The 230686-nt window shown below is 65.6% G+C and carries 186 protein-coding genes, 3 other RNA genes and 12 pseudogenes (2 of these 201 cut by a window edge); 73 read left to right on the top strand and 128 right to left on the bottom strand.

Going from position 1 to position 230686, the window contains the following annotated elements:
• Positions 1–746, bottom strand: partial view of a LysR family transcriptional regulator gene (locus ACD584_RS01970; protein ID WP_016944922.1) — the 5' portion only. The gene continues 148 nt to the left of window position 1, outside the view; 746 of the gene's 894 nt are visible here — the first part of the coding sequence; its start codon is at positions 744–746; its stop codon lies off the left edge, out of view.
• Between the two features lie 317 nt (positions 747–1063).
• Between ACD584_RS01970 and ACD584_RS01965 the strand changes: the two genes are divergently transcribed.
• The 8 genes from ACD584_RS01965 (at position 1064) to ACD584_RS01930 (ending at position 7685) form a co-directional block, all read left to right on the top strand.
• Complete coding sequence (locus ACD584_RS01965; RefSeq protein ID WP_076037437.1) at positions 1064–2335, top strand: allantoate amidohydrolase; 1272 nt, start codon at positions 1064–1066, stop codon at positions 2333–2335.
• On the top strand, positions 2325–3581 hold the full coding sequence (locus ACD584_RS01960) for an alanine--glyoxylate aminotransferase family protein (protein ID WP_076037438.1): 1257 nt from the start codon (positions 2325–2327) through the stop codon (positions 3579–3581). The genes ACD584_RS01965 and ACD584_RS01960 overlap by 11 nt, the downstream gene beginning before the upstream one ends.
• Entirely contained in the window at positions 3578–4468 is an 891-nt protein-coding gene (puuE, locus tag ACD584_RS01955) for an allantoinase PuuE (RefSeq protein WP_076037439.1), read from the top strand. Before ACD584_RS01960 ends, puuE begins: the two co-directional genes overlap by 4 nt.
• The gene (gene hpxZ, locus ACD584_RS01950; protein WP_076037440.1) at positions 4465–4860 is read left to right on the top strand and encodes an oxalurate catabolism protein HpxZ; all 396 of its coding nucleotides are present in this window, start codon (positions 4465–4467) and stop codon (positions 4858–4860) included. Before puuE ends, hpxZ begins: the two co-directional genes overlap by 4 nt.
• Positions 4857–5348: a 2-oxo-4-hydroxy-4-carboxy-5-ureidoimidazoline decarboxylase gene (gene uraD / locus ACD584_RS01945; protein WP_070689418.1), complete on the top strand. Its 492-nt coding sequence runs from the start codon at positions 4857–4859 to the stop codon at positions 5346–5348. The genes hpxZ and uraD overlap by 4 nt, the downstream gene beginning before the upstream one ends.
• Complete coding sequence (hpyO, locus tag ACD584_RS01940) at positions 5345–6766, top strand: FAD-dependent urate hydroxylase HpyO (RefSeq protein ID WP_076037441.1); 1422 nt, start codon at positions 5345–5347, stop codon at positions 6764–6766. Before uraD ends, hpyO begins: the two co-directional genes overlap by 4 nt.
• Positions 6736–7095, top strand: coding sequence for a hydroxyisourate hydrolase (gene uraH, locus ACD584_RS01935; RefSeq protein ID WP_076037442.1), 360 nt, complete (start codon positions 6736–6738; stop codon positions 7093–7095). The genes hpyO and uraH overlap by 31 nt, the downstream gene beginning before the upstream one ends.
• A gap of 116 nt (positions 7096–7211) precedes the next feature.
• Positions 7212–7685 (top strand): DUF1456 family protein, encoded by a 474-nt coding sequence (locus ACD584_RS01930; protein WP_014509376.1) that lies wholly within the window; start codon positions 7212–7214, stop codon positions 7683–7685.
• A 306-nt stretch (positions 7686–7991) separates the two neighbouring features.
• On the opposite strand, the gene ACD584_RS01925 is transcribed toward ACD584_RS01930, so the two are convergent.
• Entirely contained in the window at positions 7992–10109 is a 2118-nt protein-coding gene (locus tag ACD584_RS01925; protein WP_175611731.1) for a methyl-accepting chemotaxis protein, read from the bottom strand.
• A gap of 162 nt (positions 10110–10271) precedes the next feature.
• Between ACD584_RS01925 and hrpB the strand changes: the two genes are divergently transcribed.
• Positions 10272–12773, top strand: coding sequence for an ATP-dependent helicase HrpB (hrpB, locus tag ACD584_RS01920; protein ID WP_175611732.1), 2502 nt, complete (start codon positions 10272–10274; stop codon positions 12771–12773).
• A 393-nt stretch (positions 12774–13166) separates the two neighbouring features.
• Entirely contained in the window at positions 13167–13598 is a 432-nt protein-coding gene (locus ACD584_RS01915; RefSeq protein ID WP_011035529.1) for a hypothetical protein, read from the top strand.
• Between the two features lie 340 nt (positions 13599–13938).
• On the opposite strand, the gene ACD584_RS01910 is transcribed toward ACD584_RS01915, so the two are convergent.
• On the bottom strand, positions 13939–14502 hold the full coding sequence (locus tag ACD584_RS01910; RefSeq protein ID WP_050911967.1) for a pseudouridine synthase: 564 nt from the start codon (positions 14500–14502) through the stop codon (positions 13939–13941).
• 588 nt (positions 14503–15090) lie between these two features.
• On the bottom strand, positions 15091–15945 hold the full coding sequence (locus ACD584_RS01905) for a class I SAM-dependent methyltransferase (RefSeq protein WP_042597825.1): 855 nt from the start codon (positions 15943–15945) through the stop codon (positions 15091–15093).
• 195 nt (positions 15946–16140) lie between these two features.
• On the opposite strand from ACD584_RS01905, the gene ACD584_RS01900 reads away from it, so the two are divergent.
• From ACD584_RS01900 to ACD584_RS01885, 4 genes are all read left to right on the top strand, one after another.
• Positions 16141–17109: an aldo/keto reductase gene (locus ACD584_RS01900; protein WP_076037444.1), complete on the top strand. Its 969-nt coding sequence runs from the start codon at positions 16141–16143 to the stop codon at positions 17107–17109.
• A 112-nt stretch (positions 17110–17221) separates the two neighbouring features.
• Positions 17222–18250 (top strand): NADP-dependent oxidoreductase, encoded by a 1029-nt coding sequence (locus ACD584_RS01895; protein ID WP_076037445.1) that lies wholly within the window; start codon positions 17222–17224, stop codon positions 18248–18250.
• Positions 18251–18316: 66 nt separating this feature from the next.
• Positions 18317–19120 carry a 2,5-didehydrogluconate reductase DkgB gene (dkgB, locus tag ACD584_RS01890; protein WP_076037446.1) on the top strand — a complete coding sequence of 268 codons (804 nt, stop codon included), beginning with the start codon at positions 18317–18319 and terminating at the stop codon, positions 19118–19120.
• Positions 19121–19282: 162 nt separating this feature from the next.
• Positions 19283–19585, top strand: coding sequence for a hypothetical protein (locus ACD584_RS01885; protein ID WP_011035523.1), 303 nt, complete (start codon positions 19283–19285; stop codon positions 19583–19585).
• Between the two features lie 184 nt (positions 19586–19769).
• Here ACD584_RS01885 and ACD584_RS01880 read toward each other — a convergent pair whose 3' ends face one another.
• Complete coding sequence (locus tag ACD584_RS01880; RefSeq protein ID WP_042597834.1) at positions 19770–20186, bottom strand: hypothetical protein; 417 nt, start codon at positions 20184–20186, stop codon at positions 19770–19772.
• Positions 20187–20693: 507 nt separating this feature from the next.
• Here ACD584_RS01880 and ACD584_RS01875 point away from each other — a divergent pair.
• Positions 20694–20768, top strand: a non-coding RNA gene (locus ACD584_RS01875) — sX9 sRNA.
• A 4-nt stretch (positions 20769–20772) separates the two neighbouring features.
• On the opposite strand, the gene ACD584_RS01870 is transcribed toward ACD584_RS01875, so the two are convergent.
• From ACD584_RS01870 to ACD584_RS01840, 7 genes are all read right to left on the bottom strand, one after another.
• On the bottom strand, positions 20773–21483 hold the full coding sequence (locus tag ACD584_RS01870; RefSeq protein WP_076037448.1) for an alpha/beta hydrolase: 711 nt from the start codon (positions 21481–21483) through the stop codon (positions 20773–20775).
• A 9-nt stretch (positions 21484–21492) separates the two neighbouring features.
• Positions 21493–21786: a lipase gene (locus ACD584_RS01865; protein WP_228438004.1), complete on the bottom strand. Its 294-nt coding sequence runs from the start codon at positions 21784–21786 to the stop codon at positions 21493–21495.
• A 38-nt stretch (positions 21787–21824) separates the two neighbouring features.
• The gene (locus tag ACD584_RS01860) at positions 21825–22253 is read right to left on the bottom strand and encodes an organic hydroperoxide resistance protein (RefSeq protein ID WP_011035519.1); all 429 of its coding nucleotides are present in this window, start codon (positions 22251–22253) and stop codon (positions 21825–21827) included.
• A 96-nt stretch (positions 22254–22349) separates the two neighbouring features.
• Positions 22350–22811 (bottom strand): MarR family winged helix-turn-helix transcriptional regulator, encoded by a 462-nt coding sequence (locus tag ACD584_RS01855; RefSeq protein WP_076037449.1) that lies wholly within the window; start codon positions 22809–22811, stop codon positions 22350–22352.
• A 284-nt stretch (positions 22812–23095) separates the two neighbouring features.
• Positions 23096–23683 (bottom strand): hypothetical protein, encoded by a 588-nt coding sequence (locus ACD584_RS01850; RefSeq protein WP_228438005.1) that lies wholly within the window; start codon positions 23681–23683, stop codon positions 23096–23098.
• Positions 23684–23772: 89 nt separating this feature from the next.
• Entirely contained in the window at positions 23773–24867 is a 1095-nt protein-coding gene (gene zapE / locus ACD584_RS01845; RefSeq protein WP_014509389.1) for a cell division protein ZapE, read from the bottom strand.
• A 79-nt stretch (positions 24868–24946) separates the two neighbouring features.
• Positions 24947–25609: an alpha/beta hydrolase gene (locus ACD584_RS01840; protein ID WP_076037950.1), complete on the bottom strand. Its 663-nt coding sequence runs from the start codon at positions 25607–25609 to the stop codon at positions 24947–24949.
• Positions 25610–25675: 66 nt separating this feature from the next.
• On the opposite strand from ACD584_RS01840, the gene ACD584_RS01835 reads away from it, so the two are divergent.
• Together ACD584_RS01835 and xopR are read left to right on the top strand one after the other, a co-directional pair.
• Complete coding sequence (locus ACD584_RS01835) at positions 25676–26563, top strand: hypothetical protein (RefSeq protein ID WP_076037451.1); 888 nt, start codon at positions 25676–25678, stop codon at positions 26561–26563.
• Between the two features lie 96 nt (positions 26564–26659).
• Entirely contained in the window at positions 26660–27862 is a 1203-nt protein-coding gene (gene xopR, locus ACD584_RS01830) for a type III secretion system effector protein XopR (protein WP_076037452.1), read from the top strand.
• A gap of 176 nt (positions 27863–28038) precedes the next feature.
• On the opposite strand, the gene ACD584_RS01825 is transcribed toward xopR, so the two are convergent.
• Positions 28039–29364: a GTP-binding protein gene (locus ACD584_RS01825; RefSeq protein WP_076037453.1), complete on the bottom strand. Its 1326-nt coding sequence runs from the start codon at positions 29362–29364 to the stop codon at positions 28039–28041.
• A 61-nt stretch (positions 29365–29425) separates the two neighbouring features.
• Here ACD584_RS01825 and ACD584_RS01820 point away from each other — a divergent pair, with 61 nt between their 5' ends.
• Positions 29426–29809 carry a MerC domain-containing protein gene (locus tag ACD584_RS01820; protein WP_050911963.1) on the top strand — a complete coding sequence of 128 codons (384 nt, stop codon included), beginning with the start codon at positions 29426–29428 and terminating at the stop codon, positions 29807–29809.
• Positions 29810–30018: 209 nt separating this feature from the next.
• Here the strand turns inward: ACD584_RS01820 and ACD584_RS01815 are convergent, their stop codons facing one another.
• Together ACD584_RS01815 and ACD584_RS01810 are read right to left on the bottom strand one after the other, a co-directional pair.
• Complete coding sequence (locus ACD584_RS01815) at positions 30019–31737, bottom strand: ExeM/NucH family extracellular endonuclease (protein ID WP_076037454.1); 1719 nt, start codon at positions 31735–31737, stop codon at positions 30019–30021.
• Positions 31738–31941: 204 nt separating this feature from the next.
• Positions 31942–32460 (bottom strand): cytochrome c5 family protein, encoded by a 519-nt coding sequence (locus tag ACD584_RS01810; RefSeq protein ID WP_011035509.1) that lies wholly within the window; start codon positions 32458–32460, stop codon positions 31942–31944.
• A gap of 273 nt (positions 32461–32733) precedes the next feature.
• Between ACD584_RS01810 and ACD584_RS01805 the strand changes: the two genes are divergently transcribed.
• From ACD584_RS01805 to ACD584_RS01790, 4 genes are read left to right on the top strand one after another with little or no spacing between them, the layout of a single operon-like run.
• Complete coding sequence (locus ACD584_RS01805; RefSeq protein WP_076037455.1) at positions 32734–33381, top strand: DUF4198 domain-containing protein; 648 nt, start codon at positions 32734–32736, stop codon at positions 33379–33381.
• Positions 33382–33400: 19 nt separating this feature from the next.
• Entirely contained in the window at positions 33401–33712 is a 312-nt protein-coding gene (locus ACD584_RS01800; protein WP_076037456.1) for a DUF3649 domain-containing protein, read from the top strand.
• Complete coding sequence (locus ACD584_RS01795) at positions 33709–35325, top strand: PepSY domain-containing protein (protein WP_076037457.1); 1617 nt, start codon at positions 33709–33711, stop codon at positions 35323–35325. The genes ACD584_RS01800 and ACD584_RS01795 overlap by 4 nt, the downstream gene beginning before the upstream one ends.
• On the top strand, positions 35322–35657 hold the full coding sequence (locus tag ACD584_RS01790; RefSeq protein WP_070689399.1) for a DUF3325 domain-containing protein: 336 nt from the start codon (positions 35322–35324) through the stop codon (positions 35655–35657). The genes ACD584_RS01795 and ACD584_RS01790 overlap by 4 nt, the downstream gene beginning before the upstream one ends.
• A gap of 297 nt (positions 35658–35954) precedes the next feature.
• Here ACD584_RS01790 and ACD584_RS01785 read toward each other — a convergent pair whose 3' ends face one another.
• The 3 genes from ACD584_RS01785 to ACD584_RS01775 form a co-directional block, all read right to left on the bottom strand.
• Complete coding sequence (locus ACD584_RS01785; protein ID WP_011035504.1) at positions 35955–36491, bottom strand: RES family NAD+ phosphorylase; 537 nt, start codon at positions 36489–36491, stop codon at positions 35955–35957.
• Entirely contained in the window at positions 36488–36862 is a 375-nt protein-coding gene (locus ACD584_RS01780) for a hypothetical protein (RefSeq protein ID WP_014509401.1), read from the bottom strand. The genes ACD584_RS01785 and ACD584_RS01780 overlap by 4 nt, the downstream gene beginning before the upstream one ends.
• 85 nt (positions 36863–36947) lie before the next feature.
• Positions 36948–37565, bottom strand: a complete 618-nt coding sequence (locus tag ACD584_RS01775) for a TetR/AcrR family transcriptional regulator (RefSeq protein WP_012437051.1) — start codon at positions 37563–37565, stop codon at positions 36948–36950.
• A gap of 128 nt (positions 37566–37693) precedes the next feature.
• On the opposite strand from ACD584_RS01775, the gene ACD584_RS01770 reads away from it, so the two are divergent.
• From ACD584_RS01770 to ACD584_RS01755, 4 genes and pseudogenes are all read left to right on the top strand, one after another.
• Positions 37694–38857: an isovaleryl-CoA dehydrogenase gene (locus ACD584_RS01770; RefSeq protein WP_011035501.1), complete on the top strand. Its 1164-nt coding sequence runs from the start codon at positions 37694–37696 to the stop codon at positions 38855–38857.
• Between the two features lie 10 nt (positions 38858–38867).
• Entirely contained in the window at positions 38868–40478 is a 1611-nt protein-coding gene (locus tag ACD584_RS01765; RefSeq protein WP_076037458.1) for a carboxyl transferase domain-containing protein, read from the top strand.
• Positions 40479–40726: 248 nt separating this feature from the next.
• On the top strand, positions 40727–42769 hold the full coding sequence (locus ACD584_RS01760; RefSeq protein WP_076037459.1) for an acetyl/propionyl/methylcrotonyl-CoA carboxylase subunit alpha: 2043 nt from the start codon (positions 40727–40729) through the stop codon (positions 42767–42769).
• A gap of 102 nt (positions 42770–42871) precedes the next feature.
• A pseudogene (locus ACD584_RS01755) lies at positions 42872–44964 on the top strand (alpha/beta fold hydrolase).
• 204 nt (positions 44965–45168) lie between these two features.
• On the opposite strand, the gene ACD584_RS01750 reads toward ACD584_RS01755, so the two are convergent.
• The gene (locus ACD584_RS01750) at positions 45169–46365 is read right to left on the bottom strand and encodes a putative peptide maturation dehydrogenase (protein WP_076037460.1); all 1197 of its coding nucleotides are present in this window, start codon (positions 46363–46365) and stop codon (positions 45169–45171) included.
• Between the two features lie 86 nt (positions 46366–46451).
• On the opposite strand from ACD584_RS01750, the gene ACD584_RS01745 reads away from it, so the two are divergent.
• The gene (locus ACD584_RS01745) at positions 46452–46790 is read left to right on the top strand and encodes an NHLP-related RiPP peptide (RefSeq protein WP_016944685.1); all 339 of its coding nucleotides are present in this window, start codon (positions 46452–46454) and stop codon (positions 46788–46790) included.
• On the opposite strand, the gene ACD584_RS01740 is transcribed toward ACD584_RS01745, so the two are convergent.
• From ACD584_RS01740 to aceB, 4 genes are all read right to left on the bottom strand, one after another.
• Positions 46730–49390, bottom strand: a complete 2661-nt coding sequence (locus ACD584_RS01740) for a putative peptide modification system cyclase (protein ID WP_070689391.1) — start codon at positions 49388–49390, stop codon at positions 46730–46732. The genes ACD584_RS01745 and ACD584_RS01740 overlap by 61 nt on opposite strands.
• A gap of 3 nt (positions 49391–49393) precedes the next feature.
• On the bottom strand, positions 49394–50437 hold the full coding sequence (locus ACD584_RS01735; protein WP_011035494.1) for a GGDEF domain-containing protein: 1044 nt from the start codon (positions 50435–50437) through the stop codon (positions 49394–49396).
• A gap of 190 nt (positions 50438–50627) precedes the next feature.
• Positions 50628–51923, bottom strand: coding sequence for an isocitrate lyase (gene aceA, locus ACD584_RS01730; RefSeq protein ID WP_012437043.1), 1296 nt, complete (start codon positions 51921–51923; stop codon positions 50628–50630).
• 185 nt (positions 51924–52108) lie between these two features.
• On the bottom strand, positions 52109–53731 hold the full coding sequence (gene aceB / locus ACD584_RS01725; protein ID WP_076037461.1) for a malate synthase A: 1623 nt from the start codon (positions 53729–53731) through the stop codon (positions 52109–52111).
• 121 nt (positions 53732–53852) lie between these two features.
• On the opposite strand from aceB, the gene ACD584_RS01720 reads away from it, so the two are divergent.
• Entirely contained in the window at positions 53853–54809 is a 957-nt protein-coding gene (locus ACD584_RS01720) for a LysR family transcriptional regulator (RefSeq protein ID WP_076037462.1), read from the top strand.
• A 255-nt stretch (positions 54810–55064) separates the two neighbouring features.
• Here ACD584_RS01720 and ACD584_RS01715 read toward each other — a convergent pair whose 3' ends face one another.
• Positions 55065–55697, bottom strand: coding sequence for a TetR/AcrR family transcriptional regulator (locus tag ACD584_RS01715; protein WP_054088354.1), 633 nt, complete (start codon positions 55695–55697; stop codon positions 55065–55067).
• A 230-nt stretch (positions 55698–55927) separates the two neighbouring features.
• On the opposite strand from ACD584_RS01715, the gene ACD584_RS01710 reads away from it, so the two are divergent.
• Both ACD584_RS01710 and xopN read left to right on the top strand, forming a co-directional pair.
• Positions 55928–56983, top strand: coding sequence for an MBL fold metallo-hydrolase (locus tag ACD584_RS01710; RefSeq protein ID WP_076037463.1), 1056 nt, complete (start codon positions 55928–55930; stop codon positions 56981–56983).
• 411 nt (positions 56984–57394) lie between these two features.
• Positions 57395–59554: a type III secretion system effector XopN gene (gene xopN / locus ACD584_RS01705; RefSeq protein WP_076037464.1), complete on the top strand. Its 2160-nt coding sequence runs from the start codon at positions 57395–57397 to the stop codon at positions 59552–59554.
• 111 nt (positions 59555–59665) lie between these two features.
• Here xopN and dcp read toward each other — a convergent pair whose 3' ends face one another.
• The 4 genes from dcp to arfB all read right to left on the bottom strand — a co-directional run bounded on the left by dcp (position 59666) and on the right by arfB (position 64191).
• Positions 59666–61834, bottom strand: coding sequence for a peptidyl-dipeptidase Dcp (dcp, locus tag ACD584_RS01700; RefSeq protein WP_175611733.1), 2169 nt, complete (start codon positions 61832–61834; stop codon positions 59666–59668).
• A 226-nt stretch (positions 61835–62060) separates the two neighbouring features.
• The gene (locus ACD584_RS01695) at positions 62061–63068 is read right to left on the bottom strand and encodes an isoaspartyl peptidase/L-asparaginase family protein (RefSeq protein WP_175611734.1); all 1008 of its coding nucleotides are present in this window, start codon (positions 63066–63068) and stop codon (positions 62061–62063) included.
• A 59-nt stretch (positions 63069–63127) separates the two neighbouring features.
• A complete protein-coding gene (locus ACD584_RS01690; protein WP_011035483.1) occupies positions 63128–63757 on the bottom strand; it encodes a lysophosphatidylcholine acyltransferase in 630 nt (209 codons plus the stop codon).
• A 2-nt stretch (positions 63758–63759) separates the two neighbouring features.
• Entirely contained in the window at positions 63760–64191 is a 432-nt protein-coding gene (arfB, locus tag ACD584_RS01685) for an alternative ribosome rescue aminoacyl-tRNA hydrolase ArfB (protein ID WP_011035482.1), read from the bottom strand.
• A 58-nt stretch (positions 64192–64249) separates the two neighbouring features.
• On the opposite strand from arfB, the gene ACD584_RS01680 reads away from it, so the two are divergent.
• Positions 64250–64825: a DUF2059 domain-containing protein gene (locus ACD584_RS01680; protein ID WP_172666286.1), complete on the top strand. Its 576-nt coding sequence runs from the start codon at positions 64250–64252 to the stop codon at positions 64823–64825.
• 1023 nt (positions 64826–65848) lie between these two features.
• Here the strand turns inward: ACD584_RS01680 and ACD584_RS01675 are convergent.
• The 3 genes from ACD584_RS01675 to ACD584_RS01665 are packed head-to-tail and all read right to left on the bottom strand — an operon-like array spanning position 65849 to position 69033.
• Positions 65849–66670: a pseudouridine synthase gene (locus ACD584_RS01675; protein WP_228438006.1), complete on the bottom strand. Its 822-nt coding sequence runs from the start codon at positions 66668–66670 to the stop codon at positions 65849–65851.
• A 48-nt stretch (positions 66671–66718) separates the two neighbouring features.
• On the bottom strand, positions 66719–68392 hold the full coding sequence (ubiB, locus tag ACD584_RS01670; RefSeq protein WP_076037465.1) for a ubiquinone biosynthesis regulatory protein kinase UbiB: 1674 nt from the start codon (positions 68390–68392) through the stop codon (positions 66719–66721).
• Positions 68389–69033, bottom strand: a complete 645-nt coding sequence (locus ACD584_RS01665; protein ID WP_076037466.1) for an SCP2 domain-containing protein — start codon at positions 69031–69033, stop codon at positions 68389–68391. Before ACD584_RS01665 ends, ubiB begins: the two co-directional genes overlap by 4 nt.
• A gap of 173 nt (positions 69034–69206) precedes the next feature.
• On the opposite strand from ACD584_RS01665, the gene ddlA reads away from it, so the two are divergent.
• Together ddlA and ACD584_RS01655 are read left to right on the top strand one after the other, a co-directional pair.
• Positions 69207–70313 (top strand): D-alanine--D-alanine ligase, encoded by a 1107-nt coding sequence (ddlA, locus tag ACD584_RS01660; protein WP_076037467.1) that lies wholly within the window; start codon positions 69207–69209, stop codon positions 70311–70313.
• Positions 70310–70792, top strand: coding sequence for a GNAT family N-acetyltransferase (locus tag ACD584_RS01655; protein ID WP_076037468.1), 483 nt, complete (start codon positions 70310–70312; stop codon positions 70790–70792). Before ddlA ends, ACD584_RS01655 begins: the two co-directional genes overlap by 4 nt.
• Positions 70793–70894: 102 nt before the next feature.
• Here the strand turns inward: ACD584_RS01655 and ACD584_RS01650 are convergent, their stop codons facing one another.
• The 3 genes from ACD584_RS01650 to oleC form a co-directional block, all read right to left on the bottom strand.
• On the bottom strand, positions 70895–71053 hold the full coding sequence (locus ACD584_RS01650) for a DUF1328 domain-containing protein (protein ID WP_003468167.1): 159 nt from the start codon (positions 71051–71053) through the stop codon (positions 70895–70897).
• 64 nt (positions 71054–71117) lie between these two features.
• A complete protein-coding gene (gene oleD / locus ACD584_RS01645) occupies positions 71118–72128 on the bottom strand; it encodes a 2-alkyl-3-oxoalkanoate reductase (protein WP_175611736.1) in 1011 nt (336 codons plus the stop codon).
• 96 nt (positions 72129–72224) lie between these two features.
• Positions 72225–73877 carry an olefin beta-lactone synthetase gene (gene oleC, locus ACD584_RS01640; protein WP_076037470.1) on the bottom strand — a complete coding sequence of 551 codons (1653 nt, stop codon included), beginning with the start codon at positions 73875–73877 and terminating at the stop codon, positions 72225–72227.
• Between the two features lie 360 nt (positions 73878–74237).
• On the opposite strand from oleC, the gene ACD584_RS01635 reads away from it, so the two are divergent.
• Positions 74238–74621, top strand: coding sequence for a YkgJ family cysteine cluster protein (locus ACD584_RS01635; protein ID WP_011035473.1), 384 nt, complete (start codon positions 74238–74240; stop codon positions 74619–74621).
• Positions 74622–74747: 126 nt separating this feature from the next.
• Here the strand turns inward: ACD584_RS01635 and ACD584_RS01630 are convergent, their stop codons facing one another.
• From ACD584_RS01630 to ACD584_RS01615, 4 genes are all read right to left on the bottom strand, one after another.
• Complete coding sequence (locus ACD584_RS01630; RefSeq protein WP_070689354.1) at positions 74748–75650, bottom strand: alpha/beta fold hydrolase; 903 nt, start codon at positions 75648–75650, stop codon at positions 74748–74750.
• Positions 75651–75782: 132 nt separating this feature from the next.
• Positions 75783–76901 (bottom strand): protein adenylyltransferase Fic, encoded by a 1119-nt coding sequence (gene fic, locus ACD584_RS01625; protein WP_076037471.1) that lies wholly within the window; start codon positions 76899–76901, stop codon positions 75783–75785.
• A gap of 166 nt (positions 76902–77067) precedes the next feature.
• Entirely contained in the window at positions 77068–78084 is a 1017-nt protein-coding gene (locus ACD584_RS01620) for a 3-oxoacyl-ACP synthase III (RefSeq protein ID WP_040940356.1), read from the bottom strand.
• 101 nt (positions 78085–78185) lie between these two features.
• Complete coding sequence (locus ACD584_RS01615) at positions 78186–78506, bottom strand: DUF4156 domain-containing protein (RefSeq protein WP_014509441.1); 321 nt, start codon at positions 78504–78506, stop codon at positions 78186–78188.
• Between the two features lie 387 nt (positions 78507–78893).
• Here ACD584_RS01615 and ACD584_RS01610 point away from each other — a divergent pair, with 387 nt between their 5' ends.
• A complete protein-coding gene (locus ACD584_RS01610; protein ID WP_070689347.1) occupies positions 78894–79352 on the top strand; it encodes a hypothetical protein in 459 nt (152 codons plus the stop codon).
• Positions 79353–79406: 54 nt separating this feature from the next.
• Positions 79407–79883 carry a tRNA (cytidine(34)-2'-O)-methyltransferase gene (locus ACD584_RS01605; protein ID WP_011035465.1) on the top strand — a complete coding sequence of 159 codons (477 nt, stop codon included), beginning with the start codon at positions 79407–79409 and terminating at the stop codon, positions 79881–79883.
• A 9-nt stretch (positions 79884–79892) separates the two neighbouring features.
• On the opposite strand, the pseudogene ACD584_RS01600 reads toward ACD584_RS01605, so the two are convergent.
• The 3 genes and pseudogenes from ACD584_RS01600 to poxB all read right to left on the bottom strand — a co-directional run.
• Positions 79893–80228 (bottom strand): annotated as a pseudogene (locus ACD584_RS01600) (MFS transporter); the annotation flags it as partial.
• Positions 80225–80461 (bottom strand): annotated as a pseudogene (locus ACD584_RS01595) (two-component sensor histidine kinase); the annotation flags it as partial. The pseudogenes ACD584_RS01595 and ACD584_RS01600, both read right to left, overlap by 4 nt.
• A 40-nt stretch (positions 80462–80501) precedes the next feature.
• Positions 80502–82211, bottom strand: coding sequence for a ubiquinone-dependent pyruvate dehydrogenase (poxB, locus tag ACD584_RS01590; RefSeq protein ID WP_175611886.1), 1710 nt, complete (start codon positions 82209–82211; stop codon positions 80502–80504).
• Positions 82212–82577: 366 nt separating this feature from the next.
• Here poxB and ACD584_RS01585 point away from each other — a divergent pair, with 366 nt between their 5' ends.
• Positions 82578–83174, top strand: a complete 597-nt coding sequence (locus tag ACD584_RS01585; RefSeq protein WP_012437016.1) for an Ax21 family protein — start codon at positions 82578–82580, stop codon at positions 83172–83174.
• A 481-nt stretch (positions 83175–83655) separates the two neighbouring features.
• Here ACD584_RS01585 and ACD584_RS01580 read toward each other — a convergent pair whose 3' ends face one another.
• From ACD584_RS01580 to ACD584_RS01555, 6 genes are all read right to left on the bottom strand, one after another.
• The gene (locus tag ACD584_RS01580; RefSeq protein WP_011035460.1) at positions 83656–84681 is read right to left on the bottom strand and encodes an NAD(P)H-dependent glycerol-3-phosphate dehydrogenase; all 1026 of its coding nucleotides are present in this window, start codon (positions 84679–84681) and stop codon (positions 83656–83658) included.
• Positions 84682–84698: 17 nt separating this feature from the next.
• Positions 84699–85211: a protein-export chaperone SecB gene (secB, locus tag ACD584_RS01575; RefSeq protein WP_011035459.1), complete on the bottom strand. Its 513-nt coding sequence runs from the start codon at positions 85209–85211 to the stop codon at positions 84699–84701.
• A gap of 109 nt (positions 85212–85320) precedes the next feature.
• Complete coding sequence (locus ACD584_RS01570) at positions 85321–85758, bottom strand: rhodanese-like domain-containing protein (protein WP_012437015.1); 438 nt, start codon at positions 85756–85758, stop codon at positions 85321–85323.
• An 88-nt stretch (positions 85759–85846) separates the two neighbouring features.
• On the bottom strand, positions 85847–86269 hold the full coding sequence (locus ACD584_RS01565) for a hypothetical protein (RefSeq protein WP_012437014.1): 423 nt from the start codon (positions 86267–86269) through the stop codon (positions 85847–85849).
• A 30-nt stretch (positions 86270–86299) separates the two neighbouring features.
• Positions 86300–86770: a YiiD C-terminal domain-containing protein gene (locus ACD584_RS01560; protein WP_012437013.1), complete on the bottom strand. Its 471-nt coding sequence runs from the start codon at positions 86768–86770 to the stop codon at positions 86300–86302.
• A gap of 119 nt (positions 86771–86889) precedes the next feature.
• On the bottom strand, positions 86890–87699 hold the full coding sequence (locus ACD584_RS01555; RefSeq protein ID WP_076037474.1) for a glycosyltransferase family 25 protein: 810 nt from the start codon (positions 87697–87699) through the stop codon (positions 86890–86892).
• A 184-nt stretch (positions 87700–87883) separates the two neighbouring features.
• Between ACD584_RS01555 and ACD584_RS01550 the strand changes: the two genes are divergently transcribed.
• The 3 genes from ACD584_RS01550 (at position 87884) to ACD584_RS01540 (ending at position 91027) form a co-directional block, all read left to right on the top strand.
• Complete coding sequence (locus ACD584_RS01550) at positions 87884–88684, top strand: uroporphyrinogen-III synthase (RefSeq protein WP_076037475.1); 801 nt, start codon at positions 87884–87886, stop codon at positions 88682–88684.
• Positions 88685–88787: 103 nt separating this feature from the next.
• A complete protein-coding gene (locus ACD584_RS01545; protein ID WP_076037476.1) occupies positions 88788–89765 on the top strand; it encodes a uroporphyrinogen-III C-methyltransferase in 978 nt (325 codons plus the stop codon).
• The gene (locus ACD584_RS01540; RefSeq protein ID WP_076037477.1) at positions 89762–91027 is read left to right on the top strand and encodes a heme biosynthesis protein HemY; all 1266 of its coding nucleotides are present in this window, start codon (positions 89762–89764) and stop codon (positions 91025–91027) included. The genes ACD584_RS01545 and ACD584_RS01540 overlap by 4 nt, the downstream gene beginning before the upstream one ends.
• Positions 91028–91082: 55 nt before the next feature.
• Here ACD584_RS01540 and ACD584_RS01535 read toward each other — a convergent pair whose 3' ends face one another.
• The gene (locus tag ACD584_RS01535; RefSeq protein ID WP_175611737.1) at positions 91083–91625 is read right to left on the bottom strand and encodes a hypothetical protein; all 543 of its coding nucleotides are present in this window, start codon (positions 91623–91625) and stop codon (positions 91083–91085) included.
• Between the two features lie 122 nt (positions 91626–91747).
• Complete coding sequence (locus ACD584_RS01530; protein ID WP_012437008.1) at positions 91748–93043, bottom strand: acetyl-CoA C-acetyltransferase; 1296 nt, start codon at positions 93041–93043, stop codon at positions 91748–91750.
• A gap of 88 nt (positions 93044–93131) precedes the next feature.
• Here ACD584_RS01530 and ACD584_RS01525 point away from each other — a divergent pair, with 88 nt between their 5' ends.
• Together ACD584_RS01525 and ACD584_RS01520 are read left to right on the top strand one after the other, a co-directional pair.
• The gene (locus tag ACD584_RS01525; RefSeq protein ID WP_175611738.1) at positions 93132–94016 is read left to right on the top strand and encodes a hypothetical protein; all 885 of its coding nucleotides are present in this window, start codon (positions 93132–93134) and stop codon (positions 94014–94016) included.
• Positions 94013–94450, top strand: a complete 438-nt coding sequence (locus ACD584_RS01520) for a VOC family protein (RefSeq protein WP_016944701.1) — start codon at positions 94013–94015, stop codon at positions 94448–94450. Before ACD584_RS01525 ends, ACD584_RS01520 begins: the two co-directional genes overlap by 4 nt.
• Positions 94451–95635: 1185 nt before the next feature.
• Here ACD584_RS01520 and ACD584_RS01515 read toward each other — a convergent pair.
• The 3 genes and pseudogenes from ACD584_RS01515 to ACD584_RS01505 form a co-directional block, all read right to left on the bottom strand.
• Entirely contained in the window at positions 95636–96283 is a 648-nt protein-coding gene (locus tag ACD584_RS01515) for a superoxide dismutase family protein (RefSeq protein ID WP_116923809.1), read from the bottom strand.
• 48 nt (positions 96284–96331) lie between these two features.
• Entirely contained in the window at positions 96332–96934 is a 603-nt protein-coding gene (locus ACD584_RS01510) for a superoxide dismutase family protein (RefSeq protein ID WP_070689325.1), read from the bottom strand.
• 201 nt (positions 96935–97135) lie between these two features.
• Positions 97136–97315: pseudogene (locus ACD584_RS01505) on the bottom strand (hypothetical protein); the annotation flags it as partial.
• Here ACD584_RS01505 and ACD584_RS01500 point away from each other — a divergent pair.
• Entirely contained in the window at positions 97235–97597 is a 363-nt protein-coding gene (locus ACD584_RS01500; RefSeq protein ID WP_175611739.1) for a hypothetical protein, read from the top strand. The pseudogene ACD584_RS01505 and the gene ACD584_RS01500 overlap by 81 nt on opposite strands.
• 492 nt (positions 97598–98089) lie before the next feature.
• On the opposite strand, the gene ntrC is transcribed toward ACD584_RS01500, so the two are convergent.
• The 5 genes from ntrC to glnA form a co-directional block, all read right to left on the bottom strand.
• A complete protein-coding gene (gene ntrC / locus ACD584_RS01495; RefSeq protein ID WP_076037480.1) occupies positions 98090–99520 on the bottom strand; it encodes a nitrogen regulation protein NR(I) in 1431 nt (476 codons plus the stop codon).
• Positions 99513–100568 (bottom strand): nitrogen regulation protein NR(II), encoded by a 1056-nt coding sequence (locus ACD584_RS01490; RefSeq protein WP_175611740.1) that lies wholly within the window; start codon positions 100566–100568, stop codon positions 99513–99515. The genes ntrC and ACD584_RS01490 overlap by 8 nt, the downstream gene beginning before the upstream one ends.
• Before the next feature lie 265 nt (positions 100569–100833).
• Complete coding sequence (locus ACD584_RS01485; protein ID WP_040940348.1) at positions 100834–102276, bottom strand: ammonium transporter; 1443 nt, start codon at positions 102274–102276, stop codon at positions 100834–100836.
• Positions 102277–102298: 22 nt separating this feature from the next.
• Positions 102299–102637: a P-II family nitrogen regulator gene (locus ACD584_RS01480; RefSeq protein ID WP_002808480.1), complete on the bottom strand. Its 339-nt coding sequence runs from the start codon at positions 102635–102637 to the stop codon at positions 102299–102301.
• Positions 102638–102924: 287 nt separating this feature from the next.
• A complete protein-coding gene (glnA, locus tag ACD584_RS01475; protein WP_011035442.1) occupies positions 102925–104334 on the bottom strand; it encodes a type I glutamate--ammonia ligase in 1410 nt (469 codons plus the stop codon).
• 222 nt (positions 104335–104556) lie between these two features.
• On the opposite strand from glnA, the gene ACD584_RS01470 reads away from it, so the two are divergent.
• Together ACD584_RS01470 and ACD584_RS01465 are read left to right on the top strand one after the other, a co-directional pair.
• On the top strand, positions 104557–105348 hold the full coding sequence (locus ACD584_RS01470) for an undecaprenyl-diphosphate phosphatase (protein ID WP_076037482.1): 792 nt from the start codon (positions 104557–104559) through the stop codon (positions 105346–105348).
• A gap of 90 nt (positions 105349–105438) precedes the next feature.
• Positions 105439–106262, top strand: a pseudogene (locus ACD584_RS01465) (META domain-containing protein).
• A 459-nt stretch (positions 106263–106721) separates the two neighbouring features.
• On the opposite strand, the gene ACD584_RS01460 reads toward ACD584_RS01465, so the two are convergent.
• From ACD584_RS01460 to ACD584_RS01405, 12 genes and pseudogenes are all read right to left on the bottom strand, one after another.
• On the bottom strand, positions 106722–107333 hold the full coding sequence (locus ACD584_RS01460; RefSeq protein WP_076037484.1) for a YbhB/YbcL family Raf kinase inhibitor-like protein: 612 nt from the start codon (positions 107331–107333) through the stop codon (positions 106722–106724).
• A 1285-nt stretch (positions 107334–108618) separates the two neighbouring features.
• A complete protein-coding gene (locus ACD584_RS01455) occupies positions 108619–110691 on the bottom strand; it encodes a tetratricopeptide repeat protein (RefSeq protein WP_076037485.1) in 2073 nt (690 codons plus the stop codon).
• A gap of 57 nt (positions 110692–110748) precedes the next feature.
• Positions 110749–111735 (bottom strand): YheT family hydrolase, encoded by a 987-nt coding sequence (locus ACD584_RS01450; protein WP_014509471.1) that lies wholly within the window; start codon positions 111733–111735, stop codon positions 110749–110751.
• A gap of 54 nt (positions 111736–111789) precedes the next feature.
• Positions 111790–112593: a 1-acyl-sn-glycerol-3-phosphate acyltransferase gene (locus ACD584_RS01445; protein ID WP_019237116.1), complete on the bottom strand. Its 804-nt coding sequence runs from the start codon at positions 112591–112593 to the stop codon at positions 111790–111792.
• A gap of 116 nt (positions 112594–112709) precedes the next feature.
• Positions 112710–113137: pseudogene (locus ACD584_RS01440) on the bottom strand (hotdog fold thioesterase).
• 273 nt (positions 113138–113410) lie between these two features.
• A complete protein-coding gene (locus tag ACD584_RS01435; protein ID WP_076037486.1) occupies positions 113411–115390 on the bottom strand; it encodes a phospholipase D family protein in 1980 nt (659 codons plus the stop codon).
• On the bottom strand, positions 115387–115959 hold the full coding sequence (locus ACD584_RS01430; RefSeq protein WP_070689312.1) for a YceI family protein: 573 nt from the start codon (positions 115957–115959) through the stop codon (positions 115387–115389). Before ACD584_RS01430 ends, ACD584_RS01435 begins: the two co-directional genes overlap by 4 nt.
• 3 nt (positions 115960–115962) lie before the next feature.
• Positions 115963–116439: a histidine phosphatase family protein gene (locus tag ACD584_RS01425; RefSeq protein WP_011035432.1), complete on the bottom strand. Its 477-nt coding sequence runs from the start codon at positions 116437–116439 to the stop codon at positions 115963–115965.
• A 15-nt stretch (positions 116440–116454) separates the two neighbouring features.
• Positions 116455–117087, bottom strand: coding sequence for a ParA family protein (locus ACD584_RS01420; RefSeq protein WP_076037487.1), 633 nt, complete (start codon positions 117085–117087; stop codon positions 116455–116457).
• 381 nt (positions 117088–117468) lie between these two features.
• Complete coding sequence (locus ACD584_RS01415; RefSeq protein WP_228437944.1) at positions 117469–118533, bottom strand: hypothetical protein; 1065 nt, start codon at positions 118531–118533, stop codon at positions 117469–117471.
• Positions 118534–118600: 67 nt separating this feature from the next.
• Positions 118601–119518, bottom strand: a complete 918-nt coding sequence (locus tag ACD584_RS01410) for an AEC family transporter (protein ID WP_042596677.1) — start codon at positions 119516–119518, stop codon at positions 118601–118603.
• A gap of 319 nt (positions 119519–119837) precedes the next feature.
• Entirely contained in the window at positions 119838–120476 is a 639-nt protein-coding gene (locus tag ACD584_RS01405; RefSeq protein ID WP_076037489.1) for a hypothetical protein, read from the bottom strand.
• A 161-nt stretch (positions 120477–120637) separates the two neighbouring features.
• On the opposite strand from ACD584_RS01405, the gene ACD584_RS01400 reads away from it, so the two are divergent.
• Positions 120638–124366, top strand: coding sequence for an indolepyruvate ferredoxin oxidoreductase family protein (locus tag ACD584_RS01400; RefSeq protein ID WP_076037490.1), 3729 nt, complete (start codon positions 120638–120640; stop codon positions 124364–124366).
• Between the two features lie 186 nt (positions 124367–124552).
• Here the strand turns inward: ACD584_RS01400 and ACD584_RS01395 are convergent, their stop codons facing one another.
• From ACD584_RS01395 to egtB, 3 genes are read right to left on the bottom strand one after another with little or no spacing between them, the layout of a single operon-like run.
• A complete protein-coding gene (locus ACD584_RS01395) occupies positions 124553–124825 on the bottom strand; it encodes a DUF3253 domain-containing protein (protein WP_076037491.1) in 273 nt (90 codons plus the stop codon).
• A gap of 15 nt (positions 124826–124840) precedes the next feature.
• Positions 124841–125827, bottom strand: a complete 987-nt coding sequence (egtD, locus tag ACD584_RS01390; RefSeq protein WP_014509477.1) for an L-histidine N(alpha)-methyltransferase — start codon at positions 125825–125827, stop codon at positions 124841–124843.
• A complete protein-coding gene (gene egtB, locus ACD584_RS01385) occupies positions 125824–127113 on the bottom strand; it encodes an ergothioneine biosynthesis protein EgtB (RefSeq protein ID WP_175611741.1) in 1290 nt (429 codons plus the stop codon). The genes egtD and egtB overlap by 4 nt, the downstream gene beginning before the upstream one ends.
• A gap of 65 nt (positions 127114–127178) precedes the next feature.
• Between egtB and ACD584_RS01380 the strand changes: the two genes are divergently transcribed.
• Positions 127179–128360: an aminotransferase class V-fold PLP-dependent enzyme gene (locus ACD584_RS01380; RefSeq protein WP_175611742.1), complete on the top strand. Its 1182-nt coding sequence runs from the start codon at positions 127179–127181 to the stop codon at positions 128358–128360.
• Positions 128361–128479: 119 nt separating this feature from the next.
• On the opposite strand, the gene ACD584_RS01375 is transcribed toward ACD584_RS01380, so the two are convergent.
• Genes ACD584_RS01375 through ACD584_RS01360 form a run of 4 tightly spaced genes read right to left on the bottom strand, consistent with a single transcriptional unit; the run spans position 128480 to position 132334 of the window.
• A complete protein-coding gene (locus ACD584_RS01375; protein WP_116923840.1) occupies positions 128480–129952 on the bottom strand; it encodes a glycine betaine ABC transporter substrate-binding protein in 1473 nt (490 codons plus the stop codon).
• The gene (locus tag ACD584_RS01370; protein ID WP_011035421.1) at positions 129949–130686 is read right to left on the bottom strand and encodes an ATP-binding cassette domain-containing protein; all 738 of its coding nucleotides are present in this window, start codon (positions 130684–130686) and stop codon (positions 129949–129951) included. Before ACD584_RS01370 ends, ACD584_RS01375 begins: the two co-directional genes overlap by 4 nt.
• Positions 130687–130746: 60 nt before the next feature.
• Positions 130747–131088, bottom strand: a complete 342-nt coding sequence (locus ACD584_RS01365; protein WP_175611743.1) for an EF-hand domain-containing protein — start codon at positions 131086–131088, stop codon at positions 130747–130749.
• 40 nt (positions 131089–131128) lie between these two features.
• On the bottom strand, positions 131129–132334 hold the full coding sequence (locus ACD584_RS01360) for an acyl-CoA desaturase (RefSeq protein WP_011035419.1): 1206 nt from the start codon (positions 132332–132334) through the stop codon (positions 131129–131131).
• A 154-nt stretch (positions 132335–132488) separates the two neighbouring features.
• Here ACD584_RS01360 and ACD584_RS01355 point away from each other — a divergent pair, with 154 nt between their 5' ends.
• The 3 genes from ACD584_RS01355 (at position 132489) to ACD584_RS01345 (ending at position 136001) form a co-directional block, all read left to right on the top strand.
• Positions 132489–133325, top strand: coding sequence for an ABC transporter ATP-binding protein (locus ACD584_RS01355; protein ID WP_076037494.1), 837 nt, complete (start codon positions 132489–132491; stop codon positions 133323–133325).
• A gap of 270 nt (positions 133326–133595) precedes the next feature.
• Positions 133596–134612, top strand: coding sequence for a TIGR00266 family protein (locus ACD584_RS01350; protein ID WP_076037495.1), 1017 nt, complete (start codon positions 133596–133598; stop codon positions 134610–134612).
• Positions 134613–134963: 351 nt separating this feature from the next.
• Positions 134964–136001 carry a patatin-like phospholipase family protein gene (locus ACD584_RS01345; protein ID WP_011035416.1) on the top strand — a complete coding sequence of 346 codons (1038 nt, stop codon included), beginning with the start codon at positions 134964–134966 and terminating at the stop codon, positions 135999–136001.
• A 451-nt stretch (positions 136002–136452) separates the two neighbouring features.
• Here the strand turns inward: ACD584_RS01345 and ACD584_RS01340 are convergent.
• The 3 genes from ACD584_RS01340 to ACD584_RS01330 form a co-directional block, all read right to left on the bottom strand.
• Positions 136453–136527: non-coding RNA, sX9 sRNA (locus ACD584_RS01340), on the bottom strand.
• Positions 136528–136700: 173 nt separating this feature from the next.
• Positions 136701–138923, bottom strand: a complete 2223-nt coding sequence (locus tag ACD584_RS01335) for a TonB-dependent siderophore receptor (protein WP_076037496.1) — start codon at positions 138921–138923, stop codon at positions 136701–136703.
• Positions 138924–139185: 262 nt separating this feature from the next.
• Positions 139186–139668: an Lrp/AsnC family transcriptional regulator gene (locus tag ACD584_RS01330; RefSeq protein WP_011035414.1), complete on the bottom strand. Its 483-nt coding sequence runs from the start codon at positions 139666–139668 to the stop codon at positions 139186–139188.
• 127 nt (positions 139669–139795) lie between these two features.
• Between ACD584_RS01330 and phhA the strand changes: the two genes are divergently transcribed.
• On the top strand, positions 139796–140686 hold the full coding sequence (gene phhA, locus ACD584_RS01325; protein WP_076037497.1) for a phenylalanine 4-monooxygenase: 891 nt from the start codon (positions 139796–139798) through the stop codon (positions 140684–140686).
• 438 nt (positions 140687–141124) lie between these two features.
• Positions 141125–141769: a DUF4375 domain-containing protein gene (locus ACD584_RS01320; protein WP_019237100.1), complete on the top strand. Its 645-nt coding sequence runs from the start codon at positions 141125–141127 to the stop codon at positions 141767–141769.
• A gap of 300 nt (positions 141770–142069) precedes the next feature.
• Here the strand turns inward: ACD584_RS01320 and ACD584_RS01315 are convergent, their stop codons facing one another.
• The 4 genes from ACD584_RS01315 to kduI all read right to left on the bottom strand — a co-directional run bounded on the left by ACD584_RS01315 (position 142070) and on the right by kduI (position 145908).
• On the bottom strand, positions 142070–143188 hold the full coding sequence (locus tag ACD584_RS01315) for a GDSL-type esterase/lipase family protein (protein ID WP_175611744.1): 1119 nt from the start codon (positions 143186–143188) through the stop codon (positions 142070–142072).
• A gap of 213 nt (positions 143189–143401) precedes the next feature.
• On the bottom strand, positions 143402–144064 hold the full coding sequence (locus ACD584_RS01310; RefSeq protein ID WP_076037498.1) for an RpiB/LacA/LacB family sugar-phosphate isomerase: 663 nt from the start codon (positions 144062–144064) through the stop codon (positions 143402–143404).
• Positions 144065–144222: 158 nt separating this feature from the next.
• On the bottom strand, positions 144223–144978 hold the full coding sequence (kduD, locus tag ACD584_RS01305) for a 2-dehydro-3-deoxy-D-gluconate 5-dehydrogenase KduD (RefSeq protein ID WP_011035409.1): 756 nt from the start codon (positions 144976–144978) through the stop codon (positions 144223–144225).
• Between the two features lie 75 nt (positions 144979–145053).
• Positions 145054–145908 (bottom strand): 5-dehydro-4-deoxy-D-glucuronate isomerase, encoded by an 855-nt coding sequence (gene kduI, locus ACD584_RS01300; protein WP_076037959.1) that lies wholly within the window; start codon positions 145906–145908, stop codon positions 145054–145056.
• Between the two features lie 532 nt (positions 145909–146440).
• On the opposite strand from kduI, the gene ACD584_RS01295 reads away from it, so the two are divergent.
• A complete protein-coding gene (locus ACD584_RS01295) occupies positions 146441–147049 on the top strand; it encodes a hypothetical protein (protein ID WP_076037499.1) in 609 nt (202 codons plus the stop codon).
• 136 nt (positions 147050–147185) lie between these two features.
• Here ACD584_RS01295 and ACD584_RS01290 read toward each other — a convergent pair whose 3' ends face one another.
• From ACD584_RS01290 to ACD584_RS01265, 6 genes are all read right to left on the bottom strand, one after another.
• On the bottom strand, positions 147186–148244 hold the full coding sequence (locus ACD584_RS01290; protein WP_175611745.1) for a LacI family DNA-binding transcriptional regulator: 1059 nt from the start codon (positions 148242–148244) through the stop codon (positions 147186–147188).
• Positions 148245–148384: 140 nt separating this feature from the next.
• Complete coding sequence (locus ACD584_RS01285) at positions 148385–149965, bottom strand: family 43 glycosylhydrolase (protein ID WP_019237104.1); 1581 nt, start codon at positions 149963–149965, stop codon at positions 148385–148387.
• Between the two features lie 98 nt (positions 149966–150063).
• Complete coding sequence (locus tag ACD584_RS01280) at positions 150064–151347, bottom strand: TRAP transporter large permease (RefSeq protein WP_005989684.1); 1284 nt, start codon at positions 151345–151347, stop codon at positions 150064–150066.
• Entirely contained in the window at positions 151347–151868 is a 522-nt protein-coding gene (locus ACD584_RS01275) for a TRAP transporter small permease (RefSeq protein ID WP_161960236.1), read from the bottom strand. The genes ACD584_RS01280 and ACD584_RS01275 overlap by 1 nt, the downstream gene beginning before the upstream one ends.
• A gap of 10 nt (positions 151869–151878) precedes the next feature.
• On the bottom strand, positions 151879–152877 hold the full coding sequence (locus ACD584_RS01270) for a TRAP transporter substrate-binding protein (protein WP_011035404.1): 999 nt from the start codon (positions 152875–152877) through the stop codon (positions 151879–151881).
• A 36-nt stretch (positions 152878–152913) separates the two neighbouring features.
• Positions 152914–153735: a 2-keto-4-pentenoate hydratase gene (locus ACD584_RS01265; RefSeq protein WP_011035403.1), complete on the bottom strand. Its 822-nt coding sequence runs from the start codon at positions 153733–153735 to the stop codon at positions 152914–152916.
• A gap of 206 nt (positions 153736–153941) precedes the next feature.
• Here ACD584_RS01265 and ACD584_RS01260 point away from each other — a divergent pair, with 206 nt between their 5' ends.
• Genes ACD584_RS01260 through ACD584_RS01250 form a run of 3 tightly spaced genes read left to right on the top strand, consistent with a single transcriptional unit; the run spans position 153942 to position 157550 of the window.
• Positions 153942–154949 (top strand): alpha/beta hydrolase, encoded by a 1008-nt coding sequence (locus ACD584_RS01260; protein ID WP_076037501.1) that lies wholly within the window; start codon positions 153942–153944, stop codon positions 154947–154949.
• Complete coding sequence (locus tag ACD584_RS01255) at positions 154946–156568, top strand: carboxylesterase/lipase family protein (RefSeq protein WP_175611747.1); 1623 nt, start codon at positions 154946–154948, stop codon at positions 156566–156568. Before ACD584_RS01260 ends, ACD584_RS01255 begins: the two co-directional genes overlap by 4 nt.
• 22 nt (positions 156569–156590) lie before the next feature.
• The gene (locus ACD584_RS01250) at positions 156591–157550 is read left to right on the top strand and encodes a rhamnogalacturonan acetylesterase (RefSeq protein ID WP_228437945.1); all 960 of its coding nucleotides are present in this window, start codon (positions 156591–156593) and stop codon (positions 157548–157550) included.
• Positions 157551–157754: 204 nt separating this feature from the next.
• On the opposite strand, the gene ACD584_RS01245 is transcribed toward ACD584_RS01250, so the two are convergent.
• The 9 genes and pseudogenes from ACD584_RS01245 to ACD584_RS01205 all read right to left on the bottom strand — a co-directional run bounded on the left by ACD584_RS01245 (position 157755) and on the right by ACD584_RS01205 (position 170988).
• Entirely contained in the window at positions 157755–158903 is a 1149-nt protein-coding gene (locus tag ACD584_RS01245) for an aldo/keto reductase (RefSeq protein ID WP_116923838.1), read from the bottom strand.
• Positions 158904–159032: 129 nt separating this feature from the next.
• Positions 159033–159497, bottom strand: coding sequence for a metallophosphoesterase (locus ACD584_RS01240; protein ID WP_175611748.1), 465 nt, complete (start codon positions 159495–159497; stop codon positions 159033–159035).
• Positions 159498–159669: 172 nt separating this feature from the next.
• Positions 159670–161204, bottom strand: a pseudogene (locus ACD584_RS01235) (PepSY-associated TM helix domain-containing protein).
• Positions 161201–161473 (bottom strand): hypothetical protein, encoded by a 273-nt coding sequence (locus ACD584_RS01230; RefSeq protein ID WP_011035396.1) that lies wholly within the window; start codon positions 161471–161473, stop codon positions 161201–161203. The pseudogene ACD584_RS01235 and the gene ACD584_RS01230 overlap by 4 nt, the downstream one beginning before the upstream one ends.
• On the bottom strand, positions 161463–161762 hold the full coding sequence (locus ACD584_RS01225) for a hypothetical protein (RefSeq protein ID WP_175611887.1): 300 nt from the start codon (positions 161760–161762) through the stop codon (positions 161463–161465). Before ACD584_RS01225 ends, ACD584_RS01230 begins: the two co-directional genes overlap by 11 nt.
• Positions 161763–162129: 367 nt before the next feature.
• Positions 162130–162204: non-coding RNA, sX9 sRNA (locus ACD584_RS01220), on the bottom strand.
• A 125-nt stretch (positions 162205–162329) separates the two neighbouring features.
• Positions 162330–164528 (bottom strand): 1,4-alpha-glucan branching protein GlgB, encoded by a 2199-nt coding sequence (gene glgB, locus ACD584_RS01215; protein ID WP_175611749.1) that lies wholly within the window; start codon positions 164526–164528, stop codon positions 162330–162332.
• The gene (gene treS, locus ACD584_RS01210; protein WP_076037505.1) at positions 164525–167875 is read right to left on the bottom strand and encodes a maltose alpha-D-glucosyltransferase; all 3351 of its coding nucleotides are present in this window, start codon (positions 167873–167875) and stop codon (positions 164525–164527) included. The genes glgB and treS overlap by 4 nt, the downstream gene beginning before the upstream one ends.
• Complete coding sequence (locus tag ACD584_RS01205) at positions 167872–170988, bottom strand: maltotransferase domain-containing protein (RefSeq protein ID WP_076037506.1); 3117 nt, start codon at positions 170986–170988, stop codon at positions 167872–167874. The genes treS and ACD584_RS01205 overlap by 4 nt, the downstream gene beginning before the upstream one ends.
• Before the next feature lie 228 nt (positions 170989–171216).
• On the opposite strand from ACD584_RS01205, the pseudogene ACD584_RS01200 reads away from it, so the two are divergent.
• Together ACD584_RS01200 and ACD584_RS01195 are read left to right on the top strand one after the other, a co-directional pair.
• Positions 171217–171581 (top strand): annotated as a pseudogene (locus ACD584_RS01200) (hypothetical protein); the annotation flags it as partial.
• A 170-nt stretch (positions 171582–171751) separates the two neighbouring features.
• Positions 171752–172423 (top strand): hypothetical protein, encoded by a 672-nt coding sequence (locus ACD584_RS01195; protein WP_076037963.1) that lies wholly within the window; start codon positions 171752–171754, stop codon positions 172421–172423.
• A gap of 93 nt (positions 172424–172516) precedes the next feature.
• On the opposite strand, the pseudogene ACD584_RS01190 reads toward ACD584_RS01195, so the two are convergent.
• The 5 genes and pseudogenes from ACD584_RS01190 to ACD584_RS01170 all read right to left on the bottom strand — a co-directional run.
• A pseudogene (locus ACD584_RS01190) lies at positions 172517–172764 on the bottom strand (type IV secretion protein Rhs); the annotation flags it as partial.
• A 40-nt stretch (positions 172765–172804) separates the two neighbouring features.
• Positions 172805–173167, bottom strand: a complete 363-nt coding sequence (locus ACD584_RS01185) for a hypothetical protein (protein ID WP_139328405.1) — start codon at positions 173165–173167, stop codon at positions 172805–172807.
• Positions 173164–177765, bottom strand: a complete 4602-nt coding sequence (locus tag ACD584_RS01180) for an RHS repeat-associated core domain-containing protein (RefSeq protein ID WP_228437946.1) — start codon at positions 177763–177765, stop codon at positions 173164–173166. Before ACD584_RS01180 ends, ACD584_RS01185 begins: the two co-directional genes overlap by 4 nt.
• A 161-nt stretch (positions 177766–177926) precedes the next feature.
• The gene (locus ACD584_RS01175; RefSeq protein ID WP_254843729.1) at positions 177927–178391 is read right to left on the bottom strand and encodes an RNA polymerase sigma factor; all 465 of its coding nucleotides are present in this window, start codon (positions 178389–178391) and stop codon (positions 177927–177929) included.
• Between the two features lie 316 nt (positions 178392–178707).
• Complete coding sequence (locus ACD584_RS01170) at positions 178708–179061, bottom strand: SymE family type I addiction module toxin (protein WP_076037507.1); 354 nt, start codon at positions 179059–179061, stop codon at positions 178708–178710.
• 516 nt (positions 179062–179577) lie between these two features.
• Between ACD584_RS01170 and ACD584_RS01165 the strand changes: the two genes are divergently transcribed.
• Genes ACD584_RS01165 through ACD584_RS01155 form a run of 3 tightly spaced genes read left to right on the top strand, consistent with a single transcriptional unit; the run spans position 179578 to position 182398 of the window.
• Positions 179578–180243, top strand: a complete 666-nt coding sequence (locus ACD584_RS01165) for a hypothetical protein (protein ID WP_076037508.1) — start codon at positions 179578–179580, stop codon at positions 180241–180243.
• Between the two features lie 26 nt (positions 180244–180269).
• On the top strand, positions 180270–180953 hold the full coding sequence (locus ACD584_RS01160; RefSeq protein ID WP_228437947.1) for a hypothetical protein: 684 nt from the start codon (positions 180270–180272) through the stop codon (positions 180951–180953).
• Positions 180950–182398, top strand: coding sequence for an XVIPCD domain-containing protein (locus ACD584_RS01155; protein ID WP_076037510.1), 1449 nt, complete (start codon positions 180950–180952; stop codon positions 182396–182398). Before ACD584_RS01160 ends, ACD584_RS01155 begins: the two co-directional genes overlap by 4 nt.
• Positions 182399–182505: 107 nt before the next feature.
• Here ACD584_RS01155 and ACD584_RS01150 read toward each other — a convergent pair.
• From ACD584_RS01150 to ACD584_RS01095, 12 genes and pseudogenes are all read right to left on the bottom strand, one after another.
• A pseudogene (locus ACD584_RS01150) lies at positions 182506–183018 on the bottom strand (imm11 family protein); the annotation flags it as partial.
• 183 nt (positions 183019–183201) lie between these two features.
• A complete protein-coding gene (locus tag ACD584_RS01145) occupies positions 183202–183429 on the bottom strand; it encodes a hypothetical protein (protein WP_076037512.1) in 228 nt (75 codons plus the stop codon).
• A 111-nt stretch (positions 183430–183540) separates the two neighbouring features.
• Positions 183541–183891 (bottom strand): SymE family type I addiction module toxin, encoded by a 351-nt coding sequence (locus ACD584_RS01140; protein WP_076037513.1) that lies wholly within the window; start codon positions 183889–183891, stop codon positions 183541–183543.
• 421 nt (positions 183892–184312) lie between these two features.
• Positions 184313–185203, bottom strand: coding sequence for a hypothetical protein (locus tag ACD584_RS01135; RefSeq protein ID WP_076037514.1), 891 nt, complete (start codon positions 185201–185203; stop codon positions 184313–184315).
• Between the two features lie 85 nt (positions 185204–185288).
• Complete coding sequence (locus ACD584_RS01130) at positions 185289–185825, bottom strand: hypothetical protein (protein WP_081391605.1); 537 nt, start codon at positions 185823–185825, stop codon at positions 185289–185291.
• A 259-nt stretch (positions 185826–186084) separates the two neighbouring features.
• Positions 186085–186672: a hypothetical protein gene (locus ACD584_RS01125; RefSeq protein ID WP_139328406.1), complete on the bottom strand. Its 588-nt coding sequence runs from the start codon at positions 186670–186672 to the stop codon at positions 186085–186087.
• Between the two features lie 402 nt (positions 186673–187074).
• Positions 187075–188763: a DUF262 domain-containing protein gene (locus ACD584_RS01120; protein WP_217694200.1), complete on the bottom strand. Its 1689-nt coding sequence runs from the start codon at positions 188761–188763 to the stop codon at positions 187075–187077.
• A gap of 339 nt (positions 188764–189102) precedes the next feature.
• Complete coding sequence (locus ACD584_RS01115) at positions 189103–192963, bottom strand: LamG-like jellyroll fold domain-containing protein (RefSeq protein ID WP_175611888.1); 3861 nt, start codon at positions 192961–192963, stop codon at positions 189103–189105.
• A 113-nt stretch (positions 192964–193076) separates the two neighbouring features.
• Positions 193077–194120 carry a pectate lyase gene (gene pelA, locus ACD584_RS01110; protein WP_076037519.1) on the bottom strand — a complete coding sequence of 348 codons (1044 nt, stop codon included), beginning with the start codon at positions 194118–194120 and terminating at the stop codon, positions 193077–193079.
• Entirely contained in the window at positions 194120–195097 is a 978-nt protein-coding gene (locus ACD584_RS01105) for a pectinesterase family protein (RefSeq protein WP_076037520.1), read from the bottom strand. Before ACD584_RS01105 ends, pelA begins: the two co-directional genes overlap by 1 nt.
• A 12-nt stretch (positions 195098–195109) precedes the next feature.
• Positions 195110–198310 (bottom strand): TonB-dependent receptor, encoded by a 3201-nt coding sequence (locus tag ACD584_RS01100; protein WP_116923866.1) that lies wholly within the window; start codon positions 198308–198310, stop codon positions 195110–195112.
• 178 nt (positions 198311–198488) lie between these two features.
• The gene (locus tag ACD584_RS01095; protein WP_019237087.1) at positions 198489–201257 is read right to left on the bottom strand and encodes a TonB-dependent receptor; all 2769 of its coding nucleotides are present in this window, start codon (positions 201255–201257) and stop codon (positions 198489–198491) included.
• Between the two features lie 286 nt (positions 201258–201543).
• Here ACD584_RS01095 and ACD584_RS01090 point away from each other — a divergent pair, with 286 nt between their 5' ends.
• Positions 201544–202566: a sugar kinase gene (locus ACD584_RS01090; protein WP_076037522.1), complete on the top strand. Its 1023-nt coding sequence runs from the start codon at positions 201544–201546 to the stop codon at positions 202564–202566.
• A 154-nt stretch (positions 202567–202720) separates the two neighbouring features.
• Positions 202721–203974: an SGNH/GDSL hydrolase family protein gene (locus tag ACD584_RS01085; protein WP_076037523.1), complete on the top strand. Its 1254-nt coding sequence runs from the start codon at positions 202721–202723 to the stop codon at positions 203972–203974.
• A gap of 36 nt (positions 203975–204010) precedes the next feature.
• On the opposite strand, the gene ACD584_RS01080 is transcribed toward ACD584_RS01085, so the two are convergent.
• Together ACD584_RS01080 and fabV are read right to left on the bottom strand one after the other, a co-directional pair.
• Positions 204011–204298 (bottom strand): hypothetical protein, encoded by a 288-nt coding sequence (locus tag ACD584_RS01080; protein WP_175611889.1) that lies wholly within the window; start codon positions 204296–204298, stop codon positions 204011–204013.
• Between the two features lie 196 nt (positions 204299–204494).
• Positions 204495–205703, bottom strand: a complete 1209-nt coding sequence (fabV, locus tag ACD584_RS01075; RefSeq protein ID WP_076037965.1) for an enoyl-ACP reductase FabV — start codon at positions 205701–205703, stop codon at positions 204495–204497.
• A 546-nt stretch (positions 205704–206249) separates the two neighbouring features.
• Between fabV and ACD584_RS01070 the strand changes: the two are divergent.
• Together ACD584_RS01070 and ACD584_RS01065 are read left to right on the top strand one after the other, a co-directional pair.
• Positions 206250–209592 (top strand): annotated as a pseudogene (locus tag ACD584_RS01070) (winged helix-turn-helix domain-containing protein).
• A complete protein-coding gene (locus tag ACD584_RS01065; protein ID WP_042595542.1) occupies positions 209589–209999 on the top strand; it encodes a hypothetical protein in 411 nt (136 codons plus the stop codon). The pseudogene ACD584_RS01070 and the gene ACD584_RS01065 overlap by 4 nt, the downstream one beginning before the upstream one ends.
• A 209-nt stretch (positions 210000–210208) precedes the next feature.
• Here ACD584_RS01065 and ACD584_RS01060 read toward each other — a convergent pair whose 3' ends face one another.
• From ACD584_RS01060 to ACD584_RS01050, 3 genes and pseudogenes are all read right to left on the bottom strand, one after another.
• A complete protein-coding gene (locus ACD584_RS01060; protein WP_076037525.1) occupies positions 210209–210592 on the bottom strand; it encodes a hypothetical protein in 384 nt (127 codons plus the stop codon).
• 392 nt (positions 210593–210984) lie between these two features.
• Complete coding sequence (locus ACD584_RS01055; protein WP_042595540.1) at positions 210985–211617, bottom strand: response regulator transcription factor; 633 nt, start codon at positions 211615–211617, stop codon at positions 210985–210987.
• Positions 211614–212643: pseudogene (locus tag ACD584_RS01050) on the bottom strand (sensor histidine kinase). The gene ACD584_RS01055 and the pseudogene ACD584_RS01050 overlap by 4 nt, the downstream one beginning before the upstream one ends.
• Between ACD584_RS01050 and ACD584_RS01045 the strand changes: the two are divergent.
• The 3 genes from ACD584_RS01045 to lldD all read left to right on the top strand — a co-directional run bounded on the left by ACD584_RS01045 (position 212527) and on the right by lldD (position 215012).
• Positions 212527–212868 carry a hypothetical protein gene (locus ACD584_RS01045; RefSeq protein WP_228437963.1) on the top strand — a complete coding sequence of 114 codons (342 nt, stop codon included), beginning with the start codon at positions 212527–212529 and terminating at the stop codon, positions 212866–212868. The pseudogene ACD584_RS01050 and the gene ACD584_RS01045 overlap by 117 nt on opposite strands.
• Positions 212869–212997: 129 nt before the next feature.
• Positions 212998–213564 carry an isoprenylcysteine carboxylmethyltransferase family protein gene (locus tag ACD584_RS01040; RefSeq protein WP_161960230.1) on the top strand — a complete coding sequence of 189 codons (567 nt, stop codon included), beginning with the start codon at positions 212998–213000 and terminating at the stop codon, positions 213562–213564.
• Positions 213565–213851: 287 nt separating this feature from the next.
• Entirely contained in the window at positions 213852–215012 is a 1161-nt protein-coding gene (gene lldD / locus ACD584_RS01035; protein ID WP_076037528.1) for an FMN-dependent L-lactate dehydrogenase LldD, read from the top strand.
• A gap of 775 nt (positions 215013–215787) precedes the next feature.
• Here lldD and ligD read toward each other — a convergent pair.
• Genes ligD through ACD584_RS01020 form a run of 3 tightly spaced genes read right to left on the bottom strand, consistent with a single transcriptional unit; the run spans position 215788 to position 220136 of the window.
• Complete coding sequence (gene ligD, locus ACD584_RS01030; RefSeq protein ID WP_076037530.1) at positions 215788–218793, bottom strand: non-homologous end-joining DNA ligase; 3006 nt, start codon at positions 218791–218793, stop codon at positions 215788–215790.
• Between the two features lie 6 nt (positions 218794–218799).
• Positions 218800–219741, bottom strand: a complete 942-nt coding sequence (locus ACD584_RS01025; protein ID WP_076037531.1) for a Ku protein — start codon at positions 219739–219741, stop codon at positions 218800–218802.
• Entirely contained in the window at positions 219741–220136 is a 396-nt protein-coding gene (locus ACD584_RS01020) for a hypothetical protein (protein WP_267130759.1), read from the bottom strand. The genes ACD584_RS01025 and ACD584_RS01020 overlap by 1 nt, the downstream gene beginning before the upstream one ends.
• A 151-nt stretch (positions 220137–220287) precedes the next feature.
• Between ACD584_RS01020 and ACD584_RS01015 the strand changes: the two genes are divergently transcribed.
• Complete coding sequence (locus ACD584_RS01015; protein WP_014506038.1) at positions 220288–220449, top strand: hypothetical protein; 162 nt, start codon at positions 220288–220290, stop codon at positions 220447–220449.
• A 289-nt stretch (positions 220450–220738) separates the two neighbouring features.
• Here ACD584_RS01015 and ACD584_RS01010 read toward each other — a convergent pair whose 3' ends face one another.
• From ACD584_RS01010 to ACD584_RS00990, 5 genes are all read right to left on the bottom strand, one after another.
• Entirely contained in the window at positions 220739–221092 is a 354-nt protein-coding gene (locus ACD584_RS01010; RefSeq protein WP_175611891.1) for a DUF779 domain-containing protein, read from the bottom strand.
• A gap of 203 nt (positions 221093–221295) precedes the next feature.
• Positions 221296–222825 carry an aldehyde dehydrogenase gene (gene adh, locus ACD584_RS01005; protein WP_076037533.1) on the bottom strand — a complete coding sequence of 510 codons (1530 nt, stop codon included), beginning with the start codon at positions 222823–222825 and terminating at the stop codon, positions 221296–221298.
• Positions 222826–223051: 226 nt separating this feature from the next.
• Positions 223052–223525 (bottom strand): hypothetical protein, encoded by a 474-nt coding sequence (locus ACD584_RS01000; protein ID WP_175611751.1) that lies wholly within the window; start codon positions 223523–223525, stop codon positions 223052–223054.
• Between the two features lie 369 nt (positions 223526–223894).
• A complete protein-coding gene (locus tag ACD584_RS00995; protein WP_076037968.1) occupies positions 223895–224185 on the bottom strand; it encodes a hypothetical protein in 291 nt (96 codons plus the stop codon).
• Between the two features lie 272 nt (positions 224186–224457).
• The gene (locus ACD584_RS00990; RefSeq protein WP_175611753.1) at positions 224458–226584 is read right to left on the bottom strand and encodes a TonB-dependent receptor; all 2127 of its coding nucleotides are present in this window, start codon (positions 226582–226584) and stop codon (positions 224458–224460) included.
• Between the two features lie 157 nt (positions 226585–226741).
• On the opposite strand from ACD584_RS00990, the gene ACD584_RS00985 reads away from it, so the two are divergent.
• The 4 genes from ACD584_RS00985 to ACD584_RS00970 form a co-directional block, all read left to right on the top strand.
• Positions 226742–227944, top strand: a complete 1203-nt coding sequence (locus tag ACD584_RS00985; RefSeq protein WP_070689201.1) for an amino acid aminotransferase — start codon at positions 226742–226744, stop codon at positions 227942–227944.
• A 176-nt stretch (positions 227945–228120) separates the two neighbouring features.
• A complete protein-coding gene (locus ACD584_RS00980; protein WP_076037535.1) occupies positions 228121–229137 on the top strand; it encodes a class 1 fructose-bisphosphatase in 1017 nt (338 codons plus the stop codon).
• Positions 229138–229401: 264 nt separating this feature from the next.
• Positions 229402–229938 (top strand): hypothetical protein, encoded by a 537-nt coding sequence (locus ACD584_RS00975; protein WP_014506030.1) that lies wholly within the window; start codon positions 229402–229404, stop codon positions 229936–229938.
• Between the two features lie 160 nt (positions 229939–230098).
• Positions 230099–230686: the 5' portion of a TldD/PmbA family protein gene (locus ACD584_RS00970; protein ID WP_175611754.1), read on the top strand. Its footprint extends 1041 nt past the window's final position; 588 of the gene's 1629 nt are visible here — the first part of the coding sequence; its start codon is at positions 230099–230101; the stop codon falls past the right edge of the window.

The raw sequence follows: 230686 nt of genomic DNA, 5'->3' as shown, positions 1-230686 counted from the left end.
GCCAGGTCTTCCTGCACGAAGGCAATGCCGAATCCCTGCAGCGCCGCATCCAATGCTTCATAGATGCTGTTGAAGGTGAGCTGGCCCTCCACCCGCACTGCGATCTCGCGGCCGTCCTTTTCCAGTTCCCAGGCGTAGATGCCGCCAGCGCTGGTCATGCGCAGGTTGATGCACAGGTGCGCAGTGAGATCCTGCGGGGTCCTGGGCAGCGGCCGGCGTTCCAGATAGGCGGGCGAGGCGATCAATGCCATGCGCATGTCCGGGGCGATGCGCGCGGCGATCATGTCTTTTTCCACCTGGTCGCCCAGGCGCACGCCGAGATCGTAACGGTCGGCCACGATGTCGGTCAGGCCGTTGTCCACCACCAGTTCCACCTTGATGTCCGGGTACTGGCGCAGCAGCACCGCCAGCTTGGGCCACAGGATTTCGCGCGCGGCATAGTCGGTGGCGGTGATGCGCACGCTGCCAGCCGGGGTGTCGCGCATCTCGCTCAGCGCCGACAGCGCCTCTTCGATCTCGGCAAAGCGCGGCGCCACCGTCTGGATCAGGCGCTCGCCGGCCTCGGTCGGCGCCACGCTGCGGGTGGTGCGGGTGAGCAGGCGCAGGCCGAGCGTCGCTTCCAGCCCGCGGATGGTGTGGCTGAGCGCCGACTGCGACACCCCCAGCTTTGCCGCAGCCCGGGTGAAGCTGCCTTCCCGCACGATGGCGATCAGCGCCAGCAGGTCCTTGAAATTATCGCGCGCCATTGGTGAATCCGATTCATGCCCCGCCCCGACTGTAACAGTCCGGCAATGGGCCTGGCACGCCCGGTCGGCGATGCCCGCAGCACGGAATTCGGCCGCTGCGTGTGTCCGCGCTCCTCTGTGCGGGTGCTCGCTCCAGGCCCGTCGCATTTTTTGCAACGCCAACCTCGAAAAAAACCGCTTTGGGGCGACACGACCACGTTCGTATAGTCGAGACGCCCCCCCTCCCGCCCCCGCAACACGGGCCACGACATCGAGCACGCAGACATGCCCCAGCCCACCGCTGCGTTCGCCCTGTCCCACCACTGCAGGATCACCGCATGCTGAGTGCGGTAGCCAGCAGCGCCCCGGTTGCCTCCGGCGCACGGGCCGTGGCGCGCTGTGATGCGCTGGGCGTGGCGCCTTTCAGCGACACCTCCACCGGTCTGTTCCGCAGCTGGCTCAGCCCGGCGCATCGCGCCACCACCGAGCAGGTGGGTACGTGGATGCGCCAGGCCGGCATGCAGGTGCGCCTGGATGCGGCCGCCAATCTGGTCGGGCGCTACGAAGGCGCGCATGCGCACGCTCCGACGCTGTTGATCGGCAGCCACCTGGACAGCGTGCGCGCGGCCGGGCGCTATGACGGCCCGCTGGGCGTGCTGCTCGGCATCGAATGCGTGGCCGCGCTGCACGCGCAAGGGCGCCGGCTGCCGTTTGCGATAGAAGTCATTGGGTTCGGCGATGAAGAAGGCTCGCGCTTTCCGGCATCGATGTTCTGTAGCCGCGCGGTGGCCGGCACGCTGGATGCGGCCGCCCTGGCCGTGCGCGATCCAGACGGCGTCGACGTGGCCACCGCGCTGGCTGCGTGGGGCCTGGACGCTGCACGCCTACACGAGGCCGCGCGCGCGCCGGGCAGCGTGCTGGCGTATCTGGAAACGCATATCGAACAAGGCCCGGTGCTGGAAGCCGCGCAGCTGCCGGTTGGCATCGTCACCGGCATCGCCGCGCAACGGCGCTTTCGGCTGCGCTTCGACGGCTGCGCCGGTCACGCCGGCACCACCACCATGACGCTGCGCCGCGACGCCTTGAGCGCGGCGGCCGAAGCGCTGCTGATGATCGAGCAGATTGCGCGCAGTGGCGGCGACGATCTGGTTGCCACCGTTGGCAAGCTGGAGGTCGCCCCCGGCGCCATCAACGTCGTGCCCGGCCGCGTGGACTGCACGCTGGACGTGCGCGCCGGCGATGACCACCGCCGCGACGCTGCAGTGGCGCAGATCGAACGCGCCCTGGAGCAGGTGGCTGCCGCGCGCGGCGTTGCCATCGCCGTCGAGCCGCTGCAAGCACTGGCGGCCAGCCCCTGCGCGCCGGCATTGATCGCTCGTCTGACGCAGGCGGTCGCCGCGCAGGGCATCACACCACGGCCGCTGGTCTCCGGCGCCGGGCACGACGCCATGGTGATGGCGGCGCTCTGCCCCACCGCGATGCTGTTCGTGCGCTGCGCCGGCGGCATCAGCCATCATCCGGACGAACACGTCGACCCGGCCGATGCCGAGGTCGCCCTGGTGGTGATGCGCCATTTCATCGACCACTTCGGAGCTCCCATTGGCACCTGACCTGCGCCACCTGCACACCTTCGGCGAACTGGATCCGCCGCAACGCCTGTTGATGGGCCCCGGCCCGGTCAATGCGCATCCACGCGTGCTGCGTGCGATGGCGGCCGACCTGCTTGGCCAGTTCGACCCGGAAATGACCACCTACATGAACGAGGTGATGGCGCTGTACCGCCCCTTGTTCGGCACCCAGAACCGCTGGACCTTTCTGGTCGATGGCACGGCGCGCGCCGGCATCGAAGCCGCGCTGGTGTCGCTGGTGCAGCCGGGCGACCGCGTGCTGGTGATCAACTTCGGCCGCTTCGGTTTGTTGCTGACCGAAATCCTTGGCCGGCTCGGCGCCGAGGTCCACACCGTGGATGCGCCGTGGGGCGAGGTGGTGCCGCTGGCGGCGATTGCCGAGGCGATCGCACGCGTGGCACCCAAGCTGGTGGCCACCGTGCACGGCGACACCTCCACCACCATGGCGCAGCCGCTCGATGGCCTGGGCGCGCTGTGCCGGGCGGCCGGCGCGCTGTCTTACGTGGACGCCACCGCCACCATCGGCGGCATGGATATCGCCAGCGACCGCTGGGAGGTGGACGTGGTCACCGCCGGCTTGCAGAAATGCCTGGGCGGGCCGTCCGGCTCGGCGCCGATCACCGTCTCTGCCGCGGCAGCGGAGGCGATCTTTGCGCGGCGGCATGTCGAACGCGGCATCGTGCGCGAGGACATCGCCAACGGCAGCGGCCCACGCATCGCTTCCAATTATTTCGACCTGGCGATGATCATGGATTACTGGTCCGACAAGCGCCTCAACCACCACACCGAAGCCACCACCATGCTGTACGGCGCACGCGAATGCGCACGCGTGGCCTTGCAGGAAGGCCTGGAGGCGCGCTACGCGCGGCATGCGGCTGCCGGCCGCGCGGTTAGTGCCGGCGTGCGCGCACTGGGGCTGGAGGTGTTCGGCGACGATGCGCACCGCATGAGCAATGTCACCGGCGTGGTGATCCCGCACGGCGTCGACAGCGAAGCGGTGCGTCGGCGCATGCGCGAGGATTTTGAAATCGAGATCGGCACCGCGTTCGGACCGCTGCAAGGCAGGATTTGGCGCATCGGTGCGATGGGCTACAACGCGATGAAGCACAAGGTACTGCTCACCCTGGCCGCACTGGAAGCGGTGCTGCGCGCCGAGGGCTACGCCTGCACCCAAGGCCTGGCGGTCGAAGCCGCACGCGCCGCCTGGCATGCGGAGCCGGCTGCATGAGTGCGGCGCGCGACCTGGTCGGTTATGGCGCCACGCCGCCACCGGCGCAATGGCCAGGTGGCGCGCGCATCGCCGTGCAGTTCGTCATCAACCATGAAGAAGGCGCGGAAAACTGCGTGCTCAACGGCGATGCCGGTTCGGAGGCGTTCCTGTCGGAAATGGTCGGCGCACCCTCGCATCCGGGCGCACGCGCCATGGCGATGGAAAGCCTGTACGAATACGGCAGCCGCGCCGGGTTCTGGCGGCTGCATCGGCTGTTCAGCGCGCGCGGCGTGCCGGTCACCGTGTTCGGTGTTGCCACCGCGCTTGCTTCCAATCCCGAGGCGGTGGCCGCGATGCAATCGGCCGACTGGGAAATCGCCAGCCACGGGTTGCGCTGGATCGACTACCAGCACGTGGATGCAGCCACCGAACGCGCGCATCTGGCCGAGGCCATCGCCCTGCATACGCAAGTCACCGGCAGCCGCCCGCTTGGCTGGTATCAAGGCCGCACCAGCCCCAACACCGCGCGTCTGGTGGCCGAGGAAGGCGGCTTTGTCTACGACGCCGACAGCTATGCCGACGACGTGCCGTACTACGACCGGCGCCACGGCCGCGCGCAGCTGATCGTGCCGTACACGCTCGATGTCAACGACATGAAATTCGTCGCCTACAATGGTTTTGCCGATGGCGAGCCGTTCTTCCGCTATCTGCACGACAGCTTCGAACAGCTGCGCAGCGAAGGCGGGCGCATGCTCTCCATCGGCCTGCACGGGCGCATCGTCGGCAAGCCGGCGCGTGCTGCAGCGCTGGCACGTTTTGTCGATCACGTGCTGGCCAGTGGCGATGCCTGGGTTGCACGCCGTATCGACATCGCGCGCCACTGGCTGCAGGTACACCCGGCATGAGCATCGACACGGCCAGCATCGATCTGCCGGAGGTGATCGCCGAGGTCACCGCGGCGTTCCACGCGTATGAGCAGGCCTTGATGCACGACGATATCGCCGCGATGGATGCGCTGTTCCATGCGGCGCCAAGCACGGTGCGTTATGGCGTGGGCGAAGTGCTGTACGGCAGCGAGGCGATCCGTGCATTTCGCATCGGTCGTGGCGGCTCGCCGCAGCGCCAGCTCGTGCACGTTGCGGTGCACGGCTTCGGCCAGGATCTTGCCACCACGCATGCGGAATTTGTCCGCGACGGCAGCACCGCGCACGGCCGCCAGAGCCAGACCTGGGTGCGCTTTGCCGACGGCTGGAAAGTGGTGGCTGCGCACGTCTCGCTGCAGGGCAGCCACGCATGAGCGTGATCGATGCCAACGCGCTGGACACTGCTGCTTTCGTGGCGCGCTACCGCGCGCTGTTCGAGCATTCGCCGTGGGTGGTCGAACGCGCTGCGCGCCGCCGCCCGTTCAACGATGTGTTTGGCGGATTGATGCAGGTGGTGTACGACGCCTCACCCGACGATCAGCTGGCGCTGATCCGCGCGCATCCAGAGCTGGCCGGCAAGGCCGCAATCGACCGCACCCTCACCGCCGCCTCCGCCGCCGAGCAGGCCTCGGCCGGCCTGGACCGGCTCGACGAAGACGAATTCCACCGCTTCCACGCACTCAACCACGCCTACCGGCAGCGCTTTGGATTCCCCTTCGTGATCTGCGTGCGCCTGCAGGACAAGGCCGGAATCCTGGCCGAACTGCAGCGCCGCCTGGACGCATCACGCAACGACGAAATCGCCACCGCCCTCGCCGAGATCGGCAAGATCGTGCACCTGCGCCTGGAGGCATTGCCATGAGCCTGGCTCAACTCGAACACGCGCTGCAACACGACCTGCAACGCCTCGCCCACGGCGGCGAACCCTGGGTGCGCCCGCGCGTGCATCCGGCCGGCCATGTGTACGACGTGGTCATCGTCGGCGCCGGGCAGAGCGGCCTGGGCGCGGCCTTCGCCCTGCAACGCGAGCGCGTGCAGAACGTGTTGGTGATCGACGAAAACCCGCCCGGGCAGGAAGGCCCCTGGGTCACCTACGCACGCATGCAGACGCTGCGCACGCCCAAGCAGATCACCTCGATCGACCTCGGCGTGCCCACGCTCACCTTCCGCGCCTGGTGGGAAGCGCAGCACGGCGCCGCCGGCTGGGACGCGCTGGACAAGATTCCGCGCGGCACCTGGATGGACTACCTGCGCTGGTACCGCGCGGCGCTGCGGCTGCCGGTGCGCAATGCCACCCAACTGGTGCGCATCGAGCCAGACGCCGCGCCCGGCATCCATCGCCTGCACCTGGCGATGGGTGCGCCGCTGATGGCGCGCAAGATCATCCTGGCCACCGGCATCCAGGGCGGCGGCCAATGGCAGGTGCCGGAGTGGATCACCCAGGCCCTGCCGGCGCAGCGCTACGCGCATACCTCCGGGCCCATCGATTACGCCGCACTGGCCGGCAAGCGCGTGGGCATCCTGGGCGGCGGCGCCTCGGCGTTCGACAACGCCTGCTTCGCGCTGGACCAGGGCGTGGCGCGTGCGGAGGTGTTCGTGCGCCGCGCCGCGCTGCCGCGGGTCAACCCGATCCGCCACATGGAACAGGCCGGCATCATTCCGCGCTTCGCCGCCCTGCCCGACGCCGACAAGTACCGCATGATGGCCAGCTTCTTCGGCCGCAACCAACCGCCCACCAACGACACCTTCCAGCGCGCCTGCGCGCATGCCGGCTTTGCGCTGCACCTGGACGCGCCATGGCTGGGCGTGGAAGAACGCAACGACGCGGTGGTGGTGCGCACCCCGCAGGGCGAGCACCGCTTCGACTTCCTGGCCATCGCCACCGGCCTGGTCACCGACCCGCGGCTGCGCCCGGAGCTGGCTGCGCTATCCGGGCGCATCGCCTGCTGGGCCGACCGCTACCAGGCCCCGCCCGGCCAGGCCAATCCGGTGCTGGACGCGCACCCCTACCTGGGCCCTGGATTCGAGCTACTGCCCCGCACGCCCGACGATGCCGCCGCGGTGCACGGGCTGTTCGCCTTCAACTATTCGGCGCTGATCAACCACGGCTTGTCTGCAGCAGCGTTGTCGGGGCTGAAAGTGGCGCTGCCGCGGCTGGCACGGGCGGTGGCCGACCAGCTGTTTCTGGACGATCGCCAGGCCATGGTCGAGGCCTACCTGGGCTACGACCAGGCCGAATTCGTCGGCCAATGGCCGCAGCCCACCCAGGCGGTGGCATGAGCACGCTCTCCACGCATGTGCTCGACACCGCCGCCGGCCGGCCGGCTGCGGGCGTCGCGCTGCGCCTGTTCGCCGGCGACACCCTGTGCCTGGAGGCGGCCACCGACGCCGATGGGCGCTGCCCGGCCCTGGCCACGCTGCACCTGGCCGGGGGCCGCCACCGGCTGGAATTCGACGTGGCCGGCTACTGGCAGGCCAGCGGCACCGCGCTGGCCGACCCGCCGTTCCTGGAGATGGTGCCGATCGTCTTCAACCTGGGCGAGCATGGCCATTACCACGTGCCGCTGCTGCTGTCGCCTTACGGCTATTCCACGTATCGCGGCAGCTGATCTGCGCCGGTGTGGGCCGCGTCACCGGCGCAAGCGGCACCGACCACACGCCCGGTTTCACCGCGCGCCCGTAGAATGGCCGCTTTCCGGCACTGCGCCGGAGCTCCGGAACCGCCATGATTCACAACGATGTACTGCGCAGCATCCGCTACATGCTCGACCTCAGCGACGACAAGGTGGTGGAGATCGCCCAGCTCGCCGACCCCGCGTTCGCGCTCGACAAGCCGCAGGTGCAGGCCTGGCTGAAGAAGGAAGACGAGCCCGGTTTCGAGCCCTGCACCGATGCGATGCTGGCGCGCTTTCTGGATGGCCTGGTGCTGCGCTTCCGCGGCCGCGACGAAAGCCAGCCGCCGCGCCCGCTGGAAACCCGCGTCGGCAACAACCTGGTGCTGAAGAAGCTGCGCGTGGCCTTCGAACTGAAGGACGTGGACATGCACTCCATTTTCGCCAACGCCGGTTTCCCGCTGTCCAAGCCGGAACTGTCGGCGCTGTTCCGCCAACCCGGCCACAAGAACTTCCGCCCCTGCGGCGACCAACTGCTACGCGCCTTCCTCAAGGGCCTCACCGCCCGCATGCGCGAAGCCGGGTAAGCCTCCGACCAGCAGACGCCTGCTCAACCGGCAGGCGGCCATGTGCGTGGAACCGGCATGGACGACGCGTACATTCCGGTCCCTTCGCAGCATTGCACCCTCTGACCGCCGCTGACGGCGTCTCGCGGCCGCCCCAACGCGACCTGCCGGGCAACGGCCGTTGCGGGTGATGAAGCTCGGCACGCCAGTGCGCCGCCCCTGCACGCATCGCAGTGTGCGAGAAGAGAGCAATGCACCCACGCTGCGACACGCATGACCTCGATGCAGCCTGATGACACGGCCACATCGCCAGGTCGATGTGCTTGCTCAGGCAGCCGCCACCAGACGCGGGCGACGTGCATCCAGGCGGAACACCGAGACCGCTTCGCTCAGTTCCACGGCCTGTTCTTCCATCGCACGTGCCGCGGCCGAGGCTTCTTCCACCAGCGCGGCGTTGCGCTGGGTGGTTTCGTCCATGTCGTTGACCGTGCGTGCCACCTGTTCGATGCCGGACGACTGCTCGCGCGACGCCGCAGAAATCTCCGCGATCAAGGTGGTGACCTGCTGCACCGACTGCACGATCTGCTGCATGGTCTGCCCGGCCTGCTCCACCCGTGCACTGCCGCGTTCGACGCTATCCACCGAGGCGTCGATCAAGTGCTTGACCTCCTTGGCGGCACCGGCCGAGCGCTGCGCCAGCGCACGCACTTCCGAGGCCACTACCGCAAATCCACGGCCCTGCTCGCCGGCGCGCGCCGCTTCTACCGCGGCGTTCAGGGCCAGGATATTGGTCTGGAACGCGATGCCGTCGATGACGCTGATGATCTCGGCGATCTTCTTTGACGACACTTCGATCTCACCCATCGTCTCCACCACGCTGCCCACCATGTCGCCGCCACGGCCGGCGATGTCGGCTGCTGCCTGCGCGCCGCGACTGGCCTGCTGCGCGGTGTCGGCGTTCTGCCGCACGGTCGAGGTGAGTTCCTCCATCGAGGCGGCAGTTTCTTCCAGGTTGGCGGCCTGTTGTTCGGTGCGTTGGGCCAGGTCGGCATTGCCGGCGGCAATTTCCGCCGAAGCAGTGCGGATGGTCTGCGCCGCCAGCGTGATGTCGCCGACGATGTCGGTGAGCCGCTGCACGGTGGCGTTGGCATCGTCACGCATGCGCGCGAATACGCCTTGCTGGTTGCCGTGCATGCGCGCGGTCAGGTCGCCGTCGGCAATGGCCTTGAGCAACTGCGACAGCTCGCCCAGGTTGTGGTCCACGTTGTGCATGAGGCCATTGAGGCCTTCCACCATGCCGCGAAATTCGAACTGATACGCCTGCGCATTGCCGCGCGTGGCGAAGTCGCCGGCTGCCGCGGCCTCGACCAGCCCGCGGATTTCGCCGTTGATGGCGGCCAGGTTGTGCTTGGTGGTGTCCATGGCTTCGGTGATGCGCGCCTTTTCGCCCGGCAAACGCGGCATGTCCACCGACATGTCGCCCACCGCGTAATGCTGCATCACCTGCAACATGTCGCCGATCAGGCCCACCTGCGCACCCACCAGGCCATTGGTGTCGCCCACCATGCGGCCGTAGGCACCCGGGAATGCGTCGGCGTCCATCCGGTAGCTCATTTCGCCGGCTTCATGCCGCTGCGCCATGTCGGCCTGCGCGCTGGAAACATCGGCGAGCGTGCTGACCACCTGGGTCATGGCCTGGCCCAGCAGGCCGATTTCATCGCGGTTGCCGATCACCGCACGTGCGGCCAGATCGCCGGCCGCCACCGAACGCGCCGCGCGCGCCACGATTTCGATCGGGCGCACGATGGAGCGGCGGATCCACCAGCCCAGCACCACCACCAGGCACAGCGCCGCGGCAATCGTCGCCACGCCGGCATACACCAGCTTCTGCTGCGCTGCCTGGGCACTGGCGAGCACCGCGGCGTCGGCCAGCGTCTTGGCGCGGGTCACCAGTGCCTCCAGGGCCTGGCTGGGCGCGCGGTCCTGCCCCTTCACCAGCGCATCGCCCACCTGGGTGTCATAGCCGGCATCGGCGAACTTGCCCAAAGCGGCTTCGTAATGCGCCTGCAGGGTCAGATGCGCCTTGGCGAATTCCTGCGCCAGCGCGTGTGCCTGCGCATCCGACAGGGTCTTGGCCAGCGCTTCGGTACCGGCCTGCACCTTGCTGCCCTGCGCGCGGAAGGCGCTCAAGTGTTTGTCCAGCTGCGCCGGGTCGCGGCCGCGGATCAACACATTCTTCCATTCCTGCACCTGCATGCGGAAATCGCGGGTGACCTCTTCGCTCGCCGATGCCTGCGCCACTTCCAGCGGCACCTTGCCGGACAGGCTCAACCACGCGGTTCCCAGGCCCCCGAGCGCGCACAGCAGGATGATCGATAGACCCAGCGCGAGCGCGCCAAGCAATTTGCTTTGCAGACTGATGAAGCGGGAGGACGGGGAGGACATACCGGAGATTCACTGGAGGATGTCTTGTTGATATCGACGCCTCTGTCTGGCACTGAAGTCTGCGGCAGGCCACGGCGGACGGGCCACGGACACCGGGTGGGTCAGTCCCGGACACGGCCGGTCATCGCCCGCGCCACCCCGCCCCCAGTATCCTTGCCGCGCATGAGTGACCCTGCCTTTCCGATTTCCCCGCTGCTGCCGCAGATCCGCGACAGCCTCGCCGCCCATCCGCGCCTGGTGCTGGAAGCGCCGCCCGGCGCCGGCAAGACCACCCAGGTGCCGTTGGCGCTGCTGGATGCCCCCTGGCTGGCGGGCCGCAGCATCGTGATGCTGGAACCGCGCCGGGTGGCCGCGCGCAGCGCCGCGCTGTTCATGGCGCGCCAGCTCGGCGAGCCGGTCGGCGAGACCGTGGGCTACCGCATCCGCTTCGAGAACAAGACCTCCGCGCGCACGCGGATCGAGGTAGTCACCGAGGGCATCCTGACCCGCATGCTGCAGGACGACCCGATGCTGGAACGCGTGGGCGCGCTGCTCTTCGACGAATTCCACGAACGGCATCTGGCCGGCGACCTGGGTCTGGCGTTGGCGCTGGATGTGCAGAGCCAGGTGCGCGAGGACCTGCGCATCGTGGCGATGTCGGCCACGCTGGATGGCGAGCGCCTGGCCAGTTTTCTCGATGCCCCGCGGCTGAGCAGTGCCGGGCGCAGCTACCCGGTGGAAGTGGCGCATTTTCCAGCGCGCCGCGACGAAGCGCTGGAGCCGCAGACCCGCCGCGCGGTGGAACATGCGCTGGCCACGCATCCTGGCGACGTGCTGGTGTTCCTGCCCGGTCAACGCGAGATCGCACGCGTGCAGGCGGCCTTGCAGGACGCGCTGGATCCAGCAATGCAACTGCTGCCGCTGCACGGCGAGCTGCCGGTGGAGGCACAAAGCCAGGTGCTGCAGCCCGACCCGCAGGGCCGGCGCCGCGTGGTGCTGGCCACCAACGTGGCAGAGTCGTCGGTGACGTTGCCGGGCGTGCGCGTGGTGATCGACAGCGGGCTGGCGCGCGAGCCGCATTACGACCCCAACAGCGGCTTTTCGCGGCTGGACGTGACCAATATCGCGCAGGCCTCGGCCGATCAACGCGCCGGCCGCGCCGGGCGCGTGTCCAGCGGCTGGGCCTACCGGCTGTGGCCGCAATCGCAGCGACTGGAGCCGCAGCGCCGCGCCGAGATCACCCAGGTGGAACTGACCGGCCTGGCGCTGGAACTGGCGGCCTGGGGCAGCGATGCGCTGCGCTTCGTCGATGCCCCGCCCAGCGGCGCACTGGCCGCCGCGCGCGAGCTGTTGCAGCGGCTGGGCGGTTTGAACGCAGGGGGCGGTATCACCGCGTTGGGACGGCGGATGCTGGCCCTGGGCACGCACCCGCGCCTGGCCGCACTGCTGGCACAGGCCGGCACATCGGCGCGGCTGGCGCTGGCCTGCGACCTGGCCGCACTGCTGGAAGCCCGCGACCCCCTCCGCCAGGGCGGCGACGGGCTGGCCGCGCGCTGGCGGGCGCTGGCTGCGTTCCGCCAGGGCCGCACTGGCGCGGACGCCAACCGCGGTGCGCTGGCCGCGATCGATGCCGCCGCCAAACAATGGCGCCGCCGCCTGCGCTGCGATGCCACCCCACCCACCAGTGTGGAAGCACATGCGCTGGGCGATCTGCTCTCGCATGCGTTTCCGGACCGCATCGCCGCACGCCACCCCACTGACCCGCTGCGCTACCTGCTGGCCAATGGCCGCAGCGCGCGCCTGTTCGACCACAGCGACCTGCGCGGCGAGCCGTGGCTGGTGGCCAGCGAATTGCGTTACGAAGCCAAGGACGCCTTGTTGCTGCGCGCCGCACCGGTGGACGAAGGCTATCTGCGCCAGAGCGTGCCCGAGCGCTTCGTGCAGCAGGACGTGGTGCAGTGGGATGCCGACAAACGCGCACTGGTTGCACGGCGGCAGTCCAGCTTCGACCGCATCGTGCTGGACAGCCGCCCGGCCGGCCGCGTCGACCCGGCCCAGGCCGCCGCCGCACTCACCGAGGCGGTCCGCCAGCTCGGGCTGGACGCCTTGCCGTGGACCGATGGGCTGCGCCAGTGGCGCGCGCGGGTGGTGTCGCTGCGCGCATGGATGCCGGAACTCGGCCTGCCGGACCTCTCCGACACCGCACTGCTGGCCTCGCTCGACCACTGGCTGCGCCCGGCGTTCGCCGGCAAGACCCGGCTGGATGCGCTGGACGAAGCCAGCCTGGGCGATGCACTCAAGGCCGCGTTGCCCTGGGAGCGCCGCCAGGCCATCGACCGCCACGCGCCCACCCGCATCAGCGTGCCCTCGGGCTTGGAGCGCGCCATCACCTACGCGCTGGATCACGACCAGCAGCCGCTGCCGCCGGTGCTGGCGGTCAAACTGCAGGAGCTGTTCGGCCTGGCCGAAACCCCGCGCGTGGCCGATGGCCGCATCCCGCTCACCCTGCACCTGCTCTCCCCGGGCGGGCGGCCGTTGCAGGTGACCCAGGACCTGAAGAGTTTCTGGGCCACCACCTACCCGGACGTCAAAAAGGAAATGAAAGGCCGCTATCCACGGCACCCCTGGCCAGACGATCCCTGGACCGCCAACGCCACGCATCGGGCCAAACCCAGGGGCACCTGAGGCGATCGTGCGGCTGCATGGGCGCAGGGATGCGTGCCGTGCGATGCGTGCGCAAACCTCGGCAAACTGTGGCCTGAGCGTCAGGCAACGCGGCGCGTATTACGAGTCCGGACTTTGCCCGTGCGCAAAAGCCTCGATTTTGTTTTGGCACGCGCCACGCGGATAGCGCCACGTACCCTTGTGCAGCTGCAGAGCGCCGCGCTTGCCACGATAAAACTGCGGTCCGCAGCGTGCTCTGCCCCACGCCAACCGCCGTCCCCGGCCAGCGCTGCCGAGCAGCCCGCCGCGCGCCAATCCTAACCGCGAGCAAAACGCGCGCGGCCGCGCTAACACTGCCTATACGCGCCAGCGCACAGACTGCGCCCCACGATACTCAGAAAGGAAACGCCCCCAATGAGCAAGCTGACAGTGATCACCGAACGCGCCCTGGAGCGTGCCCTGGAACTGGCAGGCAATGCCGGCGACCACCTGCGTCACGCGGCTTCCAATGCGGGCGACCAGGCACGTCATGCCGGCAGCAGCCTGCGCCACTTCGGACCCGGTGCCAGCGAGTGGTTGAAGACGGGCGCAGCGCTCGGTGCCGTACGCACCGGCGGCAAGGTTGCCACGCGGCTGGTCAAGCGTAATCCGGCCGTCACGGTCGCCGCAGCGGTCGCTGGCCTCGGCCTGATCGGCTATGCGGTGTATCGCAAGCGCAAGCGCGATCAGGAAGTGCTGGGCGGCAACGTGCATCGTCTGGACCGTGAGCACGCGAGCAATGCCAATGCCCGTCGCGCCGCGTACCAGCGCCGCGGTGCAGTGACACCGAGCGACGGCATCGAATAATCGGCCGCGCTGTAACACCCTTTAACGCCACGGCTGACACCGTGGCGTTTTTCGTTGTGGCACCGGATGTTTCCGGCGGTCTAGGGACGCACGTGCGTCTTCGTTCTTGCGGCTTGGTTCCGGCGTCTAGCGTCTTCAGCTCAGCGGTGAGTCGCAAGACACTGCATGCAAGCTGGCAGCCATTTGCGCGGCCAGGCGCCATCCGGTGACCGTACGGCACTGGCAACGCGGAGCAGCGTCGTGCATCGACCGCGCAATCAGCACTGTTCGCGCCTGTACGCCCGACGGCCTTCTCAGCGCAACGGTTGCACGTGACCAGGATGACGCAGGCCTCGACCGATCAACGCGCCGGCCGCACCGCACGCGCGTCGTCCACGCGCCACTGCCCGGGCTGTAGCGACGCCAGCGACCACGCACCGATAGCCACCCGCACCAGGCGCAAGGTGGGCAGGCCCACCGACGCCGTCATGCGCCGCACCTGGCGGTTGCGTCCCTCGGTGATCTGCACTTCCAGCCAGGCATCGGGCACGGTCTTGCGCACACGCACCGGCGGATCGCGCGGCCACAACGTCGGTGCGCACTCCAGCCTGCGTACGTTGGCCGGGCGCGTCGGGCCGTCGTTGAGCAGCACGCCATCGCATAGCGCCTGCAGCTGTGCCGCATCCGGGTCGCCTTCCACCTGCACCCAATACGTCTTGGGCTGCTTGTGGCGCGGGTCGGTCAGCCGATGCGCCAGCGGGCCATCGTCGGTGAGCAGCAGCAGGCCTTCGCTGTCGTGGTCCAGGCGCCCGGCCGCGTACACCTGCGGCGGCAGGCCGAACTCGGCCAGCGTGCGCTTGGGTGGCGTGGAGCGGTCGCTGAATTGCGACAGCACACCGTACGGCTTGTTCAACAGCACCAACATCGGAGCCCATCCAGGCAGATCGCGGAAGGCGACATGATCGGGCAATCGGCAGCGCGTGGGAAATCGCGGGCAGCACATGGAGCTGCGGTGCGCAACCCACATCTCAGGGAACGCGCTGACGACAGTGACGCAGCAGCTGTTCCCTTGTTCCCGAAGACACTACGCCCTCTGGGAGGTCCCTGAAGGCACAGCATGTGCGATCGCTTCAACCAAGCACTCATGCTCGCGGCTGCTGATCGGCCGTTACCCCGCATTGCCGATCCTTAGCGAAGTGTCGGTGATACAGGGTACGGCGTAGCTCAGCGGCTGTGCACGTGCAACCAATATCTACGGCTCATGCGGTTTGCGAATTGCGAATTACGACTTGCATCAGTGAGCAATTCGTCGATCTCATTGCAAGACGCCTTATAGGCGCACTGATGAGTCACAAAAGTACCCGGCAATGCGCAGCACTCACCACGCCCTGAGCCAATTCAAAGCAACAAAAATGGCGCAGACACGCACAGCGCCGCACCACTTACCAACTGCCATCAACCCAGCAGAAGCTGCGCCAGCCCATTGGCCGGCGCAGCCACCGCATCGCCGCGATCAGCGCTTGACGAACTTGAGGGTCATGCGGTCGCTCTCACCGATCGCCTTGTACTTGGCAGCGTCGGCTGCGTCGTGGCTATTGCTCGGCGGCAGGGTCCACACGCCACCCGGGTAATCCTTGGTGTCGCGCGGGTTGGCATTGAGCTCGCTCTTGCCGGCCAGGGTGAAGCCGGCCGCCTCGGCCATGGCGATCACCTGCGCCTGGCCCACGTAGCCGCTCTTGTCATCGGCCGGCACATCGGTCTTGGCACGGTGCTCGACCACCCCGAGCACGCCGCCGGGCTTGAGCACCTTGTAGAAGCTCTTGAACATCGACTCGGCCTGGCCTGCCATGCGCCAGTTGTGCACGTTGCGGAAGGTCAGCACCAGGTCTGCAGAATTGTCCGCGCCGAAGCTGGGCGCGGTCGGGTTGTACGCCACCAGGGTGGGCTTGCCGTAGATGTCCGGCTTAGCGGTGAACTTCTTTTCCAAGCCGTCGCGTGCACGCTGCGCGTAGTCGCGGCTGCGCCCTTCCGGCACCGCGGCCGGGTCGACCACCGCCCCCACGTACTTGCCCTTCTCGCGCAGGTACGGCGCCAGGATTTCCGAATACCAGCCACCACCGGGGGTGATCTCGATAACGGTCTGGGTGGGCTTGATGCCGAAGAAGGCCAGCGTCTGGCCCGGGTGGCGGTACACGTCGCGCTGCACGTACACGCGGTCGCGCCACGTGCCATCAATAGCAGCCTGCAACGCCGCGTCGGGAGCGGGAAGCGTGGCGGTGTCCGCCGGCTTCATCGCCATCACCAACGGCGCGCTCATCGCCAATGTCACACCTACCACGCATGCACAGGCCAGTTTGTTGCGGATCATCGCAGCGCCCTCCTCCGGGAAAAGTAGCGCGAGCCTAGCATGCAGGCTGCACCGCACCACGCACGCCTGGCGCGGCGTGTTCAATTTCCGTGAGCGCGGCAGCGCGGTGTGCGGAACGCTGAATCCACACCGATGTCACACGCAACAGCACCGGGCATGACTATCCTGTGGCCAGTTCGAAACAGGAGCCCTGTGATGCCCCACTCCCGTGCGCTTGGCCGCTCCGGCCTGCAAGTCCAGCCGATCGTGTTCGGTGGCAACGTGTTTGGCTGGAGCGCCGACGAGGCCACCTCGTTCGCGTTGCTCGACGCCTTCGTCGATGCCGGCTTCAACATGATCGATACTGCCGACGCGTACTCCGGTTGGGTGCCCGGCAATCGCGGTGGCGAATCGGAAACCATCATCGGCCGCTGGCTGGCCCGCAGCGGCAAACGCGACAAGGTGCTGATCGCCACCAAGGTCGCCAAGTGGAGCGAACATCCGGGCCTGTCGCCGGACAACATCGCAGCGGCGGTGGACGATTCGCTGTCGCGCCTGCAGACCGATGTGATCGATCTGTACCAGGCACACGAAGACGACCAATCGATTCCGCTGGAAGCCACGCTGGCCGCATTCGGCCGGCTGATCGAACAGGGCAAGGTGCGTGCGATCGGCGCCTCCAACTACACGGCAGCGCGCCTGCGCGATGCGCTGGATGTGTCGGCGCAATACAACCTGCCGCGCTATGAAAGCCTGCAGCCCGAATACAACCTCTACGACCGCGCCGGCTTCGAAGAGGAGTTGGAGCCGCTGGTGCAGGAACGCGGCCTGGGCGTGATCAGTTACTACTCGCTGGCCAGCGGTTTTCTCAGCGGCAAATACCGCAGCGCCGATGACGCCGGCAAGAGCAGCGCGCGTGGTGCCTCGGTGGTCAAGCAATATGTCAATCCGCGTGGCTTGCGCATCCTGCAGGCGCTGGATGATCTGGCCGCCACCCACACCGCCACGCCTGCACAGGTTGCGCTGGCGTGGTTGATTGCGCGCCCCAGTGTCACCGCGCCGATCGTCAGCGCCACCAGCGTGACCCAGTTGCAGGACGTGCTGGCGGCCGGGCAGATCACGCTCAGCGATGCGCAGATCGCGCAGCTCGACGAGGCCAGCGCAGCGGAACCGGCCGGCGCCTGATCCGCATCAGCCACTGCGCCACCGCGCTCGCCATTCACTCACCTCGCGCAGCCGCACCGCGGCTGTGCCCCCACGACCGCGCCTTGCGCGGTCCCTTCCGCGAGGAACTCGCATGACATCGCTGACCAACCGCCGCATCGTGCTGGCCTCACGCCCGCACGGCGAACCCGGCACCGACAACTTCCGCATCGAAGACGCCCCGGTGCCGCCAACCGGGCACAACCAGATCCTGGTCCGCAATCGCTTTTTGTCACTGGACCCGTACATGCGCGGTCGCATGGACGAAGGCCCCTCGTACGCCGCGCCGGTCGCCATCGATGCGGTCATGGAAGGCGGCACCGTGGGCGAGGTGCTGGAATCGAACCATCCCGATTACCACCCAGGCGAGCTGCTGGTGCTGGGCGGCGGTTGGCAGACCCACACCGTGCTGGAGCCCACCGCGCCGCTGCGCAAGCTGCCCAAGGACGATGCGCTGCCGTTGAGCACCGCGCTCGGTGTGTACGGCATGCCGGGCTTCACCGCTTACGCCGGCCTGCACGAGATCGGCAAGCCGCAAGCCGGCGAAACCCTGGTGGTGGCGGCGGCCAGCGGGCCGGTCGGTGCCACCGTGGCCCAGCTGGCGCGCCTGCAAGGGCTGCGTGTGGTAGCCATCGCCGGTGGCGAAGAAAAAGTCCGCTACCTGCGCGACACGCTGCGTGTCGACGTGGCACTGGATCACCGCGCCGAGGATTTTGCTACGCAACTACGCGCCGCCACGCCGGACGGCATCGACGTCTATTTCGAAAACGTCGGCGGCAAGGTGTTCGATGCAGTGGTGCCGCAGCTCAACGATTTCGCGCGCATCCCGGTGTGCGGCGTGGTGGCCACCTACAACAGCCGCGGCCAGGTCGCGCCCGGGCCGGATCGGCTGCCTGATTTCATCGGCCAGGTGTTGCGCAAGCGCCTGACCGTGCGCGGCTTCATCCAGCACGATTTCATCCGCCTGATGCCGGCGTTTTTACGCGAAATGGGCCAGTGGCTGCGCGAGGACAAGATCCAGTACCGCGAGCACGTGCTGCACGGCCTGGACAGCGCACCACAAGGGCTGATCAGCCTGCTGCGCGGCGAAAACTTCGGCAAGGCCGTGGTCGCACTCGACTGAGTCGCGCTCCATACCTGCATCCGTATCACTGCCTCACTTACCACCTCCCAACACGCAAGGAACCTCATGACTGTCCCCGCATTTGGCCTCGGTACGTTTCGCCTCAAGGACCAGGTTGTCATCGACTCGGTGCGCAACGCGCTGGCGCTGGGGTATAGCGCCATCGATACCGCACAGATCTACGACAACGAAGCGCAGGTTGGCCAGGCCATTGCCGATGCCGGCATCCCGCGCGAGCAGCTGTTTGTGACCACCAAGATCTGGGGGGACCGGTTCAGCCGCGACACGCTGCAGCCCAGCCTGCAGGAAAGCCTGCGCAAGCTCGGCACCGATTATGTCGACCTCACCCTGATCCACTGGCCCTCGCCCAAGGACCAGGTGCCGATGCGCGAGTATCTGGAGGCGCTGGCCGATGCCAAGGCGCAGGGGCTGACCCGCGCGATCGGCGTCTCCAACTTCACCATTGCGCTCACGCGCCAGGCAATCGAGATCCTCGGCGCCGATGCGATCGCCACCAACCAGATCGAAGTGCATCCGTACCTGCAGAACCGCACGCTGATCGCGTTCCTGCGCGAGCACGGCATCCATGTCACCTCGTACATGACCCTGGCCGTGGGCGAAGTGCTCAAGGATCCGGTGATCCAGGCGATCGCCAAGCGCCACGACGCCACGCCGGCGCAGGTCACGCTGGCCTGGGCGCTGCAGCAGGGCTATTCGGTGATTCCGTCCTCGACCAAGCGGGCGAATCTGGAAAGCAACCTCAAGGCGCAGAGCCTGCACCTGAGTGAGCAGGACATGGCCGAGATCGCCGCGCTGGACCGTGGCGAACGCCTGGCCAACCCGAAAGCGATTGCGCCCGACTGGGACTGAGCCTGACTGCGACACACGCGATGGTTTGCATCCGTACCGGCACGCCGCCGGTGCGGATGGCGCGGCACTGCTGCACCGCTCGTCGCCATGCGCTGGCTGCGCGGCCAAGCCGCTGCTAGGGTGCAAAAACAGGGGGGTAGTCTCGACCACGAAGTCCTACCCATGCACACCGCATCTGTTTCGACCCAGCGCGTCGTCAATGTCGACGCCGAGATTTCCTACTGGCGCGGCATCCACGCCGAGGGTCATCTGGGCGGTTACGACTTCGCCGATTACGCACGCGTGCTCACGCTCGGCTACGACATCTACCTGGCCTACCCGCGCGCCACCGAGGCGCAGCTGTATCGGGTCCTTCAGGACGGCTACTACCGTTATCAGCCCACGTTATCGGTGCCCTGGGATCAGGCGCGCTGGATCGTGCGGCAGGCATGGCGGCATATGGAAGACGCCGCGGTGCGTCACTAGGCGCGCATTGCGCGCTTCACTCACTTCAAGCGCGTCGCGTTTGGACGTTGCAGGGTGCGCTAGTGCGCAGGCTGCGCACTGCGTTGTGCTCTAGCGACTTGCGCGTGCGTTTGACGCGCACGAACTTGCTTAATTGCCTGGAATACAGCTGTCGGCGCAGCGCGCCGACCGTTACTGCTGCGAATCAATTCAACTGGCTGATCGCCATTGCCTGGCGATCGATGCGGTGCTTTTCGGCCAGCGCCTGCATGCCTTGCAGCGTGGAGGCGATCAGGCTGGCGTAGCGCAGCCGCCACAGGTTGGCGCGGTCAGCGTCGTCCTGGGTGCTGCCCAGGCCATCGAGCACCTGCGGCAGGCGCCGGTCGGCCAGTGCCGACGGCGCCAGGTAGGGCTTTGCGGGTGCGATCACATCCACCGGGGCGCGCCAGTCGTTGGCCACGTGCCGTGCAATGCCGGCCAGATGCGAGAGCTGGTGCATGCCGATCAGCGTCTCATGCAGCATTTCGCGGCAGGCCCATTGCCACAGCGCCACCTTCTCCGATGGGTCCTGGGCGATCTCGGTCAGTGCCAGGTCAACCTTTTCGATGCGTGAGTCGAGCATTGCGGGGCTCCGATGCTGCTGTGCAACATAATTCACACCATACGCCGTGAGAATCCAGTGATCCAGTCGTCTGCGCGATGTCATGACGCAGATGCTCGGCCCGGTTCACGCTTTGGGCAGCTGACAAACATGGCGGACGTTATCGGTGCAGGCGGCACGGAGGACGGGGATCCCATGAAGGTCCAGGCGCCGGCCGCGCCCGCCTTGCGGCTGCCCGCTCGCCTTGATCGTTGGTCTCACGCCCACCGTTGGCCGGACCTCCTGTCGGCACCCTGACTTTCTGGCCATGGCGCGGCGGCGCACACTGCCCGATGCTGCAATCCCCGACCCGGAAACGCATCCGATGCGTCCCAGCGTTTTCCTGCTCCCGCTGCTGTGGCTGGTGGCCTGCGCCGCGCAGGCAGACACGCCCACGCCGCAGCTATCGGCCCAGCAGTGCGGCATTAGAGCAGCTATCAAAACTGCTGCGCAGCCGCCAGGCGGGCGCGGCCGGTGCTCGGAATCGGCATGTACCCACGTACACTCCGGTTCCTCCGCGCCGTCCGCACCCACCTGACGACTGCTCGCTACGTTTTGTTAGCCGCTCTTAGTCGGCCAGGTGGTGCTGCAACGCGTCGCCGGCCTGACGGATCGCGGTACGGACGGCCGGCACATCGCTGAGTGCGTTGAGCAAGCCGTAGTCGTGAATCAAGCCGTTGTAGCGGGTCACGGTGACCTCCACGCCGGCCTGGTCGAGTTTGCGGCCGTAGGCTTCGCCTTCGTCGCGCAAGACATCCAGTTCGGCGGTCTGGATCAAGGTCGGCGGCAAGCCCTTGAGTTGCTCCACGCTGGCCTGCAATGGCGAGGCGTAGATCTCGCGGCGCTGCGCCGGGTCGGTGGTGTAGCTGTCCCAGAACCAGCGCATCATGTTGCGGCTGAGGAAATAACCCTGCTGAAACTGCTGGTAAGAGCCGTTATCGAACGCGGCATCGGTTACCGGCCATAGCAGCACTTCATAGCGGATGGCCGGGGTGCCCGCCGCCTTGGCCTGCAGGGCGACCGAGGCCGCCATGTTGCCGCCGACGCTGTTGCCCACCAGCGCCAACCGCGTGCCGTCCACGCCGATCTCGGCACCGTGCGCAGCCACCCATTTGGTCGCGGCATAGGCCTGGTGGATCGCCACCGGATAGCGCGCCTCCGGCGAAGGGCTGTAGTCCACATACACCGCCGCCGCACCCGAGGCCCGCGCCAGGTCGCGAATCAGCCGCTCATGGGTCGGGAAATCGCCCAGCACCCAACCGCCGCCGTGGAAAAACATGAACACCGGCTACGTCTTGCCGGCACTGCCCGGCGGCTTGACCACCACCAGCCCGAGCGGCTTGCCGTCGACGGTGATCGTCTTGCGGGTCACCTCGGCGGCCGGCAGGGTTGCGCCAGCCTGCGCGTCCACCAGCACCTTGCGGGCCTGCTGCGGGGTGAGTTGCTCCATCGGCTTGCCGCCGGCGGAGTTGAGGACGTCCAGGAAGGCCTGGACTTTCGGGGAGGCGGCCGGTGCGGCAGGACCGGTCGGCGCGGCAAGCGCGCCGCCGATTGCCGACGCCAACGTGCCCAACAGCAGCAACGATGCGTAGCGTTTCGTGGGGGATATCCGGGAAAGGATCAGGCCAGCGTCAGGGTGACGTCGATGTTGCCGCGGGTGGCATTGGAGTACGGGCACACCTGGTGGGCCTTGTCGACCAGCGCCTGCAGCTCGGCCGGCTCCATGCCCGGCACGGCGATCTTCAGTTCCACTGCGATACCGAAACCGCCCGGAATCTGGCCGATACCGACGCTGCCGTCGATGCTGATCTCGCCCGGCAACTTGAGCTTGTCCTGCGCGGCCACAGCCTTCATCGCGCCGATGAAGCAGGCCGAATAACCGGCTGCGAACAGCTGCTCCGGGTTGGTGCCATCGCCGCCGGCGCCGCCGAGCTCACGCGGGGTGGAGAGCTTGACGTCCAGGGCGCTGTCGGACGACACGGCGCGGCCTTCGCGGCCACCGGTGGCAGTGGCGTGGGCGGTGTAGAGGACTTTTTCGGGTGAGGCCATGGTGGTTCTCCTGAGTGAGCGCGGATTGCGCATTGAATAGCGAGTTATTAAATCGTGCACTACATATTTGGCAGAACAATGAATGACGTGGCTCGGTTAGGCGGCGCCCAGGCTGTTACGCAGCTTTTCCAGTTCCTGCTTGAGCTGACGCAGTTCCTCCAGCGAACAGGCCGACGCGCAGAACACCTGTTCCGGCACCGCACCCGCCTTGCTGCGCAGCGCGCGGCCGGCATCGGCAAGCCCGATGATCACCTGGCGCTCGTCGTGCGCGGCCCGGGTCCGGGTCAGCAGACCGGCGCTTTCCAGCCGCTTGAGCAGCGGGGTCAGCGTGGCCGAATCCAGATACAGCCGCTCGCCGATCTCCGAGACGCTGAGGCCATCGTTCTCCCACAACACCAGCATCACCAGGTACTGCGGATAGGTCAGGTCCAGATCCTTCAGCAGCCCGCGGTAAAGCTTGTGCATCGCCAGGTTGGCCGAATACAGCGCGAAGCAGAGCTGGTTGTCCAGCTGCAGCAGGGCGTTGGTGCGATCGGTGGTGGGCGTTGCGGTGTCCATGGGCTGCAATTTACATAGCGTGCGATTTAATTGCAAGCGATTCTTATGAATGAAGGATTGGGCTCGTGGCAGCTACCGGGGGCGTGGCTGGAAGCGAACTGGACCTGTGTCTGTGTTCGGGAAAACTCGGGGCAGTGGATCGGTACACAGCACCCACCTGCCCTCCGTTATCCAGTTGCAGTGCGTCTGCGCACCTGCGTCTTTCGCAGGATGCCGGTGCGGTTGGACGTCACCGCATTCGCCGAGCAGCGCTCGCCCGCCCGAGTGCCCGGGCTTGGCTGGGCTCAGGTGAACTGGATGAAGAAATAGCCAGCCGTATCGCCTTGGCGCAGTACCTTCGCGCGCTGTTCTGCAAACAGGTAACCCGTCCCGTCGGCGAACAGGCCATCGTAGGCGGGGTCCTGCTGACGCAGGTCCGACTCGACGAACTGGGAAAGGAAGTAATGACGCGGATGCGCATGGATGGGGTCCTGCAGCCAGCACGGGCGGCCCAGCTGCTTGCTCATGCCCGCACCGTTGTCGGCGTCTTCGGCCTCTTCCTCAGCCTCGCGTTCGTCGAAGGGCTGCAGTCCCACAAAATGCCGCGGGAGCATCACCGTGTCGCGCACCAGTTCGCGCGCGGCACGTCGGTGCAACACCACCTTGCTGTGGCCAGCGTCGATCTTTTCGAGCTCGCTCTGCTGGTGGATGGTGAACGTGCGCAGCGCTGTCCGGTTGTATGCGTTGCCTTCGCGGCCCAGTGCCGCGAAGACCGTCACAGCCATGTCGTCGGCCAACCAGACGCTAGGCAGGAACAGATCGGTCAGCATGACAATCGGCGTCATGGGCCGGCCGGTCGACGGATCGCTGGGCCACAACGCCGCATCGCTCAACCACGCACCACCGCCAAACTGGCCCAACCCGCAGTCGTCTTCGCTGACGCGGATCGTGTGGCGACCCGGCGCAGGGCGCGTCTGCGCACTCATGCGCGATGCGCGGTTGCCAGATATTCGGCGCTCTGCATTTCGATCAGGCGCGAGGCGGTGCGCTCGAATGCGCCGGCCAGGCGCTGGCCGCTGTACAACGCCGGCGGTGCGTCCTGCGCGGTGCAGACCAGATTGACGTGGCGGTCGTACAACTCGTCGATCAGGTTGACGAAGCGGCGGGCGGCGTCTTCGTTCATGCGGTCGAAATGCGGGATGCCACCCAACAGCACGGTGGTGAATTCGCGCGCGATCTCGATGTAGTCGGCCGGCCCGCGCGGGCCTTCGCACAACGCGGCAAAATCGAACCAGGCGATGCTCTTGCCACGCGCACGCACGGCGATCTTGCGCGCTTCGATCTCGATGTTGCCGCTGCGCGCCTCGGCATTGCCGCTCAGCTCCGCCCAGCGCTGCGCCAGCCAGCCATCGGCCTGTGCATCCAGCGGCGCGCGGTACACCGGCGACCGCGTCAGCGCGCGCATGCGGTAGTCCTCGGTGCCCTCGGCGTAAAGCTCCACACAGAACTTCTGCAGCAAGCCGATCGCCGGCAGAAAACTGTCGCGCTGCAAGCCGTTGGCGTACAGGTTTTCCGGTGCGGTATTGGAGGTGGTTACCAAGGTCACGCCTTCGGCGAACAGGCGCTCGAGCAGGCGCGCCAGCAGCATCGCATCGCCAATGTCGGTGACGAAGAATTCGTCCAGCACCAGCACGCGCAGGTTTTCGCGCCATTCCTGGGCAATCTTGGCCAGCGGGTCGCTCTGCCCGGCATGCTCGCGCAGGCGCTCATGCACGCCGCGCATGAAGCGATGGAAGTGGGTGCGGTACTTCTGCTTGATCGGCAGGCCGTCGTAGAACAGGTCGACCAAGAAGGTCTTGCCGCGCCCCACACCACCCCAGAAATACAGCCCGCGCACCGGCTCGGGTTTTTTCCAGAACGCCGACAGCCGATCCAGCCAGCCGTCCTGCGCGCTGTCCACCAGTGCTTCGTGGATCCGGTCCAGCTCGGCCAGGGCCGCCTGCTGCGCAGGATCGGCGCGCCAGTCGCCGCGTTGTACGCCGGCGGCGTAGCGCTGCGACGGGGTCATCTCACTCATCGTGTTTCTCCGCGGGCCGGCCGTGGCCGGCGCCGTTCAACGGCGCATCGTCTGGCAATGCGCCTGCAAGCTGTCGCACTCAGGGCGTGGCCGGTAGCCAGCGCCGCACACCGTGCTGAAGCGCACCGCGCAGGTCGATCAATTTGCGGTGGAAGAAGTGGCTGGTGTCGGGCATGCGTACCAGCGTGGGCTGCTGTTCCAGCGTCTCCAGCCAGTCATAGACCGCCTGCGGGTCGACGATCTCGTCGGCATCGCCCTGGATCACCAGCCAGTGCGCCGGCGGCTGCACGTCGCTGAAATCCCAACGCCCGGCCGGCGGCGCGATCGAAATCAGCACCTGCGGTTCGAGCGCGGCGGCTGCACGCAGCGAGACATACGCGCCGAAGCTGAAACCGGCCAGCCACAGCGTGTCGGTCGGGCGTTGTGCACGCACCCACTCGGCAACGGCGCGCAGATCGTCCTGCTCGCCATCGCCGTGATCGAAGCTGCCGGCCGAGGTGCCGACGCTGCGGAAATTGAAGCGCACCACGGTGATGCCAAGCTCGCGCAGCGCGCGCGTGGCCATGGTCACGACCTTGTTGTGCATGCTGCCGCCCTCGGTGGAGAGCGGGTGACAGACGATGGCGGTGACCGGCTGCGCGGTGACGTCCGGCTCGGCCAGGTCGACTGCCACATCGAGCGGACCGACCGGCCCGTCGAGCACCAACGTCGAGGATTCGGTGGGGAATGGGGGATTGGACATACCGTCATAATAGCCGCCCCGCCGGCCGCGTTCATCGCCCTGCCTGCACAGATCGTTGTGTTGCCCATGCATTTTTTGTTGTTTGCCGTTGTCTGCAGCGTGCTGGTGTCGGTGCTGCTGAAGCTTGCGCCACGCTACCGGATAGACGTGTTTCAGGCCATCACCTGGAACTACGCCACCGCCAGCGTGTTGGCCGTTGCCATCCTCAAACCGTCCTTTGCCAGCCTCACCGCCGCGCACACGCCGTGGCTGGCATTGCTGGGCCTGGCGGTCGCATTGCCGGGCATTTTTCTGGTGCTGGCACGCTCGGTGCGTGTGGCCGGCATCGTGCGCACTGACGTGGCGCAGCGGCTGTCGCTGCTGTTGTCGCTGGCGGCGGCGTTTACCGTGTTCGGCGAACGCGCCGGTGGCTGGAAGCTGGCCGGACTGGGCGTGGGCCTGTTGGCGATCGTCGCCATCGTGCAGCGGCCGCGGACAGGCGCTGCTGTGGTGGGCGGCAGCGTTGATGCACCCGCGGCGCGCACCTGGCCGTGGTTGCTCGGTGTCTGGGCGGGATTTGCGGTGATCGACATCCTGCTCAAATCGCTGGCACTGTCGGGCACGCCGTCGCTGACGGCATTGACGGTGTGCTTTGCGCTGGCGTTCGTGTTGCTGCTGTGCGTGCAATGCGTGCGCCTGCGCCGCGGCAATCGCCTGCAGCTGCGCAATCTCGCCGCGGGCGTACTGCTGGGCGTACTCAACTTCGGCAACATCCTGTTTTACGTGCGCGCGCACCAGACGCTGCCGCACAGCCCGGCGACCGTCTTCGCCAGCATGAATATCGGCGTGGTGGCATTGGGCGCACTGGTGGGCAAACTGACGTTTGGCGAGCGCCTCGGCCGGCGCGGGTGGATAGGCCTACTGCTGGCGGTTCCGGCTATTGCGGCGATCGCCTGGGGGATACATCTGGACTGACGAAGGCCTTCGGTCGGCGCGACTCTGGTTCGCAACTCGCCTCAAGGACAAGGCATCGCTGGTTACGATGCGTTCAAATGTCCGAGGGAGTGTGTGATGCGCCTGAGTCAGTTATTTAGTAGCCCTCGCGTCGCGCCGGAACCACACGGCGCCAACTCGACCGATACCACGCCGTCGATTGCAGACGCGTCACCGCAGCACCCGCTTTCTCAAGCCCCCAAGTCCGCAGTAGCGCAGGGCACACCGAAATCCCATCGGGGCATGCTCGCCTCAGCGCGTAAATCGCTGGCGTCGTTACACAAGCAGCTGCCTTTGATGTGCATGGGCTCCGCGACGCTTAAAGCAGTCGAGAACCCACCCCCGCGCACGCAGCAGATGCACGGGCGGCAGACCCGCGTCGACGAACGTCGGCAGCCGCCCATGCCGCATAAAACAGAGCGTGAGCGTATGCAACGACAGGAACCGCAGCAGGCGCAGCCCACGGTGCAGCTTGTGGCGATTCCGCCCAAGCCACCACGTGCGCAACAACTGCACGGGCAGCAACGTCCCCTGGATCGGAGAATGCAACCGCCTGTTCCCCAAAAAATGCGCCGTGACGAGACGCAGCTGCCGCAGTCCGGCACGCTGGCACCGGAGCTGCCGACCACGCCCAAGCTCTCGCGATCGTCAATGGCCTCTCCGCGCCCCCAGCTCAGACGCCCCGCCTCCTTGCGCAGCCTGGATCGGGAACTGGCAGGGATAACCCAGCGGTGCAGCGACATTCAGAAGCAGTTGTTTATGGAAGATCGGGAGGCAACTCCAGAGGAGCAACAATTGCTTGAGACGCGTGCGGCCCTGATCACTCAGCGCAATGAGCTCCGCGATAGTCGGCTCGATGCACTGCTGGTATCGCTTGCACCGATGGAAGACATCCGTGCACCACGCACCACGACTAGCGGCCACGCTACGGTCCAGATGGACGTCATGCAGCACAATCGACGCGAAGTACTCAAGGCTCGGCGCAAATCCTTGGACAGAAACGCCCTTGCCAAAAACTACGCGCGCGCGGAACGACACCTGGAGTCACTGAACAAGGGTGACGCCCCCGGTGACCAAATACGGCGCCTGCAACGCATGATGCAGGGTTACCGAAACATGCTCGCGTTGGAACAGATCGTCAGAAGCACCGACGACCAGCTGGAAAGGCTGGGAGCGCCACGCCTGATGGCCGGCATCCCGACCACAGCCGAGGAACGCCGACAGACGGTCGAAAAAGAAAGAGATGCCCATCAAGAGGCAATCGACAACGGCTACTACTGAACATCCGGACCAGCATTGCCTGCACATGCGCGCTGACCGGGAGCCATCTGTGAAGCACGAGACACGCCGCTACGTGGCGGCGTAACCGCACACACACAGAGGGGGGATGCAAACCCGCAGCTGCTTGCATTCAGACGATGAACGAGAGATGCCGACAGCGTGATCCACTCCCATCATCAGCGCTCCCAATGCGGGAACGGGTCGTCCAGCAACTGCCAGTGTGCCGGGCCCTGGCGCAGTTCCTGGTCGCTCAACAGGCAGGCATCGAGTGCGGCACGCGTGCGCGGGGCATCCATCTCCACACCGATGACCGCCAGTTCCTGGCGGCGATCGCCCCACAGCGGGTGCCACAGCCGCTGCATCGCAGCGTATTCGCTGGCATCGCCCACTTCGTGCAGCTGCGGCAGCGGTGCGCTCCAGCACGTGGTCTGTTGACGTTGCCAGCCGATGTCGGTGTACGGCAGCGGCGTGATCGGGATCTGCGGTGCCTCACCGATGATCTGTGCATCAACACGATGCCGCGCGGCGAACCAGAAACCCGCAGCCGTGGTCTGGGTCGCGCCGCCGACGCTGGACAATTCGCCCACCCAGTCCATGCGGCTGGCCAGCCAGAAGAAGCCCTTGCTGCGGATCACCTGCGGCAGGCCGTCCTGCACCATGCGTGCAAAGCGCTGCGGGTGGAACGGCCGGCGCGCACGATAGACGAAACTGGTGATGCCATATTCCTCGGTCTCCGGCGTGTGCTGGCCGCGCAACTCCTGCATCCAGCCCGGCGCCAGCTGCGCGCGGGTGAAGTCGAAGCGCCGGGTGTCCAGCAGCTGCCGCAGCGGCACCTCGCCATGCGCGGCATCGACGATCGCCGCATCGCGATTGAGCGCACGCAACACGGCATGCAGGCGGTGCAGACGCGGCGTGTCGATCTGGTCGCACTTGCTGATCACCAGCACGTCGGCGAACTCCACCTGGTCGCCGAGCAGTTGCACCAGCCCGCGCGTATCGTCCGGGCCGGCTTGCTGGCCGAGTTCGGACAGCGTGGCCGCAGAGCCGAAATCCTCGAGAAAACGGCTGCCGTCCACCACCGTCACCATGGTGTCGAGCCGGGCGATATCCGACAGGCTGAAACCGTCGGCATCGCGCACCGCAAAGGTGGCCGCCACCGGCATCGGCTCGGCGATGCCGGTGGATTCGATCAACAGATAGTCGTAGCGGCGCTCGCTGGCCAGGCGCTTCACTTCCTGCAGCAGGTCGTCGCGCAACGTGCAGCAGATGCAGCCATTGCTGAACTCCACCAGCGTCTCGTCGGTGCGCCGCAGCGCCGCCCCACCCTCGCGTAGCAGCTGCGCATCGATGTTGATCTCGCTCATGTCGTTGACGATCACCGCCACCCGCAGCCCCTCGCGGTTGTGCAGGATGCGGTTGAGCAAGGTGGTCTTGCCGGCGCCCAGGAAGCCGGACAACACGGTGACGGGCAGGCGCGAATCGCGGGGGGCGAGGACAGGCATGGCGAACTCTCGTGACTAGAAATGTTACTGTATAACACTTCGCCATTCCGGAGAACGATCGATGCGCGCCACTGCGTCTGCGCTGGACACCTCGGCCATTGCCCTGTCCAGCCTGTGCCTGCTGCACTGCCTGGCCCTGCCGCTGCTGGCGGCGGCGCTGCCGCTGTTGGGGCGCTGGGAGCAAGCCGAATGGGTGCATGTGGTCTTCGCCACCGCCGCGGTGCCGCTCAGTGGCTACGCGCTCTGGAGCAGCCATCGCCGCCACCGGTTGCCGGCACCGGTCTGGGGGCTGGCGGTGTTCGGACTGGCCGGGCTGGTGCTGGGCGCCAGCGGGCTATTGACCGCCGCGCTGGAAACGCCGGTCACGGTTGCCGGCAGCCTGCTGCTGGCCGGCGCCCATCTGGTCAACCTGCGCTTGCGCCGTCATGTGCATTGCGCCCGCTAAGCGCGGCACGCCCTGGGCGATCGGCTCGCCGCGGCTCGGCAAGGCCGGGCCGGCGATACCCCGTTCCCCTTTCGCACACGCAGGTCCACTGGGCAAGCCTGCACGCGTGCTGGCCGCGGCGCACCTCGGGCTGGCCTAACCCAGCCGTCGGGTGATCGGCGAGCGTTTGCGATCACCAGCGCGCGCTGCTGCCACGCGTGGAAGTGCGCTCAGAGCGCAAATCCCAAGAGCACCGGATCGTGGTCGGAGCTGCGCCACGGGCCTGGCAGGTTGCGCTTGGCATAGCCGGCATCGTCCATCGCGTCGGCGTTGATATGCCATTCCGCCGCGCCACGCAGCTGCTTGGCCATCGCCGGGCTCAGCAGAGCGTGGTCCAAGCGGCCGCTCATGCCGTCGTAGACGTAGCTGTAGGGCTGCTTCACGCCGACCACGGCAAAGGCGTCCTGCCAGCCGCTGGCGCGCAGGCTGCGCATGGGGGTTTCCATCGCATAGGCGTTGAAGTCGCCCAGCAACACGGCCAGTTTGGTCTGCGCGCCGGTGGGGTCGCTCTGCAGCCACTGGTGCAGGCGCTTGGCCGACTCGGTGCGGGTGGCATTCCAGCAGGCCTGGCCGTCGTGCTGATCGGCATCGGCGCCACTGGCGGTGCCGCAGCCCTTGGACTTGAAGTGGTTGGCTACCACCACGAAGGTCGCGCCGCGGCTGCTGCGGAACGCTTGCGCCAATGGCACGCGGCTATGGCTGTCGAACGGCCCGCCGGTCAGCGTGGCCGGTTTGCCGACCGGGGTGACCTGAGTGCTGCGGTACACGATGCCGACGCGGATCGCGTCATCGCCCGGGCCGCTGCCGCTGTCCACGAAGCGCCAATCCTTGTCCTTGCCGGCGGCGTTGAGCGCAGCCACCAGCTGCGCCACGGCGGTGTCGCCGTCGTTGCCATCGTTTTCCAGCTCCATCAGTGCGGCCACATCGGCCTGCAGCGGCACGATGGTGGCTACCAGCTTGGCCAGCTGCGCCTGGAACTGTTCGTGCGTGCGCGCCCCGCGCTTGGTCGGGAAGCCGCCGCCGCGCCCGTTGCCGTTGAAGAAGTTCTCCAGGTTGAACGAGGCGATGCGCAGATCGCCGCCCACCTGCGGTGCCACCGGCGCAGGCAGTGCGGGCAGCGTCAGCGGCGCCAGCACCTGGATGCGGTACTGGCCGTCGTAGCGCTGATCGACAATGCCATCGACCTGCCTGAGCAGGCTGCCCACACGTAAGTTCGCCTCGGCCGGCAGGTAGGACACGGCCTTCGGTGTGCGGCCGTTGCGCGCGTCGTCCAGCAACACCCGGCGGCGCGCGTTGTCGGCTTCGGTCTGCGCGAAGGCGGGCGTGCCGGCCGCGGCCACTTCGCTGGGCTGCCACAACCGGCCACCGAAGGCGGCGATCAGCTCGCCGTTGCTGGCCAGGCGGTCGCTGCCATTGAGCGTGACCGCGGCCAGGCGCACGTGTTCGCCTTCCAGTGCTTCCCAGTTGGCCGGCGGCCCGCTGAGCATGCGCACCGGCACCGGCTGGTTGCTGGCCAGCACCTCGAGCGTGGTGGCCTGCAGCGTGGTCAGGCTGGCGTCGCCGCCAGCACCGACCTCGCGCACCGTGCCCACGATCCGCACGCGGTCGCCCACCGCCACCTGCGCATCGCCGGCGCCGGTCACGAACACCCCGTGCGAGCGCCGCGGCTCGGTGCCGGGCTGTTGCACGAACAGGCCTGCCAGACCCACGCGCGTATCGGCGGTGACGATGCCTTCCACCTCGACCAGGCGGCCGTCGAACGGGCTGCGGGTGTCCTCGCCCTGCACGTCGGCAATAGTCAGGCGCTGCGGCGCGCCTTCGGCGGCGCGGCACAACACGGGCGCCAACAGGCCGATCAGGCCCAGCACGACAAACGGACAATGCAGCATCGAGACACTCCACACGTTCAAGGGAAGACAAACACAAACGCCGCCAGGACGGCGGCGCAGGCAGGACAACTGCAGTCGCAAGATGACCCAGTGGGCCAGCCATCGCGGCGTACGCATACCGCCGCAGCGAATGTTACGCACCCGCTGTCGTTAGCCCAAGCATGCTCAGCGCGATGACACGTGGCGCTTTGGCGCGGAAAGCCCCTATTTCAGGTTGGACAGCATCCAGTCCACGGTGGCGCGCACTTGTTCTTCGGTGAGCGCGGGGTTGCCGCCCTTGGCCGGCATGATGCCGCCATCCGGGCCGGTATAACCCTCGATCGCGTGCTTGTAGAGCGTGTCCTTGCCCTGCGCAATGCGCGCGTCCCAATGCGAGTGGTCCAGCGTCGGCGCCTTGCCCACGCCGGTGGTGTGGCAGGCGGTGCACAGGTTGTCGAAGATGGTCTTGCCGTCGGTGCTGCCACCGTAGGCGGATTGCGACGAGGCCTTGGCCAGTGCCGCAGCCTGGGCGGCGGCCTGCGCTGCGGCGCCGGTGGTGCCTGCATAGACCGCGCCGGCCGGCGCAATGCGTTGCTGCAGGCGCTTGGCGGCTGTGGGCGACACTTCATCGGGGACCGCACGTTGCAGATAGGCCGCCAGGGCGATCAAGCCCAGAGTGATCACTACCAGCAAGCCAATCACCATCGAGAATTTTTTCAGGAACTCGAGGTCGTAATTCCGCACGCGCTCACCCCTGGCTGTTGGTCGAAGACCTCTGCTAGCGCCGGAGTATAGAGCACAGTTTGCGCCGCTCTGCGCGCCCGGCGTCGCGCTCTGTGCAACACCCCTTGCAATGACTGGGCACGCGTTGCATCCAAGGTTGCGACACGCTCGCGGCCGCTCGAAAAATGCCGCAGCGCCGCATGTGCATTGGTCTCAGTTGCGGGAATTGCGTATCATTCCCATCCACTGATGGCGCGTTTAGCGCGCTCACTCCCGCGTTTGACGAGGTGTCCGATGAAATCCTTCCTGCTGTCCTGCCTGGCCGTGGCCAGCCTCAGCCTGTCCTCCGCACAGGCCCACGAGATCTGGATCGAGCGTGATGGCAGCGGCCCGGTCCGCATCTATTTCGGTGAGCCCGCGCAGGAAACCCTCGACCACGGCCAGGACGAAATCAAGCGCGTGGTCAAGCCGACCGTGTTCGGCGCCGCCGGCAAGGCCGGTGCCCTGCAGCGCGGCAGCGAGTACCTGACCGCGCCACTGTCCGGCGCCGGCGATGCCTGGCTGAAGGACGATGCGGTGTTCGAGCCGTGGAAGGGCGAAGGCGAGACCTTCGAGACGGTGAGCTACTACGCGCGCGCCGGCCGCAGCAGCACCAGCGCCAAGCTCGACTTCGAGCTGGTGCCCACCACCGCCAACGGCAAGACGTTCACGGTGATGTATCGCAACAAGCCGCTGCCCAAGGCCGAGGTCACCCTGATCGACCCGCAGAAGTGGCAGAAGACGCTGACCTCCGATGCACAGGGCCAGGTGACGCTGCCGACGCTGCGTGCAGGCCGCCAGATCATGGTGGTGACCAACAAGGAGCCGGTGAAGCGTGAGATCGCCGGCAAGCCGGTGTCGGTGGTGCACCACATCACCACGCTGACCTTCCTGGCCGAGTAATCCGGCCACCGTCCTGCGCATGTCCATGGCTTCGCCCCTGCCCACTCCCTGGTTCAAGCGCCCCTGGCTGGGTGTGCTTGGACGCAGCGTGGCCGCAATCGGGGGTGGCTATGCGCTGGCCAGCGCGACCAACCTGCTGCTCGCCGTGGCGTTGCCAATGCCGCGCAGCGAGGCGGTGCTGACCAGCATGCTGGTGGGCATCGTGGTGTGTGCCTGCGCGCCGCTGTGGGCGTTTGCCACTGCCACCGTGCTGCGCGCCTGGGTCGGCATCGGCGTGCCGGCCGCGGCCATGTTCGCAGCCGCTGCGTGGCTGCAACGGGGCGCGGCATGAAGCAGGGGTTTCGCCAATCGATGGCATGGCTGCACACCTGGACCGGGCTGCTGGTGGGCTGGGTGTTGCTGCTGATCTTCATGGGCGGCACCGCGAGTTATTACCGCGACGAACTCAGCCGCTGGATGCGCCCGGAACTGCCCACCACCACGGTCAGCAGCGCGGTGGCAATGCGCAGTGCCGAGCGCTATCTGCAAACGCACGCGCCCGATGCGCAAAGCTGGAACATCACGCTGCCGGATGCGCGCACGCCGGTGGTGACCATGTATTGGCAGAATCCCGCGCCGCCGCCGGGCAAGACGCTCAGCCGGCGCGAGCTGTATGGCAACGCCATCATCGACCCGGCCACCGGCAACCCGATCAGCGCGCGCGACACGCTGGGCGGGGATTTCTTCTACCGGCTGCATTTCGACCTGCATTACCTGCCGGTGGTGTGGGCGCGTTACATCGTCGGCTTCTGCGCGATGTTCATGCTGGTGGCGATCATCAGCGGCGTGATCACCCACAAAAAGATCTTCAAGGATTTCTTTACATTCCGCCCAGGCAAAGGCCTGCGTTCGTGGCTGGATTTTCATAACGTCAGCGCGGTGACCGCGTTGCCGTACCACGCGATGATCACCTACACCGGCATCGTGACCTTGATGTTCATGTACCTGCCGTGGGGCATCAAGGCGCAGTACCCCGACAACGAAATGCGGTTCTACGAAGAGTCCGCCAACCGCGTCGCAGACACGCGCACTGCGGCAGGTACGCCGGCACGCATGCGGCCGCTGGAGGAGTTCGTGGCGCGTGCGCGCAGCGAGTGGCGTGGCGGGGATGTGGGCACGGTGGCGGTATCGCTGCCCAACGATGCGCATGCGGCGGTGGGTGTAACCCAGCGGGCGGACGACCTGTCCAACGATGCGCCGTCCATCCTCTATGACGCCGTCAGCGGGCAACGCCTGCAGTACAGCGGTGCGCCCGGCGGCGCCAGCCAGACCCGCGGGGTGATGGTGGGCCTGCATATCGCTCATTTCGCCGGTGGCTGGATGCGCGCGCTGTTCTTCGGTTCCGGCCTGCTTGGCTGCCTGATGGTGGCCAGCGGCGTGGTGATGTGGGCCGTGAAAGAACGCCCCACGCATGCCAAGGCTGGACGCATCGGGTTCGGGCTGCGCCTGGTGGACGCGCTCAACATCGGCACGGTGGCCGGCCTGCCGATCGCGTTCGCCGCGTTTTTCTGGGCCAACCGGCTGGTGCCGGTGGCGCTGGAAGCGCGTGCGGCGATGGAAGCACATCTGTTCTTCGCCGCCTGGGGTGGCGCCTTGCTCGCCGCCTTCGTGTGGCCGCGGCGTGCGATGTGGAGCTGGCAGCTGTACCTGGGCGCAGGCTTGTTTGCGTTGGTACCGTTAATCAACGCGCTGACCACCGACCTGCACCTGGGCGTGACCGTGCCGGCAGGCCAATGGGCATTGGCCGGCGTGGATCTGGTGTGCCTGGGCCTGGGCGTGTGCCTGGGCATCGCGGGCTGGCGCCTGCAGCACTGGAAAGCGCCGCAATCCGCCGCGGCACGCAAGGCCCGCGCGCAAGCCGCGCCTGCGCCGCAAAACGCGCTGCCGGTGCAGGAAGGCGCATGAGCGTAGTGCTGTTGCTGGCCTTGAATTTTTCCGGCTTAGCGGCCTTGTGCCTGGCGATGGAAAAACACCAGCACGAGGTGCGTGGGCGCGCGCTGGGCATGACCCGCTCACGTCAGTTGCGCGCGCTGGGATGGCTGCTGTTGCTGCTCACTTTTGCGCTGGCGGTGTCGGCGCAAGGCTGGGGCATCGGCAGCGTGCTGTGGCTGGGCACGCTGACCGCAGGCGCGGCGGTGTTGTCGCTGTGGTTGCTGCCGTACCGGCGTGGCCTGATCTTGCCGGCGGCCATTGCTGCACCTGTTGTCGCCGGGATGGCGTTCGCGCTGCTGCACTGACGCGTGGCGCTGCTGCAGACGGCAGCGCGGCGGTTGCGAAAGCCTGAGTGACTTCGGATGGCACAGGCGTCACGGCCATGGCGATCGTGCAGGCCACACCTTGGTTGGGCAAAGGCGCGTAGTGGTTAGGGCATGGCGCATTGCATGCAGTGCCGCGTCTCAGCGAAACGTCGCCGGGCGGTACGGCAATGCCGAATTGCCGAGATGCTTGGTCGAGCCACACCATGCTCATGTCGCCGAACAATGCATGACCTGTTTCGCACACGGTGTCGATCAGCAGGTGGGCCGAGCGCCGGCTTATTCCGGGGGACGTTCCGCTGCCGGATCTGCCCAGCTGCGCCCATCACGCGGCAGCCGGCCATCGTCGAGCACGTGCAACACCTGCTCGGGCTGCAGCATGTCCAGGAACAGCGCCACGTTGACGCCGCCGGGCTGCGCCATGCTGGGAAAGATCACCCCGGGAATCGCCGCCTCGCGCAGCAGGTCGCCAAGCACCCAGCTGACCGGTTCGACCTTGTTGACCAGCGCCTTGCGCCAGTCATCGGTCCAGTCGGCCCACAGCGCATCCCAGCTCGCGTCGAGCAGCCGTACATCGGCCAGTGCCGGCAGGTCGGCGCGGTAGCTCACCAGGGTGAAGGGCGGCAGGAACGGCGCGGCCTGGGCGTACTCGGCGGCGGCGGTGTCCAGGTGCAGCGACAGATACAGCGCCGGCTGCCCAAACCGGTTGAAGCGTCCACCCGAGCGCGCCGCGCCGGCGCCGCTCAGCGGCTCGGCCGCCCAGCGTGGGGTGAACGCGCGATACAAGGTGCACTGCGCCGGGGCGCTCAGCTTCAACCAGCCGCTCCGGCGGCCACGGTGCGCAGATAGGTCAGCGCATCGTCGGTGCGGCCCTGCTTGACCACCTCCAGCAAGGTGGCGAATTCGAACGCCGGGATCGGGGTGTTTTTCAAATGAAACACCAGTTGGCGCTCATCCGGCTGGATCTGCGCCATTGCCACCAGCAGGCGCGAAAGATTGCGTAGCAAGTCCTGCACGCGCGGGCTTTCCGGGTGCACCCGCAGGCTGTTGCGGTGCACGCCAGCGAGTTCGGCCAGTTCCTGTTGGGAGAGATCCAGCAGGCCGGCCATCGCCGATGGCGAGAGGATGGTCCGGTCCGGCACGCGTAGGCGTTCGGTCAGGGCCAGGGGATTGAGGACAGCGACCATCGCGCGGCTCCGGCAAGGTGAGTGCACAGTATATGCACAGCAAACCGCACTGGTGAAGCACAGCCGCGGCACAGTCAGTGCGCTGTCAGCCCGGCCCGCGCGCTCCCACCGCCCGCAGGCAGAAACCGCAGATGGCCTCGACCAGCTGCTCGCCCTGCTGCGGGTCGTGCCGGCTGGGCGCCACCGGGCCGACCAGCGCCTCGGTGAAGGCGCCGACGATGCAGGCCGCGGCGGCGTCCAGTGATTGCTCGGGAAACTCGCCGGCCGCCACGCCTTCGGCCAGCAACTGGCGAAAGACCTCGCCAAAGAGGCGCCGACCGCGGATGCGTTCGGCATCCACCTCGCCCTCCACCGGCTCGGCGATGAAGGCATAGGCCAGCGCCGGGCCGGCCAGCGCGCGCCGCACGAAGGCGGCAATCGCCTTGCGCAGGCGCTCGGCCGCACTCACCGGCTCGGCGCTGATGGCGCGCAGGATGCCCATTTCATGCTGGACGGCGGCATTCAAAACTTCCACGAACAAGTCGGCTTTGGACGGGAAATGCCGGTAAATCTGCCCGGTGGAAACCCCGGCAGCCGCGGCCACGGCGGTGACCGGCGCATTGCGGTAACCGCCCTCGGCAATCAGGGCACGGGCCGCGTGCAGGATGCGTTCGCGGTTGCCGGCCAGGCGTTCTTCCATCAGGGCGGAGCGTCGATAAGCCATGAGATGAGTTCGGGTTCAATAGTTGAATTTTAGTTCACTTCTTCGATCAGGACCGTTACGCTGGTCACCACGCCGCGCGGCCCTGCCCGCTCCCACCGGCACGTCCCGATCCTCAGCGGAGCCGTTTCATGCATGTGCCGTCCTTGAATTTCGAGCTTGGCGAAGACATCGATCTGCTGCGCGAAAGCGTGGCCGCCTTCGCCAGCCACCATATCGCCCCACTCGCCGCGGCGGCCGATCACGACAACGTCTTCCCCGCGCAGTTGTGGCGGCTGTTCGGTGAGCAGGGCCTGCTGGGCCTGACCGTGGAAGAAGCATACGGCGGCAGCGGCATGGGCTACCTGGCGCACGTGGTGGCGATGGAAGAAATTTCGCGTGCCGGCGGTGCGATCGGGCTGTCCTACGGCGCGCACTCCAACCTGTGCCTCAACCAGTTGCGCAAGAACGCCACCCACGAACAGAAGCAGCGCTACCTGCCCAAGCTGTGCACCGGTGAGCACGTCGGCGCATTGGCGATGAGTGAGGCCGGCTCGGGCTCGGACGTGGTGTCGATGAAGCTGCGCGCCGAAGCACGCGGCGACCGCTTTGTGCTCAACGGCAGCAAGATGTGGATCACCAATGGCCCCGATGCCGATGTGTTGGTGGTGTACGCCAAGACCGACCCCAGCGCCGGGGCGCGCGGCATCACTGCCTTCATCGTCGAAAAGGGCATGCCCGGATTTTCCACCGCGCAGAAGCTCGACAAGCTCGGCATGCGCGGCTCCAACACCTGCGAGCTGGTGTTCACCGATTGCGAAGTGCCGGCCGAAAACGTGCTGGGCACGCTCAACGGCGGCGTGCGCGTGTTGATGTCCGGGCTGGATTTCGAACGCGTGGTGCTGGCGGGTGGACCACTCGGGTTGATGGCCGCGGCCATGGACGTGGTGCTGCCGTACGTGCACGAGCGCAAGCAGTTTGGCGAGCCGATCGGCACCTTCCAGCTGATGCAGGCCAAGCTGGCCGACATGTACGTGGGGCTCAACGCGTGCCGTGCGTACGTCTATGCCGTGGCACGCGCCTGCGATGCCGGCCGCACCACGCGCCAGGACGCAGCCGGCGCGATCCTGTATGCCGCCGAGAAGGCCACCTGGCTCACCGGCCAGGCGATCCAGGTGCTGGGCGGCAACGGCTACATCAACGAGTACCCCACCGGGCGGTTGTGGCGCGATGCCAAGCTGTACGAGATTGGCGCCGGCACTTCGGAAATCCGGCGCATGCTGATCGGCCGCGAGTTGTTCGAACGCACTGCCTGACGGAGCCATCATGAGCGTGATCAACAGCCAGCTGCAGGTGGGCGGCGAGAGCTTCCAGCACAACGCGGCAGCGATGCGCGCGGTGGTCGAGGACTTGCGTGCCACGCTGGCGCGCACCGCGCTGGGCGGCAGCGAGGCGGCCCGTGCCAAGCACACCGCGCGCGGCAAATTGCTGGTGCGTGCGCGCATCGATGCACTGCTGGACCCGGGCAGTGCGCTGCTGGAAATTGCGCCGCTGGCTGCGCATGGCATGTACGACGAACAGGTGCCCTGCGCCGGCGTGGTGGCCGGCATCGGCCGCGTGTCGGGAGTGGAATGCGTGATCGTGGCCAACGATGCAACCGTCAAGGGCGGCACCTATTACCCGATGACGGTGAAGAAGCATCTGCGCGCGCAAGAGATCGCGCAGCAGAACCGGCTGCCGTGCATCTATCTGGTCGACTCCGGCGGTGCGTTCCTGCCGCTGCAGGACGAGGTCTTCCCGGACCGCGAGCACTTCGGCCGCATCTTCTACAACCAGGCCAATCTATCTGCGCAAGGCATCCCGCAGATCGCCTGCGTGATGGGCTCGTGCACCGCGGGCGGCGCGTACGTGCCGGCGATGAGCGATGAAACGATGATCGTGCGCGAGCAGGGCACCATCTTCCTCGGCGGCCCGCCCCTGGTCAAAGCCGCCACCGGTGAAGAAGTCAGCGCTGAAGAATTGGGCGGTGCGGATGTGCACACGCGCATTTCCGGGGTGGCCGATCATTTCGCCGACAACGATCTGCAGGCCCTGGCGCGGGTGCGCGCGATCATTGCGCAACTCAACTGGCGCAAGCCGGCGCCCTCCATGGCGGTGCAGGCACCGCTGCCGCCGCGGCATGCCGCCGACGAGATGTATGGCGTGATTCCGGCCGATACGCGCAAGCCCTACGACGTGCGCGAAGTGATCGCGCGCATCGTCGACGACTCGCGCCTGGACGAATTCAAGCCGCGCTACGGCAGCACCCTGGTGACCGGGTTTGCGCACCTGCATGGTTACCCGGTTGGCATCATCGCCAACAACGGCATCCTGTTTTCCGAGTCTGCGCTCAAGGGTGCGCACTTCATCGAGCTGTGCACGCAGCGCGGCATTCCGCTGGTGTTCCTGCAGAACATCACCGGCTTCATGGTGGGCCGCAAATACGAGCACGGCGGCATCGCCAATGATGGCGCCAAGCTGGTGATGGCCGTGGCCTGCGCCAAGGTGCCCAAGTTCACCGTGGTGATTGGCGGCTCGTTCGGCGCCGGCAATTACGGCATGTGCGGCCGCGCGTATTCGCCCAACTTTTTATGGATGTGGCCGAATGCGCGGATCGGCGTGATGGGCGGCGAACAGGCCGCCAGCGTGTTGGCAACCGTGCGGCGCGATGGCATCGAAGCCAAGGGCGGCGCATGGTCGGGCGACGACGAAGAGGCCTTCAAGTCGCCGATCCGTGCGCAGTTCGAACAGCAAGGCCACCCGTATTACGCCAGCGCGCGCTTGTGGGACGACGGCATCATCGACCCGGCCGATACCCGTCGCGTGCTGGGCCTGGGGTTGTCGGCCGCCTTGAATGCGCCGATCGACGCCACGCGCTTCGGCGTGTTCCGGATGTGATGCAGATGCGGCGCGCCGGCCTAGCCGAAACGACACGTTGTGCGTTGACACACCCAGGTGTGTTTCGGCTGCGGGGCGACAGCGCTCCACGTGCGTGCGCACCACAGCGTCGTGCCGGCGCAGTGCAGTGCAGTGCAGTGCAACGATGCAGCTTTGGAGTGCGCCGTGATGGGCACTGACCTGCCGCAGCGGTTGTTTCTTCTTCGTCCTTCCACCCGCCACCACGGCGGCGTGCAGAGAGCTTTGCCATGACCCAGCACGACACGCCCCAGCACGCCTCCATCACTGGCACCGGCCAGCCGTATTTCGACAAAGTGCTGATCGCCAATCGCGGTGAAATCGCCTGCCGCGTCATCGCCACCTGCCGCCGGCTGGGCATCGCCACCGTGGCGGTGTATTCGGATGCCGACCGCGACGCGCGCCACGTGCGCCTGGCCGATGAAGCGATCCATATTGGCGCCTCACCGGCGCAGCAAAGCTACCTGCGCGGCGACGCCATCCTTGCCGCGGCACGCGCCAGCGGTGCGCAGGCAATCCATCCCGGCTACGGGTTTTTATCGGAGAATGCAGGTTTTGCCGACGCCTGCGCACACGCGGGGGTGGTGTTCATCGGCCCGCCCGCGCAGGCAATCCGCGCGATGGGCGACAAGAGCGCTGCCAAGGCGTTGATGCAGCGCGCCGGCGTGCCACTGACGCCGGGCTATCACGGCGACGAGCAGGCACCCGCGTTTCTGCGCGCACAGGCCGATGCGATCGGCTACCCGGTGCTGATCAAGGCCAGCGCCGGCGGCGGCGGCAAGGGCATGCGCCGGGTGGATGCCAGCGCAGCATTCGAAGACGCGTTGGCCAGCTGTCAGCGCGAAGCGCAATCGGCGTTCGGCAATGCGCATGTGCTGGTGGAAAAATACGTCGAGCGCCCGCGGCACATCGAGATCCAGGTGTTCGCCGATACGCATGGCGCGGTGGTGCATCTGTTCGAACGCGACTGCTCGGTGCAACGCCGCCATCAGAAAGTGCTGGAAGAAGCCCCCGCACCCGGCATGACCGAACAGCGCCGCGCGGCGATGGGCAAGGCGGCAGTGGATGCCGCACGTGCGGTGGGCTACGTGGGCGCCGGCACGGTGGAATTCATCGCCGGGCCGGACGGCGATTTTTATTTCATGGAAATGAACACCCGGCTGCAGGTGGAGCACCCGGTCACCGAGCTGATCACCGGCACCGATTTGGTGGACTGGCAGCTGCGCGTGGCCGCAGGCCTGCCGCTGCCCAAGCGCCAGGACGAATTGCGCATCCATGGTCATGCCCTGGAAGCGCGCCTGTACGCAGAAGATGCCGACCGCGGCTTCCTGCCTTCCACCGGCACCTTGCGGCAACTGCGCCTGCCGGCCGCGAGCGCGCATGTGCGCATCGATGCCGGTGTGGAACAGGGCGACACCATCAGCCCGTACTACGACCCGATGATCGCCAAGCTGATCGTCTGGGATCACGACCGCCCCGCCGCGCTGGCGCGCATGCGCGACGCATTGGCGCACTGCCATGCGATCGGGGTGACCACCAACAGCGCGTTCCTGGCGCGGCTGGTCAGCACGCAGGCGTTTGCGAATGCCGACCTGGACACTGCCCTGATCGAACGCGAGCAGGCGGCGCTGTTTCCCGCGCCGCAGCCGCCGCCCGTGGCATGGTGGTGCCTGGCCGCGGTGCTGGTGGCCGAAGCCGCACCGCACGCGGCCGCCGACCCGGCCGACCCGTTCTCGCCATGGCAACTCGCCGATGGCTGGCGCATCGGCGCACATGCCGCGCGTACGCTGGTGCTGGAGGCCGTAGGCGAGCGCCGCACACTGGCGGTGCGGCCCACCGCCGATGGCTGGCAGGTGGACAGTGCCGATCAAACCCACACGCTGCGCTATCACGCACACGGCGAGCACCTGCGTGTGGACATGGATGGCCGCCAATGGCGCGCGCAGATACTGCGCGATGGCACTGCCATCACCATGCTCAGTGGCGCGCAGCGTGCGCATTTCCAACATCACGATGCCCTGGTCGAAGCCGAGCAACCGGCGCAGGCCGAAGGTGGCCTCACCGCACCTATGCCAGGCCGCGTGGTCGCGCTGGTTGCGCCGCTCGGCGAGCCGGTCCGCCGTGGCCAGGCCCTGGTGGTGCTGGAAGCCATGAAGATGGAGCACACCCTGCATGCACCTGCCGACGGCACCGTGCAGGCCTATCTGGTGGCCGAAGGCGACCTGGTCGCAGACGGTGTCGCGTTAGTGGAATTCGTGTCCGCGTCTGCGTAGTTGCATCCGCCAGCGTGACCAACGGCACGTTCCCCGGGGCGGCCGCTGCCTCTAGCGTGGCTGCTTCGGCTGGATTGGCCGAGGTTCCCTCCGGAGGCTTTCATGCAACGCCTGCTTCTCGCATCCAGCCTGCTCCTGGCGCTCAGCGCCTGCAGCGACAAATCCGCGCCCGCCAACACCGCTGACGCCGCCGCCCCCGCTGCGGCACCGGCAGCGACTGCGCCGGCCACAGCGCCCGAATTGATCCCGCGCGACGCCCTGTTCGGCAATCCCGAGCGCGCCAGCGTGCGCATCAGCCCCGATGGCAAATATCTCAGCTGGGTCGCGCCACTGGATGGCGTGCTCAACGTGTGGGTGGCGCCGGTCGACGCGCCGGACAAGGCGCGCGCCATCACCAAGGACACCGCACGCGGCATCCGCAGTTATTACTGGACCTATCACAGCGACACCTTGCTCTATCTGCGCGACACCGGCGGCGATGAGGACTTCCACCTCTATGCGGTCAACCTCAGCGATGGCAGCAGCAAGGACCTCACCCCGTTCAAGAAGACCAATGCCGAGGTGTACGGCATCAGCGACCAGCATCCGGACGCGATCATGGTCGGCATGAACGATCGTGATGCCAAATGGCACGACCTGTACAAGGTCGACCTGGCCTCGGGCACACGCACCCTGGTGCAGAAGAACACCGACAGCCTGGACAGCTACCTGCTCGATGGCAATTACCAGCTGCGCTACGCCACCCGCGCCACCGATGACGCCGGCCGCGAGTTACTGGTGCCCGAGGGCAAGGGTTGGAAGAGCGTGGACCGCATCCCGTTCGAGGATGTCACCAACACCGCGCCGGCCGGCCTCACCGATGACGGCAAGACGCTTTACATGCTGGACTCGCGTAACCGCGATACCGCCGCGCTGTACGCGATCGATACCGCCAGCAATGCACGCACGCTGCTGTTCGAAGACCCGCGCGCCGATGCCGGCAGCACCTTGAGCGACCCCAAGACCGGCGTGGTGCAAGCCGTGTCCACCGACTATCTGCGCGAAGAGTGGAACACGCTGGACACCAGCATCGCCGCCGACCTGCAGAAGCTCAAATCCCTCGGCCCAGGCGATGCCGGCATTGCCGCACGCACGCTCGATGACCGCACCTGGATCGTCGCCTATTCGGCCGCCGAAACCCCGCTGACCTACTACCGCTACGACCGTGCCGATGGCGGCAAGCTCACCAAGCTGTTCTCCGCGCGCCCGGCGCTGGAGGGCAAACCGCTGGTGCCGATGTGGCCGCAGGAGATTGCCGCACGCGACGGCCTGAAACTGGTCAGCTACCTGTCGCTACCGGCCGAGGCCGACAGCAACCATGACGGCAAGGCCGATAAAGCAGTGCCGTTGGTGTTGTTCGTGCACGGCGGCCCGTGGGCGCGCGACAGTTATGGCTATGGCGCGTACGAGCAATGGCTGGCCAACCGCGGCTACGCAGTGCTGTCGGTGAATTCCGCGGCTCCACCGGCTTCGGCAAGGCGTTCACCAATGCCGGCAACGGCGAATGGGCCGGCAAGATGCACGACGACCTGCTCGACGCGGTGCAGTGGGCGGTCAAGCAGGGCGTCACCACGCCGCAGGACGTCGCCATCATGGGCGGTAGCTACGGCGGGTACGCAACGCTGGTGGGCATGACCTTCACCCCGGACGCGTTCAAGTGCGGCGTGGACATCGTCGGCCCGGCCAACCTCAACACCTTGCTCGGCACCGTGCCGCCCTATTGGGCCAGCTTTTACAAGCAACTGACCAAACGCATGGGCGACCCGGCCACCGCCGCCGGCAAGCATTGGCTCACCGAACGTTCGCCGCTCAGCCACGTCGACAAGATCAGCAAACCGCTGCTGATTGGCCAGGGCGCCAACGACCCGCGCGTCAAACAGGCCGAAAGCGACCAGATCGTCAACGCGATGAAGGCCAAGAACATCCCGGTGACCTACGTGCTGTTCCCCGATGAAGGCCACGGCTTCCAGCGCCCGGAAAACAGCAAGGCGTTCAACGCAGTGACCGAAGGGTTCCTGAGCCAATGCCTGGGCGGCCGCGCACAACCCATCGGTGCGGACTTCGAAGGCTCCAGCATCACCGTGCCCGAGGGCGCAGACCGCATCACTGGCCTGGCCGATGCATTGAAGACGCATACGCAGGCGATTCGGAAGTAGGCCTGCCGCTGCGGTTCGTCGCCAGCGGACGCTGGCGACGAACCGCTCTACGTGGTTATTTCTGCAGCGCGAAAATTCAGGCCGTATCGTTGGGGCCAGCCAGTGTTTTATCTATTCTGGAACCGATGTCTGGCGCACGCGCTGCGTGTGGCGCGCCTCGCTCTCGCCTCTCGGATCGTTGGCGCAAACAGCTTGACCTTGGCCTTACACGTGGTTACCAGCCTGCGCTGGATTACCTGCTTGCGACCAGATCGCACCGCCAGGGTCCAGTTCCGTGTTGCGCATCTGCTCGGCACGCCAGCCAAATCCGCAGATGGCCAATGGCCCGTCCTGCAGCCCGTCGAGCCCGAGCACTTGTTCGATGTCGACCTCATTGATGGCAGAGGTGACAAACGCGCCCAAACCCAGATCGGTCGCACTGAGATAGACGGTCTGTGCGATATGCCCCACGTCCAGGATCATCGCGCGATAGGCCTTGGCGTGATTGCGATACTTCCAGAAGCTACGCAAGAAGCGTGGCACCAGGATCATCAGCACCGGTGCATCGGCAAACCAGTGCTGCCCGGACAGGGCATTGCGCGCAACAGCAGCAAGCGGCTGCGCAGGCGATGGCAACCGTTGAAGCGCGTGCTCCAGCGGGCGATAGTGGTACAGCCCACTGTCCACTCCCTGCACACGCTGCACCAGCAGATAGGTTTCCGTGGGATGCAGACTCCCCCCGGAGGGAACCGGCTTCTTTAGAAACGCCGTGTCATGCCCCACCTCCACGCGCGCACGCGCCATGACGCTGCGCTCCAACATCTGCCCCAACAATTTGGCAGAGAGCAAACGTTGCGGGTCGAAATTGCGGCAGGTCACGCGGCGGGCCAACAGCGCATCAAAAGGCCCTGGCGTGGCACGCGGCAACGGGATTCGCTGGCCAGCGTCGCCACGGTCCACCACCTCTGGCGGAGGTGCGCCGAGACGCTCCACCATGCCTTCGGCCGTTGTCATGCCCTGTGCTTCCATCGTTGCCACGCTGTCTTCGCCTCGCCAGCGTGCAAAGCGATGCCACAGCGCGGCCAGAGGCCACCAGCGCTGCTGCTGGACCTGTTCGTCGTTGCTGCGGTGCTGTGCGTGCTCTGGCTGATCACTGATCACCAGGCCTTGCTTGATCAACTGATCAAGCGACTCGGGCAAGGATGGCAGCTGATCCACAGCGCACCAGCGCACGCTGCTCAATGTACTCAGCCACTCGCGATCGGCTGCGGCGATTTCGACCTCTGCATCCAGATGCGGCGCCAACGCAAAGCAACGGATGCGCCGACGCAGACCATCGCCTCCTGCGAGCAGCTGCGAGAGATCAAACACCGCAGCGTCGCGAAGTTCAAAAAATAGCGTGGCACAGCGACGTAGTTGCATGGGGATCTCTCAAGGACGCATGAGCACGGTCGATATTGTGTCAGCTCACTGGCGTTGCACCCACCCTCACCCTTCAGAACAGACCGATGACCGACCCAGCCAACAACGTCCATGCCCCGTTAGACGCAACCACCGCTGACAAGCTGCTTGAACTGCTTTCCAGTGACGACACCTTCCGTGACTGCTTTCGCTGCAATCCGGCACAAGCACTGGCCAAGATCGGCGCGTGTGGCGCGAGCGCGAACGACAGCGCACCGGTCGCAGGCGAGCCCTATTTCTGCATGACCACTCAACAGCTTGCATCGAAGGAAGACATCGCCCAGGCGCGTGCGGAACTGCAAAGCTACCTGACCGAAAAGACCAATCACACGGTCATCTTTGCCTTCGAATCGGAAAGTATCCGCTCCACCCTGCTGCGCAGGTAAGCAGGCAGACGCGTGACGGGCCAGGCGCGAACAAACGCCAGCGCCTGCTCGCGCGCGGCCTGGTTGCGGCCAAGCGCGTACAACGACTCGGCAACCCACAACTGGGCAAGACGCGCATCCGCAACGTTGAGCGGCTGCAATGTCTGCGATGCGTTGGCTTCGATGTAAGCGCGCCCGCGATGTTGCGTGAGCCAACGCGCCTGAGCCAACGCTTCGGCATGCCGCCCCGCATCGCTCAAAAGCTTGTAGAGCGCAACACGGGACTGAAACAGATCGTCCTCGCGCGGCCGCAACTGTGCGATTGCCCCGTTGGTGTCGCCGGCAAGCGCGAGGTGCTGCGCTTCGACGATGGTGCGCAGCTCGGCAAGCATCGGTGTCTCGTGTGCGAGTGCCGGTTCGATCGTTGCAAGCGCACGCGCGGTCAGGCCATCGTCGCCATGGCGCTGCGCCTGACTGGCAACGATCAGCACCATGGCTGCACTGTCCTGCAGGTTGGCCGCTGCCCAATCCTCGTTGACGACCGCAGTGGCCAGGCGATCGAGTGTTGGCCTCAACAGCGTCGCTGTTGCGCTGGAAGGCGTGGTCAACGCCTCGGTGGTCGCTGCGATGACCGAGAACTGGCGATGGTTGAAGTCATCGTGTTGTTGACTGTGCTGCAAGCCGCGCGCGATCGCCTTGCGTGCCGCGTCCCAATCCGCCTGATCGATCGCCACGCTGGTGCGGTCGATCAACGGGACCACATCATCATTGCTGTAGCCATTGCCCACGATCTGGTCGAGCACGCGCTGTGCATCTGAGTAACGCTCCAGCACAGCCAACGCGTTGGCTTGCCGCCGCAGCGGACCAGCGCGATCGGCGTCACCGGAGGTGGCAAAACGTTGCAGCGCCGCCTCCGGCTTTCCCTGGGCCAGCAAAATTCGGCCTACGCGGTCGGCGGCAATCGAACGCAACGGATCCTGCGGTACATCGGCAGCCTGCGCGTACGGCAGCGCGTCGGCAAAACGGTTGGCCTCGAAGAGATGCCACGATGCATTTGCAGTCCCGGCGAAGTTGTCCGGATACAGTGACGCCAGGGTTCTCCACAACGACAGCGCCTTGTCCGGCGCACGTAACTCTGCCGCCCAGGCGTCCAGATACAGCTGATCACGTTGCGGCAGGCGCTGTCGAAAGCGAATGGCCTTGTCGAGGTAGGGAAGCGCTCCCGTGCGGTCTGATACCGCCACCTTGATCCGGGCGGCGCCGAGATATGCCAATGCAAATTCCGGATCGATGGCGACGGCGCGATTGAACAGCTCCAGACCTTCGCGCCATTGACCTTTGACCGTGGCATCCACACCCAGTGCATAGGCGCGCAGCGCATCAAGACTTGCCGTGGTAACCGCCGGTAGCGGGACGGAGGTCTTGTCGATCGAGGCTACTACTTCGCCCAGGCCCTGACGCAATTTTCGCGTGAGCTGATCAACCGAAGAGAGCGCAGACGGCAGCCCATTTCCCTGCACGAATTCCGAGTACACCGTGGTCTGCGTGCGCGGGTCCACCAGCTCCACGCTCAGGCGCAGCTTGCCGCCGATCTCGGCAACGGTGGGCAGGATAACGGCGCTGGCGCCATCACGTATCGCAATCTCCGAGGCAATGGCGCGATCGACAACCACACGGTCCGGGTCGCGCTTCATGCGCGTCACCGTGTCACGCATTTTCATGTCGCTCAGCACATTGACGTAGCGCGACTGCTCCAGACTGATCCGCAGTGCCTGCTCCAACGAGTTGTCGAGCACCGTGTTGCCAGTCAGGTTGCGCAGATCCCCCACCACCACCCAGTCACGTTCGGCGAACGCAATTGCGGGCTCGGCGCGGGTGAAGAACCAGATCGCAGCACACACCGTGGTCACCAATAGCGCCTCGGCAAGCAACGCCGCCGGCCGCCGCCACAACGGAATATCCCGCCACGCCTTGGCAGAGCTTTTCGGCGCGCGCAGCGGCGTGAGGCCGACTTCGCCGACTTCGTAGATCTCCATCGGCGTGGGCATGCCTTTGAGGCGCCAGCGGCCGTGGGATTTCCACAGCAGGCGCTCGCTGGGCGTGCCGAGTTCGCGGGCGGCGCGGTGGGTGAGTGATTCGGCCACCGCCGAGAGCAGGATCTGCCCGGGCCGGGCCATCGACATCAGGCGGGCTGCGGTGGGCTTGGCCAGGCCTTCTACTTCGAGCGGTTTGGCGCCAATGCTCACCGCTTCATCGCTATTGCGCCAGGTGAGCACTTCGCCCACATGCAGGCCTTGGCGCGCACGCACGACCAGGTCGCGCGTCTCGCCCAGTAGCTTGAGGCCGCGCGCGTAATCCAGTGCAAAGCCCAGGCCGTCGATCGGGCGATCGAACAACAGCAGCAGGCCATCGGAGCGGTCGATCAAGCGTCCGCGCCAGTGCTGCTGCAGCTTGACCACCAGATGGTCGTGCTCGCGGAACAGTGCGGCGGCGGCGTTGTCGCCGATGCGTTCGACCAGCGCGGTGGAATCGCACAGGTCGGTCAACAACAGGGTGCGTAGACGCGGTGCCTGGATCGCTTCCGACGACGCCTCCTTGCGTGCGTGGCTGCGGGTGGTCATCGCTTAGCTGTTGTCCAACGGCAAGGCTTCATAGACGCACAGGCTGTTGCCGCCCTGGCGCTTGGCCTGGTACAGCGCAGTGTCTGCGCGCGTATACCAGTCGTTGTAGGAGGTGCTGGCGTCGATGCTGCAGACGCCCACGCTCACCGAGCAACTGTGGCAGCCATCCGGGCTGCTGGCCTGGCGCGCCTGCACTGCGTTGACGATGCATTCGCCCATGTGCTGCACCAGCTCGATCGAGCCTTGCGCCACCAGCACGCAGAATTCGTCGCCGCCCAGGCGGCAGACCAGGTCGCCTTCGGCGATCACCGAGCGCAGCGCGTGGGCAACGTTCTGCAGCACGCGGTCGCCGGCCAGGTGGCCGTACTCGTCGTTGATGTGCTTGAAGCGGTCGCAGTCGATCAGGATCAGGCCCACGCCCGGCGCGCCGCCACCGCGGCGACATTCCTGCAGATGCAGCGCAAGGCCGCGGCGGTTGTGCAGGCCGGTGAGCTCGTCGGTGCGGCTGAGTTCTTCGGTGTGGTTGAGCTGATGCGAGGTGACGTAGAGATTGTCCAGCGCCGCTTCCAGGTCATGGTTGCGGCGGCGCAGCTGGCGGATCAGCAATTGTTCGTTATTGACCACGCGCACGATGGAGCGGCGCAGGAAATGCGCCACCATCGACGGGTCGTGATCGACCAGGCGCTGGAAATCGTCATGTGCCAGTTCGATCAGGCGGCTGTCGACCGAAGCGCTGGCGCCGGCACTGCGGGCGTGGTCGCCGATCAGCAGGCCGAGCTCGCCAAAGAACTCGCCCGGGCCCAGATGCTTGAGCATCAGGTCTTCGCCGAAATCCAGGTCGATCTGGCCGGTGACCACGATGAACATCTGCGTGCCCACCGCGCCGCGTTCGAACAAGGCCTGGCCTGCGGCGATCTCGCGCATACGGCCGAAACGCGCGAAAAACGCGAGTTCTTCGGCGGTCATCAAGGCATGCAGCCCATCGGAGAGTGTTTTGGCAACGCTTCCAGTCGGTTCGACGGCGCCGTTGGAGGTATGGCAGGTCATCCAGATCCCTTAGGCCGACCTGCAGCGCCGGCCCGTCGTCGAATCGTACATGAGGGTTTTGTTCAGCACCAGATCACACTTGTTCTCACAGGAAAAGAGACGAAATGACGGGTTTTCAGCGCAAAAAAAGGGTCCGGTTTCCCGGACCCTTCCCCCTCCCGGGGTCGGCACGCTGGCGGCCCGCTGCAGGCTAAGCCGCCTTCTCGCCGTGAAACTGTGCTTCTTCGGTGGAGCCACGCAACGCGGTGGTCGAGGACTGTCCCTGCTGGATCGCCTGCGTCACTGCATCGAAGTAGCCGGTGCCCACTTCGCGCTGGTGCTTGACCGCAGTGAAGCCACGCTCTGCGGCCGCGAACTCGGCTTGCTGCAGCTCGACAAAGGCACTCATCTGGCTGCGCGCATAGCCATGGGCGAGGTGGAACATACCGTAATTCAGCGCGTGGAAGCCGGCCAGGGTGATGAACTGGAACTTGTAGCCATAGCTGGCCAGTTCGGTCTGGAACCTGGCGATGGTGGCGTCGTCCAGGTTCTTCTTCCAGTTGAAGCTGGGCGAGCAGTTGTAGGCCAGCAGCTTGCCGGGGAACTTGGCATGGATGGCTTGCGCAAAGGCGCGGGCAAATTCCAGGTCCGGCTTGCCGGTTTCGCACCAGATCACATCCGCGTATGGCGCATAGGCCAGGCCGCGGCTGATGGCCTGGTCCAGGCCGTTGCGGGTCTTGAAGAAGCCTTCCACAGTGCGCTCGCCGGTGGTGAAACCGCGGTCGTTGTCGTCCACGTCGCTGGTGATCAGGTCGGCGGCTTCGGCGTCGGTGCGTGCGATCAAGACGGTGGGCACGCCCAGCACATCGGCGGCCAGCCGCGCGGCATTCAATTTCTCGATCGCCTCGCGGGTGGGCACCAACACCTTGCCGCCCATGTGTCCGCATTTTTTCACCGAGGCCAGCTGGTCCTCGAAATGCACGCCGGCCGCGCCAGCTTCGATCATCGCCTTCATCAGTTCGAAGGCATTGAGCACGCCACCGAAACCGGCTTCGGCATCGGCCACGATCGGCTGCAGGAAGTCGATCGCATCATCGCCTTCGGCATGGTGCAACTGATCGGCGCGCAGCAAGGTGTTGTTGATGCGCTTGACCACCGCCGGCACCGAATCGGCCGGGTACAGCGATTGGTCCGGATACATCTGCCCGGCCAGATTGGCGTCGGCCGCCACCTGCCAACCGGAGAGATAGATCGCCTTCAAGCCGGCCTTGACCTGCTGCATCGCCTGGTTGCCGGTGAGCGCGCCCAAGGCGTTGACGAAGGGCGTGGCATGCAGCGATGTCCAGAGTTTGTCCGCGCCCAGCCGTGCCAGCGAATGCTCGACGTGCACGGTGCCGCGCAGGCGCACCACATCGGCGGCGCTGTAATTGCGGGTGATGCCGGCCCAGCGCGGGTGGGTGGCCCAGTCATGCTGAATCTGTTCGGCGGTCTGCAGCGGTGTGCTCATCGTGCGTCTCCTCGGGCAGTGATGGGGCAAATGCAACGGTGTTGGGCGGTGTGATGTGGTGCGGTGCTGCGTGATTGCAGGCAAGGCGTTGCCATTGCGCGCAGCACGCAGCTGCAGCGCGGGTGTTCTGGGGTGCATCGGTGTATGTGCACGCGCCTGCCGCAGCCGGCGCATGCGCGCGGCGGTCAGTCGATCAGGCGATACGCTGGCACCGTGAGAAAGTCGGCCAATTCCTCGGCACGGCTCAGTTGGTCGAGCAAGCCGATGGCCTCGGCGATACGTGCGCCGCCCGGCATGCCAGCAGTGGTGCCCAGGCGCGCTGGCAACTGCCGCAGAGTGGTGTCGAGCAGGTGCTGGTCGATGGCGGTGCCATCATCGAGATGGCGGCCGTGATGCAGCCATTGCCACAGCTGCGCGCGGCTGATTTCCGCAGTGGCCGCATCTTCCATCAGGTTATGGATGGGCACGCAGCCATTGCCGTCCAGCCACGCGGCCAGGTAACGCACGCAGACCTCGACATTGCCCTCGAAACCGGCGCGGGTGATGCCGCCGGGCGGTGTGGCAACCAACATGTCGGAGGTGATCTGCACATCGTTACGCAGCACATGGTGTTGATGCGCGGTGGGCATGTGCTCGTCGAACACCGCCATCGCCACCGGAATCAGTGCCGGGTGCGCCACCCAGGTGCCGTCATGGCCGGCGCTGACCTCGCGCAGCTTGTCGGCACGCACACGCGCCATGGCCTGTTCGTTGGCGGCCTCGTCGTGGTTGATTGGAATCTGCGCGGCCATGCCGCCCATCGCATGCGCGCCGCGACGATGGCAGGTCTTGATCAGCAGTTCCGAATACGCCTTGAGAAACGGCTGGGTCATGGTGACCTGGCCACGCTCGGGCAACACGCGGTCCGGATGTGCGCGAAAGGTTTTCAGGTACGAAAAGATGTAATCCCAACGGCCGCAATTGAGCCCGACGATGCGTGCGCGCAAGGCGTGCAGGATCTCGACCATCTCGAACACCGCCGGCAGCGTTTCGATCAGCACGGTGACCTTGATCTGCCCGTGCGGCAGGCCGAGCATCGCTTCGATATGCGCCAGCGCGGTCTCCCACAGCGCGGCTTCTTCCATGCTCTGCAACTTGGGCAGATACAGGTACGGGCCGCGGTCCTTGGCCATCAGCGTACGTGCGTTGTGGAAGGCGAACAGCGCCGCATCGAACAAGCCGCCGGCCATCGGCTGGCCATCGATCAACACGTGCTTTTCGTCCAGGTGCCAGCCACGCGGGCGCACGATCAGCACCGCACGTTCGTGTTCCGGACGCAGCGCGTAGTGCTTGCCGTTGGGCGCATCGAATGTGAGCTCGCCGCGCACCGCCGCCGCCAACGTGCGCTGCCCGGTCAGCAGGTTGCGCCAGGTGGGCGCGGTGGAATCTTCGAAGTCGGCCATGAACACCTTGGCGCCGGAGTTCAGCGCGTTGATGACCATCTTCGGATCGGTAGGGCCGGTGATCTCGACCCGGCGGTCCTGCAGGGCGGCCGGCAGTTCGGCCACGCGCCAGTCGCCGGCGCGGATGGCGCGGGTGTCGGTGCGAAAGTCGGGCAACTGGCCGGCGTCGAACGCGGCCTGGCGGCTGCGACGCTGGGCCAGCCGCTGCTGGCGGCCGGGCTCGATCGCCCGGTGCAGCGACACCAGCAAAGCCAGCGCGGCCGCGGGGAGCAGCTCGGCCTGGCCCGCCAGCTGGGTGGTCAGCGACACGCCGGGGGTGGCACGGTCAGCGGCAGCGGGACGGGCGGAAGCGGCGGTGGCAGACATCGGGGGAATCCTGGTGTGATCCGGAGCTCCAACCTGCGCCTCGGCAACCTATTTGACAAAGCAGTTTTATCAATGCTGTAAATAAGCCTGACTTATAGTTAGGCGCAAACCCCCTAAAGCCATGGCGCCAACCCCGCGGTTTTCCTACAAATCCGACCGCCTCAAGCCGCTGCGTGCGTTCTGCCAGACGGTTAGATTAGGCTCGGTCTCACGGGCGGCTGAGGCGCTTTATGTCAGCCAGCCGGCAGTGACGCTGCAATTGCAGGCGCTGGAGCGCGACCTGGGCGTGGCCTTGTTCGAGCGCTCCGGGCGCCGGATGGCACCAAGCCGCGAGGGCCAGCTGCTCTACGACATGGCGCTGCCGCTGGTGGAAAGCCTGGACGGGCTGGAAGCGAGCTTTCGCGAGAAGGTGCGCGGGCTGGATGCGGGCGAGCTCAATATCGCCGCCAACAGCTCCACCATCCTGTACCTGCTGCCGCGCATCGTGGCCAACTTCCGCGCGCGCCATCCGGACGTGCGCCTGACACTGCACAACGCCATCAGCGCCGATGGCACCGATCTGCTGCGCGAGGATGCGGTGGACCTGGCAGTCGGCTCGATGCTGGACGTGCCGGCCGACCTCAACTACGCGCCGGTATATCGCTTCGAACAGTTATTGATCACCCCGCCCGATCACCCGCTGGCAAGCAAGCCGATAGTTACGCTGCAGGATCTGTCGCCGTATCCGCTGATCCTGCCGCCGCGTAGGCAAGTGACCTATCGGCTGGTCGATCTGATCTTCCAACAGGCACGCGTGCCCTACACCGTGGCCTTGGAAGTGGGCGGTTGGGAGGTGATCAAGCAATACGTGGCGATGGGCATGGGCATTTCCATCGTCACCGCGATCTGCGTCACCGACGCCGACCGCGACAAACTCGCCACACGCTCGCTCAAGGATTATTTCCCCACCCGCAGCTACGGCGTGGTGGTGCGCAAGGGCAAATATCTCTCGCCGCAGGCGCGTGCGTTTATCGAGTTGATCCAGCCGGATCTGTTCACGCCGCGCGGGTATGACGAAAGTGGCGATTCGGAGCGGTGAGTTTCTGCGGCCTGCTGCGTGCTGATCTGCTTGCATCGCACCAACGCCTGGTCTGACAACCACTGTGCATGCGATAGCGAAATGCAGTATCGACAACGGTTCCTGCAGCATGTTGCGGTAACCGCACGACATCGCCGCGTCTTAGCACGGCGCGGGAATGCATAACTGCGTTGATTCCTGCAACGAACATGCCACGCGAAAAGACGGCGGATGGCAGGCAGGCCCATGCAGATGCCGCAGCGTGCATGCGTGCACTCACTCGCGCCCGTACAGCCCCAAAAACATCGCCACTGCCGATTCGGCAACCTGGGTCTGTTGTTCCGGCGACAGCGGTGGCTGACCCATGGTGATCTGCGGCCAGAACGCGAAGCCTTTGATCAGCGCCTGCAACTGCTGCGAGGCGAAGTCCGCCTCCACGCCGGCCAGGCGGCCGTCGGCCAGTGCGGCGCGCAGCCAGGTGGTGGTGCCTTCTTCCTTGCTGCCCAGCTGCGATATCAGTTCGCGGGCACGCGCCGGCGAGTGGATGCCCTCGGCGAGGGCCACTCGCGACAGATCGATAAATGCCGGGTCGTCGAGCAGGCGCAGCTTCTGCTGCAGCAACGTTATCAACTGCGCGCGCAACGGCTGGTCGGGCCGGTAAGCCAGGTTCACCGCATCGGCGCTGCGCTGCCACAGCCCGCGCAGGATTTCGCCAAACAACGCGTCCTTGCTAGGGAAGTGGTTGTAGACGGTGCGTTTGGAAACGCCGGCAGTGGCCGCCACGCGGTCCATGCTGGTGGCTTCGAAACCGTGCTGACGGAACTCGGCAATGGCCGCCTCCACGATGGCGTGGCGCTTGCGGTCGGTCAGCCGCTGCAGCGCGGCTGGAGGGGGAGATGCGGTCGACATCTGCCGATTTTACACCGGACAGTTTACTTTTACGCAAATAAAACTACACTGTGTAGTGTAATGACGATGGTCGGCAACGTGACGCGCGATTGTCACGCGGGCGCAGCCGGCGCATAGGAACCTCAGCGTACGAACGGTACCTGCAGATCCTGAGCACCGAGCACAGCCCAGTCGTCTGTTGGCCGCTCGCATTCCTTATCGCTACTCCCACGTCTCGCTCGGACTTTCCTATGGCTCCCCCTCGCCCTTCCCCGTATGCCGCCTCGCCGCAGTTCCGCGGCGGCCGGTTTCGCAATGTGCTGCCGTTGCCGACTGTCACGCTGAGCCTGCGCGAGCAGATCGGCCTGCTGTGGACGGTCTTGTTCGCCAAACCCAGCACCACGGTGCCGTCCGCACCGTTGCCGGTGCAGCCGTTGACGCGCGCGCAGTTGCTTGCCGCGCCCGATCGGAGTTTGTATCGCCTGGGCCATTCCACCGTGCTGATGAAGCTGGCCGGCGGGTGGTGGCTGACCGACCCGGTGTTCTCCAAGCGCGCCTCGCCGGTGCCGTTCGCCGGGCCAAAGCGTTTCCACGCGCCGCCGATTGCACTGGAAGAGGTGCCACCGCTGGCCGGGGTGATCCTGTCGCACAACCATTACGACCATCTCGACCGCGCCACCATCCGCGCGCTGGCCGACCGCGTCGGCGTGTTTGTCGCACCGCTCGGTGTGGGCGATCTGCTGGTGCGCTGGGGCGTGGATCCGGCCAAGGTGCGCCAGCTGGATTGGTGGGAGTCCACCAGCGTCGATGGCGTGCAACTCACTGCCACCCCGTCGCAGCATTTTTCCGGACGCGGGTTGTTCGATAGCGGACGCGCGTTGTGGTGCTCGTGGGCGATCCAGGACCGCGACCTGCGCGTGTTCTTCAGCGGCGACGGCGGCTATGGCCCGCACTTCAAGAGCATCGGCGAACAACTCGGGCCGTTCGATGTTGCGCTGATCGAAAACGGCGCCTACGACCAGCAGTGGCCGCATGTGCACATGCAACCGGAGCAGAGCCTGCAGGCGTATCTGGACGTGGGCGGGCAGACGCTGCTGCCGATCCACAACGGCACCTTCGATCTGGCCATGCATGCGTGGCAGGAGCCGCTGGACCGCATCGTGGCACTGGCCGACAGCGCTGGCGTTGCGGTGGTCACGCCCTGCATGGGCGAGCGGGTGGATCTGCAGGCGCCGGCTAATCGCGTGCTTTGGTGGCGGCAGGATGCGGCATCACAGGCGTCGGATGGGTTGGTGGCGACACGGTAACTGGCCTGAGGCATGCCGATGCGTGCCATCACGTTTTGATGGCGCACCTCGCACGCGGATGCGGGCGTCACCCGCCGCCGCGTGACGCCTTCACCAACCCTGCCATGGGAAGCAGCGCACCCGACCTTGGCGCCCACACCTCCGGGGGATTCGGGTGCAGCGACGTCGGTTCCGCTATCCGGCAAAGATGTCCCCTGTAGAGTGGTTCAATCCCTGAGCAATGCGATCCGCAGTTTGATCTTTCATCGGCAACGGTTTCGTCGCGTGCTTGAACTCTGTGCTCTTTATCGAGCCATGGCGACCACGCCGCCCCTCGACAATGCGCCCAGCTCAGGGCTGCGAGGCGATCGCATTCCTCGGCACCGGCCATTGATCGATGCCGCCACTGCATCAAGCGCCAGGAGAAATCTGATGACACCTGCTGCATCCGCCAATCCGCTCAGTCGCACTGTGTCAGCGTCAAGTGCGAACATCCATGAGATCGAAAAAGAAACGTCCCCGGATACCCCGCCCAGCCGCTCGGATGCCCAGCCCGATGGCGCATTGACCATGCTATCCCGCGCCCCGAGCAAGCGCGGCAAGGAGACCGCAGACGCCACTGCGCACGCATCTCATACGGCTAGCCACCTGCACACGGTTGGTCTGCAGATTTCGCAGCCTGTAATGCCGTCGCATCCTGGCAAAGCGTCGCTGGTGCGACTCAAAGAGAAACTGGCTGCCGACAACCACCGTGCCGTCGAGCCGCGACTGGCCGCCGAATTGATCAACAAGGTCAGGCCGATGAAACTGCCGGACACCACCGGCGTGCAGAAACGCGCAGCGACACACACAGATTTGTTGAGCCGCATCCACGAAACGGATGCGATGGCTTGGTACAAGGCGCAGGGATTGAGCGAAGTCGAGGTTTCCGACTTGCGACGCACCGCGCTGTTGTCCGGCATGCCCAATCCCACCGGTAGTTTTCTAAACAATGCGATGCAGTTCATCGTTTCGCCGTGGATCAACTACGCAACCCGTCAGCCATGGGCAGGCGCAGGGTTCGGCTTTGCAACAGCGGCCATCGCCGCACCGATGAATGCGGTCCAGCAGTCGGCGGTGGTCAGTCTATGCGAATCCATCCGCGAGCATGGCGGTCACGTCATCGTGCCGGACAAGAATCAGATCAACGATAAGCATTGGCTACCGGACCTCGCGAAGGCACTGGAACGCCACATCGAAGAATTCAGTGGGTGCTGCGACAGGTTCCGAGAACTCAAGCACGCCGCAGACCAGCGACCAACGGCGGCGTCAGCTGAACAGCTTACCGAGGCCGCTGACCACTTGCTGCAAGCCGAAGCGCGCCTGCATCAGGCCCAGCACGACTTTGTCATGACCCAGGGCGCACACGACCGGCAATGGATGGGCAATCGCTGGCAGGCCGTCCCGCGCATCCTGCGTTCGCCATTGGCGGGCACGCTGGGCCTGCTCAGCAAAACCGGCGCAATGCGGGCGCTGTCGCCGACCGCGCAGACCGTCGGTGCCCTGTTGATGACAGCTGCGCAGCATGTGGCCGCCGGCTTCGACGAACAGGCAAAACAGGACTACAACAACAAGCTCAATCTGCTGTACGCCGATGTATTGACCGAGACAGGTAAATTGAAACTTGCACGTGGCGAGCCGGTTGCGGCAGAGGAGATCGATCAGACCAAACTGCGCAAACTGATCCAGTCGCCCACGCAGGCTCTGGTGAAACGCGTCATCAACGGACTGGTGTCGATGGAAAAAGCGCTCAACACGGAACTAGCCACGTCGCCCTCGCCGCAGGGGACGGCGGACGCCGACAACCTGGATCTGGAATCGGGCCACGGCACCGGCCCGGCGAAGGCGCTGAATTTGCTGCGCCAGGATCTGAAAGCCTTGCGCGAAGGCAAGTTGGACGAACTCCATCCAGACGGTGTCGCTGCAGCGGTGCTGCTCGGCGCCGAGAAGTCGGTGGTGTCGGAGCAACTGATCAACGATATCGCCAAGAAGTACACCTCGCGCGAGTTCTCCGCACAGACCGCCCAACGCATTGGCCAGATGTTCCATCTCGGCGTGCTGGGCAGCGCGGCATCCTCGGTGATCGGCAAGGCCAGCTCTGCGGCGCAGGGTGGAACGCGCAACGTGCCGACCGCACAGACCCTGGCGATCTCTGCCCTGTCCGGAACCATGGCTACGGTCGGCGCGCTGAATCAGCACACCGCCATCACCGTCAAGAACAATCGCCGCGAGGGCGACACCGACATCGGATTGAAGCAGCAAGTCTTACGTGGCGTGATGGGGGGGGCCATTGAAGCGCTGTCCCAGCGTCGGGCGACCACGGCGAGCCGAGCGATCAACGCGCTACTGCAAGGCAACGATGTGGAACAGCTGTTGGGTCAGGCCAAGGCGCTCACCCAACCGCCCGGTGCCACGTCCTCCGCAGCGCAGGGCGCGCCGTCGCTGACCCTGCCGCAGGCGGTGGAGCGGCTGCGTCCGGGAGCAGCGTCCACATCGCAGTCGCACGAAGTGATCGTGCAGATCGGGGACGATCAGGCGCCGCAACCGGCATGATGCGGCACCGACCGCGGCGCATCAAAAGCGACGCAACAAAAACGGGATGGCCGCAAGGCCATCCCGTTTCGATCATCGCCTGCATCCGCGTGCGTCGTGCACGCGGGTGTCTCACTCCGTCAAACCACGATTCTCCAGCAGCGCCTTGACGCTGGGATCCTTGCCGCGGAAGTCGCGGTACAGCGTGGCAAGGTCCACGGTGTTGCCGCGTGAGAGGATCTTGGCGCGGAAGATGTCGCCGTTCTTGCGGGTCAGGCCGCCGTTTTCCTTGAACCACTCGAATGCGTCGTCATCGAGCACTTCCGACCAGAAATAGGCGTAGTAGCCGGCCGAATAACCGCCGCCCCAGATGTGGTCGAAATAGGTGCTGCGATAGCGCGGCGGGACTTCGGCAAGATCGACCTTGAAGCGCTTCAAGGCATCGGCCTCGAACTTGCTCACGTCCTGCAGCGGTGCATCGGCCGGCTGGGTGTGCCAGGCCAGGTCGAGCAATGCCGCCGACAGGTACTCGGTGGTGGCGTAGCCGCTGTTGAAGGTCTTGGCCTTCTTGATCTTCTCCACCAGGGCATCGGGCATCGCCGCGCCGGTCTGGTAGTGCTTGGCGTAGTTGGCGAAGACCTTCGGGTCAGACGCCCAGTGCTCGTTGAACTGCGAGGGGAACTCGACAAAGTCACGCGAGGTGCTGGTGCCGGCGATCGAGGGGTACTTCACCTTGGAGAACATGCCATGCAGCGCGTGACCGAACTCATGGAACAAGGTGGTGACGTCATCAAAGCTCAGCAGCGCCGGCTGGCCCGCGGCGGGCTTGGTGAAGTTGCACACGTTGTAGACCACCGGCTTGGTGCCGGTCAGCCCGTCCTGCTCCACGAACACATCCATCCAGGCGCCGCCGGACTTGCTGTCGCGCTTGAAGTAGTCGGTGTAGAACAGCGCCATCGAGGTGCCGTCCGCATCGAACACTTCGTACACCTTCATGTCCGCGTGATAGGTCGGGATGTCGGTGCGCTGCTTGAAGGTGATGCCATACAGCTGCGTGGCTGCGTAGAAAACGCCGTTCTGCAGCACGTTGTCAAGCTCGAAATACGGCTTGATCTGCGACTCGTCAAGGTCGTACTTGGCCTTGCGCACCTGCTCGGCGTAGAAGTCCCAATCCGCCGCAGCCAGCTTGAAACCGCCCTGTTGTGCATCGATGACCTTCTGCATCTCGCCCACTTCGCGGCGCGCCTTGGCGGTCGCCGCCGGCACGGTGTCGGTCAACAGCTTGAGCGCGGCCTCCGGCGTCTTGGCCATCTGGTCGCCCAGGCTGTAGGCGGCGTAGCTGTCGAAGCCGAGCAGCTTGGCTTTTTGCGCGCGCAGCTGCGCCAGCCGCTGGATGGTCTGGCGGGTGTCGTTGGCGTCGCCCTGTTCGGCACGGGTTTGCGAGGCTTTCATCACCTGCGCGCGCAGGTCATGGTCCTTCAGCGAAGCCAGCACCGGCTGCTGGGTGGTGTTCTGCAGGGTCAGCAGATACTTGCCATCGAGCTTGCGCGCCTTGGCGGCATCGGCGGCGGCGGCGATGTCGCCCTCGCTCAAGCCATCGAGCTTGGCCTTGTCGTCGACCACCACGGCGGCAGCAGCCGAGGCAGCCACCAGCTTGGTATGGAACTGCGTGGAGAGCGTGGTCTCCTCCACGTTGAGCTTGCGCAAGGTGGTCTTGTCGGCGTCGGACAGCTGCGCACCGGCGCGCACCAGCTCTTCGTAATGGCGTTCGACCAGGCGCTTCTGTTCCGGCTCCAGGCTGAGCGTGTCGCGTTGGTCGTAGATCGCCTTGACGCGTGCGAACAGCTTGGGATCCAGATTGATCTCGTCCTGGTGCGCGGCCAACTTGGGCGCCACCTCTTCCTGGATTTTCTGGCGGGCGTCGCTGGTATCGGCCTGCACCAGGCCAAAGAAAATGCGCGAGACGCGGGTGAGCGTTTCGCCGCTGCGCTCCATCGCCTCGATGGTGTTGTCGAAGTTGGCCGGCTCGGGGTTGTCGGCAATCTTGCGCACGTCCGCCAGATGCTGGCGCATGCCTTCCTCGAACGCAGGCAGGTAATCGCTGTCCTGGATTTTGTCGAACGGCGGCGCCTGGAACGGCAGCGTGCTGGCGGTCAGCAGCGGGTTCGGCGCGGCATCCGGGGTCTGGGTGGTGGCGCTCTTCTCGGGCACGGTGGTGGACTCCTTACCGGACGAATCTTTTCCAGAACAAGCAGCCAGTGCCAGGGTGATGGCAGCGGCCAGAACGACGGTACGCGACATGGCGTGTAATTCCTGAGTGGGTAACAGCAGCCGGCCACGCTAGCGGGTTTCGTCGCGTGTGGCATGTGCCGTTGGATTGGATGGATGAACGCAGTGGGGCTGCGAGATCGCGTGCCGTCCGGGCGCCATCGCCTGGGCCGCCGCTGCGTCGTCATGCGCGCCGGATGCGGTGATGGGCTGGCATACGCCAGCCTTCGCAACGTGCTACTGGGCAAGCGCGGCAGCGTTACAGCGCCTCGTCCTTGAAGATCGCCACATGCGCAGTGCCATCGGCACCGATCCAGCCGCGGTACATGCCCTCGGTATTGAACGGAAATGCGGCATTGCCCTGCGCATCCAGCGCAATTGCGCCACCGTCGCCGCCGGCCTTGGGAATCTGCTGATCGATGACTGCCTCGGCCGCCTGTTGCAGCGATTGCCCGGCATATTTCATACGCGCGCAGATGTCGTAGGCGGCCACCGCACGTATATAGAACTCGCCCCAGCCGGTGCCGGACACCGCGCACTGGGTGTTGGCATAGGTACCGGCGCCGATGATGGGCGCATCGCCCACGCGGCCGTAGCGCTTGTTGGTCATGCCGCCGGTGGAGGTGCCGGCGGCCAGATGACCGTCGCGGTCCAGCGCCAACGCGCCCACGGTGCCGAAGTGCTTGGCGGTTTCCAGGTCGAGTGCGGCCTGCGCCTGGCGGTCGCCGGCTTCGGCCTTGCGCGCTTTTTGCAGCTGTTGCCAGCGTTTTTCGGTACGAAAATAGCTGGGATCGACCAACGCGATCCCCTGCTCGCGCGCGAACTGCTCGGCGCCGTCACCGACCAGCATCACATGCTTGGAGCGGTCCATGACACTGCGCGCCAACAGGATCGGGTTCTTGACCGTGTGCACGCCGGCAATCGCGCCGGCCTTGCCGCTGGCACCATCCATGATCGCGGCATCGAGTTCGTTCTTGCCATCGTGGGTGAACACCGCACCGCGCCCGGCGTTGAACTGCGGCGCATCCTCCAGCACGGTGATGGTGGCGGCCACCGCATCCACCGCGCTACCGCCGCGCGTCAACACCGCATGGCCAGCACGCAGCGCGCGCTGCATCGCCTCGCGTGCCTGCGCTTGTTCCTCCGGCGACAGGCTGGATTTCTCCACACCGGCGCCGCCGTGGATCACCAGCATGGGCGTGGCGGCCCACACCGGTCCGGCGGCCCACAGCAGCAACGACAGGCACAACACGCGGGCAGATGACATTGGCGTTCCTCGCAAGGCCTGTCCGGCGATCGCCACCACGCAAACAGGGGATGGTGGGCTCAGAGCGTATCGCGATGCTTGCCGCGCCATGGGCGGTACCAGGTGCGCACGGCGGCGATATCGGCGGCCATGTCGGTGCCGGTCCAGAACGGCTCGCCGATGCCCACGGTCTTGCTGGGGTAATCGAAATACACCGGCAGGATCGGCACCTTGGCATCGGAGGCGATCTTCCAGAACCCCGCCTTCCAGTTTTCGACGCGCTTGCGCGTGCCTTCCGGGGTGATCACGTACCACATCTGCTCGGAGTTGCGGATCAACCGCACCGCCTGGCCAATGGTGCCTTGCGGCGAGCTGCGGTCCAGCGGGATGGCGCCGAGCTTGCGCAGCAGCGGCCCCAGCGGCCACCAGAACAGCTGCGCCTTGCCCAGCACGCGCACATCGAAGCCGAGCGCGAACTTGGCCGCAAAGCCGAGAAAACCGTCCCAGTTGGAGGAGTGCGGGGCGACGATCATCACCAGCTTGGGCTCGTCGGGCAGCCGGCCGACCAGCCGCCAGCCGGTCAACCGCAGCGCGGTGCGGCCGAGCCAACGGCCGAAGCGGCCATGTGCACGCGGCATGCGTGGTGGTGAGGGTTGCAACAGGATGTTGGCCTGCGTTACCGGCGGCAACGACGGGTCAGTGTCACTCACGCTTACTCCCAGTGGGACGCAGAGCGTCCACGTTTGATCTGGCTACGCTCACGCTTGGCATCCAGCCGCCGTAGCTTGGCACCATGGCTCGGTTTGGTGGCCACGCGGCGCTTGGGCACCGACAGGCATGCATTGATGATCTCGGCCAGCCGCTCGCGCGCATCTTCGCGGTTGCGGTCCTGGGTGCGGAACCGCTGCGCATCGATCACCAGCACGCCGTCGGCGGTCATGCGGCGATCACGCCGCGACAGCAGACGCGCACGCAACGGTTCCGGTAGCGACGGCGAGCCGGCCACATCGAAGCGCAGTTCCACCGCCGTCGACACCTTGTTGACGTTCTGCCCACCGGCGCCGCTCGCGCGCACGAAGCGCTCGACGATCTCGCCGGGCGGGATCGCCAGGTTGGGGGTGATCTGGATGGGTTCACTGGCCATGCGCCGGATTGTATCGGGACGGGCGTGGACGCGCGCGCGAACGCCGGCGTCATCCCGTATGCTGCGGCCGGTCCCCCGACTGCAGGATGCTCCGATGACACCCACCGCTTTCATTTCGGCCCGCCGCCATGCCCGTCGCCTGTTGGTGCTGCTGGTGCTGGCACTTGCCGCGCCGGTGGCCTGGGCCCAGGCGCCCAGCGATGCCGACGTCAACCGGCTGCTGGCCGCTTCGCGCGCACAGACCATGCTCGACACCATGCTGCCGCAGATCGAAGCGATGCAGCAGCAGCAGTTCGCCCAGCTCACCGCGCAGCGCCAGCTCGATGCCGACCAGCAGGCGCAGCTGCAGCGCATCCAGGACCGCACCCGCCAGACCGTGCGCAAGGCGCTGTCGTGGTCGGAGCTGCGCCCGATGTACGTGGACCTGTACAAGCGCTCGTTCTCGCGCGAGGACGTGATTGCCATGGCCGAGTTCTACGAGAGCTCGGCCGGCCAGAGCCTGCTGGACAAGACCCCGGCACTGACCCAGAACCTGATGGGCGCCATCCAGCAGAAGATGCTGCCGCTGTTTACGGATCTGCAGAAGGATCTGGAGAAGATCGTCAATGAGCCGGCGGCGGCGCAGAAGCCCTGAAGAACTGGGATTGGGGAATTGGGATTGGGGATTCGTAACAGCGTGATCGCTGCGGCGAATGCGGATGCGGATGCCAGGTCGATCGTGTTGACGATTCCGCGGTGCCCCAGCTTTCCTTTAGTGGGAGAAGTCTGCTCCATCTCCTCTCCACCGGGGAGAGGGAGTTGGGTTGAAGGCGGTAAGCGGCGAAGCAGCACGTGTATCCAAACTTCACCAGGCTTTGCTCGCACCCTCATCCGCCCCTACGGGGCACCTTCTCCCGAGGGGAGAAGGAACAGTCAAGCCTCTCTCCGCCGGGAGAGGGAGTTGGGGTGAAGGCGGTAAGCGGCGAGCAGCACGTGCATCCAAGCTCCACCAGGCTTCGCTCGCACCCTCATCCGCCCCTACGGGGCACCTTCTCCCGAGGGCAGAAGGAACAGTCAAGCCCCTCTCCGCCGGGAGAGGGAGTTGGGGTGAAGGCGGTAAGCGGCGAAGCAGCACGTGCATCCAAACTCCGCCAGGCTTCGCTCGCGCCCTCATCCGCCCCCGGGGCACCTTCTCCCGAGGGGAAAAGGAACAGTCAAGCCCCTCTCCGCCGGGAGAGGGAGTTGGGGTGAAGGCGGTAAGCGGCGAAGCAGCACGTGCATCCAAACTCCACCAGGCTTCGCTCGCACCCTCATCCGCCCCTACGGGGCACCTTCTCCCGAGGGGGAGAAGCAACAGTCAAGCCCCTCTCCCGTCGGGCTCGCGCCCTCATCCGCCCCCGGGGCACCTTCTCCCGAGGGGAAAAGGAACAGTCAAGCCCCTCTCCGCCGGGAGAGGGAGTTGGGGTGAAGGCGGTAAGCGGCGAAGCAGCACGTGCATCCAAACTCCACCAGGCTTCGCTCGCACCCTCATCCGCCCCTACGGGGCACCTTCTCCCGAGGGGGAGAAGCAACAGTCAAGCCCCTCTCCCGTCGGGAGAGGGGTTGGGGTGAGGGTACGGCCGCCTAGAGACGTTGCCGTTCGACGTTGAGGCACGGACAGATCAATGACCACGCCGCATCACTGCACGTGTGTCGTGCCTTGCAACCCCGCCACGTCCCACCCGAACAACGCACACGCTTTCGCAAACTCCACATCCAGCGGCGCCACCACGCTGATGCGACTGCCATCGGCAGGATGCGGGAAGCCCAGGCGTTCGGCGTGCAACAACATGCGGTGGATGCCGAGCATGCGGAAGCTGCGGTTGTGGCGGCCATCGCCATGGCTGGTGTCGCCGATCATGTGATGCGACAGGTGCTTGAGATGCCGGCGGATCTGGCGAAACCGCCCGGTCTGCGGCTGGCAACGCAGCAAGGCATAACGCGAGGTGGCAAAGCCGGTGGACGGGATCTCCAGCTCGCCGGTGGCCAGGCGCTGGAAGTGGGTCACCGCCGGCTTCTTGATCGGTTTGCCCGGGCCGCCGTCCAGGTCGTGATCGACGATGAGTTGCTCCTCGGCGGGCCAGCCGCGGCAGATGGCCAGATAATCCTTCTCTACCTCGCCGGCCATCAAGGCCTTGCCTAGCGCGCTGGCGGTGTCGCGATCGAAGGCCAGCAACAGGCAGCCGCTGGTGGCGCGGTCGAGCCGGTGCACCAGAAAGATCGGGCGGCCCAGCTGCACGCGCAGGCGGTCCGCAAGAAAATCGTCCTCCCCGCGCGCCAGCTTGCTGTCGTGGACCATCAGGCCGGCGGGTTTGTCGACAACGGCCAGGACGGCGTCCTGGTAGAGAATCTGCAATGGATCAGGGGATGTGCTCACCGGCGGATTATCCGCATCGCCGACCCCGCATGCCACTGCGTTGCCGCGCCACGAATCGAGGGCCGCGCTGGGGCTCCGCTGCAGGCACTGCCTAAATGCAGCCGAATGCAGCGGGCCACCTATCGCAATGTGTCAGCGGCGCAGCCAGGCGATCAGCAAGGCTGCCGAGCCGGCGCCGCCGCTGATCCAGCTCCACACCGGCACCGTGCCCAGATACCAGCCGTTCGGATGCAGGCCATACAACACGGCGGCGACCACCAGCAGCCCGCTGCCGGTGATGGCGGTGACCACGCGGGTCTGCAGCTTGCGTAGGCTCAGGTCCAGCGCACGCAATTCGCTCGAGCGGATGTCCAGCTGGTGCCGGCCTTCCACCTGCTGCTTCAACCAGCTATGCACCAGGCGCGGCATGTCCGGCGCGTGGGTCATGATCTCCGGCAGGCGCTTGCGCAGCTCGCCCAGCACGCGGCGCGGGCTGTAACGCTCGCGCAGGATGCGTTCGAGCACCGGCCGCGCCACGGCCCAGATGTCGAGTTTGGGATCGAGCTGGCGTCCCACGCCTTCGATGTTGAGCAGCGTCTTCTGCAGCAGGATCAGCTGCGGTTGCAGCGTCAATTCATAGCGCTGCGCCACGCGGAACAACTTGATCAATACCTCGGCCAGCGAGATCTCCGACAACGGCCGGGTGAAGTACGGCTCGCACACCGAGCGCGCAGCCGCTTCCAGCTCGTCGATACGCACGTTGGACGGCATCCAGCCCGCCTCCACGTGCAGCTCGGCCATGCGGCGGTAATCCTTGTGGAAGATCGCCATGAAGTTCTCGGCCAGGTAGTACTGATCTTCTTGCGAGAGCTGGCCCATGATGCCGAAATCCAGCGCAATGAAGCGCGGATTGAGGCGCCGCTCCGGGTCCGAATCGACCCAGATGTTGCCGGCGTGCGCATCGGCGTGGAAGAAGTTGTCGCGGAAGACCTGCGTGTAGAACACGCGCACGCCCTTGGCGGCCAGCGCCTTGCGGTCGATGCCGGCGGCGTCGAGCTTGGCCACGTCATCGGACGGGATGCCGTACACGCGCTCCAGCGTGAGCGCGCGCTCGGCGGTGTGCGACCAGATCACCTCCGGCACGTACAGATCGTCCGAGCCTTCCCAGAACCGCCGCAATACACTGGCGTTGGCGCCTTCGCGCTGCAGATCCAGTTCGGCCGACAACGTGCCTTCGATCTCGGCCACCATTTCGCGCGGGCGGATCTTGTCGGCGCGCGGATGGGTGCGCTCGACCAGCGTGGCCAGCGAATGCAGCAGCGCGATGTCGGCGTCGATCTGGCGCTCGATGTCCGGGCGCAGCACCTTGACCACCACTTCGCGGCGCAGGCCATTGGCATCGGGCGGCAAGGTGGCCGCGTGCACCTGCGCGATCGAGGCCGAGGCCAGCGGCGTGGTGTCGAAAGCGGCAAACGCCACGCTCACCGGCAGGCCCAGCGCGCGCTCCACGATCAGGCGCGCGGCCTCGCCGTCGAACGGCTTGACCCGGTCCTGCAGCAAGGTGAGTTCTTCGGCCACGTCCGGCGGAATCAGGTCGCGGCGGGTGGACAAAATCTGCCCGAACTTGACGAAGATCGGGCCCAGTTCCTGCAGCGCCAGCCGCAGCCGCGCACCGCGCGATTGCGCAGCGATTTCGGCACTGGCACGCGGCACGAACGGCTTGGCCAGGCGCAACCAGCGCTCGGCCGGGGTGCCTTCCAGCAATGCGTCCAGCCGATAGCGCAGGATCACCCGGCCAATGCGGCTTGCCCGCAGGATCGCCTTCATGGCGTGCCTCCAGCCGCAGACAGGCGGTTGATGCGTGCAGCCAGGCGTTCAACAGCGTCGCGCAGCTCATCCACGTCGTCGTGGAAGGCCTCAAGTTCGGCGCGCGGCACCACGTTGCGCGATTCCTCGGTAACGAATTCGGCTGCGCTCTGCGCCAGGTCGGTCGCGCTGCGGCGGGCCTGCTGCAAGGCGCTGCGCACGGCGCTGGCGATCTGCACGCCCAGGATCTCGCCGAACACCGCCACGAACGGCAGCTGCCAGTCCGGATCGAAACGCCCGGCCAGTTGTTGCAGCTGGCGCGCCAGCTCGGCATCGCCGGAGACCTTGAGCCGGCCGGCCGGCGCCCCGCTGCGGCGGGCATTGGCCAGAAACGGCAGCTGCCCGAGCAAGCCGGCCAGGCTGCTGCGCACCGCCAGATCCGGCTCCTGGGTGGCATCCACCGGGCCCACCAGCAGCCGCCGCTCGTGCACGCGGATCTGCAGCGCCAGCGCGGGCGCCTCCAGGGTCAGTGCGATGCGCTGGCCTTCCAGCGGCAGCAGGGCGTCGCGGGTATCCGGGTCCAGCGCCAGCGCGCGGTTGAGCGCGGCCTGCAGGGCCTGGCCGGCGAGCGGCTTGAGTGAGTTGAAGAGTGATCCGGGCATGGGCGCATTCTACCGTCCCTGCATGTCGCAACCGCTTGACGGGCGCGGGCCGGGCCATTGCGTCGGCGGGCCGGCGCGTGTGGCACGGCTCGGGCAGGCACCCGGCGCTTCCGTTCGGCACCGCGCCAGCGGCATCCTGTGCTCCTTCCGTGCAGCAATGACAGGAGCAGGCGATGGGCAGGATTCGGGTCGGACTCATCTTTGGCGGCAAGTCGGCCGAGCACGAGGTCTCGCTGCAATCGGCGCGCAACATCCTGCAGGCGCTGGATCCGCAGCGGTTCGAGCCGGTGCTGATCGGCATCGACAAACAGGGCCAGTGGCACCTCAGCGCGCCGGAGAGTTTTCTGCTCGATGCCGACGACCCCAGCCGCATTGCGCTGCGCCACAGCGGCCGCGGGCTGGCCGTGCTGCCCGGTGCCGCCAGTGCGCAGCTGCGCGCGGTGGATGCCGAACAGGCGTTGGCGCAGATCGATGTGGTGTTCCCGATCGTGCACGGCACGCTGGGCGAAGACGGCTCGCTGCAGGGGCTGCTGCGCATGGCCAACCTGCCGTTCGTCGGTTCCGGCGTGCTGGGGTCGGCCGTGGCGATGGACAAGGACATGACCAAGCGGGTGCTGCGCGATGCCGGCCTGGAGGTGGCGCCGTTCGCATGCTTCACGCGCCACACCGCTGCGCAGGCCGACGCGCAAACGCTGATTGCCCGGTTCGGGCTGCCGTTGTTCGTCAAGCCGGCCAACCAGGGCTCGTCGGTCGGCATCAGCCAGGTCCGCAGCGCTGAGGAGTTCAGCGCGGCATTGGAGCTCGCGCTGCGCTACGACCACAAGGTGCTGGTGGAAGCGGCAATCGCCGGGCGCGAGATCGAATGCGCGGTGCTGGGCAATGCCACGCCGCAGGCCAGCGTGTGCGGCGAGGTGGTGGTGCACGACGCGTTCTATTCGTACCAGACCAAGTACATCCGCGACGATGGCGCAGCGACGGTGATTCCCGCCGACATCGACGCCCACACCCAGCACCGTATCCAGCAGTGCGCACTACAGGCCTATCAGGCGCTGGACTGCGCCGGCATGGCGCGCGTGGATGTATTTCTGTGCGCGGATGGGCGCATCGTCATCAACGAGGTCAACACCTTGCCCGGCTTCACCCGCATCAGCATGTATCCCAAGTTATGGGAGGCAAGCGGGCTGGACTATCGCAGCCTGATCACGCGCTTGATCGAGCTGGCACTGGAGCGGCATGCCGACGATGGGCGCCTGCACAGCAGCGTGGTCACGCACGCATGACCGCGGCACGGGTGCGCGCAGTGCATCCGCACGATCACACAGCACTGTTGGCACTCAACAACGCCGATGCCAGCGCCTTGTCGTGGCTCACACCTGATGCGCTCGCCAGCCTGTTGCAGCAGGCCTGGCACGCACGGGTGGCGGATCCGGCCGATGCCTTACTCATCGCGCTGGATCAGCACGCCACCTACGCCAATGCGAACTTCGCCTGGATGGCCGCACGCTTCGCGTGCTTTGTCTATGTGGACCGCATCGTGGTTGCCACGCACGCACGTCGACGCGGCTTGGCAACGCAGCTGTATGACGAACTCATCCGTGACGCGCGCACCGCAGGCCATAAGCGCCTGGTCTGCGAAGTCAATCTGTTGCCTGCCAATCCACCCTCGTTGGCACTGCACCGGCAATTGGGCTTTCAGCCCATCGGCGAGGCCGTATTGGAAAGCGGAAAACGCGTGCAATACCTGGAAAAAGCGCTGTAATTGGCGAATTCTGCGCGCCGCAAAAGCGCACGGCCCGCCTCCTTGCGGAAGCGGGCCGTGTGATCGTCAACCGGCAGCGCCGCTGCCGTGACGTGCCGCGGACTAGACCTTGCCGCGACGGAACATCGAGATCACGGCCAGGATCAGGAACACCACGAACAGGATCCAGGCGATGTTGGTCGCCGCACCGGCGATACCGCTGAAGCCCAGCACGGCGGCAATGATGGCGATGACGAAAAAGATGATGGCGTAATGCAGCATGGCAATGTGTCCAGAAGTTGTCGTGCCGAATCGGCGCAGACGTATCTTGTGGATGTGCCAGTCTTTATCGAGTGATGGAGATGTCGCGGGAAGATGAGGATCGCAGCCGTTGCAGGCCCTCTTCGATGCTGATCTGCGGCACATAGCCGAAGTCGCGTCGCGCCGGTTCCATGCTGTACCAGTGCGGCGTGCACAGCTGCTCGACCAGAAACCGCGTCAGCGGCACTTCGCCTGGCAGACGCAACAGTGGCCACAATGTTTCGCACACCGCACCGATGCGGTACGCCGTCTTGAACGACAGCGAGCGCGTCACCGCCGGTGCATCCACCGCCGCCAGCAAACGGTTGAGCAGCTCGCGCATCGGCAACGGTTCGCCGTTGGAGATGAAGTACGCCTTGCCTGCACACGCAGCGCCCGGCGCCAGATGCGCGAACGCATCGAAGTGCGCCTGCGCCGCATTGTCGATGTAGGTGCTGTCCACCAGGTTGCTGCCATCGCCCACCATCCGCAGCCGCCCGGCGTGCGCACGTGCCGCCAGACGCGGCAGCAGGTGGTTGTCACCCGGCCCCCAGATCAAGCGCGGGCGCAACGCAACGGTGGCCAGCTGTGCATCGTTGGCTGCCAGCACCGCGCGTTCGGCAATTGCCTTGGTCGCCGCATACGGCGCCCGCAGGTCTTCGCCATACGGTACTTCGTCCGCACCCAAGCCTTCCACCGGATTGGTGGCGCGATGGGTCACACTGGGCGTGGAGGTGTAGATCAAGCGCGGCACGCCATTGGCACGGCACGCATCAAGCACGTTCTGCGTGCCCACCACGTTGGCCTGGTGATAGCTGTCGTAGCTGCCCCACGCCCCGGCCTTGGCCGCGTTGTGGAACACCGCATCGATGCCGGCAAGTGCATGCCGCACCGCCTGCGGGTCAGCCAGATCGCCACGGATCTGGCCCACACCCAAGGTGTGCAGCACCGGGTAGTCACCACGCTGAAAGCTCACCACCTCGTGTCCACGCGCCACCAATCCACGGCACAGCGCCTGCCCAAGAAAGCCGCCACCACCCGTTACCAGAATCTTCATCACATCACACCGATTGCAGAAGGAAACACACGACAGCGGCAGACACTTGCGCTGGCGATACGCCTGCGCCTGACAGCATCGCCCTGCTGCCTGCACTTACACACGTTGTTGCGCCGCCCAGATCGCAAGCTTTTCGCGGCCGATCTTGGCGTTGTGGCGGATATCCACCGGAAAGCCGGAATGACGCAGAAAACGCGCAATTCCTGCGGTGTGCGGGTGCGCAGCGCCAAATGCGCGCAGTGCGGTTTCCACCTCGGCAAAGGCCGATGCCGCAACGCCGGGCTGCAACTCCACGCACAGCACCGGTTGCTGCTGACCGGGCGTGCCGACACCCACCAACGCGGTGCGCCGCACCTGCGGATGCACGTTGAAGATCGGCTCTACCTGTTCGGTGTAGAGCGGGCCGGTGGCGGTTTCCACGCGGTGGGTCTTGCGGCCGCAGAACCACAAACGCCCCTCGGCATCGAAATAGCCAACGTCGCCCATGCGGTGCACAACGCGCTCGCTGCCATCGCTGCAGCGCTCGCGAATCTTGGCGTTGCGCGTGGCCGCATCGCGGTTGAAGTAGGTGTCGGTAGTGGTGGGGCCCGCCGCGGTGATCTCGCCCACCTCGCCCGCTGCCAGCACGCGCACGCCGCTCCACTCGGGAATCGCCGCGTCGTCGATGGCGATGATGCGCACCTCGTTGGGTGCAACCACCTGGCCGACGCAGGTGCCGGCACCGGCCTCGGTGGCCGTGCGCGTGGCATCCAGGGTGCGGCCTTCGATCGCTGCCACCGGCAGGCATTCGGTGGCGCCATACGGCGTCCAGAACTGCGCATCGGCCGGCAGCAACGCGCGGATCTTGGCCACCACATCCGGCGGCACCGGTGCGCCGGCCGAGGTGGCCAGGCGCACGTTCGGCAATGGCTGGCCGTAATCAGCCAACACGCGCATCAATGCCGGCGAGCCGAACAGCTGCGTCACACCAAAGCGCGTCATCGCATCGTGCAGCTTGCGCGGATCGGCGGTGGCCGGACGGGTTGGGTCCATGTCCGGGATCACCGAGGTCAGGCCCAACGCGGGATCGAACAGCGCGAATGGTGGAAAGGTCGGCAGGTCCACACCGCCCGGCTGCATGTCGAACGCTTTGCGCAGCAGCTCGATCTGACCGACAAAATGCCGGTGCCGATACACCACGCCCTTGGGCACGCCAGTCGAGCCACTGGTGAACAGGATCGCCGCCACGTCATCGGCCGCGGTATCGGCCAGCTGGCTGCCGGCACCGGCGCCATCGCGCTCCACGCGTGCCAGCGTCACCCCACCCCAGCCATAGCGGCCGCCCACGGTGACGATCTGCGTGGCCGACCGTGCCCAGCGCAACAAGCGCCGCGCCAGCTGCGCGAGCGGAATGCCGATGAAGGCCTGCGGCTGCGCTTCGTCCAGGCATTGCTTGAGTGCGCGCTTGTCGATGCCCGGATCCACCAGCACCGGCACCGCACCGGCCTTGAACAAGGCGAACATCAGCAAGAAGAACTCCGGCGACGGCCGCACCATCACCACTGCACGCACGCCACGACCGATGCCGTGCAAGGCCAGACCGGCAGCAATCGCATCGCTGCGCGCATCCAGCTCGGCATAGCTCAGGGTGACATCGTAGGCGGCCATTCCATTGGCACCGCGTGCGCCCGGGCAGCGGATGGCGACCTGATCGGGGCGCTCGCGCGCCAGTCGCGGCAGCGAGGCGGCGATATTGCAGAGAGTTGTCATGCGTCCATTATCACCCATGCGTGCCTATGGCACCGGTCGCTTGCGCTTGCAACATTCGGTCGCATGCATTGGCTGGCTCGCAATGCTGCAGACAGGCCACTCGCTGCGTGCCTGCATGCACAGCTGCAAGCGCGATGCGTCAGCACGCTGGAAACATCGACTGGAACAGTGCGCGTAATCGCCAGCAAACCTCGCACGCTACCGGGCGTTTTCTGGCAAGTGCGGTGATCCGCCGGCCACCAGCAACCGCCACCCGCATGAACCGCTAACCGGCCTGCACGCGTGCCCCTTGTATCGCGCCGTGATTCGGTCAGAATGCCGCGCTCTCCACGCTATTTCGCCGCGCAAGGCCCGGCATCCATGGCACACCCCTGCCTTACCTGCGGCGCCTGCTGCGCCTACTTCCGCGTCAGTTTCCACTGGAGCGAAGCCGATCCCGCGCTGGGCGGCAGGGTGCCGATTGCGTTGACGGATGCACTGCGTACGCACGAACGGGTGATGCGTGGCACCTCGCAAGCGCAGCCACGCTGCATTGCGCTGGACGCAGACATCGGCCGCTACAGCCGTTGCAGCATCCACGACCGCCGCCCGTCATCGTGTGCCGCGGTGCCGGCATCGCTGGAGTTCGGCGAGCGCAGCACGCAATGCGACAAGTCGCGGCTGGCACATGGCCTGCACGCGCTCACTGAAGCCGACTGGGTTGGCGTGGACGACGCGCAACGCAACCCGCTGCCTACGCTGTAAGGCCTGGCCACAGCAGCGCATACGGCGCAGCCGCAGTGCGATCCAATCCGGACCTGCGCGATGCACGCATTACCCGGTGCATCCACTTCGCACACGGCGCGCGCACGCACGGATGCGAAACTTGTCCTACAGCGGGTTGCGCTCCAGGAACGCGCGGATTGCCGGCACCAGCACCTCGTGCTTGTCTTCGAGCACGTAGTGGTTGGCATCCTCGAACGCCATCACCTCGGCCTGCGGCAGCGCGCGGCGGAAACCGGCCAGAAAGTGCTTGTCGAAACAGATGTCGCGCAGGCCCCAGGCGATGAAGGCCGGGCGGTCGGCAAACGACGGCAACGCCTGCGCCGAGCGCTCCAGCAGCGACCAGGCCTGATCGGCCGGCGACAGCGGGATGTCCTGCATGAAGCGGATCGTGGAAATGCGGTTCTTCCAGTTGTCGTACGGGGCGACATAGGCACGGCGCACAGCCGCCGGCATCCGCCGCGACACGCCCAGCCAGGAGGCGCCTGAGGAAAACGCATTGAAGGTGCGGATGAACCACTCGCCCAACCGCCAATGCCGGCCCATCGCGATCTGCCATGGCATCGGCTTTTCCGGCGGTAGCGGGAATGCGGCGGTGTTGGTGATCACCAGGCGCTTAACCTGCGCGTGGTGCGAAAGCGCCCAGCCAAAACCGATCATGCCGCCCCAATCGTGCACCGCCAGCGTGATCGGCCCGGTGATGCCCAGGTGCTGCAGCAGGCGGTCCAGATCGTCCACGCGCGATTGCAACGTGTAGTCGTAACGCGGCTGCGCGTCGGGCGCATCGTCGGGCTTGTCGGACAGGCCCATGCCGATGTGGTCGGGCACGATGCAGCGGTAGCGATCAGACAGACCGCTCACCAGATGCCGCCACAGATAGCTCCACGACGGATTGCCGTGCAGCATGACCACCACCTCGCCATTGCGCGGACCTTCGTCCAGATACGACATCGCAATGCCGGGTCGCATATCCAGGCGCTTGGGGGTGAAGGAATAGCCGGGGTAGGTCATGAAGAACGTATCCAATTCGGTTCAAGTGATTCTGCGCGGCACAGGTACCGGCTGGGACGCATGGAGAGATGCCGTCGCGCGTGTCCACACTAAGGGAAGAGCAAGATGCACTGGATGCTCTGCTCGGACGCATTAGTGCCGATACGTGTGAGGCAAGGCGTAACGTTGTGCCGCGTGAGCATTGTCGGAAAGCAGGCGCAAGTATGCAGGGTGTAGAAACAACTTCTCCTTGCCCATTCGCTGTTCACGTAGAACACCGATATCCACGAGCTCACGCAGATACCGCGCTGCGGTTTCACGTTTGGCGATGCCGGCATCCACCACGTTCTGGATACGGCAGTACGGCTGACTGAAAAGCACATCCACCAGTTCGCGGCTATACGTTTTTGGACGCTCGGCACGGACCCACTCGCACGCATGTTCATGCAGTTGGCGGATAGCATCGATCTTGGCACTGGTCCAACGTGCCGTATCGGCCAACGCATCCAGCATGTAGGCGATCCAATCAGACCATGCGCCCTCGCGCGTGACGGCCAGCAACAAACGGTAGTAGTCCGCTTTGCGTTCGATGATGTAACGCGACAAGTACAGGACCGGCTGATCCAGCAAATTCTGTTCAACCAGCATCAGCAGATTGAGAACACGCCCGGTGCGGCCGTTGCCATCGGTGAAGGGATGGATAGCTTCGAACTGATAATGCGCGACTGCCATGCGAATCAACGGGTCGACCTCGGGGACGTCATGGATAAACCGCTCCCAGTTGGCCAGCTTTTCGCGCAATACCGCTTCCCCGGCCGGCGGCATATAGATCACTTCACCAGTCTGTTGATTGGCCAGGGCGGTACCCGGCACACTCCTCACCTGCATCTGGACGTTTTTGATGCGCGTGCAGACAATCTCGGCAGTCCGCGTGGACAGTGGGCGCTCGCGCAGCGAAATGAAACCCTCTTGCAACGCGGTGCGATAGCGCAGCGCCTCGCGTGTTGCGGGGTTTGCGGCGTCCTGATGGTCGGCGTAGCGGAACAACTCGTCCGTGGTGGTGACGATATTCTCGATCTCCGAACTCGCCTGTGCTTCCAGAATGGGAATGGTATTGATCAGCACCGCCGGATTCGGCAGATGCCCCGTGGCTTGTCGCAGCGAGGCCAGTGCCTTGTGCGCTTCGATACACGCCTTGAGCAATACGCGGGTCTCAAGCTCCACCGCGGGAGGCAACGGCGGCAGGTCGTTATAGGGACGCCGGGGATCCATGCGGAGCGCTCATGTCGACTGAATCGACATGATGCACCCAACATGTCGATAAAAATACAATCTCACGCATGACGAGACAGGAGTGCATGCGACCTGCCTTTGCAATCACTGCGGCGACTACCCAACCGCACTGCCGGCCATCCCTTCCCGGGATGGCCTGGCGCCTTCACCAAACCACTTCGGCCATCGAGCAGTTCAGGCCCGAACCGATGCCGAGCAGCGCGATGCGATCGCCCTTCTTCAAGCGGCCCAGTTCCTTGAGCTTGCTCAACACGATCGGCACCGAGGCCGGGCCGATGTTGCCGTGCTCACCAAAGATGGTCATGACCTTGGCCGGGTCGATGCCGAAGGACTTCACGAACGCCGCCGTGTGCGGGCGGCTGACCTGGTGGATGACGAACTGGTCCAGTTCCTCCACGGCCCAGCCCAGCACCTGCTTGGCGGCCACGAAGGTTTTCTGCGCCAGCTTGATGCCTTCGATCAGCAGCAGGCGGGTGTCGGTGACCATGCGGTCCAGGTTGCCCCGGCACAGCTTGTTCCACTCGGTGGCCGAACGCGTCACGCCGCCCTTGTAGCGCGGCGCGTCGGGAACCAGCTCCGAACGTGCCATCACCATCGCGGCCGCACCGCAGCCCAGCGTCAACGCAGCGAGTTCGTTGCGGAACTCTTCTTCGGTGACGTCCGGCGAGGTCATGCGCTCGAGGGTTTTTTCGTAGACAAGGTTGGCGGTTTCGCCATCCACGACCAGGGCGTAGTCGATCTCGCCGCGTTCGAGCATGCGCGCAGCGATGTCCATGCCATTGATGAAGGCAAGACAGGCGTTGGCCACGTCGAAGGTCATGCAGTGGTCGCTGACACCCAGGTTGCCGGACACGATGGAGGCCGTGGACGGCTCCAGGTAATCACGGCTCACCGAGGTGTTGACCAGCAAGCCGATCTTCTCGATGCCGATGTTGGCATCGATCAGGGCCTTGCGGGCAGCCTGGGTGGCGGCGTCCGATGCCTGGACATCCTGGTCCCACAAGCGCCGTGCATGGATACCGGCAACATCGCCCAATACGTCGGTCTTGATCCCAAGACGGTCGTAGGTCGGTTGCAGGCGCTCGTTGATTTCCTTGGAAGTCAGCGTGTGCGGCGCATCAATATGCGCCAGTCCCGCGATGGAGACATTCTGGAAGAGCATCGAAGTAGCGCCATGGCGTCAGGCGAGGGGGCGCCATTCTATCTGCTGGCCGCTTTTACCGCATCTTTACATTTGCCCCGCGCTCGCCCCAGCCCAACGGTTCAGCGCGGCGGGCACCGGAACGCGTTGAAACGCTGGCTGCCATCGAGCGGCTGGCCTTGCGCCTGCACGGTGTTGGCGTTGGCGCCGGGCGCCTCGTTACGCGCAAGGGTTTCCAGTTCTTCCTGCACCCGCAACGGGTTGCGATTGTAGAAACCGACCTTGCTCTTGACCGTCACCACCACTTCGCCCTGCTGCTGACAGCCAGCTGGCACAGGGCCTGCGGGCAGGACCTGCACGCCTTTGCCGCTCTGTTCGATGGGAACCCAGGTGCAGGCCGCGGTGGTGGCGGCAACCAGAACAGACAGCAGGATCACGCGCATAAGACAGACACCTGAGGGCAAAGCCGGATTGTGCCGTAGCTGCCTGAATTGGCAATAAGGCGTGCTACCGAGAGGCAACCGGCAGCCCCCGGTGTGCGCTGCGCTCCCGCCCAGGCCTTGGCCCGGCGCGTCCGCCTGGCCGATGTGGTGTCCGCGTGTCCGGATGCGGACAGCCCCATGCAGCACCGCCGCCTTCAAAAACAACGACTTAAAGATAGCACGGCGATTGCTCTGGTTATCGCAGCCATCCCGACGCCCCGTGCGCTGCCAGCAAATATGACTGCACGCTGAACAAAATAAAAACAGCACCGAAAGTTCTTGCAGCTACCGAAACGGTGTACTACCTTACTACCACACCACTGATCACCCACACCAAGAGACCTCGCCATGACCACCAAGACCCTGCGCATCGCCCTCGCCGCCGCCCTGATTGCCGGCGCCTCCTTTGCCAACGCGCATGCCGCTTCCCTCACCACGCTGGACACCGTGCAGGTGCGCCCGGCCGCCGACCAGATCGCCCAGCAGACGCTGGAGCGCAGCAGCGGCATCCGCACCTTGACCGCCGTGCAGGTGCGCCCTTCGACCGAGCAACTGGCTGCCCTGGCCGCCGAACAGGCCGGCCCGCGCATCGTGACCCTGGCCGCCGTGCAGGTGCGTCCGACCGCCGAACAACGCGCCGACCTGCTGGTGCATACCGCTGCCGCCACCGCGCAGGCTGCCACCGGCCACGCCGCTGCTGCACTGGGTGCGCTGGTCGGCCAGGTCATCGTCAACCTGCCGGTGCCGCAGCTGCAGCCCACCCCGGTCGAGCTGGAAGCACTGGTCAGCGCCACCCTGGGCCAGTAACTGCCGGCCGGTCATTACCGGCCAGCCCATGCGCGGCGCAGCTACACTGCGCGCATGTCAGCCCCCGTCCTCGATGTCATCCTGTTCCAACCCGAAATTCCGCCCAACACGGGCAATGTGATCCGCTTGTGCGCCAATACCGGCGCGCGCCTGCACCTGATCGAGCCCCTGGGCTTTGACCTCAGCGACAAGCAGCTCAAGCGCGCCGGCCTGGACTATCACGAATACGCGCGTCTGCAGGTGCATCCGGACCTGCCCACTGCGCTGGCCACGCTCGCACCCAAGCGCGTATTTGCGCTGAGTACCCGCAGCACCGTGCGCTATGACACACCGCAGTTTGCCGATGGCGATGCCTTTCTGTTTGGCCCCGAAACACGCGGCCTGCCGGCCGAGGTGCTGGAGTCCATCCCGCCGCAGCACCGGCTTCGCCTGCCGATGCGCCCGGACAATCGCAGCCTCAATCTGTCCAACACCGTGGCGGTGATGGTGTTCGAGGCGTGGCGACAATGGAACTTCACAGGCGGGCAGTAGCCAGGCGTGTCACCTCGCCGCGCCGGCAGCCAATGCCTGTTTGAGCACCGTGTGGCAGCTCGCCCAGAGCGCAACCGCGAGCAGCGCGATGGCGCCCAGCACCAGAAACGCGGTGCGGTAGCCGAAGGCGGCACTGAGCCAGCCGCCCAATGCAGGGCTCAAAGCAGCACCGATCCCTTGCACGGTCATCACCGCGCCCTGGCCCACGTTGACCCGGCCGGTGCCATGCAGCAGCCGCGCGACCAATGCGGGGACCACCACGCTCTGCAAGCCGGCGCCCAGGCCATCGAGCATCTGCACTGGAAACACGCCCCAGCCTTCGATCAGCGAAGCGGCCACCAGCGCACCACCACCGCGGCCAACCCCGCACCGTTATCGCCCGCGCGGGCGGCCTCGCTGGCACCGGTGTAGCGCTGCACGATGCGCCCGCACTACGCCTGCAGTTGCTGGCGTGCCTGGTCCAGGCGCACGGCTTAGGTCTGCTGATACAGCCCATAGAGCATGCTGGCCACGCCGATGCACGCGGCCACGATCACGGTCCAGATCAGCAACAGTTGCCGCAACAACGAACGGGGCATGGGTGCGAAAGGAGACGTGCAGTGTGCGCGCAGCGCGGTGTCAGCGCAGGTTGGTCTTGGCCAGCGCCAGCACCTCATCGCCCCGCCCGCTCATCACCGCCTTGAGCAGATACAAGCCCATGCCCTTGGCCTGTTCCAGCTTGATCGCCGGTGGCACCACCAGCTCCTGCATGGCAATGCGCACGTCGACCAAGGCCGGGCCCGAATGCGCGAACGCCTGGCGCAGTGCCCGCTCCAGCTGCGAGGAGGTCTCCACGCGCAGCCCCAGGATGCCCATCGCATTGCTCATCGCGGCGAAATCCGGATTGCGCAGCTCGGTGCCGGTATCCAGATAGCCGGCCGCCTTCATTTCCATCGCCACAAATCCCAGCGACGCGTTGTTGAACACCACCACCTTCACCGGCAGGTTCAATTGCGCCAGCGAAATGAAGTCGCCCATCAACATCGCAAACCCGCCATCGCCGGAGAGCGAAATCACCTGCCGCCCCGGGCAGGCCGCCTGCACACCCAGCGCCTGCGGCATCGCGTTGGCCATCGAGCCGTGGTTGAAGGAACCCAGCAGGCGGCGCTGTCCGTTCATGCGCAGATAGCGCGCGGCCCACACCGTCGGCGTGCCCACGTCGCAGGTGAACACCGCATCTTCGTCGGCAATCTGGCTGATCAGGCGGGTGACGAATTGCGGATGCAGGGGCTCGCCTTCGTCCGCCGGCACCGCCAATTCGTCCAGCCCCTCGCGCGCCTTGCGGTAGTGCGCAAGCGACTTGTCCAGAAAGCCGCGCTCCTCGCGCCGCTCCAGTTGCGGCAACAGCGCAGCGATGGTTTCGCCCACATCGGCGGCAATGCCCAGCTGCAAGGGCGTGCGACGCCCAAGTGCAGCCGGGTCACGGTCCACCTGCACAATCGTGGCGTCCTTCGGATAGAACTGGCGATACGGGAAATCCGTACCCAGCATGATCAAGGTGTCGCAATTGAGCATGGCGTGATAGCCGGAGCTGAAGCCGATCAAGCCGGTCATGCCGACATCGAACGGGTTGCTCCACTCCACATGCTCCTTGCCGCGCAGCGCATGCACGATCGGCGCGCCCAGCGTGTCGGCCAGCGCCACCACCGCATCGTGCGCCCCGGCACAGCCGCTGCCGCAGAGCAACGTCACCGCCTTGCTCTGCTGCAGGATCTCCGCCAGTTGCTGCACGTCCTCGGCCGCCGGCAGCAGCCGCGGTGCACGTAGCACGGGCCACGCGGCAGAGAGGTGTTTATCGACCTCCATCAGCGCGATGTCGCCGGGGATCACCACCACGGCCACGCCTTGCTGCAGGATCGCTGTGCGCATCGCACGGTGCAGCACCTCCGGCAACTGCGCCGGGTTGGTCACCAGCTCGACGAAGTGGCTGCATTCGCGGAACAGCTCCTGTGGATGCGTTTCCTGGAAATAGCTCAGGCCGATCTCGGACGACGGGATATGCGCGGCGATGGCAAGCACCGGCTGCCGGCTGCGGTGGCAATCGAACAGCCCATTGATCAAATGCAGATTGCCCGGCCCACAACTACCGGCGCACACCGCCAGCTTGCCGGTCACCGCAGCTTCGGCCCCGGCCGCGAATGCCGCCACCTCTTCGTGGCGCACATGCATCCATTCAATGCTCTGCATCTCGCGCAACGCATCGGTCAGCCCATTGAGACTATCGCCGGTCACCCCCCAGATTCGCTCCACCCCGGCACTTTCCAGCGTTTCGGCCATGAACCGCGCCACCGTCTTCTTCTTCGCCACGATGCTGCTCCGCTTCTTCTGGGGACACCTATGCTCCCGGTGCGCGCGTATCGGCGATGTGCTTGCTTGCAACAGCGTAATGCAGGATTTGCAGTGTTTTTGTGCGAAACCTACACGCCATCATCACATCGCTAGGATGCATGTAACGCTGCGTCACGCTTTGCACGTGCGCTACTCGCATACGCTGACAGCCACAAGAAAGCGCAGCTGAACTTGGCGCGATGATTCATCAACCGGTCAGCTCCAAATTCATGTCGCGTTCCATCGAATAACGGAGAATTTACATCTCGGCAGCGAACGGCATTCGCCTCAGCGCCGGCCCAAACCATAAGTACAGGTATCTCGACCATGAAGACTTCTCTGCTGGCCCTCGGCCTTCTCGCTGCCCTGCCGTTTGCGGCCTCCGCTGCCGAAAACCTCTCCTACAACTTCGTCGAAGGCGACTACGTGCGCACCCCGACCGAAGGTCGCGATGCAGATGGTTGGGGCGTGAAGGCGTCCTATGCCTTCGCTCCGAACTTCCATGTGTTCGGCGATTACAGCAAGCAGAACGCCGACGACAACGACAGTGTGTTCGAGAGCTCGAACTCCGACTTCCAGCAGTGGGGCGTCGGTGTTGGCTACAATTACGAGATCGCAACGAGCACCGATTTCGTTGCCCGCGTTGCCTACCGCAAGCTGGACCTGGACACCCCGAACATCAGCTTCGACGGCTACAGCGTTGAAGCCGGTCTGCGTAACGCCTTCGGCGAGCACTTCGAAGTCTATGCCCTGGCTGGCTACGAGGACTTCTCCAAGAAGCGTGGCGTCGACCTCGGCGACAACTTCTACGGCCGCCTTGGCGCCCAGGTGAAGTTGAACCAGAACTGGGGCATCAACGGCGACATCCGTATGGATGGCGACGGCAACAAGGAATGGTCGGTCGGCCCGCGCTTCAGCTGGTAAGCCGCACGTTTGACTGCAGCGCGACTCTCTCCCGCGCTGCATCGGAAGCCCGGTCCCCCGACCGGGCTTCTTTCTTTTGTGCGATCGGAGTTGCATGCGCATGCATGCGCCTGTGCAAGCCTGCACGTTTCGCAGACTCGGCTTCCCAGCGCCGAAGCTGACACGTGTGCACACGACAGCTTCTGCCGCGTCACCCTGGCGCACTGGCCGAAAGCACCGTGTTGCTGATACGCCTCCCTAGTCTTGGCGCGCAACGCGCAGCACTGAAGTCCTGCGATAGACACGCGTCGCCAATCCGGCGTACGGCCCTAAGAGCATGTAGAACCCGAGACTGCTCAGCACACGCTTGCACAGTCAGCGCTGGTAGCAACCTGGCCTCGTTTGCACTACAGCGGCAGCATGGAACGCGCCGCACCAACAAAAAGCCCGGCAATGCCGGGCTTTTTGTTGTCTTGGACCACGTGCGCAACGCACGCAAAGCTCAGGTAAACAAGGTCTGCGGATACTCGGGCTTGCGCTCGCGTGCCAGCAATTCCTTCAATCCCGCTTCCGGGGTGATCTCGCCATGCAGGACTGCACGCACTGCGTTGGAGATCGGCAGCTCGATGCCATGCTGCTCTGCCTGACGCATGACCTCGTCGGCGGTCTGCACCGATTCGACCACCTGGCCGATCTCACGGATGGCATCGCTCAAGCTCTGCCCGCGTCCCAGCGCCAGACCCAGCCGCCGATTGCGTGACAGATCACCGGTGCAGGTGAGCACCAGATCGCCCAGGCCAGCCAGGCCCATCAATGTTTCCGGCCGTGCGCCGATGACCGCGGCCAGGCGCAGCATTTCGTTCAAGCCGCGCGTGATCAGGCCGGCACGGGCGTTGAGGCCTAGCTGCATGCCATCGGCCACGCCGGTGGCAACCGCCAGCACATTCTTCATGGCGCCGCCCAGTTCGGCACCGACCATGTCATCGCCGGTGTAAGCGCGGAAAGTGGGCCCGTGCATGGCATCGGCCACCACCTGCGCAAACGCGGCGTCATCGCCGTGCACGGTGATCGCGGTCGGCAGGCCCAGGGTGACTTCCTTGGCGAACGAGGGCCCGGTCACCACGGCCAGCGGCACGCTGGGGCCAAGGATGTCGCGCGCAACCTCATGCAGGAAACGCCCGGATCCCGGCTCGAAGCCCTTGGTGGCCCAGGCGATGCCCGCGCCAGCCGGGCGCAGCGGCGCGAGCAGCTTGATTGTTTCGGTAAACGCGTGCGACGGCACCACCACCAGGATCCAGCTGGCGCCAGCGATGGTCTGCTGAAGATCGGTGGTCGCGCGCAGGCTGTCCGGCAGGGCAATGCCTGGCAGATAGCGAGGGTTCTCGTGGGTGCGGTCGATGGCATCCACCATCGCCGCATCGCGGCCCCAGAGCACGGTCGGGTGACCGTGCCGGGCAACCAGCGCCGCCAGGGCCGTGCCCCAGGAACCGGCGCCGAGAACGGCGATTTTCTGTGTCGGATCGCTCATCCGGTGCGCAACAACGCTTACGCGTTGCCGGCCGGCTCGGAATCGGCCAGCGAGGTTTCGCCCTGCGAACGCTGGCGCAGGGTTTCGGCGTACAGCGCTTCGAAGTTGATCGGCTGCAGGTAGAACGGCGGGAAGCCACCGGCCTGGATCAGATCGCTGACCAGGGTGCGCACGTACGGGAACAGGATGTTCGGGCACTGGGTGCCGAGCAGCACGTCGATCGCCTGCGGCTCCAGGCCGACCAGGCCGAACACGCCAGCCTGCTGCACTTCGGCCACGTAGGCAGTCTTGCCACCGGCGGTGCAGGTCAGGGTCACAGCCAGCACGACTTCGAACGCGTTGTCGTTGAGGCGCTGCACCTTCTGGTTGAGGTTCAACTGCAGCTCGGGCTGGTTGGCGTCATTGAAGACGGCCGGGGCGTTCGGCGATTCGAAAGAAACGTCCTTGACGTAAATCTTTTCGATGGTGAAAGCGGGGCCAGCAGCGGCGTCGGCCGGCGCAGCGGCGCCGTTGAGGATTTCGTCGGACATTCCTAACTCCAGAAAACGGTTCGATGGATGCAACGTTGAGTGATGCAGACGTGAAAACGCAGTATCTCACGCAAGCAATGGGGGCTTGCGCGGCGCCTCACAAGGCAGATCAGGCGCGGCCCTTGACCAGCGGCAGCTCGGCCATCTGCCAGGCGGCAATGCCGCCCTCCAGCCAGTAGACCTGCTCGAAGCCGGCCTTCTTCAGCGTCTTGGCAGCGCCGGCAGAGGCGTTGCCGCTGCGGCAAACCACCACCACCGGCGAGGATTTGGCGTTGGCGAGCAACTTGCCGGCCGGGTCGAACTTGGCCAGCGCCACGTTGCGGCTGCCGGCGATGTGGCCTTTTTCGAAATCGGCAGTGGGCGACAGATCAATCACCAGCGCATTTTCGCTGTTGATCAGGCGGGTCAGCTCGGCCGGCTTGAGCGCGCGATAGCCGCGGAACAGGCGCGCGATCTCGGTGACGATGATGGCGATGGTCAGGCCCACCAGGGCCAGCGACAGCATGGGGTTGCGGCCCACAAAGGCCTGCAGCTCTTCGAAATTCACTGAGATCACGGTCGATGAAGCGGGCGGGAATTGTCGCACAGCTGGCGTACGCGACGGCCACTGCCACGCTGGGTGGACAGGCGGAAGGCTATTGGCCCTGCCACAGGTCCGGCAGGCCGGTGGTCAGCCACCAGCGTTTGCGCTCGGCATCCCAGTGCCACACCTCGATGCTGCGGACCAGCCGCTCGGCCTGGGTATTGCGGTTGATCACCCGCAGCTCGACCTCCCGGCGCAAATCGCCGGTGTCGGTCTCGCCAACGCGCAGTTCGCGGTAGCCGGAAATCTGCACCTGCTCGTAGCGCGAGCGTTCCAGCTCGCTGAGCGGGTGGGCCTGCGCATAGGTCGGCTCGATGAAGCCCTGCGCGGCATCGAAATCGCTCCAGCGCACCGCCGCCGTGTAGGCGGCCTGAGTGGTTTCCAGCGCACGCGCCTGCGCCCGGCTGCCGGCGGTGGCCAGGCCGCTGACCAGGACCAACCCCAGCAGGACCACCATTCCCATCACTGCACGCATGCGCCTTCCCCCAAGGACCAGGCCCGCATCCTACCGTTTTGGAAAGGCCACGAACCGCCCGCTCAGCGTCGCCGCCGCCGCACCCGACTCCAACGCCACCTGCGCGCGCATGTCGATGCGTGCCTTGCCGCGCTGGCGGAAGGTGGCCAGAAACACCTCCCAGTTGCCGGCCGCCGATGGCGCCGCGTCTGCCACCAGCTCTTCGTACACCGGTGCGACATAGCGCAGCTGGCTGTCGGCCACGTACACATCGGCATCGTGCCCGGCCAACTGCAGCTGCAAGGTCAACCATCCCCACCCGGCCAGTGTCATCAGCGAGGCCAGACTGCCGCCGAAGGCGTTGGCCTTGTCGTTGACGTTGGCCTGCAGCGGCGCGCGCAGTCGCAAGGCCCCGTCATGCAGCCCGTCCACGGCAATGCCCATCGACAGCACCGGTGGCATGGCGACGAACTGCTGCTGCAACGAGTGCAGGGCGGATGCGAGCGTGCACGGAAGGGTCATCGGCAAAGGCTGCAAGACGGCGAAGGGTTGGCATCATGCCGCAATGTCCTGCGAGCGTCTTGTGCACCTAAATGACATGCGGTACCGCATGGTAAAACTGCTCTCATGCAGTACCGCACTCAGGGTACGAAGGTGACCTTCCGATAGCCTTGCGCTACACGGAGCAATGCGGTCGCCTTGGCCTTCCATCGCCCGCTGCGCTGCTTCTGTGCCTGTGTCAGCGGTGCATCGATGGTGCTGGTGAACACGATCTGTTCGGGCGCCGTGTGGAAGAACTTGTCCTGGATGCAGGCCGCCGGCGAAAGCTGGTAAGTCGACAATTGCTGCGCCACCGGTGACTCGTTCCAGCCAAACATAAAGATGTCGGCCATGGTGTGACAGCGCGCTTCGGCAGCCAGCAGCAGCCGTGCCGCATCGCGGCTGATGATCAGCGCACCGGCGCAGACCGGCCAGCAATGCTGGAACGTCGATGGACGCACCCGCCGCAACTGGCGGCCCGCCACGGCGGTGACCTTGCCTTCGAGCTTGATGCGGTTGTAGGAAGGTTCCAGCCGCACGATGCTGCTGCCGCCAGGCAACCAATCGGTCGTGCGCAATAGCGCCGGCAACGCGTCGGACAGATGCATATCGTCTTCGAACACCGCGGTGTAGGCGTCGTCGGAGTTGGCCGCAATGCGCCACGCCGCCTGATGGCTCAGGAAACAGCCGATATTGGACGCGGTCCACGTACGCGGGCCGGTGCTGAAGGCATCGCCGGAACCTTCCAGCGGCCGCTGGCGCGCGAAGTCGGCAATTTGCTCGGGTGTGAGGGTGCGTCCATCGACCGCCGCAATGCGTTCGAAGGGCACACCCAACGGCTGGAAGCGGGCCGACATGGCGCGCAATCGGTCGTCGCACCGCTGCATGTTGATGAGGTAGGACTTGATCACGGCACCGTTCCGGGTTTTTGGTGCCCCAAAGCGTGTCGTGATTCACAGTATTTGCAAGTAGTTACGAAATGAGACTAATGTTTTACTTGGGAGTGCGCGGCGGACTCGCACTGCATCGGCGGAAGGCCCGCTGGTTCCATACGCAAAGGACGACATCGACAGCAGCCGACCCGACCCGGTCTGCGTGCTGCTCTCGCATAATCCCGAGATGACCCACACGCGCACAACTGCCACGTCCTGGACCCTGCTGTCGCTGCGTCCCAGCGGCGAGCACGCGCCACTGCGGCGTGCGGTGGCCCGGCATGGCGGCCAGTTGCTGGCGGTGTCGCCATGGCGCCTGCAGATCAACGACACGCCGCAGGCACGCGATGCGCTGCGGCACGCACTGGGAGCGCCGATTGTCGTGTTCACCAGCCCGGCCGCCGTGCATGCGGCGCACCGGTTGCTGCCCCTGCAGCGGCCTGAACCGGCCCAGTGGGCAAGCGTGGGCGAAGGTACGGCGCGGGCGCTGCAGACCTGCGGGATCGACGCGGTGGTGCGCCCGGCGCGCATGGACAGCGAAGGCCTGCTGGCACTGCCGGCGTTCAATCCCCCGCTGCACGCCGTGGGCCTGGTCACCGCGCCCGGCGGCCGCGGCATGCTGGCACCGGCGCTGGAGCAGCGCGGTGCGCGGATCCTGCGCGCAGATGTGTATCAGCGTGTTGCGCTCCGGCTGCGCGCATCGACGCTGCATGCGTTGGAGGCCGCGTTGCCACGCAGCGTGATGGCCTTGAGCAGCAGTGAAGCGCTGATGTTGATCGTGCAGCAGCTGCCGCCGTCATTGGCCACTGCATTGAAGATCCGCCCGGTGGTCGCCTCCAGCGACCGCATGCTGGAAGCCGCGCGCGCTGCGGGCTTCGTGCAGGTCCATCGCGCCGAAGGCCCACTGCCTGCGCAATTGGCGGCCGCCGCGGCTGCGATCATGACGCCGCCGCCACCTTGCTGAACTGCGGACTCAAGCACAGCTTGCAGGTGTCTGTGGCCACACGCCATGCTGTGGCGGATGACTGCGGCGCCTGCGCCTGTCGTGACCGCCCGAGGATGCCCGAATGACCGACATGCCCGCTCCTGCGCGACGTTTCCCCCTGGCCCGGCTGCTGCTCGTCGTGGCGATCGTGGCCGTGGGCGCGGCGCTGTTTCTCGGGTGGCGCGCATGGCAGAGCTACCAGGACACCCAGATCCAGGCCACCCAGGCGCAGCAGCAACGCTGGGACGGGACCCAGCAACTGCTCGACACCCTGCGCCGCGACCAGCGTCTGGCCAACGAACGCCTGCAGGATGCCGCCGCCACCAACCGCGTGCTGCGCGATGAAATGCTTGGGCTGAGCCAGCGCAGCGCATTGCTCGAAGACACTGTGCAGAAGTTGGCCGATCCCAACCGGCATGGCGCCCAGGCGCTGCGGCTGGACGAGGTGGAATTGCTGCTGCGGCTTGGCCAGCAGCGGCTGAGCATCGCCGGCGATGCCGATGGCGCACGACGCGCCTACGCCTTGGCCAATGGCGCGCTCAACGGCATCGACGACCCGGGCTATCTCAATCTGCGTCAGGCGCTGGTGCAGGAGCGCGACGCGCTCGATCGCCTGGGTCCCGGCCCGCAGGCGCAGGTTGGTGAAGGGCTGGATCGCCTGGCAACGGACCTGCAGCGCCTGCCCGAGCAGAGCGCGCAGGACAGCGAGGCCGCACTGCCCTGGTGGCAGAAGGCCCTCTCGCCCCTGGTGGAAATCCGCCCGAGCCGTGGCGATGCGTTGATCACCGGCGGCGAGCGCACGGCCGCGCGCGATGCGCTGCAGATCGAAGTCAGCGTGGCACGTGCAGCCGCCGAGCGCGGTGATGCGCAGGGGTTCGCGCAGGCCTTACGGCGCGTGGACACCTGGACCACGCGGCTGTGGCCAGACTCGCCACAGCGCCGCCAGGCACGCACGCGCCTGCGCGAACTGCAACAAGCGCCACTGCGTCCGCGCCTGCCGGAACTGGGCACCACCCTGCTGCAACTGCAGGCCATGCGTGAAGGGAGATCCACACAATGAAAGTGCTGCGTACCGTCTTGATCCTGCTGGCTGCCGTGGCGCTGGGTGTGCTGGGCGCGCAATGGCTGTCGCACCAGAACAGCTACGACCTGGGCAATGTGGTGGTCAGCGTGGGCGGCAACGATTACCGCACCGCCATGCCGCAGGCGGTGCTGATTCTGGTCATCGCGCTGCTGGTGCTGTGGCTGTTGTGGACGTTGATCAGCCTGCCGTTCCGGGTCTGGGGCAAATACCGCCGCAAGAAGGGCCGTGCGCGCCTGATCGAAGGCCTGCGCGCTGCCGATCACGGTCAATGGCAGCGTGCCGAGCGCCTGCTGGTCAACGCCAGCGAGGACGAAGAAGTCAGCGGCATCGCCTTGGCCAGCGCCGTGCGCGTGGCCGATGCGCGCGGTGACGTGGCCTCGGCCACATCGCTGGCGCAGCAGTTGGCCGAGCGCGACCCCACCGCACACGCACTGCTGCAAGGCGAGCGGCATCTGGCGCAGCAGCGCCCGGTCGATGCGATCAATGCGCTCGACAGCGCCGCCGCCCAGCCGCTGCCGGCCCGCGGCCTGTTGCTGCGCACGCATGCACTGGCGCAGATCGGACGCGCCGACGAGGCCTATGGCCAACTCGGCGCCCTGCGTCAGCAGGCGGTGTTGGCGCCGGAGGCCTACAGCGCACTGGAAGCCACATTGGCCGAGCAGACCTTGCTGCAGGCCGGCGATGCCAACGCCCTGGCCGAACGCTGGGAAGCGTTGCCGAAAGCACTGCGCACCTACCCGGCGGTCGTTGGCGCCTATGCCCAACGTGCGGCCGTGCTGCACTGGGACGATGCCGCGGTGCACAGCCTGGAACAGGCGCTGGATACGCAGTGGGACGAATCGCTGGTGCGCCTGTACGGCGTGTTGCCGCTGGAAAAATACGATTCGCGGCGTGCCAGTGCGCAGCGCTGGCTGACCCAGCATCCGGACAGCCCCGGGCTGCTGCTCACCCTGGCCCGCCTGTCGCGCCATCAGCAACAGTGGTCGCAGGCCGAAGAATTCCTGCACCGCGCACTGGCCAATGGCGCCGGTGCCGATGCCTGGGAAGAACTGGGCCACGGGTTTGCAGCGGCCGGTGATCTGCTCTCCGCGCAGCACTGCTACGCCAACGCACTGCGCGCCGCGCGCGGCGAACCGGTGCTGGAGATCATGCCGCAGCAATCCATCCGCGGCCCGATCGTGGTGGCCCATGAAACACCCCCATCCGGCCCGATCACGCCGGACGATCGCCTCGTGTAATCGCTGCAATTGTTCGGCCTTGCAGCGGCGCACGCCACGGCTGCGCCACATTGCATCAACGCTGGCGCTTTGCCTGCGGCAGTGGCGGCAGATCGCTCAGGAATGCATCGCAGGCACCCAGATACCGTGCCTGCACGTGGTCGACCTGCGTCGGCGACAACACGCGCGACCCCAGGGGGCCGATCAACAGCATCACCGCCATCACGCCGGCACCGATCAGCCACCGGAACTGGCTATCGATCGAGAGCCCGCACACCAGCAATGCCAACACCGATGCCATCGCCACTGCGACATAACGCACGCGGCGGCGCTCGTGTTGCGCGCACAGGGTAAGCACGTGCGCGCTGCGCTTGCGTAGCGCGATGGCCAGGATCACGTACGGCAGCACGCCCAGCAGCAGCGCCGCGTAGATCACCGGATGGTGCCAATGAAAGATGTAGCGACGTGGCGGCATGTCGGCCGGCGCGTTGCACTTGACGCACCGTGGCGGCAGATTGGCGCCCGCCGTACACACCAGCGCGTCGCCCTCGCGCCACACATCGCCGTTCGCCGGCGGCAGGTACAGGCTGGGTGGCTCGCGGAACTCGTCAGTCGACATCCATGCGTCCTTGCAGGTTTGGGATTGGAGATTGGGAATTGGGGATTCGTAAAATCAGGAGTCCGCGTCTGCTTTTGCGAATCCCCAATCCCGAATGCCCAATCCCACGCTGCGCAGCAGCGTCAGCGCTCGACGATGGCCACCACGCCCATACCGCCGGCGGTGCAGATCGAAATCAACGCACGGCCGCCGCCGCGTTCTTCCAGCTGCTTAGCGGCCGTTGCCACCACGCGCGCGCCGGTGGCGGCGAAGGGGTGGCCGGTGGCCAGCGACGAGCCCAGCGGGTTGATCTTGTCCGGGTCGATGCGGCCCAGCGGCGCGTCCAGTCCCAGGCGATTGCGGCAGTAATCCTCGCTCTCCCAGGCGCGCAGCGTGCACAGTACCTGCGCGGCGAAGGCTTCGTGGATCTCGTAGATGTCGAAGTCCTGCAAGGTCAGCCCGTGCCGCGCCAGCATCTGCGGCACCGCAACCGTGGGCGCCATCAGCAGGCCCTCGCCATGCACGAAATCCACCGCCGAGACCTGTGCATCGCGCAGGTAGGCCATCGGCGTGTGGCCATGGGCCAGCGCCCAGGCTTCGCTGGACAACAGCACCGCGGCGGCGCCATCGGTGAGCGGGGTGGAATTGGCGGCGGTGAGCGTGCCGCGGCCAGAGGTCTTGTCGAACGCCGGGCGCAACGTGGCCAGCTTTTCCAGCGAGGTGTCGGCGCGCAGGATGTTGTCGCGCGACACGCCACGGAACGGGGCAATCAGCGCATCGAAAAACCCGCGCTCATACGCAGCCGCCAACTTGTGGTGCGAGGCCACCGCCCATTCGTCCTGCGAATCACGCGAGATGTTCCATTCCTTGGCCATGTCTTCGCAGTGTTCGCCCATGCTCTTGCCGGTGCGCGGCTCGGCCACGCCGGGGAACTCGGGCTTGAGCTCGCCCAGCTTGAAACCACGCAGCAGCGCCTTGAGCTTGTCGCCGGTGGCCTTGGCGCGGTTGGCGGCCAGCAGGCGCGCCCGCAGCTTCTTGCCGTAGACGATCGGCACCTCGGAGGTGGTGTCCGAGCCGCCGCCGATGCCCGAGTCGATCTGCCCCAGCGCGATCTTGTTGGCGATGGTGATTACCGAATCCAGGCTGGTGCCACAGGCGCGCTGCAGGGTGATGCCCGGCGTCAGCGGCGACAGGCCCGACGACAGCGCGGCTTCGCGGGCGAGGTTCCAGTCGGAGGAATGCTTGATCACCGCCCCCATCGCCACCTCGCCCAATTGCTGGCCATGCAGCCCGAAGCGTTCGACCAGCGCGCCCAGCGTGCGCACCGACATGCCCAGGTTGCCCACGTCCGCGTATGCGGTGTTCTGGCGACAGAACGGGATACGAACGCCGCCCAGGATGGCGACGGGACGGGCTGCGGGCATCGGCTGACCTTGCATGAGGGACTCGGGGACATGGCCTGCACAGGGCCGGCAGGCATAATGGCCGCAGTGTAGCTTCGACCCTGTGATGGGCCAACCGCGAATCATGAGTACGACCGAATACGGCATGACCGCCATGGGTGTCCTGGCGCTGGAACTGACGGGCGGGACCGCCCCCACGCGTGGGGCGCTGGCGCCTGCGCAGGCCGGCATGCTGGCCGAGCGCATCGGCCGCGACCTGGCCCAGTGGATTCCTGAAGTCCGCGCGCTGGAGCTCAGCGTGGCGATGGCGCATTTCGATCCCGCCGAAGTGCTGCGACCGGGCTGGCCGCTGCACCGCCGCCTGGAAGAACTGCATGCACGCGCCCCGGGCCGCGATGAAGGCCCGCGCGTGCTGGCATTCGGTGCCGATGCGCACGGCGAGATTCCGCTGCCATTCCAGGCCGATGCGCAGCTCACCGGCGGCGGCCTGCGGGTGCTGCCGTTCCTGTTCTCCGGTGATCCGCAGACGCTGGCGACCGTGGCCGATGCCATGGAAGAAGTGCTGCTGGCGCAGGGCATGGCCCAGGCCGATACCGCGTTGTTGGCACAGGAAAGCTTCGGTGCGCGTATCGAGCACGCGCGTTATCTCACCGGGCACGACCTGGCGGCGATGATGTCGATGCAGTACGACAACCAGGGCCTGGCGCCGCTGTGGCCGCTGATCGAAGCCGCGCTGCTCGCCCCGCAAACTGAAGAGTGGCTGGATCAGTCGCCCGAGCCGGTGCTGCGCTATGTCGGCGGCGAAGTGCGCATTGCCTTGTTCGACCCCGCTGGCTGGTGCGACCACTACGCACACGAGCGCGAAAATTGCGAACGCCTGCGCGGCGTTTATGAGCAATACCTCGCCCGTCAGCGGCAGATGGCTGCCGTGCTGGAAGCCCATGGCTTGCCGGTGCTGTACGTGCATGTGGAGCCCGGCCAGGATCCGCGGCAGGCGCTGGCCGCATGACCTCGGCGCCGGCCTCCACCGCACCCGCCCTGCGCGGGATGCTGGAGACCGGCGTGTATGTGGCCGATCTCGACCGCGCCTGTGCGTTCTACGCGCAGGTGCTGGGCTTGCAGCCGATGCACCGCGATGCACGCATGGCCGCCTATGCGGTTGCGCCTGCGCAGGTGTTGCTGCTGTTCCTGCAAGGCAGCACGACCACCACCGTCCGCCTGCCAGGCGGCACCATTCCGCCGCACGACGGACACGGGCACACCCATTACGCGTTGGCGATCGCCACCGAGTCGCTGGCGGCCTGGGAAGCGCATTTGCACGCGTGCGATGTCGCCATTGAAGGCCGCACGCAGTGGCCAGACGGTGGCCACAGCGTGTATTTCCGCGATCCCGACGACCATCTGGTCGAATTGGCGACACCGGGGCTTTGGCCTAATTATTGAGGCGTTTTTAATTGGTGCGGTGCGCCTATCGCGGCGTGCTGTGTGCTGTGTGCTGTGTGCTGTGTGCTGTGTGCTGCGCATGGGATCAAGAACGCGCGTCATCAGACCGATTCAACTGGCTTGGTGAGCAGGCGGCAGTCTCGTCGCGCCAGGCGCTTGAATACATCTCGGTCCTAAGCGCGCGAGTCAACATTGCACGCGTAGGAGCGCGCTTGCGCGCGATGTGGCGTTATCGGTGAGGGCGCGTTCCCGGTAAAGCTTCATCGCGCGCTAGCGCGCTCCTACGGTGCTAAGTGTTCTGCAGGCATCGCGTTACACCCATGGTGTGCGATAGCAAGCGGTCGCCCTGTTGATGCGCAGGTTGCTGAGTGCATCGCCGCCGTCGGCTCGTGAGCCGCCAAGACACTGGTAGGAGCGCGCTTGCGCGCGACGGGGCGTTATCGGTGAGGGCGCGTTCCTAGTAAAGCTTCATCGCGCGCGAGCGCGCTCCTACGGTGCTACGTGTTCTGTAGGCATCGCGTTGCACCACGGTGTGCGATAGCAAGCGGTCGCCCTGGTGACGCGCAGGTTGCTGAGTGCATCGCCGCCGTCGGCTCGTGAGCCGCCAAGACACTGGTAGGAGCGCGCTTGCGCGCGACGGGGCCTTACCGGGAGGCTGCGCCTTCGGTGAAGCTTCATCGCGCGCTAGCGCGCTCCTACGGTGCTACGTGTTCTGCAGGCATCGCGTTACACCCATGGTGTGCGATAGCAAGCGGTCGCCCTGTTGATGCGTAGGTTGCTGAGTGATCGCCGCCGTCGGCTCGTGAGCCGCCAAGACACCGGTAGGAGCGCGCTTGCGCGCGATGAAGCGTTATCGGTGAGGGCGCGTTCCCGGTAAAGCTTCATCGCGCGCAAGCGCGCTCCTACGGAGCTGCGTGTTCTGTAAGCATCGCGTTGTACCCACGGTGTGCGATAGCAAGCGGTCGCCCTGGTGATGCGCAGGTCGCTGAGTGCATCGCCGCCGTCGGCTCGTGAGCCGCCAAGACACCGGTAGGAGCGCGCTTGCGCGCGATGTGGCGTTATCGGTGAGGGCGCGTTCCCGGTAAAGATTCATCGCGCGCAAGCGCGCTCCTACGGTGCTACGTGTTCTGTGGGCATCGCTGTGTGGTCACGCCGTGGCATCCACCGCGGCGTGACCATTGACCATTACTTGGTCGGTGCGGGCGCGTTATCAGTGGTGATCACGCCGCAGGCCAGGCGGGCGCCGGCGTTGCCGGTGGGCTGGGTCTTGTAGTCGTCCGGGTCGGCGTGGACGATCACGGCGTGGCCGGCGATGTCGGACTGGTCGGCCTTGCCCAGGTTGACGTTGCTCGCCACCGGGCCGTCGATGCTGGCATTGCCCTGCGCATCGGCCTTGATGTTGGGCATGTCGCCACCGTGATGCGGGTCGGCGCCGACCATGCCGTGGTCGGTCTGGGCCGGGTTGAAGTGGCCGCCGGCGCTGCTGCCGTCCGGCGCACTGCAGTCGCCCTTCTCGTGGATGTGGAAGCCGTGCTCACTGTTGGGCTTGAGCCCGCTCAGTTGGCCGGTGACCCGCAGCGCGCCGTCCACGGTCTTGAAGGTGACTGTGCCCTTGACCTCATTGCCCTTGGTCGGTTTGAGCTCGGCGGTAGCGGTGGTGGTGGCCGCCGCTTCGGTGACCATCGAGGCGGCATGCTCGCCGCCGTGGGCGGCTTCGGCCGGGGTGCCGGCCTGCGGGGCGGGCGCTGGTTCGGCCGGGGCGGGCTCGTCGCGTTTGCAGGCCGTCAGGACCAGCGCGGTGGCCAGGAACAGGGTGGTGGGAAGAATACGCATGAATCACTCCTCAAAAGACGCCGCGGGGGCGGCATGGGTGCCCACGGCTCAGGGCTGCGAAGGCGGTGTCTGCCACTTGGTGGCACGGATGACGCCACAGGCCAGCCGCGCACCGGCGTTGCCGCTGGGCTGGCTGCGGTAGTCGTCGGCATCGGCATGCACGATCAGCGCCTTGCCGAGTACGTCGCTGGGCGCGGCGTCGCCCAGGGTGATATCGCTCAGGATCATGTCCAGATGCGCCACGCCTTCCGCGTCGGCGCGCAGGTTGTCCATGTCGCCCAGATGGTGGGTACCGTTGCCGGCACGGCCGTGCGCTGCGCCGGTGGGATTGAAATGCCCACCGGCGCTGCTGGCATCGGCCGCGCTGCAATCGCCACGCTCATGCACATGGAAGCCGGCGACCGCACCGGGCCGCAGACCACCGACGGTGCCGGTGAGGCGAATGCCGCGCAGCGCAGGCACCAACACCACCCGGCCACTCACCAGGCTACCCGAGGCCGATGCCAGCGGCGCTTCGGCCTGCTGCACCGCGCGCACGGGAACCACCCGCGCAGGCACCGGCGGCGGCGTCGGGGGCGCAGGTGGCGTGCTGCTGCAGGCAGCCAGTGCCAAAGCGGTAAGGGCAACGACGGTGGACGACCGGTAGCGCATCGAGCTGTTCTCCTGATCAGGCTGAAACCTATGCGGGCGCATGTTCACGTGTCATGAAATGCGCCGTGTGGCAGGCCGGCAGTGTACGGTGACAGACGCGGATGGAGTCACCGATGACGGGGGGCGCCGGTGCTGATTGACTAATGCGCGACGTGCAACCCGTGATGCGGCATGCGCGCGGCATCGGTTCTGCAGGCAGCAGTGCAACCCGAAGCGCCGTGACCACGCAATCGACACACCCGGCGGCAGTGCCACATCGCGTGCCTGCGCCAGCGCATCGAAGCGCTGCAAGGCCTTGGCATGGAAGGCCGCCTCGCCGGCATCGGCGGGCAATGGGCCAGCGGGATAGGCCTCAAGCGCATCGCGCACCGCGCCGATCAGGTGCTGACGTACGCGCGTCATGCGAGAAACCGGTGCGGCACGGCGCTACAGGCAAGCGGCGTGCGCGGGTTGTGCGCAGGCTGCGGTTTCCAGCGTTTTGAGCAGTGCAGCTACAGGGTGATCGACTGGCAATCCACTCATCTGCAGATGCGCAATTCCAGGGCGCACCGACTGCCTGTCGCCGCCATGTCCAGCGCCCGCACGATCAATGGGTTGGACTTCTCCCGGCGCAATCAACGCGAACGCCAAACGCGCGGTAGCCAGATACGACTGCATGCATAGCGCGTCTAGCGACTGCTGCGGGCTCGCCGCAAACAGCTGCAACGCGCGGAAGTGACATGATGCTCACGTGGTTGCCGTCGCCGATGTCGCGCACGCGTACGATCAGCGGGCGGGACTTTCCACGGCGCATTCAACGCGAATGCCGCATGCGCACTAGCCCGATACGACTGCATGCCTCGCGCGTCTAGCGCCTGCTGGCGCACGCCGCAAGTCGCTGCAGCACGCGGGACTGACATACGTTCCCCTCTGCACAGATTGATGCAGCACCTGGCCTGCTTGGCCGTGGCGTTGTTGTGTGCGCGCCGTTGGTGAGCAGGACACTCAATGGCGCACAGCAGGCTCGCGTGAGCGACGAAAACCTCCTGCTCCAACCGCGCAATCCGCTCGCCCTGCTGGCGGGTGGACGTGCGGAGACACGTACGCCAGGACACGAGGACTTGCGGGCATCAGCGACCGCGCCACGCCGCACACCCACACGACGCGCGACGCACCTCAGCGCCGCTTGCGCCCCGGCCCCAGCTTGCGGGTTACGGTGTTGCGGCCCAAGCCCAGGCGGGCGGCGGCTTCGGCGCGGCGGCCCTGGGTGAGTTGCAGTGCGGCTTCGAGCAGGGTTTTGTCCAGGCGTTCGCGGGCTTCGGCGTGCAGGCCCTGCGCACCTTCGCTCAGGCGCCGCGCCGCCCAGCTGGAAAGCATCTCGTCCCATTGCCCATCGCTGCGTCCGGCGCGCACGCGGCGCCCACCGCGCGCGAGTGCGGCATCGACATCCACCACATCGATGGTGTCTGCGGTGGCCAGGGCGGCCAGGCGCCAGCACACGTTTTCCAGTTCGCGCACGTTGCCGGGCCAGTCGTACTGACGTAGCGCCTCCAACGCGGCAGACGACAACCTCTTGGGCAGCATGTCGAGCTTGCGCCCGGCCATGGCCAGGAAGTTTTCCGCCAGCTGCGCGATGTCGCCGCGGCGTTCGCGCAGCGGTGGCAGCTGCAGCCGCACCACGTCCAGGCGATGCAGCAGATCGGCGCGGAAGCGGCCCTGTTCGACCAGGGCTTCCAGGTCCTGGTGGGTGGCGGCGATCACGCGCACATCCACGCGGATCAGCTCGCGCCCGCCGACACGGAAGAATTCGTTCTCGGCCAGCACGCGCAGCAATCGGGTCTGCAGCGGCAGCGGCATGTCGCCGATTTCATCCAGAAACAGCGTGCCGCCGTCGGCCTGTTCGAAGCGGCCGATATGCCGCTTGGTAGCGCCGGTGAAGGCGCCGGTTTCGTGGCCGAACAACTCGCTTTCCAGCAGCTCGGCCGGAATGGCGGCGGTGTTGAGCGCAACAAACGGTTTGCGCGCACGCGGCGATTCGTTGTGCAGCGCGCGCGCTACCAGCTCCTTGCCGGTGCCGGTCTCGCCATTGATCAGCACCGACAACGGCGCCTGCGCCAGCCGGCCGATTGCACGGAACAAGGCCTGCATCGCCGGGGTGTCGCCGATCAGCGCGGCCGAGCCTTCGGCCACGGGCGTGCCGAGCGTGTCTTCAACCGCCGCATCGGCGTCGGGCAGTGCACGCGCGGCCAAGGCCACCGCATCGTCCAGGTCGAACGGCTTGGACAGGAATTCGTGCGCGCCGCCGCGAAAGGCACCGGCGGTGCTGGCGACATCGGTGTAGGCCGACATCACGATGACCGGCAGCTGCGGGTGCTTGGACTTGAGCTTGTCGAGCAGGGTCAGGCCATCTTCGCCCGGCATGCGCACGTCGGTGAACAGCAGGTCCGGTGTGGGCCGCATTGCCAGCGCCTGCAGCGCGGCGGCGGCGCTGTCGAAGCCGTCCACCGCGTAGCCGGCATCGCGCAAGGCGGTGGACAACACGAAGCGGACCGAACGGTCGTCGTCGACCACCCAGATGCGGTGGGATACGGCGGCGGCCTCAGCCATGCAGATGCTCCTTGTCGTGATCGCCGGCCAGCTCGGGCAGCAGCAGGGTGAAAACGGTATGGCCCGGCCGCGAGCGGTAGGTCAGCGTGCCGTGGTGTTCGCGCGAGACCTGCTGCGCCAGCGCCAGGCCCAGCCCGCTACCTTCGGCGCGCCCGCTGACCAGCGGCAGGAACAGGTGCTCGGCCAGTTCTTCAGGCACGCCGCCGCCATCGTCGATGATTTCCAGCCGCAGCGACATGGCATGCACGCGGTCGCGGATGCGCTGGCCATGCTCGACGCGGGTGCGCAGGGTCACCCGGGTGGCGCCGGCCTGGAAGGCGTTGCGCACCAGGTTCCACACCGCCTGGGTGAGCCGGTCCACGTCGCCGAGGATGTCGGGGATGCTGGGGTCGTAATCGCGCTGCACCTGCACCGACCAGCCGCCTTCGGCCTCAGCTAGCCGCAGCACGCGTTCGAGCACCACATGGATATTGAGGCACTCGTGCGGGCGTAGGGGTGAGGGCGAGAGCAGGCGTTCGAGCAGGGTGTTGAGGCGTTCGATTTCGGTGCCGATCAACTCGATCAGCTCGCGCTCGTCCTTGTCGCGCCCGGCCGCGCGGCGCGCCAGCAACTGGGCGGCACCCTTGAGCCCGGCCAGCGGGTTGCGCAGCTCGTGGGCCAGGCCCTTCAGCGCCGCGCTCAATGCGTTGGGCAACGCGTGGGTGGGGTCCAAAGCGGGGAATTCGTCGACCGGATGGGTTTCCAGCAGCCAGCCGCCGTCGTCCAGCCGCGACAGCCAGCCTTCGGCAAAGCGCGGCGCGTCGTTGGGCAGGCCCAGCGCCAGCCGGTGCAGCCGCAGGATGTCGCGCTCGTCGTTGAGCAGAAAGCGCGCCAGCGCGTCGCCCTGCACTTCCAACGCGGCCAGCGGCTGGTCCACCAACCGGCGCGCACTCACGCCGAGCCAGCGCGCGAACGCGGGATTGACCCCCAGTACGCGCCCGTCGCGGTCGGCCCAGGCCACCGGCGTACCAAGGCTGTCGAGGGAAGGCGTGGATGACGACATCAGCATTGCACCAATTTAGTGCAAGCACCGCCCGACCGGCGCAGCCCAGCTGCCGACGGGGCAATACCCGGAGATGAGGGAACTGGGGCGAGGACGTGCAGCGGGCCAGCGCGCAACCACTCGGGACTGAGGGGCGTGGGGCGGGTCATGCAGGCACCTCGGCAACGTGGCCCGGCGCTTGGTGCCGGGCCGGGGGACAGCAAACCCGGCGCGGGCACTTCCGGCCGGGTCGTCGTGCGGCCCGCGGCACGCTGGCCGCGGGCGGTCATGCTCAGGACTCGTAAGCAGCTTCGCCGTGCGAGGTGATGTCCAACCCCTCACGCTCGGCTTCTTCGGTGACGCGCAGGCCGAACACCAGCTTGGCGACCACAAAGCCCACCACCGACACCACGCCGATCCAGCCCACTGTGATGCCCACGCCCAGCGCCTGGATGCCGACCTGATGCAGCATGTCGTAGTCGCCACCTTTCTGGCCGCCCAGCGAGGCCGCCGAGAACACGCCGGTGAGGATCGCGCCGATGATGCCGCCCAGGCCATGCACGCCGAACACGTCCAGGCTGTCGTCGGCACCAAGCAGGCGCTTGAGGCCAGTGACGCCCCACACGCACAGCACGCCGGCCGCCAGGCCAATGATGATCGCGCCGAACGGGCCCACCGTGCCGCAGGCCGGCGTGATGCCGACCAGGCCGGCGACCATGCCCGAGGCCACGCCCAGGGCGGAGGACTTGCCCTTGATGATCTTCTCGGTGAGCGACCAGCCCAGGACCGCGGCTGCGGTGGCCAGCAAGGTGTTGAGGAAGGCCAGCGCCGCACCGGCATTGGCTTCCAGGTTGGAACCGGCGTTGAAGCCGAACCAGCCCACCCACAGCAGCGACGCACCGACGAAGGTCAGGGTCACGTTGTGCGGCTTGATCGCCTCACGCCCCAACCCGGCACGCTTGCCGACGAAGTAGGCGCCCACCAGACCGGCGATACCGGCGTTGATGTGCACCACCGTGCCGCCGGCGAAATCCAGCGCGCCCAAGCCGAACAGATAGCCGCCCGTGGCCCAGACCATGTGCGCCAGCGGCAGGTACCCGAAGGTGAACCAGATCACCGAGAACAACAGCACCGCCGCGAACTTGGCGCGTTCGGCAAAGGCACCGACGATCAGCGCACCGGTGATGCCGGCGAAGGTGGCCTGGAACGCCACGAACACGTATTCCGGCAGGCTGACGCCCTTGGTGAAGGTGGCCGACAAGGTCTCGATGGTCACACCCTTGAGCAAGGCCTTGTCCAGATTGCCGATCCACGCGCCTTCGCCGGAGAACGCCAGGCTGTAGCCGTAGAACACCCACAGCACCACCAGCAGCGAGAACACCACCGCCACCTGGATCAGCACCGACAACACGTTCTTGGCGCGCACCATGCCGCCGTAGAACAGCGCCAGGCCCGGCACCACCATCAGCAGCACCAGCAACGTGGAGGTCAGCATCCAGGCGACATCGCCCTTCTCCACGACCGGCGCCGCCTCGGCCGCCGCAACCGGCGCGGCGGCCGGCTGTGCGGTGGGGAGCGGTTCGGTGGTGACCGGCTCGGTCGGCAATGGGGTGACCTGCGCGCCGGACTGAGCCTGCGCGTTGCCCAAGCCGCCAACCACCAGCACACTGAACAGCATCAACATGCAGACGCTGTAGAACCGGGCTTTCCACCCGGCAACAAGACCTGTCTTCATAGGGACTCCGGGGTGGGTGGGGTCAGAGCGCATCGGCGCCGATCTCGCCGGTGCGGATACGCACGACTTGCTCGATCGCGGTCACGAAGATTTTGCCGTCGCCGATCTTGCCGGTGCCGGCGGCGTTCTGGATGGCCTCGACCACCGCATCCAGCCGGTCGTCGGTCACCACCGTCTCGATCTTGATCTTGGGCAGGAAATCCACGACGTACTCGGCGCCGCGGTACAACTCGGTATGGCCCTTCTGCCGGCCGAAGCCCTTGACCTCGGTAACGGTGATACCCGACACGCCAGCTGCGGACAGGGCCTCGCGGACCTCGTCGAGCTTGAACGGCCGGATGATGGCGGTGATCAATTTCATGCGCATACCCCGAATGGTGGAAAGAACCGGCCGGCATTGCGCCGACCGGCGGTGTCATTCACCCGGATGCCAACCCCGGCATCCCCGATTCCTGATGAATCGTCACACGGTGGCGCAGACCCCAGCGGATGCGATGCATCCGCCTCGTGGGAGAGGTCAGGCCCGCGCACCGCGTGCTGTGTACTCTCTCGTCCCCTAGCGGCCCACGGCACCTGCCATGGACCCTCGAACATGTGCGGCGATGGCGGAGGTGGGAGGGGGGGCCTCCGCCATCACCGCGGTGGAACTCAGTTGCCGTAGTACAGCTGGTACTCCAGCGGATGCGTTGCGGCGCGGAACTTGGTGACTTCCTGCATCTTCAATGCGATGTAGCCGTCGATGAAGTCGTCGCTCATCACGCCACCGGCCTTGAGGAACTCGCGATCCTTGTCCAGCGCCTCCAGGGCCTGATCCAGGCTGGAACACACCTGCGGGATCAGCTTCTCTTCTTCCGGCGGCAGGTCGTACAGGTCCTTGTCGCTCGGTGCGCCCGGGTCGATCTGGTTCTTGATGCCGTCCAGGCCGGCCATCATCAGTGCGGTGAAGGTCAGGTAGCCGGACTGCAACGGATCGGGGAAACGCATTTCGATGCGGCGCGCCTTCGGGTTGGTCACCCACGGGATGCGGCACGAGGCCGAGCGGTTACGCGCCGAATAGGCCAGCATCACCGGCGCTTCGTAACCGGGGACCAGACGCTTGTAGCTGTTGGTGCCGGAGTTGGCGAAGGCATTGATGGCGCGGGCGTGCTTGAAGATGCCGCCGATGTACCACAGCGCCATCTGCGACAGGCCGCCGTAGCCGTCGCCGGAGAACAGGTTCACGCCACCCTTGGTCAGCGACTGGTGCACGTGCATGCCAGAGCCGTTGTCGCCGACGATCGGCTTCGGCATGAAGGTGGCGGTCTTGCCGTTGCGGTAGGCCACGTTCTTGATGATGTACTTCATCGTCAGCAGTTCGTCGGCTTTTTGCACCAGCGAGCTGAACTTGGTGCCGATCTCGCACTGGCCAGCGGTCGCCACCTCGTGGTGGTGCACCTCTGTTTCGATGCCGACCTGCTCCAGGGTCTTGATCATTTCCGCACGCAGGTCGTGCAGGGTGTCGGTCGGCGGCACCGGGAAGTAGCCACCCTTCACGCCGGGACGGTAGCCGCTGTTGCCGCCGTCGTACTTGGCGCCGGTGTTCCAGGCCGCCTCTTCCGAACCCACCTGGAAGAAGGTGTGGCCCATGTCATTGGCGAAGCGCACCGAATCGAAGATGAAGAATTCCGGCTCCGGGCCGAAGAACGCCTGGTCGGCGGTGCCGGAGGACTTCAGATAGGCCTCGGCACGCTTTGCAATGCCGCGCGGATCGCGCTCGTAGCTCTGCATGGTGGCCGGGTCGAGGATGTCGCAGGTCAGCACGATGGTCGGATCGGCGAAGAACGGATCCAGGTAAGCGGTGCCCGCGTCCGGGAGCAGGACCATGTCCGACTCGTTGATGCCCTTCCAACCCGCGATGGAGCTGCCGTCGAACATCTTGCCTTCTTCGAACAACGCCGGCTCGATGATGCTGGCCGGAAAGGTGATGTGCTGCTGCACGCCACGCATATCGACGAAGCGCAGGTCGACAAACTCGACCTTGTTGTCCTTGATCAGCTTTTCAACATTTTCCACGGACATCGGAAGAAACCTCGGCAGGAGTTAAGTGGCTCGTGGGCGGTACCACAGCAGGGACCATGCCAAATTGCGCCGCTTCACAAGTTGTTGATTTTGCTGACCTCAGTCGAGATCGCTCAACCAAGCTCAACACCATCTTGGTGCTAAGCGAATCCATCGTGCACCGAAATGGTGCATGCCGCAATGCACTATCCTTTCGCCTCCCCCGCACTCCTCTCCCGCCCGATGTCCGACCTCATTTCCGCCCTGTTGCTGGGCATTCTCGAAGGCCTCACCGAATTTCTGCCGATCTCCAGCACCGGCCACCTGCTGATCGCCGAACAATGGCTCGGACGCCGCTCGGATTTCTTCAATATCGTCATCCAGGCCGGCGCGATCCTGGCGATCTGCCTGGCGCTGCGGCAAAAGCTGTGGACCCTGGCCACCGGCCTGGGTGAGCGCGTCAATCGCGACTACGTGCTCAAGATCGGCGTGGCCTTTATGGTCACTGCGGTGGTCGGCCTGATCGTGCGCAAAGCCGGCTGGCAATTGCCGGAAACCATCCAGCCGGTGGCCTGGGCGCTGCTGATCGGCGGCGTGTGGATGCTGGTGGCCGAACACTTTGCCGGCAAGCTGCCCGAGCGCGACGTGGTCACCTGGAAGGTGGCGATCGCAGTTGGCCTGGCGCAGGTGGTGGCCGGCGTGTTTCCGGGCACCTCGCGCTCGGCCTCGGCGATTTTCCTGGCCATGCTGCTGGGCCTGAGCAAGCGCTCGGCGGCGGCGGATTTTGTGTTCATGGTCGGCATTCCCACCATGTTTGCTGCCAGCGGTTACGCGCTGCTGGAGATGTACAAGGAAGGCGGCTTTGGCAGCGAGAACTGGACCGATGTGTCGGTGGCGTTCATTGCGGCCACCCTCACCGGTTTCGTGGTGGTGAAGTGGCTGCTGGGCTACATCAAGAAGCACCGCTTCACGGTATTTGCGGTGTACCGCATCCTGCTCGGCGTCGCGCTGCTGCTGTGGTTGCCGGCCGCCTGAGCCGGCCGATGCCGGGGCAGTGACGGCCGTCATTGCCCCGGCGGCCCGCTGGCAGTATCACTGAGCGGGTCCGCCGCCCGGGAGCCATTGATGCGTGCCGTGTTGCTAGCGCCAGCCCTGCTGGCCATCGGTGCAACTGCCTGCGGGCGCGACGTGCCACCTGCCGCGCCGGCGGATGAGTCAGCGTCAGCGACTCCTGCCGCAACCGCGATGCCCAAACTTTCGGCCCAGGACGCACCGCTGCGCGCCGCCCTGCAGATCCATCACTGGCAGCTGCAACGCGCCCACGATGCGCATGGCACTGCCCTGCGCAGCCTGTTCGTCGATGGCATGCCACCGCTGCAGCTGGACTTCACCGCGCAACGCCTGCAGGTCAGCCAGACCTGCAATGCGCTCGGCGCGGCGTACACCGTGGAGGCCGCGCACCTGCAGATCGGCCGGGTGGTGTCGAGCAAACGGCTGTGCGCGCAATCGCGGCGGATGGCACAGGAACGCGCTGCCAGCGATCTTCTCTCGGGGCGCTTTGCGGTGGCGCTGGACAGCGCAGCCCCCCTGCCGACCCTGCGCCTGACCCGCACCGACGGCACACGCCTGGAGTTCGCTGGCCAGCTCACCGCAGACACCCGCTTCGGGGGCCCGGGCAAACCGTGTGGCTCGAAGTAGCCGGCGACACCGCGCCCTGCACCACGGAGCCCACCCGCCAGTGCCTAAAGGTGCGCGAGTACTTGCAGGCGACGCAGGCGGTGCTGCAGGACAGCGCCGATGGCTGGCAACCGCTCGATCAGCCAATCGAGGGCTTCACCCACGAACCCGGCATTCGCACCTTGCTGCGCGTGACGCGCTATCCGGCCAGCGGCGACGAACGCGAAGCGCCGGTGTACGTGCTGGAGCAGCTGCTGGAAGCGCGCGGCTAAGCCGTGTGGCAAAGACGTAGGAGCGCGCTTGCGCGCGAGGGGCGTTCACGGGGTTGCTGCCTATGCGCGCGATGTGGTCGGTGAGCTGCGCGGCAGATTCGCGTGTAGGCGTTCCCATGGATGCGCTGCCGCGATCACACGCCGTGCTGAGGGCTCCGCCAAGCGAATTGCTACATCATTCAGGGCCACGGACCGCTGAATTAACGGCCATTCGCAGCATCGGCTACTGGCCCGCCGATGCTGCTGGAGCCAACCAGCACGATGGCTGTTGCAGCGCGATTGCAGCGCGATTGCAGCGCGGCACCATTGCTGGGAATGCCCTCGCGCGCAAGCGCGCTCCTACGTAAGGCGACGGGCCGCCCGAGTGACGCGCGTCTCGGCGCAGGAGCGATGCTGACCACCGCTTGCGGCCGCCGAGCAGAAGTTGCTGCACGTGATTCAGAGTGCTGTTTCCGTGGCTTAGCGCAGCGCAGGATTCAGCGTGTAGGTGCCGTGCAACGCCGCCTCGGCCAGAACGTGGCCCTGCATCGCTGCCAGCACATCGGCGGCGGTGAACAGCGTCGGCAGTTCGAGCTGCGCCACGTCCAGCGCGAACACACGGAAGAAATAGCGGTGCATGCGCAGATCGTTGAACGGCGGATACGGGCCGTCGTAGCCCAGGTAGTTGCCGGCCATGTCGGGATTGCCGGCAAACCACTGGGTGTAGGAGTTCAGGCCCTGGCGCGCGCCGGCCGGGCCCGCCGGCTGCTGCTTGCCCTTGGCCACGAAGCCATCGCTGCAGCTGCCCGCCGCAATCTCATGCACGCTTGCGGGGATATCGGCCATGGCCCAATGCACGAAATCGGTGCGTGGCTGATCCACCGGGATCTGTACATCGTCGCGGCCCACCGTCTCCGGCACGGTGGGCACATCCGGGTCCAGGCACAGCAGCGCGAAGCCGCGCGTGCCTTCGGGCACCTCGCTCCAGGCCAGATGCGGGTTGCGGTTGGGCGCAAAGCCCTCCGGCGTGCCGGCGGCAAACTCGGTGGGGATTGGCTTGCCGTTGTCGATGCTGTGGCTGGTCAGACGCATGCAGGGTCTCCGTGGAATCGGGGTCACCAGGGTGCCTGGCTGGGCGCGGCAGCGAAAGCCATCGCGGTGGAACCTTCTGTGGCGCAGCCGGGTGGGGTGTGACAGGCCAGGGCCGAGTTGGCTCAGTGCGCGTGTGATCCGGTCACAGCACTTCGGGAACGAGCGAGACGATCTTCATGAATTTCTCGGAACGCGGTTCGCGCGTAGGAGCGGCCTTGGCCGCGAGGGGCTTTATCGGTAACGCCTCATCGCGGCCAAGGCCGCTCCTACGAAAGCGGTAGTGCTTGCGGCACAGATCGTGTGTGGCTGTCAGGTCAGGCCGGAAGCAGCTGCACAGCGCTCTCCATGAGCATTGTGCGAAGCGGGCTCCCGACGCGTCTCGCTTCCAGCGAGCATCAATGGCGACACGTCCAACGACGCCACGCCGTGTGATGTGGACCTATGTCCAATCGCCACGGCGAGAGATCGCAAGCGACGCAACTCGTAGGAGCGGCCTTGGCCGCGCGGGGCTTTATCGGTAACGCCCCATCGCGGCCAAGGCCGCTCCTACGAAAGCGGTAGTGCTTGCGGGACCGGTCGTGTATGGCTGTCAGGTCATGCCGGAAGCAGCTGCACAGCGCTCTCCATGAGCATTGTGCGAAGCGGGCTCCCGACGCGTCTCGCTTCCAGCGAGCATCAATGGCGACACGTCCAACGAGGCCACGCCGTGTGATGTGGACCTATGTCCAATCGCCACGGCGAGAGATCGCAAGCGACGCAACTCGTAGGAGCGGCCTTGGCCGCGCGGGGCTTTATCGGTAACGCCCCATCGCGGCCAAGGCCGCTCCTACGAAAGCGGTAGTGCTTGCGGGACTGGTCGTGTGTGGCTGTCAGGTCAGGCCGGAAGCAGCTGCACAGCGCTCACCATGAGCACTGTGCGAAGCCAGCTACCGACGCGTCTCACTTCCAACGCATCAATGGCGGCACGTCGAAGATGCTAGGCCGCTTGACGTGGACGCATGACCGATCGCCGCAGTGAGAGATTGCAGGCGACGCAGCTCGTAGGAGCGGCCTTGGCCGCGAGGGGCTTTATCGGTAACGCTTCATCGCGGCCAAGGCCGCTCCTACGAAAGCGGGGGTGCGTGCTTGGCGTGCCGTGTCATGCACCACTCTCCCAAGCACCGGCCGCATCCATCGCGGAGCGGCGGCAGGAGGGCAGGACGGCAGGACGGCAGGACGGCGGGCGGGCGGGCGGCAGGCGGCAGGCGGCAGGCGGAGCCAGTCTAGGCCCTGCCCGGCGCCGCGCTCAGTCCTGCGGGTATCCGAAGCGCACCGCGATCAGGGTGAGCAGGTCGAACTGCGCGCCCAGCACGCCGCGGTAATCTCGCCAGCGGCCGGCGGCCAGCCGGGCCGGGCCGCGTGGTTCGATCAGCGGGAAGGTCAGGCCGAACGCCTGCTCCAGCGCGGTCGAGATGCCCTGCGGGTCGCTTTCGATGCCGTCCAGGCGAATGATGCGATGCGGGTACAGGTCGCGTTCGTGCAGCACCGCCACCTGTTCCAGCATGGTCAGCAGCCAGTCGGTAGCCTGCTGTGGCGACTGCAGCGCCAGCGGCGCGGGCGCGCCGGCCGAGAGCCAGTCCAGCAACATGTCGCGCGGGTCGCGCAGCGCGATTGCCAGGCGGCCCTCGGGCAGGTGCGGGCGCAGCGCGGTCAGCAAGGTGTTGTCCCACCACAGCAGCCAGTCGATGACGTTGCCGTCGTCGATGCCACGCCGCGGCAGCTGCGCCTTCCAGCCTTCCACCAGCGCCAGCGGCGCCAGCTCGCCGTTGCCCAGTTGCTCGACGGTGCGGTAGCTCTGCAGCGCATCGGACGGCGGCGTGTTGCCGTAGCGGTCGCCACGCACCAGCGGGGTGGCGGCGTCCATGACCGCGATCAGGCGTTCGACATGCGAGCCGGGCGGACCCCAGACAAACAGCGGGCGCGCGCTCACCGTCTCCGGGATGCTGCCCACCGGTGGCCACTGCATCGACGGCTTGGCGGCCTGCGGCGGCAACGGCAGGCGGTGCTGGGCCTGTTCGCGGTGGAACTGCATCCAGGTGGCCAGCGCGGCGTCGGGCTGGCCGGCGCGGTCCTGCACATTGCCCAGCCACGGCCGCAGCACGGTCTGCTGCGGGGCGGGCAGCGATTCGATCAAGGATTCGACACAGGCGATCGCCGCCGGCGGGTCGCGCTGCAGCAGGGCTTCGACAATGCGCTGCTCGCCGCTGATGCGGCCCGGCTCCACCGCCACGATCTGCCGCGCCACCATTTCTGCCTCGTCGGCATGGCCTTGCATGTCGTGCACGCGCATCAGTGCCTCCAGCGCCGGCAGGTGCTCGGGCATGCCCAGCAGCCAGCGCTCGATCACCGCCTGCGCCTGCGGCCCACCCACCGGCTCCACCGCCAGGCGGGCCAGCCACAGGTCGTGCGCATTGCTGGAGGTGGCCAGCGCCGCGTCCAGGGTGTCGCGGGCATCGTCCACCGCGCCCAGCCGCTCCCAGGCACTCAGCAGCGCGTGCAGGGTGCGGCGATCGGCCGGCCAATGGGCCAGCGCCAGGCGCAGGTGCGCCACCGCCTGGTCCGGACGGCCGGCCTGCAATTCCATCTCGCCGGCCAGCCGGCGCATCGCCGGGATGTCGCCACCGGGGTGGGCCAGCACGCCCTGCATTGCACTCAGCGCATCGTCCAGACGGCCCTGGCGCTGTGCCAGCTGGGCGATGAAGGCACGCAATGCGGTGCCCGGCGGATTCAATTCGACCACCCGCTCGAACGCGCGCTCGGCAAAGGCAAAGTGTTCTTTCTGCAGATACGCAAAACCCAGCGCGAACATCACCCGCGCATCGTCGGGCAGCTGCTCGGCCGCACGGGTCAGCAGCGACAGCGCGCGATCGCTCTGGCCGCGGCGCATCTCCACCACACCATCGACCGCCAGTAACTGCGGATGCTCCGGCGCCAGGCGTGCGGCGGTGCGGCTGAGCCGCTCGGCCTCGTCCAGGTCGCCACGCGCCACGGCCAGATGCGCCTGCATCACGTAGGCATTGAACTGGTTCGGGTCCAGCGTGGTGCTGCGCGAGAGCGCGGCATCGGCACCGGGCACATCGCGCACGGCCAGCAACAGCCCGGCGCGCAACAGGTGCAGGTCGGCGTCTTCCGGGGTGAGTTCCAGCGCGGCCTCGATGCTGGCCAGGGCCAGCACTGGCTGCCCCTGCTGCTGCAACGACAACCCCAGCCAGCGGTGCGCGGCCGACAGGTCCGGTGCACTGGTCACCCACTCGCGGGCCAGCGCCACGGCGTCATCGGCGGCATTGCGGCGCAGGGCTTGGAGAATGGCGTCTTGCATGGCGGCGGGGTGTCCAGGACAAACCGCTATTGTAGCGATGCGCGCTGCGCTGCCGACCTAGGCGATGCCGCTCAAGCGTTCGGCCACCCAGCGCTCGGCAAAGCCGTCGCCGCGGGCATTTTCCAGGAAGCCGCAGTGCCCGCCCCAGCGCGCGATTTCCAGGTGCGCGTGGGCCGGCAATTGCCAACCGGCGAAGTCGGCGAACGGAATCACCGGGTCGTCTTCGGCCATCAGGATATCGGCCGGCACCTGCAGCCCGGCCAGGCGGTCGCCGGCAATGGAATAACTGTCGAAATACGCTTCCAGCGAGCCATGCCCGGTGTGTTGCACCGCCAGCCACGCCATCAGGCCGCGCATGTCCAGCGCCAGGGTGGCGTCGTCGTAGCCGTGTTGTTCGGGGAACAGCTTGCGCTTGCGCAGCAGCGATTCACGCCATTTGCGGCGGAAATACCAGTCGTAGAACTGCGGGCCATCTTCCAGCGCCTGCATGGTCGCGGCCGGATCCAGCAGCGGGCACACCGCCGCCACCCGCGTCAGCGGCAGGCCCGCCGCTGGCGCACGCAGGCCCAGCCGCAGCGCGAAATTGCCGCCCAGCGAATAGCCGGCCGCCAGCAGCTGCTGCGATGGAAAGCGCCGCCACAGATCGGCGGCCGCGTTGACCACTTCGTCCACCCGGTCCGAATGGAACAGGTCCACGTTGAGGTGGTGGGTGCCGCCGTGGTCGCGGAAGTTCAGCCGGAACACCTGGTAGCCAAGCCCGAGCAGGCGCGCGGCGGTGAGCCGCATGTAGTTGGATTCGGCACTGCCTTCCCAGCCATGCAGCAGCAACACGGTGCCACGCACCGGCGCATCGCCCGGCGGCACGCTCATCCAGCCCTGCAAGCGCACGCCGTCGCCGCCATCGAGGATGTGCTCGCTGGTGCGCGCGCCGGCGGCGGCCAGCAACTGGCGGCTGCGGATGCGGCGCAATGCACTGCTGCCCAGCACCGATTGCACGTGCGGGTTACGCAGCCAGCGCGGCGGCTGATAGTCGGAGGCGTTCATGCGCGCGTTGGCGCAGCTGGCGCGACGGCTGGCAGCGGCAGGCGCATGGCCGCCTCAGGACTCCATCGCGGCAAGAATGCGCTGGCGCGAGGTGTCGGCCAAGCGGCGCCGCCCGTCGATATCCAGCGCGCCGATCGGCTCGAGAAAATGCACTTCCGCCAGCCGTGAGCGCTCACCGAGCAGCCGCACGATATTGGCAAAGAAACTCTCGCGCTCGCCGAACGCCACAACGGCCTGTGCACTGCCGCGCTCGCCGTAGCGCAACGCCACCGGCTGCACCGGCACACCGGCTTCGACCGCCGCCTGGAAGATGCGTGCATGGAACGGGCCCACCTCGGTACCGCCGCGGGTGCGCCCTTCCGGGAACACACCCACCGGCTTGCCGCTGCGCAGGCGCAGCAGCATTTCCTGCAACACCCCGCCCAGCGACTCGGTGTTGCCGCGCTGGTGGAAGATGGTCTGCCCCTTGGTGGCCAGCCAGCCCACCAGCGGCCAGCCGGCGATTTCGCGCTTGGCCACAAAGCCCATCACCCGCTGGCTGTGCAGCATCGAGATGTCGACCCAGCTGACGTGATTGGCCACGAACAAGGTGGCGCCAGGCAACGGGGTGCCGAAACGGCGCAGGCGAAACCCGAAGATGCGCATCAGCGTGCCCTGCCACCAGCGGATCATGCGCTCGTCCAGGGTGTCGTCGCGGCCGGTGCGGATGCGCGCCAGCGGCGGCGCCACGACACACAGCATGGTGATCGGCAGGCAGACCGTCAGGTGCACGAGCAGCAATGGCACCCGATACAGATAACGGAACCAACGCAGCGCGCCGCCGGCATCGCGCGTGGCGGGCAGGGATGACTCGCTCATTCGAGGAACAGGACCGGAACGGGGAAGGAAGGCGCCACTATTGTGACAGCAGCACGGCCGCCGCGCAGTGCCGGGAGCGGGCGGCGCTGTTCCACCCATGCGCACGCCGGGCGCGCTCAGCCATTGGTGCGTGCCACCACCGCCAGGGTCAGGCGCGAGACACACACCCGTTTGCCGGCGGGGTTGTCGATGGTGATGTCCCAGACGTGGGTGCTGCGGCCCACGTGTACCGGGCGCGCGGTGCCGATCACCACGTCCTGGTAGGCCGCACGCAGGTGGTTGGCATTGATTTCCAGGCCACGCACATCTGGGTGGTCATATCCACGCACAGGTTGCCGGCACTGCTGCCCAGGGTTTCGGCCAGCACCACCGAGGCGCCGCCGTGCAGCAGGCCATACGGCTGCTTGGTGCGCGTATCCACCGGCATGGTGGCGCGCAACCAGTCGTCGCCGGCTTCGGTGAACACGATGCCCAACTGCGCGATCAAGGTGTCGCGGCTGGAGGCGTTGAGGGCAGCGAGGTCGACGGGTTCACGAAAGCGCATGGGCATGGGATCGAGTTGGGGAATCGGGAATCGGGAATCGGGAATCGGGAATCGGGAATCGGGAATCGGGAATCGGGAATCGGGAATCGTAAGAGCATCCGGGAGCCCGCGCGATCATTCAACTGCCTGGTCGTTTAGGCCACACGGTGCGATGCGATTGCCTGCACGCCCATGTGCGCTGCGTTTTTTCAGCGCGTGCGGCGGCGCTGCTGCGTGATGCACGTGCGGTGCGCCTGCACGTGCAGTTCTACGCACTGCAGCGGGTACTGCCGATCAGAGGATCGGCACCAGCCCGGCGCCGAAGGCGGTCAGCATCCGCACCAGCAGCCACTTCGGGCCAACGTTGACCTCGGGGAAATCGCCCACCGCCACGTAGCACTGGCGGAACTGCGGGTCCTGGCGCTTGAGCGGGAACGGGCAGCCCGGGCCCGGCTGGAATTCGTAGTTGGTGGCGTAGCGCCACGGCCAGAAATCCAGCACCGGCAACGCTTCGGACACCTTGCCCACGCTGTAGTTCAAGCCGCTGAGCACCGGCGGTTTTTCGCGCGGCGCCACCGTCCAGGCGTTGTCGGGGGCGATGTCGCGCTCGATGCTGGCGGCCAGCGCCTGTGCAAAGCGCGGATCGTCGATCACCACCGCCGCCTCGGTGTTGTAGTTCTCGCTGCGCGGATCGAAGTTGTGCGTGCCGATCACGCCGATGCGGCGGTCCACCACCAATGATTTGGCGTGCAGCCCCATGCGCGCACCGGCGCGCGTCACCGGCAACGGCTTGTTGACCGCGCGGGTACCCAGGAACGAGGGACGTGTCTCGGTACGCAGCACGCGGCGGTCAACATCGCTGCCGCCGGGCGTACGCCCGCCGCCACCACCACCGCTGCTGCCACGCACCGCATTGCCGGCCGCACTGCCGCCGATCAGGCGATTGCTGCGGTCGTTCTCGGCGGCCTCGCCCGCGGCGGCCGTCAGCGGGTCGGGCAGCAGGTTGGCGTAGTCGACCGGCGCATCCAGCGGGAACGGCTTGAACTCATACACGTTGAAGCCCAGTTCGCGCATGTTGCGGCGTTTGAATTTGTACGACAGCGCATACACGATGGGGTTGTCGGTGGCCGCCAGGCTGTTGGTGGACACCACGATGCGCGGCGGCTGCGCGCGCTTGCGCAAGGTGCGGAAGATCTCCTGCGCGGGATCTGACAACACCAGATACGGCGTCTGCAGCAGCACTTCCTGCTGCGCTCCGGCGATCAGGCTGTCCAGCTCCGGCGCGGTGGACACCGCCTTGGCGCCATGTTCCTTGCGATGTTTCTGCGGCAGGTCGGCCACGTACAGCACCCGCTGCACCGGCATTGCCGGGGCCACGAAGGCAGCCTGCACGAACTGCGGATCGTTGGCTTCGCGGTCCACCCGCGCCACCCGCTCGGGCCGGCGGAACTTGGCCGGCGGCATGGTCTGTGGGCCGTCGTCCAGCAACAACCGCCCGACATCGTTGAGCCGCTCGGCCGGGACACTGCGGCGCGCGTTCCAGAACGCATCGAAGTTGACCGCCATCGCGCGCACTTCCGGCCCGGCCAGAATCACATCGCGGTCGCGGAAGTTGTACTCGCTGTCCCAGTCGAAGTAGTCGTCCTGGTAGTTGCGCCCACCAACCACGCCGAGCACATCGTCCACCACCAGCAGCTTGTTGTGCATGCGCTGATTGAAGCGGCGGAAACAGCACACCACGCTGCCGGCGTAGTCGAAATAATTGAGCTTCACCTTGCCGAAGGTGGGGTTGTAGATGCGCAGCTGCAGGTTTTCGTGGCTGCTGGCCAGCGCGCCCAGGATCTGCAGATCGGCGATCGCCGAGAGCTGATCGATCAGGATCCGCACCTTGACCCCGCGTTGCGCGGCGGCGGTCAGCGCGTCCAGCACCATGCGGGCGCTGTCGTCCTTGTCGAAGATGTAGGTCTGCAGGTCGATGCTGCGGGTGGCGCTGCGGATCAGATTCAGCCGCGCAACCAGCGATTCCTCGCCGTGGTCCACGATGGTGGCGTAGTGGCGTGGCGCTGCCGCGGTGGAGGCGGCGATGGCATCGCCGCCCAGCGCGCGCAGCGGCGAGGGCTGGGCGCAGCGATCGGCCTGGGTGCAGGTCACCACGGTGCTGCGCGCGGCCACGGCAATGCCGGCGGCGCGGTGACGTTCGGTTTGCGACAGGCCGGCGCATCCGGTGCCGAGCAACAAGGTTGCCAGCACAAGAAGCCTCAACAAGGACGTCACGGGCGCCGGACCTCCTGCAGGCGCCCACGGAGAATGAACGTCACCCTGTCGCCCAGGGCCATCTGCCACGCATTCATTCCATAACGTCCACGCAGGACCGTACCTCGACTGATCACATCGCAATCATAGCCCGGCCGCGCGCATTCAGCCGGCATCACATGCAGGGTCTCCACATGGGTGATTCCGCGGATGGTCAGGTTGCCGGTGATCTCGCCGCCCCGCTTCACCACCTCGGCGGAGTACGGAAACGACTCGAATTCCACCACCGGATACTGCGCCACGTTGAAGAAATCCTCGCCGCGCATCCACGCGGTGTAGCGGTCCTTGCCCGGGATTTCCACCTGCGCGGCATCCAGACGGAAGCGCACCTGCTGGCGCCCGTCCGCCGATTCGGTCAGCTCACCCCGGAACCGCGGGAACAATCCCTCGATCTTCATCCCGAAGCGGGTTCTGATCTCGAACCCGAAGCGCGACTGCACTGGGTCGATGGCATGCACCTTCTGCTGGGCCACGCAGGGCAACGCGACCCACAGCGCGAGCCAGGCAACCCAGCGCAGCGACAGTGGCACGGATCAAGGCCACCAGAAGGCGGTCAGCCGGGCGATGCCGGGTTCGATGGCCGCATCCAGCGGCAAGGCCAGCAGGGCGATCGAGGCGGTCGGCATGCCGCGGTAGTCGCCGGTCTGGCCGCTATGCATCAGCGCGGCCAGGCGCTCCAGGCCGGGGTTGTGGCCCACCAGCAGTAGCCGTTCGGCCTCGCGGTGCTCGTCCAGCACGCTGGCCAAGGTGCCCGGGGTGGCCTCGTAGATGCGCTCGTCCAGGCGTTGTTCGATATAGCCGGTGAGCTCGAGCACCGCCTCCAGGGTTTCGCGGGAACGCCTGGCCGGCGAGCAGAGCACGCGGTCGGGCACCAGGTGTTGTTCGCGCAGCCAGCGGCCGGCGGCTTCAGCCTCGGCAATGCCGTGCGGCGACAAGGGGCGGTCGAAATCGGCCTGGCCGGTGTCGGCTGGTTCGGCGTGGGCGTGTCGGAGCAAGATCAGTTCGCGCATAAGAGCTTTCCGGTCCTAGGCTTTCTTGAGCCACTTCAACAGCGGCTCCCAGTCCTGTTGATGGTCGCGCACCTGCGCAGAGCGGTAGTCGAACAAGCTGCGCCCCAGCCCGGCCATCACCACGTAGGCCTGGGTGTCGCGCAGTAGGGTCACCAGCGGATACGGCCAGCTGCCGATCATCTCGGCGGCCTGTTGCGAGGTCTGGGTCCACGGCCGGGCGCGGTTGAGCACCAGGCCCACGGGCAGCTTGCGCTGGTGCACGCGCGGCACCTTGGCCAGTGTGTTGAGGAAGCCGACCACCGCTTCGATATCCAGCGCCGAGGACAGTACCGGCACCACGATGGCGTCGACATGGTCCAGGAAGCCGCTCAGGTCATCGGCCATCGCGCCGGCCGGCGCATCGATGATCAGCTGGTCGGTGCCATCGGGCACGGCGGCCTGCCAGTTGCGGCGCCGGGTGGCGTCGATCGGCAGGACCGCGCTTTCCAGACTCGCGCGGCGTTCCGCCCAACGGGTGGACGAGCCCTGTGGATCGGCATCTGCCAGCACGGTGCGCTGGCCTTGCAATGCCGCGTGTGCGGCGAGGTTGGTGGCGATCGTGGTCTTGCCAACGCCGCCTTTGGAGCCGGCCACCAGGACTGTCTTCATGCACGCCTCGCTTCCGGGAGCAAGCCGGCAGCGTACACCGCGGCCGGGTGAGGAAGTAGTCGAAACACGTTAAACGCACCACGGCGTTGCCTATCGCAGTGCAGCATCGTGTGCCTGCGGGAACGCAGGCGTTGGCACCAGCCATCACGCATAGCGCTTTGCCAGCGCTGCGGTGATACCTCCAAAACGCAACGCCCGAGCCAGCAAGATCAGCGGACACGGGCACAGTGGTGATGGGTGTGGCCGATCGGCAGCGCACATGCGCATGCACGCGCAGCGCGAACCACCAGGCGCCCTGTCAGTCGGTCTGCAGTTGGAGACCTGCTCAACCGCAAGACAACCGCGCTGCCTGCTGCTCCGACGCGCGTGCTGCGCGCGGCCTTACTGCACCGATGCGCTCGGCTGCCAGCCAGCCGGCGGTTGCGTAGCAATGCCCTGGCGCTGCAGCAGCGCACGCAAGGCCGGCACTTCACCGTGCGCCAGCACCGCATCCCCATCGGATGCTAGGCCTCTACCAGCGCCGGCAAGGCCCTGCTGTTGCTGCTGCAGCCATGCCAGCTCACGTACCCGGGCCTGCCACCGCGTGGCATCGGCGCCACTGCTGAGGCTGGCCATGCGCTTGGCACCGATCAGGGCGGTGGCCAGCGTGGACTCGTCCTTGGCCACATTGCCCAGCACCGCCATGCATTCGTCGCGCAGCGCTGGAGTCGCCGTGGCCGGATCGCAACGGCGTACCAGCGGGCTCAATGCCGGCAATGCGTGCGCGGACCACGCCGCCATTGCAAACAGCATCGCAGTGTCTGCGCCGGTGGAGGGCAGGCCACGTGCATCGAGCTGCGCGCGCAGGCTGACCGAGGTCAGCACCGGCCATTGCACATCGGCATAAGCAGCATGCAAGGCCCGGCCCAGGGCCAGCGCGCCACTGTCGAAATGGTCTGCCTGCACCGCGGCCTGCCAGGCGCGCTCGGCGGCGGCGGCATCGCCACGCCGTTGCGCCGCTGCGTAGGCGCGCAGATGCACATCGGCGTTGCCGGCATCGGCCTGCTCCAGGAAGGCGAGCGCGGCGAGCGGATCGCAGCGCAAGCCAGCGGGGCAGCCCAACGCTTCCATCCGCGCCACCAGCAGGTCGCGCGGCCGCGCGTCCAGCGCGCGTTGCAGCCAGGCGCGCTGGAGCGGCGCGTAGCCGGCGCGCGCAGCGTCGGACTCGGCATCGGTTTCGGTGTCGATCCACAGCAGGCCGGCCAGATACAGCGGCCCGGGCTTGCCGCTGTCAGCCATGCTGCGCAGACGTGCCTGCAGCGTCTCGCCGACCTGCTGTCCCCACTGCTGCACCAGCGGATCGTTGGTGGGATCAGCCGTGGGAGCAGCGGCGGGCGCGGCGGAGGCCATGCACGCGCTGCCCAGCCAGAGCAGCACCGTGCTGCCGATCAATCGTGAAGTCCGCATCCGTGTGCCTTGTCCTGTGAGGGCGCGCATGCGCCGCCGGCCAGCATTTCATGCACGGGCACGCGCATCAAGCCGCCAGGCGCGCCAGCAGCCATGCCCAGGCCGGCAGGGTGAGCAGCGACAACAGGATGCTGTAGCCCACCATCGCCGCCGCCAGACGCGGCGCCAGGCGGTGCGAAATCGCCAGCGCCGCGGCGGTGATCATGGTCGGCATGGCCGATTCGAGCACATTGGTCTGCAGCATCTGGCCCTGCAGGCCGAGCGCCCACGACAGCGGCAATGCCAGCACCGGCATGACCGCGAGCTTGAACAGCAACCCCAGCGCCAGTGGCTTGAGTTCCTGCGCCGGCAAGCGCAATTGCAGCGAGAACCCGACGGCCAGCATCACCAGCGGCAACATCGCATCGGCCAGGCTCTTCAGCCCCGAGCCGATCCAGGCCGGCGGCTGTTCGGGCATCAGCGTCAATGCAAACACCAGCGCCCACAGCGGCGGAAACCGCAGCACCCGTGCCAGGATCATCCGCGCTGTGGGCGGGGTGTCGCCGCTGTAGCGCGCCAGCACGTACAGGCCAAAGGTGGACAGCAGCACGAAGGTGCCGAACTGGTCGTAGACCACCGCATACGGCAAGGCGTGGTCGCCGATCAGCGCGCGCACCATCGGAAAGCCGATGAAACTGGAGTTGGTGAACACCACGCACATCAGCAGCGCGGCGTACTCGTCGCGGCGCACGCCGAGCAGACGGCTGCAGCCCCACAGCATCGGCACGATCAGCGCGGTGAGCAGCCAGGGCGTGGCGATGACGCCGCCCAGCGAGGCATCCAGGTGCAGCCTCGGGACATAGGTCAGCACCGAGGCCGGCAGGCAGATGTACAACACGATGCGGTTGAGCACATCGGCGCTGTTGTCCGGCAGCACGCGCAGCCGTGCAAACACCAACCCGAGCCCCAGCATCGCCAGGATCAACGCAAATGCATCCACCGCCATGGCGTGGTCATGTCTTCGAAACGGGTGTACAGGATCGCATAGCGTGCGTGCCGGGCTTGCGACCGACTGCAGCGCGGAACGACGCACTTCACCTGGTCTGCGCGTTGCTCAGCGCAGATCGCCGATGACACCGTCTGGATGACAACGCTGGCGTGCGCAAGCTACCTGCCCGGCGAGTGATGGCGCAACGAACGCCACCATGGCCTGCACGAATGCAGACGACGCACAGCGCGATTTCAGCGCCGGACTGCAGCGCCGCGCTGTATCGCCAATGCGGCATTACCCGCGCGCTGCAGATTCACTGCCGTGCGCGGTTGGCTTACGGGAATGCTGGCGGGTTGGCCTGCCAGGCGGCGAAGACCTCGGCCAGGCTGGCGCGGTCGGCCTCGCGCCACTCCGGCAGCAGGCTGGCGTAGTTGGCGGTGCTGCCCCAACGGTCCGGCCAGGTGCGCACGGCGGCGGCGTACCACTCGACTGCTTCCTGCTTGCGTCCGGCGCGCCACAGCCCCAGTGCCAGCGTGGTGGGCAACCATGCCGGCGTGGCCGGGCGGCCGTTGGCCAGGTTGGCCCAGTGCTGCAGGGCCTTGTCGGCCTGGTCGGCGTGCAACAGGTCCCAGCCGTAGTTCCAGCTGATGGCGCGGTATTGCTGGCTGCCGTTGGACACCAGTGCCAGCGCGCCCTGGTAGAGCTCGTCGCCTAACTGTGTGCGACCACCGGCATAGGCCAGCGCGGCAAGCTGTGCACGTGGCTCGGCGGCGCGTGCGTCACGCTGCACCATGCCGGCCAGCCGATCCACGACCGCATCGCCCTGCCCCTGCACGGCCACCACCGGTTTGGTCGTGGCACGGTCTTCGTCGAAATAGAACTCCTTGGGCTTGGGCAGGCTCTGCGCCTGCGCCATCGACCACACGCCCCCGAGCAGGGCCAACGCGGCGACCCATGCGTATTGCTTCTTCACTGGCTTTATCCCCTGACAGCAAACGACCCCTTCCCGTCCCCATCCTAACCGCAGCGCGGCGGCTGTGCATCCGCAGGCGGACGGGCGCGTGAAAGGCGACTGTTACAATTTGCACGCCGTTTTGGAATCCCCAGGTTCCAGCCACCCTTTCCGGGCACGCCATGACCAGTACCGCTGCACTTTCATCCCCCGCCTCTGCCAACACGCCGGAGATCGGCCGTGTGGATGCGGACTACACGCTGGAACACAAATACACGCGTGCCGACGGCCGCATTTATTTGTCCGGTGTGCAGGCGCTGGTGCGGCTGCCGCTGATGCAACACCTGCGCGATGTGGCCGCCGGGCTGGATACCGCCGGGTTCGTCAGCGGCTACCGCGGCAGCCCGCTGGGCGGGCTGGACCTGGAATTGTGGCGGGCGCGTGCGCATCTGGAGGCGGCCAAGGTCACCTTCACCCCGGGCCTCAACGAGGACCTGGCCGCCACCATGGTGTGGGGCACGCAGCAGACCAACCTGTTCCCGGGCGCCACCGTCCAGGGCGTGTATGGCATGTGGTACGGCAAGGGCCCGGGCGTGGACCGCAGCGGCGACGTGTTCAAGCACGCCAATGCCGCCGGCACCTCACCGTTTGGTGGCGTGCTGGCCCTGGCCGCCGACGACCATGCCTGCCGCAGCTCCACCTTGCCGCATGGGTCCGAAGACGAATTCGTCAGCGCGATGATGCCCATCCTCAACCCGGCCGGCGTGCAGGACATCCTGGACATGGGCCTGCTCGGTTGGGCGATGAGCCGCTATACCGGGCGCTGGGTGGGCTTCAAGACCATCGCCGAAACGGTGGAATCCTCTGCCTCGGTGGACGTGGACCCGTTCGCACGCCAGATCGTGCTGCCGGACGACTTCGCACTGCCGCCGGGCGGGCTGAGCATCCGCTGGCCTGATCCGCCGGTGGATCAGGAGATGCGCCTGCACCGCTATGCGGTGGCCGCCGCGCAGGCATTCGCGCGCGCCAACGGCATCGACAAGCTGGTGCTGGATTCGCCGCAGGCACGGCTGGGCATCGTCACCACCGGCAAAAGCTATCTGGACGTGTTGCAGGCGCTGGAATACCTGGGCCTGGATGCGCAGGCCTGCGCGCAGATCGGTATTCGCGTGTACAAGGTCGGCATGAGCTGGCCGCTGGAGCCGGTGGGCATCAGCGCGTTTGCGCGCGGGCTCGAAGACATTCTGGTGGTGGAAGAGAAGAAAGCCTTCATCGAGCGGCAGATGAAGGAACTGTTCTACAACTGGCCGGCCAGCGCCGGTGCGCGGCCCAGCATCGTCGGCAAGTACGACGAGCACGGCGCGTGGATCCTGCCCTCCACCGGCGAGCTGACCCCGGCCACGATCGCGGCAGTGATCGGCAAGCGCATCCAGCGCTTCCCGCTGCCATCGGCGGCCATTGCTGCATCGATCGAACAGCGCCTGCGCTGGATGGAGGCCAAGGAAGCGGAGATGGCGCTGCCGCGCGCGCTGTTCCCGCGCGTGCCGCACTACTGCTCGGGCTGCCCGCACAACACCTCCACGGTGGTGCCGGAGGGCTCGCGCGCGCTCGGCGGAATCGGTTGCCACTACATGGTGACCTGGATGAACCGCTCGACCGACACCTTCACCCACATGGGCGGCGAAGGGGTCACCTGGTCGGGGCAGGCACCGTTCACCGCCACGCCGCACGTGTTCCAAAACCTGGGCGATGGCACCTATTTCCACAGTGGCTCACTGGCGATCCGCCAGTCGGTGGCCACCGGCGTCAACATCACCTACAAGATCCTCTACAACGACGCGGTGGCAATGACCGGCGGGCAGCCGGTGGACGGCACGCTCACCGTACCCGACATCGCGCATCAGCTGCGTGCCGAAGGCATCCACGCCATCGTGGTGGTGAGCGATGACATCGGCAAATGGACGCGCCGGCGCGAGCGCTTCCCCAGCGAGGTGGCATTTCACGATCGCAGCGAACTGGACGCGGTGCAGCAGCGGCTGCGCACCATCAAGGGCGTGTCGATCCTGATCTTCGACCAGACCTGCGCCACCGAAAAACGCCGCCGTCGCAAGCGCGGCAAGCTGATCGACCCGCCCAAGCGGGTGATGATCAATTCGCTGGTCTGCGAAGGCTGTGGCGATTGCGGCGAGAAGAGTTTCTGCGTGTCGGTGCTGCCGAAGGACACCGAGTTTGGGCGCAAGCGCGAGATCGACCAGTCCAACTGCAACAAGGATTATTCCTGCGTGTCGGGCTTCTGCCCGAGCTTTGTCACCGTGCATGGCGGCGCCCCGCGCAAGGGCAAGAAGCGCGATGCCAGTGCGTTGCTGGACGCCCTGCCCGAACCGCCACAACGCACCACGCTGGAGCAGCCCTGGAACATCCTGATCACCGGCGTCGGCGGCACCGGCGTGGTGACCATCGGCGCGCTGCTGGGCATGGCCGGCCATCTCGAAGGCAAGGGCGCCACGGTGCTGGACCAGACCGGCCTGGCGCAAAAGGGTGGCGCGGTCACCACGCATATCCGCATCGCGCGCCAGCCCGCCGACATCCACGCCGTGCGCATTGCCGCCGGCGAAGCAGACCTGGTGCTGGGCTGCGACATGGTGGTGGTCAACGATTACTGGGCCTTGTCCAAAGTGCGCGACGGCCGCACCCAGGTGGTGCTCAACACCTACGAAGCGATGCCGGGCAGTTTCACCACACAGCCGGATCTGCAGTTCCCGGCAGCCGAGATCATTGCGGGGGTACGCACTGCTCTCGGCGGGCAGGAGCCCTTGCTGCTGGACGCCACGCAATTGGCCACCGCGCTGCTGGGCGATGCCATCGCCAGCAATCTATTCGTGCTCGGCTATGCCTGGCAGCACGGTCTGGTGCCGTTGTCGCACGCGGCGTTGATGCGCGCGATCGAGCTCAATGGCGCGGCGGTGACGATGAATCAGCAGGCCTTCGCCTGGGGGCGTTTGGCGGCGGTCGATCTGCCGGCCGTACAACGCGCCGCAGGCCTGGCACCTGCGCTGGACACCGCTGCCCACGCGCATGTCGCCGCCCACGCGCATGCCGCCACGCCGCCATCGCGCGGGCCGGGCAGCTGGGAAGACCACGACATGAGTGGCCAGAGTGCGCCGCGCGCGCTGGCGCAAACCGATGCCGACACGCTGCACGCTGACGGCGATGCGCCGATGCATCCATTGGATGACGAGCAGCTGGCGCAGTCCCTGGACGAGGCGATCGCGCGGCGCGTGCACTTCCTCACCGACTACCAGGATGCCGCCTATGCCCAGCAGTACCGTGCGCTGGTGGAGCGCGTGCGCACGCACGAAGCGCAACGCGCACCGGGCAGCACCGCGCTAAGCGCTGCGGTGGCGCGCTACGCCTTCAAGCTGATGGCCTACAAGGACGAGTACGAGGTGGCGCGGCTGTATACGCGCGGCGACTTCCAGCGCCGTGTGCAGCAGCAGTTCGAGGGCGACTACCAGCTGCGCTTCCATCTGGCGCCGCCGTTGTTCGCCAAGAAGGATGCAAACGGGCAGCCCATCAAACGCGAATATGGGCCGTGGATGTTCAGTGCCTTCAAATTGCTGGCACGGTTGAAGTTCCTGCGCGGCGGCAAACTGGACGTGTTCGGCTACACCGCCGAACGTCGCGGCGAGCGTCAGTTGATTGCCGATTATTTGGCAACGGTGAACACGCTGCTGCAGCGCCTGGACAACGACAACGTGGGCCTGGCCGCGCAGATCGCCAGCATCCCCGAACACATCCGCGGCTACGGGCACGTCAAGGACGCGCACCTGCACGAGGCCAAGGCGCGCGAAGCCGCCCTGTTGGCGCAATGGCGCAACCCCAAGGCGCTGCATGTGGTGCAGGCGGCATAAGCTGCCAGTGCGTTACGGATGAGGGATGCGTGGCGTCGATCGTGCGCCACAGGCAGTGGCGGTTTGGCTGCGCGGTCAGCGGGTTTGCGTGACCGATGCGAGGTCTTGGGTTTGAGGTCGCGTTGGATCACGTGCTGGCTCCCAGACCGTGCGTGTACTGCCTGCACGCGATCGCAAGCGCAGCAGTTATCGCGGGAAGCGTGGCCCGCGCATCAAACGGATCGGGCCGCGTACCGTGCCCAGCTCCACAGGCTGGCCACGCTGCGTGATGCGCACCACACCCTCGCCCACCAGTGCGGCCGCGGTGGCGCGCACCTGCGGCATCAGCGCGCGCCAGATCGCGGCATCCTCGCTGAGTGCGCGTGCCACCTCCGACGGGCAGATCGAGTGCTGCGGCTCACGCCCTGCGAGCAGGTCGACGATCAGCGCCGCCATCTGCGCGGCGTCAGGTACCTGCATCGCGTGCGGCCTGCGTCAGAGCGGGCGTAGCAACCGCAGACCGAACCAATCCTTGGCATCGTTCCAGCCATGCGTCACCTTGAGGCCGGCCGCGGCGGCCAGTTCGGCGAAGCGGGCGTCGGTGTACTTGTAGCTGTATTCGACCTGCATCGCCTCGCCTTCGGCGAAGGTGAATTCCTGCCCGCCCACGTGCACACGTTGCGCGCGCTGGCTGACCAGGAAGGTTTCGATGCGGCCGCGTTCGCGCGCATACACCGCGCGATGGCGGAAACCCTCCAGGTCGAAATCGCTGCCGATCTCGCGGTTGAGGCGTGCCAGCAGATTCACCGTGAATTCCGCGGTGACCCCGGCGGCATCGTTGTACGCCGCCTCGATCAGCGCGGCATCCTTGTCCAGATCGATGCCGATCAAGGCGCAGCCGTCGGCGCCCATGGTCTGGCGCATCGCATCCAGCAATTCAATCGCGGCGGTGTCGGTGAAATTGCCCAGCGTCGAGCCCGGGAAGAACACCACATGCCGGCGTGCCGGGCGTTGCGCGGCCGGCAGCTGCAACGGCCGGGTGAAGTCGGTGCACACCGGCAACATCTGGATCTGCGGAAATTGCTCGGCCAGGCGCGCGGTGCTTTCCAGCAGCGCGGTCCGCGAGATCTCCAGTGGCGTATAGGCCACCACATCGCGCAGGCCCTGCAGCAGCAATTCGGTCTTGCGGCCACTGCCACTGCCGTACTCCACCACATGCACGCCCGCGCCGATCGCCTGCGCGATCGAGCTCATGCTGGCCTCAAGCAGGCTCAATTCGGTGGTGGTGAGGTAGTACTCGGGCTGGCGGGTGATCGCTTCGAACAACTGCGAGCCGCGCGCATCGTAGAAATATTTCGACGGCAGCGTCTTGGGCGTCTGCGACAGGCCGGCCAGGGCATCGGCGGTGATGTCGTCCGGCTGCGGGCGCAGATCGGTCAGCGCGGCATGCGCGCGTTGGGTGGCGTGGGCGGCGGCGTTCACGGCAGATCCTTGGCTAGGCGCACGCCGGCAAATTGCCAACGCGCATCGGAGGGAAAAAAGTTGCGGTAGCTGGCGCGCACATGGCTGGCAGGCGTGGCACAACTGCCGCCGCGCAAGACCCATTGCGCGTTCATGAATTTGCCGTTGTATTCGCCCAGCGACCCGGGCCAGGGTGCGAAGCCGGGATACGGCAGATACGCGCTGCCGGTCCATTCCCACACATCGCCGAACAGCTGCTGCAGACCGGTGTCCACCGCATCGGCCGCGCGCGGATGCAGGGCATCGCTGTCGACGAAATTGCCGTGCACGGCAATGCCGGTGGCGGCTTGTTCCCATTCGGCCTCGGTGGGCAGGCGTGCACCGGCCCAGCGCGCGAACGCGTCGGCTTCGAACAGGCTCAGATGGCACACCGGCGCATGCGCATCGCGCACGCGCCAGCCTTCGAGGGTGAACTCGCGCCCGTCCGCATCCCAGTACAGCGGACGCTGCCAGCCCTGCGCCTGCACCATTGCCCAGCCATCGCTGAGCCAGACGCCGGCGCTGCGGTAGCCACCGTCATCGATGAACTGCTGGTATTCGGAATTACTGACCACACGGTGCGCCAGTGCATGCGCACCGACCAGCACGCGGTGGCGCGGCGATTCGTTGTCGTAGGCGAAAGCCTCGGCCTGTGGCCACGACGCTGCGCCAATCTCCACGATCTGCTCGTCGCGCGCATGCCAGCGCAAGGCGCTAGACGCCGCCGCCGGCACGGGCTGGGCATCGCGGTAAGCCGGCTGCAGCGGATTGCTCCACAGCGCGTGCTTGATGTCGGTCAACAGCAGTTCCTGGTGCTGCTGCTCGTGCTGGATGCCCAGCTGCACGATGGTGCAGGTGGCCTCGTCCAGCAGGCCATCGCGCAGGCGGCGCTGCATCTGCGCATCGACGGCCGCACGGTAGTCACGCACCTGTTGCAGCGATGGCCGCGACAACACGCCCCGGCGCGCGCGCGCATGCATCGGGCCCACGCTTTGGTAGTAGCTGTTGAACAGGAAATCCCACGCCGGGTCGAACACCACGTACTGCGGGTCGGTCTGCAGCACGAAGCGTTCGAAGAACCAGGTGGTGTGTGCCAGGTGCCATTTGCTGGGGCTGGCATCGGGCATGCTCTGCACCATCGCGTCTTCCGCGCTCAAGGGTGCGGCAAGACGATCGCTGAGCGCACGGGTCTGCGCGTAGCGTTCCAACAGCGTCAGCTGCTGTTGCTGGTGATCGACCAGCAGGGGTGATTGTGCAGACATCGCCATATGCTTGGGGAGCGACCGTGAACGCGCCGTGTGGGCGGCATGTCGCTGCGCGTTAAGCTGTGCGCATGAGCGCCGCACCGTTGTCCCGTTCGCTACCCACACCCCTGGATTGGTCGCAGCGGGAGCAGGCATTCATGCTGCCCCCGGCCGTGACGTATCTGGATGCCGCCGCACGCGGGCCCATGCTGCGGGCCGTGCAAACGGTGGCGCACCAGGCCATCGATGCGCTGGCCACGCCATGGCAATTGTCGTTCGCTGCATGGGTGGAGCAGATCGAGCAACTGCGCGCGTTGGCCGCGGGCCTGTTCGATGGCGATACCGATGCGGTGGCGCTGGTGCCCTCGGCCGCACACGGGCTGGCCACGGCCGCGCGCAACCTGCAGCTGCAACGCGGCGAGGCCGTGTTGGTGCTGGAAGGACAGTTCCCCTCCAACCTGCTGATCTGGCAGCGCCGCTGCGCCGAGGTGGGCGCGCAGATTGTCGCGGTGCCCATGGCAGCGGAGGAGCCCTTGACCGAGGCGGTGCTGCAGGCAATCACCGAGACGGCGGCGCTGCGCGTGGTGAGCCTGCCGCACGCCTATTGGCTGGATGGCCGGCAACTGGACCTGGACCGCATCAGTGATGCCGTGCACGCGCGCGGTGCGGCGCTGGTGCTGGACCTGAGCCAGAGCCTGGGCGTGTTGCCAACCGATCTGCCGCGCTGGCGGCCGGATTTTGTGGTCAGCGTGGGCCATAAATGGCTGCTGGGCCCGATGGGCCTGGCGTGGCTCTGGGTGGCGCCGCGCTGGCGCACACGCGGTGTGCCGATCGAGGAGCACTGGAGTGGCCGCGATGCGGGCAGCAGTTGGGAATTCCCCATCGCCGCAGCGCCCGACTACCGCACCGGCGCGCGCCGCTACGACGCCGGTGGCGTGGCCGACCCGCTGCGCCTGGCCATGGCGACCGCCGCCTTGCAGCAGATCGCCGCCTGGCAACCGGCACGCATTGCGCACGCATTGGGCGCGCTCACCGCGCAGTGGGACGCCGCGCTGCAAGCGCAGGGGCTCGCCAGCTGGTGCACGCCAGGCCATGCGCCGCATCTGACCGCGCTGCGACCGCCGGCTGCGCAGCTGGAGTCGGTAGCCGCCACGCTGCGTGCGCTGGGTGCGGTCTGCACCCAGCGACACGGGCGCTTGCGCATTGCCCCGCACCTGAGCGTGACCGGGCAGGCGCTTGCAGAGCTGGTGGCTGCGCTGCCGCGTGGGTGAATGGTGGGTTGCCGATGTGCGGCGCGGTGGCCCAGGCGCCTGTAGGAGCGCGCTGGCGTGCGATGGGCGTTATCGGTAACGCCTCATCGCGCGCAAGCGCGCTCCTACGCTGCAGCTGCTCAACCGCGCTGACTCAGGCGTAGCCCACGCGGGGTGGCCCAGCGCTCCAGTCCTTCGAACAGCGCCTGCACCAGCAAGGCCAGCACGGCAGCGGGAATGGCGCCTTCCAGGATCAGGCCGATATCGTCCAGGCGGATGCCGGTGAGGATCGGCTGGCCGTAGCCGCCTGCGCCGATCAACGCGCCCAGGGTGGCGGTGCCCACATTGATCACCGCCGCGGTCTGGATGCCGGCCACGATCGTGCGGCGCGCGAGCGGCAGTTCGATACGCCACAAGCGCGTCCATGCCGGCAGCCCGATCGCTTCGGCGGTCTGGCGCAACTCGCGCGGGATCGAGGTCAGCCCGGCATGCGTGTTGCGCACGATCGGCAGCAAGCTGTAGAGAAACAACGCCGCAATCGCCGGTTTGGCGCCGATGCCGAACAACGGGATCATGAACACGAACACCGCCAGCGACGGCAAGGTCTGCAGCACGCCGGTCAGCGACAGCACCACCTGACCAAGCCGCGGCCGGCGCGCGGCCAGCACGCCGAGCGGCAATGCGATCACCAAGGCCAGCCCCAGCGAGATGCCCACCAGGGCCAGGTGCTCCCAGGTGTGCTGCAGCAAGCGCGCAACGCGGCCATCGGTGGCCGATGCCGGCGCCACGCCCAGCCACTGCGCGGCCACGGCGGCTTCGCTCTTGCGCTCCAGCTTCACCTGCGCGTTGAGCCGCTGCATGGTGGCTTCGTCGATGCGCCCCTGCAGCCCTTGCAGCGTGGCCACCATCTTCGGCGCACGCTGAGCCAGATCCTTGCGATACAGGAACACCGCCTGGTACTCGGAGAAGTAATGGCGGTCGTCCTGCAACACCTGCAGCTGGTAGTACGGAATTTCCGCATCGGTGCTGTACAGATCGGTGACCTCGATGGCCCCGCTCTGCAGCGCGCGATACGCCAGGTCGTGATCCAGCCCGGTGGCGCGCTGCGGCAATGCATAGGCGCCGCGCACGCCGGGCCAGCCATCGGCACGCTGCATGAATTCATTGCTCAGGCCGATCTTCAGGTCCGGATGCCGGGCCAGATCGGATAGGCTGCGGATGCCCAATGCCTGCGCACGCTCCCGGCGCATGCCGAAGGCGTAGGTATTTTCGAAGCCCAGCGAGTCGGTCATTGCCAGGCCGCGTGCATCCAGTGCGGCGCGTAGTTCGGCGTGGCTGGCCTTGGGCAGCTGCAGCAATTCCTGCGCCAGCGTGCCGGTGTAATCGGCGTACGCATCGATCTGCCCGGTCTCCAGTGCGCGCCAGAGAATGCGCGTGCCACCGAGCTGGGCGCGGTGCTGCACCTGCACGCCATCGCGCTGGCCGGCGGCGGTGGCGATCTCGCCCAGGATCACCGCTTCGGTGAAGTTCTTCGAGCCGATGGTGACCTGCGCGGCCTGCACCACACCGCTGCAGATCAACAATGCAAAAGCCATCAACAGCGCGCGCATCATGCGGCATCACCGATGCTGCGCTGCGCGGTGAGAAAGCGCTGCACGAACGCATCGGCCGGCTGTTCCAGCAGCGTACGCGCACTGCCCTGCTGCACCACCTGGCCGGCGCGCATCAGCACCAGCGTGTCGGCCAGATACGCGGCTTCGGCCACGTCGTGGGTGACCAGCACCACGGTCTTGCCGAGCTGCGCGAACAACTCGCGCATCTGTGCCTGCAGGTCGTAGCGCACGATCGGGTCCAGTGCACCCAGTGGCTCGTCCAGCAGCAGCGCCGGCGGGTCCAGCATGAGGGCGCGGATCAGGCCCACGCGCTGGCGCTGACCACCGGACAACTCGGCCGGGTAGCGCGCCAGCAGCGCGGGCGGCAGCTGGCACAGCGCGCACAAGGTCTCCAGGCGTTGCGCGATACGTTGCGGCGTCCAGCCCAGCGTCTGCGCCAGCAGCACCACATTGCTGCGTGCATCCAGATGCGGGAACAGGCCGCCCTCCTGGATCACGTAACCAATGCGCTGCCGCTGCGCCTGCAGCGCATCACGCCGCAATGGCGCGCCATCGAAGGTGACGCTGCCACTGTCCGGCCATTCCAGGCCCACCAACATGCGCAGCACGGTGGACTTGCCGGCGCCGCTGGGGCCGATCAACGCAGTGGTGACCCCGCTGGCGAACGACAGGCTGACCTGGTCGAGGGCGATGGCCTGGCCGTAGCGACGGCTGACCTGGTCGAGAGTGAACATGCGGCCGAGCTTGCCGGGCGCCGCGTCAGACGGGCGCGAAGGCGCACGTGCGTGCAGGTTTCACCGCGGCGGTGCCAGCAGCTCGCGCGCGCTCAAGTACCCATCGCCATTGGCATCCTGGCGTGCGAAACGCTCCACCAGCGTGGCACGGTGTGCGGCGCGGGTGATCGGCTTGCCGCGCCGGCCCGGCAGCTCCTCGCCTTGCAGCACCCCGTCGTGATCCAGGTCGCGCTGATCGAAGGCGTAGCTCATCCAGGCCAGATATTCATCGCGGCTGACCCGGCCATCGCCATCGGTGTCCATGCGTTGCAGATACTGCTGGCTGTCCTGCACCTGGGCCTGCGCGGCCAACGCCACTGCGCACAGTGCCCCACAGGCCAGCACACGAGGCAGCGCGTGCATCAGCGCACGCACGCAAACGCCCGCGCGCGCAACGCTCGTGTTACGTGCCACTCAGCGCATAACCCTTGAGCCGTGCCGCATACGCCTGCAATGCCGCGTTGCCGCTGGCTTCGGCTTCATGGCACCACTGCTGCAGCTGCTTGAGCCGCTCGGACGCATCGTGGCTGCGCGCTTCCAGCACGGCGGTGAGGCGCGCGCGGTATTCCACCAGCGTGCGCATGCGCGGGCGTTGCGCCACCCAGTGTTGCAATTGTTCGCGCGCATCGGGCTTGAGCCAGCGGCCATCGTCCACCAGGCCCTTGCGCAGGCGGCGCGGCAGCAACTGGCGCAGCTTGGCACCGGTGGCGGCGGCCTCTTCGCGCAGGGCCGGCTTGAGCACGTTGCGCTGGTAGTCGGTCATGGCCTGGAAGCGGTGCGACAACAGCGCCTTGAGCGTATCGGCATCGGGCACGGCGATATTCGGGCGGATGTCCAGCGATGGCGCCACCCGCAGCACCTTGGCCAGGCCCAGCGCCTGCAGGCAGCGGATCGCGATCCAGCCGATGTCCAGCTCCCAGCGCCGCATCGAAAACCGCGCCGAACTCGGGAAGGCGTGGTGATTGTTGTGCAGTTCTTCGCCACCGATCCACAGCGCCCACGGGGTCAGGTTGGTGGAGGTGTCGGCGGACTCGAAATTGCGATAGCCCCACCAATGCCCCAGGCCATTGACCACGCCGGCGGCCCAGAACGGAATCCACGCCATCTGGATCGCCCACAGTGCGATACCGGGCAGCCCGAACAGCACGCTGTTCACCACCAACAGCGCGATCGGGCCGGCGTTGGCGTGCGGCGTGTACAGATGCCGCTCGATCCAGTCGTTGGGCGCGCCCTTGCCGTACTGCTCGATGTCGGCCCGCTGCGCGCGTGCTTCGCGGTACAGCTCCACGCCGCGCCAGAACACCTGGCCGATGCCCTTGGTCTGCGGGCTGTGCGGGTCTTCCTCGGTTTCCACCTTGGCGTGATGCTTGCGATGGATCGCCACCCACTCGCGGGTGATCATCGAGGTGGTGAGCCAGGTCCAGAAACGGAAGAAATGCGCGATGACCGGATGGAAATCCACCCCGCGGTGCGCCTGGCTGCGATGCAGGTACAAGGTCACCGCGAAGATGGTGAGTTGGGTGAACACCAGCAGCACGGCCAGCATCCCCCACACGCCCAGGCCGGCGATGCCGGAGGTCAGAACGTCGATGATCGAATCGGACAACATCGGCATCTCCAGGCAGTGCGCCATCGTGTCGGTGGATACAGACATGATGGGGGCGATGGCGGCAAACTTCACCCTTCGGATGCGTAGGGTGCCTCCTACATTCCTAAAGCGGTTCACACGTCTCGTTTCCTTACCGTTACCCGATCCCACCTGCATGTCTGTTGCCGTCGACTCCTCCGCCACACCCGATGCCCCGCCACTGATCGAGCTCGACCAGGCCAGCGTGATCCGCGGCCAGGTGCGCGTGCTGCACGCCTTGCGCCTGCGCATTGCGCTGGGCCAGCACACCGCCATCCTGGGGCCGAACGGCTGCGGCAAATCCTCCTTCATCAAATTGATCACGCGCGAGCTGTATCCGCTGGCGCGTGGCGATGGCCAGCCCGCGGTGAAGGTGCTGGGGCAGACACGCTGGCAGGTGGACCGCCTGCGCGCGCATCTGGGCATCGTCACGGGCGATCTCAGCGGCAATCTTGCGCAGATGCCCGAGCTGGATGTGGAAAGCGCCGTGCTCTCCGGGTTTTTCGCCAGCTATGTGGTGCCGCCGCACAGCGAGATCAGCGACGACATGCGCGCCCGTGCACGCGAAGCACTGGCGCTGGTACGCGCATTGCCGTTGCTGGAGCGCCCGTACGCGGAGCTGTCGGCCGGCGAAACACGGCGCGTGCTGATCGCGCGTGCGCTGGTCAATCGGCCGCAGGCGCTGTTGCTGGACGAACCCTCCACCGGCCTGGATCTGGTAGCGCGGCAGCACCTGCTCGACAGCATGCGTCACCTCGCCCAGCAAGGCATCACGCTGGTGCTGGTGACCCATCACATCGAGGAAATCGTGTCGGAGATCGAGCGGGTGATCTTGCTGCGCGCCGGCAGTGTCCTGGCCGATGGCGGCCGCGCGGACATGCTCACCAACGACCGTTTGTCTGCAGCGTTCGATGGCCCGGTGCGGGTACAGCGCGAGGGCGAGCGCTACTGGGCGACGGTGGGCGCTGGCTAAGCGCAGCGATCAAAACGACTGCGCAGCCGCCAGGCGGGCGTTACGTTTTGTTAGCCGCTCTAAGGTGTGCGGTGCGATGCATGGCCCGTGCTAGCGGCCGCGCTCTGCGCGTTGGCGGAAGCAATGGAGCACGCGGCGGGTCGTGCATGTCTGCGCGAAAGCGGCGCCCCACCCCTGCCCAACCGGTGCGCCGCGCCATGACGTTGGGCAGGGGACAGCGGGCCGGCCGCTGCGCTTAGACTCGGCGCACCGCAGACAGGAGTCGTCCCGATGGCACAGTGGTATTTCCATATTCCCGGACAGGCCGACCGGGTCGGCCCGCTTGATGACGCCAGCGCCCGCGCGCATGCGCAGCGCCAACCCGACGCGCTGGCCTGGCGCGACGGCCTCGACGGCTGGACACCCGCCCGCCAGCTGGCCGAATTGCAGGGCGCCGGCAGCCTGCCCCCGCCGTTGAGCGGCACAGGCGCCGCACGCGCGGACGAGATCGATTACCGCATCGTCGGCAACGACATGCAGTTCGTCGAGGTCGAACTGGACCCGGGCGAGAGCGCGATCGCCGAAGCCGGTGCGCTGATGTACAAGGACGCCGCGGTGCAGATGGACACCGTGTTCGGCGATGGCTCGCACGATGGCCAGGGCGGCAGCAGCGGCGGGCTGATGGGCAAGTTGCTCTCGGCCGGCAAGCGCGTGGTGACCGGTGAAAGCATGTTCACCACCGTGTTCACGCACGCCGGCAGCGGCAAGGCCAAGGTGGCGTTCGCCGCGCCCTACCCCGGCACCGTGCTGGCGTTGCGGCTGTCCGAACACGGCGGCCGCCTGATCTGCCAGAAGGACAGCTTCCTGGCGGGTGCGCGCGGCGTATCTCTGGGTATCGCCTTCCAGCGCAAGATCCTCACCGGCCTGTTCGGCGGCGAGGGATTCATCATGCAGAAACTCGAAGGCGACGGCTGGGTGTTCGTGCATGCCGGCGGCACCGTGGTGGAACGCGACCTGGCGCCGGGCGAACGCATCGACGTGGACACCGGTTGCGTGGTCGCCTACCACGCCAGCGTGGACATGGACGTGCGCCGCATCGCCGGCCTGAAGAGCATGTTCTTCGGCGGCGAAGGCGTGTTCCTGGCCACCCTCACCGGCCCGGGCAAGGTGTGGATGCAATCGCTGCCGTTCTCGCGCATGGCCGGCCGCATGCTGCAGGCCGCCCCGCAGGCCGGTGGCCAACAACGCGGCGAAGGGTCGGTGCTGGGTGGACTGGGGCGCTTGCTGGATGGCGACAACCGGTTCTGATCGAAGCAGACTGGTTGACCGCGGCTGGTGCGACGCGTTGCCGTAAACGCACCAATCGCGGTTGACCGAAGCGCTTTGCTGCGGCGCTGATGCGGCGCGGTCTACGCACCATTGGCATGCGCGCTCCGGAGCGCCTGCAGTGCACGCGCAGGCACGCACGCGACGCCACGGGTGGGTGAAGGCATGCGGCGACACAGTGATTGCTCCCGAAGGCCCGTCGCCACGCAGGTGGCAGCGCGCGCCATGCTGCATCCCTGACGCAGCCCGGCTGCCGAGGCGACCAATGGGACGCGCGGCGTTGGGGGGTGCGCGTGTATTCTCCCTCGCCTTTCCACCTACGTTTCCGTCGCCATGACTGCGCTCCGTCGCCCACGCTCCCTTGCCTTGCTGTCGCTGATCGGCCTGCTTTCGGCCTGCGGGGGCGAACCGCGTCCCGCCACGCCCGCGCCGGTGGTGCAGGCGCCGTCTGCCACTGCGCCCAAGCCGGTGAAGATCGGCGTCGCGCTCGGCGGGGGCGCGGCCAAGGGCTTTGCGCATATCGGCGTGATCAAGATGTTGGAAGCCAACGGGTTCGCACCGGTGGTGGTGTCGGGCACCAGCGCCGGCAGCGTGGTGGGTGCGCTGTACGCCAGCGGCATGGACGCCTTCCAGATGCAGGAAAAGGCCGTGGCGCTGGACCAGACCAGCATCCGCGACGTGCGCTTGTTCTCCGGTGGCCTGGTGCAGGGCCAGAAGCTGCAGGACTACGTCAACGAACAGCTCGGCGGCAAGCCGATCGACAAACTGCGCAAGCCGTTTGCCGCGGTCGCCACGCGGCTGGAAGACGGTGAGCGCACGGTGTTCGTACGTGGCAATGCCGGCCAGGCGGTGCGCGCCTCCAGCAGCATTCCCGGCGTGTTCGAGCCGGTGACCATTGGCCAGTACCACTACGTGGACGGTGGCGTGGTCAGCCCGGTGCCGGTGGATGCGGCACGCCAGCTCGGCGCCGAATTCGTGGTGGCGGTGGACATTTCCAGCAAGGCCAGCGGCAAGAATCCCGGCGATTTGCTTGGCACGGTCAACCAGTCGATCTCGATCATGGGCCAGCGCCTGGGCGAGGCCGAACTCAAGCGCGCCGACGTGGTGATCCGCCCCAAGGTCAACGACATCGGCTCGGCCGATTTCAACCAGCGCGGCGCCGCGATCCTGGAGGGCGAACGCGCGGCAATGGCGGTGATGCCGCAGATCCGCGCCAAGATCGCGCAGCTGCAGGCGCAGCGCAGCAGCGCCACACGCAGTGCGGCCGAACAGGCCAAGGCGGCAAAGCAGGAGGCGTACAAGCGCTGCCTGGAAGAACGCTCGCGTTGGCAGAAGTTGCGCGGCAAGGATGAGGAATGCGTAGCGCCTTGATGCGCGTGTTGGTGCGGATGTAGATGCGCGTGAGCCGTACGTCGCAGGCCGATCAACGAAGTACGCGCAAGGTTGATGTGGGCGTTTTTGGCGAGAGGCGATAGACGGCTGTGAGTGATGTGAAGTGCGTGTGTGGAAATGCGCGTTGAAGAACAGCGCGTGTAGCGGGACGTGCTCGCGGCCAAGGCCGCTCCTACAACGGCACGGCGGTTCCGGGTGTGGTGATGGTGTGCGGGTTGATGTGCACCGTTTTGGCGAGAGGCGATCGACGGCTGTGAGTGATAGGACGTGCATGTGTGGGGATGCGCGTGAACGAACCGCGCGTGTGGCGGAACGCGGTCGCGGCCAAGGCCGCTCCTACGACGGCACGGCGGTTCCGGTGTGGTGATGGTGTGTCGGGATGGCTTCGCGGCCTAGGCCGCTCCTACGACAGCCGACGCGTTCTTAGAGCGGCTAACAAAACATAGCGAGCAGTCGTCAGGTGGGTGCGGACGGCGCGGAGGAACCGGAATGTACGTGGGTACATGAGGATTCCGAGCACCGGCCGCGCCCGCCTGGCGGCTGCGCAGTAGTTTTGATAGCTGCTCTTAGGGCAATGCGCGCCGTTGGCACACCTGCAACAGCCGCAAGGCCGCCCCTGTAGGAGCGGCCTTGGCCGCGATGCGTTACCGATGACCCCGCAACATCAACCGCAACACCTCAATACCGCCAACGCAGCGACACGCTGACAAACCGCGGCTCGCCGTAATTCTGGTAATCCAGGTTGGCCCAGTAGGTCTTGTCGAAGGCGTTGCGCACCGCCAGCGTGGCGGTCCATTGCTCGCTGATGCGGTAGTTGGCGTTGAAGTGCACCAAGGCGTACGCGTTCTGCACCACGGTCACCGGGGTGGTGGCGCCGCTGCCATCGCCGGTGGGGCGCGCGATGTTGAAGCCGCGGACCGCGCTCTGCCAGCTCACCCCGCCACCGATACTCAGCCGGTCCCACGCGCCGGGCAGGCGCACCTGGGTGGACAGCTGCAAATAGTCCTCCGGCAGGTTGGCGTAGATCGCATCCGTAGGCGCGCGGGTGACCTTGACGTGGGTGTAGCCGGCATTGACGGTCCAGCCGGGCAGCACCTCGCCGTTGAAGTCCATTTCCCAGCCGCGGCTCTTGGTGCCGTTGACACCGATGTACGCGGAATTGCCGTCCGGCAGCGAGGATTCCGGCTGGGTCATGTCGCGCACGGCAAAGTTGTCCTGCTTGGCCTCGAACACGGCGGCAGTGGCCATCGCATGGCCGTCGAGCAATTGCGCCTTGATGCCGGCTTCCAGGTTGGAGCCTTCCACCGGCGCGAGCAGGTTGTTGTCCTTGTCGCGGTAATTCTGCGGATTGAAGATTTCGGTGTAGCTGGCGTAGAGCGAGACATCCGGCACGATGTCGTAGACCAGGCCCACGTACGGGGTGACTTCGTCGCTCACTTCATAGCGACCGCTGGTGCCGGTGTAGGCGCCGCTGGCATCGAAGGCCTGGGTGCGGGTTTCCCACGAACTCAGGCGTGCGCCGGCGATCAACGACAGCGGGTCGGCCAGGCGGAAGCGCGTGGAGGCATACACGCCGCGCTGGGTGGTGCGCCCCTCGCTCCGCCGGCCGTTGCGTGCGTAGGTCACTTCGGACGCATTGCCGTCCCAGTTGCGGATGTTGGGAATGAAATAGCAGCGCTCGGGCGGACCAAAGGCGTTGGGGCAGGTGGCCCAGTCGTCCGGATAGGTCTGCGCCAACCCGTACGAGGTGGATTGCAGATCCTGCCAGCTGCCGCCCACCACCACATCGTGCTGCCGCCCGAACAGCGAGAAACCGCCGGACAGATACACATCCACGCTGTCGCGGGTGTCTTCGGTTTCGCCCACACCGGTGCGCAGGAACAGGCCGCTACCGTCGGCGGCCGGATACCCGGTGCCGTACACACGCAGGCTCTGCACGTTGCCCTTGGTGTGCGCGGCGTTGACGCGCAGCAACCAGTCCTCGCCGATGCGTTGTTCCAGGTTGGCGAACGCGGTGCTGGTTTCGCGCTGCCAGCGCGTCCACTCCGGTGCCAGATTGGTCGAGCGGGATAGATTGGCCAATGTGCCATCGGCGGCGAAGAACGGCACCGTGCCCCAGGTCGAACCGACCGGGGTGTTGTCCTGGCGCTGATAGCCGACGGTGAGGGTGGTGCTCTCGGTCAGGTCGCCTTCCAGCACCGCCATGCCGGACATTTTGGTGTCGTGGTAGCGGTCGTAGTAGTAATCGCGGTCCTGCCAGGCCGCCACCACCCGGCTGCGCCAGCGCCCGTCGCTGGTCAGCGGTGCGTTGACGTCGGCCTGCATGCGGCGGAAATCCCAGGTGCCCGCGCTCACCGCGAACGAGGCATCAAACTCCTTGCCGGGCCGCTTGCGCAGCAGGTTGACCGTGGCCGAGGGAATGCCCGCGCCGGTGAGCAGGCCATTGGCGCCGCGGATCACTTCGATGCGGTCGTAGAAGACGGTGTCGTATTCCTGATTGGTCGCGCCGCTGTAGGTGGGCAGGCCGTCGACCTGGAAGTCGGTGATCTGGAAGCCGCGCGCGAAATACAGCGGGCGCTGGGTGTCGTAGAAGGACACGTTGACGCCGGTGACGTTGCGCATCACATCGTCGATGCTGAAGAGCGATTCGTCTTCCAGCCGCTGCAGGCCGATCACGCTCACCGACTGCGGGGTTTCCTGCAGGGTGAGCGGCAGGCGCGTGGTGGTGGCCGGCTGCGCGCGGCTCACCGTGCCGTTGACGCTCACCGCGTCCAGCGTCTTGGCGTTGGCATCGGCATTGGCGTCGGCCAGGTCGGCGGCACGCGCGGCGGCAGGCGTCATCGTCAATGCGCACAGCAGCGCAGCGGACAGCGTGGCCAGAGGAAGGGTCTTGGCAGGCATCGGGGGTCTCATCGATCGGGCAGACGCAGCGCGTCAGTGACAGGAAGCGGCAGGCACGCGTCGGCATCCACCCGGACGACAAGCTGGCTGGCCCGGTGGGCTGGCGGTTCGACGGGGGATACGGCTGGACGCTGCCAGTGTTATGCAAATGTAAATCGTTATCGTTTGTTGAGCAAGCGCACGGAACCGGGTGCGGCGCTGTGCCGCGCTCGCTGGCGCGAGGACGCCGCTGGCAACCTCGGCGGTCTAAGCCCCCACGCGCTTACGCCAGATGCGAGAGCGGCAAGCCTTCGGGGGCCTTCACCGTGCGCAGGACGAAGCTGGAATTCACATCCGACACGCCGGTGGCGTTGAGCAGGCGGTCCAGCAAAAACCGCGAGAAATGCTCCAGGTCGCGCACCTGCACCTGCAGCAGGTAATCCATGTCGCCGGTGAGCGCCCAGCAGGCCACCACCTCGTCCCAGCCGCGCACGCCGGCGGCGAAGTGCTCGATGTCCGGCTGGCCGTGCTGTTCCAGCTGTACCCGCACGAAGGCCTGCAGGCCCAGGCCCAGCGCGCGCGCATCCAGGCGCGCGCCGTAGCCGGCGATGATGCCGGCCGCTTCCAGCCGCTGGGTGCGCCGCAGGCAGGCCGAGGCCGAGAGATTGACCTGCGCGGCGAGCTCGGCGTTGCTGCTGCGCCCCTGCGTCTGCAGCAGCGCGAGCAGGCGCAAATCGGTGCGGTCCAGGGCGATTGGTTGATCCATATGTTGCGCAGCAGCAAGCGATGACGCACGAATCTTGCGTCCAATGGCTGCCAGTGCGCAACATTCGCAATCCCGTTGCGTGGCCATTTGGCTAAGGTGAAGCCATCCGTTTCGGGAACCACACCGCATGAACACTGCGCCGCGCCGCGTCGAGAACCAGCTCACCGACAAGGGCTATGTGCCGGTCTACACCACTGCGGTGGTGGAGCAGCCGTGGGATGGTTACAGCGCCGACGACCACGCCACCTGGGGCACGCTGTACCGGCGGCAGCGCGCGCTGCTGGTCGGGCGGGCCTGCGATGAGTTCCTGCAGGCGCAGGACGCGATGGGCATGGGCGACACCCGGATTCCGCGCTTCGACGCGCTCAACGCGGTGCTGCAGGCGACCACCGGCTGGACGCTGGTCGGCGTGGAAGGGCTGCTGCCGGAGCTGGATTTCTTCGACCATCTGGCCAACCGGCGGTTCCCGGTGACCTGGTGGATCCGCCGCCCGGACCAGATCGACTACATCGCCGAACCGGACCTGTTCCATGACCTGTTCGGGCACGTGCCGCTGCTGATGAATCCGCTGTTTGCCGACTTCATGCAGGCCTACGGACGCGGTGGCGTCAAGGCGCACGGGATTGGCCCGGACGCGTTGCAGAATCTCACCCGGCTGTACTGGTACACAGTGGAATTCGGCCTGATTGCCACCCCGCAGGGGCTGCGCATCTACGGCGCGGGCATCGTCTCGTCCAAGGGCGAATCGCTGCATTCGCTGGAATCGGCGGCGCCGAACCGGGTGGGCTTCGATCTGCAGCGGGTGATGCGTACGCGCTACCGCATCGACAGTTTCCAGAAGACCTACTTCGTCATCGACAGCTTTGCGCAGTTGATGGACGCCACCGCCCCGGATTTCACCCCGATCTATGCCGCGCTGGCGCAACAGCCGCAGGTGCCGGCCGGCGAGGGGCTGGCAACCGACCACGTCCTGCAGCGCGGCAGCGGCGAAGGCTGGAGCCGCGACGGCGACGTGTGAGGGGCTGGCGAGCGCTGGCGCGCTCGGCGTGGCGTGTTGGCGTTTGCGCTGATTCGCAACCGGTGATGATGGCGTGCTAGCGCCTGCACTCTTGAGCGCCTGCACTCTTGCGTGAAAGATGTCTTTCTAAGTCTGTAGAGCGTTATCAGCGTCGCTGGTACGCGTCGCATGCCGCATCACTGCATCACTGCAATCCCTACAGCGTGTAGGAACCGCGTCGGCGACGGTATTAGCTGGCGAATGCACCCGCATTGCTGTTTCCTTGCGCCACGCGGCCGCTCTACCGCCGCTGCAGGCTTCGACCGGTGGCGGATCGCCGGGCAGCCAAAGCGTCAGTCAGCAAATCGAAACACCGCAAGCGCGCTCGACCTCGGCGCACCGACTCGACAGCACCGCCGGCCCGCACTAAGGTCGGGATTCCCCACACCGTTGCTGCCCATGGACCTGACGCACCTCCGGATCCGGCGCTTGGAGCTGGACGACACGCGCCTGCTGTTTACGCTGGACAACGGCATGCGCATCGACGAGCCGATCCAGGCGCAGCGGCTGCTGGCCAAGGCCACGCCAGCGCAGCGCGCGCAGTGGCAACTCACCGACGATAGCCATGGCGTGAACTGGCCGGCCGTGGCGCCGCCCAGTGCGCAGGGGCTGCTCAACATGCCGATGCTGTTGTGGCGCCGACGCACCGCACGCGCACAGGCGCGGCTGGTGGCGGTGCGCGGGCGCTTCGATGCGCTGACGCCGGGCGAACGCGAGCTGGTGGCATTGGCCCGCCTGGACGCGGACATGAGCGACAGCGGCTACGCGCGCTACTTCGACCACTGGGATGCGCTGACCCGCAGCTGCGCGCTGCAGGCGCTCACCGCGATGGGTGCAAGCCAGGTGCGCCAGGCGATCGATGGCCTGGGCGCAGTGTTCGAGCGGCTGGAAGAAGACCCGGACCTGCTCAGCATCGAAGACATTCTCGATGCGATGAGCGAGACCGACCGTCAGCGCGTGGATGGCTGGGAAGAGGTGTATTACCGCCAGTCCAGCGCGCTGGCGCGGCTGGGGTTGATCCACTATGGGGTGGACAAGGCCTGAGGCAGTTGCGGTGACGATTGAACAGCGCTGCAGGCCCCTTCGATGTGGCATTCCTGCGGCCGCACTGCAGCGGACAGCCTGCGGTTGATGCACTTGGCTGCGCGACATGTAACGCCACAACGCGGTAACGCCACAACGCCACAACGTGCAACCCGGTAACGCGGTAACGCGGTAACGCGGTAACGCGGTAACAACGGTTGCACGCGCTACGTGCTCGGCGAACGGCGCATTCTTTTCAGCAACGCATCGCGTCATCGAGCTATGCATCGCACTGCACCGAGCCTCGGCACCGCAGGTGGCTCAGGATTTGGCAGCCAGATACGTCAGCAGGATCACCAGATCCTCCTCGCCCACTTGCTGCAGCGCATGCGTGCTGCCGGGGCGGGTGAGCAGTGCATCGCCGGCGCCCACTTCGTACTGTTTGCCATCCAGCGCGTACAGGCCGCGGCCGCTGACGACGTAGTAGATCTCGTCCTTGTCGTGCAGATGCAGGCCGATGCCGGCGCCCTTGTGCAGCACGCGCTTGCGCAGCACGAACTTCAGCTCCGGCGCGTCGGCAAAGAACGGATAGGCGGTGGTGGGGCCGGCGCCGCCGTGTGGGCCGGGTTGGCTGCGCGGCAGGTCGCGCTCATGCACCACCAGCGAGGAATGCGCTTGCGCCGCGCGGCGTGCGGCGGTGTCCGGCGCCGCGCCGCAATCGGCATCGCGGCGGAGCTGGGGTTTCAGCGCCGGCTGCAGTTGCACCCAGCCGTGCACGACCAGGCACGCAATGGCGGTGGCGCCGGCCTGGCTGAAGTGGGTGCCATCGGTCTTGGCTTGTTCGGGCACGAACAGGAAATACGGTTTGGCCGCCTGTTCGCCGAGCGCGCGGATCCAGTCGCTGGAGCTGGCGTTGAGATCGATCAGGCCCACCTGCTCCTGCGCGGCCAGTTGCTGCATGGCCAGGGTGTAGCGGCCGTGGGTGTCGAGCAGCGCGCCGAAGTCGTAGAGCAAGCGTGCGGCCGGGGTGATCAGGATCGGCGTGGCGCCTTTGTCGCGCGCGGTGGCAATAAAGCGGCGCAGGAACTGCAGGTAGTCGCCTTGCGGATCGGTGTAACGCGTGGCGTCTTCGCGCTTGGCGTCGTTGTGGCCGAACTGGATCAGTAGCACATCGCCGCGTTGCAATTGTTTTGCGATGGCATCCAACCGCCCTTCGGCGATGAAGCTGCGTGTGCTGCGCCCACCCTTGGCGTGGTTGTGGACCTGCCACTGCGCGGGGTCGAACCAGCCTTGCAGCATCTGGCCCCAGCCAGCTTGCGGTGCGCGATCCGGGCCGTACTCGGCGGCGGTGGAATCACCGGCGATGAAGATGTGGTTTGGATTGGCGCTGGCGATGTTTGCCAAGAGCAGCAGCAACGATGCGAAGAGAAGCAGACGCATGGTGGCTCCGGAAGAGTGTTTAGGACAGCGCGGTGTCCCTTCTCCCATCGGGAGAAGGTGCCCGAAGGGCGGATGAGGGTGCGACTGCATTGGAAATGTTGGACGGTACTGCCGTCGTCTCAAGCTTTCTTCGTTTGGAGTTGCTGTCTTCCGCCGTACCCTCACCCCAACCCCTCTCCCGGCGGGAGAGGGGCTTTAGCGCTGCGGGGCTAGTTAAGCAGCTGCGGCAGCGGCTTCCGGCTTGCCCAGTACGCCGGCGACGAAGCTGCGGATCTCCGCGTCCTGGGCGTTGTCGAAGAAGCACTGCTGGAAGCGCGCACCGCCGATCGCCTGCTTGATCAGCTCCGGGTCGATCGCGCGCAGGCCGTCCAGATAGGACTTGGCGGTGGCCTGCTTGACCTGGGTCAGGATGCCGGCGTTGGCGGCCTGCGATTCGCGACGCTCGGCCGGGTAGCCCAGGCCACGCTCGCCGCTGAAGGCTTTTTCGAAGATGTAGCGCACGTTGATTTCCGCGCCCCAGCCGTAGCCCTTGGCGAACGCCAGCGACAGCGCGTTGCCGTTGTTGACCTGCGCGAACAGGTAGGCGTCGGTCGGCTCGATGCAGTAGCCGCAGAACACGCCCGGGTGGGCGTTGAGCGACATCATCGCGCCCTGGCCGGTGCCGCAACCAGCGACCACGAAGTCCACGGCCTTGGCGTTGAGCAACAGGCTGGCGACGATGCCCAGGTGGATGTAGGTCAGGCGGTGGTCGTTGTCGCCGTCCATGCCGACGTTGAACACGTCATGGCCCTGCTCGCTGGCGACGTCGTTGAGCTGCTGCAGGATCACCGGGTTCTTGGCGGCCTGGCTAAACTCATTCATGAGTGCAATTTTCATGGGAATGCTCCGATTTCGTTGGGGAAGTTGGTTGGAATGTGTTGATGCGTGCTTGCGTGGCGGACGTCGTGCATGTCGGGTTTGTGCGCGTGCATACCGACCCTCATCCGCGCTTCGGGCACCTTCTCCCGGAGGGAGAAGGAAACGACGCATTTTTCTCAGCGCGCCAGCCAGCCGCCGTCGACCGGGATGATCGCGCCGTTGACGTAGTCCGAGGCGCTGCTGGCCAGGAACACCGCAGCGCCGCCGAGGTCGGCCGGCACACCCCAGCGCGCGGCCGGGATGCGGTCCAGGATGGACTTGTTGCGGTCCTGGTCGGCACGCAGCTGCGCGGTGTTGTCGGTGGCCATGTAGCCGGGGGCGATGGCGTTGGCGGTCACGCCCTTGCTGCCCCACTCGTTGGCTAGCAGGCGGGTGATGCCGGCGATGCCGGACTTGCTGGCGGTGTAGGACGGCACGCGGATGCCGCCCTGGAACGACAGCATCGAGGCGATGTTGATGATCTTGCCGCTGCCCTGCGTGATGAAGTGGCGGCCGGCGGCCTGCGACATGAAGAACGCCGATTTCAGGTTGACGTTCATCACGTCGTCCCAATCCTGCTCGCTGAAATCCACCGCATCGGTGCGGCGGATCAGGCCGGCATTGTTGACCAGGATGTCCAGACGGCCCAGGCCGGCGAGGGTTTCATCGAGGATGCGCTGCACCGGCTCGATGCTGATCAGGTTGGCTTCGATGGCGACGAAGCGGCGGCCCATCGCCTTGACCTTTTCTTCGGTCTCGGTCGGTGCCTGGATGCCGGCGGCGGCGATGTCGGCGCCCGCCTCTGCCAGTGCCAGCGCGATGCCCTGGCCCAGGCCAGTGTTGGCACCGGTGACCAGTGCGACCTTGCCTTCGAGACTGAACGGATTGCTCATTACCTTATCGCTCCAGATGCGGCATGCCGCGTTCGATGATGGAGCCGCCGCACCCGTTGGCGCGGCGGCGGGGCATTACTTGAGCTGGCAGATATCCAGCACGTGCATGTCGGTGTAATCGAGGTTTTCGCCGCCCATCGCCCAGATGAAGGCGTAGTTGCTGGTGCCGGCGCCCATGTGGATCGACCACGGCGGCGAGACCACCGCTTCGTTGTTCTGCATCACGATGTGGCGCTGCGCGTCGGGCTCGCCCATGAAGTGATACACGCGGTCGTTGGCGCCCAGATCGAAGTAGAAATACACCTCGCTGCGGCGGTCATGCAGATGCGGCGGCATGGTGTTCCAGACGCTGCCCGGCTTGAGCACGGTCAGGCCCAGCAGCAGTTGCGAAGACTGGCAGGGGGCCGGCACGATGTACTGGTAGATGGTGCGCTCGTTGCTGGTTTCCAGCGCGCCGCGCTCCAGTGCCACCGCGTCCTTGATCGACAGCTGCTTGGTCTCGAAGCGCGCATGCGCCGGGGTCGAGGCCAGATAGAACTGCGCCGGGTTGGCGGCATCGGCAGACGCAAAGCTCACCTCGGTGCTGCCCATCGCCACGTACAGGCCGTCCTTGGGCCCGAGCGTGTAGGCGGTGCCGTCCACGGTGACGGTGCCGGTGCCGGCACCGACATTGATGACGCCCAGCTCGCGCCGCTCCAGGAACGGGTGGCCGGCCGCCGAGGCGGGCTCGGTCTGCTTGGGCAGTTCCAGCGTCTTGCCGACCGGGGCGGCGCCACCGAGCACGAAGCGCTCGTAATGGGTGTATTTGAGGGTCACCGCATCGGCCACGAACAGGCCGTCGAGCAGGTAGAGCTCGCGCAGGGTGTCGTTGCTGGCGCCCTTGAGGGCGTCCGGATGGGTGGCGTAATGGGTCTTGCAATAGAGGGACATGCGCATCTCCGGTGGCAAGCGAGGGGGAATGAAAGCCCGCACCACGCCATTCTACCGGCTCTGGTAAACCGGTGTCATTGCGCAGTGCACGAAAGCGCGTTGGCGGGTGCGGGGCTTGGTTTCGTCTTTCATTAGCAAAGAGGCCAGGTTCCTTCTCTCGTTCCGGAGAAGGTGGCGCGTAGGGGCCGGACGAGCGTACGAGGCTGCTCACTACGCTGGTGCAAGCGGTCTGGTCGGTCGAGCGCTTGTGTGCACAAGCCCATGCCTGAGCTTGCTCAGATGGCTGTCAGCCGCCGTACCCGAGGGTTGGTAGGGCTGATTAGGAGAAGGTGGAGCAAGTCCGGGGACATGCTTCTGCTCGGCTCCCCGCCGCCCATCCAGTACAAGTGCGCTCCGCTGCTTTGAAAGAGGTCACTTGAGAGACGCTGACTTGGTATTAGGGACCTTCTTACCTTGGTCTGCGGTTGGCAGAGGGTCACTGCCGTGTATCAGAATGCGGTTTGCCAGGACTTACAAATAAGGATGGAGCCACATGCCTACAACCCAGCTTTGCGAGCCGGTCTTTTGGACATTCTGCGAAAAACCCGAGGCATGGCAGGTCTGGGCCGCACTACTGCAGGCACTACTTGCCGGAGCCGCAATTTGGTTTGCCGCTCGGCTTGCGGTTAGTCAGGAGCGCCGCGCCGTCAGTAGACGAACTGAGGTGTTCCTCAAACGGATAGAACAAGCGGCGCTAAACGCTGCAATTATCAAGACTTTTTTCCTCGGCAATGACGGTGAGGAATCGCGTGAATCCGTATATAGCGCCCAGGCAAAAATGTTTGAGGTGTTCGCGCAGTCGTTGCGCGCTGTGCCTCTTGAGAACATCGTTGATGCCCGCCTCTTGCAGCCCCTGCACAATGCAGCCCTCTCCTGCGAGCAGGTCGTCGACCTTTTAAGGAGAAAAATTCCGAAAACGCTTGAAGAAAACCAGAATTGGTCAAAAGCGCTAGGCGACGCTCAGTTCGCACTCAAAGAATCCTACCGGAGTGCGTTTATTGTCGCAGCTGAGTTCGATTCCGTCCCGATGTTCAAGAGGGCTCGCGGTTGGATGAGGAACCTTCGCATGACAACCATACGCAAAAAGGCCAATCCCCGTTAAGCGCGGATAACGCCTTTATTTGTCGCTGCGGCTTCGCATCTTTTCATCTGGGCTTAGTTGCAGGCGCTCGAAGGCACGCGCGCCCATGGCGCGCAAACCGTGCCTTCACGCCCCGCCGGAGGAGAGCCCTACGCCCTCAATCTTCCGGCGGTTGGCAGGAGTCGCGCACGATCAGGTGCGGGCGCACGCTGGCGGTGGGTAGCTGCGGGGCGTTGTCGGGCTGGATCAGCATGGCGGCGGCGGTGCGGCCGGTGTCGCGGGTGTGGCGACGCACCGAGGTCAGCGGCGGCCACAGGCGCGAGGCCAGCGAGCTGTCGTCGTAGCCGATCACCGACAGCTGGCGCGGGATGTTGATGCCGGCGCGCAGGGCGACCTTGTAGATACCGGCGGCCATTTCGTCGTTACCGGTGAAGATGGCGGTTGGGCGCTTCTTGCTCAGCAGCAGCTTTTCGGCCGCGGCCACGCCCGATTCGAAGGTGTAGCCGGCCTCCACGATGCGCTCGGGCGGCAGTTCGATGCCACGCCGGGTCAAGGCGTCGGCAAAGCCGGCGGTGCGCTCGATCGAGGAGCGGTAGGCGCTTGGGCCGGTGACCAGGGCGATGTCGCGGTGGCCGAGCGAGAGCAGGTAGTCGGCCGCCTCGGCCGCGCCGTCGCGGTCGTGGGTGATCACCGTCTGCGAGGTGGTGTCCAGCGCGATCGAGGCGATGCGGGTGTAGCGGCAACCGATCTCGGCCAGCATGTCGGCCAGCGCCTGGTCCTCGGAGGCACGCGGCACCAGGATCACCCCGTGCAGCTTCTGCGCCTGTGCAAACCGGCGCACGCCTTCGATATAGCCCGGGCTGCGGCTGTCGCAGGGGTGCACCACCAGCTCGAAGCTGGAGCCGCGCAAGGCGTCCAGCGCGCCGTACTGCATGTCCACGATGTACTGCGCGGTGGGGTTGTCGTAGACCATGCCGATCAGGAATGAGCGCCGGAACGCCAGCCCGCGGGCGAGCGGGTCGGGCGCGTAGCCCACCTCGCGCATCAGCGCCTCGACCTTCTCGCGGGTGTCCTGCCGCACCAGCGGCGAGTTGTTGATGATCCGCGAGACGGTCTTCTTGGACACGCCCGACATCCGCGCGATGTCGTTGATCGTTGCTACCTTGCCCTTCGGCAGGCCGGGCATTCCCTCTTCGGGATTCTTGCGGGCGGGCATAGCGGTCAACCGTTCGAGTTGATTGGATTCTACCGGCCAGCGGGCCAGCAGGCCCTAGCGGAGCCTGCCGATGTCCCGTTTCGCACCCTGTGGCGGGCCGCGGCCAGTGGCGCCGCGGCATGCCTGGCGATGCAGAACGGTCAGTCCAGAGCGCGGTAGCGGAAGTTGCGGAACTCCACCTGGCCCTGCCCGGCGGCGTACAACGCCGGTTTCAGTGCCAGGAACTTGCCGGCCACGTTGTGGTGGTAGCCGGACACTTCCATCTGTACCGGGTACTTGGTCCAGGTGGTGCCGTCGGTGCTGGTGTGGATGGTGACGATGTGGCGGTTGTTGGTGACGCGCAGCCACAGCGCGCCGCCCTTGCTGCTGGGCGCCAGCTTGGCCGGGCGTTCCTCGCCGTAGCGGTGCATGACGAAGTTTTCGCCATTGCTGCCGACCCCGGCGTAGAGCTTGTCGCTGTAGAACAGCAGCGCCCCGCCCTGCCCGCCCGGTGCCACGGTCATCTGCACTTCGAACTGGTAGGCCTGGTCGGTGGCGATCACCGTCAGCGGCGAGGCATCGCGCGGCGCGCTGCCCTTGCCCTGCAGGCGCAGCACGCCATCGCCCACCTGCAGGCGCTTGGCCTCGTCGGCGGCCGGGTTGAAGAACGACCACTGCGGGCCCAGCGTTGCGGCGCGGAAGTCGTCCGACAGTGCCAGGCCGTGCGGCAGGGCCTGCCCGCTGGGCTTCTTCAACGGGGTGCCCAGGTCGCCGCCCTTGGCCACGAACCAGCCATCGGGCGTCCACTCGATGGGGTCGAGCAGGGCCTGCCGGCCCAGCGTCCAGAAGCCGTGCTCGTAGCCGTGGTAGAGCATCCACCAGCGCTGGTCGGTGCCTTCCACCAGGGTGGCGTGGCCACGCGACCACCACGGCTCGTCGGCGCTCTTGGTGCGGGTGATCGGGTTGTTGGGTGCGTTCTGCCAGGGGCCGTGGATCGAGCGCGAGCGCGCGGTGATCACCATGTGCCCGGTCGGCGGGCCGGCGGTGCCGCCCACTGCGGTGGTCATGTAGTACCAGCCGTTATGGCGGGTGATCTTGGGCCCTTCCTGGGCATAGCCTTCCACATCCCAGCTTTCCGGGTATTTCCAGCCGTCGTAGACGTGCTTGGGCGTGCCGACCACCTTCAGGCCGTCGTCGGACAGCTGCACATAGTCGCCGCCACTCAGGAACAGGTAGCGCTTGCCATCTTCGCCCACTGCGTGGCCGGGGTCGATGTACTTGCCCAGGCCGATGTCGATCGGCTTGCTCCACGGGCCCTTGATGTCATCGGCCCACACTACGAAGTTGCTGCGCTCGCCCTGGTCGCCACGCCGCGCCGGGAAATAGATGTAGTAGCGCTTGCCGTGCTTGATCAGGTCCGGTGCCCAGATCGCGCCGACGTTCTGGGTGATGGCATGGCCCAGCGGCTGCCAGTTGACCAGATCGCGCGAATGCCAGATCGGCAGGCCCGGGTAGGCGTCGAACGAAGACAGTGTGAGGTAGTAGTCCTGCCCGTCCTTGAGCACCGACGGGTCGGGATGGTCGCCGGCCAAGACCGGGTTGAGGAAGGTGCCATTGCCTTGATCGGCGATGCGCTGGTGCTCGATGCCGCGCTTCCAGTCGGCGGCGGTGGCCAGGCTGGCGCACAGCAGCAGCCCGGTGGTCAGCCAACGCAGGGCCAGGGGGGTGGTTCGAAACCGCATGCTCTCTCCTTGTCCCCGGTGTGCGGGGCGATGCAGCGGCCGGCACCTGGAGCGCCGGCCGCTGGATGAAGGCGGGAGACTCCCGCCGGCACTGGCGCTTACGCGCGCAGTGCCCTGGGCAACCAGAGCGACAGCTCCGGGAAGAACGCCACGATCAGCAACACGCACAACGCCGCCAGCCAGAACGGCCAGATGGTGCGCATGCTTTGGGCCACGGTGATTTCGCCGATCGAGGTACCAATGAACAACACCGAGCCGATCGGCGGAGTGATCAAGCCGATACCGCCGGCCAGCACCATCACCAGACCGAAGTGGATCGGGTCGATGCCGTAGGCCTTGACCACCGGCAGGAAGATCGGCGTGCAGATCAGGATCTTCGGCGCCAGGTCCATGAACATGCCCAGCAGCAGCAGCATCACCACGATCATCAGCAGCACGGTGTTCTTGCTGTCGGCAATGGCCTGCAGGAACTTCACCGCCGCCGCCGGCACCTGCAGGTACGCAAGCAACCAGCCGAACACCGCCGCGGTGGCGATCACGAACAGGATCACGCCGGTGGTGCGCGCGGCATGCGTCACCGCGGCGAAGAACTCGGCCCAGCGCAGCTGCCGATACAGCAATGCGGTGACGATCAACGCATACACCACGGCGATGGCCGCACTCTCCACCGCGGTGAAGATGCCGGCGCGGATACCGATGAAGATCAACGCCACCAGGCCCAGGCCCGGCAGTGCGCCGAACAGGCGCAAGGCCACCGCACGCCAGCCCGGGAACGGCTCGGTGCCATAGCCGCGATGGCGCGCCACCGCATAGCCAGTGACCATCATGGCGGCGGTCATCAGCAACGCAGGCACGATGCCGGCTGCGAACAGATCGGCGATCGACAAGCCACCGCCGGCCGCGGCCGAGAACAGGATCAGGTTGTGCGAAGGCGGCACCAGCAACGCCACCAGCGCGGCGGTCATGCTCACGTTCACCGCGTAATCGCGGTCGTAGCCGCGCTTGATCATCTGCGGAATCATCGTGCCGCCAACCGCCGAGACATCGGCAATCGCCGAGCCCGACACGCCGCCGAAGAACAGCGACGACAGCACGCTGACCTGGCCCAGGCCACCGCGCACACGCCCCACCAGCGATGACGCCAGCGCGATCAGGCGTTCGGAAATGCCACCACGCAACATCAGCTCGCCGGCAAAGATAAACAACGGAATCGCAATCAACGACGCCGAGCCGCTACCGGCGGAAATCTGCTGCACCAGCACCACCGTGGGCAGGTCCAGATACAGCAACGTGGCCAGTGCGGCCGCGCCCAAGGCGTAGGCCACCGGCACGCCGATCAGCAGCAGCACCACAAAGGTTCCCAACAACATGGCGATGCCCATCAGCGCACTCCTCCGGTGTGGATCGGGCGCAGCACACGCCACAACTTGTACAAGGCAAACACCACCATCAGCGCACCGCCAATGGACAGCGGCAGGTAGTTGATGCTCTGCGGCATCTGCGCGCCGGCCATCTTGATGTCCAGCCCGTCCAGCAACAGGACCGCACTCCACCAGGCCAGCACCGCGCCGATGGCGATGATCATCACCGGGCGAATCACGTCGAACACGCGGCGCACCAGCGGCGGCATGTGTTCGCCCAGCAGATAGAAGCCGAAATGGCGGTTGGTATGCACGCCGGCGGCGGCGGCCAGGCTCAGCGCGGTGCTGAGCAACAGCAGGGTCACCGGCTCGGTCCAGCTGGGCGAGTCGTTGAGCACGTAGCGGGTGAACACCTGCCAGCCCTGCACGACCACCAGGCCAAGCAGCGCAATGGCTGCCACGCCGATGGCGAAGTTGGAAACGCGGTCCAGCGCGCGCTGCAATGGCGCGACCGGCACGTTGACGGATGCGGGTTCGGTCATCGGGTCACCTCTATGCAAAATCGCGGATGCGGCGGTACAGCGCTTCGATCTCCGGCTGCCGCCGGTACTCGGCCAGCAGCGGCGCGGCGGCGGCGCGGAACGCCGGCATGTCGACCTGATTGAGCTTGACGCCGTAATCGATCACCTGCTGCCGCGCGGTGGCCTCGGAGGCATCCCACAACGTGCGCATCACCGGCACCGACGCACGCGCCAGTTCCACCACCAGGCCACGATCGGCCGGGCTCAGCGATTCGAAGCTCTTGCGCGACATCACCAGGATGTCCGGCGCGTAGGAATGCTCGCTCTGCGACCAGTAGCGCGCGGCTTCGAAATGGCGGCTGGACTGGAAGCTGCGCATGTTGTTTTCCGCACCGTCGATCATGTGCGTTTCCATCGCCGAGAACGTCTCGCCCAGCGACATCGGCGTGGGGTTGGCGCCCAGCATGCGCATCAGCTTGAGGAAGATGTCCGAAGAGGCCACGCGCAACTTCAGGCCCTTGAGATCTTCCGGGCGGTGCAGCGGATGCTTGGTGTTGTAGAAGCAGCGCGCGCCCGAATCGTAGATGGCCAGGCCGACCAGATCGCGCTGCTCGAAGCTGCGCAACACGCTGTCGCCGACATGCCCGTCGATGGCGCGGCGCAGATGCGGCACCGAGTCGAACACGTACGGCAGGCACAGCGCCTGGGTCAGCGGAAAGGTGTTGTTCAACGCACCGGAGTAGACGCGGGTGATGTCGATGGCACCGAAGCGCGCCATGTCGATCGCCTCGGACTCGCGGCCCAGCTGGCCGGAGTGGTACTGGCGCAGCTTCAGCCGGCCATTGGTGCGTGCTTCGAGCTGCTTGCCGAACCAGCGCACTGCTTCCACGGTGGGGTAGTCGCCCACGTGCACGTCGGTGGCGGTGAGCAGCTGCCCGCCGGGAATCGGTGTGGTGGCACCGGCGCCCAGCCAGGGACTGGCGGCGGCGGCGCCGAGCCCGGCACCGAGGAAATGTCTGCGAGTGATCATTGGCGCCCTCCCAAGCGTCTGGTCACTGCATCCGCGTTATTTAGCGGACACAGCCGTACAGGAAATGTCGCCGAAGCCGGCAAAGCGAATCAGGGCGCGCTGTCCTACTTCGATATCATGGATACCGGTGGCATTGCCCGTGGCGATGAGATCACCGCGCTTGAGCGGGCGCCCGCGCTGAGCCGAACGGCTGAGCGCAAAAGCGTAGGCCGCACGCAACCCGCCGGGCAGCGTGGTGGCGCCGCCCGTGCCCACCACCTGGTCGTCGATCAGGGTCTGCGCGGTCAGCGAAGCTTCGTCACGGCCCAGCCAGTCGGTGATTTCAGGCCCCAGGATCAGCCCGTTGTTATTGCCGAAATCCGAGACCACCACGCGCGGGCCCAGCTTGTTGATGGTGGCCAGCGGGCTGCTGGCGATCTCTACGCCAATGAACAGCGTGGCCGGCACCTGGGCGGCCTGCTCCGGGGTGAAGTGGGTCTGCTCTGCCGGGGCATCGGCGTCGAGCATCAGCACGTACTCCGCTTCCACCGCGCCAAAGCCGCCTTCGTAGATCGGGAACTCGGTTGTACCACCGGTGGCATTCCACAGCTTGTTGGCGAAGATCGGCCCCAGCAGGCGCTCGTCACCGGAGTGGTCGCGGCGCTCGGCGGCGATATAGCCCACCTTCCAGCCGACCACCTGGTCGTCCCACTGGCTGATGGCGATGTCCTGCACCTGGTAGGCAGTCACCAGATCGTCGGGAATTTCCCCTGGAAAGTCGGGCAGCGACGCGCCTGCGCGGCGGGCCTCCACGAAGCGCTGGGCAATCTTGGACAGCGTGGACGTGGACGAAGGCGGGGTGGCGGCGTCGTTGCTCAAGGGTGTCTCCCTGATGGATGTTTTGTTGCACTGCCAATCGACAGCGGCACGGTGTGCTGTATATGGTAAACCGGTGTCATTGGCAATGTGCAGTGCGGCAAACATGTGCACTGCAGCGAAGCAAACCCTGGGAGGGGTCTATGCAATACACCGATCGCAGGCGCGCCCGGCGTGCCGTTTCCGTTGTCGTACACGGCTGCCGGGGCATGCTTCTCAGCCTGGCCTTGCTCAGCGCTGGCGCCGCTGGCGCCGCTGGCGCCGCTGCCGCCGCCGCCGACGAGCGCCCCAGTGCGGACACCGCCGCCGAGCAGGCCAGCCGCATTCCGCTGTGGCCGGCCGGAATGGCACCGGGGGACACCGCGCTGCCGCAACCGCAGCGCATCGTGGAGCGCAGCAGCGATGCGGCCGTGCCGGACCGCTATATCCAGTCGATCAGCGCGCCGTACATGGTGGTGTACCGCCCTGCCCGGCCCAACGGCACCGCGCTGCTGGTCACGCCCGGCGGCGGCTACCAGCGCATCGTGCTGGACAACGAAGGCACCTCGCTGGTGCCGGGGTTTGTTGACCAGGCAGGCATCACCCTGTTCGTGCTGCGTTACCGACTGCCCGGCGAGGGCCACCCCAACGGCGCCGACGTGCCGCTGGCCGACGCGCAGCGCGCCCTCCGGCTGATCCGCGCCAATGCCGCGCGCTACGGCATCGATGCGCAGCGTGTGGGCGTGATGGGCTTCTCCGCCGGCGGGCATGTGGCCGCCAGCCTGGGCACCCGCTATGCCGCGCAGGTGTATCCGGCGGTGGACCGCGCCGACACGCTGAGCGCACGCCCGGATTTCCAGCTCTTGATCTACCCGGTCATCGACATGGACGCCGCCAACGCGCACATGGGCTCGCGCGAACGCCTGCTCGGCAATGCGCCCAGCGACGCCAAAGTGCGCGCGCATTCGCCGCAATGGCACGTGGATGCACGCACGCCGCCCACCTTCCTGCTGCATGCCCAGGACGACACGGTTGTTTCGGTACGCAACAGCCTGCTCATGCACGACGCGCTGCTGCGCGCCGGCGTGCCGAGCGAGCTGCATGTGTTCCCGCAGGGCGGCCATGGCTTCGGCACCCGCGGCACCACCGGGCTGACTCTGGCCGCGTGGCCGCAGCTGGCCCAGGCCTGGATCCAGCACATCAGCGCACCCGCCACGCCACAGGATGCGCCGCAGTGACGCGCGCCAACCGCGTTGATCCGCGCCGCCGCCTGCTGGTGTGTGGCGGCCTGCTGGCCGGCGCTGCCGCCGCAGTGCCCGGTCTGAGCGCCGCCGCCGCACCGGCAGCGCCGCGCGACACCAGCACACCGGTGGCACGCGTGCGCAGCGGCCAGGTGCGTGGTGTGCGCAGCCAGGGCATCTGCGTGTTCAAGGGCATTCCCTATGGGGGCGACACCGGGCCACGGCGCTTTCAGGCGCCGGTGCTGGAAACACCATGGGACGGCATCCGCGACGCCAGTGCCTACGGCGCAGCCGCCCCGCAGCCAAAGGCCAGCGAACCCACCAGCGAAGACTGCCTGTTCCTCAACGTGTGGACGCCGGCGCTGCGCGATGGTGGCAAGCGGCCGATCCTGGTCTACATCCACGGCGGCGGCTATACCACCGGCTCCGGCAGCGACCCGCTGTACGACGGTACCCATCTGTGCACGCGCGGCGATGTGGTGGTGATCACCGTCAATCACCGCCTCAATGTGTTCGGGTATCTGTACCTGGCGCAGCTCGGCGATGCGACGTTTGCCGATTCCGGCAATGCCGGCCAGCTCGACCTCATCCAGGCCTTGCAGTGGGTGCGCGCGCATGCAGCGGAATTTGGCGGCCATGCGGGCAATGTCACCGTGTTCGGCCAGTCCGGCGGCGGTGCCAAGATCGCCACGCTGATGGCGATGCCGGCCGCACGCGGGTTGTTCCACCGCGCCTGGACCATGAGCGGCCAGCAGGTCACCGCCGCCGGCCCGCGTGCGGCCACCCAGCGCGCGCAGCTGCTGCTGGATGCGCTGAAACTTGCACCCGACACGCTGGCGCGCATTCGCACCCTGCCGGCGGCACAGCTGCTGGCCGCCGCGCAGGTGCGCGACCCCTCGCGGGTGGAAAACAGCGCGCTGTATCTGGGCCCGGTGCTGGACGCACGCGCGTTGCCGGTGCATCCGTTCTGGCCCACCGCACCGCTGCAGTCGGCGCGCATCCCGATGGTGATTGGCAACACCCGCGATGAAACGCGTGCATTTCTGGGAAACGATGCAGGCAACTTCGCGCTGACCTGGGACACGTTGCCGGCCAAGCTGGAAGCCCAGCAATACGTGGACCTGCTGCCGCAGGTGGTGATTGCGCACTACCGCCGGCTGTACCCGGATTACACGCCGTCGCAGGTGTTTTTCGCGGCCACCACGGCGGGGCGCTCCTGGCGCGGCGCCATCGAAGAAGCCGAGGCACGTGCACGCCAGGGCGCACCGACCTGGGCGTATCAACTCGACTGGGGCTCGCCACTGGACGGCGGCAAGTTCGGCGCCTTCCACACGCTGGATATTCCGCTGGTCTTCGACACCATTGCCCAGCCGGGATCGCGTACCGGCGATAGCCCCGCCGCGCAGCAGATGGCCGACCAGATGAGCACGGCCCTGCTCGCGTTCGCGCGTCACGGCGACCCCAATCATCGCAGCCTGCCGCGCTGGAAACAGTACTCGCTCGAACGTCGCGAGACGCTGCTGTTTGATGTGCCCAGCCAACTGGCGAACGACCCGCGCGGCGGCGAGCGGCAGCTGTATCAACAAGCCCCCTTCATTCAACGCGGCACGTTCTGACCGCCCTGCTCTACGGTGATCCATGCGTATGTTTTCTTTTGCGGTGTTGACGCTATTGGCCATGTGCACGGCGTTGTCGGCGCAGGCGGCCGCTGGTGCACCGGCCGCTGCAGCAGCGCCAGCGGTGCCGGCGTCCACCGTGCCCGTGCCCGTGCCCGCGACATCCACTACACCGTTGGCTGCCAGCAAGATCGTGTTGGTTGGCGATTCCACCACCGCCGTGCAAGGCGGCTGGGGACCGAGCTTTTGTGCGCAGCATGTCACCTCGTTTCTGAGCTGCCTCAACCTGGCGCGCGGTGGCCGCAGTACGTCCAACTACCGCGCCGAAGGTTCGTGGGAAATCGCGCTGAAGGAACTGCGCAGCGGCGGCTATCGGCAGGTGGTGGTGCTGATCCAGTTCGGCCATAACGATCAACCCGGCAAGCCGGGGCGCTCGACCGATCTGGCCACCGAATTCCCGGCCAACCTGCGTCGCTACGTCAACGAAGCGCGTGCGGCCGGGGCGCTGCCGGTGCTGCTGACGCCGCTGACGCGGCGGCAATTCGAACGCGGCCAGTTGATCGACGACCTGGCGCCGTGGGCAGCGGCCACGCGTGCGGTGGCGCGCGAGCTGCAGGTACCACTCCTCGACCTGCACGCGCGCAGCCGGGCGCTGGTGCAAGGCATGGGCCCGGTGCTGGCAATGCGGCTGGCGCAGCGCCCGGCAGAGCCGGCGCAACTGGTTGCCGCGCAGTCGGGCACCACCATTGGTAAGACGCCGGCGCAGACGGCTGCGCCCTCCTTGGCGCCTGCGGCAGTGGAGAAGCCCACCACCACCGCTGCCACCGCGCAGGACAACGCCAGCGCAGAACCGATGGGCCAGGCCAAGCTCGCGTTCGACTACACGCATCTCGGCGCCGATGGTGCGGACCTGTTTGCGGCGATCGTGGCCGATGAGTTGGCGCAGCACGTGCCTACGTTGCGGCCGTTGTTGATTCCGTGATGTTCTGCATTGTTGTTGCTGTCGTGCGACAGCTCACTGCACAGGCGCGTGCTGCCATGGCTGCGGGCACGCCGCCTGAAGTTCAGTTGCTTATTGCAGTGCTGCGACGACCTCGTCAGCACTGCAATGGAGACAGCGCGCTACATCTCACAGCGCGCCGCTAACCTTCTCCAAACCACCTCGCAACAGCAGCGGGCAGTCAGATCATCCAGCCACCGGCACCGGTGCATCCGCTTCGATCACCTGCGCGCGCTTGAGGTCTTCCCAGAGCGCGGCAGGAATCGCCACCCGCATCGAGGCCGCGTTGGCCTGCGCCTGTTCGGCCGTGCGTGCGCCGGGAATCACCGCCGACACCACCTCCGGTGCGGCAGCAAATTGCAGCGACACCGTGCGCAGATCCACGCCGTGTTTGTCGCAGATCGCCAGGGCCTTCTGGCGTTTGGCCGGCGCCCACTCCGGCACCGTGCCTTCGTACAGGTAGCGGTCGCGCCCGGCCAGATAGCCGGCCAGCAGCGGCGCGCCCACCACCACCGAGGCGCCGTGCCTGGCGATCTTCGGGAAGGTGTCATGCAAGGCCTGCGCGTGGTCGAGTAACGAGTACTGGCAGGCCAGCAAGAAGATATCCGGGTCGGCTTCTTCGATCGCACGCAAGGCCGGTTCCGGGCGATTGACGCCAAAGCCCCAGGCCTTGATCAGGCCCTCCTTGCGCATCCTGGTCAGCTCCGGCATCGCGCCCTTGGCGGCCTCGGCAAAGCGCTGCTCCCAGGGCATGCCGAGGTCTTTTTCGTTCTCCGGCGAGAGATCGTGGATGTACACGATGTCGATCTGCGACACACCCAACCGTTGCAGGCTGTCTTCGATCGAGCGGCGCACGCCGGTGGCGCTGTAGTCGTAGCGGTAATCGAACGGCGACGGCTGCTGCCACATGGTCTTCGGCGGTTTGTCGGTCGCGGTCAGCAAGCGCCCCACCTTGGTCGAGAGCACGTAGCTATCGGCGGCATGGTTATGCAGATGATGGCCGGTGCGGCGTTCGGACAGGCCCAGCCCGTACCACGGCGAGGTATCGAAATAGCGCACGCCCGAGGCCCACACTGCCGCCAGCGTCTGCTCGCTTTGCGCATCGGTGGCTGGCGCAAATCCGTTGCCGATCGCAACGCCACCAAAGCCCAGCCGCGTGGTCGGCCGATAACGTGCACCCTTGGCCGGTGCGCTAGTTTGCACGGCAGGGTCCGCCGTGCGGCCGCGCGTGGGCATCACGCTCCCCGGTGCGGATGACTGTGCCAGCAATGGCGATGCGGCCAGCGCCGTGGTGCCGGCCGCGGCAGCAGACAGGAATTGGCGACGTGTATTCATGCTGATGTCCTCGCAACGAATCAGCGCACGAGGATGGGCGCGCCGGTGTGCAGGCCAGGTCATCGTTGCCGTGATTGCTGCGCGTGTGCGGCCACGCGCGTGGTGCACGTCACACACGCGGCAACTGCGTCAGCGCGCGTCCAGCACGCATAGCTCCGCACGCGGTGCGCCATCGCCCAGCCACAACGTGCCCACGCTGATGGGCAGGCTGAAGCGGCGGCGCCCGGCACTGCCGGGATTGACGTACAGCACGCCAGCGCGCGTGCGCACCAGCGGCTTGTGCGAATGCCCGCTGACAATGACATCGGCCTGCACATCAGGCGCCAGCGTTTTCAGATCGTGCAGCATGTGGATACGCACGCCGGCGATCACCAGATCACGCGTGGGCGGCAGCGCGGCTGCCCAGGGCGCGATATCGATATTGCCGGCAATCGCATGCAGCGGCGCCAGCGCGGCCAGTGCCTGCAGAATCTCCGGCGCGCCCACATCGCCGGCATGCAGGATCGCACTGCATCCCTGCAGTGCGGCCACCGCTTCGGGCCGCAACAGACCGTGCGTGTCGGAGATCAAACCAATGCGTTGGGCAGCGGGCATCGTGTTAAGGCAAGCGTTGCAAACAATGCCGCACAGCATGCGCCCTGCGGCGTCCAGCAGGTGTCAGTGTGCAACGCGATGACTGTTGCCATTGACTGCTGCGACCCCATCCAATGGCACTACAGCCGTTGGCGAAGTCGCAAAGGCCGCACGCTGCACGACGCCACGGCCATCACCATGCCCACACACTGTTCGGGTCGCCCTGCGCGCCACGCCGCTTGCTGGCGCGCGCCAGTTGCCAGTAACTCCACGCCATGACCAGGGCAACCACGTCGACGGTCAACACCATGGTGTCGCGCCAGGGCAGCACCAGTCCCGTTGCGGAAAAACAGCTGGCCAGCGGAATTGCCGCGGTCAACGCCGCGCAGGCAAGCAGCACTTCATACGCGCCGCGTGCGGTGGGGCGTAGCGCCGCCCACAGCACGCAAGCGGCGAACACCGCGTAATAGACCACGCGCTCCTGACCCGGCGGCAGCACCCGTGCGGCACTGAACAACGCCGAGATCCCGGCCACGCTGCCCAGACAGACGCCAACGGTGAGCCGTGCCATGGCATGGGTGCGACGCGGCTGCGCAAGCTGACGGCGCTTGCGGCGTGTCTCGATCCACAGCAGGTTGCCGCTGTAGAACAGGAAGGCGCCGCCCAGGCCGAGCAGGAAATACAGCCACTGCAGCGGCGCATGCCCGAAGTTGCCGAAGTGCAGCCCCTGCAGGCCACGCAAGGCGGCGGTGCCGGCGCGCATCGTGCGCGGCGAGAGCACGCGCAGCACCTTGCCGGTGGCGCCTTCCAATGCCACACCGCCCAATGTATTGAGCTGGCGCTGATCGTGATGACCATAGACTTCCACGCGCGCGTTGGCATCGCCTGCGTCGTGGTAACTCACGCTTTCCGGCACGAAGCCGGGGCTGGCGGCGCGTGCCTTCTCCAGCAAGGTCGCCATCGGCAACACCGGCGCTGCGCGGTTGGCCGGTGCCACATGCGGGGTGAGTTCGAAGTCCGCTCCAGGATCTGCAACAACTTGCCGTCGAAGACCAGAAACTGGAACGGCGCCAGCAGCAGTACACCCAGGCACAACACCGCACCGGACCAGGCGAAGATCACATGGAACGGCAGCGACAGCATGCCCACCACATTGTGCGCGTCCTGCCACAGCCGCTTGAGGTTGGCACCGATGCGCAGCGCGAACAGGTCTTTGAAGAACACCAGCGCATACAGCACGACGCCACTGACCAGGGCCAGCCCGTACAGCACGCTCACTACGCCAAACAGATACGTGCCGAAGGTGCGTGGCAAGCCGGCAGTGAAATGCAGGTCGTAGAGAAAATCGGCAAAGCCCACGCGCTGCGGCAGCTCCAGCAGCGCACCGTTGCTGCTGAGCTGATACTGGCGCATGCCACCGCTGGCATCGGCCTGCGGGCCGTACCAGTACACCCGTGCCAGCGGCCCATGCTCGCCGGGCAGCAGCACCAGGAACGACTCGGCCACCTGCGGGTGCGCGGCAATCACGGTATCCAGCAAGGTTTGCGCGGCGGCCACCGGGTCCGCCGGTACGGCCTGCGTGGCAGGCGGTGTGGTCTGCCAGCTGCTCAATGCGTGCGTGAACACGGTGATGGCACCGGCATAGAACGCGATGAACAAGGCCATGCCCGCCAGCAGGCCCATCCAGCTGTGCACGGACAGAAACGCGCGCAAGGTTGCAGCCTTCATGCAATCACCTCGACCCAGCCCAGCGCCTTGATCGCTGCCAGCGCGAGATAGCACAGCACGGTCACCCCGCCCAACCACAGCCAGGCGCGCGCAGCGCTGCGAAACACGAACGGCAAGGCCATGGCGCCAATCCACACCGGGAACATCAGCAACAGCCAAGCCAGCGTATAGCTACGCTGCGGGCCGGGCAGCACCACCGCGCACAGTCCAACCACGCCCACTGCCAGCGGCAACCCGAGCAGCACCGCCGCCGCCCATCTACTCCACATGGCGCACCTGCCGGCGTTGCGTGCGTGCCTGTTGCCAGGCGTCTAGAAATGGCAGGGCCACCGCGGCCAGCATCGCTGCCGTCAGTGCCGAGAAGACGCCGGCCCAGGTGCCTAGGGCGGCGATGGCGCAGATAACCGCCAGCACCAGCAGCACGCTGGCGCCTGCACGCAGCAGGCGCGCGCGCGGGCGGCCGCGCAGCCACAGGCGCTGATGCGCGGTGGCGAGATAAAAACCGCACGCGGCAGCGCCCGCGCACAGCAGGTAAAGGCACGTCATCAGGCTATGCATGTGCGCAGCCTTGCAGCCCACCGCAGACGCGACTACGCACGTGCGCCGCAGTGCCATGCCGTGCAGCTGAAGTCTCGACACCGCTCTCGCGCACGCGCCTGCCAGCGCGCGCGATCGGCAACGCCCGCAGCACTTCGCCGCGATATCTGCACAGACGCGCACGCGCTGGCCAATCGGCTCCACGCGCCCACCCACACCGAGTTCGACCCACCCTTTGTAAAACGCGCACGCACAGCTCTCCCGCGAAGACGGTCGACAAGAGGCATGGCGGCGGCTGTGCCCGGCAGCCCTCCCCGGGCTGCCTATTCAACGATGACCAGCGCGACTGCCTCCAACGGAGGCGTGGCCGGTGTCACCCACTAAGCGCGGCTAACAACACGTAGCGAGCAGTCGTCAGGTGGGTGCGGACGGCGCGGAGGAACCGGAGTGTACGTCGGTATATGCCGATTCCGAACACCGGCCGCGCCCGCCTGGCGGCTGCGCAGTCGTGTTGATAGCTGCTCTAAGGCGCGCAATCTAGCAGCTGCCACCGCGCCGGGCCAGCAGGCCGGGCGCGGTGACGGTCGATCAGCCCTGCGGGGTCAGCACGATGACGCCCAGCGGCGGCAGCAGCAACGGCAGCGACTGCGCGTGACCATGCATGGACTGCGGTTCGGCAGTCACCGCACCGCCGTTGCCCAGGTTGGCACCGCCGTAGATGCCGGCGTCGCTGTTGAACACTTCGCGCCACAGACCGCCCTGCGGCACCCCCAGGCGATACCCCTGCTGCACCACCGGGGTGTAGTTGATCACCACCAGCACCGGTGCATCGCCGCGTTTGCCCTTGCGCAGGAACGCCACCACGCTGTTGGCCGCGTCATCGCCTACCAGCCACGCGAAGCCCGACGGGTCGTCGTCGTGCGCGTGCAAGGCGGGGTATTGCGCGTACAGGTGGTTGAGGTCGCGCACCAGCGTCTGCACACCGCGGTGGCGTGCGTCATCAAGCAGATGCCACGGCAAGCCGGCGTCGTGGTTCCACTCGGTGGGCTGGCCGAACTCGCAGCCCATGAACAGCAACTTGCGCCCCGGGTGGGTGAACATGAAACCGAGATAGGCGCGCAGGTTGGCGAAACGCTGCCAATCGTCACCGGGCATGCGGCCCAGCAACGAGCCCTTGCCGTGCACCACTTCGTCGTGCGAGATCGGCAGCACGAAGCGCTCCGAGTACGCATACACCATGCTGAAAGTCAGCTCGCCATGGTGGTAGCGGCGATAGATCGGGTCCAGCCCGATGTAATGCAGCGTGTCGTGCATCCAGCCCATGTTCCACTTGTAGTGGAAACCCAGGCCGCCATGCGACACATCCGCGGTTACGCCCGGCCAGGCGGTGGATTCTTCGGCAATGGTCACCGCACCCGGCGCGTGCTCGCGCACCACATCGTTGAGCCGGCGCAGGAACGCGATGGTTTCGTAGTTCTCGCGGCCGCCATGGATGTTGGGCACCCACTCACCAGCATTGCGGCTGTAGTCGCGGTAGAGCATCGAGGCCACTGCATCCACGCGCAGGCCATCGACGTGATAGCGCTGCAGGAACTCCAGCGCGCTGGCGATCAGAAAGCCAGACACCTCGCGGCGGCCATGGTTGTAGATCAGCGTATTCCAGTCGCGATGGAAGCCTTCGCGCGGGTCGGCGTGTTCATACAGCGCGGTGCCGTCGAAGTGCGCCAGGCCGTGCGCGTCGGTGGGAAAGTGTGCCGGCACCCAGTCCACGATCACGCCGATGCCTTCGCGGTGGCAGCGGTCGACAAAGCGCGCAAAGCCATCCGGGCTGCCGAAGCGCGCGGTGGGCGCGAACAGGCCCAGCGGCTGGTAGCCCCACGAGCCGCCAAACGGATGCTCGGTCACCGGCATCAGCTCCACATGGGTGAAGCCCATGTCGGCCACATACGGAATCAGGCGATCGGCCAGGCCATCCCAATCCAGGTCCACGCCCTCTTCGCGCAGCCAGGAGCCGGCATGGATCTCGTAGATGCTCATCGGTGCGTCGTGCGCCTGGCGGCGCGCACGGGTGGCCATCCAGCCGTCGTCGCTCCACTGGTGCGGCGTGGGGTCGGCCACGATCGAGGCAGTGCCCGGCGCCAGTTCGGCGCGGCGTGCCACCGGGTCGGCCTTGGCCGGCAACTCGTGCCCATGCGGGCCACGCAGCTGATATTTGTAGTGCGCGCCTGGGCCCACGTCGGGCACGAACAGCTCCCACACGCCGGCCTGGTGGCGCAGCCGCATCGGGTGCCGGCGCGCGTCCCAGCTATTGAAGTCACCCACCACCGCCACGCGCGAGGCATTCGGCGCCCACACCGCAAAGCGTGTACCGCGCACGCCATCCACTTCCACCACATTGGCACCCAGCGCATCGGCCAGCTGCAGATGATGGCCTTCGCTGATCAGGTGCAGGTCGAAGTCGCTGAGCAGCGGCCCGAACGCGTACGGGTCTGCCGTGTCCTGGGTGCCGCCCGGCCAGCCGATCCGCAGGCGGTAGCCTCCCTCGGCCGGCAATTCGCCGGCAAACAGGCCCGGTTCCGGGCCGGCTTCCAGCGGTACCTCGCGCCCATCCGCCAGCACGGCGGTGACGTGCTCGGCGCCGGGGTGATAGGTGCGCAGCAGGCGGCCGTTGGTGCTGGGATGTGCGCCCAGCACCGCGAATGCATCGCCGTGCCGCGCTTCGGCCAGGGCGCGGGTCACGCCGGGGTCCCATCGATTCGTCACTGCAGTCATTACTCCACTCATCATGTGTCTCCCGCACCAGCGCGCGCGCGTTGCAGGATGCGTCGCAAGCCCTGGATGGGCACCATCAACCAGCCCGGCCGGTTCGCCGCTTCGTAGCGCACCTCGTAGCAGGCCTTCTCCACCAGGAACAGCAAGGTGGCCGCATTGAACGCCGCCGGCGCGATCCACGGATGCGCGCTGGCGTCGAGCACGGCATGGTAAGCGTCCAGGAACGCTTGCGTGGAGCGGCGGCGGAATTCCACCAGGAAGTCATCCAGGTGCGCATCCACGCCCACGCCGGCACGTGCGGCGGTGCCCTCTTCGCCACGCGCAGACACTTCGCTGGCGTAATCGAGCGAGCGCAGGAAGCCGGCCACATCGCGCAACGGGCTGGCCTTGGCGCGGCGTTCGACCAGCGGCTTGGCGGGCTCGCCTTCGAAGTCGATCAGCACCACGTCGTCGAACGCCACCAGGATCTGGCCCAGGTGGAAGTCGCCATGCACGCGGGTCAACAGCGACTCGGCCAGCACGCTCGGCGCCTTGGCCAGCAGCGCATCCAGCTGCGGGCGTTCGGCCAGCACTGATTCCAGCGCCTCGCGTTCGGCCGCATCGTCGGTAGCGCCCAGGCGGGCGTGCACCGTTTCCCACATCTCCTCGACCTGGCGTGCCACGCCGCCCACCACATCGTTGGCGGTGGGCAGGTCGATGCGCTGCGGTGCGAAGTCGGCATCGTCGGTGCTGCGCGAGAGCGCCTCGTGCAACTCGGCCAGGCGCTTGCCCACCACTGCGGCAAATGCGTCGTAGCCGGCCACCGCTTCGTTGCGGGCTTCGTCGGTCTGCGCGGTGGCGTATTCGTCGAAACTGCGCGCCAGATGATCCAGCGTCCAGCGCCAGGCATCGCCCTGGTTGCGGATGAAGCCCTGCAACAACGCGATGGTGGTGATGGTGCCCTGCGCATCCACCCGGCTCACGCTGCCCAGCAACGGCGCCGCATTGGCATAGCCCATCTCGGTGAGGCGGCGGCCGATCTCGATTTCCGGATTGGCACCGGTGGCCACATGGCGCAACAGCTTGAACACCGCCTTGTCCGCAACGACCAGCGAGCTGTTGCTCTGTTCGGCCGACAACCAACGGATTTCCGGGTCGTCCGGAATCTCCAGCGCGGCCAGCGCCGGGGTCGACTCGAAACGCACCTGGCCCTGTTGCGAGGCATCGTCGCCGTCGTGGAAATCCAGCGCCGCGTCGTGACGCAGTGCGTCGATCACGCCGCGCACCATCGGCTTGAGCGCAAACGCGTCGGTGAGATACCCCACCTCGCGGCCCTGGCGCACCCGCGCCAGCGCCAGCTGCTCGGCCAGCGTGCTCGGGTGCTCGCGCTCCCAGACGATGCCCACCGGCAGCATGTAGCACTCGTGGTGGCCGTCTTCCAGCTCCACATCCAGCTCCAGCAGGCTCATCGGCTCATCGCCCGGCAACGGTGTGCGCCGCGAAATGCGCACGCTCTTGAGCGCCTGGTCCTTGGCCGAGAACCAGCGGCGTGCCGATAACCACGCCGGCAGGATCTCGCCTTCCAGCGTGGCCAGATGCGGCAGCAGTGCGGCGCTTTCTTCGGTGTCGCTGCGCAATACCAGCGTGCGGTAATCCGGCAACGGCACCGGGCTGGGCACATGCCAGTCCGGCAGCGTGCCTTCGCTGACCAGCTGGAACGCATAGAAACCAAATGGCGGCACCGTCAGCAGATAGGTCAGCCGGCCGATCGGCGGAAAGCTGCCACCGCCGATGATGTCCACCGGCACGCGACCTTCGAACTCGGACAGGTCCAGCTCCACCGCCTGCAAGGTGTGCGAGAGGTTGGCCACGCACAGCACGGTTTCGTCCTGGTAGCAGCGCAGGTACGCCAGCATGCGGCGGTTGCCCGGGTACAAAAAGCGCAGCGTGCCGCGGCCGAACGCCTGGTAGCGCTTGCGCACGCTGAGCACGCGGCGGGTCCAGGTCAGCAGCGAATGCTGGTCGCGGATCTGCGCTTCCACATTCACCGCCTGGAAGCCGTACAGCGGGTCCATGACCGGCGGCAGCACCAGCGCGGCGGGGTCGGCACGCGAGAAGCCACCGTTGCGGTCGATCGACCACTGCATCGGGGTGCGCACACCATCGCGATCGCCCAGATGGATGTTGTCGCCCATGCCGATCTCATCGCCGTAATACAGCACCGGCGTGCCGGGCATGGTCAGCAGCAACGAGGTCATCAATTCGATGCGGCGGCGGTCGCGCTCCAGCAGCGGCGCCAGGCGGCGGCGGATGCCTAAGTTGATTCGCGCGCGGCGGTCCGAGGCGTAGGTCTGCCACAAGTAATCGCGCTCCGAATCGGTGACCATTTCCAGCGTCAACTCGTCATGGTTGCGCAGGAAGATCGCCCACTGGCAGGTCTCCGGGATCTCCGGTGTCTGCCGCATGATGTCGGTGATGGGGAAGCGGTCTTCGCGCGCGATCGCCATGTACATGCGCGGCATCAGCGGGAAGTGGAACGCCATGTGGCATTCGTCGGCGTTCTGTCCGAAGTATTGCTGGGTGTCTTCCGGCCACATGTTGGCCTCGGCCAGCAGCATGCGGTCCGGGTATTCGGCATCCAGCGTGGCGCGGATCTTGCGCAGGATGGCGTGGGTTTCCGGCAGGTTTTCGTTCGAGGTGCCGGAGCGCTCGATCAAATACGGCACCGCGTCCAGACGCAGGCCGTCCACGCCGCGGTCCAGCCAGAAGCGCATCACTTCCAGCACCGATTCCAGCACCGCCGGGTTGTCGAAGTTGAGATCGGGCTGGTGCGAATAGAACCGATGCCAGAAGTATTGGCCGGCCACCGGGTCCCAGGTCCAGTTGGACTTTTCGGTATCGCAAAAAATGATGCGCGTGCCTTCGTATTCCTGGTCGGTGTCCGACCAGACATAGAAGTCGCGCTCCGGCGAGCCGGCCGGCGCGTTGCGGGCACGCTGGAACCAGGGGTGCTGATCGGAGGTGTGGTTGATCACCAACTCGGTGACGATGCGGATGCCGCGCGCATGCGCCTGCGCCACCAGCTGCTCGAAGTCGGCGATGGTGCCGTAGTCCGGATGCACCGCCATGTATTCGGCAATGTCGTAGCCGTCGTCGCGGCGCGGGCTGGGGTAGAACGGCAGCAGCCAGATCGTGTCCACGCCCAGTTCGGCGATGTAGTCGAGCTTGGAAATCAGGCCGGGGAAATCGCCGATGCCATCGTCATTGGAGTCGAAGAACGACTTGACGTGCACCTGGTAGATGATCGCGTCCTTGTACCAAAGCTGGTCGGCAACCACTGCCGATTGTTCTGCGTCAGCCTGAAGGGCTGGAACTGCATTCATGCGACCTCTCCTGCGCGGATGCGCCATAACGCGAACGGCCGCGTCGCCTCTAACCGGATGTGTTGCGTCTTGCCATGCCATGTGAAGCGATGGCCGTCCCACAGGTCTTCCACCGCCACGCTGGCGTGATCGGGCAGGCCCAACTCCCACAGCGGGATTTCAACTTCGGCATCCTGGCCCGCCTGCGGGTCCAGGTTGATCGCCACCAGCACCATGCTGCGGCTGCGCGACAGGTAGCCGGCATCCAGGAACTTGCCGAAGTACAGCACCTGGTCGTTGTGCGCCTGGTAGAAGCGCGTGCCCAGATGCGACTGCAATTCCGGGTGCATGCGGCGCAGCTGGTTGAAGCGGGTGATCTCATCGACGATATCGCCCGGTGCCCGTTCCGGCCAGGCCCGCAGCTGGTATTTCTCCGAGTCCAGATATTCTTCCTTGCCCGGCGCCAGCGGAGTGGCTTCGCACAATTCAAAGCCCTGGTACATGCCCCACAAGCCGGAGAGGGTGGTGGCCAGCGCGGCACGGATCAGGTGCCCGTTGCGCCCGCTGGTCTGCAGGAACAACGGATTGATGTCCGGCGTATTGACGAAGAAATGCGGGCGGAAGCACTCGCGCGGCACGCCGTCGTTGAGCTCTTCGATGTACTCGCGCAGCTCGTGCCTGTGGTTGCGCCAGGTGAAATAGGTGTACGACTGCGAGAAGCCGCACTTGGCCAGGCGGTACATCATCTTTGGCCGGGTAAAGGCTTCGGACAGGAACACCACATCCGGGCGGCGCCCGCGCACATCGGCAATCAACCATTCCCAGAACGGGAACGGCTTGGTGTGCGGGTTGTCCACGCGGAACAGGGTGACGCCTTCGTTGACCCAGAACAGCACCGCGTCGCGCAGCGTGTTCCACAGATCCGGCACCGCGCCGCTGGCGTAAAAATCAACGTTGACAATGTCCTGGTATTTCTTCGGCGGGTTCTCCGCGTACGGGATCGAACCATCCGCGCGCCAGGTGAACCAGTCCTTGTGCTCCTGCAGCCACGGGTGGTCGGGCGCGCACTGGATGGCAAAATCCAGCGCCACTTCCAGGCCATGCGCGCGTGCGGCCTGGATCAGCCGGCGAAAGCCCTCCAGTCCACCGAGTCCGGCATGCACCTCGGTGTGCCCGCCATCGGCGGCACCAATCGCGTACGGGCTGCCGGGCTCGCCGTCCTGCGCGTTGACCGCGTTGTTGCGGCCCTTGCGGTTCTTGGCGCCGATTGGGTGGATCGGCGGCATGTACAGCACGTCGAAGTTCATCGCGCGGATATGCGCCAGCCGCCCGATCACATCATCGAACGTGCCGTGGCGCTGCCCGTCACCGCTTTGCGAGCGCGGGAACAGTTCGTACCAGCTGGAAAAGTGCGCCGCGCGGCGTTCGGATTCCACCCGGAACGTCACCGGGTATTCGGAGCGGAACGGCTTGTCGTCGGCCAGCGCCATCGCTTGCGCTGTATCGGGCTCCAGCACGATCGCCAGTTGCTGCAACGGCTCGCTCTGCGCGCCGATGCGGGTGAGGATGTCCTGCAACTGGGTGGCCAGCGCGCCGTCGCTACGTGCATGCGCAGCCTGTACCACCGCCACCGCTTCCTGCACGTCCACCGGCAGCACGGTGCTGGCGGCGCGCTTCTTTTCCAGATCCGCATGCAAGGTAGCGAACACGTCGCGCCACCCTTCCACGCGGAATTCGTAGGTGCCGATGCGCTCGAGCGGGAACTCCGCGCGCCAGCGGTCGTTGCCCAGCGCACGCATCGGCGCGCTGGACCAGGTCTTGGCATCGGCCGGGCGCCACAGCACCGCCACCGCAATACGGTCATGCCCGTCGCAGAAGGCATCGGCCTCCACGCAGATACGGTCGCCCACGGTGCGCTTCACCGGGAAGCGGCCGTTGTCCACCGATGGCGTCACCGACTCGATGCACACCCGTGGCCACGCCGCCGCGGTCTGCGCACGCGGGCGCATGCGCGGGACCGCCAGCACATGCCGCGCCGGCACACTGCGGTACACACGCACTTCGCCAGGTTCCAGCGCCTCCAGCGTGGAGCCGGAGAGGGTGCGCCCGTCTTCGGCCACCAATGCCTCGGCATCGCCGAGCAGGCGCAACAGATCCGGTGCCGGCACCGGCACCACATGATCGGGGTCGCCATTGATCAACAAGAGCGAGGGCAGCCCGCCAAGCGGCTCCACCGCCACCGCCGTCAGGCCGGTGCCTTCGCGCAACAGTGGCCGCAGCCGCAGGCCCGCATTGTCTGGCTGCGGGCCATCGGTGGCACGCACGCGCAACGGCAACGACTCCAGCTGATGGTCTTCCAACACCCAGGCGCCACCGAGTGCGCTCGCCAGCTGCCAATGCTGCGCGCGGCGTGCGGCGCTGCTGCCGTCGGCAGCCTCGACAATCGCCACCACCCGCTTGGCCAGCGCACGCAGCGCGGCATCTTCATCGAAGAACCAGCTGCCACGGCCATCCCACCAGGCGAGCGAGGAGAACGCCGCATCGAAGCCGGCACCGGCAAGCTGCTGCAGCGCTTCGCCGCCCAACCCGGGTGTCCACGCCGCGAAGATCACCTCCGGCGCCTGTGCATGCACGCGGGTGATCAGCTCACGCCAGCGCTGTGCGGGGATCTGCTGGGGCTGTAGCAAGCGGAAGCCGCCCACACCCTGGTTGACCCACTCCAGCAGGCGCGCGCTCCACCACTCCACCAGCGCCGCACCTTCCTGCGCATAGGCAAAGCGTGCCTCGGCCACCTCGGGCGTGGCACGCGGCTGGCGCGGATCCGGCACTGCGGTGCTGCGGGCGCGGAACCACTGCGGGTTATCGCGCACCACCGCGCTGGAGCCGCCCACCTCGTCCAGGCGCACATCCAGCAGCAGCTTGACGCCTGCCCGTTGCGCGGCCTGCACGCAGGTCTGCAGTTGCCGCGCCTGGGCATCGCCGGCGTTGGGTTCCACCAAGCGCCCTTGCGCGTCACGCGCAAACGGCGGCGCCACCACCACATAGTCGCAACCGGCTTCACGCGCCGCCACGCAGCGCGCTTCCAGCCTGGATGGGTCGGCAACCGCCGCTTCATTCACTACACACATCCGCATGGCGCGCCCCTTCAGCAGGCAGCGGTGCGCGAACGCACCGCGTTGCAGGGAACGACCTGGCCTGCGCAGCGCTTGGCGCCTGCAACGACCCGCCCTGGACGCACCAGGCCCACTCCCGCCGAAACCGGCCCCTGGCCGATCCTGCCTACCGTGACTGCACTCATGCGCAACTCCGCAACGATTCTTGACCCCTACACCTAAACACTCCGCCTGCGAATACCGTGTGTCGGCCGTATTGACGAAAAACAAACAAGCGCGACGGTGGCGGCCGGCCACCCATTCTGGGCATCGCTGATCGAACACATCTTCGTGGCGCACCTGCCGGAGCGCCTGATCGATCACCGGCAGATTCCGATGGTGTCCGGGCCCAGGGGCTCACCAACTTCTACCTCTCACGCGAGGGCGGCTTTCAAGGCATCCACTGTCCTGCACGCGACGCCTTCCATCCGGACCGCACCTGGTTCGGGTTGGGCCATCGCGGCGGCCAGATCGCCGTGGGCTCGCACCTGTGCTGGGCCTCGTGGCGCGGCAAATCCACGCGGCGCGCCATCACCAACTACCTGCGCCGCAAGCTGAGCGCATTGCCGATCTGAGCTGCACTAGGTAGCGGTGACTGCATGCGATAACCCAGCTGTCCTCCGGCAACGCACGCGCGAATGGCGCCCATCGTGGCCGAAGAAGACACCGGTTCACGCCATGCGCGCTGATGCACAGCACACGCCACGTTAGGCCACACTAGTGCCTTGCCCATGGAGTGATCGAGATGCACAAGGCCTGCTTGCTGTTCCTGTTATCGGTGTCAGCCATGGCGCACGCCGCGCCACACGATGACGAAGCGGCCGACTGCCGCAACGGGTCATTCACCAATAGCCCGTCAGCGTTTACGCTGGCGCGCGTCGCAGTCCCTCGCCTGTACCTGCTCAACGACAGCGACGGCTGCCCCAGCAAGGGCGAGGCAGCCTGCCGGCAGCGCAGCTACGTGATCAAGGGCGACGTGGTGGTGCTGGCCCAGCACCGTGGCGGCTACGCCTGCGCGTCCTATCCCAACAAGGTGGGCGTCAGTGCCGGCTGGGTTGCCGAGCGCAGCCTGCAGCCCATCGCCAGCACCGCCACGCCACCCGCAAGTGCGTGGAACGCCCACTGGCATAACGGCGACAACACGCTACAGCTGACCGCCAATGGCGACAGCAGCATCACCGTCAATGGCGACGCCTACTGGCCCAGCGCCAACCCCAGCCCGGAGCAGGTGCCCGGCGGCCCACACTTCGGCGCGGTCACCGCACGCAGCTTTGCGGAGGGCAACCGTCTGGAAGTGCGCGAGGATGACTGCACGGTACGTCTGCAGCTGCTTGGCGACCTATTGATCGTTGCAGACAACCTGCAATGCGGCGGCGCGAGTGTGAGCTTTAATGGGGTGTATCGGCGGGATAAGTGAAGCCTCACCGACACGCTGATCTGCTGTTGGATGCGCGGCTCTTCGTGGCACTGGATCACCGCAACGTGAGCGCACCGTAACCTGACCCCGTTCTTGGGCCACGCCTGCGACTGCGCTTGGGCGGTGGTTGGTGTTTGGGTATGTATAAGCTTGCGTGGCGGCGGCGACCTTGACACTCAGGCGATTACCGGTGGCATCGTAGCTATAGCCGTCGATCACCGTCTCGGTAGTCCCATCCTTGAGCGCAGTGAGTCGGCCGAGCGTGTCGTAGTCCAAACAACGTTCTGATGTTGGGTTGGCGGCCGGGGTTGGGGCAATGAGGTACCGACCGGATCGAAGCCAATTCATCCTCCTAAGGCCCCACACTTCTGCATGGATTATCTACTCAGGGAAAGGCCACTTCTTATGCCAAGGCAACTCACACCCTAGCCATTCCGTACCCTCTGAGAATATTTTTTTAATCTTTTCATATCGGCCAAGCATCTTTAGATGTAAAATTTGATCTGAATTTAAAAATTCAATTGAATTTCTCAAAATTAATTTTTCTTCTGAATTTTCTTTTATCTCAATGATGCAATCATGCTCATCGTCAAACAAAGTCCACACCCAGTATCCAATTGACTTAACCGCATTATCGTCAGTTTTTTTTGGCCAATTACCCTCAAATTCATTCGAAGACAATCGATGTTCATCCAGCTTACGCAGGAGTTCAACTCCGATATTTCTAGCAGCATGGTCGATCACTGAGCACCTCGACATTTTATAAAAGCATTCAGCGCTTCAACGTGCTCTGTTATTGCACCAATCCCTGCCCCGATAATACCCGCCCTCTTAATCACTGTTCCTATTCCGAGTCTACCAATGGTTCTCCCAACTCCATTTCCCAGGTAACGTCTGGAGTAGCTCGTGTAACGCCCGCTGGGACCTCCACCTGCTACCCCACCGCGAGGCTTAATTGCTGATTTATTGACTACTTGCGCCGACCCACCAAAGATTGCGGAACCGGCGCCAAATCCCACAATCGAATTAACTGACTCTTCCATAGAGTAGGTACTTAAAGCAGCATCAAGACAGTCTTCTTTTGGTTTGTCTTCACATAGACCGGAAGGATCTAAGTGGCTAACTGGGCTTCCTTCAACATAAACGTATGTACCAATTCCTGCTCTTAAGCCAATCGGATCACTCTGCCCATACCGACCAGTGGTCGCATCGTAGTCTCGGAAGTAGTTCTGATTGAACCCGCTGGCCGCATCAAAGCGCTGCCCTGGGAACCGCATGTCGAACACCACTGCGGTGCCATCGCCATCCGGATCCTGGTTGGGCGCAGTGTTGCCGAAGGCTTCGCCCTTCAGGCTCCAGTTCCACACGGCAACGTCACGGGCGGCATCGACGACCACACGGGGGCTGCCGAGATGGTCGGGTTCGATGTAGTGCAGTTGACCGCCGTTGGCCAGCAGGCCCACAGGCAGGTCGTCCAGCCAGATCGCTTGTTGCTTGGGTGCGCCGTTGGTGTCGTAGTCGCCGAGCCAGTGGCCGGCCTCGTCGTAGAGCGTATAGGTGTTGGTGGTGCCCAGGTAGCGACGTACCTGTTCGCCTCGGCCGTTGTAGCGGTAGTTCATGACCGCGACGCCTGCGCGTTTGACCTGGGTCATGCGGCCGGTGGTGTCGTACAGGTACTCGCGTGCCTTGCCGCCGATTGTGAGGGTGTTGCCCATCTTGTCGTAGGTGCGCGCCACGCCTGCGACTGCGCTCAGGCGGTGGTTGGTGGTTGGGTATGTATAAGCTTGCGTGGCGGCGCCAACCTTGGCGCTCAGACGATTGCCGGTGCCATCGTAGCTATAGCCATCGATCACCGTCTCGGTAGTGCCATCCTTGAGCGCAGTGAGTCGGCCGAGCGCGTCGTAGTTCAGACGAAGTTCTGGTGTTGGATTGCCGGCCGGGGTCAGGGCAGTGAGGTCGCCAACGGAATCGAAGCCGAAGCCGATTTCCAGCCCTCCGGTGCGAGTGTCCTGGATGCTCTGCGGCCGGTAATCCTGATCGTACATGCGCGCCAACTTACGACCATTGCCGTAGGTCCAGCCGGCAGATGGGCCGAACGGATAGTAGGTCGCTCCGCTCAGCAGACGCTGGCGGCTGCCGCCCGGTGCGGTCACCCCAACCTCGGTCGTCTGCCCTTGTGCGTTGCGGACGTAATCGACAGCAGTACCATCCGGGTAGACCATCGACCGTAGGCGGCCGCCGGTTGTGTATTCGTAGCGCACCACCAACGTCTTGCCATTGACCGTCTGCACCTTACGCACCACCTCGCCGAAGCGGTTGTAGCAGTATTGGGTGGTACCGCTGCCATCCTGGAGCTTGGCCAGGCGCCCGACTGTGAACGTCTCACCGCTGGCGCACACGTTCTGCGTGACGTCATAGGTATAGCTGACATTGAAGGCGGCGGTCGGGTAGCTGATGCTCAAGACGCGGTTGAGCGCGTCGTAGCCATAGGTGGAGATGACGCCGCGCGCATCGGTCTGCGTGGCGCGGTTACCGGCGCTGTCGTAGGTATAGCTGGTGACGCCGGTATCCGGGCTGATCAGTTTCAGGATGTCGCCTAACCCGTTGTACGTGTAGCGCGTGTCCAGACGTTTGGGGTCCTTGACCTGCAGCGGGCGATCCTGCGTGTCGTAACCCACGTTGGTTTCGGCCTTGATGCCATCGACATCCTGCAACGTGCGCGCAAGCCGGCCAAGTGGGTCGTGCTCTTGCAGGGTTCTACGGCCGAATGCGTCGGTGATCAAGCGCAGGTTGCCGTTTGCATCGTAGGCGTAGTCGGTAGGATTTGCGGCCGCATCCGCCTGCGTTTCCAGCTGGCCCAATTGATTGTAGATACGGCTCAAGCTGCGCTTGAGCGCACCTTGTGCATCTTTGGTCTGCTCCTGCAGACGATTGCCAGCCTTATCAAGCACGTAATGGAGGGTATTGCCCAGCGTATCGGTGACATCGGTGAGGCGTTGGGCCTGGTCGTAGACAAACGTGGCGTAGCTGCCATCGGGCTGGGTGATGCGTTTGACCAAGCCGGTGGGCCAGTACTCGAATGTGGTCACGCGATTCTGCGCGGAAGTCGCGCCATGCACGGTGGTCGATGCCAACCAACCACGCGGATGGTAGCTGTAATCGGTTAGCACCCCATTCTCGTCAACGGCAGAAAGAACGCGGCCTGCTGCGTCATAGCTCAGATTCTCGCGGATCTGGCCGCGGGCGTTGATGGTCTGCTTGAGATCGCCCTTACGGTACGGGCACGGTCCGGTGCCGGTCTGGCACCCAGCGGCATCGATGGGGTAATAGTTGTAGGTCGTACGGTCATCGATATCCGTGCGCGGGCCATCGATGGACTTCAAATAGCCAAGGATCGGGCAGCCCCCACCACTGGTGGCAACATCAGACGCCTCACAATACGTGTAACCCAGCTCTCGCTTCTGGCCTTCTTGGCTGGTTACTGTCAAGAGGACAGGCTGAAGCCGAGCGTTGCGCGTGTAAGTTGTTTTGCGTCCGTCTAGCTGAATCGAGAGGACTTTATTTGAGCCTATCGCGGTTGCTATCGTTATGGTGCGTTGCTGAGGATGCCCAAGGGCTTCCTGGACCGTGTGTACACTGACATTTACCCCGTTCTCGGTTGTTTCCGAATAGATATGCTTTGTCTGGATGCCTCGCCGATCCGTCATGGTGCTCAACCTTCTACGGTAGTCCACAGATTGATCGTAGTAGGTGTAGCTCACGGTTCCCGCGCCATTGGTAATTGCGGAAATCTTCGGTGCCTGACCGCCAGCATTGGTCATAGCGTAGGTGGATTTGCCTCCCAATGCATCAGTCACGATCGTTCCGGCGGAGGAATAAGCGAGAGCTACCCCGTCCGCCCCACCGATGTGCTGACTGGATACCGCCCGCCCTACGTCATCGTACGCGTAGGTGCCGAAGCGCTGACCATTTTCATTGGTAATACCTGTCAGATGTCTAGAGAAACGTAAATCCTCGTAGTGATATACACGCATGCCACCGTCAGCAAACGTAACGCTTTTCAAGCGACCCTGATCGTAGGTGTAGGCAGATAGCAGAACACCTGCCGATGAAACGCTAGCGATCAGGCCCTTATTAGCGCCGTCTGCGTAGCGGAGATCGACAGATCTCCCCTGCAACGAAGTGATCTTACTAAGGCGTCCGTCACTGTCATAGGCGTAGAGCAAGCCAGCGCCGTCGTCAGTCATGTGCGAAAACAAGCGGCCTTTTGCATCGAACGTGTAGATAGCGTCATTGCGATGCAGCTTCCAGGTGTTGCCATCTGCAGTTATTCTTTCGCCCGAACCATTGGCCGCCTCATAGTTTTCTCCAATCTTCCTAAACGGCACCGCATAGCCGTCCCCCTCTATCAGACTCAATGAGGAAACTTGAATTGCGAGATATAGACCATGGGAATGTGACCAGCCTGGACCGAAATCGCTGGAAGCAGTTGCAATCCCCGAATGATAATAGCGTGAAAAATCAATCCAACCTAGATCAAAGTCACGCTCGATCTGAAATTTTTCACCAGTCTTTACATCACAGGGATTTCCGACAAGCCCTGAGCTGGAACCAACGTCAGCGTCGCATTGGTTCGCAGCCACTTTAATTGTTGCCATGAAATCTTTGTTGGCACAGGCCTGCTCGCTTATGAGCCAATCCGTATATTTTTCAGGGCATTGGGTCCTCCTTCTTTTAAGGACCGATGATGAAAATGCGTATGTGCCCTCGCAATTGTCATAAGGCGCGTCCACTTGGTACACCCTTACCTGATGCTCCATTCCTCTATCGTACTCGGGATATGGGCCGGTAGATGCAATCCAGTCTCCCGTCGGCATTAAAGTTGCCACTGCCCCACACTGTGGCGCCCTTGCATTCACTTGACGAAGTATCTCTTCTATCGCGGCATTTTCCGTGGGTAACCCTGTAACGTCCAAAGTGTCGTATGCCCAATCTTCGTCTTTTGCTTTTTCGGCTCCCATCCAATAAGTGACCGCCATCTCGCCACTCTCAGAAACATGCGCTTCTTTGATGGTGTCGACATATTGATAAATATCTTCCGCGCCAACCGGACCAGGAATTGACTTGACTGCAGCCTCAGCTTGGACTTGAGTGGCGTAGTCGCCGAAGTATGCTCCTTGTGAGTTATAAACCGAAAATTTAGGCTTGGCCTCTTGAGCCCAGGCGCATGCGGAGACAGCAATAAGGACACATGACAGTGTCAAGCTGTGCCAAAAGGTCAATCGATCAGACTTAGGAGCCACGCCGCCCGGCAGCGAACGGAATCGATGAAGCAGCGCCATATTTTCTTCCTTGAATTAAAGAACCAGATCCTTGGTTTATGCCTGATAACGACGGCTGCGTAGTGGCTGCAGCACTCTCTGTTTTAGGCATCACTATTTCTGAACACACGTTCGCATCCATAGCAGCCTCTGTCAATACGGGGATCGAGAGCTGCCTGCTATCAACTGACTATCGCCCGGCACGCGACCAATGCGCGGCTGATGTGCTTTTCCACCATCTTGATCGAGATGCCCATGGCTGCTGCCACTTGCGGGTAGGTGAGGCCGTCGATGCGGTTGAGGATGAAGGCCTGGCGGCATCTGGGTGGTAGTGCGGGCAGCGTGTGAGTGTGCAGGTGCTGCAGGATGCGGCGGGCGTCGGCGATCTGGTCTACGTGGGCGCCGTCTGCGGCCAGTGGTGCGATCAGGTCCGGTGCGACGTGGGCGTTGGCGTGGCAGCGGTGGTGCGTGCGCCAATGCTCCAGCACTACGTTGTGGGCAATGCGGTACATCAGCAGTGCGTAGTCGCCGATGTCGGGCGCGTCACGGTAGGCCAGCAGGCGGAGCAGCGTTTCCTGGGTGAGTTCGTCGGCGGTGTCGGGGTCACGCAGGCGCCGGCGCATATAGGCGAGCAGGTCGGCATGCAACAGGCCGATGGCCTGGTCGAAACGCGCCTTGCCCGCTGCCGGCTCCTCGCGTACGCGCCAAGGCGTGGTGTGGTGTGGCGTGTGCGGGTGTAGCCGCGCATAGATGCGGCGCGCAGCGGCGCGACGTACGCCATGCGTGTGGTGGTGGTGCCTGAGGCGCTGCGCCGATGCCAGGCGGTGCAGGTGTTGGTCGCGCGCTCGACCGGCAGCGGCATCCATGTGTTGCCGAAGTGCGGGAATGTGCCAAGGGTGCCGGCCAGGGTGTCATTCACCATGCGAGTTCTCCAACTGCGGAGCGCGGGGTGCAGCGGGTTAGTCACTCTGCAGGTGCGACGCTGACGACCAGTTCGCCATCGCGCAGGCGGATGTGGAGTTTGCTGCCGATGGTGAAGCCGAGTTGTTCGAGCCAGCGGCCGCGTAGGCGCAGGGTGGGGATGCGTTGGTTGGTGGTGGGGTAGTAGCCGTAGCCGACCGTGCATTGGTGGGGTGGGCGTGGGCGGCGTGGAGGGCGCTGTTGTTTGGCGAGTTCGGCGGCGTTGGCGGCGGCGACTTGCTCGGGGGTGAGCATGGGGGTGCGCGGGGGCTCGACGATGCGCCAGGCTGGAGTGCGCGGTGGTTGGGGCGGTACGTGCTTGCGGGCGGTGGTAGAGCGGGATGGCGGTTGACGCATGGCAAAGCCCTCCTTGACGAACAGGCCCCGCCGCCGGATGGCGACGGGATGTCGGGAGGTTAGAAACCGCACACAGTCGGCGGGCGTATTTCCCCGAAGGGTGTTGTATTAGCCGCCCTCCCGACGCAGGCATCGCGTCGGTTGCCCCCGCAAGACGCTGCAGGCACAAAAAACCCACCGGTTTGACGGAGGTGGGTACCGCTGTGTGAGGAGTTTCTACGCTCCTTGCCGACGAGACTGCTACGCGCTGCGCGACATGTCAACCGGTCGAGGCTGGCAATATGTAAAGCGTTGAGGGAAGATCTTTGCGTCGACGTTTGAAGCAGCAGATTCAGTGTTGGATTGGACCACAGACAGTGCTACTGCGAGCCCATCCGCAACACAGTCGCAAGTTGCTTCCCCACTCTCTATCCATCACCAACGCGCTACTCAGCTTCGGACCCGAGAGTGCAGGAGACAGACGGCACGGGTGACAATTGACCAGCAACGCGATGCCGCGTGAGTGGCAGGATTTCAATGAAAAAAAATAGCTTCCGAAGCCTGCTTCCTTTGCTGCTGCTTTCAGTAGCGCTGCCAAGCGCTTGCGCTCGCACGCCTCATGAAGCAAGGCGGGATGCGGGCACGCCACCTCAAGAGAAGAGCAGAGGTATCGACAACGGTGCCGACATCGTCTCTGCAAATACTACTCTGCAAGAATTGCAGCGCAGGCTGCTGCGCTTCATTGATGGACTGACAGTGCCAGCGGATCTGGACTACCCGCGAATGGAATCTGCACTTGGCATCAAGCTTGGGCCACCATCCGATCCGGCATACCCGTGGCGTGAAGCAAAAGACGTCGCTCTGGCCGATGGCTATGCGCTCTATGCGACACATCGCCCAACGAAGGATGGCTTCTCACGGATCGAAGTTGCAGTGTCTTTGCCTAACCACGGCGATCCCACGCGCGTGCCTACGCCGACCTGCATCTGGCAAGCCGAGGCATTGTCCAAAACGCTCGAGGGCATGGGATACACACGCGGCGGCCAGCGCCCCTTCCAGGGTGGATGGCTACGCCAACATTGGCGCGCGATCAACGGCGGAAGTCAGATTTTTTCGGTCTCATTGCTTCTTTATCGAACCAATGAACAAGGCAGTCAACAAGAGTGCGCTTATAGCGTCAAGATCGATGGAGGCAGACCATGAAATGGGGCCATCGAAGAGCAGAGCCTATGAATACCAAGCAGAAGAGAACAGGAAGGAGATTTTTTTCCCTATTGTTGCTGCTCCTTGCGGCTGGACTTCAGGGCGCGTGCGCAGATCCAAAAAAAAGCGATTTCACTACGTCATCTGCATCAGTACCAGTCATTGCTCAGGATGCGATTGCAAGTGATCGCTCGGAGCCAAAGGCTAGCATTAGCTCTCAAGAGCTGGAAGCCAGGTTGCTGAGTTTTGTCGATGGATTCAAGTCACCGGCCGACATGAATTACATGCGGCTGGAGGCGGCGCTGGGCACAAAGTTCGGAGACACCTCGAACTCTCTGCATCCTTTTTACATCATGAAAAATGTTTCCCTGAGTGACGGGTACACCTTTTACGCAACCCACGTACCCGCAGAGGAAATTTTCTCAAGTATGGAAGTCGCCGTCGGTCTACCCGAACGTATCGACCCAACGCGTATACCCACTTCACGTTGTGTTTGGGATGCAGAAACGCTGTCACATAAACTGGAGGAACTGGGTTACAAGCGTAGTGGGCAAAGGCCTTTCCAGGGAGGATGGCTGCGCCAGCATTGGCGCCCACTCAACAATGAAACGCAAGGCTTCTCCGTCGCATTGCTGATCTACCGAACTAGTCAGGACAGTGGTTCGCGCGAATGCGCTTACGGCATGCAGATCGATGGGGGCAAGGCATGATACCTGTTGATCCAAGAATCGAACCTCTGCTGGGACGCATGGCAAACGATCCGCGCCTTCCAAAAGAGGCCGAGTCCAGTATTCGTCAAGCGCTATCAGAATCTCCCTACCTATCGAATTTGCTTGGTAATGCGATAGAGGAGGGGCATATCGGATCGATCGCTGTCTCGCATGGCCAGAACAACGGCGGTCATTTCCAAGATGGCAAAAACGGAAGCGCAGGCACGCTCAACATCAGTGCAGCAGCGTTCAGCGACTTCACGGGCGCGCAGCGGATTGACTACATCACCGAAGTACTCGGGCATGAAACAATGCATGGTGTGCTGGCAGAGCACCGGGCTCAAGCACTGGCCGAGTTCGCAAAGACAATGAGCAGCCGGCTGCAGGAGGCGCACGAGAATCGCGAAGGTCAGGTCGACCTTACCGGCCCAACACGCGTCTATCTGGATAGCACTCGGCAGGATGAGGCGCTCTCAGAGATTTCAGGCATGCGTGCGCTCCACGACCGCATCAAGCATCAGAACCCCGGGATGCCTGATGGAATGGTCGAGCTTCGGCTACTCCAGCGCTCGACCACGCGTTGTGTGGATAGAGGGGTTGCTCCACCGCAGTTTGCCAATGGATTGACATATGAAGAGCTAACGACGCGCCCGTTCTCACGTAATGATGCGCTGACAAAGTCGGTGGAACAGTGCTTCTACGACGGTCGCGGCACGCTGGGCCCTCATGGCGACTCAGATTACCGGAATTACTATGGCGTCAACCCGATCAACCACATCGCGCAGAGCTACGCGCATCTGGCGCATGACCGCCAGCCTCCGGAAGTGCGCATCGATCTCAAATCCTTGGGCCTGGACCCAAGACAGCTGGAGCGCAACGGGCTGGACCTCGGGTCTGCGAAGACCTTCAACATCGTTGACCTTGGCAAGGACGGCTATGGCATGATCCAGCTCAAGGACACTGGCGCACGCGGCGTTAGCTCTCCCAATCTTGCGACACCGAATGAGCCAAGCCGCACATTGACCCCTGCAGAAGCGGGGCACCCGGACCATGCCATGCATCAGCAGATCCGAAGCAAAGTGGAGCAGCTGGACGCCGCCAACGGCCGCACGTTCGACGCTACCAGTGAACGGATGACAGCGAGTCTACTGACGTTAGCAAAAGACAACGGACTAACCCGGGTGGACCACGTGCTGCTCAGCGAAAAGACCAAAGACTCGCCCGCTGCGCAGACCCTGTTTTTAGTGCAAGGCGATCCAAAGGATCCGGCCATGCTGCGCGCCCATATGCCAACGGCCGACGCCGCGCAGCGGCCCGTTCAAGAGAGCTTTACGCTACTGGAATCTGTCAACCAGCGCTTAGCGCACGAGCGCACGCAAGAGATGGCGATGGAACAGCAGCGCTCACAGGAGCAACAACAGCGCGGCCCCGTTCCGTCGCTTTGAGGCGATGACGCGGCGCACCTACCATCATCAAACGGTTTGCAGCCCCTTGCTCTAGACATGGAACGGGAGCTGACGCGTAAGTGAATCTGACCCCGTTCTTGGTTCTCCTTGAAGACTAGGCTGGCACCGCCCGATGCGCTGTAGAACTTGAGATCCTCTTCGGTTTGATGATCTCGCTCATACTTGATCTTGACCCGTGACGCATCCTCATCGAGCGCGTCGAGTGAGCGCACCACCTCGCACAAATAGTGCTGAGGCCCAGGTGAGCCATCGGCGAGCGTGAAGTCACAAGCCGCGAACGCGAAACCTTTCGGGTCAATGGATTCGAACAACTGCTTCAGTGCTTCTGAAACGATCCAGATGCCGAACAGGTTTTCAAAATCGCGGGGCATGCCACCCAACGCTGGTACATGGATCAAATGGGGTTTTTCCGGATACTGCCCTGGATCGCCATTGGGCGGCTCAACGATGAAGCTTCCAAGGAGCCTAAGTTTTTTCTCGTTCGCAATCTCTATGCCTGGCACCTTCCCATTGCCCCAGAGACTCGGCTCGAGAACAAAGAACTCACCCTTGTGGGAAACGCTTGGAATCGTAACGGCAATTGCACTCTGGTCGTTCATGGCGGCTTCCATCGTGGATGCGGTTACGTTGTGCATTTCGGCTTATCACTTTGCCAAGCGATTCTAGAGCAACGAGCAGAGTAGCTGTGGATTACTCGAGAAACCTCTTCAAGGGCGCGAACTGGCGTATGAAAATCTTGGTTAACGCCGGCATCAAATTAACTTCTGTAACAAAACCTGTTTTCATTGTGGCTCGCCTCGCCTTTGCTCCACCCGCTGCTCAAGCATCTCGCGCACAGCATGGGCGGCATCGAAGATGGCTTGTCCCAACGTTGGCAGCGTCTGCGCCTCCAGGCACTCCAGTTTGCTAATGGCGATGACGTCGCCATGAGCGATGAGGGTGCGTAGCAGGCGGTCGAGTTGGTCGCGTTGGTCCAGCGTGAGATGCAAGACGACGGCGGGGTGCTCCATTTGTGTCCCTCCTCTGCTCGGTGAGCAGTGAGCGCGCACGGTGTGGCGATTGGCGCGTTGCGCTCGGCGCGGGGCGTGCGGGTGCGTGCTGCGCGTGCGCGGCGCACCTGGTTAGTCCGTAGGTGCCACGCTGACGACCAGCTCGCCATCGCGCAGGCGGATGTAGAGCTTGCTGCCGATGGTGAAGCCCAGTTGTTCCAGCCAGCGGCCGCGTAGGCGCAGCGTGGGGATGCGTTGGTCGCTGGCGGGGTAGTAGCCGTAGCCGACGGTGCAGTGGTGCGGGGCACGCGGGTGCCCGGGGCGTGGGGGGCGGGCTTCGGTGCGGGGTTGGGGGATGGGGGTGCGCTCGACGTAGGGCCGTGGCTTGATCGAGGGATCGAGCGAGCGCCAGACGATCTCGGTGGGCGGCGGTACCGTGGCGCGCTTGCGCGCTGGCTTGGGACGGGACGTGGATCGAAGCATGGCAAAGCCCTCCTTGACGAACAGGCCCCGCCGCCGGATGGCGACGGGATGTCGGGAGGTTAGAAACCGCAGAGAGCCGGCGGGCGTATTTCCCCGAAGGGTGTTGTATTAGCCGCCCTCCCGACGCAGGCATCGCGTCGGTTGCACCCACAGAATCTGCAGGCACAAAAAACCCACCAGTTTGACGGAGGTGGGTACCGCTCTCTGAGGAGTTTCTACGCTCCTTGTGGTAGAGATCGCTGCGGGTTTGTTGGGATGTCAACTGCTTTGGGTGGCATAGCGCCGATAAGAATCCGAAAAACCCGCCCTACCGATGCGGCGCGCGGAAGATACCCCGAACCTTTATCTAGCGGACTTATCCAAAGAAGTGAACCTGACCCCGTTTCCAGTTCGTTCTTCCTCGAAACTTCGTTTGAAAGCCTCAATGCCGTTGGATAGCCTCTGACACCTCTACAGCCCAGCGCGAAGTGTGAATGATCCGCGTCTCTTGCAGCTGTTCTTGAAGGATCTCGCGTTTGGTCAGTTGGGAAACCGCCTCCCACTCGTTCCTAAAAATGTAGGTCGCGTTGCCTGACTCCGGACTCTCGAAGACATATCGGCGCCTGCGTGTGAATCCGAAGACGATGTACTCGCTAAACCCACCTAGCCCCACGGCCATGAAGTCGGGCTCGTGCCGAGTGATAGTCCGGATGCGATTTGTTGCAGTTTCGCGGCCGCTTTCCGATAGCCGCGCTAGGTAGCCCTCCAAGACTAGAATCGCTCTATCGAATGGGAAGGCTCCAGGGGGAAGAATGCGCCAGTTGATCTTTTGGACCCTGACCGGCACTGCCAGGGTTGGATCAACGATTTCAAAGTGCGGGAAGCATTCTAAGTAGATATTGAGGAGATTGGCGATGCGATCTTCTGGCTCGGTCCGGTCGATGACCCTTGTGGCCATTGCGATACCGCCAACAGTCTGTACTGCCGTCAGGAATTCGCCAGGTGGATCGATATATTCCCTGGGATAAGTGTCATACGATCTCGTCTGTGTGCCGTGATGGGTCCGCCCGTGCCAGTCTTTCCATGAGGTGTTGATCGTTCGAGACTTACTGATCATAGGAAGGTCTTTCCTGACGATCTCTTTTCCGCGGGCATTAAAGAGCGTAGCCGGCCCGTCGGCGCTGGGCACAATGGATCCACCCGCGGGCGGAATATCGCCAAATCCCAGCAGCGCCGCTTGGTCATCAGTTAGCGGAGCGCTGAGCAGGCGAAACTGTGGCAGTCGTCCGATTGTGCTTCGGTAGATTGAAAGACCTTTCACTTGCTTGGGCATGCGCTAGTCTCCAGGTGATAATCAGGAGAGGCGGTCAGGTGGACTTTTAAGTGAACCTGACCCCGTTCTTCCTTTAATTAGCATTTTAGGTTGCTTTGGCGTATGTACCGGCGAAGGACACGTTCATGCCGAAGTACCCAAGTTGATTCTGCTCCTCCACGGCGATCGATCCATTTTCAAAAATTAGCTTAGCACTGTACGGCTGGTCATCTCGGATAGAGTAGTCCTCAAATACCGCGAGCTTTCCGTCAAACGCTGCCAAGAAGTCCAGGGTACCAATGTTGGGACCATATTCACAATTCGTACCCCACAGAGCCTCACCTATTACCCGGATATCACCGTTTGGCAACATACGAACAGTTAACTCAGCGCTACTGGAGTCACTGTCTATACGAATGTATTGACCATTCACGCCAGACGCTGCTGCTGGAGCAGCGTCGCCAAAGCGCACGTCAGCCGCAAATGCCGCACCTATAGAAGCATCCAGCTCAGATCGGAACTCCTTCACCTCCCTCATTGTTAAGTTCTTGCTCTGGCTGGTCGTGCTGTCATAGCGGTCATGGCAGGCCAAACAAAGGAACACCAAGTTGTCATCGAAGTTGTTGCTTGAGTCCTTATCCAAGTGCGCAATCTGTCCTTGCTTTATTGAAGTATCTCGATTCAAGCCGAAGCAAATGCAACAACGCCTACGCGAGCGAAGGAGTACTCGCGCTTGCACCTCATCTTGTATCCGCTTGCGTTTCATTTGGTAAGCAACCTAACGCCGGAGTTGACCGGCACGCAGCGGCAACGCGCCGCGAAACGCATGCTCATCTGTAATGCTTGCGACGATTTTTCGCTGAGCGCTCGAGTCGGATGAAATTTAAAAGGCGCACCGCCTATCATAAGAGGAAAATCTGCACCAGCTTTGTAAGGCCGGCGGAAACAAACTTCCCCCAGACTAAAAGAATGATTCCCGCTCCAAATAGTACACCTCCGATTGTCATATCAGATTTTGCCTCGGCCCCAGAGCTGGCGATAGTTTCGAGAACGGGCCGCCCATTCAGCGCAATGAAGATAAAGGCTGTGCCGTAGAAAGCCATATCTTCCGCAACAGTTAAAGCATGGCCATCAAGTTGTCGCGGAGGCAAGAGGCGGAGCATGACCATGGTGCAGAAGCTTGCCAGAACTGCGGCAGGTATGGATAGCACAACCGCGGCAAACCCATGCAGGCGAGCGAGCAGCCTGACAATGGATGCAAATGAGAATGTTGCCCCGAAGAAGAACGCGACTACCATCAATAAGTTTGAAACATGAAGCCGCACCTCCGCGCCCCTTAGTTGGGGCGTTGGCGCACCCTGGGGCTGGCCTGCGTATTGCAGCCAAGCAACGAGAAGCGCAAGCGCACTGATAAGAACGCCCCCAACCGTGGCTGCCAGAGTGACGGGGGACCGTGCAAACTCTTCGCGGGCTCTGTCAGTGAAAGACATGAGATTAGCTGAACCTCCAAGATCAACAATATGCCATATAAATCTGGAGTTAAATCCGAGCTATGCAGCAATTTAGCTCGAACGATTCGTAATACAGTAGACTAGACGGGGTCAGGTTGACTTCTTAAGTGAACCTGACCCCGTTCTTCCCGGTTCCTCACTGCGCAGGCTTTTTGTACTTTATGCCGCCGCGCACGGTTCCATCCACACGTTCGAGTTGTCCATTCTTCACCATGTTGCTCATTATTCTTCGCATGATATGTTGCGTTTCAACTGGATACAAAGATCGCGAGGGGACGGGGTCAGGTTGACTTTTTAAGTGGACCTGACCCTATTCTTCGAGGAAATTGAGGCCAGGCGAGGCGCTTAATGAACCTTCCCAACCTGCCACGTTTCTCCTCCTCAGATTGCCGCGGTCTTGACGAGCTTTCGTGCGGCTACCGCCAACATCTCTGCACGCGCCTGGATGAAGTCAGCGTAGTTCATTGAACCGTCCAACGCGGCAACCGGAAGCAGTGACGAGGCAGCAATAGAAGCACGAAGGGCGACATCTATTTTAGGCATGTAGTCCGCAGGTGACGAATCGCTGATCGCGCGGTTATCCGCCTGATTTAGAAAGCAAACGTTGGCGATGATGTTGGATTCGTTGAGCTTTATTCCTTGAGAGTTTAGGAATGCTTTGGGATAAACGTGATGGAACTCGCGCGCGTTGTAAGCAGACATAGCTGTGCTCAGGTCCACCAGGCTGTTCGAAAGGAAGCTGCGCGGTGCGTACTGCGCGAGTAGACAAATCGTAGCCTTAGCAGCGGTCGAATTGATACGCCACGTCTTCATGAAGAAGTTCGCAGGAATCTCGGCTTCAATCGCATCAAATATCGTCCCACCGCTCGCTAAAGCGTGCATCGCTCGGATATCTTCCATGACAGCGACGTTGGTGCCGGCTTTGTAGCGCTGGGTGAAAGCAACAAACCAGAACCAGCGCTTTAGGCCCGCAAGTTGGGCTGCGCTAGGTTTAAGTGTCAGGGAAAAGAACTTAACTAGAGGAACGAACATGATCGGAAAAGGGATGAAGACCACGTTCTTGATATGCAGCTCTTTCTCTAAAAAATCCACGGTTGCATAGATCGCCTGCTTCAAACGCAACATGCCATCGATCAGGTTCTGTGGCGGCGTGTCAACTAAGGCATCGGCGTCGATGCTGTCTAGTACCACAGCCGCAAGGCTGCGCATGAGCAAGCCCTGATCAAGCTGGTCATATCCTTTATCCGCGAGCTTATCGAGAACTCCCTCTATTTCCTTCCGAAGATCAAACTGATCTGACCACGTCCAAGCTGCAAGCAGCTCGAGAGTGCTGAGGCTGGTCCCCGAAGAATTGATGCGCTGAAAGACGCGGCAGACCTCTTGGTTGGTGCGATCCCTGATAGTCACGACAGGAAACTCATAGTCCTTGAAGCGCTCAGTGAGGTTTGCGATGACTGTTTTCATGTCGTCGTCGAAGCGCGCTATAGCAGGAAGGAGCTTGGTCGTGTCGAGAATGACACGAAGGTTAATTGAAGATTGTGGATCAGCCTCAGCGTAGTGGATGAACTCTTCAGTCGAAGGCACAAAGCACACGCTGAACCGGTCGGCCAGTTCTGGATCGGACGTTTCGGTGTCGGAGTTGAAAACGCCGTAAAGGGTAGTCAGGCGCTGTTGGCCGTCGAGTACATAGTTGACTGGGAAGTCCTCTGCCGTCTTCGGCAACTCGAAGCCTCCCAGATTGCGCTCATGCTCGAGCGCCTCTTTGGTGGACCAAAGTAGTAGCGAACCAACTGGGAAACCACGGTAAATTGAATCAAGCAGGCTCATGATTTGCTCGTCATCCCAGACGTACTCACGCTGGAACACGGGAATCTTTATGTTCCCCCTCGCCACGTCTGTGAGAAGCGACGAGAGGCGCGGGTTTGAAGGTGTAATTTTGTGAGCCCCTGCCATGGATTTCCCTTTGTGATATTCGATTATTTTAAAGAAAATAAGGCAAGCAATCACCAGCGGATTATTAACTGCACCGGGTGCCGCGCTTTGTCGCTCAGTGAGAATAAGCAAAACCATAGTAACTAGATTTTTTACTTTCCTAGCTCGCTGCCTTTATGAGATTAGAAGAGTGTGTAGTTGGCTAATAAATTTACGCGCCCGTGCGCGGATGCAGCAAACAATCTCAGTGTGGCCACAGTCAGGGCAACGATGCTGTACTCCTTGCTCAACATTGTTTCTTCCCCCTGAAGAAATGTGTGGCTTTGCGGTTGCATTAATACTGCGCGCCTTGATCCTCGCCGAGTTTTTGGGTTGCGTCAATGCGCTTACGCGGGTGATTGCTGCATTTAGTGGCTTTGCCCTCATCCGCCCTTCGGGCACCTTCTCGCGTGCGGGAGAAGGGCTTGGTATCTCGGGTTATTGGCTGTTTTCTGCGGTTGCCGGCTTGGCCGGCGCGGGTAGAGCGAGATTATTGTTGAGTCCGGTAATCTCCGGGACGTTGCTTTGGGTAACAACACGCAAGCGCGCGGTTTTTAGATTTGCTGCGTTGGTTAGCGGCAGCCGTACCTGCGTGGTGATTGGCTGCAGATTGCGTGGTGCCGCGAGTGCCGGGAACGGGGCTCTTGCCAGCTCCTTGCCACGCGTATCCTCCAACACCACAGACCCGGCCGGCGCGTCAGCATGGCCGAGGCTATGCACGGTCACTTCGATGGCGTCTGCAGTCACCCGCACATCGCCATGACCAATACCCAGGTCCGGGCGCAGTTCGACCGGGGTGGTGGCTGCGATGCGTTCGAGCTGCAGGATGGTGGTGCGGCCTGCGGGGAAGTCGATGTCGATGGCCGCGCTTTTTTCGAAAGCGACCTCTTGCGTCTTGGCGTTGCTGTCGAGCTTGCCGTCATTGCCTTTGCTCACGCCCTGGGTGATGCGCCATTGGCCAGGCGCGACATTCCAGCCGGTCATGCTGGCGCGCTGAGGTTTACCGGAGGTGTTGTAGGCGATGACGGTGAAGCGGTCTTGCTGTGGTGCGGGGATGGCGATGGCCACTTGGGTGGCGGCCTCTGGATCATTGAAGCGCCAGCTCACGGTGTGGCCGGGGTAGGTCTGGTTGCGCTTGAGGGCCACGCCCCCTAAGCGGGCGCGTTGCAGGTTGACCGTGGGGGACTCCACGCGGTCGCTCCACCAGTGGCCTTCGGTGTTCATGTAGAGGTTCTGCAGTTTCTCCCGCGCCTCGCTGCGGTAAATGGCGGCGAGATAATCCAGATTGCCGGTCTGCTCCCAGGCCACGTGGTGCGGGAAGTCCGGAGCGCTGCCGTCGTCCTTGTTTGCGGCATCGATGAGCTTGGCGCTCCAGTCATTGCGCTTGCCCATGACATCGAGAAAGTTTTCGTTGAGCAGCGAGAGGCCATTGGGGCCGCTGTTGGCAACGCGGTAATCGATCGGCTTGAGATAGCGCGCATCGCCGGTGAAGCGGTAGGCGGCCCAGAAGGTGTGCAAGGTGTCGGCGCCGCCGCTGCCTTCGAACAGTTCGCCGCCGCGGGTTTTGCCGGTTTGCCAGTTGATCTCGTTGGGCAGGGCCCAGTTGCCCTTGGCGTTGGTGTAGGCGTGGGCGAGGTAGCCGTCCGCCAGGCCGGTGACGATGCGGCGGCTGTTGGGGTCGGCGTTATAGCCGCCCAGCAGGATGGCCGGGTGCACGATGGGGAGGGAGTACGGTTTTTGCCATTGCCAGTTGGGCTCGCGGTAGACCTTGCGGCCGCCGAACCAGTTGCTGGCAAACAGCAGGTGGCCTTGCGGGTTGACCTGGATGATGGTGTCGAAGGCTTTGACCGTTTGCATCAGGCGCTCGACGGTGCGTGGGTCGCCCCAGTTGAGGTACAGCAGGGCGCTGTTGAGGTTGATGCCCTCTTCATAGGAATGCAGCTCGTCGGTTTCGATGGTGGACAGGCCATTGGTGAACATGCCGTTGCGGTAGTTGGCATCGGACAGCGCGAGCATGGAGGCGTTGAGCATGTCCGGGTCCACGCCCATCAGGGCGACGCCGGGCCATTGCTGCACCAGGTCCGAGTCGTCGGAAATGCCGCCGCCGAAATCGCCGTAGGGCACCTGGCGCTGCTCGATCCACCAGCGGATGTAGCGGCGCGTGGCGTTGAGGTCTTGCAGCTGCCAGAACGCCCAGGCCGGCACGTCTTTGGGCACGCTGGGCATGTCCACGGGCAGCGTGCCCTGGTTGGCGTAGCTGATGTCGTTCCAGTACTGGCGGCCGAGGGCGTGGTCCGGGTCGACGCGCAGCAGGTCGGTGATGTCGGCATCCAGGCGCTTGTAGAGCAGCTGGCGCTTGGAGGTGGTGTGTTCTTCCACCAGAAAACCCCAGTTGTCTTTGACCTGGTTGAAGCGGTCGGCGACGTGTTCTTTGATGGCCTCGTTGCGTGGTTTGAACACCAGCTGCAACTGGGTGCCGTCGAGCGCGTTGGCATCGAAGCCGGGTGCGGCGGCGGCGATGCTGAGCATCAGGCTGTCGTTGCTCAGGATTCTGTCGCGCAGGTCCAGCCACAACGTGCGGGCCTGGCCGGGGGCGACCGCGACCGAGACATCGATCATGTCGCGTGCGGGCCAGATGGGGTCCTTGATGCGGATGTTGAGCGGGATGCTGCCGTTATGGGTGGCCGGCAGGTTGAGCGCCGGTAGCGTGATGGCAATGCCATCGAGGCCGTCGTGCATGTTTTCCCAGCCGTAGGACCAGCTGCGCATCAGCGGCTGGTCTGGCGGCGGGTCGCCCAGGCTGGACGGCACCAGGATGTGCACGATGGGGTGCTGCGCGCTGCTGGCCGCAGTCTTGTCGCTGGGGCGCTTGCGGGCCGGTGCCTTGGTGGGCAGCGCAACCACGGTCTGGCGCTCGCTCAGCGGGTAACGGCCGGCGATGACATCGCGCAGCGTGGCGAGGTTGTCGTAGTCGGGCTGGATGTCGCTGCGCACGGTGTAGCTGAGCTGCGCGCTGCCGGCGGGCACCTCGCCCGGCTGCACGTTGTAGGCCCAGATTTCCTGGATGGGGGTTTCCTGCGCGGTGTTGGCAAAGCGCAGCGTGCCACCACGGCGCTCGGCGAACTGGTCCACGCTGCGCACCACGCCTTGCTTGCGGTCGAACAGCGGCTGCGCTTGCGCGTTGGTTGCACCGGTGGCGGTGGGCGCGGTGTAGCTGGCCTGGCCATAGGCGGCGCCGCGCAGCTCGATGCGGTTGACCGGCTCATCCGGCAGGGTGAGGTCCAGCGCCTTGCCGCCTTCGACATAGGTGTTCCAGTCGGGCAGCTGGAAGTAGTCGTTGCGGCCGGGCAGGCGCGAGCGGTTGTAGACGCCGGGCCAGGTGGTTTCGGCGATGCCGTCGGTGGCCTTCCACATCCATTGCTTGAGGTCGCGTGCATCGGCGAACTCCACCTTGCGGATGCGGGTGACCGGTGCATCCAGCAGTGGCGGTGCGTGGCCGTTGTCCCAGCCAAAGCGGTGCAGGAAGGCGGCGTGTTGCGCGTCGCTTGTGGCGGGCTCGGCGGTAGTGGGCTCTTGCAGGCGCGCCAGTGCGGCGGCGGCGCTGGTATCGAGCATACGGTCGTAGATGCGGATCTCGTCGAAGTCGCTGCCGCGCAAAAAGTTGTAGCGGCTCTGCACCTGGTGAGGCGACATCACGCGGCCGGCCAGGCCGAACTGGTCCAGCGCGGCGTCGAAGTCGAGCGCGCCGCCGTTGGCGCACGGTTGGCCGCAGTCGACGCGTGCGGCCTCCTTGCCATCCACGTACAGGCGCACGCCGCGGGTTTCATCCCAGGCAAACGCAATGTGGGTCCAGTCGCTGGCAGTGGGATTCTTGTCGAGCTTGAAGGAGACGCGGGTGCGCGCGAGGTTGGCGTCGGTGACGAAGGCGTCGAAGCCGTGGCCGTTCCAGTCGATGCGCAGCCAGGCCATGTCCCAGCTGGTGTGATCGGCGTAGCCGACACGGAAGATCACGAATGGTGCTTCGCCAACGGCGTAGCGCGCGCGCCAGAAAAAGCTCAACGTGCCGCGCTGGCTGTAGAGGTTGCCGGGCGCATTCCACGACAGCACGCCGTCGTCGGCCCATTCGATGGCGTTACCGCGTTTGCCGGTGGGCACCAGCGCGATCTTGTCGCGGAAGTTGGGCACGCCATCGCCGCGGGCAACATCGGCCTCCAGGCTGCGGTCGGCCGAGACACGGAACAACAGCTCCGGCGCGGTGAGGGTGGCCGCGCTCAGCGGCAGCGCGATCATGCACAGCATTCCCAACAAAACCTTCGACACGCTCACCTCGTACTGTTCACCACGTACTGTTCACCACGCAAAACGGCCACCGCCTGGTCGGCGGTGGCGGCGACGCACTTGCTCAGCCCACCTTACAGGCCATTGGCGGCGCGCCACTTGGGCACGTCCTCCTTCAACAACTTGTCCGGCCAGTTGCCATGCCAGGCGTAGCCGACGCGGCGCTCGTTGGGCACTTTCATGTAGTCGGTCAATGCAACGCCTTCGCGGTTGGCATACAGCGGACGTTGATTCTGCAGGTCGTAGAAGCGCGCCCATAATGACGCACCCGGTTGCGCGACGAGGATCACATCCTTGCCGGTTTCCTGGGTGGGGTCGTCGATCTTCTTGGTGGCCAGATCGCGCATGCGGTGGGTGTCGAACCAGGTGGCGGCCGCTTGCACCGCGGTCTTGATCTTGGCCGACGGGCTGGGCTGACGCATCAGGAACCGCACGATGCTCACCGACTCACTGGACGACAGCGAAGCGAGCTCATACGCACGCGCCTTGGCCGGCTTGAGCGTGACTTCGTCGTACTGCGCGCCCCAGATGGTGAGCGTGCCGCCGATCTTGACCTGGGTGGCCAGCACGCATTCCAGGCCCTTGGTCACCGCCCGCTGCGCGCGTGCGCCGTGGCTGCCACGCAGCTGCGCGCCGGTGTCGCCCTTGCCCTCGCCGATGTCCTGCAACAGGTTGAGCACGCGCACCATGGCGTCGTCGTTGTAGGTGATCTGGTGGTGGTAAGACGACAGGTCGGGGTAGAACTGCGGCCAGCCGCCGTTGGCGTATTGCGCCTTGAGCAGGTAGTCCACGCCGCGCTTGGCGGCGGCCAGGTACGTGGCGTTCTTTTCGTTCTTGAAGGCGGTGGACAGGTACGTGATTTCATACGTGGTCGCCTTGTTGTCGATGGTGGCGTCGTCCTTGCGCCCGGGTTGCTTGAGCTCGGCGATTTCGGCGGCGGTGAAGGTGCGGGTGTAGTCCACCGCCACGCCCTTGTACTGCTTGGACCAGCCACCGGAGGCGGTCTGCAGCAGCAGCATGTTGTCGGCGATGTGGTCGGCCATGGCCGCCAATGGTGCGAGCAACAGGGCGCCGGCGAAGGCGAGCGTGGACAGGTGCAGCGTGCGCGAACGGTTCATCAGAACGGCCTCCAGGAGCCCAGCACGGTGGAGCGGTCCAGCGCAGCGGCCTGTGCGGCGGTGAGCTGGCGTGACCATTTCACGCGGCGCGACGGGTTGGCCCCGGCGCCGGTGTTCTGGTATTCGCTGTAGCGGGCGGTGGCCTCGTTGGCCGCGTTGCCCCAGTTGTTCCAGCCCTCGGGCACGATGTGCGCGCCGAGCTGGCTGCTGATGAAGCTGACGCTGGCATACGGCCGCCATGGGCGCCCCAGGTGTACGCGCGAGACACCGCTGGCGGCGGTGATGCGTGCATTGCGAAACACAAAGCCGCGTGCGCTCTCCTGCGGCGTGGAAGCAGCGGTGAGATAGCCATCGCCCAGCGAATGCAGCTGCACGTTTTCGAACAGGGCAGTGCCGGCGCCGAAGACGAAATCCACGGTGCCTTCGACATAGCAGTCGAGGAAATACGAGAGCTTGGCGCCGCGCAGGTACAGCGTGTCCTGGTAGCCGAGGAAACGCACATTGCGGAACGCCGCGCGGTCGCCATCCACGCGCACCGCCACCGCCTGCCCCACCGGGCCTGCGTGGTTGCCGAAGCTCAGTTGCTGGGCGGTGAAGTCATTGCCGGCGATGATGACGCTGGACGAGCCGGAGGTGCCGTACTCCTTACCGGTGGCCGGATTGATGCGTGAGGCGTAGTTGTCGTAGGTGATGATGGTCTGGGTGGCGCCAGCGCCGGTGAGCTTGAGCGCCGGTGCGTTGGACGGCACCACGATCAGTTCCTGATAGGTGCCGGCGCCGATGTTGATCTGCGCGCGTTTGCCGCCCTGTACGGCGGCGTCGATGGCGGCCTGCACGGTGCGGTAGCCGGCGCTGCCCTGCTTGGCCACGGTGTAAACCGGGTCGGCGGCAATGGCGGCGCCGCTGCCGAGCGACAGCCCGGCCAGCAATGCGCTGGCAGCGAGAGTACGTAACACGATCCTGCGATGCGGTTGCATACGTTGCTCCTGTCAGAACTTGTAGCGCGCGCCGACGTAGTACTGGCGCCCGGTGACGGTGTACTTGTCGGGCAGTTCCAGTGCGGAATCGACGTAGCGACGGTCGGGGGTATCAAGCAGGTTGATGGCCTCGAACGTCAGCGACAGGTGGTCGCTGATCTTGTAGGACATGTTGAAATCGACGTTTTCCACGCTGTATTTGCCGGTGACATCGGCGGTGGCCAGGCGCTGGCCATCGAGGTCGTAGACGTCTTCCTGGGCGAGGATGTTGTTGATGTAGCCATCGCGGTAACTGGTGGACACGCGCGCACTGAAGCGGCCGTCGTCGTAGTAGACGGTGGCGTTGTAGGACTGCGGCGAGAGGTTGAGCAGGTCGCGCTCGGTGGTGGTGGTGGTGATGCTGGTATTGCTGTTGCCGGCGGTGCTGAACAGGTAATTGATCTTGGAATCGACCTGCGTGTAGTTGAGCTGGATGCCGAAGTTGCGCCAGAAGCCGGGCAGGAAATCGAACGCCTGCTGGTAGGTCAGCTCGAAGCCCTTGAGCGGGCCGCCGGGCGTGTTGAAGTAGCTCTGCACATTGAAGATGGTGTCCGGCGTGAAGCCGGCGGGCAGCAGATCCAGCGAGTAACCCATCGCCTCCCAGGTGGTGAGCACGCGGGTGCGCTGCACGTAGCTGTCGATGTCCTTGTAGAACACCGCCGCCGACAACAGCGAGCCTTCGCGGAAATACCATTCGGCGCTGAGGTCGTAGTTGGTGGAGCGGAACGGGTCGAGCTTAGGGTTGCCAAGATTGATCGAGAAAAAGCGCCCGTCATCGAAGAACTGGGTGGGGCCGCCGCTGACGCTGGGCGACAGGTATGCCAGCGTGGGCCGCGCCATGGTCTTGGCCGCGCCGAAGCGCAGCACCACTTCATCACTGACATCCCAGGAGAGGTTCAACGAAGGCAGGATGTCGCGGTAGTCGTGGTTGACGGTGGTGGGCACCAGCAAGCGCTCGCCGGCGGCGGCAGTGGCGCTGGCCACGCCGAAGAACGATTCGCACGCCGGCGAAATCGCACCGCTGGCGGTGGCCGTGCACGGCGCATAGCCGCTGGCGGCGATCTGCGTCTGCACATAGCGCACGCCCAGGTTGCCGCGCAGTGCGCGGCCCCACAGGTCGGTGTTGAAGTCCAGCTGCAGGTAGGTGCCCAGGCTCTTTTCGTTGACCTGGAAATTGTTGTTGGACGAACCGAAGTGGCCGACATCGGCCAGCCGGTAATCGCCGCCCGGCACGCCGGTGTCGCAGTTGCAATTGATGTTGAGCAGGTCGGCGACTTTCTGGAAATCCGGAATCACCCAACTGGTGGGGAAGTTGCCGTTCAAGCTGCGGCCAAAGCCATCCAGCGTGGTGCTCAGATCACCCACGCCCACGCCGGCCGGCAAGCCCTGCGCCAGGCGCCCGTAGGAGACGTGCCGCGACTCCGACGTCTCCATGTCGTAGTCCTTGTAGGCCAACCCGGTGCGGAAGGTGAAGGTGGGGCTGATGTTGAATTCCAGATCCACCTTGGCGGTGTCGAAGGTGTTGCTCACCGACTGCGGGTTGAGCCGCACCTCGCTGATGTTGGTGCCGCGCGCGGTGCCATTGCTGTTCACCGGTACCGCGCCATAGCCCAGCCATTGCCAGTTGTTGGCGTCGGCGGCGTTGAACGGGAACGTCATGCTCGGGTAGTCGCCACCACCGCGCCGGTCCAGCACGAAGCCGTCCAGGTTGGTGTTGTCGAAGCTCACCAGCGAGAACACCGGCCGCTCGTAATCGGAGGTGGAATGGCCGACCAGCGCGGTCATGCGCACCTGGTCGTTGAAGCGGTGCTGCAGGTCCAGGCTGAATTGCTTGAACTCGGTGGATTCTTCGATGCTGCTGGATTCGGTGCGGTAGTCGACGTTGTCGAATACGCCGTAAACCAGGCGGTTTTGCTCATCCACTTGCGCTTCGCGCACTGCAATCTGGGTCTTGCCGCCGAAGTTGGCGGTGCGGTGCAGATTGGCGCCGACCGAGTCTTCGCGCTGGTCCTTGTCCAGCTTGGAATACAGCATGTCGAAGTTGAGCAAGGTGTCGTCGCTGACCTTGAATTGCAGCGCGCCGGTGACGCCCAGGCGCTTGATCTCGTGATCGGTGCGGATGTAGCGCGGGTAGCGTGGAATCCACGCATCGGTGGCCGTTTCGTAGGCCTGGATGTTTTCAGGTGTATTGGCCGGGCGCGCGATGCCGGTGCCGCAAGTGGTGGCGCTGATGCCGTAGCTGCCCCAGCCGTTGTTGCGGTCCTGGTTGGCCTGCGAGCCCACGCCGGCGCGCGTTTCGTTCGACAACGGGTTGCGCGGGGTCTGCGGGTTGTAGCCCACCGGCGAGCAGAAGCCGTAGGTGCCGTTGTTGGTGGCGGTGCTCTGGTTGGAGTTGCGGTAGTTGCCGTGCTCCCAGCGCACCGGGTTGTAGCCTTCTTCGCGCAGATGCCGCTCGCTGTAGGACACCGACATCAGCGCGCCGAAGCGGCCATCGGCCCAGATGTTGCTGATCAGGCCGGAAAAGCGCGGGTCTTGTTCGCGCGAGAGATCGTTGTAGCCGTACTGGGTGGAGGCGGCCGCTTCGAAGCCGTCGAAATCGAACGGGCGCGAGCCGCGCAGATCCACCGTGGCGCCCAGCGAGCCTTCGTCGGTCTGCGCCGATTGGGTCTTGCTGATGGTGACGCGGCTGAAGAGTTCGGAGGCAAAGGTATTGAAGTCGAACCCGCGGCTGCGGTTGACGCCATCGCTGCCGCTGCCGGCGGTGGCCAATGCTTCCAGGCCGTTGATGCGCACGCGGGTGAAATCCGAGCCCAGGCCGCGCACCGAAATCTGCTTGCCCTCACCGCCTTCGCGGTCGATGGACACACCGGCGATGCGCTGCATCGATTCGGCCAGATTCAGATCGGGAAACTTGCCGATGTCTTCGGCGTAGATCGCATCCACCTGCTCCACGCTGTAGCGCTTGGCGTCCAGCGATTGCTGCAGGCTTTCACGGTAGGTGGCCTTGACCTGCACGCGGTCCAGGTCCACCGCATCGGCCGGGGTGGCCGGCGGGCCCACGGTTTGCGCGGCAACGCCGACACCGTGCAAGGCCAGAACGATGGCCACCGACAAACGCGCGGCGGACAGGCGGGCGCCCGCCTCTTGGGCAGGACGGCACGAACGGGCTTGCATGATGCGGCTCTCTCCAGGGCACTGGGGTGCAATGACGCGCTCAGCCCCCCTAGGCCACCGGCGTCGAACGAAACATCACGCCCACCGCGTTGCATGCGTGCGTCTCGGCAGCGCATGCACGGCGATCAAGCGTTTGGAATGGGGCCCGCTGCGCGTGTGCGCAGCGGGCGGGTAACACTCAGAACTTGTAGCGCAGGCCCAGCAGGTACTGGCGGCCGGTTTCACCGTATTGCAGCGGCAGCTGGCCGGTGCGCGGCGACGACACCCACTCGTCGGAGGCTTCGTTGGTGAGGTTGATGCCTTCCAGGCTCAGTTCCAGCTGCTTGCTGATCTTGTAGCGCAGCGACGCATCGAGGATGGTGGTGCCGGTCATGCCGTGCACACCGTCCACGTTGAAGCCGGCTTCCGCACCCGGTGCCTGGGTGAGGTAGTCGTCGCGGTTGGTGGCGGAGATGCGGCCTGCGAAGGTGTCGCCTTCGTAGAACAGCGTGGCATTCCACGACGAGCGCGACAGGCCGAGCAGGTCGTTCTTCATCACCGGTGCGCCACTGCTGGCCAGGTACTGGATCTGCGAATCCACCCAGGTGTAGTTGAGCTGCACGCCCAGGTTGGCCCACTTGCCCGGCAGGAACGTAAACGGCTGCACGTAGTTGGCTTCCACGCCCTTCAATTCGCCGCCCGGGGTATTGAGCGGGATGCTGAAGGCGAAGTCGTCATTGACGCTGGCGCCGGTGCCTTCCAGCAAAGAGGCCGGCAGGCCGCTGCTGGAGTACGGACGCACTTCGCGCGCGGTCTGGATGAAGCTTTCGATGTCCTTGTAGAACAGGCCCACACCGACCATCGCGCCTTCGTTGAAGTACCACTCCAGGCCGAGGTCGACGTTGGTGGCTTCGATCGGGTCCAGATCCGGGTTGCCGCCGGCCACGGTGCGCGCACCGCCGGCCACTGCCACGGTCACGCCGGGCGTGAGGCTGCCCAGGCCGGGACGCGACATCACCTTGGCCGCGCCAAGACGCAGCAGCAGGTCCGGTGCCAGCTCGGCGACCAGGTTGAACGAGGGCAGCGTGTTGTTGTACTTGCGGCCCACGGTGGTCAGCGCCGGTGCGTTGTTGATCAACGCATAGCCAGTGGATTCCTGCTCGGTGCGCACGTAACGCACGCCGAAGTTACCGGAGAACGGAATCGAGCCCAGGTCGGTGGAGAACTCGCCCATCAACCACACGCCGCGGTCTTTTTCTTCGACGCTACGGCTGTTGTTGACGCGCGGGGCCACAGCAAAGGTGCCGCTGTTGCTGTAGATGCCGAACTGGTCGGCCACGGCGTCCAGGTTGGGCACGACCCACGCAGCGGGGCTGCCGTTGATGCCCTTGAGCCCTGCCTGTTCGGTGAGATCGGCCGGCACGATGCGCGTGCCATTGGCGAAGGTCGGCACCGACAATTCGTTGGCGCGGCGCAACTCCACCGTGCTGAAGGTGTAGTTCTTGGCCAGCACGCCGCCCTTGAGGCGGAAGCCGGGGCTGATGTTCCAGTTGAAGTCGATCTGGCCGGTATCGAAGTCGTTGTCCACGGTCTGCGGACGCAGGCGAATTTCTGCCAGTTCCCAGCCGGTGGGATCGGTCGGGTTGATGCCGTAGTTCAGCACCGGCGCGCGGTTGTTGCCGCGGTAGTCGTAGCTGTACCCGTCGACGTCGTACTTGTCCATGATGATGGTGGTCTGCACCGGGTTCTCGTGCGCGGAGCGCGAGGTGCCGATGCGCGCGTTCATGCTGAAGTCGTCGCTGAAGCGGTGCTCCACGTCGAAACTGATCTGCTTGAACTCGGTGTTCCACTCGTCGTGGCGGTTTTCGGTACGGATATCGACGTTGTCGAATTCGCCATACACCAGGGCGTTGTTGCGGATCTCGCCGTTGCGCACAACGGTGGCCGGCTTGCCGACCAGCACCGGGCGCGCATTGCCGCCGCGGCTGAAGGAGATCGCTTCGATGTAGTGCTCATCGCGCTTGGCATCGATCTTGGAATACAGCATGTCCAGCGACAGCGTGGTGCGGTCGGACGGCTTCCACTGCAGCGAGCCGGTGACGCCCAGGCGCTGCTGGTCGTGGATCTGCTGGGTGTAGCGCGGGAAGCGCGGGTGATACACGTCGGCCGAACGCGCCGCGGCAAACGGCGAGGTGGCGCTGAAGCCGCCGTTGCTCGGCCCATTGGCCCAACGGCCGGTGTTGGAGCCTTCTTCCAGCACTTCGCGCTCGGTGTAGGCCACCGACAGCAACGCGCCAAAGGTATTGTCGGCCCAGGTGTTGGAGATCAACGCGGCAACGCGCGGGTTGGCCTTTTCGGCCATCGCGTTGTAGCCGGCCTGGCCGCTGGCGGCGAAGGTGAAGCCGCTGTAGTCGAACGGGCGCGCAGTGCGCAGATCGACGGTGGCGCCCAGCGAGCCTTCTTCCACATCGGCCGAGGCCGTCTTGCGGGCGATCAGCTGCGAGAACAGGTCCGAGGCGAACACGTTGAAGTCGAAGCCACGGCCGCGGTTGGTGCCGCCGCTCTGGTCGCCGGCGCCTACGGTGGTGAGCGCTTCCATGCCGTTGATGCGCACGCGGGTGAACTCCGGGCCCAGGCCGCGGACCGAGATGGCGCGGCCTTCGCCGGCTTCACGGGTGATCACCACGCCGGGGATGCGCTGCAGCGACTCGGCCAGGTTGAGGTCGGGGAACTTGCCAATGTCCTCCGCGACAATGGCATCGACCACGCCGGCTTCGCCGCGCTTGATGTCCAGGGCCTTTTCCACGCTGGCGCGGTAACCGGTCACCGTGACGGTGTCCAGGTCCACGGCGGGCTCGGCAGGGGTTTGTGCTGCATCTTGTGCGGCCACGTGGCCGCTCAGTGCCAGGCCGATCGACAGCGCCAGCAAGGTAACCGGTGTCTTCCGGTTGGTGGTCCGAAATTGCATGTCCTCCCCTCCCAAGGGTCCATGAACAATGTGAAATGTCTGGTTGTGAGCGGCAATGACACCGCTGGTCAAAACGACGTTACCAGCTGAATCGCCCCGCAACATCTTGCAGCGCAGCAGAAAACGTCACCAAATTCGCCCCAAAGGGATGCAAGCCGTCACTGAGCGTCGCATCATGGTCATCGCCGGACGTGTCAGGCGACAGCTAGAATGACACCGATGGTCATCCTAACGCGCGCGGAATCCCCCACCCCGTGACGCACCACACAGCCGAGGTAATTGCCGTATGAGTCGTGCCCGCATCCTGTGCTTTGGTGAGTTGTTGCTGCGCCTGGGGGCGCCCGGTCACGAGCTGCTGTTGCAGCAACCGCGACTGGAGGTGCACTGCGGTGGCGCCGAGGCGAACGTGGGCGTGTCGCTGGCGCACTTCGGCCATGACGTGGCAATGGTGAGCACGGTGGCCGACAACCCGCTGGGCGCGGCGGTGCTGGGCGAGTTGCGCCGGCACGCCGTCGATACCCGCCATGTGCGGCGGGTGGATGGCCGCATGGGGCTGTACTTCCTCACCACCGGTGCGATCCACCGGCCCAGCGAGGTGGTGTACGACCGTGCGGATTCGGCGTTTGCGCTGGCGCCGGCCGATGCCTACGACTGGCCGCGCCTGCTTGACGGTGCGCAGTGGCTGCACCTGTCCGGGGTCAGCCCCGCGTTGGGCGCCGATGTGGCCCAGGCCACGCTGGCCGCCGCCCGCGCCGCGCGCGCGGCCGGGGTGAAGGTGTCGTTCGACGGCAACTACCGGCCCAAGTTGTGGCAGCGCTGGCAAGGCGATGCGCGCGGCATCCTGCACGAGCTGTTCGCGTGTGCGGACGTGGTGTTTGCCGACTACCGCGACATCGGCGTGGTGCTGGGCGGCGAGTTCCCGCAAGACACGCTGGAAGCACGCGTGGAAGCGGCCGCGCAGCAGGCATTTGCCGCCTTCCCGCAGCTGCAGCTGATGGCCTGCACCCAGCGCACCACGCACAACGTGGACCACCACAGCCTGGGCGCAATGCTGGTGCCGCGCAGTGGCGCGGTGGCGTTTGCGCCGGCCGAAGAACTCACCCCGATCATCGACCGCATTGGCGGTGGCGATGCATTTGCAGCCGGTGTGTTGCACGGCCTGATCGAAGCCTGGTCGCTGGACGACACGGTGCGCTTCGGCCTGGCCGCCGGCTGCTTGAAGCACTCAATTCCGGGCGATTTCAATCCGCTCTCGGTGGCCGATGTGCAGGCGTGTGTGGGCGATGCGCGGTTTGATGTGAAGCGGTGAATCGGGAGTGGGGAATCTGACGTGGGGATGCGCGGCGTCCCCTGCCCATGCGGCCTTCCCTGCAATCGGGGACCGGCGCTTCTCGATAGACTGCAGGCCTTTCCGGATTTTCCGAGATATCTATGGATGCTTCCCATCAGACCGTGATGCTGCCATGAGCCGCATCGCGATCGCCGCCGCCCTCGTCGCCGCACTGATGGGCGGCGCATGCCCCTGTCCGTCCTACGCACAGACGCCGTCAGCCCAGCCGGGATGGATTGCCAGCTGGGCCACCAGCCCACAGGCCGGGGAGGCCGATGCGGAAGAGCCGCTGGCAAACATCGACGGGCAGACGGTACGGCAACGTGTTCGCATGTCCATCGGCGGTACCCAGCTGCGTGTGCGCCTGTCCAACGAACTGAGTGCATCACCGCTGACCATTGGGTCGGCCTCCATCGCCGTGGCGAAGGATGCTTCGACCGTGGAACCAGCTTCGCTGCGTCAGCTCACCTTCGGCGGGCAGTCCTCCGTCAGCATCCCCGCAGGCGCTCCCATCCTCAGCGACCCGGTCGATCTGCAGGTTGCGCCGGGTGCACAGGTCGGCATCAGCCTGTTCTTTCCGGAGCGGGTCACGTCCAACACGCTGCACTCCCTGGCGCTCAAGCGCGCGGTGGTGAGCACACCCGGCGACCACACGCGAGAGACGTCCATTGCGCCGGCCGCGACGTCCACCTCGTCCATCGCGATCAGTGCGGTGTTGGTACCGCAGGCACGTGCGCAGCGGTTGCTGGTGGCATTCGGAGGCTCGATCACCGACGGTGCGGGGTCCACGACCGACGCTGACCGCAGCTGGCCAGCCCAATTCGCACAGCGCGTGGCAGCGGCCGACCCTGGCCTGTCCGTGGTGAATGCCGGGATCGCAGGCAATCAGTTGTCGCATGAGGGGTACGGCGCAAGCGGCTTGGCCCGCTTCGACCGGGATGTCCTGGCGCTGCCGGGCGTGACGCACATCGTGCTGCTGGAAGGGATCAACGACATCGCCGCGCCGGGGGTCAAGATCGGTTCGCGTTACTTTGCGCCGCCGACAGAGGTGAGAACCGCGGAGCACGTGATCAGCGCCTACCGGCAGCTCATCGCACGCGCGCACGACCATGGGATCAAGGTAATCGGCGCGACCTTGACGCCGTTCGCCGGCAATACAGTCCCCGGCTTTTACTCGCCGCAGAAAGAGGCGGCTCGGCAGACGGTCAACGCATGGATCCGCAACAGCCACGCGTTCGATGCAGTGATCGATTTCGATGCGGTGCTGCGCGATGCCGAGCATCCGCTCCAGCTTCAAGCCCGCTTTGCATCCCGCGACCGGCTCCACCCCAACGATGCCGGCTATGCGGCCATGGCGGACGCGATCGACGTGACGCTTTTCCGCTGAGCGCGCGCTACCTGTTATTCGCTGCGCTGACGCGTATCAGGCGGGCGCGCGGGCGCGGCGTTTGTTGGTGAACCATTTCAGCGCCGCGCTCAGCAGGACCACGCACAGCGAGGCCGGTACGCTGAAAAAAAGCGTGATCATCAGTGCGAACTGAAGCGGTGGCGCCGAGCCGTCTTGCATGACCACCGCACAGACAACGGCGGTAGTGATCACCAGATTGATGATGACCTTGAGTGACCAGTGCAGCGTGGGGAACCGCAACAGCACGGCACAAATCACACTGACCAACAGGGCCAGCAGCAGAAAAATGATTAATTTGTCCAACACGTCGTGCGCTCCATGCTGTGCGGATGAGATTCAAGGACGACGCTGCTTTTTAGCGATGTACAGACACGTCAGCGATTCGTCGCAACGCCTTGGCTGGCTGGCAAAGCGTATGCGTCAAAGACACTGCGTGCTGCACAAGAGCCGTGACATGACGCCACGGCTCTTGCGAATCCCTAATCCCTAATCCCGACAATCACCCCAACTCGATGCAATCGAACTTCACGTCCGGATCCACATCGGCGTCGTAATCCACATCTTTGCGCTCGAAGCCGAACAGCTTGAGGAACTCATGCTTGTAGCCGGCGTAGTCGGTGAGCTGGAACAGGTTCTCGGTAGTGACCTGCGGCCAGAGCGCCTTGCAGGCGTCCTGTACGTCGTCGCGTAGCTCCCAGTCGTCCAGGCGCAGGCGGTTTTCGTCGTCCACTTCGGCGGGCTGGCCGTCTTCGCGGTACAGGCGCTCGCGGAACAGGCGGTCGAGCTGTTCGATGGTGCCTTCGTGCAGGCCCTTTTCCTTCATGATCTTGTAGACCATGGAGATGTACAGCGGCATCACCGGGATGGCCGCGCTGGCCTGGGTCACCACCGACTTGAGCACGGCCACATTCGCGCCGCCACCACTGGCCTGCAGGCGCGCATCCAGCCGCTGCGCGGTGTGGTCCAGGTCGACCTTGGCCTTGCCCAGCGCGCCGTGCCAGTAGATCGGCCAGGTGATCTCGGTACCGATGTAGCTGAAGGCCACGCTGCGCGCGCCCTTGGCGAGCACGCCAGCACTGTCCAGCGCGTCGATCCACAGTTCCCAATCCTGCCCGCCCATCACGGTGATGGTGTCTTCGATCTCCTGCTCGGTGGCCGGCTCGATCGAGGCCTGGATGATGGTGTCCTTGTTGGTATCGATGGCGGTGGCGGTGTAGGTGTTGCCGATCGGCTTGAGCGCCGAACGCTTCACTTCCCCGGTGCTCGGCAGCTTGCGCACCGGCGAGGCCAGCGAATACACCACCAGGTCCACGTGCCCGCCCATCTCGGTCTTGATCAGCTCGATGACCTTGGCGCGTGCCTCATCGGAGAACGCATCGCCATTGATCGATTTGCTGTACAGGCCGGCGGCCTTGGCATGCGTGTCGAAGGCGGCCGAGTTGTACCAGCCGGCGGTGCCGGCCTTCTTGTCGCTGCCGGGTTTTTCGAAGAACACGCCCAGCGTGTCCGCGCCGAAGCCGAAGGCCGCGGTGATCCGCGAGGCCAGGCCGTAGCCGCTGGATGCGCCGATCACCAGCACCTTCTTCGGGCCGTCGTTGCGCACGCCGCGCGCACGCGTGGCGGCAATCTGGTCGAGCACATTGCGCTCGCAGCCGAGGGGATGCGTGGTGGTGCAGATGAAGCCGCGCACTTTGGGATGGATGATCAACGTGGACTCCTGGTCAGCAAGATGCTGGCGGCATCTTAGGGCCTGACAGCGCGCTGGGGTAGGTCGCACGCGCCACCCTGGCGGTGCCTGCACGCGCACACGGGGTGTGAATCGCTTGTGCGCCAATGCACCTCGCGCACGGGCATCGCGTGCGCATGCAGCGCGCGGACGTGCAACGGCGCGGCACTAAATGCGCTGGCTGGCGTGACGGCCAGTGCCTGCATCGCACTACGCGCGCTTCCACACGCTGCTGTATGGAAGCGTATCGGTCGGCAGCGCTGCGCACGCAACCGGTGCCTGTGCCTCAGGTGCAACATGCGCGCCGATGCCGAGGCAGCGCACCTTCACCTCAGTGCGTGGGCGCCCGCAATGCACCTTCACAGCACACCTTGGCGTGACCCCAGACGCCGCGCCGCGAACAGAGACCATGGTCGAATTTCGGCACCAGTGGCTGTGCTATGTTCCGGCCCTGCCGTGCCGTGCCTGTCCGCGCCCTATTGGCGATCGTCAAGGCCCCTTTCAGCTGTACGACCGTTATTCGAGCGAATGTCCCTCCGAAGCAAGCGCGTCACGCAGCTGGGCTCTGTCCCGCGGTTCCGCCTTGGGCCATTGCTGGTCGAGCCGGAGCGGCTCACGCTGATTGGCGACGGCGAAAACATCACGCTGGAGCCGCGCATGATGGAGGTGCTGGTGGCGCTGGCCGAGCGCGCCGGCGAGGTGATCAGCGCCGAGCAATTGCTGATCGATGTCTGGCACGGCAGCTTTTACGGCGACAACCCGGTGCACAAGACCATCGCCCAGCTGCGCCGCAAGCTGGGTGACGACAGCCGCCAGCCACGCTTCATCGAAACCATCCGCAAACGTGGTTACCGGCTACTGCCGAAGGTGATCTTTCCCGAGGATTACCGCGGTGCGTTGCCGGGCATGGGCGCGTGGGGGCACGGCAGCCCGTACGTGGGCCTGCGCGCGTTCGACCCGGACCATGCGGAGGTGTTCTTCGGCCGCAGCCACGCCATTGCGCAGGTGCTTGCCGCGGTGCGCGCGCAGTTGCAGAGCCAGCGCGCGCTGGTGCTGCTCAGCGGGGCCAGCGGCTGCGGCAAGACCTCGTTGCTGCGCGCCGGTGTGGTGCCGTTGCTGGCGCAGCCCGGCGGGCTGGATGGCCTGCAGGCGGTGGCGGTGGCGTATTGCAGCCTGGCGGCGTGCCGCGGCGGCGATGTGGCCGACACGCTGACGCGTGCATTGGCCGAGTGGGCAGCGGACGGGCGCGCGGTGTTTTCTGCCGCGCAGATGGCCACCTGCACGCAGTGGCTGACGCAGCCGGCGGCGTTGCATGCGGCCATTGCCGAGGCCATGCGCCACGCCGCCCCCGCCCGCGACACCGTGCAGACCCACCGCCATCTGTTGCTGGTGATCGACCATGCCGAAGCGCTGGTGGCCACGCCCGGCATCACCGCGCAGGACCGCGCTGCGTGCACGGCGTTGCTGCAGGCGCTCTGCGCCAGCACGCACGTGGCGGTGCTGATGGTGACCCGCAGCGATTTCTATCCGCGGCTGATCGAAGCGGTGCCGGAGCTGGTGGAACTCAAACGTGGCGATGGCCATGTGGATCTGCTGCCGCCGCGCGATGGCGAGATCGGCCAGATCATCCGCGTGCCTGCGGCGATGGCCGGGCTGCGTTTCGAAGAAGACCACGACAGCGCCAGCCGCCTGGACGATGTGCTGCGCGACGCCACCGCGCGCCAACCCGATGCACTGCCGCTGCTGCAGCATCTGCTGCAGGCGTTGCACGAGCGCCGCAGCGACGATGGCCTGCTTACCTTCGCCGCGTATCGCACACTGGGTGGATTGGAAGGCGCGCTGGCGCACCATGCCGAACAGACCTTCCGCACCTTGCCCACCCCTGCGCAGGCGGCCTTGGGCGAGGTACTGACCCAGGTGAGCGTGATCCACCCCGACAGCGCAGCAGTCACCGCGCGGCGGGCGGTGTGGTCGGCATTGCCCGATGCCAGCGGCGCGCGCGCACTGGTGGATGCCTTCGTGCAGGCGCGCCTGTTCGTCAGCGAACTGGTTGCCGGCGAGCCGGGCTTTGCGGTGGCGCACGAAGCCTTGCTGCGGCAATGGCCGCGCGCCAGCGAATGGATCCATGAAAATCGCCGCCTGCTGCAGGCACGCAAGCGCCTGCAACTGGCCGCGCAGCGCTGGGCCAGCGAGGGCCGCCGTGACGATCACCTGCTCAACAGCGGCCGCCCCCTGAGCGAGGCACGCGAAGCGGCGCGGCGCATGCCGCAGGACCTGGACGCGCTGGACCTGGCGTTCCTGCACGCCTGCGAGCGCGCGCACCGGCAACGGCGCGGGCTGTATGCCGCGGCCGCGGCCTTGCTGGTGGTGCTGGCCAGCGCGTCGCTGCTGCTGGGCTGGCAGGCGCGCCAGGCGCAGCAAGTGGCCGAACAACGCCGCGACGAAGCGCAACAACTGGTGGGCTACATGCTGGGCGATCTGGCCGAGCAGTTGCGCACCGTGGGCAATCTCAAACTGCTCGACAGCGTGGGCACGCGCGCATTGCGGTATCTGGAAGAACTGCCCAATGCCAGCATGCAGGCCGGCGATCTGATCAACCACGCCCGCGCCCTGCGCACCACCGGCGAAGTGCTGATGAATCAGGGCAAGCTGGACCAGGCGCATGCGGCCTTCACCCGCGCCGCAGCCACCGCCGCGCAGGCACGTACGCTTGCCCCGGATGTCTTGGAGGCGCATGCGGAAACCGGCCAGGCGGCGTATTGGCTTGGCGCCATGGCCTACCGCAACAAGCAGTTCCCGTTGGCGCGCAGGCACTGGGCGCAGTATCTGGCCGCGAGCGAATGGCTGGTGCGCGCCGAGCCGGACGATCCGCGCTGGCAGCTGGAGTTGTCGTACGCACTCAACAACCTGGCGATGCTGGCGACCACGCAAGGCAATGCCCCAACGGCAATTGGTTTTTTTTGCGCGCGACATCGCACTCAAGCGCGTGCTGGTAGCGCGCACACCGGACAACGCATCGCTACGCTATGAATTGATCGACAGCCTCTCGGGGCTGAGCCTTGCGCAGGAAAACCAGGGCCTGCTGGCGCCGGCCGAGCAGGGCTATCGCGAGCAACTCGCCATGCTGCGGGTGCTGGTGGATAAAGACCCGGACGCGCATGCGTGGCGGCGGCGCCTGGCCGGCTCGTTGATTCGCACGTCCAACCTGGCGCTGGCGCGTGGCCAGCTGGTGCAGGCGCAGCAAGATGCGCGCGAAAGTCTGCGTCTGCTGCAGCCGCTGGCGGCGCTGCAGCCGGACAATGTGGCGTGGCGGCGCGATCTGGCGCATGCCTATGCGCAGGCCGGCTGGGTGGCCGTGCTGGATGGGCACGCAGGGGACGCCGCGCAGCAGCTGGCACGCGCGCAGCAGACCATGGCCGAGCTGCTGCAACAGGCGCAGCCACTACCGGAGTGGCAATGGCTGGATGGGGTCATCGCGCTGCGCATGCAGGCCGCGCGCGCACCACCGCTGGCGCAGGACTTCGCGCCGATCGTGGCCCGGCTGGAAACCCTGCACCGCGCAAAACCCGATGAGGTGGTCGGTATTTCAGCGCTGGCCCAGGCGCTGGTCTGGCACGGCGAACAACGCGCCGCCGCCGGCGATGACGCCGGTGCGCGCACGGCGTGGCAACGCGCGCTGGCGGTGCTCGGCAAGGACGCGGGTAACAGCCGCGACAAGAATTTGCTTGACCCCTGGATCCGCGCACACGTGCATCTGGGGCAACGCACCGCCGTTACGCAACAGCTCGGATGGCTGTACCAAGCGGGCTACCGCCACCCGGGATTCGTCTCCCTCTATGCCCCGCTTTTCAAAGGACAGGACAAGTCATGACGGAATTGAAGGCAAAAGAAAAAGGCAAAGCGAAACCGACCGTGATCATCACATTGACCGTGGCTCGCGTGGAGTTTGGCGGCAATACCGGAAAGGGCGAGTACTTCTACAGTTTCTCACCGGATCTGCTGCTGGTCGGCAAGGGACAACAGGACGTGACCCTGGTGTACCGCTTCGACGATGAGGTGCCTTATCAGTTCCGCATTCGTAGCCTGCTTAGCTCCGATGCGCATGATCAGATCAAGAAGCCCCACATTGCCGAAGATGGCCGCAGTGTTTCGGTCATGAACAAAAACAACAAGGCAACGCTGATCTTTTTCACCGTGATCATCGAAGATGAAAAACGCAAATTGCTGTTCAGCTGCGACCCGCAGGTAGGAAACGACCCGCAAATCTCCCCGCAGTAAGGCATGGCCGCACCTGTCTGGCGGCCCGCCGCTGGACAGGTGTTTGTGTTGCCGCCGATGGTGCATCACAGGTGGATGAGATGTACCGCCTGAGCGCGTGATGCTGCAACGGCGCGTTGTCGGGGTGTTCGCTGGACCATGCCCGCAAGACGGGCGCATCGCTCGGACAGATCCCACGCTGCCCGATATTCAGGGCGCTGCCAGCACTTTCAGATCGCCCCTGCGCGCACCCATGCGTGCGGCTGCAACCGTACGCCCGGCTCGGGCTCGTTGCTGAAACCCACGTTGATCTGGCCGCGGATGGCCAGACCGCCCGGTCCCCCGCCGTGGCCGTTCCAAGGCGGACAGCGGCGGTTACGCGCGCAGGCCATTGAGCCCACGGCGATCGCCAGGCTGGCGCAGGGCCGGGACGCCGCCGCCTGCGGTGCCACCGCGCAGGGGGTGATCAGCACCTTGTGGTCGCGCTCGCTTGGAGGCAGCGTATGCAGCGCAGCGCGTGCCCAGGCGCCGGGGAGTTCGGGCTGGGTGGGTGCCGCCCAGGCGCTTGTCGAGAGCAGGACGATCAACACGATGAGGTATCGGACCAGGCGCATGACGGACTCCGCAGCGGACCGGAGCGCGACGCGTCCCCGAGCGGCTCCCGTGGCCGCTGGACGACCTTCGTGGCTGGCAAGGCGCGTGACCTGACGGCAACCTTACGGTTGCTGCCGGAACCTGCCGAAGCGTAGAAATCCTTTCTAAAACAGCCACATGTGCAGATCACGCATTACTCGCAACGGGCTTGTGACGCGGCCCACCGCAGCCGGTTGGAGACAGCCAAGCCGCCGAATTCTGTCCGTGAACTCAGGTCTAGCGCGACCGACTACACCGAGCTCAACCAATTGCCCTGCATCAACACCGCAAGGCCAACGCAAAGCCCCACCCACCCACCGGGCCAGGGAATGGCTCTTCCGATTCCCGATTCCCCATTCCCCATTCCCCGCCCTCAAATCACCCGCAACGTAATCGCCTTCAGCACCGCGCGGGTGCGGTCGCGGGTGCCGAGCTTGTCCAGGATGGTGGAGACGTAGTTCTTCACCGTGCCTTCGGCCAGGAACAGGGTGCGGGCGATTTCCTTGTTGGAGTAACCGCCGGCGAGCAGGCGCAGGATTGCCACCTCGCGCTCGTTGAAGGTCTCGCGCGGGGCCTGCTGGTCGCGGAACTGGTAGCGGGCGCGTACCGGGTCGGTGCTGACCGGCTGCAGCAGGGTCTCGCCGGCGGCCACGCGGGCGATGGCTTCGTGCAGGTCGTCCGGGGCAGCGTCCTTGAGCAGGAACCCCTGCGCGCCGGCCTCGCAGGCACGCAGCAGCAGGTCGCTGTCGTCGAAGGTGGTGAGCAGCAGCACCGGGGTGCGGTCGCCGCGCGCGCGCAATTGTTCCAGCGCGGCAATGCCGTCAAGGCCGGGCATGCGGATGTCGCTGAGCACCACGTCCACGTGGTGCGTGGCCAGCGCATCGAGCAGGGCCTGGCCGTCGTCGGCCTCGCAAACCACGGTAATGCCCTGCTGCTGCAACAGCGCGCGCAAGGCCGCACGCACCAGCACTTGGTCATCAGCCAGGGCGATCCGGAGCGCGCTCATGCCGGCAGCCTGGCGGTGAGGTGCAGGCCGCCGTGGGCGGCGCGGCGCAGGTCGAGTTGCCCGCGCAGGGCGGCCAGGCGTTCGCGCATGCCGGCAATGCCGTTGCCTTCGTGGATCTGCTCGGCGCAGCGGCCATCGTCCTGGATGTCCACACACAACGCGCCGGCGTCGCAGCGCACCGCCACGGTCACCGTGTCGGCATCGCCGTGGCGGGCGGCGTTGGTCAGCGCTTCCTGCACCAGCCGCACCAGCGCTTCGGCCACCTGCGGGTCGCTCACGCGTACCTGCGCATCGATCTGCAGCCGCAATGCCGGCCGCGGGAACGGCGCGGCCAGCGCGTGCAATGCGGTGTGTAGATCCAGCCCGGCATCGTCGCGCAAGGACTGCACCACGCTGCGGATATCGCCCAGCAGCTCGCCGGATAACTGCTCCAGCATGCGCAGGTCCTCGCGCGGGGCCAGCGCCGGTTCGGCCCGCAGCAGGCGCAGGTGGATGCGCATGGCGGTGAGTTTGTGGCCGGCCACATCGTGCAGCTCGCGGGCCAGGCGCAGCCGCTCGGCGTCGCGGGCGCTGTCGGCGAGCAGCGCGGGTGGCCAGCAGATCGGCATTGACGTAGACCAGCGCATCGCGGGCGCGCTCGGCGCTGCGTGCGTAGTTGGCGGTGAGCGCGGCAAACGCCTGGAAGCTGGTGTAGATGGCCACCAGCAGGAAGGGACGCGGCACACCCGCCTGCACGAACACCGCGTACATGGCCGCGTTCAACACCAGCATCAGCGCCAGCACCTGCGGCGGCTGCCAGCGCATGGCCGCCTGCGCGGCCACCAGCACCAGCAACACCGGCGAGGTGCCGGTGCGTGGTTCCAGCCAGATCAGTGTTACAGCCAGCAGGGCCTGCAGCAGCAGGGCCGCATGCTGTGGCAGCGGCCGTGGCGGCAGCAACGCGCGAAACAGGAACAGGGCGGTGAAGCCGATCACCGTGGCCCAGCGCCACAGCCCGTGCGGCGCAAGATCCTGGCCAAACGACAGGGCGACCGCGGCGATGGTGAGCGCGCCGGCCAGGTTCAGGGGTTTGAGCAGGTCACGCAGGAGAGTTGTCATGCGGCGATGCTGACCGCCGCACCCGCCAACAGCAATGGCGGCGATGCAGAAAGTGACTTCCGGCAGGTGGGATCGATGACCTGCGGCCACTGTGGCCGGTGCCGCGCCTGGGCAGACTGGAGTCACTGGCCGAGTGACGGTTCTGCCAGGTGATGCTGGCGCCTGGAAACATGCTGCGGGGCACCGGCAGCACCGGCCTTGCAGATGCGGCCCTTCTTCACCGTGCACACCGTCGCCCTGGCGCATCGCCCCTCACCATCACCCTCATTCCCGGAGTCACCCATGTCTGCATCTCACCTGCTCACCGCGCTCAGCCTGCTTTGGGTGGGCTACGAACTCTGGCTGCGCCGGCAACGTCGCGCCGCCGATGGCGGGGCGCACGACCAAGGCACGCTGGGCCAGTTGTGGCGGGTGTTGTCGCTGTCGATCGCGGTGGCGGTGGGGCTGGCCTTCGCCGGCATCAGCCACTGGCCGCCTGCCTGGCAGGAGCCGCTGCGCTGGGGTGCCTGCGCACTGATCGCCGGCGGCCTGGGGCTGCGGGTGTGGGCGATCCAGGTGCTGGCGCGCTGGTTCACGGTGGATGTCACCATCCAGGCCGACCACCAACTGGTGCGGAGCGGCCCATACCGCTGGTTGCGCCATCCCTCCTACACCGGCGCGTTGCTGTGCTTCTACGGGATGGCACTGGGCATGGGCAATGCGCTGTCGCTGCTGGTGATCGTGCTGCCGGTGACCTGGGTCTTCCTGCGCCGCATCCGCGTGGAAGAAGCCGCGCTGCGCCACGCCTTCCCCACCCGCTACGCCGACTACGCCACCCAGAGCTGGCGCCTGCTGCCACTGGTGTGGTGAACAGGCACGCGGTCACAGCGGCAGATCCCCCGCGTGGCCGCGCTTCGTCAGGCTGGACAGCGATTCGGTGTGCATGGCGCCTGCGGTGCTGCCGCTACGCTGTGGCGCCACCGCAGGCGCGGCGTGATAGCGAAGAGGCCGTGTTTTAGCCGCGGCGCCGCATACGGGCACATCCGGGCCGGCCGCCTGCATCGCTGTACACCCACGTGTGCGCGTTGGCCGCGACGGTTCGCACCACGGGCGATCGTCTTACACTCTGAGGCTGCCCCCGCCGCTCCCCGCCTTCGATGATCATTTCTGCCGCTTCCGATTACCGCGCCGCCGCCGAAGCCCGTTTGCCGCCGTTCCTGTTCCACTACATCGATGGCGGCGCGTATGCCGAGCACACCTTGCGGCGCAATGTCTCGGACCTGGCGGATATCGCGTTGCGTCAGCGCGTGCTGCGCAATATGTCCGATCTCAGCCTGAGCACCGAGCTGTTCGGCGAAACGCTGGCCATGCCGGTGGCGCTGGCACCGGTGGGGCTCACCGGCATGTATGCACGCCGTGGCGAAGTGCAGGCCGCGCGTGCAGCCGCTGCGCGTGGCATTCCGTTCACGCTGTCCACGGTGTCGGTGTGCCCGATCGAGGAAGTGGCACCGGCGATCGAGCGCCCGATGTGGTTCCAGCTGTATGTGCTCAAGGACCGCGGCTTCATGCGCAACGCGCTGGAGCGCGCCAAGGCCGCCGGAGTGACCACGCTGGTGTTCACGGTGGACATGCCCACGCCGGGCGCGCGCTACCGCGATGCGCATTCGGGCATGAGCGGGCCCAACGCCTCGCTGCGGCGCATGCTGCAGGCCATGACGCACCCGCACTGGGCGTGGGACGTGGGCCTGCTCGGCAAGCCGCATGACCTGGGCAACATCTCCACCTACCGCGGCAGCCCCACCGGATTGCAGGATTACATCGGCTGGCTGGCGGCCAACTTCGACCCTTCCATCTCGTGGAAGGACCTGGAATGGATCCGCGAGTTCTGGACCGGGCCGATGGTGATCAAGGGCATCCTCGACCCGGAGGACGCACGCGATGCGGTGCGCTTCGGCGCCGATGGCATCGTGGTATCCAACCATGGCGGGCGCCAGCTCGATGGCGTGCTGTCCAGCGCGCGCGCATTGCCGGCGATTGCCGATGCAGTGAAGGGCGAGCTGAAGATCCTGGCCGACTCGGGCATCCGCAGTGGGTTAGATGTGGTGCGCATGCTGGCGCTGGGTGCCGATGCGGTATTGCTCGGCCGCGCGTTCGTGTACGCACTGGCCGCCGGCGGCCAAGCCGGCGTGGAAAACCTGCTAACCCTGATCGAGCGCGAGATGCGCGTGGCGATGATCCTCACCGGCACGCATTCGGTGGCCGAGATCAGCGGCGACGCATTGAGCCGGGTAACGCGCGAGGCGGCGGTTGTGCCTTGAGGCTGGGGATTGGGGATTGGGGATTGGGGATTGGGGATTGGGGATTGGGGATTGGGGATTGGAAATTGGGAATCGGGAATCGGGAATCGGGAATCGGGAATCGGGAATCGGGAATCGGGAATCGGGAATCGGGAATCGGGAATCGTTAGAGCATCGCGCGTTTACGGTTTCCGATGTCCTGGGCTTGCTGCTGTTGGTTGAGCTAGCAACAGACATGGTTACCTCACAGCGACCAACTTTGCGCCTTTCGTAGGAGCGCGCTTGCGCGCGATGGAGCGTTACCGGGAAGGCCTCATCGCGCGCAAGCGCACTCCTACGTGGCCTGCGATGCCGCCGCGCGACCTGGTTGCATTGAAGACGTGGAACCTAATCCAAGCCGGCACATCCGTTTTTTCTGGTCTGACCCCACCTCTCCGGACACGACAGCCGACGTAGGAGCGCGCTTGCGCGCGATCGGCGTCACCCGGAAGGCCTCATCGCGCGCAAGCGCGCTCCTACGTGGCCTGATGCCCGGATGACCCCATATTGCATCGAGGTCTACGGCGCACAGGCCGAGCCGACGCATCTTGGTGCGTGGTCTGGTATTCCAGCATTCCCGCAGCCGTCGGCCGACGTAGGAGCGCGCTTGCGCGCGATGAGGCATTCCCGTGACAGCTTCATCGCGCGCAAGCGCGCTCCTACGTGAGAGGTGCTGCCCTCAGCTATTCCGATCATATCTAGCGCACGCCACCGGCAAAGTGCCGCAGGCCCATCATGCATGATCTGCACCTGGCACCTAGCCAGGCAACACCTGCTTCAACGCCAGCACTTCCGCCCAGGGATCATTGCGCTGGCGCTTGGCACGTTGCACGGCCTTGTCCAGCGGGAACGCATCCGGGCCGCTGAGTTTGCCCAGTTCCTCCCAGCGCAGCGGCACCGCCACGGTGGCGCGCGCGCGCGCGCGTAGCGACCACGAACACACGCTGGTATTGCCGCGCCCGTTGCGCAGCCAGTCGACAAAGATCACGCCGTGACGCTTGGCCTTGCTCATGGTGGCCACATAGCGCTCCGGGGCCTGAGTGGCCAAGGCCTGTGCGAAGGCTTCGCAGAAATCACGTGCCTGGTCCCAGCTGGCCTGCGGCACGATTGGCACCACCACGTGCAGCCCCTTGCCACCCGACAGGCGCACGGCGCTTTCGAGCCCGGCTGCACGCAACTTGCTGCGGATCTCGCGTGCGGCGGCTACCACCTGCGCCCAGGCCACGCCGTCACCCGGATCCAGGTCGAACACCAGCCGGTCGGGGTGCTCGGGGTCATCCACCCGCGCGCCCCAGGGATGCAACTCCAGGGTGTTCATCTGTACCAGTTCCAACAGCCCGGCCACGTCTTCGATGTACAGATAATCTTCGGTTCCACTGTTCTGCTTGAGCGGGATGGCCTTGATGTGCGCACCAAGATGGCGGCCTTCGTGCTTCTGGAAAAAGCACGCACCTGCAGCGCCATCGGGGCAGCGCAATAACGACAACGGCCGGCACGCGATCTCTGGCAACACCAGCGGTGCCACCGCGCGGTAATACGCGGCCACATCACCCTTGCTGATGCCGGCGGCAGGGAACACCACGCGCTCAGGATGGGTAATGGCAACGCCGTCTGGCGCGGTGGAGGCCGATGCCTTCGCTTTCCGTATGGACGGCGCTGCCGTTGCTGTCGACGTTTTCCTTGCCGATGACGTAGCTGGTGTGCGTGCCGTTTTGGACGATGCTGCTTTGGTCGGCGCGGCCGGCTTGCCGGACGCCGCAGACTCGCTGGAAATGGTGCGCTTGCCCGACTTCGCCGCAGACGCTGCGCTGGCGGCAGACACCGCACCCCGTTTGGCCACACGCGGCGATGCATTGCCCGTGGCCGCTACGGACGACTTGCCCGTCTTTCCTGGCTTGGCAGCGGAACTGGCTGCAGATGCCACACGTTGTTTGGCGACACGCGACCGTGTGCTGACCTCGGCCGCAGTGGAAGACTTGCCCGCCTTACCCGGCTTTGCAGCCGAACCGCCAGCCGATGCCGCCGCAGTGCGCGTCGCTGCAGCACGTGAGGCCTTGCCCGCGGCAGCTGCAGCCATCCGCGTGCGTGCTCCCCGCGCCTTGCCCGGTGTGGCGCGGTCGCCGCCCAGATCGCTCATTGGTTTGTCCTCGCGTAAACGCTTGAAGGCCGCCTGCCGCAGCAGACCCTGCTTGGCCCAGCCACGGAACGCCACCTCGGCAATCAGCACCGGGCGCACCCAGTGCACATCGCGCGGCCGGCCGGGAATGTGCGTGGGTAATTCCAGCGTGGGCTGCGGGCTGTGCAATGCCTGCAATTGCGCGGTGATCTCGCCGAGCAGGGCACTGTCGAAACCGGTCCCGACCCGGCCCACGTAGCGCAGCTGCGTGCCCTCCAGCTGTGCCAGCAACAGGGCGCCAAACCCGCTGCGCGCGCCCTTGGGGTCGGTGTAGCCCACCACCACGAACTCGTCGCTGTCTTCGTGCTTGGTCTTGACCCAATCGGCGCTGCGCCCGCCGCGGTACGGCGCGTCCGCGCGTTTGCTGACGATGCCTTCCCAGCCTTTGTCGGCACTGGCGGCAAACACCTCCGGTCCGCGGCCGATCACATGCGCGCTATAGGCCAGCGTGCCCGGCGTTTCGCCGAGCAACGCACGCAACAACTGCTTGCGCTCCAGCAGCGGGGTGGCGCGCAGATCCACGCCCGCAACGCCGAGCAGATCGAACACCAGGTAGCGCAACGGTTGACGCGCAGTGCCGTCGATGGCGCGTTGCAGCGCGGAGAAATCGCTGCGGCCTTGCGCATCGAGTACCACCAGTTCGCCATCCAGGCGCGCATCGCGCACCGGCAACGCCTGCACGGCCGTGGCAACTTCCGGAAAGCTGTCCGTCCAGGCCTGATCGTTGCGCGAGCGCAGCTGCGCCTGGCCATCGACCAGATCGGCCAGCAATCGGTAACCATCCCACTTGATCTCGTGCAGCCACTGCGCACCATCCGGCGCCTCAGCGCGCAGCAACGTCAGTTGTGCGCGCAAGCCGGTAGGGCAGGCCGCATCGCGCGCGCCCGGCAAGGCCAGTGCACGCGTGCGCCAGTGGGCCTGTGTGGCTGCGGAAGCACGCGGGCGGCTGGCGGATGCGGATTTTTCTGTCACCAACGCCTCGGCCGGCGTGCGTCGACGACGGCTGGCCTTGGCACGGCGCGCCGGCACGGCGGCGGCCGATGGAGTCTCAATCGCCTGCGCTGTGGCATCGGCATTGGCCACCAACGCATCGGCATCCAGGTCGGCGGCATGGGCGTCGTCGCGCTTGATCAACAGCCACTGCGGCTGGCGTCCACGCAGGCGGGTGCGCACCAGTGCAAAGCCACCGCGCAGCTTGTCGCCCTGCAGGTCAAAGTCCAGCTTGCCGGCATCCAGCGCCGTCAACGCGTCTCCATCGCAGTGCCAGGTGCCGTGGTCGAATACCTGCACGTGCCCCGCCCCGTACTGCCCTTGCGGGATGTCGCCTTCGAAGCCCGCGTATGCAAGCGGGTGATCCTCCACCTGCACCGCCAGGCGTTTTTCGCCAGCACGCAGCGACGGGCCCTTGGGCACCGCCCAACTCTTGAGCACGCCATCGGCTTCCAGGCGAAAGTCGTAATGGCGCGAACTGGCGTGATGCAGTTGCACCACGAAGATCGGCTGCCGATGCGCTGTCGCCGCGGCGTCCTCGGCCGGCTCCGGGGTCTGGTCGAAGCGGCGCTTGCGGGTGTAGTCGCGCAACGACATCGGCGCTTACCCGGCCTTGCGCCGCGGCGCCGCTTTCTTGGTGGCCTTCGTGGCGGCTTTCTTGGTCGCTTTCTTTGCCGCCTTCTTGGTGGCGGTTTTCTTGGCCGGCGGCGTGTCAGCCGCGGCCGTGGTTTTCTTTGCCGGGGTCCGCGTGTTGGCTTGCAGGCTCTTTTGCAGCAACGACATGAAGTCCACCACGTTGGTGGTGGCGTCTTCGTGCGGGGCCGGTTCGTCGTCCACCTGCGTGGTGCCGCCCTTGGCCTGGATGCGCTTGCGCAGGATCTGCTCGAGCTTGCCGCGGAACTCGTCGTGGTAATCCTCCGGCTGCCACTTGCCGGACATCGACTCGATCAGCTGCTTGGCCATCTCCTGCTCCTTGGCGGTGATGCGGTACTCGCTCACCGCCCCGGACGGCAGCTTGAAATCTTCCGGGTCCACCACTTCCTGCTGATAACGCAGCAGCAGCAGGATCAACGCATCGCCCTGCGGCATCACTGCGGCCAGGTATTCGCGGGTGCGGATCACCACCTTGGCAATGCCTACCTTGCCGGTATCGCGCAAGGTCTCGCGCAGCAGCACATAGCCTTTTTCGGCCTTCTTGCCGGGCACCAGGATGTAGGGCTTTTCGAAGTAGCGCGGGTCGATGTCGGCGGCATCGACAAAGGTCTCGACTTCCACCGTCTCGTGACTTTCCGGCGCTGCGGAGCGGATGTCCTGCTCCTCGACGATCACATAGCTGCCCTTGTCGTACTCGAAGGCCTTGACGATTTCCTTCCACGGCACTTCATCGCCGGTGTCGGCGTTGACGCGCTCGAAGCGGATGGGCTTCTTGTCGCGCGAATCGAGCATGCGGAAATGCAGGTCCACCTTGCGCTCGCCCGACATCAGCGAGACCGGCACGTTGAGCAGGCCAAACGACAGCGTTCCGGTCCAGATCGGTCGTGCCATCAGTGCGCCACTCCGTGCACGGCCGCATCGGGAATATGGTCCAGCGCCAGCCAAGCGTCCTCGACCACATCGCGGGCATGCGGCCAGTCCAGCCGCGAGTCGCCACGCATGCTTTCCCACTGTGCGGCCAGTGCCTGCTCGCATTGCAGATCTGCACCGCGTGGCCAGTCGGCGGCGTGGGTGATGCGGGCGAATGCATACGCAGGAGAGAGATCGCGCCAGGTGGGCCCGCCACGCCGGCGACGGCGCTGGAAATCTGCCACGCTATAACAGTGGAAATCCTGCGCAACACCTACCGCATCGCTCTGTGGCGTACGGCGCTTGCGCTCGGTTGGTGCCGGCGCAGCGTGCGCGCTGAACAGGCGACGATCGGGGCGGCGGTCCAGGGGGCGCATGGCGGACTCCACGTGCTGGCGTTTGGGGGAGCACAGCAGTAACGCGCGCGCCGTGAGCCATGCGTGAGAAATTCGCTTGCAAACTGCGATTTGCGTTGCCTTCACCACCGAGGCGGTGAACTGCGTACCCAACATCTGCTGGAGATCCACCATGTCCCGTGACCCCCTACGCGATCAGCCGACGCACCCCGGCGAACAGCACGGCAAGCGTGACGCCGAACATTACGAAGACCGTGGCGCCGGCGATGCCCCTGAGACCGTCATTCCCGCCGACGACGATACGCCCGCCAAGACGCCGGGCACTGCGCCGTAAGCGGCGCGTTGCCCGGCATGTTGCAGGGCCGGCAGCCTGCGGCGGGAAGGCTTCATCGCGCGCAAGCGCGCTCCTACCGGGGCGTGTTAATTGCGCAAGAGTGTCGTGAGCGTGAGCGCTAGGTATTTGAGGCTTTTGGCGCATTCAGAACTGGATGCGCTGTGCCTTGGGAATTTCTCGGAAAACTGTGGCGAGTGATCCGGGCGCGCGGTTGATCTTGGCCCTACGCGCTGTTTGGTATTCAGCCATCAAGCGAGGTCGTTATCCATCTGCCAACACCCGCGCAGGATTACACCCGCTTGGCCAGCTGCAGCTGCGCGAATTCTTCATCGCTAAACAGGCGCGAGCGCACTAGAAAACGCACGCCCTCGCCGTTTTCCAGCGAAAACATCCCGCCGCGCCCGGGCACCACATCAATGATCAGCTGCGTGTGCTTCCAGTATTCGAACTGCGGCGCGCTGATATAAAACGGCGCACCGCCGATCTCGCCAAGCAGCACATCACGGTCGCCCACGATGAAGTCGCCCACCGGGAAGCACATCGGCGACGACCCGTCACAGCAGCCGCCAGATTGATGGAACAGCACGTCACCGTGACGCGCACGCAAGGTGTCGATTAGCTGTAGTGCGGGCAGGGTCGCCATGACCTGCAGCGGTAGAGCGACCTCGGTTGTGTTGTGCACTATCTCTCCCCGCTGCTCACTCACCAGCTCCGTACACTGGCAAGCAGTCTGTTCGAACGTGCTGACACGTCGCCGTGAAAGCATTCGTCTGCATCATTGTCCTTCGCGGCAAGCGCACCGCGGCATGCGGCAGGATGGACCTACCGCATGCCGCTCGCCTTGCATCAGAAGAACCCCAGTGCCTTCGGCGAATAACTCACCAGCAGGTTCTTGGTCTGCTGGTAATGGTCGAGCATCATCTTGTGGTTTTCGCGGCCGATGCCCGACTGCTTGTAGCCACCGAACGCGGCATGCGCGGGATAGGCGTGGTAGCAGTTGGTCCACACGCGGCCGGCCTGGATCGCGCGGCCCATGCGGTACAGGCGGGAGGCATCGCGGCTCCATACGCCGGCGCCCAATCCGTACAAGGTGTCGTTGGCGATCGCCAGCGCTTCGGCCTCGTCCTTGAAGGTGGTCACCGACACCACCGGGCCAAAGATTTCTTCCTGAAACACGCGCATCTTGTTGTGGCCCTTGAACACGGTCGGCTTGACATAGAAACCGTCCGATAGCTCCCCGTCGAGCATGTTGCGCTCGCCACCGATCAGGATTTCGGCGCCCTCCTGCTTGCCGATGTCGATGTAAGACAGAATCTTTTCCAGCTGCTCGCTTGAGGCCTGCGCGCCGACCATGGTATTGGGATCCAGCGGGTTGCCCTGCTTGATCGCGGCCACGCGCTTGAGCGCCTTCTCCATGAATGTGTCGTAGATCGATTCCTGGATTAGCGCGCGCGAGGGACAGGTGCACACCTCGCCCTGATTGAAGGCAAACAGCACGAAGCCTTCCACCGCCTTGTCGAGAAAGTCATCGTCTTCGGCCATGACATCGGCAAAGAAGATGTTGGGCGATTTGCCACCCAGCTCCAGCGTTACCGGGATCAGGTTCTGGCTGGCGTACTGCATGATCAGCCGGCCGGTGGTGGTTTCGCCGGTGAAGGCGATCTTGGCGATGCGCGGATTGCTGGCCAGCGGCTTGCCGGCCTCAAGCCCGAAGCCGTTCACTACGTTGAGCACGCCCGGCGGCAGCAGATCGCCGATCACCTCCATCAGCACCAGGATCGAGGCCGGGGTCTGCTCGGCCGGCTTCATCACCACGCAGTTGCCGGCGGCCAGCGCCGGTGCGAGTTTCCAGCAGGCCATCAGCAGCGGAAAATTCCACGGAATGATCTGCCCCACCACGCCGAGTGGCTCGTGGAAGTGATAGGCAATGGTGTCGCTGTCGATCTCGGAGATGCCGCCTTCCTGCGCGCGGATGGCACCGGCGAAATAGCGGAAGTGATCCACGCACAGCGGCACGTCCGCATTGAGCGTTTCGCGTACCGGTTTGCCGTTGTCCCAGGTCTCGGCGTAGGCCAGCAGCTCGAGATTTTGCTCGATGCGGTCGGCGATCTTGAGCAGCATGTTGGAGCGATCGGTGGTGGAGGTCTTGCCCCACGCCTCCTTCGCCGCGTGCGCGGCGTCCAACGCTGCTTCGATGTCCTGCGCATTGGAGCGCGCGATCGAAGTGAACGCCTTGCCAGTGATCGGCGTGGTGTTGTCGAAATACTGACCACCCTGCGGCGCCACCCATGCCCCGCCGATGAAGTTGTCGTAGCGTGGTTTGAAGATGGATTGCGGGTCGGTGTTGAGGGACTTGGCGGAAGGAAGTGCATTCATCGGAGTCTCCTGCAGGGGGCGAGTCCGCACGTGTATACCCAAGCGCCATTTGCACGCAATGGTGCGCGCGACGCTGTTGCATTGCGTCATCGCTGCGCAGTTGCCGTAGTGCGCATCGAGCTGCAATTGCGCTGCAGCGCGTCATTGCCGAACGCCCCCGTGCAATCTTCAGCCGGCGTGAAATCCACGCCGGTGCGTGCGCGGGCGTGTCTGGCTCATGCGCGACTCAACCCTGCGATGCGGCGCCAGGCAGTGCAGCCATCGCGGCCGTGCAGTCCGGCACGCGCTCCAGTTCCGAGGCCTGCAGCTGCCAGCCGGCCTGCGCTGACGTGGCGCCCCAGCGATAGGTCCAGTGCAGGCGTGTGTCGCCGGCACAGCTGTCGATACTCACTGCATCGCCGGTCTGCCCACGCTCCGGGAATGCCACATCGGTCCTGGTCAGCAGTGCGCGGCGTGCAGGGTCGGACGCGTGCATGACGTAGCTGGTGCGCACCTGGCCCAACGCGGCGGCCGTCGCCGGTGGCCGCATCTTTGCAGGCTGCCCAAGCAACCAGCGATGCACCTGCGACACGGCCGGGCTGTCTGCGGGAAACGTGCGGATCACCCGCAGTTGCGCCTGTTCAGTGGCAGGTGCAGCTGCAACCGCTTGCGCGCCGATGACGCACACGGCTGTAGAGAAAACCACAATCATCGAATGCATCACATGCTCCGTGCGGTGTGCCTGGCCGCAGCTTAGCATCACGATTCCGGCAGGCACTATGGCGTTATCGCTTCCGCAGATCCAGATGGCATTGCCGGTGGTGTGGAGCTCAGCCATGTCGCGAGCTGCCCACGTGGCTCGACCAGCAACATGCCCCCATCGTGCTCAGCCATCGCATACGGCATGCCCACGCCCGGGACCATGATCGCCCTCTTGCGGGACGGTGTGACCTGCGTGCCGAAGACGTTCTCTCACCGCAACGCACGTTTTGTGCGCCGAACAGTTGCGCGGTAACCGCGTTTGCCGCGCCGCGCGCGGAACGCGTGCGGTGGACTGTAGTGCATGCGCCCTGCCTGCCGACAGCCGTGACTATGCCGAACCTGCCGCACGCCAGGCGTGCACCGCTGCGGTCACGCGCGCGCCATGCACCGAGGAGATGTCACGCGCGGCAAAATCCCGCGGGCACTGCTGTACCTGCGCTGCAAGCTGCAGGCAAGCGGCGTGACCATGCGCTATTACGGTGTCACGCTCACCGGCATCCAACGCCAGCAAGATCGAGAAGCCCGTTGCAGACATGTTGCAGTTCACGTCCAGCCAATACCCATCGTCTGCATCGCGCAGCAGAAACCAGTCGGCCGGTGCGTGGTCTACGACGATCATGCGGGGCTCTCGTGTGTGCAGGCGGATGGCAGTCAGCGGGTAGGAGCGCGCTTGCGCGCGATGCGGTGTTGTCTGGTGCATCTGCATGCGTTCCAAGCCGCGTCGATCAATTGCCCGGTGACGCTGAAGGCGGCGCTCTACACACTTGAGACATTCAGCACATGAAGCAGAAACGCGCGCGTGGCTAGGCGTCATGGGAATGCCCCATCGCGCGCGAGCGGGCTCCTACGAGGCAACGCGCAGTCGGGCGCGTGCTTCATGGCGAGCGCCCGTCAGCTGCCAAAATCCCATTGCAGGCCTACGGTGTAAGTGCGATCCGGGCCGGGTTCGTAATAGCGGCCGTTGCCGTCGTTGACGATCACCGAGCCCACGTACGCGCGGTCCAGCGCGTTGTCGATGCGGGCGAAGGTGCGCAGTGCGCCGTGGGCGGTGGCCCAGCGCCGTGAGGCTTCCAGGTTCACCAGTGCGTAGCCGGCGGCGCGCTCGGTGGCCAGGTCATTGACCACGGTGGCATCGGAGACCACCGATTCGGCGGCGAACTGCCACTGCAACGGCTGCCATTGCCAGCGTGCAAACAGCTGCTGCCGCGGCACGCCCGGCAGCCGCGCGCCGCTGGCCACCGGTGCGGTGGGCGTGGCGCAACCGCTACTGGCGCAGGTGAGGTAGCCATCGCGCACGGTGGCGTCGACGAAGGTGTAGGCCAGTTGCACTTGCTGGGTCTGGCCGATCGGCTGCTGCCAGCTCAGCTCCGCGCCCTGGCGCCGGGTGGCGCCGATGTTGCGGAAGGTGCTGCGGCCGTTGGTGTTGCTGGCCACTGCCAGTTCGTCGTCGGTGTCGGCGCGGAACAGCGCCAATTCCATCGCCGCACCGCTTTGCGAACGCCACTTGGTGCCCACTTCGACGTTGCGGCTTTTCGCCGCGCCCAGATCCAGCGCCAGGCCGGCGCCGCCGTCGCTGCGGTAGCCCAGTTCGTTGAAGGTGGGCGTTTCGAACCCGCGTCCCACCGAGGCATACACCCGCAGGTCGTCGCTGGCGCGGAACACGATGCCGGCCACCGGCGTGGTCGCCGAATAATCACGCTGGCCGCTGTCGTCCGGGTTGCGCCCGACGATGTAGTTGTCGTCAGAGCGGAAGCGCACCGCGCTGTGGCGCACGCCCAGCAGCGCCGACCAGCGGTCGCTCCACTGCCACCACGCCTGCGCGAACTGGTCCACGTTCTCGACCTGATCGCGCTGGTTGCGGCGCAGCGCGCCCTTCACCCCGAGCGTGGTGCCGACGAAGTTTTCATAGCCGGTGCGTTGCTGGCGCTGGCGGTCGACGTTGGCCCCCACGGTGAGCTGCAGCGGCCGCCCCAGCGCCTGACCTTGCCAGGCCCAGCGCACGTCGGCGCCTTCATAATTGCTGTCCAGGTCGATCACCCCGCCCGAGTGCAGCGGATTGCGCTGCACCGCCACCGGAATCGCCAGGAACTGCTCCACGCTGCGCTTGCCGCCGTAGGCCATCAGGCGCAGCGTCTGGGTATCGAATTGTTGGGTGAAAATCGCTCCGGCCTGCGACTGCCGCGCCGACTTGCGGGTGTTGAACTGCGTGGCCACGGCGGTGGCCTGGCGCGGGTCGGCGGTGACCTGTGCGCGGGTCAGGCCCAACGGGTCCTGCGCGTCCGGGGCATCCAGATAGTTGAGCACCAGGTCCAGCCGGCTGCCGGGCGCCAGGTCGAAGCCGAGCTTGGCGTTGACCGACTCACGCTTGGCGCGGCTGTGGTCGCGAAAACCATCGGTTTCGAAGTGGTTCGCGGCCAGGTTGTAGTGCACCGCACCCTGCTGGCCGAGCAACTGCGCCCCGGTATTGACGGTGGCATTGCTGCCGTAGGTGGCACGCAGCCGCCATGGGTCGCCGGGCTTGCCGTCCGCGCTCCACAGCTGCAGCACGCCGCCCGAGGAGTTGCCGTACAGCGCCGAGAACGGCCCGCGCAGCACTTCCACCCGCTGCGCGCCCAGCACGTTGAAGTGCGAGAGCTGGCCCTGGCCGTCGGGCATGCTGGCCGGGATGCCGTCCACCAGCAGGCGCACGCCGCGCACGCCGAAGGTGGAGCGCGCACCGAAGCCGCGGATCGACAGCTGGGTGTCCTGCGCGTAGTTCTGGCGGTCACGCGCCACCAGCCCGGGAATGCCGTCCAGCAGTTCGGACACCTGCGCGCCGCGGCGGTTGTCGTCGTCGGCCGCCACCACCGTGAACGAGGCCGGCAGGTCGAAGTCGTCCACGCCGTGCACGCGCGCGGCATCCACCTGCACGGCGGGCAACGCGGCAATCGGCGGGGCCGCGTCGGCGGCCAGGGCGAGCGACGACGCGCTCGCTACGAACAGGCCGCACGCGGCGGCCAACAGGGTCAGTCTGGGCATGGCGCTAGTGTCCCTCATCCGTACTGTGGCCGCATCGTTTCGTACGGAACGAAGCATGCTACCCCGCGCCGTGCCCTGTTAGGATGAGGCGGTTTGGCCGTGCCGCGGCTCGACGCCCGGCAGTATCCCCACCTTCCGTCCTCCAGCGAGTCATGCCGTGTCCTTCTTTGCAAATGTAGAACAGGTTCCAGGCGACCCCATCCTGGGCCTGACCGAGGCCTACAACGCCGACAGCCGCCCCAACAAGGTCAATCTGGGTGTTGGCATCTATTACGACGAAAACGGGCGCATCCCGCTGTTGCGCGCCGTGCAGAAAATCGAGCAGCAGCTCGCGCTGGATGCCAAACCGCGCGGCTACCTGCCCATCGACGGCCTGGCCGCCTACGACAAGGCCACCCAGGAGCTGCTGTTCGGCGCCGAGTCGGCGCTGGTGGCCTCCGGCCGCGTGGCGACCTCGCAGACCGTTGGCGGCAGCGGTGCGCTGCGCGTGGGCGCGGACCTGCTCAAGAAGCTGCTGCCCACCTCCACCATCGCCATCAGCAACCCCAGCTGGGAAAACCACCGCGCGGTGTTCGGCGCGGCCGGCTTCGAGGTGGTGGATTACACCTATTTCGATGCCGCCAGCCACGGGCTGAACTTCGACGGCATGCTGGCCGACCTGGCCAAGCTGGAGCCGGGCACGGTGGTGCTGCTGCACGCCTGCTGCCACAACCCCACCGGTGCCGACCTCAGCCGCGAGCAGTGGAAGCAGCTGGCCGGCCTGTTGAAAGAACGCAACCTGTTCCCGTTCGTGGACATCGCCTACCAGGGCTTCGACAAGGGCATTGAATCCGACGCCTACGCGGTGCGCCTGCTGGCGGCCGAAGGCATCGACACCTACGTGGTGGCGAGCTCGTACTCCAAGTCGTTCTCGCTGTATGGCGAGCGCGTGGGCGCGTTGTCGGTGGTCTCGGCCACGGCCGCCGAAGCCAAGGCGGTGCAGTCGCAGGTCAAGCGCATCATCCGCACGATCTACTCCAGCCCATCCACGCACGGCGCCGCCCTGGTGGCCGGCGTGCTGACCAGCCCGGAGCTGCGCGATGTGTGGGAGCAGGAACTCACCGAAATGCGCGAGCGCATCCACGCGTTGCGTGCCGGCTTGGTCGCCAAGCTGGCCGCGCTGGGCGCACCGGAGTTCGAGTTCATCCAGCGCCAGGCCGGCATGTTTTCGTACTCGGGCCTGACCAAGTCGCAGGTGGACCGCCTGCGTGACGAGTTCGCGATCTATGCGGTCGGCACCGGCCGCATCTGCGTGGCCGCGCTGAGCCAGCGCAATCTGGACTACGTGGCCCAGGCCGTGGCCACGGTCAGCCGCGGCTGATCCTGCGCCGCAGCTTGCGCGATGAAGAGCCGGGAGCGCTGACGCCTCCCGGCTTTTTTGTGGGCGACGCGCGCTGCGATAGGCGCGCAAAGATGCAAAGCGCGCAGCCGGTGATCGAAATCTAACGGCGCAATGGCGACAATGGCGGCCCACTTCCTGCACAGGCTGCCCGCTCCATGTCGCGTCCCTCGCTGACCCGCTTCCTGATCGAAGAGCAACACGCCGGCCGTATCGACCCGGAATTGCGCCAGCTGATCACCATCGTCTCGCGCGCCTGCAAGCGCATCTCCATCGCCGTCAGCAAGGGCGCCCTGGGCGGCGTGCTGGGCGATGCCGGCACCGGCAACGTGCAGGGCGAGGCGCAGAAGAAGCTCGACGTGCTGAGCAACGACATCCTGCTCGAAGCCAATGCCTGGGGCGGCCACCTCGCCGCCTGCGCATCGGAAGAGATGGACCACAGCCAGCCAGTGCCCGACCAATACCCCAGCGGCGATTTCCTGCTGTTGTTCGACCCGCTGGACGGCAGCTCCAACATCGACGTCAACGTCTCGGTCGGCACCATCTTCTCGGTGCTGCGCGCGCCAAAGGGCACCGAAAAGCCCGGCGACGAACACTTCCTGCAGCCGGGCACACAACAGGTGGCCGCCGGCTATTGCATCTACGGCCCCAGCACCATGCTGGTACTCACGCTGGGCCACGGCACCCACGCGTTCACCCTGGAGCGTGAGGAAGGCAGCTTCCTGCTGACCCAGGCCGACATGCGCGTGCCCGAAGACACTGCCGAATTCGCCATCAACATGTCCAACCAGCGCCACTGGGAACCGGCCATGCAGGCCTATGTGGGCGACCTGCTGGCCGGCAAGGACGGCGCGCGCGGCAAGGATTTCAACATGCGCTGGATCGCCAGCATGGTGGCCGACGTGCACCGCATCCTGACCCGCGGCGGCATCTTCATCTACCCCTGGGACAAGAAGGACGCGGCCAAGCCCGGCAAGCTGCGCCTGATATACGAAGCCAACCCGATGGGCATGCTGGTGGAGCAGGCCGGCGGCGCCGCGACCACGGGGCGCGAGCGCATCCTGGATATTCAACCGACGCAACTGCATCAGCGCGTGCCGGTGTTTTTGGGCTCGAAGAACGAGGTGGCCGAGGCGACGCGGTATCACGTGGAGTTCGACAAGGCGCGGGGTTGAGATTTGGCCGCTGGGTTGCCCATAAATTAGACGGCCCGATGACACCTACGCCCATGGGTGTCATGGCTGCACAAGCAGACATCGTTCCGGCAAGTCACTGACGGTTGGCAGATTGACTCCTTGTGAGTGCGGGGGCGTGCGGCCGCGGCTACCGCGAGCGTTAGCCGGCCACAGGTTGACTTCGGAAATTATTCATGATGCCAGTTGATACGATCAATCTCAGGTCTTGGTTCTTAGGTCATGCTTATCCCACATGAATCAGCAATGCTCTTCATCGAAGGCTACAAGAAGGTCTTGTTTCGCATCCTGGCTGATGCCGGGCTGCTGAAAACCAAGTCCACTCAACGCGACCTAGTCACTGCCAGGACTTATGCATCGCAGAATCCAGGATTGATCGGCAAGACTATCGATGCGCTGCGGACGCTAGACGAGCCACTTGCATCTTCGGTGGCCGACGCCGTGCGAAACATTCAGATAAGGCGATGGATTTACCTTCGACAGACCAAGCGCCATGCGGTCTTCCTCGACACCGAAACTGAAAGTGCATTTGAGGTTCGAGCGTTAACCGACCCACTGAATGTGTTGGCCCACGATCCGCCAATGTTTGTAGAAACGGGCGTGTTTGCATACGAAGGCATGGTGGTTTGCGACGGGCTTCTGCTCACCCCAATTCTCATCGGGCGTGGTTATCAGGATACATTCAACGCCGATTACACGCGCTTGCGCAAGGCCGGGCACCTCTACAAAACGGCAACGCAGTTCAATCATTTATTCATGCTGGACAGCCCTGATAACGCCTGACCGGCAGCAGGCGGACTGCGAGCCCCGTCGAACAGCGCAGTACTACCCATACCGCTCGCGCTCGCCGGATCACCGTGCATATCACTTGACCATTTTCACGCCTCTACGCCACCCTCGGGGTTTGCACGTGCGCAGCGTGCGCTTCAGTGGAGAACGCCACGTGGACCGTCGTACCTTCCTCACCTTGTCCGGTATCGGTGCTGCCGGGTTGCTGCTGCCGAACACGCGCCTGATCGCGGCCGAGCAGTTGCTCAGCCCGGTGGATGCAGCGCGCAATCGGCGCCTGGCCGACACCGCACTCACCACCGCCAAGAGCGGGGGCGCCAGCTATTGCGATGTGCGCGTGGGCCGGTATCTGCGCCAGTTCGTGATCACCCGCGAAGCGCAGGTGGAGAACGTGGTCAATGCCGAATCCAGCGGCGTGGGCGTGCGCGTGCTGGCCGATGGCGCGTGGGGTTTTGCAGCGACCAATACGCTCACCAGCGATGGCGTGGCCACCGCCACGCGGCAGGCAGTGGCGATCGCCAAGGCGAATGCGCGGCTGGGCGGTACGCCGGTGCAGCTGGCGCCGGTGACGCCGGCCGGGCAGGTCAGCTGGAAGACACCGATCAAAAAGAACGCGATGGAAGTACCGTTGCAAGACAAGGTGGCGCTGTTGATGGACGTCAACGCCGCCGCGCTGAATGCCGGCGCCACGTTCGTGGCCTCGCGCATGTTCGCCATCAACGAACAGAAATACTTCGCCAGC

The sequence above is a fragment of the Xanthomonas sp. NCPPB 2922 genome, assembly GCF_041520885.1.
Classification (GTDB): Bacteria; Pseudomonadota; Gammaproteobacteria; order Xanthomonadales; family Xanthomonadaceae; genus Xanthomonas; species Xanthomonas campestris.
This window is presented reverse-complemented; position numbering and strand designations above follow the sequence as displayed.

What these genes read in the sequence shown, in the direction of transcription:
- ACD584_RS01965 (WP_076037437.1), top strand. Translation starts at nt 1,064, where the DNA reads ATGCTGAGTGCGGTAGCCAGCAGCGCCCCGGTTGCCTCCGGCGCACGG.
- puuE (WP_076037439.1), top strand. Translation starts at nt 3,578, where the DNA reads ATGAGTGCGGCGCGCGACCTGGTCGGTTATGGCGCCACGCCGCCACCG.
- hpxZ (WP_076037440.1), top strand. Translation starts at nt 4,465, where the DNA reads ATGAGCATCGACACGGCCAGCATCGATCTGCCGGAGGTGATCGCCGAG.
- uraD (WP_070689418.1), top strand. Translation starts at nt 4,857, where the DNA reads ATGAGCGTGATCGATGCCAACGCGCTGGACACTGCTGCTTTCGTGGCG.
- hpyO (WP_076037441.1), top strand. Translation starts at nt 5,345, where the DNA reads ATGAGCCTGGCTCAACTCGAACACGCGCTGCAACACGACCTGCAACGC.
- uraH (WP_076037442.1), top strand. Translation starts at nt 6,736, where the DNA reads ATGGCCGCAGCCCACCCAGGCGGTGGCATGAGCACGCTCTCCACGCAT.
- ACD584_RS01930 (WP_014509376.1), top strand. Translation starts at nt 7,212, where the DNA reads ATGATTCACAACGATGTACTGCGCAGCATCCGCTACATGCTCGACCTC.
- ACD584_RS01925 (WP_175611731.1), bottom strand. Translation starts at nt 10,109, where the DNA reads ATGTCCTCCCCGTCCTCCCGCTTCATCAGTCTGCAAAGCAAATTGCTT.
- hrpB (WP_175611732.1), top strand. Translation starts at nt 10,272, where the DNA reads ATGAGTGACCCTGCCTTTCCGATTTCCCCGCTGCTGCCGCAGATCCGC.
- ACD584_RS01915 (WP_011035529.1), top strand. Translation starts at nt 13,167, where the DNA reads ATGAGCAAGCTGACAGTGATCACCGAACGCGCCCTGGAGCGTGCCCTG.
- ACD584_RS01910 (WP_050911967.1), bottom strand. Translation starts at nt 14,502, where the DNA reads ATGTTGGTGCTGTTGAACAAGCCGTACGGTGTGCTGTCGCAATTCAGC.
- ACD584_RS01905 (WP_042597825.1), bottom strand. Translation starts at nt 15,945, where the DNA reads ATGATCCGCAACAAACTGGCCTGTGCATGCGTGGTAGGTGTGACATTG.
- ACD584_RS01900 (WP_076037444.1), top strand. Translation starts at nt 16,141, where the DNA reads ATGCCCCACTCCCGTGCGCTTGGCCGCTCCGGCCTGCAAGTCCAGCCG.
- ACD584_RS01895 (WP_076037445.1), top strand. Translation starts at nt 17,222, where the DNA reads ATGACATCGCTGACCAACCGCCGCATCGTGCTGGCCTCACGCCCGCAC.
- dkgB (WP_076037446.1), top strand. Translation starts at nt 18,317, where the DNA reads ATGACTGTCCCCGCATTTGGCCTCGGTACGTTTCGCCTCAAGGACCAG.
- ACD584_RS01885 (WP_011035523.1), top strand. Translation starts at nt 19,283, where the DNA reads ATGCACACCGCATCTGTTTCGACCCAGCGCGTCGTCAATGTCGACGCC.
- ACD584_RS01880 (WP_042597834.1), bottom strand. Translation starts at nt 20,186, where the DNA reads ATGCTCGACTCACGCATCGAAAAGGTTGACCTGGCACTGACCGAGATC.
- ACD584_RS01870 (WP_076037448.1), bottom strand. Translation starts at nt 21,483, where the DNA reads ATGTTTTTCCACGGCGGCGGTTGGGTGCTGGGCGATTTCCCGACCCAT.
- ACD584_RS01860 (WP_011035519.1), bottom strand. Translation starts at nt 22,253, where the DNA reads ATGGCCTCACCCGAAAAAGTCCTCTACACCGCCCACGCCACTGCCACC.
- ACD584_RS01855 (WP_076037449.1), bottom strand. Translation starts at nt 22,811, where the DNA reads ATGGACACCGCAACGCCCACCACCGATCGCACCAACGCCCTGCTGCAG.
- zapE (WP_014509389.1), bottom strand. Translation starts at nt 24,867, where the DNA reads ATGAGTGAGATGACCCCGTCGCAGCGCTACGCCGCCGGCGTACAACGC.
- ACD584_RS01840 (WP_076037950.1), bottom strand. Translation starts at nt 25,609, where the DNA reads ATGTCCAATCCCCCATTCCCCACCGAATCCTCGACGTTGGTGCTCGAC.
- ACD584_RS01835 (WP_076037451.1), top strand. Translation starts at nt 25,676, where the DNA reads ATGCATTTTTTGTTGTTTGCCGTTGTCTGCAGCGTGCTGGTGTCGGTG.
- xopR (WP_076037452.1), top strand. Translation starts at nt 26,660, where the DNA reads ATGCGCCTGAGTCAGTTATTTAGTAGCCCTCGCGTCGCGCCGGAACCA.
- ACD584_RS01825 (WP_076037453.1), bottom strand. Translation starts at nt 29,364, where the DNA reads ATGCCTGTCCTCGCCCCCCGCGATTCGCGCCTGCCCGTCACCGTGTTG.
- ACD584_RS01820 (WP_050911963.1), top strand. Translation starts at nt 29,426, where the DNA reads ATGCGCGCCACTGCGTCTGCGCTGGACACCTCGGCCATTGCCCTGTCC.
- ACD584_RS01815 (WP_076037454.1), bottom strand. Translation starts at nt 31,737, where the DNA reads ATGCTGCATTGTCCGTTTGTCGTGCTGGGCCTGATCGGCCTGTTGGCG.
- ACD584_RS01805 (WP_076037455.1), top strand. Translation starts at nt 32,734, where the DNA reads ATGAAATCCTTCCTGCTGTCCTGCCTGGCCGTGGCCAGCCTCAGCCTG.
- ACD584_RS01800 (WP_076037456.1), top strand. Translation starts at nt 33,401, where the DNA reads ATGTCCATGGCTTCGCCCCTGCCCACTCCCTGGTTCAAGCGCCCCTGG.
- ACD584_RS01795 (WP_076037457.1), top strand. Translation starts at nt 33,709, where the DNA reads ATGAAGCAGGGGTTTCGCCAATCGATGGCATGGCTGCACACCTGGACC.
- ACD584_RS01790 (WP_070689399.1), top strand. Translation starts at nt 35,322, where the DNA reads ATGAGCGTAGTGCTGTTGCTGGCCTTGAATTTTTCCGGCTTAGCGGCC.
- ACD584_RS01780 (WP_014509401.1), bottom strand. Translation starts at nt 36,862, where the DNA reads ATGGTCGCTGTCCTCAATCCCCTGGCCCTGACCGAACGCCTACGCGTG.
- ACD584_RS01775 (WP_012437051.1), bottom strand. Translation starts at nt 37,565, where the DNA reads ATGGCTTATCGACGCTCCGCCCTGATGGAAGAACGCCTGGCCGGCAAC.
- ACD584_RS01770 (WP_011035501.1), top strand. Translation starts at nt 37,694, where the DNA reads ATGCATGTGCCGTCCTTGAATTTCGAGCTTGGCGAAGACATCGATCTG.
- ACD584_RS01765 (WP_076037458.1), top strand. Translation starts at nt 38,868, where the DNA reads ATGAGCGTGATCAACAGCCAGCTGCAGGTGGGCGGCGAGAGCTTCCAG.
- ACD584_RS01760 (WP_076037459.1), top strand. Translation starts at nt 40,727, where the DNA reads ATGACCCAGCACGACACGCCCCAGCACGCCTCCATCACTGGCACCGGC.
- ACD584_RS01750 (WP_076037460.1), bottom strand. Translation starts at nt 46,365, where the DNA reads ATGCAACTACGTCGCTGTGCCACGCTATTTTTTGAACTTCGCGACGCT.
- ACD584_RS01745 (WP_016944685.1), top strand. Translation starts at nt 46,452, where the DNA reads ATGACCGACCCAGCCAACAACGTCCATGCCCCGTTAGACGCAACCACC.
- ACD584_RS01740 (WP_070689391.1), bottom strand. Translation starts at nt 49,390, where the DNA reads ATGACCACCCGCAGCCACGCACGCAAGGAGGCGTCGTCGGAAGCGATC.
- ACD584_RS01735 (WP_011035494.1), bottom strand. Translation starts at nt 50,437, where the DNA reads ATGACCTGCCATACCTCCAACGGCGCCGTCGAACCGACTGGAAGCGTT.
- aceA (WP_012437043.1), bottom strand. Translation starts at nt 51,923, where the DNA reads ATGAGCACACCGCTGCAGACCGCCGAACAGATTCAGCATGACTGGGCC.
- aceB (WP_076037461.1), bottom strand. Translation starts at nt 53,731, where the DNA reads ATGTCTGCCACCGCCGCTTCCGCCCGTCCCGCTGCCGCTGACCGTGCC.
- ACD584_RS01720 (WP_076037462.1), top strand. Translation starts at nt 53,853, where the DNA reads ATGGCGCCAACCCCGCGGTTTTCCTACAAATCCGACCGCCTCAAGCCG.
- ACD584_RS01715 (WP_054088354.1), bottom strand. Translation starts at nt 55,697, where the DNA reads ATGTCGACCGCATCTCCCCCTCCAGCCGCGCTGCAGCGGCTGACCGAC.
- ACD584_RS01710 (WP_076037463.1), top strand. Translation starts at nt 55,928, where the DNA reads ATGGCTCCCCCTCGCCCTTCCCCGTATGCCGCCTCGCCGCAGTTCCGC.
- xopN (WP_076037464.1), top strand. Translation starts at nt 57,395, where the DNA reads ATGACACCTGCTGCATCCGCCAATCCGCTCAGTCGCACTGTGTCAGCG.
- dcp (WP_175611733.1), bottom strand. Translation starts at nt 61,834, where the DNA reads ATGTCGCGTACCGTCGTTCTGGCCGCTGCCATCACCCTGGCACTGGCT.
- ACD584_RS01695 (WP_175611734.1), bottom strand. Translation starts at nt 63,068, where the DNA reads ATGTCATCTGCCCGCGTGTTGTGCCTGTCGTTGCTGCTGTGGGCCGCC.
- arfB (WP_011035482.1), bottom strand. Translation starts at nt 64,191, where the DNA reads ATGGCCAGTGAACCCATCCAGATCACCCCCAACCTGGCGATCCCGCCC.
- ACD584_RS01680 (WP_172666286.1), top strand. Translation starts at nt 64,250, where the DNA reads ATGCTGCGGCCGGTCCCCCGACTGCAGGATGCTCCGATGACACCCACC.
- ubiB (WP_076037465.1), bottom strand. Translation starts at nt 68,392, where the DNA reads ATGAAGGCGATCCTGCGGGCAAGCCGCATTGGCCGGGTGATCCTGCGC.
- ACD584_RS01665 (WP_076037466.1), bottom strand. Translation starts at nt 69,033, where the DNA reads ATGCCCGGATCACTCTTCAACTCACTCAAGCCGCTCGCCGGCCAGGCC.
- ddlA (WP_076037467.1), top strand. Translation starts at nt 69,207, where the DNA reads ATGGGCAGGATTCGGGTCGGACTCATCTTTGGCGGCAAGTCGGCCGAG.
- ACD584_RS01655 (WP_076037468.1), top strand. Translation starts at nt 70,310, where the DNA reads ATGACCGCGGCACGGGTGCGCGCAGTGCATCCGCACGATCACACAGCA.
- ACD584_RS01650 (WP_003468167.1), bottom strand. Translation starts at nt 71,053, where the DNA reads ATGCTGCATTACGCCATCATCTTTTTCGTCATCGCCATCATTGCCGCC.
- oleD (WP_175611736.1), bottom strand. Translation starts at nt 72,128, where the DNA reads ATGAAGATTCTGGTAACGGGTGGTGGCGGCTTTCTTGGGCAGGCGCTG.
- oleC (WP_076037470.1), bottom strand. Translation starts at nt 73,877, where the DNA reads ATGACAACTCTCTGCAATATCGCCGCCTCGCTGCCGCGACTGGCGCGC.
- ACD584_RS01635 (WP_011035473.1), top strand. Translation starts at nt 74,238, where the DNA reads ATGGCACACCCCTGCCTTACCTGCGGCGCCTGCTGCGCCTACTTCCGC.
- ACD584_RS01630 (WP_070689354.1), bottom strand. Translation starts at nt 75,650, where the DNA reads ATGACCTACCCCGGCTATTCCTTCACCCCCAAGCGCCTGGATATGCGA.
- fic (WP_076037471.1), bottom strand. Translation starts at nt 76,901, where the DNA reads ATGGATCCCCGGCGTCCCTATAACGACCTGCCGCCGTTGCCTCCCGCG.
- ACD584_RS01620 (WP_040940356.1), bottom strand. Translation starts at nt 78,084, where the DNA reads ATGCTCTTCCAGAATGTCTCCATCGCGGGACTGGCGCATATTGATGCG.
- ACD584_RS01615 (WP_014509441.1), bottom strand. Translation starts at nt 78,506, where the DNA reads ATGCGCGTGATCCTGCTGTCTGTTCTGGTTGCCGCCACCACCGCGGCC.
- ACD584_RS01610 (WP_070689347.1), top strand. Translation starts at nt 78,894, where the DNA reads ATGACCACCAAGACCCTGCGCATCGCCCTCGCCGCCGCCCTGATTGCC.
- ACD584_RS01605 (WP_011035465.1), top strand. Translation starts at nt 79,407, where the DNA reads ATGTCAGCCCCCGTCCTCGATGTCATCCTGTTCCAACCCGAAATTCCG.
- ACD584_RS01585 (WP_012437016.1), top strand. Translation starts at nt 82,578, where the DNA reads ATGAAGACTTCTCTGCTGGCCCTCGGCCTTCTCGCTGCCCTGCCGTTT.
- ACD584_RS01580 (WP_011035460.1), bottom strand. Translation starts at nt 84,681, where the DNA reads ATGAGCGATCCGACACAGAAAATCGCCGTTCTCGGCGCCGGTTCCTGG.
- secB (WP_011035459.1), bottom strand. Translation starts at nt 85,211, where the DNA reads ATGTCCGACGAAATCCTCAACGGCGCCGCTGCGCCGGCCGACGCCGCT.
- ACD584_RS01565 (WP_012437014.1), bottom strand. Translation starts at nt 86,269, where the DNA reads ATGCGTGCAGTGATGGGAATGGTGGTCCTGCTGGGGTTGGTCCTGGTC.
- ACD584_RS01560 (WP_012437013.1), bottom strand. Translation starts at nt 86,770, where the DNA reads ATGACCCTTCCGTGCACGCTCGCATCCGCCCTGCACTCGTTGCAGCAG.
- ACD584_RS01545 (WP_076037476.1), top strand. Translation starts at nt 88,788, where the DNA reads ATGACCGACATGCCCGCTCCTGCGCGACGTTTCCCCCTGGCCCGGCTG.
- ACD584_RS01540 (WP_076037477.1), top strand. Translation starts at nt 89,762, where the DNA reads ATGAAAGTGCTGCGTACCGTCTTGATCCTGCTGGCTGCCGTGGCGCTG.
- ACD584_RS01535 (WP_175611737.1), bottom strand. Translation starts at nt 91,625, where the DNA reads ATGTCGACTGACGAGTTCCGCGAGCCACCCAGCCTGTACCTGCCGCCG.
- ACD584_RS01530 (WP_012437008.1), bottom strand. Translation starts at nt 93,043, where the DNA reads ATGCAAGGTCAGCCGATGCCCGCAGCCCGTCCCGTCGCCATCCTGGGC.
- ACD584_RS01525 (WP_175611738.1), top strand. Translation starts at nt 93,132, where the DNA reads ATGAGTACGACCGAATACGGCATGACCGCCATGGGTGTCCTGGCGCTG.
- ACD584_RS01520 (WP_016944701.1), top strand. Translation starts at nt 94,013, where the DNA reads ATGACCTCGGCGCCGGCCTCCACCGCACCCGCCCTGCGCGGGATGCTG.
- ACD584_RS01515 (WP_116923809.1), bottom strand. Translation starts at nt 96,283, where the DNA reads ATGCGTATTCTTCCCACCACCCTGTTCCTGGCCACCGCGCTGGTCCTG.
- ACD584_RS01510 (WP_070689325.1), bottom strand. Translation starts at nt 96,934, where the DNA reads ATGCGCTACCGGTCGTCCACCGTCGTTGCCCTTACCGCTTTGGCACTG.
- ACD584_RS01500 (WP_175611739.1), top strand. Translation starts at nt 97,235, where the DNA reads ATGGAAGGCCGCCTCGCCGGCATCGGCGGGCAATGGGCCAGCGGGATA.
- ntrC (WP_076037480.1), bottom strand. Translation starts at nt 99,520, where the DNA reads ATGGCTGAGGCCGCCGCCGTATCCCACCGCATCTGGGTGGTCGACGAC.
- ACD584_RS01490 (WP_175611740.1), bottom strand. Translation starts at nt 100,568, where the DNA reads ATGCTGATGTCGTCATCCACGCCTTCCCTCGACAGCCTTGGTACGCCG.
- ACD584_RS01485 (WP_040940348.1), bottom strand. Translation starts at nt 102,276, where the DNA reads ATGAAGACAGGTCTTGTTGCCGGGTGGAAAGCCCGGTTCTACAGCGTC.
- ACD584_RS01480 (WP_002808480.1), bottom strand. Translation starts at nt 102,637, where the DNA reads ATGAAATTGATCACCGCCATCATCCGGCCGTTCAAGCTCGACGAGGTC.
- glnA (WP_011035442.1), bottom strand. Translation starts at nt 104,334, where the DNA reads ATGTCCGTGGAAAATGTTGAAAAGCTGATCAAGGACAACAAGGTCGAG.
- ACD584_RS01470 (WP_076037482.1), top strand. Translation starts at nt 104,557, where the DNA reads ATGTCCGACCTCATTTCCGCCCTGTTGCTGGGCATTCTCGAAGGCCTC.
- ACD584_RS01460 (WP_076037484.1), bottom strand. Translation starts at nt 107,333, where the DNA reads ATGCGTCTGACCAGCCACAGCATCGACAACGGCAAGCCAATCCCCACC.
- ACD584_RS01455 (WP_076037485.1), bottom strand. Translation starts at nt 110,691, where the DNA reads ATGCAAGACGCCATTCTCCAAGCCCTGCGCCGCAATGCCGCCGATGAC.
- ACD584_RS01450 (WP_014509471.1), bottom strand. Translation starts at nt 111,735, where the DNA reads ATGAACGCCTCCGACTATCAGCCGCCGCGCTGGCTGCGTAACCCGCAC.
- ACD584_RS01445 (WP_019237116.1), bottom strand. Translation starts at nt 112,593, where the DNA reads ATGAGCGAGTCATCCCTGCCCGCCACGCGCGATGCCGGCGGCGCGCTG.
- ACD584_RS01425 (WP_011035432.1), bottom strand. Translation starts at nt 116,439, where the DNA reads ATGCGCGAACTGATCTTGCTCCGACACGCCCACGCCGAACCAGCCGAC.
- ACD584_RS01420 (WP_076037487.1), bottom strand. Translation starts at nt 117,087, where the DNA reads ATGAAGACAGTCCTGGTGGCCGGCTCCAAAGGCGGCGTTGGCAAGACC.
- ACD584_RS01415 (WP_228437944.1), bottom strand. Translation starts at nt 118,533, where the DNA reads ATGCGGACTTCACGATTGATCGGCAGCACGGTGCTGCTCTGGCTGGGC.
- ACD584_RS01410 (WP_042596677.1), bottom strand. Translation starts at nt 119,518, where the DNA reads ATGGCGGTGGATGCATTTGCGTTGATCCTGGCGATGCTGGGGCTCGGG.
- ACD584_RS01400 (WP_076037490.1), top strand. Translation starts at nt 120,638, where the DNA reads ATGACCAGTACCGCTGCACTTTCATCCCCCGCCTCTGCCAACACGCCG.
- ACD584_RS01395 (WP_076037491.1), bottom strand. Translation starts at nt 124,825, where the DNA reads ATGCAGGTACCTGACGCCGCGCAGATGGCGGCGCTGATCGTCGACCTG.
- egtB (WP_175611741.1), bottom strand. Translation starts at nt 127,113, where the DNA reads ATGGCGATGTCTGCACAATCACCCCTGCTGGTCGATCACCAGCAACAG.
- ACD584_RS01380 (WP_175611742.1), top strand. Translation starts at nt 127,179, where the DNA reads ATGAGCGCCGCACCGTTGTCCCGTTCGCTACCCACACCCCTGGATTGG.
- ACD584_RS01375 (WP_116923840.1), bottom strand. Translation starts at nt 129,952, where the DNA reads ATGATGCGCGCGCTGTTGATGGCTTTTGCATTGTTGATCTGCAGCGGT.
- ACD584_RS01370 (WP_011035421.1), bottom strand. Translation starts at nt 130,686, where the DNA reads ATGTTCACTCTCGACCAGGTCAGCCGTCGCTACGGCCAGGCCATCGCC.
- ACD584_RS01365 (WP_175611743.1), bottom strand. Translation starts at nt 131,088, where the DNA reads ATGCACGCGCTGCCTCGTGTGCTGGCCTGTGGGGCACTGTGCGCAGTG.
- ACD584_RS01360 (WP_011035419.1), bottom strand. Translation starts at nt 132,334, where the DNA reads ATGTTGTCCGATTCGATCATCGACGTTCTGACCTCCGGCATCGCCGGC.
- ACD584_RS01355 (WP_076037494.1), top strand. Translation starts at nt 132,489, where the DNA reads ATGTCTGTTGCCGTCGACTCCTCCGCCACACCCGATGCCCCGCCACTG.
- ACD584_RS01350 (WP_076037495.1), top strand. Translation starts at nt 133,596, where the DNA reads ATGGCACAGTGGTATTTCCATATTCCCGGACAGGCCGACCGGGTCGGC.
- ACD584_RS01345 (WP_011035416.1), top strand. Translation starts at nt 134,964, where the DNA reads ATGACTGCGCTCCGTCGCCCACGCTCCCTTGCCTTGCTGTCGCTGATC.
- ACD584_RS01335 (WP_076037496.1), bottom strand. Translation starts at nt 138,923, where the DNA reads ATGCCTGCCAAGACCCTTCCTCTGGCCACGCTGTCCGCTGCGCTGCTG.
- ACD584_RS01330 (WP_011035414.1), bottom strand. Translation starts at nt 139,668, where the DNA reads ATGGATCAACCAATCGCCCTGGACCGCACCGATTTGCGCCTGCTCGCG.
- phhA (WP_076037497.1), top strand. Translation starts at nt 139,796, where the DNA reads ATGAACACTGCGCCGCGCCGCGTCGAGAACCAGCTCACCGACAAGGGC.
- ACD584_RS01320 (WP_019237100.1), top strand. Translation starts at nt 141,125, where the DNA reads ATGGACCTGACGCACCTCCGGATCCGGCGCTTGGAGCTGGACGACACG.
- ACD584_RS01315 (WP_175611744.1), bottom strand. Translation starts at nt 143,188, where the DNA reads ATGCGTCTGCTTCTCTTCGCATCGTTGCTGCTGCTCTTGGCAAACATC.
- ACD584_RS01310 (WP_076037498.1), bottom strand. Translation starts at nt 144,064, where the DNA reads ATGAAAATTGCACTCATGAATGAGTTTAGCCAGGCCGCCAAGAACCCG.
- kduD (WP_011035409.1), bottom strand. Translation starts at nt 144,978, where the DNA reads ATGAGCAATCCGTTCAGTCTCGAAGGCAAGGTCGCACTGGTCACCGGT.
- kduI (WP_076037959.1), bottom strand. Translation starts at nt 145,908, where the DNA reads ATGTCCCTCTATTGCAAGACCCATTACGCCACCCATCCGGACGCCCTC.
- ACD584_RS01295 (WP_076037499.1), top strand. Translation starts at nt 146,441, where the DNA reads ATGCCTACAACCCAGCTTTGCGAGCCGGTCTTTTGGACATTCTGCGAA.
- ACD584_RS01290 (WP_175611745.1), bottom strand. Translation starts at nt 148,244, where the DNA reads ATGCCCGCCCGCAAGAATCCCGAAGAGGGAATGCCCGGCCTGCCGAAG.
- ACD584_RS01285 (WP_019237104.1), bottom strand. Translation starts at nt 149,965, where the DNA reads ATGCGGTTTCGAACCACCCCCCTGGCCCTGCGTTGGCTGACCACCGGG.
- ACD584_RS01280 (WP_005989684.1), bottom strand. Translation starts at nt 151,347, where the DNA reads ATGGGCATCGCCATGTTGTTGGGAACCTTTGTGGTGCTGCTGCTGATC.
- ACD584_RS01275 (WP_161960236.1), bottom strand. Translation starts at nt 151,868, where the DNA reads ATGACCGAACCCGCATCCGTCAACGTGCCGGTCGCGCCATTGCAGCGC.
- ACD584_RS01270 (WP_011035404.1), bottom strand. Translation starts at nt 152,877, where the DNA reads ATGATCACTCGCAGACATTTCCTCGGTGCCGGGCTCGGCGCCGCCGCC.
- ACD584_RS01260 (WP_076037501.1), top strand. Translation starts at nt 153,942, where the DNA reads ATGCTTCTCAGCCTGGCCTTGCTCAGCGCTGGCGCCGCTGGCGCCGCT.
- ACD584_RS01250 (WP_228437945.1), top strand. Translation starts at nt 156,591, where the DNA reads ATGCGTATGTTTTCTTTTGCGGTGTTGACGCTATTGGCCATGTGCACG.
- ACD584_RS01245 (WP_116923838.1), bottom strand. Translation starts at nt 158,903, where the DNA reads ATGAATACACGTCGCCAATTCCTGTCTGCTGCCGCGGCCGGCACCACG.
- ACD584_RS01240 (WP_175611748.1), bottom strand. Translation starts at nt 159,497, where the DNA reads ATGCCCGCTGCCCAACGCATTGGTTTGATCTCCGACACGCACGGTCTG.
- ACD584_RS01230 (WP_011035396.1), bottom strand. Translation starts at nt 161,473, where the DNA reads ATGTGGAGTAGATGGGCGGCGGCGGTGCTGCTCGGGTTGCCGCTGGCA.
- ACD584_RS01225 (WP_175611887.1), bottom strand. Translation starts at nt 161,762, where the DNA reads ATGCATAGCCTGATGACGTGCCTTTACCTGCTGTGCGCGGGCGCTGCC.
- glgB (WP_175611749.1), bottom strand. Translation starts at nt 164,528, where the DNA reads ATGATGAGTGGAGTAATGACTGCAGTGACGAATCGATGGGACCCCGGC.
- treS (WP_076037505.1), bottom strand. Translation starts at nt 167,875, where the DNA reads ATGAATGCAGTTCCAGCCCTTCAGGCTGACGCAGAACAATCGGCAGTG.
- ACD584_RS01205 (WP_076037506.1), bottom strand. Translation starts at nt 170,988, where the DNA reads ATGCGGATGTGTGTAGTGAATGAAGCGGCGGTTGCCGACCCATCCAGG.
- ACD584_RS01195 (WP_076037963.1), top strand. Translation starts at nt 171,752, where the DNA reads ATGCACAAGGCCTGCTTGCTGTTCCTGTTATCGGTGTCAGCCATGGCG.
- ACD584_RS01180 (WP_228437946.1), bottom strand. Translation starts at nt 177,765, where the DNA reads ATGGCGCTGCTTCATCGATTCCGTTCGCTGCCGGGCGGCGTGGCTCCT.
- ACD584_RS01170 (WP_076037507.1), bottom strand. Translation starts at nt 179,061, where the DNA reads ATGCGTCAACCGCCATCCCGCTCTACCACCGCCCGCAAGCACGTACCG.
- ACD584_RS01165 (WP_076037508.1), top strand. Translation starts at nt 179,578, where the DNA reads ATGAAAAAAAATAGCTTCCGAAGCCTGCTTCCTTTGCTGCTGCTTTCA.
- ACD584_RS01160 (WP_228437947.1), top strand. Translation starts at nt 180,270, where the DNA reads ATGAATACCAAGCAGAAGAGAACAGGAAGGAGATTTTTTTCCCTATTG.
- ACD584_RS01155 (WP_076037510.1), top strand. Translation starts at nt 180,950, where the DNA reads ATGATACCTGTTGATCCAAGAATCGAACCTCTGCTGGGACGCATGGCA.
- ACD584_RS01145 (WP_076037512.1), bottom strand. Translation starts at nt 183,429, where the DNA reads ATGGAGCACCCCGCCGTCGTCTTGCATCTCACGCTGGACCAACGCGAC.
- ACD584_RS01140 (WP_076037513.1), bottom strand. Translation starts at nt 183,891, where the DNA reads ATGCTTCGATCCACGTCCCGTCCCAAGCCAGCGCGCAAGCGCGCCACG.
- ACD584_RS01135 (WP_076037514.1), bottom strand. Translation starts at nt 185,203, where the DNA reads ATGCCCAAGCAAGTGAAAGGTCTTTCAATCTACCGAAGCACAATCGGA.
- ACD584_RS01125 (WP_139328406.1), bottom strand. Translation starts at nt 186,672, where the DNA reads ATGTCTTTCACTGACAGAGCCCGCGAAGAGTTTGCACGGTCCCCCGTC.
- ACD584_RS01120 (WP_217694200.1), bottom strand. Translation starts at nt 188,763, where the DNA reads ATGGTTTTGCTTATTCTCACTGAGCGACAAAGCGCGGCACCCGGTGCA.
- ACD584_RS01115 (WP_175611888.1), bottom strand. Translation starts at nt 192,963, where the DNA reads ATGCTGTGCATGATCGCGCTGCCGCTGAGCGCGGCCACCCTCACCGCG.
- pelA (WP_076037519.1), bottom strand. Translation starts at nt 194,120, where the DNA reads ATGAACCGTTCGCGCACGCTGCACCTGTCCACGCTCGCCTTCGCCGGC.
- ACD584_RS01105 (WP_076037520.1), bottom strand. Translation starts at nt 195,097, where the DNA reads ATGCAACCGCATCGCAGGATCGTGTTACGTACTCTCGCTGCCAGCGCA.
- ACD584_RS01100 (WP_116923866.1), bottom strand. Translation starts at nt 198,310, where the DNA reads ATGCAAGCCCGTTCGTGCCGTCCTGCCCAAGAGGCGGGCGCCCGCCTG.
- ACD584_RS01095 (WP_019237087.1), bottom strand. Translation starts at nt 201,257, where the DNA reads ATGCAATTTCGGACCACCAACCGGAAGACACCGGTTACCTTGCTGGCG.
- ACD584_RS01090 (WP_076037522.1), top strand. Translation starts at nt 201,544, where the DNA reads ATGAGTCGTGCCCGCATCCTGTGCTTTGGTGAGTTGTTGCTGCGCCTG.
- ACD584_RS01085 (WP_076037523.1), top strand. Translation starts at nt 202,721, where the DNA reads ATGAGCCGCATCGCGATCGCCGCCGCCCTCGTCGCCGCACTGATGGGC.
- ACD584_RS01065 (WP_042595542.1), top strand. Translation starts at nt 209,589, where the DNA reads ATGACGGAATTGAAGGCAAAAGAAAAAGGCAAAGCGAAACCGACCGTG.
- ACD584_RS01060 (WP_076037525.1), bottom strand. Translation starts at nt 210,592, where the DNA reads ATGCGCCTGGTCCGATACCTCATCGTGTTGATCGTCCTGCTCTCGACA.
- ACD584_RS01055 (WP_042595540.1), bottom strand. Translation starts at nt 211,617, where the DNA reads ATGAGCGCGCTCCGGATCGCCCTGGCTGATGACCAAGTGCTGGTGCGT.
- ACD584_RS01045 (WP_228437963.1), top strand. Translation starts at nt 212,527, where the DNA reads ATGCTGTGGCAGCGGCCGTGGCGGCAGCAACGCGCGAAACAGGAACAG.
- ACD584_RS01040 (WP_161960230.1), top strand. Translation starts at nt 212,998, where the DNA reads ATGTCTGCATCTCACCTGCTCACCGCGCTCAGCCTGCTTTGGGTGGGC.
- lldD (WP_076037528.1), top strand. Translation starts at nt 213,852, where the DNA reads ATGATCATTTCTGCCGCTTCCGATTACCGCGCCGCCGCCGAAGCCCGT.
- ligD (WP_076037530.1), bottom strand. Translation starts at nt 218,793, where the DNA reads ATGTCGTTGCGCGACTACACCCGCAAGCGCCGCTTCGACCAGACCCCG.
- ACD584_RS01025 (WP_076037531.1), bottom strand. Translation starts at nt 219,741, where the DNA reads ATGGCACGACCGATCTGGACCGGAACGCTGTCGTTTGGCCTGCTCAAC.
- ACD584_RS01020 (WP_267130759.1), bottom strand. Translation starts at nt 220,136, where the DNA reads ATGCGCCCCCTGGACCGCCGCCCCGATCGTCGCCTGTTCAGCGCGCAC.
- ACD584_RS01015 (WP_014506038.1), top strand. Translation starts at nt 220,288, where the DNA reads ATGTCCCGTGACCCCCTACGCGATCAGCCGACGCACCCCGGCGAACAG.
- ACD584_RS01010 (WP_175611891.1), bottom strand. Translation starts at nt 221,092, where the DNA reads ATGGCGACCCTGCCCGCACTACAGCTAATCGACACCTTGCGTGCGCGT.
- adh (WP_076037533.1), bottom strand. Translation starts at nt 222,825, where the DNA reads ATGAATGCACTTCCTTCCGCCAAGTCCCTCAACACCGACCCGCAATCC.
- ACD584_RS01000 (WP_175611751.1), bottom strand. Translation starts at nt 223,525, where the DNA reads ATGCATTCGATGATTGTGGTTTTCTCTACAGCCGTGTGCGTCATCGGC.
- ACD584_RS00995 (WP_076037968.1), bottom strand. Translation starts at nt 224,185, where the DNA reads ATGATCGTCGTAGACCACGCACCGGCCGACTGGTTTCTGCTGCGCGAT.
- ACD584_RS00990 (WP_175611753.1), bottom strand. Translation starts at nt 226,584, where the DNA reads ATGCCCAGACTGACCCTGTTGGCCGCCGCGTGCGGCCTGTTCGTAGCG.
- ACD584_RS00980 (WP_076037535.1), top strand. Translation starts at nt 228,121, where the DNA reads ATGTCGCGTCCCTCGCTGACCCGCTTCCTGATCGAAGAGCAACACGCC.
- ACD584_RS00975 (WP_014506030.1), top strand. Translation starts at nt 229,402, where the DNA reads ATGCTCTTCATCGAAGGCTACAAGAAGGTCTTGTTTCGCATCCTGGCT.